Origin of the sequence: Rhizobium sp. RU35A, assembly GCF_900156005.1 — a bacterium.
In the GTDB taxonomy this organism is placed as follows: domain Bacteria; phylum Pseudomonadota; class Alphaproteobacteria; order Rhizobiales; family Rhizobiaceae; genus Neorhizobium; species Neorhizobium straminoryzae.
Window position 1 is genome coordinate 170,926 of record NZ_FTMR01000005.1, and the last position, 230,686, is coordinate 401,611.

General features: G+C 63.0%; 208 protein-coding genes, 2 tRNA genes and 4 pseudogenes (1 of these 214 cut by a window edge). 150 read left to right on the forward strand and 64 right to left on the reverse strand.

Translation table 11 applies throughout. The annotated features are described in order from the left end of the window. From F3H95_RS13150 to F3H95_RS13225, 16 genes are all read left to right on the forward strand, one after another. Positions 1-722 carry the 3' portion of a GntR family transcriptional regulator gene (locus F3H95_RS13150; RefSeq protein WP_149746334.1) on the forward strand. It extends 10 nt beyond the left edge of the window, so only the last 722 of its 732 coding nucleotides appear in the window; the start codon falls outside the window, past its left edge; it ends in the stop codon at positions 720-722. A 19-nt stretch (positions 723-741) separates the two neighbouring features. Continuing rightward, on the forward strand, positions 742-1,527 hold the full coding sequence (locus tag F3H95_RS13155) for a transporter substrate-binding domain-containing protein (protein ID WP_149746335.1): 786 nt from the start codon (positions 742-744) through the stop codon (positions 1,525-1,527). Positions 1,528-1,600: 73 nt separating this feature from the next. Next, a complete protein-coding gene (locus F3H95_RS13160) occupies positions 1,601-2,272 on the forward strand; it encodes an amino acid ABC transporter permease (RefSeq protein WP_149746336.1) in 672 nt (223 codons plus the stop codon). Further along, entirely contained in the window at positions 2,269-2,928 is a 660-nt protein-coding gene (locus tag F3H95_RS13165) for an amino acid ABC transporter permease (RefSeq protein ID WP_143127635.1), read from the forward strand. Before F3H95_RS13160 ends, F3H95_RS13165 begins: the two co-directional genes overlap by 4 nt. Then, on the forward strand, positions 2,906-3,640 hold the full coding sequence (locus F3H95_RS13170; protein WP_143127634.1) for an amino acid ABC transporter ATP-binding protein: 735 nt from the start codon (positions 2,906-2,908) through the stop codon (positions 3,638-3,640). Before F3H95_RS13165 ends, F3H95_RS13170 begins: the two co-directional genes overlap by 23 nt. 260 nt (positions 3,641-3,900) lie before the next feature. Then, positions 3,901-5,127, forward strand: coding sequence for a PLP-dependent aminotransferase family protein (locus tag F3H95_RS13175; protein ID WP_149746337.1), 1,227 nt, complete (start codon positions 3,901-3,903; stop codon positions 5,125-5,127). A 138-nt stretch (positions 5,128-5,265) separates the two neighbouring features. Continuing rightward, positions 5,266-6,093, forward strand: a complete 828-nt coding sequence (locus F3H95_RS13180) for an SHOCT domain-containing protein (protein WP_149746338.1) — start codon at positions 5,266-5,268, stop codon at positions 6,091-6,093. Between the two features lie 135 nt (positions 6,094-6,228). Further along, positions 6,229-7,209: an ABC transporter substrate-binding protein gene (locus tag F3H95_RS13185; RefSeq protein WP_149746339.1), complete on the forward strand. Its 981-nt coding sequence runs from the start codon at positions 6,229-6,231 to the stop codon at positions 7,207-7,209. Between the two features lie 11 nt (positions 7,210-7,220). Continuing rightward, positions 7,221-8,915 carry an iron ABC transporter permease gene (locus F3H95_RS13190; RefSeq protein WP_149746340.1) on the forward strand — a complete coding sequence of 565 codons (1,695 nt, stop codon included), beginning with the start codon at positions 7,221-7,223 and terminating at the stop codon, positions 8,913-8,915. Further along, positions 8,903-9,928 (forward strand): ABC transporter ATP-binding protein, encoded by a 1,026-nt coding sequence (locus F3H95_RS13195; RefSeq protein WP_143127629.1) that lies wholly within the window; start codon positions 8,903-8,905, stop codon positions 9,926-9,928. Before F3H95_RS13190 ends, F3H95_RS13195 begins: the two co-directional genes overlap by 13 nt. Before the next feature lie 88 nt (positions 9,929-10,016). Beyond that, the gene (locus F3H95_RS13200; RefSeq protein ID WP_149746341.1) at positions 10,017-10,763 is read left to right on the forward strand and encodes an NUDIX hydrolase; all 747 of its coding nucleotides are present in this window, start codon (positions 10,017-10,019) and stop codon (positions 10,761-10,763) included. A gap of 80 nt (positions 10,764-10,843) precedes the next feature. Beyond that, positions 10,844-11,761 carry a PhzF family phenazine biosynthesis protein gene (locus F3H95_RS13205; protein ID WP_143127627.1) on the forward strand — a complete coding sequence of 306 codons (918 nt, stop codon included), beginning with the start codon at positions 10,844-10,846 and terminating at the stop codon, positions 11,759-11,761. A gap of 358 nt (positions 11,762-12,119) precedes the next feature. Next, the gene (locus F3H95_RS13210) at positions 12,120-12,341 is read left to right on the forward strand and encodes a hypothetical protein (protein ID WP_143127626.1); all 222 of its coding nucleotides are present in this window, start codon (positions 12,120-12,122) and stop codon (positions 12,339-12,341) included. 249 nt (positions 12,342-12,590) lie between these two features. Beyond that, positions 12,591-13,532, forward strand: a complete 942-nt coding sequence (locus F3H95_RS13215) for a nitronate monooxygenase (RefSeq protein ID WP_149746342.1) — start codon at positions 12,591-12,593, stop codon at positions 13,530-13,532. A 321-nt stretch (positions 13,533-13,853) separates the two neighbouring features. After that, positions 13,854-14,117 (forward strand): hypothetical protein, encoded by a 264-nt coding sequence (locus F3H95_RS13220; protein WP_143127624.1) that lies wholly within the window; start codon positions 13,854-13,856, stop codon positions 14,115-14,117. A 45-nt stretch (positions 14,118-14,162) separates the two neighbouring features. Beyond that, positions 14,163-14,387 carry a hypothetical protein gene (locus F3H95_RS13225; RefSeq protein ID WP_143127623.1) on the forward strand — a complete coding sequence of 75 codons (225 nt, stop codon included), beginning with the start codon at positions 14,163-14,165 and terminating at the stop codon, positions 14,385-14,387. A 175-nt stretch (positions 14,388-14,562) separates the two neighbouring features. On the opposite strand, the gene F3H95_RS13230 is transcribed toward F3H95_RS13225, so the two are convergent. Both F3H95_RS13230 and F3H95_RS13235 read right to left on the reverse strand, forming a co-directional pair. Beyond that, a complete protein-coding gene (locus F3H95_RS13230) occupies positions 14,563-14,706 on the reverse strand; it encodes a DUF1127 domain-containing protein (RefSeq protein ID WP_143127622.1) in 144 nt (47 codons plus the stop codon). Positions 14,707-14,984: 278 nt separating this feature from the next. Next, complete coding sequence (locus tag F3H95_RS13235; RefSeq protein WP_143127621.1) at positions 14,985-15,131, reverse strand: DUF1127 domain-containing protein; 147 nt, start codon at positions 15,129-15,131, stop codon at positions 14,985-14,987. A gap of 713 nt (positions 15,132-15,844) precedes the next feature. On the opposite strand from F3H95_RS13235, the gene F3H95_RS13240 reads away from it, so the two are divergent. Next, positions 15,845-15,929: transfer RNA gene (locus F3H95_RS13240), tRNA-Leu, on the forward strand. Between the two features lie 161 nt (positions 15,930-16,090). Beyond that, entirely contained in the window at positions 16,091-17,587 is a 1,497-nt protein-coding gene (tig, locus tag F3H95_RS13245; protein WP_149746488.1) for a trigger factor, read from the forward strand. Positions 17,588-17,885: 298 nt separating this feature from the next. Here the strand turns inward: tig and F3H95_RS13250 are convergent, their stop codons facing one another. Both F3H95_RS13250 and F3H95_RS13255 read right to left on the reverse strand, forming a co-directional pair. Further along, complete coding sequence (locus F3H95_RS13250) at positions 17,886-18,137, reverse strand: CrpP-related protein (RefSeq protein ID WP_143127620.1); 252 nt, start codon at positions 18,135-18,137, stop codon at positions 17,886-17,888. Positions 18,138-18,272: 135 nt separating this feature from the next. Then, a complete protein-coding gene (locus tag F3H95_RS13255; protein WP_149746489.1) occupies positions 18,273-18,992 on the reverse strand; it encodes a Crp/Fnr family transcriptional regulator in 720 nt (239 codons plus the stop codon). Between the two features lie 127 nt (positions 18,993-19,119). Here F3H95_RS13255 and F3H95_RS13260 point away from each other — a divergent pair, with 127 nt between their 5' ends. Further along, positions 19,120-19,383 carry a hypothetical protein gene (locus tag F3H95_RS13260; protein ID WP_149746343.1) on the forward strand — a complete coding sequence of 88 codons (264 nt, stop codon included), beginning with the start codon at positions 19,120-19,122 and terminating at the stop codon, positions 19,381-19,383. A 54-nt stretch (positions 19,384-19,437) separates the two neighbouring features. Here the strand turns inward: F3H95_RS13260 and glgB are convergent, their stop codons facing one another. From glgB to F3H95_RS13280, 4 genes are all read right to left on the reverse strand, one after another. Then, complete coding sequence (gene glgB / locus F3H95_RS13265) at positions 19,438-21,654, reverse strand: 1,4-alpha-glucan branching protein GlgB (protein WP_149746344.1); 2,217 nt, start codon at positions 21,652-21,654, stop codon at positions 19,438-19,440. After that, positions 21,651-24,944 carry a maltose alpha-D-glucosyltransferase gene (gene treS, locus F3H95_RS13270; protein ID WP_149746345.1) on the reverse strand — a complete coding sequence of 1,098 codons (3,294 nt, stop codon included), beginning with the start codon at positions 24,942-24,944 and terminating at the stop codon, positions 21,651-21,653. The genes glgB and treS overlap by 4 nt, the downstream gene beginning before the upstream one ends. Before the next feature lie 15 nt (positions 24,945-24,959). Then, positions 24,960-28,232 carry an alpha-1,4-glucan--maltose-1-phosphate maltosyltransferase gene (locus F3H95_RS13275; RefSeq protein ID WP_149746346.1) on the reverse strand — a complete coding sequence of 1,091 codons (3,273 nt, stop codon included), beginning with the start codon at positions 28,230-28,232 and terminating at the stop codon, positions 24,960-24,962. 466 nt (positions 28,233-28,698) lie between these two features. Further along, complete coding sequence (locus tag F3H95_RS13280) at positions 28,699-30,591, reverse strand: diguanylate cyclase (protein WP_149746347.1); 1,893 nt, start codon at positions 30,589-30,591, stop codon at positions 28,699-28,701. A 248-nt stretch (positions 30,592-30,839) separates the two neighbouring features. On the opposite strand from F3H95_RS13280, the gene F3H95_RS13285 reads away from it, so the two are divergent. From F3H95_RS13285 to F3H95_RS13295, 3 genes are all read left to right on the forward strand, one after another. Then, the gene (locus F3H95_RS13285) at positions 30,840-31,535 is read left to right on the forward strand and encodes a thermonuclease family protein (RefSeq protein ID WP_149746348.1); all 696 of its coding nucleotides are present in this window, start codon (positions 30,840-30,842) and stop codon (positions 31,533-31,535) included. Positions 31,536-31,674: 139 nt separating this feature from the next. Next, positions 31,675-31,935 (forward strand): DUF6074 family protein, encoded by a 261-nt coding sequence (locus tag F3H95_RS13290; protein WP_143124592.1) that lies wholly within the window; start codon positions 31,675-31,677, stop codon positions 31,933-31,935. A 448-nt stretch (positions 31,936-32,383) separates the two neighbouring features. Continuing rightward, positions 32,384-32,956, forward strand: a complete 573-nt coding sequence (locus tag F3H95_RS13295) for a cytochrome b/b6 domain-containing protein (RefSeq protein ID WP_149746349.1) — start codon at positions 32,384-32,386, stop codon at positions 32,954-32,956. A 471-nt stretch (positions 32,957-33,427) separates the two neighbouring features. Here the strand turns inward: F3H95_RS13295 and F3H95_RS13300 are convergent. Further along, positions 33,428-33,503, reverse strand: a tRNA-Lys gene (locus tag F3H95_RS13300). 253 nt (positions 33,504-33,756) lie between these two features. On the opposite strand from F3H95_RS13300, the gene F3H95_RS13305 reads away from it, so the two are divergent. Beyond that, the gene (locus F3H95_RS13305; RefSeq protein WP_149746350.1) at positions 33,757-34,248 is read left to right on the forward strand and encodes a heme-degrading domain-containing protein; all 492 of its coding nucleotides are present in this window, start codon (positions 33,757-33,759) and stop codon (positions 34,246-34,248) included. A 57-nt stretch (positions 34,249-34,305) separates the two neighbouring features. Here the strand turns inward: F3H95_RS13305 and F3H95_RS13310 are convergent, their stop codons facing one another. Then, on the reverse strand, positions 34,306-34,557 hold the full coding sequence (locus F3H95_RS13310) for a GlsB/YeaQ/YmgE family stress response membrane protein (protein ID WP_143124667.1): 252 nt from the start codon (positions 34,555-34,557) through the stop codon (positions 34,306-34,308). A 208-nt stretch (positions 34,558-34,765) separates the two neighbouring features. Between F3H95_RS13310 and F3H95_RS13315 the strand changes: the two genes are divergently transcribed. The 3 genes from F3H95_RS13315 (at position 34,766) to F3H95_RS13325 (ending at position 41,029) form a co-directional block, all read left to right on the forward strand. Further along, on the forward strand, positions 34,766-37,336 hold the full coding sequence (locus F3H95_RS13315) for a mechanosensitive ion channel domain-containing protein (RefSeq protein WP_244618006.1): 2,571 nt from the start codon (positions 34,766-34,768) through the stop codon (positions 37,334-37,336). A gap of 175 nt (positions 37,337-37,511) precedes the next feature. Beyond that, a complete protein-coding gene (locus F3H95_RS13320) occupies positions 37,512-40,025 on the forward strand; it encodes an FAD-dependent oxidoreductase (RefSeq protein ID WP_149746351.1) in 2,514 nt (837 codons plus the stop codon). Between the two features lie 167 nt (positions 40,026-40,192). Continuing rightward, on the forward strand, positions 40,193-41,029 hold the full coding sequence (locus F3H95_RS13325) for a response regulator (RefSeq protein WP_143124669.1): 837 nt from the start codon (positions 40,193-40,195) through the stop codon (positions 41,027-41,029). A gap of 97 nt (positions 41,030-41,126) precedes the next feature. On the opposite strand, the gene F3H95_RS13330 is transcribed toward F3H95_RS13325, so the two are convergent. Both F3H95_RS13330 and F3H95_RS13335 read right to left on the reverse strand, forming a co-directional pair. After that, complete coding sequence (locus tag F3H95_RS13330; protein ID WP_143124670.1) at positions 41,127-42,146, reverse strand: GlxA family transcriptional regulator; 1,020 nt, start codon at positions 42,144-42,146, stop codon at positions 41,127-41,129. Positions 42,147-42,414: 268 nt separating this feature from the next. Continuing rightward, complete coding sequence (locus F3H95_RS13335; protein WP_149746352.1) at positions 42,415-42,672, reverse strand: hypothetical protein; 258 nt, start codon at positions 42,670-42,672, stop codon at positions 42,415-42,417. Positions 42,673-42,886: 214 nt separating this feature from the next. Here F3H95_RS13335 and F3H95_RS13340 point away from each other — a divergent pair, with 214 nt between their 5' ends. Next, a complete protein-coding gene (locus F3H95_RS13340) occupies positions 42,887-43,783 on the forward strand; it encodes a LysR family transcriptional regulator (RefSeq protein ID WP_143124672.1) in 897 nt (298 codons plus the stop codon). A gap of 26 nt (positions 43,784-43,809) precedes the next feature. On the opposite strand, the gene F3H95_RS13345 is transcribed toward F3H95_RS13340, so the two are convergent. The 5 genes from F3H95_RS13345 to F3H95_RS13365 form a co-directional block, all read right to left on the reverse strand. After that, complete coding sequence (locus F3H95_RS13345) at positions 43,810-45,837, reverse strand: ASKHA domain-containing protein (protein WP_149746353.1); 2,028 nt, start codon at positions 45,835-45,837, stop codon at positions 43,810-43,812. Positions 45,838-46,239: 402 nt separating this feature from the next. Next, positions 46,240-47,205, reverse strand: coding sequence for a methyltetrahydrofolate cobalamin methyltransferase (locus F3H95_RS13350; RefSeq protein ID WP_149746354.1), 966 nt, complete (start codon positions 47,203-47,205; stop codon positions 46,240-46,242). 60 nt (positions 47,206-47,265) lie between these two features. Then, entirely contained in the window at positions 47,266-47,568 is a 303-nt protein-coding gene (locus tag F3H95_RS13355; protein ID WP_149746355.1) for a virulence factor, read from the reverse strand. 106 nt (positions 47,569-47,674) lie between these two features. After that, a complete protein-coding gene (locus F3H95_RS13360) occupies positions 47,675-48,451 on the reverse strand; it encodes a formyl transferase (protein WP_149746356.1) in 777 nt (258 codons plus the stop codon). A gap of 56 nt (positions 48,452-48,507) precedes the next feature. Beyond that, positions 48,508-49,149 carry a DUF1638 domain-containing protein gene (locus F3H95_RS13365; RefSeq protein ID WP_244618007.1) on the reverse strand — a complete coding sequence of 214 codons (642 nt, stop codon included), beginning with the start codon at positions 49,147-49,149 and terminating at the stop codon, positions 48,508-48,510. A 14-nt stretch (positions 49,150-49,163) separates the two neighbouring features. Between F3H95_RS13365 and F3H95_RS13370 the strand changes: the two genes are divergently transcribed. Continuing rightward, the gene (locus F3H95_RS13370; RefSeq protein ID WP_143124677.1) at positions 49,164-49,322 is read left to right on the forward strand and encodes an entericidin; all 159 of its coding nucleotides are present in this window, start codon (positions 49,164-49,166) and stop codon (positions 49,320-49,322) included. 63 nt (positions 49,323-49,385) lie between these two features. On the opposite strand, the gene F3H95_RS13375 is transcribed toward F3H95_RS13370, so the two are convergent. Then, positions 49,386-50,084, reverse strand: a complete 699-nt coding sequence (locus tag F3H95_RS13375; protein WP_143124678.1) for a B12-binding domain-containing protein — start codon at positions 50,082-50,084, stop codon at positions 49,386-49,388. Between the two features lie 259 nt (positions 50,085-50,343). Between F3H95_RS13375 and F3H95_RS13380 the strand changes: the two genes are divergently transcribed. After that, positions 50,344-51,912, forward strand: a complete 1,569-nt coding sequence (locus F3H95_RS13380) for a trimethylamine methyltransferase family protein (protein ID WP_149746357.1) — start codon at positions 50,344-50,346, stop codon at positions 51,910-51,912. A 169-nt stretch (positions 51,913-52,081) separates the two neighbouring features. On the opposite strand, the gene F3H95_RS13385 is transcribed toward F3H95_RS13380, so the two are convergent. From F3H95_RS13385 to F3H95_RS27155, 6 genes are all read right to left on the reverse strand, one after another. Continuing rightward, positions 52,082-52,432: a hypothetical protein gene (locus F3H95_RS13385; RefSeq protein WP_149746358.1), complete on the reverse strand. Its 351-nt coding sequence runs from the start codon at positions 52,430-52,432 to the stop codon at positions 52,082-52,084. Between the two features lie 12 nt (positions 52,433-52,444). Continuing rightward, positions 52,445-53,452, reverse strand: a complete 1,008-nt coding sequence (bmt, locus tag F3H95_RS13390; protein WP_149746359.1) for a betaine--homocysteine S-methyltransferase — start codon at positions 53,450-53,452, stop codon at positions 52,445-52,447. Between the two features lie 89 nt (positions 53,453-53,541). Then, the gene (locus tag F3H95_RS13395) at positions 53,542-54,597 is read right to left on the reverse strand and encodes a glycine betaine/L-proline ABC transporter ATP-binding protein (protein ID WP_143124682.1); all 1,056 of its coding nucleotides are present in this window, start codon (positions 54,595-54,597) and stop codon (positions 53,542-53,544) included. Continuing rightward, on the reverse strand, positions 54,590-55,498 hold the full coding sequence (locus F3H95_RS13400; RefSeq protein ID WP_143124698.1) for a proline/glycine betaine ABC transporter permease: 909 nt from the start codon (positions 55,496-55,498) through the stop codon (positions 54,590-54,592). Before F3H95_RS13400 ends, F3H95_RS13395 begins: the two co-directional genes overlap by 8 nt. A gap of 147 nt (positions 55,499-55,645) precedes the next feature. Continuing rightward, positions 55,646-56,644 carry an ABC transporter substrate-binding protein gene (locus F3H95_RS13405; RefSeq protein WP_149746360.1) on the reverse strand — a complete coding sequence of 333 codons (999 nt, stop codon included), beginning with the start codon at positions 56,642-56,644 and terminating at the stop codon, positions 55,646-55,648. A 630-nt stretch (positions 56,645-57,274) separates the two neighbouring features. After that, the gene (locus F3H95_RS27155; protein WP_185969766.1) at positions 57,275-57,418 is read right to left on the reverse strand and encodes a hypothetical protein; all 144 of its coding nucleotides are present in this window, start codon (positions 57,416-57,418) and stop codon (positions 57,275-57,277) included. A 423-nt stretch (positions 57,419-57,841) separates the two neighbouring features. Between F3H95_RS27155 and cobU the strand changes: the two genes are divergently transcribed. Next, entirely contained in the window at positions 57,842-58,369 is a 528-nt protein-coding gene (cobU, locus tag F3H95_RS13410; RefSeq protein ID WP_143124684.1) for a bifunctional adenosylcobinamide kinase/adenosylcobinamide-phosphate guanylyltransferase, read from the forward strand. A gap of 20 nt (positions 58,370-58,389) precedes the next feature. Here cobU and F3H95_RS13415 read toward each other — a convergent pair whose 3' ends face one another. Then, positions 58,390-59,175, reverse strand: coding sequence for a TSUP family transporter (locus F3H95_RS13415; RefSeq protein WP_244618008.1), 786 nt, complete (start codon positions 59,173-59,175; stop codon positions 58,390-58,392). Between the two features lie 189 nt (positions 59,176-59,364). Between F3H95_RS13415 and F3H95_RS13420 the strand changes: the two genes are divergently transcribed. The 7 genes from F3H95_RS13420 (at position 59,365) to F3H95_RS13450 (ending at position 65,823) form a co-directional block, all read left to right on the forward strand. Further along, on the forward strand, positions 59,365-60,324 hold the full coding sequence (locus F3H95_RS13420) for a nucleoside hydrolase (RefSeq protein ID WP_143124686.1): 960 nt from the start codon (positions 59,365-59,367) through the stop codon (positions 60,322-60,324). A gap of 141 nt (positions 60,325-60,465) precedes the next feature. Further along, positions 60,466-60,744, forward strand: coding sequence for an acyl carrier protein (locus tag F3H95_RS13425; protein ID WP_143124687.1), 279 nt, complete (start codon positions 60,466-60,468; stop codon positions 60,742-60,744). Positions 60,745-60,763: 19 nt separating this feature from the next. Then, on the forward strand, positions 60,764-61,237 hold the full coding sequence (locus F3H95_RS13430; protein ID WP_143124688.1) for a 3-hydroxyacyl-ACP dehydratase FabZ family protein: 474 nt from the start codon (positions 60,764-60,766) through the stop codon (positions 61,235-61,237). 39 nt (positions 61,238-61,276) lie between these two features. Next, on the forward strand, positions 61,277-62,482 hold the full coding sequence (locus F3H95_RS13435) for a beta-ketoacyl-ACP synthase (RefSeq protein WP_149746362.1): 1,206 nt from the start codon (positions 61,277-61,279) through the stop codon (positions 62,480-62,482). 10 nt (positions 62,483-62,492) lie between these two features. Further along, positions 62,493-63,782, forward strand: coding sequence for a beta-ketoacyl-ACP synthase (locus F3H95_RS13440; RefSeq protein ID WP_143124690.1), 1,290 nt, complete (start codon positions 62,493-62,495; stop codon positions 63,780-63,782). Positions 63,783-63,854: 72 nt separating this feature from the next. Further along, complete coding sequence (locus tag F3H95_RS13445) at positions 63,855-64,883, forward strand: zinc-binding dehydrogenase (protein ID WP_149746363.1); 1,029 nt, start codon at positions 63,855-63,857, stop codon at positions 64,881-64,883. Positions 64,884-64,887: 4 nt separating this feature from the next. Next, entirely contained in the window at positions 64,888-65,823 is a 936-nt protein-coding gene (locus tag F3H95_RS13450) for a lipid A biosynthesis lauroyl acyltransferase (protein ID WP_149746364.1), read from the forward strand. Between the two features lie 41 nt (positions 65,824-65,864). On the opposite strand, the gene F3H95_RS13455 is transcribed toward F3H95_RS13450, so the two are convergent. Then, a complete protein-coding gene (locus F3H95_RS13455; protein ID WP_149746365.1) occupies positions 65,865-66,287 on the reverse strand; it encodes an SRPBCC family protein in 423 nt (140 codons plus the stop codon). 201 nt (positions 66,288-66,488) lie between these two features. Here F3H95_RS13455 and gndA point away from each other — a divergent pair, with 201 nt between their 5' ends. The 3 genes from gndA to F3H95_RS13470 all read left to right on the forward strand — a co-directional run bounded on the left by gndA (position 66,489) and on the right by F3H95_RS13470 (position 69,627). After that, complete coding sequence (gene gndA / locus F3H95_RS13460; RefSeq protein WP_149746366.1) at positions 66,489-67,919, forward strand: NADP-dependent phosphogluconate dehydrogenase; 1,431 nt, start codon at positions 66,489-66,491, stop codon at positions 67,917-67,919. A 128-nt stretch (positions 67,920-68,047) separates the two neighbouring features. Beyond that, entirely contained in the window at positions 68,048-69,091 is a 1,044-nt protein-coding gene (gene mgrA, locus F3H95_RS13465; protein WP_149746367.1) for an L-glyceraldehyde 3-phosphate reductase, read from the forward strand. Positions 69,092-69,291: 200 nt separating this feature from the next. Further along, positions 69,292-69,627, forward strand: a complete 336-nt coding sequence (locus F3H95_RS13470; RefSeq protein WP_149746368.1) for an RcnB family protein — start codon at positions 69,292-69,294, stop codon at positions 69,625-69,627. Positions 69,628-69,684: 57 nt separating this feature from the next. On the opposite strand, the gene zigA is transcribed toward F3H95_RS13470, so the two are convergent. Both zigA and znuA read right to left on the reverse strand, forming a co-directional pair. Further along, positions 69,685-70,890 carry a zinc metallochaperone GTPase ZigA gene (gene zigA, locus F3H95_RS13475; RefSeq protein ID WP_149746369.1) on the reverse strand — a complete coding sequence of 402 codons (1,206 nt, stop codon included), beginning with the start codon at positions 70,888-70,890 and terminating at the stop codon, positions 69,685-69,687. A gap of 89 nt (positions 70,891-70,979) precedes the next feature. Continuing rightward, positions 70,980-71,984 carry a zinc ABC transporter substrate-binding protein ZnuA gene (znuA, locus tag F3H95_RS13480; RefSeq protein WP_149746370.1) on the reverse strand — a complete coding sequence of 335 codons (1,005 nt, stop codon included), beginning with the start codon at positions 71,982-71,984 and terminating at the stop codon, positions 70,980-70,982. 98 nt (positions 71,985-72,082) lie between these two features. Here znuA and F3H95_RS13485 point away from each other — a divergent pair, with 98 nt between their 5' ends. Genes F3H95_RS13485 through F3H95_RS13495 form a run of 3 tightly spaced genes read left to right on the forward strand, consistent with a single transcriptional unit; the run spans position 72,083 to position 74,251 of the window. Beyond that, complete coding sequence (locus tag F3H95_RS13485; RefSeq protein ID WP_149746371.1) at positions 72,083-73,030, forward strand: metal ABC transporter ATP-binding protein; 948 nt, start codon at positions 72,083-72,085, stop codon at positions 73,028-73,030. Next, on the forward strand, positions 73,023-73,850 hold the full coding sequence (locus tag F3H95_RS13490) for an iron chelate uptake ABC transporter family permease subunit (RefSeq protein WP_149746372.1): 828 nt from the start codon (positions 73,023-73,025) through the stop codon (positions 73,848-73,850). Before F3H95_RS13485 ends, F3H95_RS13490 begins: the two co-directional genes overlap by 8 nt. Beyond that, positions 73,847-74,251, forward strand: a complete 405-nt coding sequence (locus F3H95_RS13495; protein ID WP_143127861.1) for a Fur family transcriptional regulator — start codon at positions 73,847-73,849, stop codon at positions 74,249-74,251. Before F3H95_RS13490 ends, F3H95_RS13495 begins: the two co-directional genes overlap by 4 nt. Before the next feature lie 22 nt (positions 74,252-74,273). Here F3H95_RS13495 and F3H95_RS13500 read toward each other — a convergent pair whose 3' ends face one another. Genes F3H95_RS13500 through F3H95_RS13510 form a run of 3 tightly spaced genes read right to left on the reverse strand, consistent with a single transcriptional unit; the run spans position 74,274 to position 76,795 of the window. Then, entirely contained in the window at positions 74,274-75,527 is a 1,254-nt protein-coding gene (locus F3H95_RS13500) for a diguanylate cyclase (RefSeq protein WP_149746373.1), read from the reverse strand. Further along, positions 75,524-76,051, reverse strand: coding sequence for a gamma carbonic anhydrase family protein (locus F3H95_RS13505; RefSeq protein WP_143127863.1), 528 nt, complete (start codon positions 76,049-76,051; stop codon positions 75,524-75,526). The genes F3H95_RS13500 and F3H95_RS13505 overlap by 4 nt, the downstream gene beginning before the upstream one ends. A 48-nt stretch (positions 76,052-76,099) precedes the next feature. Further along, positions 76,100-76,795, reverse strand: a complete 696-nt coding sequence (locus F3H95_RS13510; protein WP_188134383.1) for a fumarylacetoacetate hydrolase family protein — start codon at positions 76,793-76,795, stop codon at positions 76,100-76,102. 296 nt (positions 76,796-77,091) lie between these two features. On the opposite strand from F3H95_RS13510, the gene F3H95_RS13515 reads away from it, so the two are divergent. From F3H95_RS13515 to F3H95_RS13545, 7 genes are all read left to right on the forward strand, one after another. Then, the gene (locus F3H95_RS13515; protein WP_149746374.1) at positions 77,092-78,738 is read left to right on the forward strand and encodes a sensor histidine kinase; all 1,647 of its coding nucleotides are present in this window, start codon (positions 77,092-77,094) and stop codon (positions 78,736-78,738) included. A 502-nt stretch (positions 78,739-79,240) separates the two neighbouring features. Beyond that, the gene (locus tag F3H95_RS13520) at positions 79,241-80,227 is read left to right on the forward strand and encodes a BMP family protein (RefSeq protein ID WP_149746375.1); all 987 of its coding nucleotides are present in this window, start codon (positions 79,241-79,243) and stop codon (positions 80,225-80,227) included. A gap of 8 nt (positions 80,228-80,235) precedes the next feature. Further along, positions 80,236-81,639: an amidase gene (locus F3H95_RS13525; protein WP_149746376.1), complete on the forward strand. Its 1,404-nt coding sequence runs from the start codon at positions 80,236-80,238 to the stop codon at positions 81,637-81,639. Further along, on the forward strand, positions 81,636-83,174 hold the full coding sequence (locus F3H95_RS13530) for an ABC transporter ATP-binding protein (RefSeq protein WP_149746377.1): 1,539 nt from the start codon (positions 81,636-81,638) through the stop codon (positions 83,172-83,174). The genes F3H95_RS13525 and F3H95_RS13530 overlap by 4 nt, the downstream gene beginning before the upstream one ends. After that, the gene (locus tag F3H95_RS13535) at positions 83,164-84,213 is read left to right on the forward strand and encodes an ABC transporter permease (RefSeq protein ID WP_149746378.1); all 1,050 of its coding nucleotides are present in this window, start codon (positions 83,164-83,166) and stop codon (positions 84,211-84,213) included. The genes F3H95_RS13530 and F3H95_RS13535 overlap by 11 nt, the downstream gene beginning before the upstream one ends. Next, positions 84,210-85,154, forward strand: a complete 945-nt coding sequence (locus F3H95_RS13540; RefSeq protein ID WP_143124406.1) for an ABC transporter permease — start codon at positions 84,210-84,212, stop codon at positions 85,152-85,154. Before F3H95_RS13535 ends, F3H95_RS13540 begins: the two co-directional genes overlap by 4 nt. A gap of 14 nt (positions 85,155-85,168) precedes the next feature. Further along, positions 85,169-86,464 (forward strand): amidohydrolase family protein, encoded by a 1,296-nt coding sequence (locus tag F3H95_RS13545; RefSeq protein ID WP_149746379.1) that lies wholly within the window; start codon positions 85,169-85,171, stop codon positions 86,462-86,464. 51 nt (positions 86,465-86,515) lie between these two features. Here F3H95_RS13545 and F3H95_RS13550 read toward each other — a convergent pair whose 3' ends face one another. Beyond that, the gene (locus tag F3H95_RS13550; protein ID WP_149746380.1) at positions 86,516-87,406 is read right to left on the reverse strand and encodes a GNAT family N-acetyltransferase; all 891 of its coding nucleotides are present in this window, start codon (positions 87,404-87,406) and stop codon (positions 86,516-86,518) included. Positions 87,407-87,620: 214 nt separating this feature from the next. On the opposite strand from F3H95_RS13550, the gene F3H95_RS13555 reads away from it, so the two are divergent. From F3H95_RS13555 to F3H95_RS13575, 5 genes are read left to right on the forward strand one after another with little or no spacing between them, the layout of a single operon-like run. Next, positions 87,621-88,544 carry a glyoxylate/hydroxypyruvate reductase A gene (locus F3H95_RS13555; RefSeq protein WP_149746381.1) on the forward strand — a complete coding sequence of 308 codons (924 nt, stop codon included), beginning with the start codon at positions 87,621-87,623 and terminating at the stop codon, positions 88,542-88,544. A gap of 30 nt (positions 88,545-88,574) precedes the next feature. Continuing rightward, positions 88,575-88,928: a cupin domain-containing protein gene (locus F3H95_RS13560; protein WP_143124402.1), complete on the forward strand. Its 354-nt coding sequence runs from the start codon at positions 88,575-88,577 to the stop codon at positions 88,926-88,928. 11 nt (positions 88,929-88,939) lie between these two features. Continuing rightward, positions 88,940-90,403, forward strand: a complete 1,464-nt coding sequence (locus F3H95_RS13565; protein ID WP_149746382.1) for an aldehyde dehydrogenase family protein — start codon at positions 88,940-88,942, stop codon at positions 90,401-90,403. Positions 90,404-90,414: 11 nt separating this feature from the next. Continuing rightward, complete coding sequence (locus tag F3H95_RS13570) at positions 90,415-91,461, forward strand: tartrate dehydrogenase (protein WP_149746383.1); 1,047 nt, start codon at positions 90,415-90,417, stop codon at positions 91,459-91,461. 13 nt (positions 91,462-91,474) lie between these two features. Beyond that, entirely contained in the window at positions 91,475-92,932 is a 1,458-nt protein-coding gene (locus tag F3H95_RS13575; RefSeq protein ID WP_280177843.1) for an NAD-dependent succinate-semialdehyde dehydrogenase, read from the forward strand. A gap of 73 nt (positions 92,933-93,005) precedes the next feature. Here the strand turns inward: F3H95_RS13575 and F3H95_RS13580 are convergent, their stop codons facing one another. Together F3H95_RS13580 and F3H95_RS13585 are read right to left on the reverse strand one after the other, a co-directional pair. After that, entirely contained in the window at positions 93,006-94,280 is a 1,275-nt protein-coding gene (locus F3H95_RS13580) for an FAD-binding oxidoreductase (protein WP_143124398.1), read from the reverse strand. A gap of 16 nt (positions 94,281-94,296) precedes the next feature. After that, positions 94,297-94,965, reverse strand: coding sequence for a haloacid dehalogenase type II (locus tag F3H95_RS13585; protein WP_143124397.1), 669 nt, complete (start codon positions 94,963-94,965; stop codon positions 94,297-94,299). A gap of 344 nt (positions 94,966-95,309) precedes the next feature. Between F3H95_RS13585 and F3H95_RS13590 the strand changes: the two genes are divergently transcribed. From F3H95_RS13590 to F3H95_RS13620, 7 genes are all read left to right on the forward strand, one after another. Further along, complete coding sequence (locus tag F3H95_RS13590; RefSeq protein WP_188134386.1) at positions 95,310-96,128, forward strand: GNAT family N-acetyltransferase; 819 nt, start codon at positions 95,310-95,312, stop codon at positions 96,126-96,128. A gap of 11 nt (positions 96,129-96,139) precedes the next feature. Further along, positions 96,140-97,513: an aspartate aminotransferase family protein gene (locus F3H95_RS13595; RefSeq protein WP_149746386.1), complete on the forward strand. Its 1,374-nt coding sequence runs from the start codon at positions 96,140-96,142 to the stop codon at positions 97,511-97,513. A 250-nt stretch (positions 97,514-97,763) separates the two neighbouring features. Further along, positions 97,764-98,477, forward strand: a complete 714-nt coding sequence (locus F3H95_RS13600) for an HAD-IA family hydrolase (RefSeq protein ID WP_149746387.1) — start codon at positions 97,764-97,766, stop codon at positions 98,475-98,477. Between the two features lie 72 nt (positions 98,478-98,549). Further along, complete coding sequence (locus F3H95_RS13605) at positions 98,550-100,160, forward strand: ABC transporter substrate-binding protein (protein WP_143124393.1); 1,611 nt, start codon at positions 98,550-98,552, stop codon at positions 100,158-100,160. A gap of 93 nt (positions 100,161-100,253) precedes the next feature. Continuing rightward, positions 100,254-101,204: an ABC transporter permease gene (locus F3H95_RS13610; RefSeq protein WP_143124392.1), complete on the forward strand. Its 951-nt coding sequence runs from the start codon at positions 100,254-100,256 to the stop codon at positions 101,202-101,204. A 1-nt stretch (position 101,205) separates the two neighbouring features. Next, entirely contained in the window at positions 101,206-102,048 is an 843-nt protein-coding gene (locus F3H95_RS13615; RefSeq protein ID WP_149746388.1) for an ABC transporter permease, read from the forward strand. Continuing rightward, a complete protein-coding gene (locus F3H95_RS13620; RefSeq protein WP_149746389.1) occupies positions 102,048-103,709 on the forward strand; it encodes an ABC transporter ATP-binding protein in 1,662 nt (553 codons plus the stop codon). Before F3H95_RS13615 ends, F3H95_RS13620 begins: the two co-directional genes overlap by 1 nt. A 5-nt stretch (positions 103,710-103,714) precedes the next feature. Here the strand turns inward: F3H95_RS13620 and F3H95_RS13625 are convergent, their stop codons facing one another. Next, positions 103,715-104,197: an Lrp/AsnC family transcriptional regulator gene (locus F3H95_RS13625; protein ID WP_143124389.1), complete on the reverse strand. Its 483-nt coding sequence runs from the start codon at positions 104,195-104,197 to the stop codon at positions 103,715-103,717. Between the two features lie 232 nt (positions 104,198-104,429). Between F3H95_RS13625 and F3H95_RS13630 the strand changes: the two genes are divergently transcribed. After that, positions 104,430-105,755 (forward strand): FAD-binding oxidoreductase, encoded by a 1,326-nt coding sequence (locus tag F3H95_RS13630; protein WP_143124388.1) that lies wholly within the window; start codon positions 104,430-104,432, stop codon positions 105,753-105,755. 158 nt (positions 105,756-105,913) lie between these two features. On the opposite strand, the gene F3H95_RS13635 is transcribed toward F3H95_RS13630, so the two are convergent. Further along, a complete protein-coding gene (locus F3H95_RS13635; RefSeq protein WP_244618009.1) occupies positions 105,914-106,720 on the reverse strand; it encodes a GntR family transcriptional regulator in 807 nt (268 codons plus the stop codon). A gap of 158 nt (positions 106,721-106,878) precedes the next feature. Here F3H95_RS13635 and F3H95_RS13640 point away from each other — a divergent pair, with 158 nt between their 5' ends. The 3 genes from F3H95_RS13640 to F3H95_RS13650 are packed head-to-tail and all read left to right on the forward strand — an operon-like array spanning position 106,879 to position 110,950. After that, on the forward strand, positions 106,879-108,075 hold the full coding sequence (locus tag F3H95_RS13640) for an amidohydrolase family protein (protein WP_149746390.1): 1,197 nt from the start codon (positions 106,879-106,881) through the stop codon (positions 108,073-108,075). Beyond that, positions 108,072-109,694: a gamma-glutamyltransferase gene (locus F3H95_RS13645; RefSeq protein WP_348530058.1), complete on the forward strand. Its 1,623-nt coding sequence runs from the start codon at positions 108,072-108,074 to the stop codon at positions 109,692-109,694. The genes F3H95_RS13640 and F3H95_RS13645 overlap by 4 nt, the downstream gene beginning before the upstream one ends. Before the next feature lie 14 nt (positions 109,695-109,708). Further along, on the forward strand, positions 109,709-110,950 hold the full coding sequence (locus tag F3H95_RS13650; protein ID WP_149746391.1) for an amidohydrolase family protein: 1,242 nt from the start codon (positions 109,709-109,711) through the stop codon (positions 110,948-110,950). A gap of 66 nt (positions 110,951-111,016) precedes the next feature. On the opposite strand, the gene F3H95_RS13655 is transcribed toward F3H95_RS13650, so the two are convergent. Continuing rightward, complete coding sequence (locus tag F3H95_RS13655; protein ID WP_143124385.1) at positions 111,017-112,093, reverse strand: LacI family DNA-binding transcriptional regulator; 1,077 nt, start codon at positions 112,091-112,093, stop codon at positions 111,017-111,019. A 249-nt stretch (positions 112,094-112,342) separates the two neighbouring features. On the opposite strand from F3H95_RS13655, the gene F3H95_RS13660 reads away from it, so the two are divergent. The 18 genes from F3H95_RS13660 (at position 112,343) to F3H95_RS13745 (ending at position 129,306) form a co-directional block, all read left to right on the forward strand. Further along, complete coding sequence (locus F3H95_RS13660; RefSeq protein ID WP_143124384.1) at positions 112,343-113,320, forward strand: substrate-binding domain-containing protein; 978 nt, start codon at positions 112,343-112,345, stop codon at positions 113,318-113,320. A 116-nt stretch (positions 113,321-113,436) separates the two neighbouring features. Beyond that, entirely contained in the window at positions 113,437-114,930 is a 1,494-nt protein-coding gene (locus F3H95_RS13665) for a sugar ABC transporter ATP-binding protein (RefSeq protein ID WP_149746392.1), read from the forward strand. Further along, the gene (locus F3H95_RS13670) at positions 114,923-115,936 is read left to right on the forward strand and encodes an ABC transporter permease (protein ID WP_143124382.1); all 1,014 of its coding nucleotides are present in this window, start codon (positions 114,923-114,925) and stop codon (positions 115,934-115,936) included. Before F3H95_RS13665 ends, F3H95_RS13670 begins: the two co-directional genes overlap by 8 nt. Continuing rightward, complete coding sequence (locus tag F3H95_RS13675; protein ID WP_149746393.1) at positions 115,936-116,928, forward strand: ABC transporter permease; 993 nt, start codon at positions 115,936-115,938, stop codon at positions 116,926-116,928. Before F3H95_RS13670 ends, F3H95_RS13675 begins: the two co-directional genes overlap by 1 nt. 2 nt (positions 116,929-116,930) lie before the next feature. Then, on the forward strand, positions 116,931-117,833 hold the full coding sequence (locus tag F3H95_RS13680; RefSeq protein WP_149746498.1) for a sugar phosphate isomerase/epimerase: 903 nt from the start codon (positions 116,931-116,933) through the stop codon (positions 117,831-117,833). Further along, positions 117,817-118,464 (forward strand): nucleoside/nucleotide kinase family protein, encoded by a 648-nt coding sequence (locus F3H95_RS13685; RefSeq protein ID WP_143124380.1) that lies wholly within the window; start codon positions 117,817-117,819, stop codon positions 118,462-118,464. The genes F3H95_RS13680 and F3H95_RS13685 overlap by 17 nt, the downstream gene beginning before the upstream one ends. 95 nt (positions 118,465-118,559) lie before the next feature. Next, positions 118,560-119,453 carry a sugar phosphate isomerase/epimerase family protein gene (locus F3H95_RS13690; protein WP_149746394.1) on the forward strand — a complete coding sequence of 298 codons (894 nt, stop codon included), beginning with the start codon at positions 118,560-118,562 and terminating at the stop codon, positions 119,451-119,453. 145 nt (positions 119,454-119,598) lie between these two features. Next, positions 119,599-120,300, forward strand: coding sequence for an SDR family oxidoreductase (locus tag F3H95_RS13695; RefSeq protein ID WP_149746395.1), 702 nt, complete (start codon positions 119,599-119,601; stop codon positions 120,298-120,300). A gap of 185 nt (positions 120,301-120,485) precedes the next feature. Next, a complete protein-coding gene (locus F3H95_RS13700; protein ID WP_143124377.1) occupies positions 120,486-121,148 on the forward strand; it encodes a response regulator transcription factor in 663 nt (220 codons plus the stop codon). After that, a complete protein-coding gene (locus tag F3H95_RS13705) occupies positions 121,145-122,563 on the forward strand; it encodes an ATP-binding protein (protein ID WP_143124376.1) in 1,419 nt (472 codons plus the stop codon). Before F3H95_RS13700 ends, F3H95_RS13705 begins: the two co-directional genes overlap by 4 nt. A 90-nt stretch (positions 122,564-122,653) precedes the next feature. Next, positions 122,654-123,340: an MtnX-like HAD-IB family phosphatase gene (locus F3H95_RS13710; RefSeq protein WP_149746396.1), complete on the forward strand. Its 687-nt coding sequence runs from the start codon at positions 122,654-122,656 to the stop codon at positions 123,338-123,340. A gap of 14 nt (positions 123,341-123,354) precedes the next feature. Then, the gene (locus F3H95_RS13715) at positions 123,355-124,764 is read left to right on the forward strand and encodes an aminotransferase class III-fold pyridoxal phosphate-dependent enzyme (protein WP_149746397.1); all 1,410 of its coding nucleotides are present in this window, start codon (positions 123,355-123,357) and stop codon (positions 124,762-124,764) included. A gap of 4 nt (positions 124,765-124,768) precedes the next feature. Continuing rightward, on the forward strand, positions 124,769-125,716 hold the full coding sequence (locus F3H95_RS13720) for an arginase family protein (protein ID WP_149746398.1): 948 nt from the start codon (positions 124,769-124,771) through the stop codon (positions 125,714-125,716). Next, complete coding sequence (locus tag F3H95_RS13725) at positions 125,713-126,066, forward strand: EamA family transporter (protein WP_149746399.1); 354 nt, start codon at positions 125,713-125,715, stop codon at positions 126,064-126,066. Before F3H95_RS13720 ends, F3H95_RS13725 begins: the two co-directional genes overlap by 4 nt. Then, positions 126,063-126,935, forward strand: a complete 873-nt coding sequence (locus F3H95_RS13730; protein WP_149746400.1) for a fatty acid desaturase — start codon at positions 126,063-126,065, stop codon at positions 126,933-126,935. Before F3H95_RS13725 ends, F3H95_RS13730 begins: the two co-directional genes overlap by 4 nt. Continuing rightward, positions 126,925-127,755 (forward strand): alpha/beta fold hydrolase, encoded by an 831-nt coding sequence (locus F3H95_RS13735; protein WP_149746401.1) that lies wholly within the window; start codon positions 126,925-126,927, stop codon positions 127,753-127,755. Before F3H95_RS13730 ends, F3H95_RS13735 begins: the two co-directional genes overlap by 11 nt. Beyond that, positions 127,721-128,914, forward strand: a complete 1,194-nt coding sequence (locus F3H95_RS13740) for a GNAT family N-acetyltransferase (RefSeq protein WP_149746402.1) — start codon at positions 127,721-127,723, stop codon at positions 128,912-128,914. The genes F3H95_RS13735 and F3H95_RS13740 overlap by 35 nt, the downstream gene beginning before the upstream one ends. Next, positions 128,911-129,306: an EamA family transporter gene (locus tag F3H95_RS13745; RefSeq protein WP_149746403.1), complete on the forward strand. Its 396-nt coding sequence runs from the start codon at positions 128,911-128,913 to the stop codon at positions 129,304-129,306. The genes F3H95_RS13740 and F3H95_RS13745 overlap by 4 nt, the downstream gene beginning before the upstream one ends. On the opposite strand, the gene F3H95_RS13750 is transcribed toward F3H95_RS13745, so the two are convergent. Beyond that, the gene (locus tag F3H95_RS13750; RefSeq protein WP_149746404.1) at positions 129,290-130,129 is read right to left on the reverse strand and encodes a MipA/OmpV family protein; all 840 of its coding nucleotides are present in this window, start codon (positions 130,127-130,129) and stop codon (positions 129,290-129,292) included. The two genes, F3H95_RS13745 and F3H95_RS13750, sit on opposite strands and share 17 nt — an antisense overlap. A gap of 206 nt (positions 130,130-130,335) precedes the next feature. Here F3H95_RS13750 and F3H95_RS13755 point away from each other — a divergent pair, with 206 nt between their 5' ends. From F3H95_RS13755 to F3H95_RS13765, 3 genes are all read left to right on the forward strand, one after another. Then, positions 130,336-132,219 (forward strand): sigma-54-dependent Fis family transcriptional regulator, encoded by a 1,884-nt coding sequence (locus tag F3H95_RS13755; protein WP_149746405.1) that lies wholly within the window; start codon positions 130,336-130,338, stop codon positions 132,217-132,219. A 163-nt stretch (positions 132,220-132,382) separates the two neighbouring features. Continuing rightward, a complete protein-coding gene (locus tag F3H95_RS13760; RefSeq protein WP_149746406.1) occupies positions 132,383-133,456 on the forward strand; it encodes a 2,3-butanediol dehydrogenase in 1,074 nt (357 codons plus the stop codon). A gap of 121 nt (positions 133,457-133,577) precedes the next feature. Beyond that, positions 133,578-135,380 carry an NAD(P)/FAD-dependent oxidoreductase gene (locus tag F3H95_RS13765; RefSeq protein WP_149746407.1) on the forward strand — a complete coding sequence of 601 codons (1,803 nt, stop codon included), beginning with the start codon at positions 133,578-133,580 and terminating at the stop codon, positions 135,378-135,380. A gap of 139 nt (positions 135,381-135,519) precedes the next feature. On the opposite strand, the gene F3H95_RS13770 is transcribed toward F3H95_RS13765, so the two are convergent. After that, the gene (locus F3H95_RS13770; RefSeq protein WP_188134384.1) at positions 135,520-137,295 is read right to left on the reverse strand and encodes an autotransporter domain-containing protein; all 1,776 of its coding nucleotides are present in this window, start codon (positions 137,293-137,295) and stop codon (positions 135,520-135,522) included. A 578-nt stretch (positions 137,296-137,873) separates the two neighbouring features. Beyond that, complete coding sequence (locus F3H95_RS13775; RefSeq protein WP_149746409.1) at positions 137,874-138,650, reverse strand: SDR family oxidoreductase; 777 nt, start codon at positions 138,648-138,650, stop codon at positions 137,874-137,876. Positions 138,651-138,827: 177 nt separating this feature from the next. On the opposite strand from F3H95_RS13775, the gene F3H95_RS13780 reads away from it, so the two are divergent. Together F3H95_RS13780 and F3H95_RS13785 are read left to right on the forward strand one after the other, a co-directional pair. Beyond that, a complete protein-coding gene (locus F3H95_RS13780) occupies positions 138,828-139,604 on the forward strand; it encodes a FadR/GntR family transcriptional regulator (RefSeq protein ID WP_149746410.1) in 777 nt (258 codons plus the stop codon). A 335-nt stretch (positions 139,605-139,939) separates the two neighbouring features. Next, entirely contained in the window at positions 139,940-141,055 is a 1,116-nt protein-coding gene (locus F3H95_RS13785) for an FAD-dependent monooxygenase (protein ID WP_149746411.1), read from the forward strand. Positions 141,056-141,200: 145 nt separating this feature from the next. On the opposite strand, the gene F3H95_RS13790 is transcribed toward F3H95_RS13785, so the two are convergent. From F3H95_RS13790 to F3H95_RS13820, 7 genes are all read right to left on the reverse strand, one after another. Beyond that, entirely contained in the window at positions 141,201-142,874 is a 1,674-nt protein-coding gene (locus F3H95_RS13790; RefSeq protein WP_149746412.1) for an FAD-dependent oxidoreductase, read from the reverse strand. Between the two features lie 79 nt (positions 142,875-142,953). Then, a complete protein-coding gene (locus F3H95_RS13795) occupies positions 142,954-143,400 on the reverse strand; it encodes a hypothetical protein (protein ID WP_149746413.1) in 447 nt (148 codons plus the stop codon). Between the two features lie 323 nt (positions 143,401-143,723). Then, positions 143,724-144,215: an FUSC family protein gene (locus tag F3H95_RS13800; protein WP_149746414.1), complete on the reverse strand. Its 492-nt coding sequence runs from the start codon at positions 144,213-144,215 to the stop codon at positions 143,724-143,726. 14 nt (positions 144,216-144,229) lie between these two features. Then, on the reverse strand, positions 144,230-145,954 hold the full coding sequence (gene poxB / locus F3H95_RS13805; protein WP_149746415.1) for a ubiquinone-dependent pyruvate dehydrogenase: 1,725 nt from the start codon (positions 145,952-145,954) through the stop codon (positions 144,230-144,232). 151 nt (positions 145,955-146,105) lie between these two features. Next, a complete protein-coding gene (locus F3H95_RS13810) occupies positions 146,106-146,480 on the reverse strand; it encodes a response regulator (RefSeq protein WP_143124356.1) in 375 nt (124 codons plus the stop codon). 66 nt (positions 146,481-146,546) lie between these two features. Continuing rightward, a complete protein-coding gene (locus F3H95_RS13815; RefSeq protein WP_149746416.1) occupies positions 146,547-147,206 on the reverse strand; it encodes a response regulator transcription factor in 660 nt (219 codons plus the stop codon). Continuing rightward, complete coding sequence (locus tag F3H95_RS13820) at positions 147,199-148,779, reverse strand: ATP-binding protein (RefSeq protein ID WP_149746417.1); 1,581 nt, start codon at positions 148,777-148,779, stop codon at positions 147,199-147,201. The genes F3H95_RS13815 and F3H95_RS13820 overlap by 8 nt, the downstream gene beginning before the upstream one ends. 494 nt (positions 148,780-149,273) lie before the next feature. Between F3H95_RS13820 and F3H95_RS13825 the strand changes: the two genes are divergently transcribed. The 9 genes from F3H95_RS13825 (at position 149,274) to F3H95_RS13865 (ending at position 158,190) form a co-directional block, all read left to right on the forward strand. Further along, positions 149,274-149,792: a DNA starvation/stationary phase protection protein gene (locus tag F3H95_RS13825; RefSeq protein WP_143124353.1), complete on the forward strand. Its 519-nt coding sequence runs from the start codon at positions 149,274-149,276 to the stop codon at positions 149,790-149,792. A gap of 57 nt (positions 149,793-149,849) precedes the next feature. Then, the gene (locus tag F3H95_RS13830) at positions 149,850-150,830 is read left to right on the forward strand and encodes an alpha/beta hydrolase (RefSeq protein WP_149746418.1); all 981 of its coding nucleotides are present in this window, start codon (positions 149,850-149,852) and stop codon (positions 150,828-150,830) included. A 203-nt stretch (positions 150,831-151,033) separates the two neighbouring features. Then, the gene (locus F3H95_RS13835) at positions 151,034-152,068 is read left to right on the forward strand and encodes an ABC transporter substrate-binding protein (protein WP_149746419.1); all 1,035 of its coding nucleotides are present in this window, start codon (positions 151,034-151,036) and stop codon (positions 152,066-152,068) included. Positions 152,069-152,073: 5 nt separating this feature from the next. Next, complete coding sequence (locus F3H95_RS13840; RefSeq protein WP_143124350.1) at positions 152,074-152,883, forward strand: ABC transporter ATP-binding protein; 810 nt, start codon at positions 152,074-152,076, stop codon at positions 152,881-152,883. A gap of 44 nt (positions 152,884-152,927) precedes the next feature. Continuing rightward, positions 152,928-153,728 carry an ABC transporter permease gene (locus F3H95_RS13845; RefSeq protein WP_244618017.1) on the forward strand — a complete coding sequence of 267 codons (801 nt, stop codon included), beginning with the start codon at positions 152,928-152,930 and terminating at the stop codon, positions 153,726-153,728. An 88-nt stretch (positions 153,729-153,816) separates the two neighbouring features. Further along, the gene (locus tag F3H95_RS13850; RefSeq protein WP_149746421.1) at positions 153,817-155,175 is read left to right on the forward strand and encodes an FAD-dependent oxidoreductase; all 1,359 of its coding nucleotides are present in this window, start codon (positions 153,817-153,819) and stop codon (positions 155,173-155,175) included. Beyond that, on the forward strand, positions 155,172-156,332 hold the full coding sequence (locus F3H95_RS13855) for a CoA transferase (RefSeq protein ID WP_149746422.1): 1,161 nt from the start codon (positions 155,172-155,174) through the stop codon (positions 156,330-156,332). The genes F3H95_RS13850 and F3H95_RS13855 overlap by 4 nt, the downstream gene beginning before the upstream one ends. Next, positions 156,329-157,102 carry an enoyl-CoA hydratase-related protein gene (locus F3H95_RS13860; RefSeq protein WP_149746423.1) on the forward strand — a complete coding sequence of 258 codons (774 nt, stop codon included), beginning with the start codon at positions 156,329-156,331 and terminating at the stop codon, positions 157,100-157,102. Before F3H95_RS13855 ends, F3H95_RS13860 begins: the two co-directional genes overlap by 4 nt. 164 nt (positions 157,103-157,266) lie before the next feature. Further along, positions 157,267-158,190, forward strand: coding sequence for a LysR family transcriptional regulator (locus F3H95_RS13865; protein WP_149746424.1), 924 nt, complete (start codon positions 157,267-157,269; stop codon positions 158,188-158,190). A 126-nt stretch (positions 158,191-158,316) separates the two neighbouring features. Here the strand turns inward: F3H95_RS13865 and F3H95_RS13870 are convergent, their stop codons facing one another. From F3H95_RS13870 to F3H95_RS13880, 3 genes are all read right to left on the reverse strand, one after another. Then, a complete protein-coding gene (locus tag F3H95_RS13870) occupies positions 158,317-159,204 on the reverse strand; it encodes a dihydrodipicolinate synthase family protein (RefSeq protein WP_149746425.1) in 888 nt (295 codons plus the stop codon). A 13-nt stretch (positions 159,205-159,217) separates the two neighbouring features. Beyond that, complete coding sequence (gene fdxA / locus F3H95_RS13875) at positions 159,218-159,559, reverse strand: ferredoxin (RefSeq protein WP_149746426.1); 342 nt, start codon at positions 159,557-159,559, stop codon at positions 159,218-159,220. Positions 159,560-159,787: 228 nt separating this feature from the next. Next, positions 159,788-160,444, reverse strand: coding sequence for a GntR family transcriptional regulator (locus F3H95_RS13880; RefSeq protein ID WP_143124342.1), 657 nt, complete (start codon positions 160,442-160,444; stop codon positions 159,788-159,790). A 144-nt stretch (positions 160,445-160,588) separates the two neighbouring features. Between F3H95_RS13880 and F3H95_RS13885 the strand changes: the two genes are divergently transcribed. The 33 genes and pseudogenes from F3H95_RS13885 to F3H95_RS27475 all read left to right on the forward strand — a co-directional run. After that, positions 160,589-162,163, forward strand: a complete 1,575-nt coding sequence (locus F3H95_RS13885) for an ABC transporter substrate-binding protein (protein ID WP_143124341.1) — start codon at positions 160,589-160,591, stop codon at positions 162,161-162,163. A 56-nt stretch (positions 162,164-162,219) separates the two neighbouring features. Next, complete coding sequence (locus F3H95_RS13890; RefSeq protein WP_143124340.1) at positions 162,220-163,161, forward strand: ABC transporter permease; 942 nt, start codon at positions 162,220-162,222, stop codon at positions 163,159-163,161. Beyond that, positions 163,158-164,015 carry an ABC transporter permease gene (locus F3H95_RS13895; protein WP_143124339.1) on the forward strand — a complete coding sequence of 286 codons (858 nt, stop codon included), beginning with the start codon at positions 163,158-163,160 and terminating at the stop codon, positions 164,013-164,015. The genes F3H95_RS13890 and F3H95_RS13895 overlap by 4 nt, the downstream gene beginning before the upstream one ends. Beyond that, complete coding sequence (locus F3H95_RS13900) at positions 164,012-165,031, forward strand: ABC transporter ATP-binding protein (RefSeq protein WP_143124338.1); 1,020 nt, start codon at positions 164,012-164,014, stop codon at positions 165,029-165,031. The genes F3H95_RS13895 and F3H95_RS13900 overlap by 4 nt, the downstream gene beginning before the upstream one ends. Then, positions 165,028-166,014: an oligopeptide/dipeptide ABC transporter ATP-binding protein gene (locus tag F3H95_RS13905; RefSeq protein ID WP_149746427.1), complete on the forward strand. Its 987-nt coding sequence runs from the start codon at positions 165,028-165,030 to the stop codon at positions 166,012-166,014. Before F3H95_RS13900 ends, F3H95_RS13905 begins: the two co-directional genes overlap by 4 nt. After that, positions 166,007-166,633 carry a GDSL-type esterase/lipase family protein gene (locus F3H95_RS13910; RefSeq protein ID WP_143124336.1) on the forward strand — a complete coding sequence of 209 codons (627 nt, stop codon included), beginning with the start codon at positions 166,007-166,009 and terminating at the stop codon, positions 166,631-166,633. Before F3H95_RS13905 ends, F3H95_RS13910 begins: the two co-directional genes overlap by 8 nt. A gap of 286 nt (positions 166,634-166,919) precedes the next feature. Further along, positions 166,920-168,431 (forward strand): malonyl-CoA synthase, encoded by a 1,512-nt coding sequence (locus F3H95_RS13915; RefSeq protein ID WP_149746428.1) that lies wholly within the window; start codon positions 166,920-166,922, stop codon positions 168,429-168,431. A gap of 322 nt (positions 168,432-168,753) precedes the next feature. Continuing rightward, a pseudogene (locus tag F3H95_RS13920) lies at positions 168,754-170,162 on the forward strand (ISL3 family transposase). Positions 170,163-170,507: 345 nt separating this feature from the next. Continuing rightward, positions 170,508-171,512: a Gfo/Idh/MocA family oxidoreductase gene (locus F3H95_RS13925; RefSeq protein ID WP_149746429.1), complete on the forward strand. Its 1,005-nt coding sequence runs from the start codon at positions 170,508-170,510 to the stop codon at positions 171,510-171,512. Beyond that, entirely contained in the window at positions 171,509-173,080 is a 1,572-nt protein-coding gene (locus F3H95_RS13930) for a CoA-transferase (protein WP_149746430.1), read from the forward strand. The genes F3H95_RS13925 and F3H95_RS13930 overlap by 4 nt, the downstream gene beginning before the upstream one ends. After that, the gene (locus tag F3H95_RS13935) at positions 173,077-173,844 is read left to right on the forward strand and encodes an enoyl-CoA hydratase/isomerase family protein (RefSeq protein WP_149746431.1); all 768 of its coding nucleotides are present in this window, start codon (positions 173,077-173,079) and stop codon (positions 173,842-173,844) included. The genes F3H95_RS13930 and F3H95_RS13935 overlap by 4 nt, the downstream gene beginning before the upstream one ends. A 2-nt stretch (positions 173,845-173,846) precedes the next feature. Further along, positions 173,847-175,370 (forward strand): aldehyde dehydrogenase family protein, encoded by a 1,524-nt coding sequence (locus F3H95_RS13940; protein WP_149746432.1) that lies wholly within the window; start codon positions 173,847-173,849, stop codon positions 175,368-175,370. A 54-nt stretch (positions 175,371-175,424) separates the two neighbouring features. Then, the gene (locus F3H95_RS13945; RefSeq protein ID WP_143124330.1) at positions 175,425-176,678 is read left to right on the forward strand and encodes an ABC transporter substrate-binding protein; all 1,254 of its coding nucleotides are present in this window, start codon (positions 175,425-175,427) and stop codon (positions 176,676-176,678) included. Positions 176,679-176,784: 106 nt separating this feature from the next. Further along, positions 176,785-177,678, forward strand: coding sequence for a sugar ABC transporter permease (locus F3H95_RS13950; RefSeq protein WP_149746433.1), 894 nt, complete (start codon positions 176,785-176,787; stop codon positions 177,676-177,678). Continuing rightward, positions 177,678-178,556, forward strand: a complete 879-nt coding sequence (locus tag F3H95_RS13955; RefSeq protein WP_149746434.1) for a carbohydrate ABC transporter permease — start codon at positions 177,678-177,680, stop codon at positions 178,554-178,556. Before F3H95_RS13950 ends, F3H95_RS13955 begins: the two co-directional genes overlap by 1 nt. A gap of 5 nt (positions 178,557-178,561) precedes the next feature. Then, entirely contained in the window at positions 178,562-179,674 is a 1,113-nt protein-coding gene (gene ugpC, locus F3H95_RS13960; protein WP_149746435.1) for a sn-glycerol-3-phosphate ABC transporter ATP-binding protein UgpC, read from the forward strand. Beyond that, the gene (locus tag F3H95_RS13965; protein WP_149746436.1) at positions 179,671-181,170 is read left to right on the forward strand and encodes a GMC family oxidoreductase; all 1,500 of its coding nucleotides are present in this window, start codon (positions 179,671-179,673) and stop codon (positions 181,168-181,170) included. The genes ugpC and F3H95_RS13965 overlap by 4 nt, the downstream gene beginning before the upstream one ends. Then, positions 181,167-181,925, forward strand: a complete 759-nt coding sequence (locus F3H95_RS13970) for a 3-ketoacyl-ACP reductase (protein WP_149746437.1) — start codon at positions 181,167-181,169, stop codon at positions 181,923-181,925. The genes F3H95_RS13965 and F3H95_RS13970 overlap by 4 nt, the downstream gene beginning before the upstream one ends. Before the next feature lie 62 nt (positions 181,926-181,987). Continuing rightward, positions 181,988-183,574 (forward strand): GMC family oxidoreductase N-terminal domain-containing protein, encoded by a 1,587-nt coding sequence (locus tag F3H95_RS13975; RefSeq protein WP_149746438.1) that lies wholly within the window; start codon positions 181,988-181,990, stop codon positions 183,572-183,574. Between the two features lie 13 nt (positions 183,575-183,587). Beyond that, positions 183,588-183,905: a Dabb family protein gene (locus F3H95_RS13980; RefSeq protein WP_244618010.1), complete on the forward strand. Its 318-nt coding sequence runs from the start codon at positions 183,588-183,590 to the stop codon at positions 183,903-183,905. Between the two features lie 10 nt (positions 183,906-183,915). Continuing rightward, positions 183,916-185,079 (forward strand): dihydrodipicolinate synthase family protein, encoded by a 1,164-nt coding sequence (locus tag F3H95_RS13985; RefSeq protein ID WP_149746439.1) that lies wholly within the window; start codon positions 183,916-183,918, stop codon positions 185,077-185,079. Positions 185,080-185,088: 9 nt separating this feature from the next. Beyond that, positions 185,089-186,105, forward strand: a complete 1,017-nt coding sequence (locus tag F3H95_RS13990; RefSeq protein WP_143124322.1) for a LacI family DNA-binding transcriptional regulator — start codon at positions 185,089-185,091, stop codon at positions 186,103-186,105. Continuing rightward, positions 186,102-187,355 (forward strand): glycerate kinase, encoded by a 1,254-nt coding sequence (locus tag F3H95_RS13995; protein WP_149746440.1) that lies wholly within the window; start codon positions 186,102-186,104, stop codon positions 187,353-187,355. Before F3H95_RS13990 ends, F3H95_RS13995 begins: the two co-directional genes overlap by 4 nt. A 161-nt stretch (positions 187,356-187,516) precedes the next feature. Continuing rightward, positions 187,517-188,314 carry a metallophosphoesterase gene (locus F3H95_RS14000; protein ID WP_149746441.1) on the forward strand — a complete coding sequence of 266 codons (798 nt, stop codon included), beginning with the start codon at positions 187,517-187,519 and terminating at the stop codon, positions 188,312-188,314. Between the two features lie 185 nt (positions 188,315-188,499). Further along, the gene (locus F3H95_RS14005; RefSeq protein ID WP_143124319.1) at positions 188,500-189,489 is read left to right on the forward strand and encodes a substrate-binding domain-containing protein; all 990 of its coding nucleotides are present in this window, start codon (positions 188,500-188,502) and stop codon (positions 189,487-189,489) included. Between the two features lie 108 nt (positions 189,490-189,597). Beyond that, complete coding sequence (locus F3H95_RS14010; RefSeq protein WP_244618011.1) at positions 189,598-190,437, forward strand: inositol monophosphatase; 840 nt, start codon at positions 189,598-189,600, stop codon at positions 190,435-190,437. Positions 190,438-190,510: 73 nt separating this feature from the next. Continuing rightward, positions 190,511-192,328: an iron ABC transporter permease gene (locus F3H95_RS14015; RefSeq protein ID WP_244618012.1), complete on the forward strand. Its 1,818-nt coding sequence runs from the start codon at positions 190,511-190,513 to the stop codon at positions 192,326-192,328. A 34-nt stretch (positions 192,329-192,362) separates the two neighbouring features. Further along, the gene (locus F3H95_RS14020) at positions 192,363-193,589 is read left to right on the forward strand and encodes an extracellular solute-binding protein (RefSeq protein WP_210248564.1); all 1,227 of its coding nucleotides are present in this window, start codon (positions 192,363-192,365) and stop codon (positions 193,587-193,589) included. A gap of 59 nt (positions 193,590-193,648) precedes the next feature. Beyond that, complete coding sequence (locus F3H95_RS14025; RefSeq protein ID WP_149746442.1) at positions 193,649-194,776, forward strand: ABC transporter ATP-binding protein; 1,128 nt, start codon at positions 193,649-193,651, stop codon at positions 194,774-194,776. Between the two features lie 103 nt (positions 194,777-194,879). Further along, positions 194,880-195,497, forward strand: coding sequence for a dual specificity protein phosphatase (locus F3H95_RS14030; RefSeq protein ID WP_149746443.1), 618 nt, complete (start codon positions 194,880-194,882; stop codon positions 195,495-195,497). Then, the gene (locus tag F3H95_RS14035) at positions 195,484-197,226 is read left to right on the forward strand and encodes a metallophosphoesterase (RefSeq protein WP_149746444.1); all 1,743 of its coding nucleotides are present in this window, start codon (positions 195,484-195,486) and stop codon (positions 197,224-197,226) included. Before F3H95_RS14030 ends, F3H95_RS14035 begins: the two co-directional genes overlap by 14 nt. A gap of 27 nt (positions 197,227-197,253) precedes the next feature. Further along, positions 197,254-198,939, forward strand: a complete 1,686-nt coding sequence (locus F3H95_RS14040) for a Na/Pi cotransporter family protein (protein ID WP_149746445.1) — start codon at positions 197,254-197,256, stop codon at positions 198,937-198,939. 32 nt (positions 198,940-198,971) lie between these two features. Beyond that, positions 198,972-199,091 (forward strand): annotated as a pseudogene (locus F3H95_RS27475) (IS6 family transposase); the annotation flags it as partial. Positions 199,092-199,602: 511 nt separating this feature from the next. Here the strand turns inward: F3H95_RS27475 and F3H95_RS14045 are convergent. The 4 genes from F3H95_RS14045 to F3H95_RS14060 all read right to left on the reverse strand — a co-directional run bounded on the left by F3H95_RS14045 (position 199,603) and on the right by F3H95_RS14060 (position 202,108). Beyond that, positions 199,603-200,100 carry a DoxX family protein gene (locus tag F3H95_RS14045; protein ID WP_149746446.1) on the reverse strand — a complete coding sequence of 166 codons (498 nt, stop codon included), beginning with the start codon at positions 200,098-200,100 and terminating at the stop codon, positions 199,603-199,605. Then, complete coding sequence (locus F3H95_RS14050; protein ID WP_149746447.1) at positions 200,097-200,879, reverse strand: DNA-binding domain-containing protein; 783 nt, start codon at positions 200,877-200,879, stop codon at positions 200,097-200,099. The genes F3H95_RS14045 and F3H95_RS14050 overlap by 4 nt, the downstream gene beginning before the upstream one ends. Beyond that, a complete protein-coding gene (locus tag F3H95_RS14055) occupies positions 200,876-201,757 on the reverse strand; it encodes a DUF692 domain-containing protein (protein WP_149746448.1) in 882 nt (293 codons plus the stop codon). The genes F3H95_RS14050 and F3H95_RS14055 overlap by 4 nt, the downstream gene beginning before the upstream one ends. Positions 201,758-201,820: 63 nt before the next feature. Beyond that, a complete protein-coding gene (locus F3H95_RS14060; protein ID WP_149746449.1) occupies positions 201,821-202,108 on the reverse strand; it encodes a DUF2282 domain-containing protein in 288 nt (95 codons plus the stop codon). A gap of 184 nt (positions 202,109-202,292) precedes the next feature. Between F3H95_RS14060 and F3H95_RS14065 the strand changes: the two genes are divergently transcribed. Together F3H95_RS14065 and F3H95_RS14070 are read left to right on the forward strand one after the other, a co-directional pair. Continuing rightward, entirely contained in the window at positions 202,293-202,829 is a 537-nt protein-coding gene (locus tag F3H95_RS14065; protein WP_143127661.1) for a sigma-70 family RNA polymerase sigma factor, read from the forward strand. Between the two features lies 1 nt (position 202,830). Further along, the gene (locus F3H95_RS14070; RefSeq protein ID WP_149746450.1) at positions 202,831-203,469 is read left to right on the forward strand and encodes an NrsF family protein; all 639 of its coding nucleotides are present in this window, start codon (positions 202,831-202,833) and stop codon (positions 203,467-203,469) included. Positions 203,470-203,566: 97 nt separating this feature from the next. On the opposite strand, the pseudogene F3H95_RS27480 reads toward F3H95_RS14070, so the two are convergent. The 3 genes and pseudogenes from F3H95_RS27480 to F3H95_RS14080 all read right to left on the reverse strand — a co-directional run. Beyond that, a pseudogene (locus F3H95_RS27480) lies at positions 203,567-203,731 on the reverse strand (NAD-dependent succinate-semialdehyde dehydrogenase); the annotation flags it as partial. 66 nt (positions 203,732-203,797) lie between these two features. Further along, positions 203,798-204,240 (reverse strand): annotated as a pseudogene (locus tag F3H95_RS14075) (hypothetical protein); the annotation flags it as partial. 116 nt (positions 204,241-204,356) lie between these two features. Continuing rightward, the gene (locus F3H95_RS14080; protein ID WP_149746451.1) at positions 204,357-205,193 is read right to left on the reverse strand and encodes a helix-turn-helix transcriptional regulator; all 837 of its coding nucleotides are present in this window, start codon (positions 205,191-205,193) and stop codon (positions 204,357-204,359) included. Positions 205,194-205,327: 134 nt separating this feature from the next. Here F3H95_RS14080 and F3H95_RS14085 point away from each other — a divergent pair, with 134 nt between their 5' ends. Both F3H95_RS14085 and F3H95_RS14090 read left to right on the forward strand, forming a co-directional pair. Beyond that, positions 205,328-206,368: a fatty acid desaturase gene (locus tag F3H95_RS14085; RefSeq protein WP_149746452.1), complete on the forward strand. Its 1,041-nt coding sequence runs from the start codon at positions 205,328-205,330 to the stop codon at positions 206,366-206,368. Then, complete coding sequence (locus F3H95_RS14090) at positions 206,365-207,132, forward strand: PhnD/SsuA/transferrin family substrate-binding protein (RefSeq protein WP_149746453.1); 768 nt, start codon at positions 206,365-206,367, stop codon at positions 207,130-207,132. The genes F3H95_RS14085 and F3H95_RS14090 overlap by 4 nt, the downstream gene beginning before the upstream one ends. A 23-nt stretch (positions 207,133-207,155) precedes the next feature. On the opposite strand, the gene hutH is transcribed toward F3H95_RS14090, so the two are convergent. The 7 genes from hutH to F3H95_RS14125 form a co-directional block, all read right to left on the reverse strand. Then, positions 207,156-208,643, reverse strand: a complete 1,488-nt coding sequence (hutH, locus tag F3H95_RS14095) for a histidine ammonia-lyase (protein WP_149746454.1) — start codon at positions 208,641-208,643, stop codon at positions 207,156-207,158. Positions 208,644-208,726: 83 nt separating this feature from the next. After that, positions 208,727-209,467, reverse strand: coding sequence for a histidine utilization repressor (gene hutC / locus F3H95_RS14100; protein ID WP_149746455.1), 741 nt, complete (start codon positions 209,465-209,467; stop codon positions 208,727-208,729). A 92-nt stretch (positions 209,468-209,559) separates the two neighbouring features. Further along, the gene (locus F3H95_RS14105; RefSeq protein WP_149746456.1) at positions 209,560-210,474 is read right to left on the reverse strand and encodes an ABC transporter substrate-binding protein; all 915 of its coding nucleotides are present in this window, start codon (positions 210,472-210,474) and stop codon (positions 209,560-209,562) included. Between the two features lie 65 nt (positions 210,475-210,539). Next, complete coding sequence (locus F3H95_RS14110) at positions 210,540-211,211, reverse strand: ABC transporter permease subunit (protein ID WP_149746457.1); 672 nt, start codon at positions 211,209-211,211, stop codon at positions 210,540-210,542. Further along, positions 211,208-211,858 carry an ABC transporter permease subunit gene (locus F3H95_RS14115; protein ID WP_143127653.1) on the reverse strand — a complete coding sequence of 217 codons (651 nt, stop codon included), beginning with the start codon at positions 211,856-211,858 and terminating at the stop codon, positions 211,208-211,210. The genes F3H95_RS14110 and F3H95_RS14115 overlap by 4 nt, the downstream gene beginning before the upstream one ends. Then, a complete protein-coding gene (locus F3H95_RS14120; protein WP_149746458.1) occupies positions 211,855-212,970 on the reverse strand; it encodes an ATP-binding cassette domain-containing protein in 1,116 nt (371 codons plus the stop codon). The genes F3H95_RS14115 and F3H95_RS14120 overlap by 4 nt, the downstream gene beginning before the upstream one ends. 592 nt (positions 212,971-213,562) lie before the next feature. Next, positions 213,563-214,888: a PLP-dependent aminotransferase family protein gene (locus tag F3H95_RS14125; protein WP_149746459.1), complete on the reverse strand. Its 1,326-nt coding sequence runs from the start codon at positions 214,886-214,888 to the stop codon at positions 213,563-213,565. A gap of 101 nt (positions 214,889-214,989) precedes the next feature. Here F3H95_RS14125 and F3H95_RS14130 point away from each other — a divergent pair, with 101 nt between their 5' ends. From F3H95_RS14130 to dusA, 15 genes are all read left to right on the forward strand, one after another. After that, the gene (locus tag F3H95_RS14130) at positions 214,990-215,952 is read left to right on the forward strand and encodes a nitrate ABC transporter substrate-binding protein (RefSeq protein ID WP_149746460.1); all 963 of its coding nucleotides are present in this window, start codon (positions 214,990-214,992) and stop codon (positions 215,950-215,952) included. Between the two features lie 60 nt (positions 215,953-216,012). Next, on the forward strand, positions 216,013-216,903 hold the full coding sequence (locus F3H95_RS14135; protein WP_149746462.1) for an ABC transporter substrate-binding protein: 891 nt from the start codon (positions 216,013-216,015) through the stop codon (positions 216,901-216,903). Next, entirely contained in the window at positions 216,900-217,826 is a 927-nt protein-coding gene (locus F3H95_RS14140) for an amino acid ABC transporter permease (RefSeq protein WP_149746463.1), read from the forward strand. Before F3H95_RS14135 ends, F3H95_RS14140 begins: the two co-directional genes overlap by 4 nt. After that, the gene (locus F3H95_RS14145) at positions 217,823-218,602 is read left to right on the forward strand and encodes an amino acid ABC transporter ATP-binding protein (RefSeq protein WP_149746464.1); all 780 of its coding nucleotides are present in this window, start codon (positions 217,823-217,825) and stop codon (positions 218,600-218,602) included. Before F3H95_RS14140 ends, F3H95_RS14145 begins: the two co-directional genes overlap by 4 nt. A 77-nt stretch (positions 218,603-218,679) precedes the next feature. Beyond that, positions 218,680-219,864 (forward strand): M20 aminoacylase family protein, encoded by a 1,185-nt coding sequence (locus F3H95_RS14150; protein WP_188134388.1) that lies wholly within the window; start codon positions 218,680-218,682, stop codon positions 219,862-219,864. Positions 219,865-220,039: 175 nt separating this feature from the next. Then, positions 220,040-220,654 carry a cupin domain-containing protein gene (locus F3H95_RS14155; protein ID WP_149746467.1) on the forward strand — a complete coding sequence of 205 codons (615 nt, stop codon included), beginning with the start codon at positions 220,040-220,042 and terminating at the stop codon, positions 220,652-220,654. A 124-nt stretch (positions 220,655-220,778) separates the two neighbouring features. After that, positions 220,779-221,720 (forward strand): substrate-binding domain-containing protein, encoded by a 942-nt coding sequence (locus F3H95_RS14160; protein WP_143127644.1) that lies wholly within the window; start codon positions 220,779-220,781, stop codon positions 221,718-221,720. Between the two features lie 165 nt (positions 221,721-221,885). Next, positions 221,886-222,683, forward strand: coding sequence for an ATP-binding cassette domain-containing protein (locus F3H95_RS14165; protein ID WP_143127643.1), 798 nt, complete (start codon positions 221,886-221,888; stop codon positions 222,681-222,683). 38 nt (positions 222,684-222,721) lie between these two features. Further along, entirely contained in the window at positions 222,722-223,690 is a 969-nt protein-coding gene (locus F3H95_RS14170) for an ABC transporter permease (protein WP_244618019.1), read from the forward strand. A gap of 4 nt (positions 223,691-223,694) precedes the next feature. Further along, complete coding sequence (locus F3H95_RS14175) at positions 223,695-224,783, forward strand: phosphotriesterase (RefSeq protein WP_149746507.1); 1,089 nt, start codon at positions 223,695-223,697, stop codon at positions 224,781-224,783. Positions 224,784-224,810: 27 nt separating this feature from the next. After that, positions 224,811-225,575, forward strand: a complete 765-nt coding sequence (locus tag F3H95_RS14180; protein ID WP_149746469.1) for a glutamine amidotransferase — start codon at positions 224,811-224,813, stop codon at positions 225,573-225,575. A gap of 9 nt (positions 225,576-225,584) precedes the next feature. Beyond that, positions 225,585-226,490: a PfkB family carbohydrate kinase gene (locus F3H95_RS14185; protein ID WP_149746471.1), complete on the forward strand. Its 906-nt coding sequence runs from the start codon at positions 225,585-225,587 to the stop codon at positions 226,488-226,490. A gap of 5 nt (positions 226,491-226,495) precedes the next feature. Then, entirely contained in the window at positions 226,496-227,329 is an 834-nt protein-coding gene (locus F3H95_RS14190; RefSeq protein ID WP_149746472.1) for a BtpA/SgcQ family protein, read from the forward strand. After that, positions 227,326-228,582 (forward strand): Zn-dependent hydrolase, encoded by a 1,257-nt coding sequence (locus F3H95_RS14195; protein ID WP_149746474.1) that lies wholly within the window; start codon positions 227,326-227,328, stop codon positions 228,580-228,582. Before F3H95_RS14190 ends, F3H95_RS14195 begins: the two co-directional genes overlap by 4 nt. Before the next feature lie 486 nt (positions 228,583-229,068). After that, the gene (gene dusA / locus F3H95_RS14200) at positions 229,069-230,097 is read left to right on the forward strand and encodes a tRNA dihydrouridine(20/20a) synthase DusA (RefSeq protein WP_244618020.1); all 1,029 of its coding nucleotides are present in this window, start codon (positions 229,069-229,071) and stop codon (positions 230,095-230,097) included. Positions 230,098-230,686 lie beyond the last annotated feature (589 nt).

Genomic DNA, 230,686 nt, shown 5'->3' on the forward strand with positions numbered 1-230,686 from the left:
TGTCCACAGTCCCGCCGCAGCTCCAGTCCATCGACAAGGCTATTGTCGATGCCATTCTGTCGGCCCGCATTCAGCCCGGCGCCCGCCTCAGCGAAAACCAGCTGGCCGCCCTGTTTTCCGTCTCCCGTACCCGGGTGCGGGAAGCCATGATGCGGCTGGAGGCACGCTGTATCGTCACCGTCAGTCCCCGGCGCGGCTGGTTCGTGTCCGAACCCTCGGCCGAAGAGGCAAGGCATGTCTATGGCGCGCGCCGCATCATCGAGTCCGGTCTTTTGCGGAGCATGCCATGCCTGAAGGCTGAAGACCGGCAAGCGTTGCACCGGCATCTCGAGGATGAGAGGCAGGCCATTGCCGCAGCCGATCGGCAGCGGCTGACCTGTCTGATGGGCGATTTCCATATTCGCCTCGCTGAAATTGCCGGCAATCCGGTGCTGACCGAGGTGCTCCGGGACCTGACCGCCCGCACCATCCTGATTTCCCTGATGTATCAGTCGGTGGTTCACGCCCTGCAGTCACATGACGGACACTGCGCCATCGTGGCGGCGCTGGAGGCGAACGATCCCGAAGCGGCCGCAGCCCTCGCCATTCGCCATCTCGATGAGGTGGAGGAGGGGCTGGATCTCACGCGTCGGCCGGACCCGCTCGCCGACCTGCGCCGCAGTCTGCAGCCCGATACCGAGGCGCCCTCCGCCTCTCCCATACTCAAGATCATCAACCGATAGCCCCAGAAGGAGACCCCTGATGCTGACCAGAAGACTGTTTGTTGCCGCCACCGTTCTTGCTGCCTCGCTCGGCTTTGCCGGTGCCTCGCATGCCGATGCCCTGTCCGACATTACCGCCCGTGGCACGCTGCGCGTCGCCGTTCCCCAGGATTTTCCGCCCTTCGGCAGCGTCGGCACCGACATGGCGCCGCAGGGCTATGATATCGATACCGCCAAGCTGATCGCCGAGAAGCTGGGTGTGAAGGTGGAACTGGTGCCGGTCACCAGCGCCAACCGCATTCCCTATCTGCAGACCGGCAAGGCTGATCTGGTGATCTCCAGCCTCGGCAAGAACCCGGACCGCGAGAAGGTCATCGATTTCTCCGTGGCCTATGCGCCCTTCTTCAACGGTGTCTTTGCGCCTGCCAGCGTCAAGGTCAGCAAGCCGGAAGAGCTGTCGGGCAAGACGGTCGGTGTCACGCGCGGCGCCATCGAGGATCTGGAACTGACGAAGGTTGCGCCGGCTGACGCGACGATCAAGCGCTACGAGGACAATAACGGCACGATCTCCGCCTTCCTCTCCGGTCAGGTCGAGGTGGTGGCCACCGGCAACGTGGTGGCAGCCGCCATTCTTGCCAAGAACCCGCCGCAGCGTCCGGAACTGAAGTTCCTCATCAAGAACTCGCCCTGCTTCATCGGCCTCAACAAGAACGAGCCGGCCCTGCTGGAAAAGGTGAACGCCATCATCGGTGCCGCCAAGAAGGACGGTTCGCTGAACAAGATCGCCCAGAAGTGGCTTGGCCAGGACATCCCGGCAGATCTGTAAGCCGCATTTCCCACGCGGGGCGGGGGCTTTGCCTTCGCCTCGCATCCTTCGGCTGCTCATCGGGAGAAACCCCGTGAAGTATCATCTGGATTTCAGCTGGCTGCCGCAATATGCGCCGGATATCCTCAAGGGGGTGATGATCACCCTCGAACTCATTGCCGTCGGTGGGGTGCTCGGCATTCTGCTTGGCATTTTCTGCGCCTGGGCGCGCGCGCTCGGGCCGCGCTGGCTGAAGGCGCCGGTCGGACTTTATGTCGAGCTGATCCGCAACACGCCCTTCCTGATCCAGCTGTTCTTCATCTTCTTCGGCCTGCCGTCGATTGGCGTGCAGATGGGGGAACTGACGGCCGCCAATCTCGCGATGGTCGTCAATCTTGGCGCCTATGGCTGCGAGATCATCCGCGCCGGCATCCAGGCAACGCCGAAGGGCCAGTTCGAAGCCGGGCGCAGCCTTGCCATGTCGCCGGTGGAAACCTTCCGCCATGTGGTGCTGGTACCCTCGCTGCAGAGAATCTGGCCGGCCCTGTCCTCGCAGGTGGTCATCGTGATGCTCGGCTCTTCCGTCGTCTCGCAGATCGCCGCACAGGACCTTACCTTCGCCGCCAACTTCATCCAGTCGCGCACCTTCCGCGCCTTCGAGGCCTATATCGTCTCCACGGTCATCTATCTGGTGCTGGCCGTCCTCGTACGCCAGGTCATGGCCCTTGTCGGCCGGGCACTCTTTCCGCGGAGGACGGCGGCATGATCGAATTCACCACCTGGGATATTCTGCGCAACCTGCTGCTGGCCGCCCGCTGGACGGTGCTGCTGTCGCTCGTCTCCTTCATTGGCGGCGGCCTGCTCGGCCTTGCGCTGCTGTTCGCACGCATCAGCCCGCGGCGCTGGCTGTCGAAAGCCATCGGCTATTACATCGAGCTGTTTCAGGGCACGCCGCTGCTGATGCAGATGTTTCTCGCCTTCTTCGGTCTCGGCCTGTTCGGCGTTGACGTGCCGGCCTGGCTTGCCGCCGGCATGGCGCTGATCCTGTGGTCGGCGGCCTTCCTCACGGAAATCTGGCGTGGCTGTGTGGAATCCATCGCCCGCGGCCAGTGGGAGGCCTCGGCCAGTCTTGGCATGGGACGCCTCCAGCAGATGCGTTACGTGATCCTGCCGCAGGCGCTGAAGATTGCCATCCCCCCCACCGTGGGCTTCTCGGTACAGGTCGTCAAGGGAACGGCGCTCACCTCCATCATCGGTTTCGTCGAGCTTTCCAAGGCCGGAACCGTTGTCACCAATGCCACCTTCCAGCCCTTCACCGTTTATGGCTTCGTGGCCCTCATCTATTTCGCGCTCTGCTGGCCCTTGTCCAAGAGCAGCCAGATCCTCGAAAGGAAGCTCAATGTCGCTCATCGAAATCACTGAGGTTCGCAAGAGCTTTGGCGCCAACGAGGTGCTGAAGGGCATCAATCTCGATGTGCAGCCGGGCGAGGTGATCGCCATCATCGGCAAGAGCGGTTCCGGCAAGTCGACGCTTCTGCGCTGCATCAACGGGCTGGAAACGATCAGCGGCGGCTCCATCTCCGTTGCCGGCGCCCAGCTCGCGGACGACGAGGTGCATCTGAAGGCGCTGCGCCTGAAGGTCGGCATGATCTTCCAGCAGTTCAACCTGTTTCCGCACCTGACGGCCGGCGGCAATGTGATGCTGTCGCAGATGGTGGTGAAGAAGACGGGCAAGGCCGAAGCCGAGGTCATGGCCCGCAAGATGCTCGACCGCGTCGGCCTCGGCCACAAGTTCGATGCCTATCCCGACCAGCTGTCTGGCGGCCAGCAGCAGCGCGTGGCGATTGCGCGCGCGCTTGCCATGCAGCCGATCGCGCTGCTCTGCGACGAGATCACCTCGGCGCTCGATCCAGAACTCGTGTCGGAAGTGCTGGCCGTCGTGCGCGAACTGGCGGCGGAGGGCATGACGCTGCTGATGGTGACCCACGAGATGAAGTTCGCGCGCGATGTCTGCTCGCGCGTCGTCTTCATGCATCAGGGGCGCGTGCACGAGATCGGGCCGCCGGAGGACGTGTTTGCCCATCCGCAGACGCCGGAACTGCGCCAGTTCCTCGGCATGACCGGTCACGCCTGAACCGCTTTCGAGAATCACTATTGTCACGACAAGGGCGGCGGACCGGTTCCGCCGCCCTTGTCGTGCTGCTTTCCGGTGTCAGGCGATTCTGTTAGGAAAGCGTGCCCGCTGTTCATGCAGCCATCCGGGAGGAGCCGGAGGAGGTCGCCATCCGTCAAAAACATGCCGGGGAGGGGATCTTTTCGATAGGTCAGTATTGCTGACCTGTTGGAATTTGTGTAAAGCAGATGGCAGAAGAATTGAAATATGAGGAAACATCGGTGCTCGATTGGGATCATATCTTTGCGACGCGTTCGTCCAGGATGCGCGCTTCCGAAATTCGCGAACTGCTGAAGCTTCTGGAACGGCCGGACATCATCTCCTTTGCCGGCGGCATTCCCGATCCGGCGCTGTTTCCGGATGCGGCCTTCAAGGATGCCTATGCGGAAATCTTCTCCAGCCCGCAGGTGAACGCCGCGCTGCAATATTCGGTCAGCGAAGGCTACAAGCCGCTGCGCGAATGGCTGGTCGGCGAAATGGAAAAGATCGGCATTCCCTGCAGCGTCGATAACGTGTTCATCACCTCCGGTTCGCAGCAGGCCCTGGATTATCTCGGCAAGCTGTTCCTGTCGCCGAAGGATACCGCCCTCGTCACCTGGCCGACCTATCTCGGCGCCTTGCAGGCCTTCAATGCCTATGAGCCGAACTACGACCAGCTGACGCCGAACGGCAACCGTACGCCGGACGCCTATCGCGACACGGCGGCGAAGAATGGCGGCGCGGTGAAGTTTGCCTATCTCTCGGCCGATTTCGCCAATCCGACCGGCGAGACGGTGGATCGCCAGGGCCGCGAGAAGGTGCTGGATCTGGCCGACGAACTCGACATCGCCGTCATCGAGGATGCGGCCTACCAGTCGCTGCGCTACGATGGCGAGCCGATCGCGCCGCTGCTGGCGATCGAGATTGCCCGCAAGGGCGGCATCGAGAACACCCGCACCATCTATTCCGGCAGCTTCTCGAAGACGCTGGCGCCCGGCCTGCGCGTCGGCTTCGTCGTCGCCAACATGTCGGTCATCCGCAAGCTGGTGCTGATGAAGCAGGCGGCCGACCTGCATTCCTCGACGATCAACCAGATCGCCATCGCAACGGTTGCCGAGCGGATTTTCGATGCGCAGGTGGCGAAGATCAAGGCCGCCTACAGCGCGCGCCGCGATGCGATGCTGGCGGCTCTTGCGAAGTACATGCCGGCCAGCGCCAGCTGGACGAAGCCGGAAGGCGGCATGTTCATCTGGGTCACGCTGCCGGCGGGGCTGGATGGGGCGGAGCTGCTGGCCCGCTCGATCGAAACGGAAAAGGTGGCCTTCGTGCCCGGCCAGGCTTTCTTTGCCGATCGCTCCGGTGCCAACACGCTTCGCCTCTCCTTCTCCTGCGCCAACGAGGCGATGATCGAGGAAGGCATCCAGCGTCTCGGCCGCCTGATCCGCAACGCGGAAGCCAAGGCCGCCTGAGGTCTGCCGCGGGCCTTTGCCGCGTCCGATCGCGTTTCGTCGCGAATCCCTTCGCTTTCCCGGCGGCGCTGTGCCATGACAGGGCATGCCGCCGCCGGGTGCCGTCGCATCCGGTTGAGACGGCAGAAGGACGAGCGGATGCAGGGCCTTTCCGAAGACACACGCCGCGTACTCATCGATATCGCCCGTCAATACGGGGTCAGCGAGGACGCGGCCCTTGCCATGCTGTTGGCGGTGCAGCGCGGGCAGGGCACCATGGCGCAGTTCAACATCGGCGAACTCGGCGGCAGCGGCCAATGGATGCTGGGCGGCATGACCATGGTTGGCGACATGTTCAATTATGGGCTGAAGAACACGGTGGACGGGCTCTGCAACGCCCTGTCGCAGGCCTTGTCGTCGGGGCGCATCCACCTGCCGAGCGCCGGCGGTGCTGCCTCGGCCTGGTGGCCGCAGTGGCTGGGCTCTCCCTCCAGCACCGGCGCGCAGAATGACAGCGCCTATGCGGTGTTTCCGAACCATCGCCGCCTCGCGATCAAGGACGGTGCGGGCGTACATCTTTACGACACCGGCGACCATTTTATCTCGGGCGTCGGACAGCAGCAGGGCTCCAATACCGGCCTGACCTTTTCCAGCCAATACGGTTCATTTTCCGTCAGCAGCCTGCGGCGCGTCGATGAGGCAGCGCCCGCCACCGCACCGGACAGCAATGCCGGCGCCTCTGCCGATCCGGCTTTCCCGGTTCCGGTGCCTGCGGCATCCGTACAGGACGTGGCCGAGCCTCGTCCCGCCGAGCCCTCGGTGATCCCGCCGGTTCCGCCGATGGTCAAGCCCGAGGTCGTTGCGGCGCCGGCGGACGGTGCGGCCATCCTGGCGCTGATCGAAAAGCTTGCCGCGCTGCGCGAAGCCGGCATTTTGACCGAAGCCGAATTCACCGCCAAGAAAACCGAGCTTCTCTCCCGTCTCTGACGGGGGCTGCGGGGGAGAGGCCGAGATGGTGCGGCGCCCGCCGGTTGCCATTCCTGCCTCTGCCAGTCGACTTTGTCACATCTCTGTTAGACGGCCATGGTTAAGCGGGGGCAACCGAGACAAGGAGACTGCCCCATGAAGACGCTTCTTTCCGCTTTTACCGCTCTCGTCGCCTTTGGCGCACTGACCGCGTCGGCGCATACCGCCGATCTCGTGCTTTATACCAGCCAGCCCAACGAGGATGCGCAGGCCACCGTCGATGGCTTCAAGGCTGCCAATCCGGGCATCACGGTGGAGTGGGTGCGGGATGGAACGACCAAGATCATGGCCAAGCTGATGGCCGAGATCGAGGCCGGCAATCCGGTGGCTGACGTGCTCCTGATCTCCGACACGGTGACGCTCGAGCGCCTGAAGCAGGACAAGCGCCTGCTGGCCTACCAGTCTCCCGAGGCCAAGGCCTATGACGGCTCGCTCTATGATGCGGACGGCTACTACTATTCCACCAAGCTGATCACCACCGGCATCATGTACAACACGCAGGCCTCCATGAAGCCTACGAGCTGGAAGGATCTGGTGAAGCCGGAAGCCAAGGGTCTCGTGACCATGCCGAGCCCGCTCACCTCCGGCGCTGCGCTGATCCATGCCCAGACGCTGACCGGCGATGCCAGCCTCGGCTGGGATTACTACCGCGCGCTGAAGGCCAATGGAGCGACGGCCTCCGGCGGCAACGGTGCCGTGCTGAAGTCGGTTGCCACCGGCGAGAAGGCCTATGGCGTCGTTGTCGATTACATGCCGATCCGCGAAAAGGCCAAGGGCGCGCCGGTGGAATTCGTCTTCCCGGCCGAAGGCGTTTCCGCCGTCACCGAGCCGGTTGCCATCATGGGCGGCACCAAGCATGCCGACGCCGCCAAGAAGTTTGTCGATTACGTGCTGTCGGCCAAGGGGCAGGAAGGCTTCCTGAAGCTCGGCTATATCCCGGCCCGCAACGGCATGCCGGTTCCGGCCGGTTTTCCGGCCCGCGAAACGATCAAGCTGATGCCGCTCAATGCCTCCGAGGCGCTGAAGAACACCGACAAGGATCTGAAGACCTTCTCCGAGATCTTCGGCAGCAACTGACCGGCGCTCTGATGCCTCGCCACGCTTTCGGGGGAAGCAGCCAGCCACGCTGGCTGTTTCCCTTTATCCTTGTTTCCCTGTTCCTGTTGAGCGTGCTGCCGCTGGGGAGGCTTGCCGTGACCGGCATCCTGTCGCTCATCCGTGGCGGCGGTGACGGGCTTCTCTCTGATCCTGCGCTGTGGACGGCGCTGTGGAACACGCTGACCACCTCGTTTTTCGGCATGCTGGTCTCGGTCCTGCTCGGCGGTGTGTTTGCCATTCTGCTGACCCTGTTCGATATTCGCGGCCGCGGAATTCTCGGCTTCCTCTTCATGCTGCCGATGATGATCCCGCCGCAGGTGACGGCGCTTTCCTGGATCGGCCTCACGGGCCCCTCCAGCACGCTGCTCAAGGCCGTCGGCATGGCGCCGCCGCTCGGCAGTCCGCAGCCGCTCTATTCGCTGGGCGGGCTTGCCCTGCTGCTCGGCGTGCAGAATGCGCCGCTCGTCTATCTGTCGCTGCGCGCCGGCCTTCTGGCGCTGCCGCGCGATGGCATCGAGGCGGCGCGCCTTTCCGGCGCCTCGGCGCTGCAGGTGATGCGGGACATCATCCTGCCGCTGACGCTGCCGGGCTTTGCCGCAGGCGCCGCCATGGCCTTTGTCTCGAATGTCGGCAATTTCGGCATTCCGGCGATCCTCGGCATTCCGGCCTCGATCTATACGCTGACGACGCTGATCTATGCGAAATTCGCAAGCTTCGGCGCCAATACCTTTGGCGACATCTCGCTGTTGTCCGGCCTCATCGCGCTGCTGTCGATTGCCGGCCTTCTGGTCGAGGAGAGAGTGCTGAGCGGCCGCGATTACCGCATCATCGGTCTTTCCGGCCGTACCGCCGTCTTCCAGCTGAAGGCCTGGCGCGTGGCGAGCGAAATCCTGCTCTGGCTGGTGCTGATGGCGATCCTCGTTATGCCCTTTGCCGCCCTCGTCGCCAGTTCGCTGGCGCCCGCCTATGGCGTGCCCTTGACGCTGAAGACCGCCACCACCCTTGCCTACCAGGAGGTGATCCTGCGGCAGGCGGTAACGCGAACGGCCTTTGCCAATTCCATCGGCCTGTCGCTTGCCACCGCCTTCGGGCTGCTGCTGATCACGGTGCTGATGGGCTATATGGTGGCGCGCAGCCGGCGGCGGCTGGCGGCGGTGATCAGCGCGCTTGCCGATATTCCCTATGCGCTGCCGGGCATCGTGCTGGCGGTGGCCTGCATCCTGCTGTTTGCGGCACCGCTGCCGCTGATCGGCGTATCGATCTACGGCACGCTCTGGATCCTGCTGTTTGCCTATCTCTCCAGCTTCCTTGCGGTGAGCCTCCGGCCGATCGCCAGCGCCTTTCGCCAGCTCGACCCCTCGCTGGAGGAGGCGGCGCGGCTGGCGGGCGCGGGCTTCGGGCGGCGCATGCGCGATATTCTCGGCCCGCTCGTCGCACCGGCCGCCGGGGCGGCGGTCATTCTCGTCTTCCTGATCGCCTGCAACGAGCTGACGGTTTCGGCGCTTCTCTGGTCCGCCGGCACGCAGACGCTCGGCGTTGCGATCTACAATCTCGATGACAGCGGCAGCTTCAACCTCGCCTCGGCGCTTTCCGTGCTGGTGGTGGCGATGGTGGTGGTCATGATGGTTCTTCTCGAACTGATGGCGAACCGGCTGCCCAAAGGAGTGGTGCCGTGGCGCAGCTGATCCTCAACCATGTGTCCAAGGATTTCGGTACAGGCAAGCCGGCTGTCACGGGGGTTTCTCTCAACATTCGCGAAGGCGGCTTCCTGGCCCTGCTCGGCCCCTCCGGCTGCGGCAAGACCACGGTTCTGCGGATGATTGCCGGCTTCGAACAGCCGAGCGATGGCGAGATCTTTCTCGGCGAGTGGCGTCTTGCGGATGTCAATGCCATGGTGCCGCCGGAAAAGCGCAACATGGCGATGGTCTTCCAGTCCTATGCGCTGTGGCCGCACATGTCGGTGGCCGAAAATGTCGGCTATCCGCTGAAGGTGCGCGGCGTGGGGCGCGCGGCGCGCGACCGCAAGATCCGCGAGGCGCTGGAAGCCGTGCGGCTGGAAGCCTATGCGGACCGCCGTCCCGCCGATCTTTCCGGCGGCCAGCGCCAGCGCGTGGCGCTTGCCCGCTGCCTGGTCACCGATCCCGACGTGGTGCTGCTCGACGAGCCGCTTGCCAATCTCGACCGGCATCTGCGCCAGGAGATGGAGGAAACCTTCCGCGAGTTCCACGCCCGCTCCGGCGCCAGCATGATCTATGTGACGCATGACCAGGCGGAAGCCATGGCGCTGGCAACCGACGTCGCCGTCATGGCCGAGGGACGTCTGCTGCAGCTGGCGTCGCCGCAGGAGATCTATGCCCGACCGGAGGGACGTCTGGTAGGCGGTCTGATCGGGCAGGGCGCCATCCTGCATCTCGCCTGGCCGGTCGGCGCCGATCGCGCGCTGGAATGGCCAGCCCTGCAGGCCTGCTTCGGGCCGAAGCCCGGCGCCCATCTGGCCGATGTTCTGGTGCGTCCGCAGGATGTGGTGATCTCGGATGAGGGCCTCGACGTGGTGGTGGAGACTGCGGTGTTCGAGGGGGAGCGCCATGCGCTGCGCCTGAGGCTCCCCGATGGCCAGACACTGCGCGCCTTCAGCCGGCGTCCCGTGACGGTCGGCGAGCGCATCCGCGTCGTCATCCGCTCCGCTTGGCGGTTGTAAGCGCGGGAGAGGGCGCTATTGTCCCTTCCTCATTCCCAGAGACGCAGAGAGTGCAGGTCTGCGTCGTCCATCCGACCGGAGCCCGACCGTGACTGAACCGCTGAATGCCTGGCCGCCGGAACGCACCGTCTTTAAGATCGCCGGCATCGAGATGCGGGTCGCTCCCGGCCGCCATCGGCTGGAGGCGCTGGCTGCCGCCGAGATTGCCGAAAACTGGGCAGCGGAGGTTGCGGCCAATCCGGCTCTTTTCAATGGCGAAGTGCTGCTGCCCGAAGAGATGGTGCTGCGGGAGGGCGTGATCCATGCCACGGCACGCGCCACCGGCTTTGCCACCACGCTGTGGTGGCGCAAGCAGGTAAGCCCGACCGAAGGCCTGTTTCTCAATGCGAGCGCCGTGCCGATTTCCGCTGATGGCCTGCCGATCGCGATCCGCATGGCGCCCCACACAGCCAATGCCGGCAAGGTCTATTTCGCGACCGGTTCGCTCGACCTCTCTGATGTGCGCGACGACGGCACCTGCGACGTGCTGGGCAGCATGACGCGCGAGGTGCTGGAGGAAACGGGAATCGATCTCAAGCGGGAGGCGACGGCAGAACCGGCGCTCTATGCCGTGCATTTCGGACGCCGATTCTTCGTGTTCCGCTTCTTCCACCTGTCGGAGAGCGCCGAACAGATCTGCCGGCGCGTAGAGCGCCATATGCAGGGCGAAACAGAACCGGAAATCGATGCGGTCTTCGCGCTCACGGCCGACGAGGGCCATGCGCATCGCTATCACGACCTGACGCCGATCATTCTCGCGTTCTTTTTCGCGCGCAGGATGAACGCGGCGGGTTGATCCGCCGGGTTGTCTCGGGCACCTTGGCCCGCATCTTATCACCGGGCCGTGATGGTGCCGCGACAAAGAGGGAGGCTTCCTTGGGTCTGAACTATGCCATTTACGACGTCTTCACCGACAAGGCGCTGCAGGGCAATCCGCTGGCCGTGGTCTTCGACGCCGATGGCATGACGGACGAAGCCATGCAGGCGCTGGCTGGTGAGATGAACCTATCCGAGACCGTCTTCGTGCAGCAGGCCGAAAATCCGGCCCATGCGGCAAGGCTGCGCATCTTCACCCCCACCCGTGAACTCCCCTTTGCCGGCCATCCGACGGTCGGTGCCGCGATTGCGCTTGCCGAGCGGCGACATGCGGACGAGCGGCCGGATCTCGATCTTGTCTGCGTGCTGGAGGAAAATGTCGGTCCCGTTCGCTGTGCCGTGCGGCTTTCGGACAGGCAGGCAAGCTTTGCCGAATTCGATCTGCCGCGCAATCCGCAGCGCATCCCGCTTGGTCTTGACCGGCAGGGACTGGCCGACGCGCTCAGCGTCAAGCTTGCCGATATCGGCTTCGAGAATCACGTACCGGAAATCTGGACCGCCGGCGTGCCGTTTCTGATGGTTCCGCTGCACAATCTGGCAACCGCCGAGTCGATCGATTTCGATGCCACGCTGTGGGAGCGTGCGGCGCCCCTGGTCGAAGGGCGGCTTGCCTCGGTCTATGCCTATTGCCGGGGCGGCGTACACCATGCCGCACGCTTTCATGCCCGCATGTTCTCGCCCGACATGGGCATTGCCGAGGATCCGGCGACCGGCGGTGCCGTGGCGGCGCTGGCCGGTGCTATCCACCAGTTCGATGCGCTCCCGGACGGGCATCACCCGCTCCTGATCGAGCAGGGGGTCGAGATGGGGCGCCCGTCCTACATCCACCTTCACATGGATGTGAAGGATGGCGGCATTTCGCGTGCTCGTATTGGTGGACAGGCGGTCAAGGTTGCCTCCGGCACCTTCCACGTCTGACACCGCGCACGGCGGAATCAAAATCTTTTCACCGCGCCGGAACCGCAAACCGGCTTGTCCGTTATTGGGGCCGTGCGGGAGAAGGACGATGCCGATACCGATCATTCATGTTGCTATGACGATGTGCGCCATGGAACCGCCGGTGCAGACCGTCCGGTCTTGTCCGGCGTGCGGTCTTGTCCGCTTCCGCTGACCTTCCCCGACAATGCGTGGCAGCCCATGGGCAGGAACGGCGTGCGGAGCGCAGCGCGCCCCATGGTCAGCCCCGCACCCACCAACAGACAGATTGTCGCCGCCTTGTTCAGGCCTATGGCAGCCGCCGGGCCACTGCGGTGATTCGAAATGCAAGGAGACCCTGATGATCAGGAGCGAAAAAAGGCCGAGCGATGATCCTCTCAATTCCGAGGATCTGGCGCGGTGCCAGCAGGTTTTTGAGCGCCTTCGGGCCGAGATCTGCCCCGATGACGATCAGGAGGAAACCAATCGACTGGCTGCCATCACCATGGAGCTTTATCGCCAGGGCGTTCGACGCGAAGACATGCTGCGCGATATGGTGGCGGCCGCCCGCGGTCACCACTAAGGGTGGTCGGTGGAGCGGGCGACCATCTCCTGCCCGCCGGCGCCGCGAGACGGAAAAGCCTTCCCGAGACGCGTGAAGGCCGAGGATTGCACAAGGGCGCGGGGAGATCTTCCCCGCGCCCTTTCCGTTTCCCTATCCCGCTTTCCCTGCGGTCGGATCGCAGGAGCATTCAAAACTTGCCGTTTACGTAAACTGCGGTTTATACCTGTGCCCGAGGATTAGACATCGCGTGTGCCTGGGGAGGACATGATGCCATTGCCGAAATCGTTCGAGACGCTTCGCCTGCCGGCTGTTGCGGCGCCCATGTTCCTGGCATCCGGACCGGATCTCGTCGTGGAAACCTGCCGCGCCGGGCTGGTCGGTACCTTTCCGGCGCTGAACCAGCGCACGACCGAGGGTCTTGTAGCCTGGCTGGACGAGATCCGGCAGCGACTGGCGCCGCATCCCGCTGCCGCCCCCTTCGGCGTCAATCTGATCGTGCACCGCTCCAATCCGCGGCTCGAAGCCGATCTTAAGGCCGTCGTCGAACACAAGGTGCCGCTCGTGATCACCTCGCTTGGCGCCGTTGCGGATGTGGTGAAGGCCGTGCAGTCCTATGGCGGTCTCGTCTTCCACGATGTCATCAGCCGGCGCCATGCGGAAAAGGCGGCGGAGGCCGGGGTCGACGGCATCATCGCCGTCTGCGCGGGGGCCGGAGGGCATGCGGGCACGCTGAATCCCTTTGCCTTCATCCCGGAAATCCGCTCCTTCTTTGAGGGCACCATCCTGCTGTCCGGCGCGATCAGCACGGGCGAACAGATCGCAGCGGCCCGCCTGATGGGGGCGGATCTCGCCTATCTCGGGACCCGTTTCCTGGTGACGCAGGAATCCATGGTGAGCGAGGCCCAGAAACAGATGACGCTGCAGGCTGGTGCGGGAGACATCCTCTACACGGACGCCATCTCCGGCGTGAACGCCAACTTCCTGCGCGCCAGCATTGTGGCGGCGGGTCTCGACCCGCAGAAACTCGTGTCGCACGGTCCGATGGACCTGGGCAGCGAGGCCAAGGCCTGGAAAAGCGTCTGGTCGGCGGGGCAGGGCGTGTCCGCCATCGATGACATTCCCACGGTGGCGCAACTGTGCAGGCGCCTTATCGACGGTTACGGCCGGGTCATGCGGGGTGCGGCCGGGGATCGCTTCCTCGTCCTGTGAACGCGGTCCTGTGGAAGGGGCATGATGCTGCCCCGCAGTGCACCGTGTTGCGTAAATCGCATGTCTGGTGGGATGCCATTGCGAAATTGCCATGGCTCACATCCTTGTGAGAGATGGAATCCAGCTCCGCAAGCGCAGGTTCGAGAATTCAAGTCATTGAAATAAAAATATAATCTTCGGCGTTGCGTATCCTTCACGACCGTTCGCGAAACAGACACGCTAAGGTGAGCAGTGTTGCCGTTGTTTCGCTTCTCTTTTCCTCCCATGTCCATGGTGCGTCGCAATGAACGGCGCGAGGAAACAGAAGAAGGAGCTACTCCCATGGCCAAGCTGATTGCAGCCGCGACCCTCGCCGTAACCCTTGCCGGCACGACTGCCGCATTCGCCGCCAGCCCGATCCCGGATGATGCTATCCGCGATCAGGTCTACAAGACGGAAGCGACGGCCCATCTGCAGAAGGCACCGCCCGGAACGCCGGTCTACGACAAGATCTATGCCGGCTCTGACGCCTATAGCGTCACCTACATCGTCCAGCCGGACGGACGCCTGAAATTTGTGGATTCGCAACTGTTGGAAAGTCAGTAACCGGAGACCTTCAGGTCTTCCGGATCATTTGAGGAGCGAAGCGAAATGAAACGCGTAATTGCCTTTACCTTTGCCGCATTGATCGGCGCCAGCACCGTCGTCTTCGCGGAAGACCTGCGGCACGCCGCCAATGGCCGTCTCAGCATCCACTCGGTCGGTGACTGGGTCTCGCAGGACGTGATCGACCAGGGCCATGCCTATGTGGAACATTACCAGGTCCAGGCCGACCATACGCTGAAGCTGATGGATCGTCAGCCGATCCAGCCATAACCCCCTGGCCTTCGCCAGAGGGACGAGACGGGGCGCAGACATGTTCTGCGCCCCGTCTCGTAATGCCTGCTTCCAGACAGCATAAAGCCCCCGAAGCGGATGCCTGGGGGCTGGTCATGCGTTCTGCTGTCCGTGCGCTGTCATGGCGCGGGCTGCAGGATCATGTTTCCGCCAATCAGCGGAACGAACGGGATGCAATCGAACGAATGTCGTAGCGGGTCAGGCCGATATCGCTGAGGGCCTGGTTCGAAAGACTGCCGAGCTCGTTCATCGTGCGGCGGTAGCTGATCCAGCTCTTGGCGAGACGAATCGGGTTCATGGGTGTTTCCTCAAGACTTTTGTTTTGCCTGCCGGTCGAACCGTGGTCGTCACGATCTCGTTGCCGGCGATGGCGCTCTTATACATCCGCATAATATGACTGTGCAGTGCAAAATCGAAGCGACTGCCATGCATTTGTGCAATGTGGTGCCGAAATTTGCATCTTTGGCCGAAATTTAAGCGGCAGATTGGACGCGGCGTGGAAACGGCGCACAAAAAAACGCCTCCCGGAATGGGAGGCGTTTTGGAAGAGGCCCGAGGGCCGCCTGTCGTTGCAGATCAGATGCCGACGGCGGTGCGAGCGATGCGGCGGATGTCGGAGCGGCCAATGCCGAGGTCGGTCAGTTCGCGGTCCGACATGCGGCCGAGTTCGGAAACGGTCTGACGGTACTTGCGCCAGTTGTTGAGCGAGCGTGCGATGTTCATGGTTTTCGTCCTTTGGTCTCTGTTGCGCCGTGGCAGGGCCGATCGGCATGTCTCTCAATCGATTGAATGCAGTATATGCTGCACCGCGTATAAGAACAGCGCCCATCCTGTATGACACCTATGCATTACGCGCATTGCTCCGCCAAAATCGTTAAGGATGATGGCCGCAAATGAGCGAAAAACGGGCAGGATTGGAGCTGGGGAAGGTCTGTTGCCAGGGCGGGGCGCACAAATGAAGACGCCCACCGGGGGAGGAGGACCGGTGGGCGTCAGGAAAGTGACTGGCGATCGGGAGGAGGAGTATCGCCAGTCCATCGTGGTTCGCCGGGAGGAGGAGTGCGAAACCACGAAATTCGTTCGGGAAAATACCCGAGGCCTTTGCGAAGCAGAGCTCCCGACCGCCACGTCGTTGGAACATCTCTGTTCCTCTTGAAGCCACTATAGCGAATTGCCGCATTTTGTGCAGTGCAATAAGGGAATGCGAGCTATTCCCTCACCTCATGGCTCTGTATCATCGCGAACCACACTATCGCCAATCCATTAGAATTTGGTAAATTAACCTTGCCGCGGGCTTGTCTGTTGAAGAGGGGATGTGCGCCCGGGAGACGGTGCTGCGGTTGTCATTTTTCCTTTGCGTGGGGAAAAAACGGTTGTTATAGAGACGCGCGCTCCGGAAGGCCTCTGCGCGAGGAATTTCGACGTGGTATCGGGGCGCGGGTATGGTGAAATTGGTAGACACGCCAGATTTAGGTTCTGGTGCCGCAAGGCGTGGGAGTTCAAGTCTCTCTACCCGCACCAGTTCCGCGGCAGCATTGCCGCAGGCCTGATCCGCCTGGCGGCAGCATGAGCCCCAGCGCAAACGAGATTGCATCGAAGCCACGACCGGCGACAGGTTCCGGCGTCGTGCTCATGGAAACCCCGGCTGTGTGAGCACCGCCGCATGATATGAAGGTATGACAATGCAGGTTATCGAAACGCTCGCTGAAGGGCTGAAGCGCGAAATCAAGGTCGTAATCCCGGCCAAGGACATGGAACAGCGCATGAACGAGCGCCTGGCGGAAGCCAAGGACAAGGTGCGCGTCAACGGTTTCCGTCCGGGCAAGGTGCCGATGGGCCACCTGAAGAAGATGTACGGCAAGTCGGTGATGGCCGAGCTCGTCAACGAGATCGTGCGCGACCGCCCCGCTGCCATCCTCTCCGAGCGTGGCGAGAAGTCGGCCACCCAGCCGCAGATCTCGATGACCGAGGATGAAGCCGAAGCCGAGAAGATCCTCAACGCTCAGGTCGATTTCGAATTCACCCTGTCCTACGAAGTCATTCCGCCGATCGAACTGCAGCCGACCAGCGGCATCAAGGTGACCCGCGAAGTCGTTGAAGTCTCGGAAGACGAGGTCAACGAGCAGATCCTCAATATCGCCGAAAACGCCCGCACCTATGCCGCCAAGGATGGCGCTGCCGAAACCGGCGACCGCGTCACCATGAATTACCTCGGCAAGGTTGATGGCGTTGCCTTCGATGGCGGCGCTGCCGAAGATGCCGATCTCGTCATTGGTTCCGGCCGCTTCATCCCGGGCTTCGAAGAGCAGCTGGTTGGCCTGAAGGCTGGCGAAGAGAAGGTCATCACGGTCACCTTCCCGTCCGAATATCCGGCTGCCAACCTCGCCGGCAAGGAAGCCACCTTCGATATCACCGTGAAGGAAGTCGCGGCCCCGGCTGGCCTCGAGCTGAACGACGAGCTGGCCACCCAGCTCGGCATCGAATCGCTCGACAAGCTGAAGGAAATCGTCCGCGGCCAGATCGAGGGCCAGTACGGCAACGTCACCCGCCAGAAGGTCAAGCGTCAGATCCTCGACCAGCTGGACGAGATGTACAAGTTCGATACCCCGGCCGGCCTGGTCGACGCCGAGTTCGAGAACATCTGGCGCCAGATCAACACCGACCTGCAGCAGTCCGGCAAGACCTTTGCTGATGAAGACACGACCGAAGAGGAAGCCCGTGCGGAATACCGCAAGCTTGCCGAACGTCGCGTCCGTCTCGGCCTCGTTCTCTCCGAAATCGGCGAAAAGGCCGGCGTCGAAGTGACCGAAGAAGAAATGCAGCGCGCTCTCTACGCCCAGCTGCAGCAGTTCCCGGGCCAGCAGAAGGAAATCCTCGATTTCTTCCGCAATACGCCCGGTGCCGCCGCTTCGCTGCGCGCTCCGATCTTCGAAGAGAAGGTCATCGACAAGCTGCTCTCCGAAATCGACGTCACCGACAAGACCGTGACGAAGGACGAGCTGATGGCTGACGACGAAGCGTCTGCTGAAGACGCCGACACGGCGGAGAAGAAGAAGGCTGCCCCGAAGAAGAAGGCTGCCAAGGCTGACGCTGCCGAGGCTGCCGAGGGCGAAGAAGCTCCGGCCCCGAAGAAGAAGGCTGCTTCGAAGAAGAAGGCCGCTGAAGGCGACGCCGAATAAGACGCACGCGCCTCTGACAGTTTCGAGAACCCCCGGTGCCTTGCGCCGGGGGTTTTTCGTTGCGACGCTGATATGCCGGTGACGGCTGGATGGAACGCTGCGACACCGAAGAGCCAGCCGGAAAGCTCGCCTCCGCCTCAGGTGTCGATGCGCTCTTTCTGTGTCGAAACGGAAGGTGCGGAACGGCTTGCCTTCAAAAAGGCGGGGCTCACCAACTCATGTGAGAAGGGGGTCCGCGAGCCCCTGACCGGCAGGACATGCCGGCTGCCGGTCCCTTAACCGGCAGAGGCCGCGCCGCTCAAGCGACGCGGCTGTGTGTCTGCTGCAAAGCTTCATCTCGGATTAAGAAGCCGTAAAAGCCTGTATCGATCCGGCGCATGGCATCCTCGATCGTCCAGCCGAAGGCCCAGGCCTCGCGCATCTGCTGCTGTGTATCCGGGTCCATGTCCGGAACCGTACGCAGCAGATAGGGATTGTCGCTTGCAACCGCGCCCAGGATGCGCGCCCGCGCACCGCGCTCCTGACATTCAAGAAGAGACTCAATATTCATGTCTGTCGTCCAATGTAAGGTGGGGCTTAATATGGGCGCCATCTGGCAGGATCAAGGATGTTAACCGATCATTCATCATGTTTTTGCTGGGGCTTCTGCGGATAAAATGCTTGCAGAATCACTTGCCGTGAGCGTTCAGCGCGGTTCACTTCGAATATTCAGATAGGCCGGATCGAATTCGGCGAAACGTTGCAGTCTTCCCCAATCGAGAATTGTAATGCGCTCCCTTGACCAGGTCACGAATCCTGCAGCGCGCAACTCCTGAATCACCCTGTTCATGTGCACTGTGGAGAGGCCCATGATGTCGGCCATCTGGGTCTGGGACAGAGGAAAGTGGAAGCTGCCGCCCTCAACGCGGTTGACGATCTGCAGGCGCATGTAAAGCTCGCAGATGATCTGCGCCAGGTGAGCCGCGCGGGAGCGTCTGCCCATGGCCACGATCCATTGCCGGCTGATGGCCGCCTGCAAGAGGGTGTCGAGCCATAGCAACCGTGCGAGATGCGGGGCGCTCTCGGTGATGGTCTTCAACGCACTGTGATCCGCCATTGCGATGCGGCACGGCGAGAGCGCGATGATGCCATGGTCCATCGTCTTCACAAGGAAGGCATGCAGGTCGATGAATTCACCGGCCACATGCAGGGAGGTGAGCTGTCTTTGTCCGTCACCGGTGATGTTGTAGCGGGCCGCAAAGCCATCGAGCAGGAGAGAACTGGTGAGGGGTCTGTCACCCTCGGTGACGATGTCTTCCTGGGCTGCGACCCGTCGTTCCCGCGTGATTGCCATCCGCAGCATTTCCCGCTCGTCGTCGCTCAGCCGGTCGCGCTGTTCCAGATTGAGCAGCAAAGGCTCGATCATGTCCGTGTCTGCCATATCACTTCCCGTCTCGGTCGAGGGGTGAACAGATGGCGCGCAGTTTTGTGCCAGAGGCGGGAACAAAAATTTAGGGTGGTTGATTGGACCAACGAAAGGCGAGGTAAGAGCGATGGCCCATTACTATTTCGATGTGTTCAATGACGGCGCGCTGTATGGACCGGTGCCCATGGAACTGGAGGGCCGCGAGGCCGTGGAGCGCGAGGCGCACCGCATTCTTTCCGACATGGCGAGAGACGATCTGCTCGGCCGCGACGCCATGTCCATCGTGCTCGAGGTCCGGGACCAGCGCGGCCAATCCGTCTTCGTCGGCAGCGTCACCTTTGTCTCGCGCTGGCTGGATCGCAGGAGTGACGTCGTTTCACATCTGTCGTGATGCCGAGATCCCGCCTGCAGCAGGCAGGCGGGTTCTCCATGACCACCGTTGCGATCAGCCTCCGGTGGCCGTCCACCTGAGATATATCGTTGCCAGCGGCGGCAGTGTCAGCATCACGGACTGTGGATGGCCATGCGCGCTTTCCGCGTCGGTCCAGACTTCGACTTGGCCGAGATTCGAGCCGCCATAGAGCCCGGCATCCGTGTTCAGTACCACCTGCCAGCGGCCCTCCTGCGGCACGCCGACCCGGTAGCCTTCGCGCGCCACGGGCGTCATGTTGCTGAGCGCGAGAATCAGGCTTTTGCCGTCGCCCGTCTTTCGAAGCATCCCGAAGACGGAATTTTCCGCATCGTCGCCGATGACCCATTCGAAGCCTTCCGGGTGCAGGTCTGCGAACTGCAGTGCGGGTTCGGCCTGGTAGAGCCGATTCAGGTCACCCACCAGGCGTTGCAGGCCCGCATGCTCCGGCCTGTCGAGCAGATCCCAGTGGATGGAGCCGTCATGGTTCCATTCCGTCCACTGGCCGATTTCGCCACCCATGAAGAGCAGTTTCTTGCCGGGATGCGCCCACATGAAGCCGAAATAGGCCCGCAGGTTCGCCATCCTCTGCCAGGCATCGCCGGGCATCTTGCCGATCAGCGAGCCCTTGCCGTGCACCACCTCGTCATGGCTGAGCGGCAGCATGAAGCGTTCGGAATAGGCATAGACCATGCCGAAGGTCATCATGCCGTGGTGGTGCCGGCGGAAGATCGGCTCCTTTTCCATGTAGTGGAGCGTGTCGTGCATCCAGCCCATGTTCCATTTGAAATCGAAGCCGAGGCCACCCTCTTCGACAGGCTTGGTCACGCCCGGCCAGGCGGTCGATTCCTCCGCCACCGTGAAGGCATGGCTGCAGCGTTGGTGAATGATGCTGTTGAGGTGCTTGAAGAATTCCACGGACTCGAGGTTTTCGCGTCCGCCGTATTTGTTCGGGATCCACTCGCCGTCCTTGCGCGAGTAGTCGCGATAGAGCATCGAGGCGACCGCATCGACACGCAGGCCATCGATATGGAAATGCTCCAGCCATTCCAGTGCCGAGGCAATCAGAAAGCCCTTCACCTCGTTACGGCCCAGATTGTAGATGAGCGTGTTCCAGTCCTTGTGAAAGCCCTCGCGCGGATCCTCGTGCTCGTAAAGCGCCGTGCCGTCGAAACGGGCAAGGCCCCAGACATCGGTCGGAAAATGCGCCGGCACCCAGTCGAGGAGGACGCCTATCCCGGCCGCATGGCAGCGGTCGATGAAATAGGCGAGGTCTTCCGGCGTGCCGTAGCGTCCAGTCGGTGCAAACAGCCCCAGCGGCTGATAACCCCAGGACCCGCCGAAGGGATGCTCCATGATCGGCATCAACTCGATATGGGTGAACCCGAGCTTCTGGACATAGGGGATGAGGCGCTGGCTGAGTTCCACCCAATCAAGCACGCGATTACTTTCCTCCGCGATCCTGAGCCAGGAGCCGGGATGTACCTCGTAGACCGAGATCGGCCCTTCGCCGGCGCGACGGGCTGCGCCGCTGCGCATCCAGTCGTCGTCCGTCCAGCGGAAGGGCTGGCTGGCAGCGACGATCGAGGCGGTGGCGGGAGCTGCTTCGCTGGCGCGCGCCACGGGATCGGCCTTCTGCGGCAGCACGGTGCCGTTGCGGTCGAGGATCTCGAACTTGTAGCGGTCGCCCGGCCCAAGTCTGGGCACGAAAAGCTCCCAGACCCCGGAGGGCTGGCGAAGCCGCATCGGATGACGCCGCCCGTCCCAGGCGTTGAAATCGCCCACGACCGAAACGCGCCGCGCATTGGGCGCCCAGACGGAGAAGCGTACGCCGCTGACACCGTCCACCTCCATGGCACGGGCGCCGAGTGTGCGGCCGAGGTCGTAATGGGTGCCCTGGCCAATCAGGTGCAGGTCGAGGTCGCCAAGGAGCAGGCCGAAAGCATAGGGGTCTTCGGTCTCCTGCACGGCCTCGGGCCACTGGATGCGCAGGCGATAGGCATCCCCCCGATCGATGGCAGCGGCAAAGATGCCGCCGGGATGGATCGCATGCATGCGAAAGCGCGTACCGCTGCCATCTCGGCTGAGGATCTCCACCCCCTCGGCGCCCGGAAGAAAGGCGCGGATGATCGTTGCTCCCTGGGCCGGATGGGGGCCAAGAAGCGCGAAGGGATCACCGTGGCGGCCATCGACCAGGGCGTCCAGCGCCGCGCGATCTATTCCTGTCATCAGTTCGGAACGCTCGATGTTCATGCGGTCTTCTCCGTCAGCCTGTCCACGATCGCGGCAAAGCCGGCGAGCGGGATGGGCAGCCATTTGGGCCGGTTGCGGGCTTCATAGGCAATTTCGTAGGCGGCCTTTTCCAGAAGATAGAGGTCGAGCATGCGTCGGCGTCGGTCGGGATCGACGCGGAGCGCCTCGGATTGTTCGACAGCGGCGAGATAGCCTTCCAGAAAGGCGGTCTCCGCCTGTTGCGTAAAGCGGCGGATCATTGCCGTGCGATCCGGGCTCTCCGTTTCGGTCACCGCCTCGTTTTCCAGCTCCGCAGTGGCAGCCAGATAGCTGAGGGATCGCAGAAGACCGGCCACGTCGCGCAACGGAATGGTTTTCGCCCGGCGTTCCGACAGATCGCGTGCCGGCTCGCCCTCGAAATCGATGATGTAGGCATCGGTCTCGGCAATCAGCACCTGGCCCAGGTGGAAGTCGCCGTGGTTGCGGATCATCATGGCTCCCTCGGCAGCCTGCGCCAGTTCCGCTGCAAGTCCGGGCAGTTCGTCGCGACGGCTGAGGAGCGCATCCACGGTGCGGACCGTGTCGGTCTCCAGCTCCGCGCGTTGATCGGCGAGGATCGAGAATGCCCTCTCGATCTGGCCGACTGCACTCTGCCGCCAGAGTTCCACATTCTCGGCCCGGGCGGGCAGCGGGCGAAAAGCCTCCTCGTCCGTGTCCGTCGCAAGCGCCGCATGTAGTTCGCCGAGCCGGGTGCCGATGGTGCCGGCCATAGTGACCAGCGGGCGCATCATGTCGTCCACGGCCTCTGGCTCCGCCTGGGTCAGCCCGATCTCATCGAGCGCCCGGCGCAGATTGGTCAGCATCCAGTTCCAGGCATCGCCCTGATTGCGGATGGCCCCCTGCACGAGGATCAGCGTGTAACGTGCACCATCGGGGGCGACGCGCGCCACTTCCCCCAACAGCGGTGCCGTGTTGGCGTAGCCGACCTTCGTCAGGTAACGCGTCATCTCCACTTCCGGATGGATGCCCGGGAAGATGTGGCGGATCAGCTTGATCATTGCGAGATCGCCGACGATCAGCGAACTGTTGGATTGCTCCGCAGACAGCCAGCGCACCGTCATCTCGTCGCTGATCGCCATACAGTCCAGCTGGTCGGTGCCGAGGAATTCCAGCGTGCCGGTGCGTCCTGACAGGAGCGAGCGTTCGCAGAGTCCCCGCAGCACGCCGTGGGCCAGTGCCTCCACGGAAAAGCCATCGGTGAGGAAACCGACGCGCCGGCCCTGACGGATGCGCGCCATGGCAAGCTGCTGGGCAAGCGCGGAGGGCTGCTGGTCGTCCCAGACGGTGGACAGAGGCAGGAGGTAGGTTTCCGTGTGGCCTTCCAGTTCCGCCTCCAGCTCGCCGAGCAGGATGTTGTGGGTGGTGCCCATCGGCTGTGCGGCCACAAGCCGAGCGCTCTTCAGCCACTCGCCCTTGGAGCCGAACCAGCGGCGCTTGGCGAGGTAGGCCGGCAGGATATCGCGCGACAGCGCCTGCGACAGCCGTTCCTCGTCGATGAGTTCCGTCAGGTCGCGCCGCAATACCAATGTGGTCAGGTCCGGCATCTGCTCCGGGGGCTCGGTGCGCCAGGCCGGACCGTCCGCCTCTGCAACAAGCTGGAACCAGTAGAAGGAGAAGGGCGGCAGCGTCAGCAGATAGGTCAGCTGGCCGATCGGCGGGAAGGGGGACATGCCGGTCAGTTCGACCGGCACGCGACCTTGAAACTCGGCGAGATCCAGTTCCACCGCTTGCGGCAGGCGCGAGAGATTGGCGACGCAAAGAATGGTCTCACCATCATGTTCGCGCAGATAGGCGAGGATCTTGCGGTTGCCCGGTGTGAGGAAACGCAGCGAGCCGCGGCCAAACGCCGGGTGCCGGCCACGCAGCGCGAGCATCCGGCGCGTCCAGTTGAGGAGCGAATGGGTGTCGACGCTCTGCGCCTCGACATTCAGCGCCTCATAGCCATAGAGCGGGTCCATCACCGGTGGCAGCACCAGTCGGGCTGGGTCGGCGCGCGAAAAGCCGCCATTGCGGTCCGGTGACCATTGCATTGGCGTCCGTACGCCGTCGCGGTCGCCGAGATAGATGTTGTCGCCCATGCCGATCTCGTCGCCATAATAGATGACCGGCGTGCCGGGCATGGACAGCAGCAGCCCGTTCATCAGTTCCACGCGGCGGCGATCGCGCTCCATCAGGGGCGCCAGACGTCGGCGGATGCCGAGATTGATGCGGGCGCGGCGATCGGCGGCATAGATCGTCCAGAGGTAGTCGCGCTCCTCGTCGGTCACCATTTCCAGCGTCAGTTCGTCGTGATTGCGCAGGAAGATCGCCCACTGGCAGTTTTCCGGGATTTCTGGCGTCTGGCGCATGATGTCGGTGATCGGGAAGCGGTCTTCCTTGGCAATCGCCATGTACATGCGCGGCATCAGCGGGAAGTGGAAGGCCATGTGGCATTCGTCGCCGGCACCGAAATATTCGGAGGTGTCCTCCGGCCACTGGTTTGCTTCGGCGAGAAGCATCTTGCCGGGATGGGTGGCGTCGAGTGCGGCGCGGATCTTTTTCAGGATGTCGTGCGTCTCGGGCAGGTTCTCGTTGATCGTGCCTTCGCGCTCCACCAGATAGGGGATGGCGTCCAGACGGAAGCCGTCGATGCCTGTTTCCAGCCAGAAGCGCATGACGTTCAGAAGCTCGTCCAGCACCTGCGGATTGTCAAAATTCAGGTCTGGCTGGTGGGAGTAGAAGCGGTGCCAGTAATAGGCGCCGGCCACCGGGTCCCAGGTCCAGTTGGACTTTTCCGTGTCGAGGAAGATGATCCGCGTTTCCGGAAATTTCTGGTCGGTATCCGACCAGACATAAAAATCCCGCTCCGGCGAGCCGGGGGGCGCATTGCGGGCGCGTTGGAACCAGGGATGCTGGTCGGAGGTGTGGTTGATGACGAGTTCGATGATCACGCGGATATTGCGCTGGTGTGCCGCCTCCACGAAGGCGCGGAACTCGTCCAGCGTACCGTAATCCGGGCTGACATTGCCGTAATCGGCGATGTCATAGCCGTCGTCGCGGCGCGGCGAGGGGAAGAAGGGCAAAAGCCAGATCGCGGTCGCGCCGAGTGAGGCGATATGGTCGATCTTTTCCGTCAATCCTGCAAAATCGCCGATGCCATCGCCATTGGCATCGTAGAACGACTTCACATGCAGCTGGTAGATGATTGAATCCTTGTACCATTGCAGGTTCGGATCGCTCTGCTGCGCCTTCGGGCTTTGTGTGACGTCCATGGTTTTCTCCTCCCGTTACCGCACGCGCCAGATCGAAAAGGGCCGGTCCGGCTCCAGTCTCAGCCGTCGCCACTTGCCGGTCGTCACAAAGGTCTGGCCCGTGACGAGGTCTTCCAGGGTAAGTGCGCCATGGTCCGGGAGGTTCCATGCGAAGAGCGGGATCTCGACATCGGCTTCCTGGGCATTGTGTGGATCAAGACTGACGCCGATCAGCAGAACGTTCTCGCGGCCGGGACTGGCCTTTTCGTAGAACATGATGTTGTCGTTCCAGGCGATCAGTTGCCGGAGGCCCAGATGCGAATGCAAAGCCGGGTTTTCGCGGCGGATGCGGTTCAAGAGGGCGATCTCGGCCTTGATGTTGCCGGGGCGGTCGTAATCCCAGGCGCGGATCTCGTATTTTTCCGAGTCTGCATATTCCTTGCGCTTGGCGTCCGGCCGGCCCTCGCAAAGCTCGAAGCCGTTATAGACCCCCCAGAGGCCGGAGAGTGTCGCGGCAAGAGCCGCGCGAATGAGATAGGCCGAGCGCGGTGCGTTTTGCAGGAAGTCCGGGTTGATATCGTGGGTGTTGACGAAGAAGTGCGGCCGGAAGAAATCCTTCGGCGCCTCCGTCGTGATCTCGCGCATATAGCTTTCCAGTTCTCCCTTGGTGTTGCGCCATGTGAAGTAGGTGTAGGACTGTGAGAAGCCGATCTTGGCGAGCCTGTACATCACCTTGGGCCGCGTGAAGGCCTCCGACAGGAAGACGACGTCGGGATGCCGGTTGCGGATATCGGCGATCAGCCATTCCCAGAAGGGAAAGGGTTTCGTGTGCGGGTTGTCGACGCGAAACAGTTTGACGCCGTTGTCGATCCACAGCTGCACGATGTCGCGCAGTTCGAGCCAGAGAGCTGGCACCGCATCGCTCGCGTAGAAATCGACATTGACGATGTCTTCGTATTTCTTCGGCGGATTTTCCGCATAGCGCACTGTTCCATCCGGCCGCCAGTCGAACCAGCCGGGGTGATCCTTCAGCCAGGGGTGATCGGGTGATGCCTGGATCGCGAGATCGAGTGCGAGCTCAAGACCGTGCTGACCGGCTGCCGCAACCAGACGGCTGAAATCCTCGAAGGTGCCGAGTTCGGGGTGGATGGCGTCATGGCCGCCCGCGTCCGAGCCGATGCCATAGGGGCTGCCGGGATCGTTGGGGCCGGCGCTCAGCGCATTGTTGCGCCCCTTGCGGTTCGTCTTGCCGATCGGGTGGATCGGTGGAAAGTAGAGGACATCGAACCCCATCTCGCGAATGGCGGGCAGGCGGGCGATCACGTCGTCGAACGTGCCGTGACGGTTCGGATCGCCGCTCTGGGAGCGCGGAAAGATCTGGTACCAGCTGGCAAAGCCTGCCTCGCGCCGCTCCGCATCGAGCGGGATCGGCCGGGAGCGGACACGGTGAGGCCGCCGGTCGGCGGTCGCCATCAGGGCAAAGGTCTCGGGAGCGGAGAGAAGAGCGATGCGGTCGGCCTGCTGGGCTTCGTCCAGCTGTTGCAGAAGCGACTGCAGGCGCTGCGCCGTCTCGCCATCTGCCGTCTCTGTCGCAACGCGGATCAGGCGGGTTCCCTCCTGAATTTCGAGCGTGAGATCGAGGCGCGCCTCATGCTTCTTGTCGAATTCGTAGCGGAAGATGCGGAAGGGGTTGCGCCAGGTCTCGACCGCAAACTCATGTCGACCCATGCGGCGAGGGGTAAACGAGCCGCGCCAGCGGTCGTTTTCGATGAGACGCATCGGCACCTCGGTCCACTCCTCCTCGTCGACAGCACGCCAGAACAGCGCGGCCGAGATCGGATCATGACCATCGCCGAACAGGTCGGCTTCGACCACGACCGTTTCGCCGATGATGCGCTTGACGGGAAAGCGGCCGCCATCCACAGCTGGTGTGATCGCTTCGATCGCGAGACGCGGCGCGTTGACCGCCTCGTTGATGTCCGGAGCCGGTACGGCATTTTCGATGGCCGGCGAGGCCACTCCTTCCAGCAGGCGCAACTCGCCCGGTTGAAGTCGGGGCACAAGCGCGTCTTTCTCCGAAGGCGGGTCACCTGACCGATTGCGGCGTCTTAGCGGCAGAAAGCCGGAGGCGGCTTCGCGCAACGCATTCACGGGCGCCGGTGCCGTCCGGCGCAAATCCCGGTTGATGACGACGAGCCTCACATGTCCGGCGCGGCGGGTATTCTCGCTGTCGCTCTGCATCAGGGCTAGCGCCCGGCTTTGCGGGCTGGAAATGAGCTGCAACGGCTGGCGCAGAAACATGTCGTCGGCGCGCTTTGCCTGGTGATGGCCGGCGCAGATCTCTGCCGACAGATCATATGTCCCGCGCTCTGCCAGCGCGCGCAAGCCCCCGCCATCCCCGTAGGTCGGATCGAGCGGCGCCGTTGCCCCGTATTCGAAGCCCATCGGTATCATCAGCCCCTGGCCCAGCGATTGCGACAGATGCAGGGCCTGGCGCGCGCGGCGCGTACGGATCTCGGCGCTGTCTGTCCCGTGGGCGAGACGTCGGGCAAAGGGCGCCTCCGGAAAGGTGATCTGCCAGCGGAAGCGGCGCTGGATGTCGTATTCCTCCACGAACCAGCGGCTCTCCAGGTCCCACCAGGCGAGCGAGGAGAAGCAGCCGTCAAAGCCGAGATCGGGAAGGCGGCGGCGCAGCGCAAAGGGTGTGCCGGGCGTCCAGGCGAGGAAGGAAGCGTCGGGTGATGCGGCGCGACCGGCGGCGATCAGGCCTTGCCAGATCTCGGCCGGCATGCGGTCGAGACCGAGGCATCGGAACCCGCCAATGCCTGCGTCGAGCATTCGCCTGATCCGCGCGCGCCATGCGCTGTCGTGCTGGCGCAAGGCAGCTGTGTCGTCCAGCGGAATGGGACGGCTTCCGGCGCGGTCTGGCGAGAGACGGGGATCAGCGGGAGGGGAGATCTGTGTGTCACCGTCTGCGATCGCCTGACGATCGATGACCAGATCCATCATCAGGGTAATGCCGTGTCGGCGGGCAAGCGTGCAAAGCCGTGACAGTCCCTCCTCCAGCGCCTCGCCAAGACCCAGTTCCGGGGCGAGGCGGTCCGGATCCACCGTGACGAAGACGCTGGCGCCAGGAGCGCGGACGGCAAGCGGTGCCGTGAGAACCGTATCAAAGCCGAGGTTTGCGGCATGCTTGAACACCGCCTCCCAGGCGTCTTCCCCGCGGAGGGCCAGCGGGTGGACAAAATAGATCCGCGGGCCGGCAAGGGCATGCTCCGCGGTGGTCGCATCGGTCGATACACGTGTCATGGGCCGCCTGTTCCTGCGCTATATCCCGGACTGTCTCCGGGCCTAACGCGATCAGGCGGGGCTTGTTCCTGTTCTTCCCGTGCCGGTCTTCACCTCAGTGCGCCGGGCTTCCGCCATGGCTGCGGCAAAACAGGCCGGTGCCTCCTCGCTGCCCTTGCCGCTATCCAGGGCCGCTACCCGGGGCCGCAAGACAGGGCCGCAAGACAGGCAAGCTGCACCTCGGCACACGCGCGATCTCTCGACCCGCGGCCGGCGGACATCATGATAGGGCAGGCCTCCAGGGCAGTCGCCGATGCTGTCGCGCACGATCCGGACGGACACTGCAAATGGATTGCTTTTGCATATGCTGTCTGTTCACGAGTGATCGGCCTCATCAGGGAGGGTCACGACCGTGCAGGTGGCCCATCGCCTTTGGGTGGGTCGCCTTGTCCGCGCGAGGTTCCATCGAGGCACCGGGCTGCGGAGTTCAGGCGCGGCGTGCGGCGCCGTGGTCGGTGGTCTTGCCGTTGCCGGACAGGATCATCACCCGGTTGCGCTGTTCCTTGGCAGCGTACAGTGCCTGATCCGCAGCCTCGATGATGCCCGGCGAACCGGTGTCTTTCGCCATCTCTGTCTCCCACTCGGCCACGCCTATGCTGATGGTTGCATAGCCCCAGGGATGATTGCGGTCATGCGGGATGCGAAGGCCCGCAACCCGCTTGCGGATCTTTTCGGCGACAAGCCGGGCGCTCGTCTGGTCGATCCCCTCTATCATCACGGCAAATTCTTCGCCGCCATAGCGCGCGGCGAAATCGGTTTTGCGGAGCGATTGGGAAATTGTCGAGGCGATGCGCTTCAGACATGCGTCGCCCGCGGCATGCCCGTAGCTGTCGTTATAGAGCTTGAACCGGTCGATATCGATCATCAGCAGGGCAAACGTCTTGCCCGTTGCCGCAGCCGCGCTTGCCAGCATTTCAAGCCGCAGATCGAAGGACCGGCGATTGGGAAGCCCTGTCAGTCCGTCCATGTGCGCAAGCGCATCCAGTTGGTCGGCATGCTGCTTGTGCGCTGTCACGTCGCGGGTAATGGCGACCATGCCTGTCCCGTCGCCATGGCTGTCATGCAGACGGCTGATGGAGGTTTCGAGCCAGCTTTCCCTCCCGTCCGGCCGCAGATAGCGAACCACCACCCGCTCGGTGGCGGCGCGACGCCGCAGGTTTTCGAGGACGTGCCGCGCCTGCGCCCGCTCCTCCGGCTGCAGATGGTCCAGGATGCTGGTGCCAACCAGTTCGTCAGGCGCAAGGCCCAGGATGTGCTGGGAGGCGGGCGATACATATTCGCGCACGCCCTGCAGGCTGAGCTTTTCGATCATGTCTGCGGAAGCATCGGCCAGCAGCCGGAATTCTTCCTTGGTCTGCTTCAGCAGGCGCAGGCTTTCATGATGCAGGGTCACCCGGTGCCACCAGCGTAGCGTCAGAATCAGGCCCATGCCGATCAGAAGGCCGCCGATGATCAGTCGTGAGCGGGCATCCGCCAGCCAGGTCCACAGCAATTCCTCATCGTCCACGGCGGCGATGACGGTGATGGCCGGGTGATCGAAATGGGCCGCTGCCATATGTCGCCGGCGCTCATCGTTCGGCCATACCGTGTCGGTAACGGTGCCCGGCGCGGAAAGCGCCAGGGGCGCAATGACCTCCGACCAGGGCATGCGGTAATCCGCGGGGAGAGGCGTGGAAGACGCAAGGGCGATCGGTGTTCCGTCATTGCGCAGAACGGCGCCCATGCCACCCGGTTTTGAGGCAAGCCGGCTGAACAGCTGGCTGAACACCTCCGGCGGCATTTCCACCGCAAGCACACCCGCGAAGTTCTGCTGGGCATCCTCCAAGCGGATGCTGACGGGAATCACCGGCTCACCAGTGACAAGGCTTGCCGTTGGTGCCCCGAGATAAGGGTCGGTTGACCCGTCTTCCCGGTGATGCCGGAAATAGGCAAGATCTGCGCCGAGACGTGTCTGTTCGCTGGCGGGAGCAAGGCTCGCTGTGCCGTTGCCCAGCCGGTCAAGAAACACGATGCGCTCGATGTGGCGGGCATGGCCTGCCATGTCGCCCATCTGGTCATCAAGCAGCGCCTGCATGGCGCTCATGTCGGGCTGCCGGGCGAGCGTGGCGCGGGCCATGGCGAGCGTCAGTTCGGCGACCTCGATCATGTCAGCTGCGTGCTGGCCGAGCGAAAGGGAGGATTGGTGCAGCGCCTCGCGAACCTGTGCCACCTGCGCGCGGCGTGCCGTTTCCTCCAGCCAGAGGCCGAACAGCACGAGACCCAGCAGGCCGGCCAGCATGGCGGCAAAGGTTCCAACGGGCCGGCGGTCAACACGGAGCATCACGTTTCGTCTCGGACGGGGCAGGGGGGGCGGACATCTGACGGGATGCTAAATTGCAGAGGTTAGAAACTGTTGAATCGGGCAAATAGAGATTCGTCTCGGCCGCCGTGGTCTCTGCCGATGCCTTGCTTTTTCGGTGCTGTCATCAGCAGGCAACGATGAAAGGGTAAAAACGCTGTAAATTTTCCGATGAAAACTCTTTGGAAACCTCCCCTGATCATGATGCGGCGCATCAGGATGGGACAGATATGGCAAAAGCAGCATCATCCCGCCGTCGAAGGGGCGGCAAGAAGAAGTCGGTCATCGGCACGCGGCTCTGGATTGCGGCGCTGGTGGTCGTTGCCGGCGGCATCGCACTGCATGACAACGGGCCCGTGCGGAACTGGTTGAATGCGCATCTTCCGGACCCGATGAAGACCGCATCCGCACGCCACGCCGGTTCGCCGTCTGTGGGCGCCACCGGTTCTGGCGCGCGCGCGGCATCACCGGAGATGGCGCGCGCAGCGCCGGCGCCGCAGCCACGTCCGCCCATGCCGGTCGCTACCGTGCAGACGGCGGCGCTCTCCGGCCAGGAAAGCCTGCTCGGAAAAGCCTATTCCGGCACCTTCTATTTCTGTGGCCAGTCGGGCCTCGACAACTGCGTCGCAGGCGGTGACCTGTTCTGGTTCAAGAAACAGGCGATACGCCTGGCGGATATCCGTGCGCCCCAGACCGACGGGGCACGCTGCGATGCCGAGCGGCAGAGGGGCTTTGCTGCCAAGGTGCGCCTGCGGACTCTCCTCAACCAGGGTCAGTTCGAACTGGTGGACTGGCCAAACGCGGATGGAGACGGGGGTGGTCGCAAGTGGCGTGTCGTCTTGCGCAACGGCCAGTCGATCGGCCAGCAGCTGATCCGCGAAGGTCTGGCGCATGGCGTGTCCGAGGCGTCAAAGTCCTGGTGCTGAAGGATTATTGCCCTTCGGCGGGGTGTCCCGGCGTGGGAACGGAAACGACTTCTTTCGATTCCGTTTAGGATTTGGGAACCACTTCAGGCGATTGTTCGAGACGTTGAGTCGATTCGATGCGTGCGTATGAGGAGATATTATGGCGCTTGCACATTTTCCCGCCGACCGGCGCAGGGCAGACATCCAGCGCTGCGCGCAAGCCCTTCTCACCCTCAATGGCGAGGACGCCAACCGCTTCTGGCGCGACGAGATGAAAAGCCTCGCCGCAACGCTCGGCCGGCAGGGTGCCTCCGCCCTCGACATTTCCCATCAGGCCGCGCTGTTCATGAATGCCGTGCAGCTGGAGCTGCAGCATCTTTTCGCGCAAGATGAAGAGCAGGCGCTCGACATTCGCGCCTGATCCCTGATCCATCGCCAGTCACGTTCGTTTCACGGGCGGCCGCAGCCATGCGCCGCCCGAACTGTTTTCGGAAACCTGGCGACGATCTTGGCCCGGTGGCCGGATGCAGGCCCTCCAACGCTCCACCTTCCGCAGAAACCAGACCTCAGGCCACCGACCGTGCAGGAGGAGATATGCCGTCGCGCTCCATCGTAGAGGCGGCTCCGTGACCAAGGGATTGCGTGAGACGGGCGTTAAAGATGCCGGCCAAGCCGTGACTTTGCGTCGCCTCCACACGACCTCCACACTTCCTCGATCAAAACGCAACGCTGACCGATCACTGAGGGGCAGGCAAAGCGCAGCAACCGCGAAAAGAAGGGTGCGAGATGTTCTGAGTTCCCTGCAGTCTCTGTGATCGTTCACAAAATCAATCTGACCTGCGTAAACCCTCACGATGGAGCGTATGGGGATGCCACCTCTCACCGCGCAAAGACCCGCAATCAAGTACCCGCTACCGATCCGCTGTCTGCACTGGCTGCGCGCCGTTCTGGTGATCGGACTTCTCGCTTCCGGCTGGTACATGACGCGGCTGCCTGAAAGCGACATGTTGACCGCTTCATTGCTCTATCCAAACCACAAGCAGTTTGGCGTTCTCGTCTGGCTGCTTGCCCTCGTCCACATTACGCTTCGCTGGCGCTACAGCAAGATCATGCCCTCGACGCCACCGCAACTCAGTCTTTGGGAGAGACATCTGTCGCACGCAGTGCACCGCGCTCTGCTTCTCCTGACGTTTCTCGTGCCGCTCCTCGGATACTCTCTCTCCAGCAGCTTCTCCGAGAGCGACGGGATTCCATTCTTCGTCATCTCTCATCTCCCGGAAGTGCTTCCCAAAAATGATAGCGCCTTTGTCGTTTTCCAGACGCTCCATCGATATGGCGCCTATTGTCTGCTGGGATTGATCCTCCTGCATGGGCTGGGTTCGCTGAAGCACCGGGTGATGGATAAGGGCGGTCCGACAGACGTCATTCCCCGGATGTTCTGAGGTCGGCCAGCCTTCGGCTCTGGCCGAGCCTCACGTCTCATCATGGCGGCGGCGGCAAGGAGCCTCGCCCCGACGGCAAGGGCGGCGCCCGCGTTGACACACGGCGAGAAAGGCATCGGGGGAGGACCGGGCGGCGCGGCTTCCACGTGAATGCGGCCATAGAAAAGCGGTCATTAGCCGGCAAGTATTTTTGCGACAAGCGCCGTGAATCCGCGCAAATGCTTGATGTCACGCGTCTTGCATCGGCAAACTTGGTGGCTCAGCAGGCTCTGTTCCGGCCCGTCTGCGACGGCTCTGCCAATTTCTCGTCAGGTCGAGGGGGGGGCGAAAGCTATCGTCCGCACAGGGCGACATAGCACCCGAAGCTCATTATAGCCCGTCGGGCATTCACGTGAGGCTTTTTCCAGCCTCAAGCCTCACAACCGATGTGTCAGCGGATTGTTGTAAATCTTGGACTTGTCTAGAGATTTTTGGTGGGTGATGTAGGGCTCGAACCTACGACCCGCTGATTAAGAGTCAGCTGCTCTACCAACTGAGCTAATCACCCATCCCCGTTTCAGCGCCTCGTTTCCGGCGGCGCCGTCGGTGTGAGGGGGCGTATAAAGGGGAAGTTTGGGGTTGTCCAGCGCCCTTTTCAAAAAATCTTCGTCTTGGATTGCGAAAATTATGCACCGCACACCAAAACGCCCGGAAAACAAGGCGTTTTGGCAATCGAAAAAAAACGCATGCGTTTTGAGGGACTCCGAGGCTAGGCTGGCGACTTGATGAGATGTCCATCATGACAGGGAGGATGAGGGGTGATGACCATTCAGGACGACATTGCGCGGGTGCAGGAGCAGGAAAAGATTCTGCGTTTTGACCGCTTCGATCTCGACAGCGCCTGGTCGGTCTGCACGGATCTGCGCCGGATGGCGGTGGAGCGCGGTTACGTGCTCTCGGCGGATCTGCGCATCAACGGCATGCAGGCGGTCTATTTCGCGCTGCCGGGAGCCAAGCCTGATTTCGAATACTGGATCTACCGCAAGCGCAACCTCGTACACCGCTTCCAGCGCTCTAGTTACGGCATCGGCCTCGAGCTGAAGGCCGAGGAAACGACGCTGGAGGCGAAGTGGGGGCTTGCCACGACGGAATATGCCGCGCATGGCGGCGGCTTTCCGATCCATGTCAATGGTGTTGGCTGCATCGGTACCGTCGTCGTGTCCGGGCTGCCGCAGCGCGAGGACCATAATCTGGTTGTCGAGGCGCTGGCCCGCCATCTGGGGCTTGACGACAGCGGACTGCGGCTGCCGTGAGGGCATTCGGATGGCAGGCCGGTTGGACGGAGCAACCGGTCTGCCGTCCTGTGGTGTCTATCGGCGGATGAGGCGACCGAGTGCAATAAGGATGCAGGCGCCGATGAAGCCTGCAATCAGATAGCCGAGCCAGCCGCCCAGCATGATGCCGAAGGCGCCGAGAATGGCATTGGCGACGATGGCGCCGACGATGCCGAGCAGGATGTTCATCAGCACACCCATGTTGCTTTTCATGAACTGCTCTGCGAGCCAGCCGGCAATGCCGCCGATGATGATGGCTGCGAGCCAGCCGATCCCTGCCTGTTCCATGACCTTACCCTCCGGTTGGACGTTGCGTGTTCCTTGGCGTTCGGTGAACGTGCGGGAAACGCCAATGTTCCGGAACGGGCATCGGTCATAGTTCTGCCCATCCGGGCGATTGAAAGGAAAGGCTCGCCGAATCATGGCCGGCGGCGCTTTTCTTTCGGCCCCGTTGAATTTATGGACTGGTCCTCACCAGCACGAGGTTTGCCCGTTGATGCGATCTGCCTTCCCGTCCCTGTCCGGTGCCCTTCGCCTTTTCCTCGTTCTTCTGCCGTTCATGGCAGCGGGGGCAGGCGCGCAGCAACAGCAGCCCGTGGTCTCGACGCCGCCTGCCGCGGCCATGACGCCTGCGGGAGTTGCGAACGGCGCGGCCGCCGCGCCGTCGGCGAAGCCTGAGGAGGGGTCGCTCGGCAATCCGGATTCCCGATCGGTGGCCATGCAAACGGCCATCGAGAAGGCGCGCGCGCAGCTTGCGGCGCTCAGCGAGGAAAAGTCGCGCGATGCGGAGGAGGATTTCCAGCTCGCGGAGCTGAAGCTGAAGGCGGATGATCTGGCCGCCCAGCTTGCCCAGCACATGGCCGATATCCGCGACAGGCTGGGGCAGATCCAGGCCCGCATCACCGAGATCGGCGAGGCGCCGCGTGCCGGCCAGCCTGCGGAAGCGCCGGCGGTCACCGTCGAGCGCAATCGATTGATTGCAGAACGCAACGAACTCAACGCCGTCTCCAGCGGCGCAAGCGAGATTGCGGCTGCCACTGGAAAGCTCTCCGCCAGCATCACGGAAATGCGTCGTCGGCTTTTTGCCGAGCATTTGCTGAAGCACACCGACCTGTCGCTGGATGTGTTCGTGGACGCGGGCACCGCCTTCCTCGATGAGGTGCATACCTTCCGGGATGCGCTCTCCGGTTGGCTGAGCTTTGCCTGGAAGTTCAAGAAGCTGCAGTTCCTGTCGGCCGTGGTGCTGTCTCTCGGCGCGGCCCTCGTCTTCCTGGTCGGCGGCTATCGCCTGTTCGGTCGCATGGTCAACCGCAACCTTCACATGGAAGATCCGCCCTATATCACGCGGCTCTCCTTCGCCTTCTGGTCGCTGATGGTGCAGACGGCCTCCCTGACGGCCTTTTTCATCTCCAGCTTCTTTTTCATGATGAGCTTCAATGTTCTGCGTCTGGATGTGGCGCCGATCATCGGGGCCTTCTTCGGCTTTCTCTGGCTCGTCTTCTTCGTTGCGCGTCTCAGCGCGCTGGTCTTTGCGCCTGATTATCCGAACTGGCGGCTGGCGCGGGTCACCAATCATGGCGCACGCCAGCTCTACTGGCTGATCGTCAGCATGGCTGTGATCAACGGACTGGATTATCTGCTCGGCCAGATCAGCGAGTCGCTCAACTCGCCGGTGGTGCTCGCCATCGTCAAGAGCCTGACGGCCTCCGTTCTGATCGGCCTGATCCTGATCGTGATGTCCTTCCTCAAGCCGCTTCTGCCGGAGGACCGGCAGATGGACGGTCAGGGGCGTCCCTTTCCGCGCGGCATTCCTGCGCTGCTGCGTCTCGCCGGCCTTGGCCTCATTCTGTGCGTGCTCAGCGGTTATCTCGGCGTGGCGCGCTTTGCCGCAACCCAGATGGTGCTGTCCGGCGCCATGCTGGTGACCATGTATATCGGCATTCTCTCGGGGCGCGCCGTCGGCAAGCAGGGCGGTTTCGCCAAGACGGCCTTCGGGCGCTATCTCGCCGAGCGCTTCAGGCTGGGCGAGGTGGCCCTTGACCAGATCGGCCTTGGTGCCGGGCTCAGCATCAATGGCCTTGCGCTTTTGTTCGGCGTGCCGTTGATCCTGCTCACCTGGGGCTTCCAGATCCAGGATATCCAGAGCGCTGCCTTCCGGCTGTTCACGAAGATTTCGATTGGCAGCATCTCCATCTCGCTGGTCGGTATTCTCGGCGGCATCCTGCTGTTTTTCGCGGGCTATGCCACCACCCGCTGGGCACAGAGCTGGATCGATCGCAACGTGATGGCGCGCAGCCATGTGGATGCGGGCGTGCGCAACTCGGTGAAGACCGGCATCGGCTATCTCGGTGTGGGCCTTGCGGTGGTGATCGGCGTCTCGGCGGCCGGCATCGATCTCTCCAGCCTTGCGCTGGTCGCCTCCGCCCTCTCTGTCGGTATCGGTTTCGGCCTGCAGAACATCGTGTCGAATTTCGTCTCTGGCCTGATCCTGCTGGTCGAGCGGCCGTTCAAGGTGGGCGACCACATCGTCACGGGTACGACGGAGGGAATCGTCAAGCGCATTTCCGTCCGCGCCACCGAGATCGAGACCTTCCGCAAGCAGTCGATCATCGTGCCGAATTCTGAGTTGATCAACGCATCCGTCGGCAACTGGACGCATCGCAACCGCGTCCAGCGCGCTGAAATCCCGGTGGGCGTCGCCTATGAGGCCGATCCGCAACGGGTGATCGACATTCTCATGGAAACGGCGCTTGCCATGCCCGGCGTACTGCGCAATCCGGAGCCGCACGTGGATTTCCTTGGCTTTGGGCCGTCCTCGCTGAATTTTGAACTGCGCTTCTTCCTGTCCGACATGAGCGAGGGCATCGGCGTGCGTAACAAGGTGCGCATGGACATCCTGAAGCGCTTCCGCGAGGAGGGGATCGACATTCCCTATCCGCACCAGGATGTGAAGATCCTGGGCACAGTCACCACACGGCCGGAAGGACGCGGCGGCCAGCCATTGCAGCCCGCGTCGCAGGTGGACAAGGAGACACCCGGGGCAGGGGCAATCGAAGGCAAGGCCTGACGTGTCCAAGCCCTTGCAGTTTTGTCGCTTGTCAAATTTGGTCTCGTCGCGGCAAGCTGTGCGCATGTCGTAAACAGGCGTTTGGCCAAACCCGCGGAACTGCATAGTCCGCTCGAAAAGCTATGCACGGGCGCCGGCCAGCCGCGCCCGTTTCGTCCAGAGGGGATTTTGCTTCATGAAGACACAGGCACGGGCGGTAGTGATCGGTGGCGGGGTGGTCGGTGTTTCGACCCTCTATCACCTGGCGAAGAAGGGCTGGAGCGACGTCGTCCTCATCGAGCGCAAGGAACTGACCTCCGGTTCCACCTGGCATGCAGCCGGCCTTTTGCCGCTGTTCAACCTGTCCTACTCGGTTGGTCAGCTGCATAAATATTCTGTCCGCTTCTACGAGGAGCTGCAGGAAGAAACCGGCATGAATGTCGGCTTCTCCAAGGTCTCGAACATCCGTCTCGCCCGCACCAAGGACCGCTGGGACGAATACATGTACTATGCCGGCATCGCAGAAACGATCGGCGTGAAGGTGAATGTCCTGACGCCAGATCAGGTCAAGGAAATATGGCCGCTCTGCGAAACGGACGGCCTGCTCGGCGCCATCCAGCATCCGGACGACGGCTATATCCAGCCGGCCGACCTCACTCAGGCACTCGCCAAGGGCGCGCGCGATCGTGGCGCCACCATCTACCGCAACACCACGGTGACCGGCATCGAGCAGCTGGCCGATGGCCAGTGGCAGGTGACGACCGACAAGGGCGAGATTGTCGCCGAGCACATCATTTCCTGCACCGGTTCCTTTGCCCGCAAGACCGGCGAGATGGTCGGCCTCAACATCCCGGTCATTCCGGTCGAGCACCAGTATATCGTCACCGAGCCGCATCCGGCGATCCAGGAACGCCGCAGACAGGGTCTGCCTGAAATGGGCGTGCTGCGCGAATCGGATTCGGCCTGGTACATGCGCGAGGAAGCCGGCGGCCTCATTCTGGGTCCCTATGAAGTCGGTGCGCCGGTTTGTTATGTCGATGGTCCGTCCGACGAGAGCGAGTACGAACTGTTCCAGGAGGATCTCGACCGCCTGATGCCGCATATCGAGACGGCAATTGCCCGCGTGCCGGCCTTCGGCGAAGTCGGCATCAAGAAGGTCTATAACGGCGCGATCGCCTATACGCCGGATGGCAATCCGATCGTCGGTCCGGCGCCGGGCCTGAAAAACTTCTGGCTGAACGAAGGTCATTCCTTCGGCATCACCGCCGCCGGCGGTGCCGGATGGCAGCTGGCAGAATGGATCGTCGACGGCGAGCCGACCGTCGATCTGATGGGCGTCGATCCGCGCCGCTTCGGTCCTTATGCGACGGAAGGCTATCTCATCGCCAAGAACGAGGAGGCCTATGCCAATGTCTTCACCATGCATTATCCCGACGAGGAGCGTGCTGCCGCCCGTCCGCTGAAGACCACGCCGATCTATGACCGCCTCAAGAAACTCGGTGGCGTCTTCGGCTCGCTCTATGGCTGGGAGCGTGCCAACTGGTATGCGCCGGAAGGCTATGAACTGCCGGAAACGGAAAAGGGTGTTGGCGCCGACGTCATCACCAATCACAATTACGCCGCCCCTCTCGAAGACGGCCGTTACGTCGAGAAGTGGTCGTTCCGCCGATCCAACTATTTCGAGCATGTCGGCAACGAGGTGAAGAACGTTCACGAGAATGTCGGCGTTCTCGACATGTCGCCCTTTGCCAAGATGGAAGTGACCGGCCCCGGCGCGCGCGACTGGCTGGACAGCATTTTTGCCAATGTGATCCCGAAGAAGCGCGGCCGCATCGCGCTCTGCCATGTGCCGACGCCGGCCGGCGGCGTGAAGGCGGAATTCACCGTCTACGAATGGGCGCCGGGCCGCTTCTATCTCGTCTCGGCCGGCGGTCTGGAAGCCCATGACCATGACCTGCTCTGGCGCCTTGCCCCGAAGGACGGGTCGGTCACCCTGCAGCCGATCACCCAGAAATACGGCGTGCTGGTTCTTGCCGGCCCGAAGTCGCGCGCGGTGCTGAAGAAGCTCACCCGCACCAGCCTCGAGAACAAGGATTTCCCGTGGCTGACGGGCAAGCCGATCTCCGTCGGTGTCGCGAGCGCCCATGCGCTGCGCGTCAACTTCATCGGCGAACTCGGCTGGGAACTGCATCACCCGATCGAAATGCAGGCCTACATCTTCGATCGGCTGATGGAAGCCGGCGCCGAATTCGGCATCAAGCCCTTCGGTATCCGCGCCATGGTGTCGATGGCCGTGGAGAAGTCCTATCGCAACATGGGCCGCGAGCTTTCCATCGAATACAACGCCTTCGAATCCGGTCTCGACCGCTTCATCCGCCCGGAAAAGAACTTCATCGGCCGTGACGCGATGCTGGCCGCCCGTGACAAGGGCCTGCGCTGGAACTTCGTGACGCTGACGCTGGAGGGCAATACGGATGTGGATGCGCGCGGCTCCGAGGCAATCTATGACGAGACGGGCGCACTTGCCGGCCGCGTCACGAGCGGTGGCTACGGCTGGCGCATCGGCAAGTCGGTGGCGCTGGCCATGGTCAAGCCTGCCTATGCGGTGGATGGAACGCGGCTGAAGGTGCGCATCCTGGGTTCGCTCTACGACGCGACGGTGGTTCCGGAAAGCCCATTCGACCCGGACAATGCCGCCATTCGCGCCTGAGGCGAAATTTCGCAACAGCTTAAAAGAGTTGATTGACCATGATTGCAAGGCGGCCTTCCGGGGCCGCCTTTTTCGCTTGATTTCACCCGTTCCGCTTGTCGCGCTTAAGGGTTCGGCAAGCGCCGATGCCTATTGTCAAGTCATCGCGAATATAAAGAAGGCGGGCCATGACATACTTGGGTTTATCGGGAATGCATTACTCGGGCGAACAGTTTCCGGATGCCCGCATCATCGTGGCAGAGGATTCCAACGTCTTCACCTCGATGATCCGTCAGCGGCTCAAGGAAATCTTCGGCATCGAGGTCGAGATCTGCCGGACCTATGAAGACCTGATGATGGCCAATGAACTGTCGGAAGAGCCGGTGACCCTGGCGATTTCCAACATCAACCTTCCCGGTGCCGAAAATGGCGAGGCCCTCGAATACCTGCTTGATCTGAACATCCCGACGATCGTTTTCACCGGCACCTTCCAGGAGCAGACCCGCGAAAAGCTGCTGGCCAAGGACATCGTCGACTACATTCTGAAGGACAGCATCTTCGCGGTGGAAATGCTGGTCGAATCGGTCTGCCGCTTCCTCACCAACCATCGCCACCATGTGCTGATCGTCGATGACAGCCCGACGGCGCGTGCGCTGCTCTCCACCCGCCTGAAGCGCTACAATTTCCGCGTCAGTGTCGCCGAAAGCGGTGCCAAGGCCATCGATCTTCTCAAGAAGAATGCCGATATCGGCCTTGTCGTGACCGATTACAACATGCCCGATATCGACGGATTCGAGCTGACGCGGCGAATCCGCTCGGTGCGCGGCTCGCATGAACTGCGCGTGATCGGAGTATCCTCCTCCACAGACCGGCTTTTGTCGGCACGCTTCCTGAAGGCCGGCGGCAATGATTTCATGCTGCGCCCCTTCATCGACGAGGAATTCTACTGCCGCGTCAACCAGAACCTCGACACCCTGGTGCAGATCAAGTCCATGCAGGCCCAGCGTAACGCACGCGTCGCTTGAGGCGAGGGGCAGGCAAGCCGCGCGACAAAACGTTTCTCCCCGCGATCCGCCGCGTGCTGCAAGGCTGCGGCGGATTTGCGTTGACGGGGGCTTGCCGTCAGACCACGACGCCGGTGCGTGACGTGTTCAGCGTCAGCTTGCGCTCGGCGCGTTCCTGTTGCGGCGAGCGGTTATAGACCTCGCGATAGCACTTGGAGAAGTGCGAGGCCGAGACGAAGCCGCAGGCGACCGCCACCTCCACCACCGGCATGGAGGATTGCACCAGCAGATGGCGGGCGCGGTCCAGCCGGATTTCCAGATAGTAGCGGGCCGGCGAGCGGCCCATTTCCTGGCGGAACAGGCGCTCGATCTGGCGGCGCGACAGGCCGACATCATCGGCGATCTCGATCAGCGACATGGGTTCGGCAAGGTTGCTTTCCATCAGTTCGATGATCTGCAGCACCTTGCCGTTCTGCACGCCGAGGCGCGCCCTGAGCGGCAGCCGCTGGCGGTCATGCGGGTTGCGCACGCGGTCCGTCAGTTGTTGCTCGCAGACGCGGTTCACCAGCGTCTCGCCAAAATCCTGTCCGATCAGGTTCAGCATCATGTCGAGCGAGGCGGTGCCGCCGGCGCAGGTATAGAGGTTGCTGTCCACCTCGTAGAGGTCGGCATAGACCTCCGCCTGCGGAAAAGCTTCGGAAAAGCCCGGCAGGTTTTCCCAATGGATCGCGCAGCGCTTGCCGTTCAGGAGTCCTGCCTGGGCCAGCACATGCGCGCCCGTACAGAGGCTGCCGACGGCCACACCGCGATTATAGGTCTCGCGCAGAAAGGCGTTCACCGACTTGTTGTTGAATTCTTCCACGTAGATGCCGGAACAGATCAGCACCATGTTGGGCCGGTGTTCGCCGCCGAGATGTCGGCGTTCATCGGCAAGCGAGGTGTTGACGTCAATGGCGATGCCGCTCGACGAATAGACCTTCTGTCCGTCGACAGAGGCAATGCGCCAGTCGTAGGCAGGATAGCCGAGCATGCGATTGGCGATGCGGAGCGTTTCCACGGCGGCGGAAAAGGGAAGCATGGTAAAGTGCGGAATGAGAAAGAAGACGAGCGTTCGTTTTTTCGGTTGGGGCTTGTTCATCGCGAGGGCTCCGTGGCGGCCTGCTATTCCTCGCGTGAAAATATAGCCTCTTAATGTTCGATATGCGACATCAAGATCGGTATTCACGTCGCGGATACAAAAGTTCTCGCGGCTGATCTTGCATTTTTGTGACTGCCTAAAAGCTTTGCCTGGAGAAAGTTCAATTGGCTAAAGTTTGGGCCAGGTTGCATCAGTAACGAATAAAATAGAAATCCCGCATCCATGGCTGTCACGGATGCGGGAAAAGGCCATGTCGCAATCGGGCATGTCAGTTGCGCTCCGGCTTCTGCATGTCGCTGGCCGGCCAGCCGAGGTCCTTGCGCAGGTCGAAGGGCAGGGCTTCCAGCATCCGTTCCGTCTGACGCCGCCGGTAGGCGCGCTGCTGGCTGCTGATCCAGTAGCCAAGTGCCGAAAGGCTGGTGGAAAGCCATGTCTGAACCAGACCGGACGTCGTCCGGCCCGAGGTGCGCGTACCGAACCAGCGGCTGCTCCGCCGGACCGGCCGGTGATCGATGATGATCGTCATGTCTCGTATCCTTCTCTGTTGCATCACGCCCGGGAAAGGCCCGGGCGGATCAGTCATGCGCGCATCCAATCCTTCAATCAATCGAATGGATTTTATATGTGTCATGACATTTTGTGGTGTTCCTTGATCCACGCTGGCAGGATGCAGGGTGATTGACGATCAATCAAACGAAATGATATGGTGCTTATGTTCAGCTAATTTGAAAGATGAGCCGATGAACCTGCCCTTCCGCCCGTCCCTGCCGCTGCTCGACAACGACGTGCTGCGCACCTTCGTCGCGATCGCCGATACCGGCAATTTCTCCACCGCCGCGGAAGCCGTGCTGCGGACGCCGTCCGCTGTCTCCATGCAGATCAAGAAACTGGAGGAGCAACTCAGAGTGACGCTGTTTCTGCGCGACGCGCGATCGGTGACGTTGACACCGCATGGCGAGATGCTCCTCTCCTATGCGCGACGCATGATCGCGCTGTCGAACGAGGCGGTGTCGCGCTTCCTGATGCCGGAACTCTCCGGCATCGTGCGCCTTGGTGCGGCGGACGACATTGCCGAACGCCTGCTGCCGAGCATCCTCAAGGATTTTGCAGGAAAGTTTCCGGGCATCATGGTGGATGTGACGGTGGACATGAGCATGCGCCTTCGCCGGCGCATCGATGAGCAGCGGCTGGATCTGGCGCTGATCAACTATTCGCAGCGTCCGCATGCGGCGGTCGGCGAACTCGTGTACAAGGACAAGCTGGTCTGGGCCGGTGCCCGTTGCGGCACGGCGCATCTGCGCGATCCGCTGCCGATTTCGATATGGGAAGATGGCTGCATCTGGCGGCAGGTGGCGGTGGCCGGGCTCGAAACCATGAAGCGGCCCTATCGCATCGCCTATCTCAGTGCCAACACCATGGCGCAGCGCGCGGCTGTCGTATCCGATCTCGCGATCGCACCGTTTCCGCGTTCCTACATCACCGATGACATGGCGATCCTTGGCGTCAAGGAAGGGCTGCCTGACCTGATGAGTTTCGATGTGCGGCTGCTGTCGTCCGGTGACCTCTCGGTGCCGGCCAAGGCGGTGGCGCAAAGCATCCGCGAGGCCTATAGCGAGATGGAGCGGGAGGCGGCCTGACGCGCCTTCGGCATCCGCACGGGTGCTTAATCGCGGCTGCGGCGGCGCCTGCGGCCGCCAGCCTCGCCTTCGCCGCTCTCGGCCTTGCGCTCCGGCAGGCGGACAACTTTTGACAGATGCGGGAAGGCGTCCACCTTGTTCGGCAGCGCCATGGCGTCCACGAAATGCTGCTGGAAGCTCGGCTCCAGCGCGGTTTCGATCTTTTCGATGCGGCCGACCAGTGCCTCGATTTCCCGGCGGTGATCACGGTTGAGCAGGCACATGCGCGCGCCAGTTCCAGCCGCATTGCCGACAGCCTTGACCCGCCCCAGATCGCAATCCGGAATGAGGCCGAGAACCATGGCATAGGTGGGATCGATGAAGGTTCCGAACGCGCCGGCGAGACCGATCCGGTCGACCGTCGCCACACCCTGGCGGTCCATCAGCAGCTTCACGCCGGCATAGAGCGCTGCCTTGGCAAGCTGGATGGCGCGGATATCGTTCTGCGTCACCGCGATGCGCGGCTCGCCGTCAGAGAGCAGATAGGAAAAGGTGCGCCCGTTCGCCACGATGCGCGGGCTTCTCCCGGCAAGCGTACCGTCGATCACGCCGTCTTCGGAGAGAATGCCGGCGAGGTAAAGTTCCGCCACCACCTCGATGATGCCGGAGCCGCAGATGCCGGTCACCTTGATCGTCTCGGCGGCCTCGGCAAAGCCCGGCTCGTCTGACCAGGGCTCGATACCGATCACGCGGAAGCGCGGTTCGAGCGTGACGGGATCGATGCGCACCCGCTCGATGGCACCGGGGGCTGCGCGCTGGCCGCCGGAGATTTCCGCCCCCTCGAAGGCGGGACCCGTGGGAGAGGAAGCCGCGACGATGCGGCCGGAATGGCCGAGCACGATTTCCGCATTGGTGCCGATATCGACCAGCAGCATCATGTCGTCCTGCCGGTGTGGCCCCTCGGCGAGCGTCGCCGCGGCCGCATCCGCCCCCACATGGCCGGCAATGCAGGGCAGGAGATAGCTGCGGGTGCCGTCGTTCATCGCAAGCCCGAGATCGCTGGCGCGCGCCTGAACCGCGCCTGAGACGGCGAGCGCAAACGGTGCCCCGCCCAGTTCGGTCGGATCGATGCCGAGGAACAGATGGTGCATGATCGGATTGCCGACGAAGACGCTGTCCAGAATATCGCTGCGGGCAATGCCGCCATCCGCGGAGACGCGGTCGATCAGCCCGTTCAGCGCCTCGCGCACGGCATTCGTCATCGCGGCGCGGCCGTCCGGATTCATCATCACGTAGGAGACGCGGCTCATCAGGTCTTCGCCGAAGCGGATCTGCGGGTTCGGTGTACCGGCGGACGCAATCGTGCGGCCGGAAAGCAGCGAGGACAGGTGCATGGCAATCGTCGTCGAGCCGATGTCGCAGGCAATGCCATAGGCCTCGTTCTTCAGGCCGGGATAGAGCGCGATGAGGTGAGCGCGGTCCGCAGACGGATCCTGATGAATGGCGGCCGTTACCTTCCAGCCGCCCTTGCGCAGGATGGATTGCACCTGTGAAAGCAGGTGGGTGTCCACCGCGAGATCGTCAAAATGCCAGTCGCGGGCGAGCGACGCCTTCAGCCGGTCGAGATCGCCGAGCGGCTTTTCCATGTCCGGCTCGTCCACCTCGACATAGCACATGCGGATGGCGGGGTTGCGCTGAATGATGCGGTCGTCGGCGCTCTTGCGCACCAGTTGCGCGTTCACCACCGTATCCTGCGGCACATCGATCACGAGATCGCCGAGAATGGTGGCGGAGCAGGAGAGGCGGCGTCCCGCCGGCAGGCCGCGCACCTCGTCATAACGCGCCTCGCGGGCACCGGGCGGGGACAGATGGTCGAGCGAGGAGGTGATCTGGTGCTTGGCGAACTGGCCTTCCTGCACGGAAATCTGGCAACGTCCGCAGGTGGCGCGTCCGCCGCACACGCTTTCCACATAGACGCCAAGCTGGCGCGCTGCCTCCAGCACAGGCGTGCCCACGGCGAAGCGGCCCCGCTTGCCGGAGGGCATGAAGAGCACGAGCGGATCGGTGTCGGCCATGTCTGTCGCTCGCCTTGTTCTTCGGCGCCGCGGGCGCCATCCGTTTCGTCTCGTCCGGGAGGCCGCTGGCGGCTTCCCCTGTCAGGGAACCCCGCACCGGCCAGAACGCCGTCGATGCGGGGCGCATGGGTTTTACAGGAACTTTACAAATCCGACGGCCGTCAGCGCCGTCAGGGACGCGACAACAAAGCCGAAGCGAAAGAACATGCGGCGGCGGTGCTCCGCCCCGGTCCAGTCATACTGCATGATGCGGCCTTTCTGTCGCCGTGGCCCGGCTCCTCATGAACGGGCGGGGGACGAAGGCAGATTGGCATTCCACCTGTCGCAATCCTGTCACGGTCGGCCTGCGCGAGGCTGGCCACGACGATGCAGCAGGCGTGACGGGCGGCAACCGCAAGAGCGTCATTCCAGGCGCGCCCCGGCGCCGGCGCGGGCGGCCCGTCCGCCGCGCCGTCCCCCGGCTGCGGGCGGCGGCGCCACCGGCGCTGCGGCAGCGCCGGGCTCTGCCGGCTTATGGTCGCGATAGGTCATGATCCAGTTGGCGCAGTTGGCATCCGTGCCGTTCAGAACATTGGCGGCGCGCACGGCTTCCATCTCTTGCGGGCGGCAGGGGTTCATGATGGCGGATGTCATGCCGGCCCCGATCACCATGGGAATGAAGCCGGCATTTATGCCGTGCCGGTGCGGCAGGCCGAAGGAGATGTTGGATAGTCCGCATGTGGTGTTGACCTTCAACTCGTCCCGCAGGCGCCGCAGCAGCTGGAACACCTGCCGGCCAGCATCGCCGAGCGCCCCGATCGGCATCACCAGCGGATCGACCACCACGTCTTCCGGCTTGATGCCGTGATCCATGGCGCGTTCGACGATCTTCTTCGCCACGGCAAACCGCACGTCGGGATCCATCGAAATGCCGGTCTCGTCGTTGGAGATCGCCACCACCGGTACGTCATATTTGCGGCAGAGCGGCAGGATGGCCTCCAGTTTCTCTTCTTCGCCGGTCACGGAATTGATCAGCGGCCGGCCCTTCGCCACCTTCAGTGCCGCCTCGATGGCGGCCGTCACCGAACTGTCGATGGAGAGTGGCACGTCCACGAGGTTTTGGACGATCTCCAGCGTCTGGACGAGGTGGGCGGGTTCGGTCTCGTTGGGATTGACGGAGGTGACGCCGGCATTGACGTCCAGCATGGTGGCGCCTGCCGCCACCTGCTCCAGCGCATCCCTGATCACCGTCTCGAAATTGCCCTCGATCATTTCCGCCGCAAGCTTCTTGCGCCCTGTCGGGTTGATCCGCTCGCCGATCACGCAGAAGGGCTGATCGAAGCCGATGACGATTTCGCGGCTGGCGGATGCGACGATGGTTCTGGTCATGTCAAGCCTTGCCTCCGGATGGGGTCGACCGGGTGTTCCCGCGCCGGCCGCCTTGATGCCTCACGCGGGTTCGCGTCCGCCTGCCTTCACAAGCGCCACGAGCCTCTCCTGATCGTATGTACCTTCCAGATCCGCCGCGGCGCGGTCCGCTTCCGCTTCCAGATCGTCGGAAACGGGCATGGGGTCGCCCTTGCGCCACTCGGCCAGATAGGCGTCGGTTTCGGCTGCACCGCTGCGCATGGCGCACAGGTCGATCGCCTCGGTGAAGCGGAGGGACAGTTCGCGCTTTGCTGTCTTGCGGCCCTGGCGGATGATCACCTGGGCCGGTATGTCACGCCAGTAGACAATGATCCGATCGGCCATGCGCTTCATCCTCCCTCATAGGCCAGAATGCATGGGCTGGAGCGGTGGGACTGCGCTCGGCGCGACGCGTGGTGGCGCAAACACGCACACGCCGTCGCTCACGGGCCTACCAGATGCCGCGCGTGAGGCCGTGACGGAGATAGGTCCAGACTGGCGGCGGGAACCGGAGTTCGGAGCGTCCCGCAGGGCGCCGCGGCTGCAACGTGCCGTTGATCGCATCCTCGATTGCCTGGGCGGCAATGCCTGTGCCGGCCGCCGTCAAGAGCAGCGGATAGGTGGAGATCGTATCGCGGCGGGAGGGCTTTACCCGCACCTCGTAAAGGGTATCACCGGTATCGATGCCGATATCGACCAGATGGACTGTCGCGCCGAAATTCTCCTCGTCGCGCTCCACCCGCGACCAGTATCCGCCCATCTGGCCGCGATAGGTGGGGTTGATGCCGGCATGAAAATTCAGGAGGGGACAACGGATTGCCGCCAGCGTGCCGCGCGATAGCGGACGACAGGAAATCAGGAATACCACGTCAGGCTGCAGTCGCTGGATCAGCGCTTGTGTATCCTTGCTGTTCAGTGTCTCCACCCGCGTCACCGGAACACCTTTGCTCTCGCCGGCCCAGAGCTTGTATTCCTCGAGGATTTCCTCCGTGCGGCGGATGGCAAGGTTCTTGCCGACACGGGACAGGCTCATCGTGGCGAGCTGCCCGAGGGCGGTCAGTCGTCCAAGCTTGCGCACGCGGCGCCGGTAGATTTCGCGCTTTGTCTCGTAGTTCTCCTGGATCACGTGCAGTTTCGGGAACTGTCGCGCCAAGGCGTTGATCATGATCTGCGGGTTCAGCCCGCCCGATGTCATCAGGATTACTTTTGCGTTGCGCGTGTCCGGCATCGTGTTCCGCTCGTCTCGATTGGCGGAACATATAGGCGAGGCCGCGGAAAAAACAGTTAAATGAAAGCGATCGCTTTTATAAGATCACCAAATCCTGTGAATCGGTATTCATAGGCGAGACCCAGCCGCTCGGCGGCTTGTTTTGCCTTTGCCTGCAACGCTTCGTCTTCCTCCTGCGCCAGATAGACCAGGGTTCGATAATTGCCGAAATAGATGTCGCGCAGTTCCGGGTGCCGGTCGAGCCCCAGCGGCTCGATGACGAAGGCGTCAAACTGGCGGGCCAGAAAATCGGTGAGAAAGAAGGCGCTCAGGTCCTCGTCGGCGCGTGCGGCAAACAGCGCGTTGCCCGAAAAGAAGGAATAGCAATGGGGCCCTTCGATGCGGCGAATGCCTTCCCGTTCGCAGAGCCGGTCGATATCACCGCCCGTGCCGCAATCGGCATAGGCAAAGAAGATATCCTCGAAGCCGGCGGCCCTTGCCTCCGCCACAGCCAGTTCCAGCCCCGGAACGATCTTCTCGGGATAGGCATGCCAGATGGCGGGCAGGCAATGCAGGTCGATATGCTCCAGTCCCTGCTGCCGCATCACGGCCAGAATTTCACGTGCAATCGCGCCGCACGCAATCACGTGAACCTTTTTGCCTCTGGAACGTTGCAGAGGCGGAAATGCTGTTTCCGACACAATCCTGTCCCATTCCACTGGAGTTCACCATCATGACGGCCAAGACCTTCACTGTAATCGCCGCCCTTTTCGCCACCATGCTTTCGCTCTCGTCCTGCGGCAACACGATCCGCGGCATGGGCCAGGATGCAGCCAACACCGTGAATGCCACGCAGGACGCCGGCCGCCGCGTCGAACGCGCCGCCAACTGATCGTCAGCGCTGAACCGTCCGCAAACGGCGAGGGGAGCCGGCCGCAGGGCCGGCTTTTCGGTTTCAGCCGGCCGCCAGCTGATTGTGCTTGCGGCGAATGAACTCCTTCGCGGTTTCGACCGCGACGGCCGCATCCCGGCAATAGGCATCGGCACCGATTGCCTTGCCGAATTCCTCGTTCAGCGGCGCACCGCCCACCATCACGATATAGTCGTCGCGGATACCCTTTTCCTTCAGCGTATCGATCACGACCTTCATGTAGGGCATGGTGGTGGTCAGCAGCGCCGACATGCCGAGGATGTCGGGCTTCTCGCGTTCCAGCGCATCGAGATAGTTCTCGACCGGGTTGTTGATGCCAAGATCGACCACATCGAAGCCGGCCCCCTCCATCATCATGCCGACGAGGTTCTTGCCGATGTCGTGGATGTCGCCCTTGACGGTGCCGATCACCATCTTGCCGAGTTTCGGCGCCCCGGTTTCGACGAGAAGCGGCCGAAGGATCGTCATGCCGGCCTTCATCGCATTGGCGGAGAGCAGAACCTCCGGCACGAACAGAATGCCGTCGCGAAAGTCGATGCCGACGATCCGCATGCCCTCGACCAGCGCCTTGGTCAGCACGTCATAGGGCGTCCAGCCGCGGTCGAGCAGAATATGCGTGGCTTCCTCGATCTCTTCCTTCAGCCCGTCATAGAGATCGTCGTGCATCTGCTGCACAAGCTCTTCGTCGGACAGTTCGGACAGAATGATCTCATCATCGGACATGGTCAGCTCCACAGGTTGGAGATCGCGATGCAGGTCGCGGGCAGAGGCTCCTCCAGACTGCCCGCAAATGCAGTGTAACGTCATGCCGTCTCGAATTTGAAGCGTGAATGCGACGGCACACCCATCATTCGCGACGCAATTGGAATGGTCGATGTCCGTTCTCAACCATGCGGTGCCGCAGATGGACCATTGTTTGCGGGGCGCTGGCCTACCATGGCATCATCGCCGAGCCCGAGGAAGCCTGTGAGGAGGAGCCAGCATGGACGCAAACAATCAGACTGACGAGGGCCAGGGGGGGCGTCGGGGGCGCGGCGAACGCGGATCAGCCGCACGTCGCGCGGCGCGCGGCGGCAGCGGCCCGTCTCCTTCCATGCCCTTCATCATGCGGCGCATCGGTGTCTACGAGGTGCTGGACGAGGAGGGGCTGTCGCTGATCGAGGCCAATGCCGACACGATCATGGAAGAGATCGGCATCGAATTCCGCGACGATGCGGAGGCGCTGGCGCTCTGGAGGGCGGCTGGCGCCGATGTGCGCGGCCAGCGCGTGCATTTCCCGAAAGGGCTTTGCCGCCAGCTTCTGAAGACGGCGCCCTCGGTCTTCACCCAGCACGCCCGCAATCCGGCCCGCAGCGTGCAGATCGGCGGCAAGGCAACCGTCTTTGCGCCCGTCTACGGCCCGCCCTTCGTGCGCGATCTCGACGGCAACCGCCGCTATGCGACCATCGAGGATTTCCGCAATTTCGTGAAGCTGTCCTATATGGCGCCCTCGATGCACCATTCGGGCGGCACCGTCTGCGAGCCGGTCGACATCGCCGTCAACAAGCGGCATTTCGACATGGTCTACAGCCACATCAAATATTCCGACAAGCCGTTCATGGGCTCGGTTACCGCGCCCGAGCGGGCAGCGGATTCGGTTGCGATGTGCAAGATCCTGTTCGGCGACGATTTCGTCGAGAACAACACGGTGCTTTTGAACCTCATCAACGTCAATTCGCCGATGGTGTTCGACCAGACCATGCTGGGGGCGGCCAAGGTCTATGCCCGGCATAACCAGGCCTGCGTGCTCTCGCCCTTCATCCTGTCCGGCGCGATGAGCCCGGTGACGGTCGCCGGCACGCTGACGCAGATTTTGGCCGAGGTGCTGGCAGGCGCCGCCTTCACGCAGCTGATCCGTCCCGGCGCGCCGGTGCTGTTCGGCACCTTCGCCGCGTCGATCTCCATGCAATCGGGCGCGCCGACCTTCGGCACCCCCGAACCCTCGCTCGTCTCGTATGGGGCGGCCCAGCTGGCACGGCGCATGGGGCTTCCCTTCCGCACCGGCGGCGCGCTGTGCGGCTCCAAGGTGCCGGATGCGCAGGCCGCCTTCGAAAGCGCCAATACGCTCAACACCACGCTGCTGGCCGGCACCAATTTCGTGCTGCATGCGGCCGGCTGGCTGGAGGGCGGGCTCGTTTCCTCCTATGAGAAGTTCATGATCGACCAGGACCAGCTCGGCATGTTGCAGAAGATGGCGGAAGGGGTGGACCTCTCCACGGGCGGCCAGGCGCTGGAGGCGATCCGCGAGGTGGGACCGGGCGCGCATTATCTCGGCTGCGCTCACACCCAGGCCAATTTCCAGACGGCTTTCTACCGTTCCGCGCTCTCCGACAACAATTCCTTCGAACAATGGGAGATCGAAGGCGCCAAGCGGATTGAGGACCGCGCCAATACCATGTGCCGCGCCTGGCTGGAGGCTTATGAGGCGCCGCCCCTCGATCCGGCCATAGACGAGGCTCTGCTGGCCTTCAACGCCAAACGCAAGGAGAGCATGCCGGACGCGTTCACTTGAAGGGAGCCCGATGCCGCCAGGGAGCAAGGCGGGGCCGCGCAGGTGGCCGATACCATCCAGAAGGAAGTCTGGCGGCCCTATGGCCGCTGAGACGACGGGATGAAAAGCCGTGGGGAAGATCGTCCGCTTCCCCAACGGGGCACGGCAGGCGGCGCGGGCGCGGCCTGCCTCAGACGCGGGCCTTGGGATAGGCGCGCGCCATGCCGCCGGAGCGTGACAGACCGTCGCGGAAGGCGAGAAAGGCCGGATGCTGGCTGGAGCGCGCGGCTTCCATCAGGCGGATCTGCAGGCGGCCGGGGGCGGTGCTTCCCAGCCATTCCCCGCATTTCTGCAGCTTCAGCGTATTGAGGAAACGGCTTTCCGAGGCGCGGTGCAGGTAAAGATGCAACCCGTCGAGCAAGGCGTCGTCGCTGACGGGATTTTCCATCAACAACTGCAGCCAGGACTGGTTCTCGCCGGCCATGCCGCCAAGCGCCTCGGCGACGGTTTCACGGGTTGCCATGGTGGATGTTGTGCTCATGCTCGTCTCACGTCAGGTCTTGCGGCGACGCCGTTCGCGTCCCGTTTCGCCGCCGGCCTCGCTGGCGGTCTTGTTGCGCAAGGGGCCGATCCGTTCCACGATCGTTTCGATGGTGGGGCGGGGGCCCGGTGTATACTCGTCAAGGGCTGCGCGCATCGCGGCGAGATGACCGCACGAGGTGCCGCAGCAGCCGCCGATGATCTTGGCACCGGCGTCTCGCGCGAGCCTTGCGTAATCTGCCATCAGGGGCGGGGTTCCGGAGTAATGGATTTCGGCGCCGCGAAATTCCGGAATGCCGCAATTGCCCTTGACGACAATGGTGGCGTTCGGTGCCGCCTCGGTCATGTCGAGCAGGCTTGCGAGAATATCGGAGGCGCCGACGCCGCAATTGGCACCGACGGCGAGTGGTCCATCGCCCATGGCACCTGCCACGTCCGGCAGGTCGCGCGGCGACAGGCCCATCATCGTGCGGCCGGCCGTGTCGAAGGAGGCGGTATAGACGAAGGGCAGGCCGACGGCGACGGCTGCTTCCGCTGCAGCCCTGATTTCATCGGCGGCCGACATGGTCTCGATCCAGGCGATCTCCGCGCCGCCGGCTTTCAGCCCCTCGATCTGCTCGCGGAAGGCTGCGACCGCATCCTCATAGGACAAGGCGCCGAGCGGGATCAGCAATTCGCCGGTCGGCCCGACGGAGCCCGCCACGATCACCCGACGCGGCGCGCGGTCGGCAACGCTGCGGGCAATCTCTGCGGCACGCTTGTTGAAGTCGAAGACGCGATCCTCAGCATGATGCAGTTTCAGCCGGTGGCGGGTGCCGCCGAAGGAATTGGTGAGGATGATGTCGGCGCCCGCATCGACGAAATCCTGATGCAGCGTGTCGATGCGCTCGGGATGGCTTTCGTTCCACAGTTCCGGGGCCTCGCCGGCCTCCAGCCCCATGGCAAACAGGCTTGTGCCGGTGGCGCCATCGGCCAGCAGCACGCCCTTTTTGGCCAGCAGATCCTGCAGCGGATTGTTCATCTCGACGCCTTCCTCCACAGCCGCCGTTTGGTCCGGCAGCCTTTCCTCTCTTTGCCGAGCGGCCTTGCGCCAGCCTTGCCGGATTGGCGTTATTCGGCGGCGATCTGTGCCGTATCCTCGTGGCCGACCGGTGTGACCATGGCCGAAATCAGCGATGTCAGATCAATCTGGCCGATTGGCTTGCCATCCCCGTCCAGCACCTGCGCTACGCTGACGCCTGCCGCCGTCATCTGCTTGGCTGCCGTTTCAAGCGTCGTGCCGCTCGGCAACGCGAAAGTGCCCGCGATGCCGGCCGCCGGCGTCATCACTGTCTGCACCTGGATCACACGACCGCGATTCACCTCCTTCACGAAGGAGGCGATATAGGGATCGGCGGGGCGCAGCACGATCTCCTGCCCGCTGCCCTGCTGGATCACCTCGCCGTCGCGCAGGATGGCGATCTTGTCGCCAAGCCTCAGCGCCTCGTCCAGATCGTGGGTGATGAAGACGACGGTCTTTTTCAGCTCCGCCTGCAGGTCGAGCAGAACGGTCTGCATATCGACGCGGATCAGCGGGTCGAGCGCCGAATAGGCCTCGTCCATCAGCAGAATGTCGGCATCGTTGGTGAGTGCCCGGGCCAGCCCGACGCGCTGCTGCATGCCGCCCGAAAGCTGGTTGGGATAATGGTTCTCGAAGCCCGACAGGCCGACACGCTCGATCCACCGCTGCCCCTTCTTGCGGCTTTCGCTGCGGGGCACGCCCTGGATATCGAGGCCGTAGACGGTATTTTCCATCACCGTGCGATGCGGCAGAAGCGCGAATTTCTGGAACACCATCGCCGTCTTGTGCCGCCGGAATTCCCGAAGGTCCGATTGCGACATGCGGCAGATGTCCCGGCCGTCATAGATCACCTCGCCGACGGTCGGTTCGATCAGCCGGTTGATATGACGGATCAGCGTCGACTTGCCGGAGCCGGAAAGGCCCATGACCACGGTGATGCAGCCGCCGGGCATCGCGATGTTGATGTCCTTCAGGCCGAGAACATGGCCGTGCCGTTCGTTCAGCTCGGTTTTGGATATTCCCGCCTTGACGGCCTCCACATGCGCCTTGCCGTTCGGGCCGAAGATCTTGTAGAGGCCGCGGATCTCGATGCCGTGACTAGCCATGCACCACCTCCGTGTGTTTCTGCAGCCGCTTGCCGAAGGCCTGGCTGGCGCGGTCGAAGATGATGGCGATAGCCACCAGTGCAAAGCCGTTCAGGAAGCCGAAGGTGAAGAACTGGTTGTTGATCGCCTGCAGCGTGTTCTTGCCGAGCCCGCCAACGCCGACCATCGAGGCGACGACGACCATCGCAAGCGACATCATGATGGTCTGGTTGATGCCGGCCATGATCGTGGGCAGCGCCAGCGGCATCTGCACGTTCCACAGCTTCTGTCCCGGCGAGGAGCCGAAAGCATCGGCCGCCTCCAGCACGTCGCGATCGACGAGGCGGATGCCGAGATTGGTCAGCCGGATCATTGGTGGCACGGCATAGATGACGACCGCGATCAGGCCCGGCACCTTGCCGATGCCGAAGATCACCACGACCGGGATCAGGTAGACGAAGCTCGGCAGCGTCTGCATCACGTCGAGCACCGGGTTGATTGCGGCCTGCACCCGGTCCGAACGCGCCATCAGGATACCGATCGGCATGCCGATGATGATCGCGATCAAGGTGGCGACGGTGACGATCGCAAGCGTCACCATCGTGTCTTCCCAAAGCCCGACCACGCCGATCAGCACCATTCCGAACGCGGTTCCAAGCGTGATGGCCTTGCTGCGGCTGGCGAGATAGACAATTGCCAGCATTACCGCCAGCACGACGATCCACGGCGAATTGACGAACAGCTTTTCCAGAAAGTTCAGAAAGGCCTGCAGCGGCTGGACCACGGCATCGATCAGGTGTGCATGCGATCGCACCTGGGCGCGGAAGCCGTCATCGATGGTCTTGCGCGCCAGGCGGATGTAACTGTCGCTGACCGCCGGAAAGCTGCACAGGATATCCGGCAGGATGGAGCAGGTTGCCATCATTCCCCCTTTTTCTTCTTGTCGTTCAGCCGTGGCCTTCCCTCAGAACGCCCACGGCCCGATGACGCTGCCGGCGCCGTATCAAGCGCGCCCGCGCGTACGAAAAACGGCCCTGCGCCGGGGAGGGCAGGGCCGTTCGGCACTACATCAGAGCGACGCCTTGATCTTGTCTGCGACCTGCGGCGACACCCACTTGGTCCACATGGCCGGGTAGGTCTTGAGGAAGTAGCGCGCGCCATCCTCGTTGGTGCCCTGATTGCCGTCCATCCAGGCCAGAACCTTGCCGACGGTCTGGTTGTCCCACTGGCGGGTCTTCACGTAGTCCATGGCGACGCCGGCTTTCTTGGCAAAGTCCTTTGTCACGACCGTGAAGACATCCGAGACGGGATAGGAGTTGACCTTGGCGTCCGCACAGTCCGGAATGGCGGTGCACTTGTCCCACTCGGCCTTGTCATGCGGAACGCCGAAGGAAAGGCGGACCATATCGTATTTGCCGAGAATGGCAGTCGGCGCCCAGTAATAGCCGAGCCAGCCCTTCTTGTTTTCGAAGGCATTGGCGATCGAGCCGTCGAGGCCGGCGGCCGAGCCGGTATCGACGAGGTCGAAGCCAAGCTTCTTCGCACCGAGCGCGCGATAGAGGTTGGCGGTGGAAACCTGACAGTTCCAGCCGGCCGGGCAATTGGTGACCGCACCCTTCGACGGATCTTCCGGGGCGGGGAACAGTTCCGGATGCTTCAGGGCATCCTGCACGGTCTTGATATCGGGATGGGCGTCGGCGAGGAACTTCGGGATCCACCAGCCTTCGACGCCGCCGTCAGACAAAAGCGGTGCGGCCTGGATCAGCCGTCCCTCGGAGATCGCCTTGTCGAGGGCGGTGCGCACGGCATTGACCCACAGTTCCGGCGCCACGTCCGGCTGGCCCTTTTCGTTCATCGACGTAAAGGTTGGCATGGTGTCGCCGGTCACCAGCGTCACATTGCAGCCATACCCTTTTTCGAGGATCAGCTTGTCGACATGCGCGGCAACGCCGGCAGACGCCCAGTTCATTTCGGCAATGGAGACATCGCCGCAGTCCGCGGCCTGGGCCGCCCCGGCCAAGCCATAGAAGCCCGCCACAATGGCGGCGGAAGCGATAAGTTGTTTCATCGTCATAAGACCTCCCAGTCTTGACCGGATTTCTTCACCTTGAAGTACAACAGACATTCGACACTTGCTGTGTATTGCCGTTCGACAGGTCGAACAGCAACAATACATGCGGGGCCGGTTTCACTCCGGCCTCCATTCAATGGCCTGCCCGCGAATCCGGCATTTGCCGAAGTTACGCACGACGTGTGACAGTTGATGGAGCCTAAGGTTTCCCCACGGAAAATCAACCTTTGGCCGACCCCGTTCATTTCGAAGATTCTGATATGGGTGGCAAGCTCAATTCAGGATTGTGTTTAAAAATAAGCGTCTGCACGCAAACTGCGCAGGTGCTGAAGCCCTTGCAGACACAGGAACAGGCGGGGCGAAATTGTCAGGCCCGAGGTTTGACAAAGCCTGTTCGATTAGCGTCCTCGTCGTCATGCGAACGGGAAAATGGGACACTCAAAAAAAAATCGAAGGAACGCGGAATTTTCACCAAAACTAACCGCTCGGTAACACTTCAGCGGCTATCAGTCGGGCGTGGCAAGGCCATGAGGCTCCGGATGGGTAGTGCGTACCGGAGCCGTTTATCGATCAAGCGATCGCGAATTGCTTATCCGGTCAGCGTTTCTTTTTCCTCGACAGACTATGTCAGCCGGCATTTCCGGTGCGGATGAAGCCGAACCAGCGGCGGCGGGTGTCGAGCTGCGTGAGGCGATCTTCGGTCGCACGCTGGGGAGCACGCGAATCCCAGGCGATGGAGAGGCGATCGCCGGTTCTGAACACATAAAGCATGGGTGTTTCCTTGGGTGGCGCCGGTTCTGTCTGGCACGTCTTGTTACGGCGCTCGCACTACGCCTTTGCCCGCGATCTCGCAAAGCCGTGGCGCGGCATTGGATGTCGCAAATGGATCATGCGACGAAATTGCGACGCGGTTGACAGGGAAAGCCACTTCGCGCACCTTGAAGACGACGGTTGATGTGTCTTCGGGCGCGCGACCGGGCGGGCCGATCGATGATCCCATCCGGGGTCGGCGCCGGGTTACGGATTGTGTCGCCGCAGGGTGCGGCGGCAGGCCGTGAGCCGGTCATGGCCTGTCGGGACGGACCATGATCAGCCGGGCGGCGACCTCTTGATCTACGAATTCGCCGCTTTTCATGGCTCCATGTCCCGGCAGGCCGGCTCGGCTTTCTTCTCTTCCATCGCTCAGGTGCATGCATGACATCGTCCCGGACCGGCAAGATCACTCTGGTGCTGGGCGGCGCGCGCTCTGGCAAGTCACGGTTTTCGGAAGAGCTGGCAAGCGAAAGCGGCCTTGAGCGCCATTATATCGCGACCTCGCAGGCCTTCGATGACGAGATGCGCGCCCGCATCGCAAAGCATCGCGCCGATCGCGGCGAGGGATGGGTGACGCATGAGGTGCCGCTCAACCTGTTGTCCGCGCTGCAACAGGTGGCACGGCCGGAGCGTGTCGTTCTCGTGGATTGTCTGACGCTGTGGGTCACCAATCTGATGATGGCGGAAGCGGAGGTCGATCGCGAAGGCACGGCCTTGGCTCAAAGCCTGCGGCAGCTTGCCGGCCCCGTCATCCTCGTCTCGAACGAGGTGGGGCTCGGCATCGTTCCGGACAACCGTATGGCGCGGGCCTTCCGCGATCATGCGGGGCGGCTGCATCAGGCAGTGGCCGCCATGGCGGACGAGGTGTTCTTCATCGCCGCCGGCCTGCCGCTCCAGATGAAGGGCTGACGGGCGAGCGAGGGGCTGCGTCAGATCCCCAGCCAGATCCGGATCGGATGGGCCGGATCGGAGAGAAGCTTGGCTGCCATGGCGATGCAGGAGATGACGAGCAGCGGCTTGATCAGCTTCGCACCGCCGCGCATGGCAAGCCGCGAGCCGATCTGCGCGCCGATCAGCTGGCCAACACCCATGATCAGGCCAAGCTTCCAGAAGATTGCCCCGTTCACCGCAAACACGCAGAGCGAACCGAGATTGGAGCCGAGGTTCAGAAGCTTGGTATGGGCTGTTGCCTTCAAGAGACCGAAGCCGGCCAGAAGCACGAAGCTCAGCATGTAGAAGGAACCGGCGCCCGGGCCGAAAATGCCGTCATAGAGGCCGACGGCCGGTACGGCGGTGATCGCAAACATGCCGGCCGTCAGCCGACGCGTGCGATCCTCGTCGGAGAGGTTCGGTTTCAGGGCGAAGAACAGCGCGATGCCGACCAGCAGGAAGGGGATCGCCGCACCCAGAAAGCGACCCGGCACATGTGAAGCGATCAATGCGCCTGCGCCGCCGCCGGCGAAGGCGATGGCGGCCATCGGCAGCTGTTCCTTCAGTTTCACATGGCCCCGCCTGGCATAGGCGATGGTGGCGGAGGCGGCGCCGAATGGGCCTTGCACCTTGTTCGTCGCCAGCGATTCGAGCGGTGGAATGCCGGCCAGCAAAAGCGCCGGAATGGTGATCAGGCCGCCGCCACCGGCAATCGAATCGATGAATCCGGCAAAGATGGCGGCGAGAAACAGAAGCGTGATGACGTGGGGAGCAAGGTCGTGCAAGGCGGGACTCGGGGGGCTTGAAGCCATGGAAGACGTGGTGCGCGCGCCTTGTGACACTACGGGCGCAGGGTGGCAAGATGGCTCGGACCGGTGCCCGGCGGCCTTGTGCGGGAAAAGCGCGGCGCGCCCTTGCGTCTGCCCAAGTCGGCGCTATGGTGCGCCGCTTTCCAAACCTGCAGGATGCTTGCGATGCACAAGGTCATATTCGACACCGATCCCGGCATTGATGATGCCATGGCGCTGCTGTTTCTCCACCGGCACCCTGAGATCGATCTGATCGGCGTGACCACCGTCTTCGGCAATGCGCCGATCGAGATTACCACTCGCAATGCGCTCTATCTCGGCGAAGCCTGGAATATTCCGGCACCCGTCGCACAGGGCGCCGGCCACACCTTCGATCCCGCGCGCGGCGGCAGCTATTGGCCGACCGCCATTCACGGGCATAACGGCATCGGCGACGTGCCGGTGCCGGAAGCCGTGTCGCGCACGGCCGATCCGCGTCCGGCCTACCAGTTCATCATCGATACCGTGCGCGCCCATCCGGGCGAGGTGACGCTGATCGCCGTCGGCCGCATGACCAATCTGGCGCTCGTCCTGAAGCACGATCCGGATGTGGCAGCCCTGGTGAAGCAGGTCATCATCATGGGCGGCGCCTTCGACATCAACGGCAATGTCTCGCCGGCTGCCGAAGCCAATATCCATGGCGATCCGGAAGCCGCCGACCTCGTCTTCACCGCGCCGTGGCGGGTGGTCGTCGTCGGCCTCGACGTCACCATGCAGACCGTGATGACCAGCGGTTTCCTCGCCGAGATGGTGGCCGGCGGCCGCGCCGATATCAAGCTCCTCTCCGACATCTCGCAGCTTTACATCGACTTCTACAAGAGCCGCGTCGGCGACGGCATGGTGGTGCATGACAGCTGCGCCTGCGTCTATCTCGTGCGGCCCGACCTGTTTAAGACGCGCAGCGGTCCGATCCGCGTCGTGTGCGGCGGCATTGCCGATGGCCAGACGATCCAGAAGCCGGATGGCCGCGGTTTCCCGCCGGGGCCCTGGGACGGTCATCCGAGCCAGCTGATCACCACAGACGTGCAGCCGGACGGCGTTCTTTCCACCATCCGGGCAGCACTTGTGGACGGCAGGGCGGCCTGACCGGGCGTTGCAGTCCCGCCAGATGCTGTTTGCGCAACAGTTCAGGTGCAAAATTTCCCTCCCGGCATCGCAGGCCATTGGCATTGATGCCGGTTTTCCCTATGTGGAACATCAAACGATCAGACTTCAGAGGATAAGAGCGTGACCGCTACCTTCGACAAAGTTGCCGATATCATCGCCGAAACGAGCGAAATCGACCGCGACACCATCACCCCGGAAAGCCACACCATCGATGACCTCGGCATCGACAGCCTGGACTTCCTCGACATCGTTTTCGCGATCGACAAGGAATTCGGCATCAAGATCCCGCTCGAGCAGTGGACGCAGGAAGTCAACGAAGGCAAGGTTTCGACCGAGGAATACTTCGTGCTGAAGAACCTCTGCGCCAAGATCGACGAGCTGAGGGCAGCCAAGGGCTGAGAAGCCGGCTGCGAGGCGAATGCTTCTTGAATATTTCCAGATGATCGATCGCGTCGAAGCGGTCGATCTTGAGGCGAAAACGCTGACGGCACGCTCGGTCGTGCCGTCGAAAAGCCCGGTCTTCGAAGGCCATTTTCCCGGCATGCCGCTGGTTCCCGGCGTCCTCCTGATCGAGACCATGGCGCAGGCGAGCGGCTTTCTCGTGCTCGGCGCGACGAACTTTGCCGCCATGCCCTTCCTGATGTCCGTCGATGGCGCCAAGATGCGCACCTTCGTCGAACCTGACGCGGTTCTCGACATCGAGGCGTTTCTGGAGCATGAGGGATCGGGCTATGCGGTGACGAAGGCAAAGATCTCGTCGGCCGGCAAGAAGGTTTGCGACGCGCAGCTGAAGCTGCGCACCATGCCCTTCGATCAGGTGCCGCTGGCCGAGATCGTGCGCCGGCGTGCCGGCGAAGTCGGGCTTATGGATGCACTGGCCGCCCGCGCCTGAAGAGGCCGGTGAACGGCGGGTGAGAAGGATGATCTCGAAATGAGCAGTTCAGACAAGGATGTCGTGATCACTGGTCTTGGCATCGTCACGTGCCAGGGCGTCGGCAAGGCGCCGCATGTGGCGCTTCTGACCGGCGGGGCCTCCGCGCGCCCTCCCGTGGAAACGGATCGCTTCAAGCCCTATCCCGTGCATCCCATGCCGGAGATCGACTGGTCGCAGCAGATCGCCAAGCGCGGCGACCAGCGCCAGATGGAAAACTGGCAGCGTCTCGGGGTGTTCGCCGCCGGGCTGGCGCTCGATGATGCGGGCCTGAAAGACAATGCGGAAGCCTGCGGCACGATGGACATGATCGTGGCGGCCGGCGGCGGCGAGCGCGACATCAAGGTCGATACGCTGATCGTTGACGAGGCGCTGAAGCGCAATGACCGCGAGATGCTGCTGAACGAGAAGCTGACCACCGAACTGCGTCCGACGCTGTTCCTCGCCCAGCTTTCCAACCTGCTCGCCGGCAATATCTCCATCGTGCACAAGGTCACTGGTTCCTCGCGCACCTTCATGGGCGAAGAGGCCGCCGGCATTTCCGCCGTGGAAACCGCCTATCACCGTATCAAGTCCGGCCAGTCCACCCATTCGCTGGTGGGCGGTGCCTTCGTGGCGGAGCGTGCCGATATCCTGCTGCTCGTCGAGGGCATCCGCGCCCACGCGACGGGTGACTGGCATCCGCTCTGGTCGCGCGCTGTCGAAAACGGCGGCGGCATGATCATGGGCTCGGTCGGCGCCTTCCTCGTGATGGAAAGCCGCACGCATGCGGAAGCCCGTGGCGCACATATCTACGCGGTCATGGATGCCATCGAAGGCGATCGCGGCAATCGTGACGACCGCGGGCTTGAAAAGCGTCTCGGCCGGATGAGCGGTCTTGCCGCCGATGTGACGCCCGGCGATCTCGTCGTCTTCTCCGGCTCAAGCGGTCTTGTCGATCTCGCCGCCCGCGAGCGTGCCGCGCTCGAAGCCGAATTTCCGGGCGCCACGATCCGTGGCTTTGGCGGCATGACCGGCCATGCCATGGAAGCACAGTTCCCGCTGGGACTGGCGCTTGCCGCTCTCTCGCTCGATCACGGCGCCCAGGTGCCGGTCTTCGATGCGGATCACGAAAAGCCGATGAACGGCGGTGCGACCCATGCCGTGGTGACCACCGTCGGCTACCTGCGCGGCGAAGGGCTTGCCGTGCTGTCGAAGAACGGCTGAGGATGACATCATGAGCAATGCTGCTTTCAAAGACCATCTCGGCCGCCCGATCATTGCCGTCACCGGCATGGGCGTCATCACCTCGCTCGGCCAGGGGCTGCAGGATAACTGGGCCGCCTTGACCTCGGGCCGGTCCGGCATCCACAAGACGACGCGGTTCCCGACCGAGGGCCTCTCCACGCGCATTTCCGGCACGGTGGACTTCATCGATGTGCCCTATCCGAATTCGGTGGAGCGCTCCTTCGCCATGGCCCGCGAAACCACGACCGAGGCCCTGGCGCAGGCCGGCCTTTCCGGCGATTTCGCCGGTCCGCTGTTTCTCGCTGCCCCGCCGGTGGAACCGGAATGGAGCGCCCGCTTCGAACTCGCCGACCGCGCGCCGCCGCCATCCGCCGAAGCGGATGCCTACGACCGCTTCCTGACCGCGATGCGCGAACGTCCCGATCCGGTCTTCCTCGAAGCTGTGCAGTTCGGCTCGATTTCAGAACGCCTCTCCGATCATTTTGGCACGCGCGGCCTGCCGGTGACGCTGTCGACGGCCTGTGCGTCCGGCGCGACCGCGATTCAGCTCGGCGTCGAGGCGATCCGCCAGGGGCGTACCGATCGTGCCCTGACCGTGGCGACCGACGGTTCCGTCAGCGCCGAAGCGCTGATCCGCTTCTCGCTGCTCTCGGCCCTCTCCACCCAGAACGATCCACCCGAAAAGGCCTCGAAGCCGTTCAGCAAGGACCGTGACGGGTTCGTGATTGCCGAAGGGGCCGCAACGCTGGTGCTGGAATCGCTGGAATCGGCGGTGGCCCGTGGCGCCAGGGTGCTCGGCATCCTCAAGGGCTGCGGCGAAAAGGCCGACCATTTCCACCGCACGCGCTCCTCGCCGGATGGCGGTCCCGCGATTGCCACGATCCGTGCGGCGCTGGAAGATGCCGGCATGGATGAAGGCGGCATCGGCTACATCAATGCCCACGGCACCTCGACCCCGGAAAATGACAAGATGGAATATGGCGCGATGCTGGCCGTCTTCGGCGACCGGCTGAAAGACGCCATCCCGTGCTCGTCCAACAAGTCGATGATCGGCCACACGCTGACGGCGGCTGGAGCGGTGGAGGCGGTGTTCTCCATCCAGACCATGCTGACCGGCACGCTGCCGCCGACCATCAACCACGTCAATCCGGATCCGACGATCGTGCTCGATGTCGTGCCGAACGTGAAGCGGGACCAGCAGGTGAGGGCGGTGCTGTCGAACTCGTTTGGTTTCGGCGGTCAGAATGCCAGCCTTGTCATGACGGCGGAGCCGGCCTAAAGACCGGTTCCAAACTCGTCCGATCCCCGGACCCCAACACTCTTTGACGCCTCCGGGCGAAGGGAAACACTCATGCGCGCCTTGCAACTGATCGATGACCGCCGTCTTGAAGCGACCGACATTCCGGAACCGGAGGCGCCGGCACCGGGCGAGGTGACGCTTCGGGTCAAGGCGGTGGCGCTGAACCACATCGATGTGTGGGGCTGGCGCGGCATGGCCTTTGCCAAGCGCAAGATGCCGCTGACGATCGGCGCGGAAGCCTCCGCCGTGGTGGAAGCGATCGGCCCCGGCGTGTCGAACGTGCTGCCCGGCCAGCTGGTGTCCGTCTATGGCGCGCGCACCTGCGGCCTCTGCAAGCCCTGCCGCGAAAAGCGCGACAATCTCTGCGAGAACGTCGCGGGTGTGCATGGCTTCCATCTCGATGGCTTTGCGCAGGAAAAGATCAATATCCCGGCCCGCCAGCTCGTTGCGGCCCCGCCCGGCGTCGATGAAATCGGCGCGGCGCTGGCGCCGGTCACCTTCGGCACCGTCGAGCACATGCTGTTCGACAATGCCAAGCTCGAGCCCGGCGAGACGATCCTGGTGCATGCCGGCGGCTCCGGCATCGGCACGGCGGCCATCCAGCTTGCCAAGAAGATGGGCTGCACGGTCATCACCACGGTCGGTTCGGACGACAAGATCGAGAAGGCGAGGGCACTCGGCGCCGACCACGTCATCAACTACCGCACGGACCGGTTCGAGGGCGTGGTGCGCAAGCTGACGAAGAAGAAGGGCGTCGACGTCGTCTTCGAACATGTCGGCAAGGATACCTGGGCCGGCTCCATGCTGGTTCTCAAGCGCGGCGGACGTCTCGTCACCTGTGGTTCCACCTCCGGCGTCTCCACCGAAGTCAACCTGATGATGCTGTTCCAGCAGCAGTTGAAGCTGCTCGGCTCCTTCGGCTGCCGCATGGAAAACATGGCGAACGCCATGCAGAAGATGGCGCGCGGCATCGTGCATCCGGTCATCGATACGGAAGTCACCTTCGGCGAGATCGACAAGGCGCTCGAGCGCATGGAAGGTCGTCAGATCTTCGGAAAAATCGTTCTGAGGATGGACTGATCCCTTGAAGATGCTGATCACGCGGATCGTGCTGGCCCTGCGCCACACCCAGCAATGGCTGGTGGCGCAGGCAGTCTTCGGCTTCCTCAATCTGCTGAAGCTGCTTCCCGCCGATCCGGCGATCCGCTTCATCGACTGGCTGATGCGTCAGATCGGCCCGCTGACGCCGCGCCACCGGCTGATGCTGGTGAACCTCGCCAACGCCTATCCGGAGAAGACCGAGGCCGAGCGCGCGGCGATTGCCGTGGCCTCCTGGGGCCATATGGGGCGGCTTGCGGCGGAATATGTCTTCCTCGACCGCCTCTTCGACTTCGATCCGCAGGCGACGGAGCCGGGCCGGGTCGAGGTGGAGGGCATTCCGATCTTCCTCGACCTGCGCGACAATCCGCGGCCCTTCATCGTCTTTACCGCCCATACCGGCAATTTCGAACTGCTTCCGGTGGCCGGCAACGCCTTCGGCCTCAACGTCACCGTGATGTTCCGTCCGCCGAACAATCCCTATATCGCCGAAAAGGTGTTCTCCTTCCGCGCGGCCCGCATGGGCAAGCTGGTGCCTTCGCATGCCGGTTCTTCCTTTGCGCTGGCGCGTCAGCTGGAGGCCGGCAAGGGGATTGGCGTGCTGGTGGACCAGAAGTTCCAGAAGGGGCTCAAGACCGACTTCTTCAGCCGGCCGGTGCAGACCAATCCGCTGCTGGCCAAGCTGGTGCGCCAGTTCGACTGCGAGGTCTATCCCGCCCGCTGCATCCGCTTGCCCAACAATCGTTTCCGGCTGGAGATCGAGCCGAGGATCGAGATTCCCCGTAACGAGAAGGGGGCCATCGACGTGCAGGCGACCGGCCAGATGCTGAACGACAAGGTGGAAAGCTGGGTGCGGGAGCATCCGGAACAGTGGCTGTGGTATCACGACCGCTGGAACATCAAGCACAGCCTGAAGGGCTGACCCCGCCTTTTGCTGTCGGTTCCTCTGATCGACACTTGGTATTAGTCCTCGGCGTCCCTGCCTTCCTGTTCCATGATCGCCTTCAGGGTCGACAGGTCCCGCAGCACATGCGCGGCATCCTGTTCGAACTGCGCCTCGCTCTGGTACGGCAGGCGTGTGACCATGAAGATCGCCTCTGCGCCGTCGCCGTTCGGCACGATCCGGAAGGCATTGTGCACCTTGAGGCCGGAGGGCATGTGCACGACATGGTCGATCACGCCGAAGTCATTGGCCGGAGAGAATGTCACCCGCACCTGACCGAGCGGCCCGCCATCGGCCAGCCAGTCCTCGCCGTCACGTGTGAGGCCTGCGCCGAGGCCGGAGGCCCAATGGGCCATGTTGTCCGGCTGGCGGGCGAAGTCGTAGACCGCGCGCCAGTCGCGATCGATCGACAGATGCACGAGTTTGGCCGTCATCGGGGACATCCGAAACCTCCATCCTGTTCCTGCAATGTTCGTTATGGCGCAAGTGCTGCGAAAGGCAAGTCCGGCGCCAAGCGGGCGCGCGGGCCTGCGCGTGCTGCAACCCTGCCGGCGCAAATTTTAAACCGTTTCAGTGGGGCCTGACCTTGCCGTTCGTCAGTTAGAGTGCCAAAACAGCCACCCAACCGTATTGGAGGCACTCCCGTGGAACAGGCAGAAATCGGCCTTATCGGCCTTGGCGTTATGGGTTCCAACCTGGCTCTCAACATCGCGGAAAAAGGCAACAAGATTGCCGTCTTCAACCGCAGCCCCGAAGCGACCCGAAAATTCTTCGCCGAGGCCGGTGCACTGCAGGGACAGATCATTCCTTGCGAGTCGCTGGAAGAGTTTACCGCCGCCATCCGTCCGCCGCGGCCGATCATCATCATGATCAAGGCCGGCGATCCGGTTGACCAGCAGATGGAGCTGCTGAAGCCGTATCTCGCGGCAGGCGACATCATGATTGATGCCGGCAATGCCAATTTCCGCGATACCATGCGCCGCTTCGATGCGCTGAAGGATAGCCCGCTGACCTTTATCGGCATGGGCGTCTCCGGCGGCGAAGAGGGCGCCCGCCACGGTCCCTCGATCATGGTCGGCGGCACGGAAGAGAGCTGGAAGCGCGTCGAGAAGGTTTTGACCTCCATCTCCGCCAAATTCAACGGTGACCCCTGCGTTGCCTGGCTCGGCAATGACGGCGCCGGCCACTTCGTCAAGACGATCCACAACGGCATCGAATATGCCGACATGCAGATGATCGCCGAAATCTACGGCATCCTGCGCGATGGATTGAAACTCTCGGCCTCCGAGATTTCCCAGGTCTTCGGTCGCTGGAACGAAGGGCGCCTCAACTCCTACCTGATCGAGATCACCGAGAAGGTTCTCGCCGCCACCGACCCGATCAGCGGCCAGCCGATGGTGGATGTCATTCTCGACGCTGCCGGCCAGAAGGGCACCGGCAAGTGGTCCGTCATCGAGGCGCAGAATCTGGGCGTTGCCGCCACCGGCATCGAAGCCGCCGTTGCCGGCCGCATCCTTTCCTCGCAGAAGGCGGAGCGCGTCGAGGCTGAAAAAATCCTCGGGCTGCCGGAGACGGTTGCCTTCCCGGCGACAGACGGTGTCTCCTTCCTGCATGACCTCGAAAACGCGCTGCTGGCCGCCAAGATCGGCGCCTATGCGCAAGGATTTGCCGTCATGTCGGCAGCGTCGAAGGAATATGGCTGGAACCTGCCGATGCCGACGATCGCAAAGATCTGGCGCGCCGGCTGCATCATCCGCTCGCAGTTCCTCGATGAGATCACCTCGGCATTCACCAAGGAGCCGGATGTGGCGAACCTCATCGTGACGCCGGCCTTCTCGCAGCTCGTCAAGGAGACGGATGCGTCGCTGCGTCGCGTCGTCTCGACGGCTGTCATGGCCGGGCTTCCGGTTCCGGCGCTCGCCTCGGCGCTTGCCTATTTCGACAGCTACCGCCGCGCGCGCGGCACGGCCAACCTCATCCAGGCGCAGCGCGATTTCTTCGGCGCGCATGGCTTCGACCGTGTCGATGGCGTCGACAAGCATCACGGCCCCTGGGGCAGCGGCCTCAACGCCTGAGAGCGGAGATCGGGCAGGGCGCGTCACGCGCCCTGTTTTTTCGTTTTTGCCGCGCGCCGATTTTGCCGCGCGTGGTGCCCGTCCCCGCCGGGACGAGACCTGCCCTGACATCGATGGAGGACACACTCATGGCCTGGACACCTTCCGCAGACCGCTATGCCCGCATGAAGTACAACCGCTGTGGCCGCTCCGGCTTGAAGCTGCCGGCGCTGTCGCTCGGCCTCTGGCACAATTTCGGCGATGACACGCCGCACCAGCGCAAGCGCGACATCTGCCGCACCGCGTTCGATCTCGGCATCACCCATTTCGACCTCGCCAACAATTACGGCCCGCTGCCGGGCAGTGCGGAACTGGCGTTTGGCGAAATCCTGAAGACCGATTTTGCCGGCTACCGCGACGAACTGATCATCTCCTCCAAGGCCGGATACAACATGTGGCCGGGTCCTTATGGCGAGTGGGGCAGCCGCAAGTATCTGATCGCCTCCTGCGACCAGAGCCTGAAGCGCATGGGCCTCGATTATGTCGATATCTTCTATTCGCACCGCTTCGATCCGGATACGCCGCTCGAAGAAACCTGCGGCGCGCTCGATCACATCGTCCGTTCCGGCCGCGCGCTCTATGTCGGCATTTCCTCCTACAATTCGAAGCGCACACAGGAAGCCGCCGCGATCCTCAAGGATCTCGGCACGCCCTGCCTGATCCACCAGCCGAGCTATTCGATCATCAACCGCTGGGTGGAAGAAGACGGCCTGCTCGACACGCTGGACGATCTCGGCATCGGCTCGATCGTGTTCTCGCCGCTCGCCCAGGGCATGCTGACGTCGAAATATCTCGGCGGCATTCCGGAGGATAGCCGCGCCGCGCAGGGCAAGTCGCTGCGCCCGGCCTTCCTCAACGAGCGCAACGTCAACAACCTGCGCGGCCTCAACGCCATTGCCGAAAAGCGCGGCCAGACGCTGGCGCAGATGGCCATTGCCTGGGTGCTGCGTGGCGGTCGCGTCACCTCCGCGCTGATCGGCGCAAGCCGCCCGGAACAGGTGGTGGATTGCGTGGCGGCACTGGAGAAGCCCGACTTCACGGCCGAGGAACTCGCGGAAATCGAAGTCTTCGCCAAGGATGCCGACATCAACCTCTGGGCCGCCTCTGCCGAGCGCGAAGGTCCGTCCCGGTAAGGACCGGCTCCCTGGAATGCCTTCGGGCCCGGCGATCTGCCGGGCCCTTTTCGTTGAGAATCTGATTCAAGCCGATGAGGAATGGAATCAGGAATTGCGTTCATCACCCTCATTTCATTGCAGAATTGTAATGTGGTGGTTCATCTGGCGTTCAGTCGGCAACCTCTAGCCTTCAGGTGTGAAGAACGAGGAGACATCCGATGAAGACCATTCTTTCCCTTCTGACCGTCGCCACCATTCTGGCCGCGCCGATCGCCGAGGCCCAGGAGTTTCGCGGGCCGGACCGCGACCGGCACCGGCCCCATGAGCGGACGGTCGTGATCGAGAAGAAGACGGTGATCGTCCGTGAGCCGCACTGGAAGAAGGGGCATCGTTTGAGCCGGGCGGAGCGGGCACGCCTCGCCGAGGTGCGCGACTATCGCCGTTACCGCCTCTCCGCACCGCCCCGCGGTTACCAGTGGGTGCGCGTCGACAACCAGTTCCTTCTGATCGGCGCAGCCAGTGGCGTCATTGCCAGCATCGTATCGGGACGCTGATACCGGAGTGTCATTGCATCAGGCCGCCGGTCATGCCGGCGGCCTTGTGTTTCAGCCTCAGGCAGCCCGTTGGCTCCAGCTGGCAAAGGGGTCCGGCAGGTCGCGCCAGCGGTCCGGCGTAAAACGGTCGGTCGGCATCAGGCAGATGTCGAGATGGTTGCGGATCCACTGCTCGTCCATCGGATCTGCCCCGATGAAGACGATTTCCTGGCGGCGGTCGCCCCAGACCGGATCGAGGTAGCGGGCCAGTCCGGCGCGAAAGCCCTGGTCCTCTGGCCACTGTTCACGCGGCACGGCATCCCACCAGAGGCCGAGCTTCTGGGTGCGGATCAGCGCGCCGGCCTGTGAGATCTCACCGACATGGTAGGGGCGCGTGGCCAGCCAGAAGAAGCCCTTAGCGCGGATGACGCCCGGCCAGGACCGGTTGATGAAGGCATGCAGCTTGGCCGGATCGAAGGGACGACGCGCGCGGTAGACGAAGGAGCGGATGCCATATTCCTCGGTTTCCGGCACATGGTCGCGGAACCCGTGCAGTTCCTTGAACCATAGCGGATGCGTCTCGGCCCTGGCGAAATCAAAGAGTCCGGTACCCAGAATGTCGCCTGAGGCGACATGGCCGAAATTCGCCTCGATGATGCGCGCATCGGGGTTCAGCCCGGCAACGATCGCGCGGGCGGCAGCACGTTCTTCCCGCGTCGCTGTCGAAACCTTGTTCAGCACGACCACATCGGCAAACTCGATCTGCTCGACGAGAAGATCGACCAGCGTGCGGTTGTCGCCGTCGCCGGCGGTTTCGCCACGGTCGGCCAGGAAGTCGGCGGAGCCGTAATCCTTCAGCAGGTTTGCCGCATCCACCACCGTCACCATGGTGTCGAGACGGGCAACATCGGAGAGGCTTTCGCCGTTCTCGTCACGGAATTCGAAGGTGGCGGCGACCGGCAGCGGCTCGGCGATGCCGGTGGATTCGATCAGCAGATAGTCGAAGCGTTTCTGTTCGGCGAGCGCGCGGACTTCCTTCAGAAGATCGTCGCGCAGCGTGCAACAGATGCAGCCATTGGTCATCTCCACCAGCTGCTCCTCGGTGCGGGAAAGCTCGGCACCGCCATCGCGCACCAGCGCCGCATCGATGTTCACCTCGCTCATGTCGTTGACGATCACCGCGACGCGCAGACCCTCGCGATTGGTCAGGATGTGGTTGAGAAGCGTCGTCTTGCCGGCACCGAGAAAGCCGGAGAGAACCGTAACGGGAAGCCGCTGGTCCATGTCGATGTCCTTTTTGTTATAACATAACATGTTTGGTTCAAGAAAAAGGCGGACCTGCCGCCTTGATCGCAGAGTGACGCTCGGCTGGATCAGCTGTCCTTGCCGAGGCAATCGTTGAGCGATGTCGCGATGGTGCGCATCAGTTCGAAATAGAGGTCGGGGCCTGCCTTCAGCGTCGCGCCTTCCGGATCCAGAACGCCGGACTTGGCGCGCGTGCCTTCGGTCACGACATTGATCAGTTTGGGCGTGAATTGCGGCTCGGCAAACACACAGGTCGCGCCAAGACCGGCAATCTTTGCCTTGATCTCCTTCAGCCGTTCGGCGCCGGGTGCGGTTTCCGGGCTGACCGTAATGGAGCCCGCCACCTTAACCCCGTAATGGTGCTCGAAATACTGGTAGGCGTCATGGAACACGATGAAGGGCTTGTTCTTGACCGGTGCAACCGTGGCGGCGATCTCGACATCCAGTGCGTCGATGCGCTTCAGCAGCGCGAGCGTGTTTCGGGTATAGATCGCCACATTGGCAGGATCGGCTGCCACCAGACGCGCCTCGATCTCTTTCACCATGGCCTTGGCATTTTCAGGATCGAGCCACAGATGGGTGTCGAAGCCCTCGTGGGAGTGCCCTTCGTGGGCATGTGCCTCATGCGCATCGTGGCCGTGATCGTCATGATGCGCCTTTTCGGTCACGCGGTCATGGCCCTCGCCCTGCTCGTCACCGTCGTCATGCGCCTCGAAGGGGCCGCCTTCGCGGAAGGTCAGTTTTTCGAGGCCCGGAGCATCGCCGAGCGCAACGACCATGGCCTTGCCGCCCAGTGCATCGAGCGGCTTGTCGAGAAACGCTTCCATGGTCGGGCCGACCCAGAAGACGATATCGGCATCCGCCACCGCCTTCGCATTGGAGGGCTTCATCGAATAGGTATGCGGCGAGGCAGCGCCATCGACAATCAGCTTGGGTTCTGCAACACCCTGCATGACCGAAGCCACCAGCGAGTGGATCGGCTTGATCGAAACCACGACATCGGGGGCGGCATGTGCCGCCGTGGCAACCACAAGGCTTGCCGAGGCGAGGAGGATGGCGGCGGGTTTTCTCATCCGGTCGCTCCTTGAATGTTGGTGTTATGTTATTACATCGGTTGTGTAACGCTATAACGTGTGTAATAGCAGAGGGCAACACCAGAACAGGAAATTTGATGTTGATGCCGTCCTCCGCCCGCCAGCAATCGCTGGTTTCGCTTGCCAATGCGGGCATCCGTCGGCAGGGGCGCTGGCTTGTGCGTGGTGTTGACCTGACCCTGTCCCGCGGCGAAATCGTCACCCTGATCGGACCGAACGGTGCCGGCAAGTCCACCACCGCGAAGCTTGCGATCGGCGTGCTGCGGCCCGATGAAGGATCCGTGCAGCGCGCGGACGGTCTTGCCATTGGCTATGTGCCGCAAAAGCTGTCGATCGACTGGACGATGCCGCTTTCTGTCGAGCGGCTGATGCATCTGACCGGCCGGCTGGCGGAAACCGATCTTGCGGCTGCGCTCGAGGCGGTCGGAATCCCGCATCTGCGCAAGGCGGAGGTGCAGCATTTGTCCGGTGGCGAATTCCAGCGCGCGCTGCTGGCCCGCGCCATCGCGCGCAAGCCCGATCTGCTGGTGCTGGACGAACCGGTGCAGGGCGTCGATTTCGCCGGCGAGACGGCACTCTACGGCCTGATCGGCGAGATCCGCAACCGCACCGGCTGCGGCATCCTGATGATCTCGCATGATCTGCATATGGTAATGGCCGGTACCGATACGGTGGTCTGCCTGAACGGTCATGTCTGCTGCCGGGGAACGCCGGCGGCCGTCAGCCAGAGCGACGATTATCGAAAGCTGTTCGGCGCGCCGGGCGCCGGACTTGCGCTCTACACCCATCGGCACGACCACACGCACCTGCCGGATGGCCGCGTGCTGCATCAGGATGGCAGCGTCACGGATCATTGCCATCCCGACGACGGGCATCATCATGGCGAAGGCCAGGATCACGACCATGATCACGGCCATCCGCGTGCCCATGGGATCCATGACGGTCACGATCATCATCCTGGCCACGACCATGCGCATCACGACCCTCGGGACGCCGGGGCCGGGGAGGCGCACCGCCATGCTTGATGACTTCTTCGTCCGTGCGCTTCTGGCCGGCATCGGTCTCGCGCTGACCACCGGACCGCTCGGCTGCCTCGTCGTCTGGCGGCGCATGGCCTATTTCGGGGATACCATGGCGCATTCGGCCCTGCTTGGCGTCGCGCTGTCGCTGTTCTTCGAGATCAATCTGCTGCTCAGTGTGTTCGGCGTGGCGGTGGCCGTGTCGTTTCTGCTGCTCTTCCTGCAGCGCCGGCAGGGTCTTTCGGCGGATTCGCTGCTCGGCATTCTCTCGCATTCCACGCTCGCCATCGGCCTCGTGCTGGTTGCCTTCATGTCCTGGGTGCGCATCGATCTCATCGCCTTCCTGTTCGGCGATATTCTCGCGGTCACCACCACGGATATCCTGCTGATCTGGCTGGGCGGCGCCTTCGTCGTCGGTTGCCTGGTGCTGCTGTGGCGGCCTCTGGTGGCCTCGACGGTCAGTCACGATCTTGCCGAGGCGGAGGGGTTGAACCCCGGCCGTGCGCGGCTGTTCTTCATGCTGCTGATGGCGCTGGTGATTGCCATTGCCATGAAGATCGTGGGCATCCTGTTGATCACGGCGCTGCTGATCATCCCGGCTGCGACCGCCCGCCGCTTTTCGGCAAGTCCGGAACGGATGGCGGTGCTTGCATCGCTTCTTGGCGCGCTCGCGGTCGTCGGTGGATTGTTCGGCTCGCTTCAGGCCGATACGCCCTCCGGCCCGTCGATCGTGGTCGCCGCCCTTGCTCTCTTCATCGCAAGCCTTCTGCCTTCGCTCGGCAAGGGGCTTGCCCAGACCGCAAAGCCTGACGGAGAACGCCGATGAATGCACCGACGAACCTGACCAAGAACCAGGCGCTGGTCTTTGACGCGCTGACGCGGGCCGAAGGCCCCATGAGCGCCTATACCATTCTGGACAAGTTGCGCGACCACGGTTTCCGTGCACCGCTGCAGGTCTATCGCGCGCTGGAAAAACTTCTGGAACTCGGGCTCGTCCATCGTCTGGAAAGCCTCAACTCCTTCGTCGCCTGCTCGCACACCACGGAAGCCTGCTGCCGTCATCACGGCACGGTGGCCTTTGCGATCTGCGAAAGCTGCGGGCAGGTCAGCGAGTTCCATGATCATGCGATCGACGATCGTCTGGCGCATTTTGCCCGCAGCAAGGGCTTCAAGGCGGAGAAGACCACGATCGAACTGCGCGGTCTCTGCAGCGCCTGCGCCGGCTGACAGGCTTTCTGTTCGCTGGCCTTCACGCGGCGCTGGAGCCTGTGCAGGTCTGGTTGCGCCCGCGATGCTTGGCAATGTAGAGCGCGCTGTCGGCGGCCGTGATGAAATCCTCGATCGTGCCGCCGCTGAAGGGATAGGTGACGGCGAGACCGATGCTGACGGTGACCGGTTCACCGAAAAGCCCTGCCGTCGCCGTGAGGCTTGTCGCCGCCAGCGATGCATGAATGCGCTCTGCCACCAGATGCGCAGTGTCGATGTCGCAATCCTCCAGAAGCACGGCGAATTCTTCACCCCCCATGCGGGCTGCCAGATCGCGCCCGGAGCGGATCGAGCCCGCCACCGCTTCAGCAACCCGCCTGAGACAGGCATCGCCGGCCGGATGGCCATAGGTGTCGTTGTAGCGCTTGAAATGGTCGATATCGATGATCAGCAGCGCCAGCGGTTCCTGTGTCGTCTCGGCCTTCTGCCAGGCGCGCTGCATCGTCTCGTCCAGCCGGCGGCGATTGGCAATGCCGGTCAACGTGTCGGTATAGGAGAAGGTGTTGAGGTCGCGGTTTTCGCGTCGGACTTCCTCGCCGCGCAACTGTTCGCGCAGAAGCACGAGGTAGAGGCGGCGCAGCGCCGTATCAAGCCGATGATTGGCCAGCAGGGTGATGATGCAGGTGATCGTAACGAAGATGACCGGAAGATGCGGTTCGCCTTGAACGAGCGGGCCGTAATTCGCCCGGAAGAGAGCGGTGATCACCACCGCGCCGACGCTGGCTACCGAAGCCATGACCACCGACAGCGGCAGGACGATGTTGACGATGATCACCATGAGCGCCATGCTGAAGGCGATCTGTGTTGGCGGCGAGCCGCGGATGATCAGCAGGATGTTGACGACCACGGCAATCAGCAGCATCGCGCCGGCGGTCATGCCGTCGCGCTTGCGGTGGTCGCGGACACGGTAGCTGAACCAGAACAACAGCGCGCAGGGAATGGTCACCACCACCAGCCGCAGGAACACCGCAAGCCAGATCTTGCCGGGATTTCCGATGTAATCGAGATAGGCACCGGTGTTGAAGACCACGAGGCACAGGCCGCCGCCAATATTGGTCTGCAGCCACTTCTGGCGGGCAATGTGGCTCTGGTAGATGCTTTCCAGCGGTTCGGGAAAACGAAGCCGCCACCAAGCCTCTGCCAGGCTGCGCTCGATGAGCGGCGCCAGCAGCTTGTCCTGCGGCAGCGCGCCGGCGATCTCGTCAGGCTTCGGCAGCGGAGCGTGTGGTTCCGTCATAGGGGCGTCAGGTCCGCCGCAAACCGCTTCCAGTTGGCACTGTAGTTGTCTGCCGACTGCCTGAGGCGGGCCACCGCCTCGTCGTCGAGCATGCGCACCACCTTGGCCGGCGCGCCGACGATCAGCGCGTTGTCGGGAAATTCCTTGCCCTCGGTGACCAGGGCATTGGCGCCGACCAGAGAGTTGCGGCCGATCTTCGCACCGTTCAGCACCGTCGCCCCCATGCCGATCAGTGAATTGTCGCCGATCGTGCAGCCGTGGATGATGGCGCCGTGACCGATGGTGCATCCGGCGCCGATCACCGTCGGGAACCCCCAGTCGGTGTGGATCACCGTGTTTTCCTGGATGTTGGTTGCGTTGCCGATGGTGATCCATTCATTGTCGCCGCGGATCGTCACGCCAAACCAGATGCCGACATCCTCGCCGATCTCCACCTTGCCGACCACATGCGCGCCCGGCGCCACCCAGAAACGATCCGGTGCCGGCGTTTTCGGTGAAAACTCTCCGAGGGCATAAATCGGCATTGTTCTCGCTTCTCCGCAACCAAGCCTGAACGCCTAGCAGTGCCAGCGTCACACCACCGATACTTCCAGCGTCGCGATGCCATCGACGCCGCAGGACAGCGTGTCACCCCGCAGGATGGGACCGACGCCAGCTGGCGTTCCGGTCATGATGACGTCGCCCGCAGCGAGCGTAAAGAGCTTCGAAAGTTCTACCACGATCTCCGGCAGTTTCCAGATCATCTGGTTGAGGTCGCCGGACTGCTTTCGCACGCCGTTGACGTCGAGGAAGATGGCGCCTGTCTGCGGATGGCCCACCCTGGAGGCCGGGACAAGCGCCGAAACAGGCGCCGATGCCTCGAAAGCCTTGGCCGCTTCCCAGGGGCGCCCCGCCTTCTTCAGCCCGTCTTGCACGTCGCGGCGGGTGAAATCGATGCCGACACCGTAACCCCAGACACAGTCGAGCGCCTGTTCGGCAACAATGTTTTGCCCGCCGGTCTTCAATGCCATCACCAGTTCCACCTCGAAATGGACATTGCTGGACAACGGCGGATAGGGAAAGCGCCCGTCGGTCACCAGATTGTCCGGGTTTTTCTGGAAGAAGAAAGGCGGCTCGCGGGAGGGATCGTGCCCCATTTCGATGGCATGGTCTGCATAGTTGCGGCCGACGCAATAGACCCGCCGCACCGGAAAGACGGCATCCGACCCTGCCACCGGCAGGGTCACGGGCTTCGGAGCGGGAAAGACGGTGACGGGCAGTATGGCCATGGGGCATCCTTCGTTCGGCTGGCGATCATCCGGCCTTCTTCCTAGAGCAGCATTCCGATTCTGTCTCGCTTTTCGTCGGTGCACAAGAACGCCGTGGCGGCGATTTTCCGGGTTGGATCGCCTCTCTCATCGACCCTGTCGCGAAGGTCTGGGCAGCCTGCAATCCGTGGTTCTTGTTGTGCCGTGATCCGACGTTGCAGACGGCGCTTGAGGTGCGGGCGCAACGCAGCTAGGTTCATGACATCCATCTTATTTATCAGGTTGCACGCGCGGGCGTTTCTATCAGAGGCACGACGATGAAAATACGCCTTGCGGTGATGACGCTGATCGCGCTGCTGCCCGCGCTCGCGATGCTGGCTTATAACGAATTGAAGCTGCGCAACGAGCGTCAGGCCGAAATCCACCAGCAGGCCATCCGTTCGTCGCAACAGTTTTCCATGGAGATCGAAACGATTCTTGAGGGGCTGCGCGGCCTGCTGATTGCCACGGCCGCCATTCCGGCCATCACCGACGGCAATCCGGCCGCCTGCGGCCAGACGCTGAACGCCGTCTCCGCACGCCTGGACGATTATGTCGGCAACATTTTCGTGCTTGATCGCAACGGACGCCTGCTGTGCGACAGTCTCAACTGGCCGACAGGAACCGATTTTTCCGACCGCGAGTATGTGCGCCGCGCACTTGTTTCGGACGATGTCGTCATTGCCGGCTACACGATTGCCCGCGTATCGAACCGTGCGGTGCTGCCGGTTGCGTTGCGTCTGAAGCGCAATGGGGAAACGGTTGGCGTGATCGCAACCGGGCTGCGGCTGGACTGGCTGCAGGCCCGCGTATTCCAGAGGGACATCGTCGCCGGCGGCTCTGTGACCATTTCCGACCGCAATGGCGTCATCGTGGCCCGCAACCCCGATCCGCAATCCTTCGTGGGAACCACCATCCCGCAGGCCTATCGCCATCTGATCACGGCATCCGCGCCCGGGTCCCTTGAAGTGGTCAGCCAGGATGGCACGACCCGCATCCTCGGCTACCAGCCGGTATCGGACAAGAACCCGCTCTATGTCAGCGCCGGGATTGCCCGCAACGAAGCCTTCGCGCAGTTGAACACGGCGGCGCTGACCGGCATTCTCTTTATCCTCTCCGGCTGCCTGATTGCCTTCGTTGCGGCCAATTATGTCGGCCAGCGCTTCATCCTCGAGCCGGTACAGCACATCGTGCGCACCGTGACGCGCTGGCGGGATGGCGATCTCGCCGCACGCACCGGAATGCGGGCGGATCGCGGCGAACTCGGCCTTGTCGGGACCTCCATCGATGGCCTTCTCGACGAGATCGACCGGCAGCGGCGCCTGTCGGCGCAGGCGGAAGAGAAGCGGCGGCTGATGGCTCGCGAACTCTCGCATCGGGTCAAGAACACGCTGTCCGTCATCCAGGCGATCGTCCGCCAGACCTTTCGCGGCCAGAACGAGCAGATGGCTTCTTTCCAGAAGCGGCTGCAGGCGCTGGCGGGCGGCTATGACGTGCTCCTCTCGGAAGATGAGCAAGGCGCCTCGCTGCACGAACTCATCGAGCATGTGATGCGGCCGCTGCATGATATCGACGGCGGAACCGTTCGCGTGGATGGCCCTCACTGCCTGCTGGGGGCCGAACTGGCTGTGGCGCTTTCTCTGATCCTGCACGAACTCGGCACCAATGCGCTGAAATACGGCAGTCTCTCCGGCCCGGAGGGGCGCCTGTCGATCACCTGGCTGACGGCAGAGGAGCGTCTGACGCTTACCTGGATGGAGCGGGGTGGTCCCGCCGTCCAGCAAAGCGAGCGGGAAGGTTTTGGGTCGAAGCTGATCCGTCTTGCCATTCCGGCGAGCCACGACCCGCAGATCGACGCAGATTTCCGACGGGAAGGTCTCCATTTCACCCTCAGCTTCAGGCTGTCTGCACCGGGCAATATCTGACGGCATGTGCGATCCGCATTGCCGAGCAGGAAGGGCCGTGCAGGCGCAACCGCACAACCGAATCGTGTCCTCATTTTCGCAACCTTGAATATGCACGGAAACGAAACGGGAATAATCTGCGAATGAAATCGAAACGGTGGCCAGCGGAATCCCGCTGGCGAATGGTTCGACGAGTTGAGGAATTATTGTCGCGGCCGTTCGCACCGGTGCTGCGCGATGACCGGCGAACTCTGCAGCCGAGCGAGGTTGAGGCGGGAGGAACTGGTGTCCTGCGACCATCGTTATGGCGCAACCGGCTTGCCCGCCGCTCTCTTACTGCGGCCCTGCGACGTTCTTGCATGTGGAAAGCGGTGGACAGGCAGCGTTTCCGGATGAACTTTCGCCCAAAATAGGGCATGGCACGCGTGCCTCTGCTTATTCCGTGGTCAATTTGTTTTCTTGACTTCAAAATGGGCGATCTCTATCCATTTACCAAATGGTAAAATCCAGGGGAACGTGACCGATGACCGATAAACTGCTTCTCTCCCGTCGTGGCGTGCTTGCTTCCGGCCTTGCACTGAGCGCAACCGCCTTCATTCCGTCCGTGCGCGCCGCCGCACCGATCAAGGTCGCCGGTATTCACGGCTCACCGGTCGAAAACGCGTGGAACTCGGTGCTGCACAAGGCGCTTCAGGACGCCGCCAAGGAAGGCGTGATCGAATATGTCTTTTCCGAAGGCGTGTCCGGCACCGACTATCCGCGTGCCATGCGCGAATATGCCGAGCAGGGTGCCAAGCTGATCATCGGCGAGACCTTCCCGGTCGAGAAGCAGGCCCGCGAAGTGGCTGCCGATTATCCCGAAACCGCCTTCGTGATGGGCTCCAGCGGCAAGCAGGCCGGTGACAATTTCGGCGTGTTCGGCACCTGGAATTTTGACGGCGCCTATCTCGCCGGCATGCTGGCCGGCAAGATGACCAAGTCGAACGTTGTCGGTTCCGTCGGCGCCATGCCGATCCCGGAAGTCAACATGCTGATCAACGCCTTCGGCGCCGGCGTGAAGGCCGTCAACCCGAACGCCAAGCATCTCGTCACCTTCATCGGCACCTTCTTCGATCCGCCGAAGGCGCGTGAAGCCGGCCTCGCCCAGATCGATGCCGGCGCGGATATCCTGTTCGGCGAGCGTATCGGTACGGCCGATGCCGCCAAGGAACGCAAGATCAAGTCGATCGGCTCGCTGATCGATTACACGCCGCGCTACCCTGACACGGTCTTTGCCAATGCGCTGTGGAATTTCCGCCCGATCCTCAACGCCGCGCTCGCCGATGTGGCCGCCGGCAAGCCGACCGGCCGCGATTACACCGCCTATGGCCTGATGAAGGAAGGCGGCAGCGATATCGTCTACGTCAAGGGCGTGGCACCGGCCGATGCGGAAGCGGCGATGGAGGCCAAGCGCGCCGAGATCAAGGCCGGCAAATTCGAAGTGCCGAAGATCATGGACGAGCCGAAGTAATTCTTTCCATGATGGCAGATGCAACGGCGCTGGCAGAGGCGATTGCCTGCGGCCACCTTTCCAGCCGGGAGGCCATGCAGGCTTCCCTTTTGGCGGCGCAGGCCGCGCGGGATCTCGGCGCCATTGCCTATGAGGATGCTGAGAAGGGGCGTGCCTCGGCAGATCGGATCGACGGTCTGCCGCTTCAGGACCGTCGCGCCATGCCGTTTGCCGGCGTTCCGACGCTGGCAAAGGATCTGGGCGGCCCCTTTGCAGGCTTTCCCGTCACTGCCGGCTCGCGCCTGATGGCGCGGCGCGGCGGGATGGTTGATTCGGATCTCGCTGAACGCTTTCGGGCGGCGGGCTTCTGTCTCTTCGGTCTCACCACCAGTCCGGAATTCGGCCTGTCGCTGGCAAGCGAACCGGCGATCGGTCCTGTGGCGCGCAATCCGCTGGCGCCGGAACTTTCGGCCGGCGGCTCCTCCGGCGGTGCCGCTGCTGCCGTGGCGGCCGGCATCGTCTCGATTGCCCATGCGACCGATGCGGGCGGTTCCATCCGCGTGCCGGCTGCCTGCTGCGGCCTTGTCGGCCTGAAGCCGAGCCGCGGCCTGATGCCGGCCGGGCCGCAATTCGGCAATCACCTGGGCGGGATTGCCACCGAACTCGCCGTCTGCCGCTCCGTGCGGGATGCGCATGCGATCCTTGCGGTCCTCTCGGGCCAGGCGCATGGACCCTATCCGCCGGTGGCGACGCAGCCGGCTCCTTCGGGTGGTTTGCGGATCGGTGTCCTGACCGAGACCGGGAAGGACCTGCCGACGACGCCCGAGCGATGCAATGTGGTGGAGGATGCGGCGCGCCATCTGGAATCCACCGGCCATCGATGGGTCCCGATCTCCGTCTCCGCCGTCGAGGCGATTGCGGCCACCAGCCAGCGCGCCTTTGTCGACATCGTCTGCATCAATCTTGCCGACACGTTCACGCGCTTCAATCTCGATGCGGCGAAGACGGAGGTGCTGACGCAGGCGGTCATCGAGCGCGGCCTGTCGCTGTCGGCCCGCAGCCTGTGGCAGAGCCTGAATGCCATGGTTCTCGTCAGCCGCGATCTGTGGCGCCTGTTCGATGACATTGACTGCCTGTTGAGCCCGATCCTGTCATCCGCGCCTTTGCCGATCGGTTCCTTCCCCAGCGATCATACGGATACCGACCTGCATTTCCACCGCATGGCCGCCTTCGCGCCGCTGGCAGCGCTTGCCAATGCCTCCGGTTTTCCGGCGCTCACGCTGCCCTTTGGTGCGGATGCAGAGGGTTTGCCGCTACCGGTGCAGCTGATGGCACCGATGGGGGCAGAAGCTCTGCTGTTGCGGCTGGCCGCCGAACTGGAGCAGGATGGCCGCTGGCAGCACCGTTTCCCGATTGCAGGATGGCCCGCATGAGCACACCGGTTCTTCAGATCGAGGGCGTCAGCAAGCGCTTCGGTACGACGCTTGCCAACGACAATATCTCGCTGTCGCTGGCAAAGGGCGAGATCGTGGCACTGCTCGGTGAAAACGGCGCCGGCAAGACGACGCTGATGAGCATTCTCTTCGGTCATTATGTGCCCGATACCGGTCGCGTGCTGGTGGATGGCGAAGCCTTGCCGCCGGGCAAGCCGCGTGCGGCCATCCGCGCCGGCATCGGCATGGTGCATCAGCATTTTGCGCTCGCGCCCAATCTTACGGTTCTGGAAAACGTCACGACCGGCACCGAAAGCCTCTGGTCGCTCAGCCTCAAGCGCGCGGAGGCCCGCGCAAGGCTTCTCTCCATCTCGCAGCGTTTCGGTCTGAAGGTCGATCCCGATGCGCGACTTGGCGACCTCTCGGTCGGCGAGCAGCAGCGCGTGGAAATTCTCAAGGCGCTCTACAACGAGGCGCGTATCCTCGTCCTTGATGAGCCGACCGCCGTTCTGACACAGATCGAGGCCGAGCATCTGTTTGCCACGTTGAAGGACATGGCGCGCCAGGGGCTTTCGCTGATCTTCATTTCGCACAAGCTGGATGAGGTTATGTCCACCGCAGATCGCGTGGTCGTGCTGCGCGGCGGTCGTCATGTGGCCGAGCGCAAGGCTGCCGAAACCAGCAAGGCTGAACTCGCTGAACTGATGGTTGGGCGCACGGTCGAGCGCCCGGTGCGCGATGCCTCGACACCCGGAGACATTGTGCTGGAGGCGGCGGCCGTGACGGTGCGCAGCGGCGGCGTCGATCGCCTGAAGGCGGTGGATTTTCGCCTGCGGGCCGGCGAAATTCTCGGCATCATCGGCGTTTCCGGCAATGGCCAGGCCGTGCTCGCGCAGCTTCTCTCCGGCACCGCTGTCAGATCGAGCGGAGACCTGCTGCTCTATGGCAAGCCGGTCGAAAGCCTGTCGGTCGCTGATGTGGTCTCCGCCGGCATCGGGCGCGTTCCGGAGGATCGCAACAGGGAGGGCGCCATCGGCGAGATGGCGATTTGGGAAAACGCGGTTCTGGAGCGCCTTGGCGCCTTCTCCCGTCACGGTCTGGTCGATCGCAGACGGGGCATGGCCTTTGCGCAGAAGATCATCGATGCCTTCGATGTGCGCGGCGGAACGCCCGGCAGCCGCACACGCCTGCTCTCCGGCGGCAACATGCAGAAGCTCATCCTCGGCCGCAATCTGATCGAGCGGCCGCGAATCCTGCTTGCCGCACAGCCGGCACGCGGGCTGGACGAAGGCGCTGTGGCGGCCGTGCATGAACGTATTCTCGAAGCGCGCCGGCAGGGAACGGCCGTGCTTCTGATTTCCGAGGATCTGGACGAGGTGATGGCGCTTGCCGATCGCATTCAGGCGATTGTCGGCGGCCGGCTTTCGCCGCCCATTGCGGCGGAAGAGGCGTCGGCCCGCCGCCTTGGCCTGATGATATCAGGCGAATGGCCGGGCAGCGAAGCACGGCAGGAAGAGGGGATCCATGCGGTTTGAACGGCGCGAACACAGACCGGTGGCCCTGGTCGTCGCCACGCCGCTGATCGCGGTTGCGGCAGCGCTCGCGATTGCCGGCATCCTGATTGCCATTGCCGGCGCGCCGGTGCTCGAAGCCTACTGGCGCATCCTGAAAGGCGCCTATGGCTCGCGCCTTTCCACCACGGAAACCCTGACACGGGCCACGCCGCTGATCCTGACCGGCCTTGCCGCCGCGGTCGCCTTCCGCGCGCGTCTGTGGAACATCGGCGGCGAGGGGCAGCTTTATCTCGGTGCCATCATGGTCGCCTGGGCAAGTTCCCACCTCATTGGCTCCTGGCCCTCCGCCGTGCAGATTCCGGCTCTTCTCATTCTCGGGGCGCTGGCGGGCATGGTGCTGCTGCTGGTGCCTCTGTGGCTGCGCCTGCGCTTCTCCGTGGATGAGGTGGTGACGACGCTGCTTTTGAATTTCGTCGCGGTCCTCTTCGTGTCCATGCTCATCGACACCGTGTTGAAGGATCCGACCGCCTTCGGCTGGCCGCAGTCGCAATCGGTTGCCGATGCGGCGATGCTGCCGAAGCTGCTGGCGCGCTCGCGTCTTAACCTCGGGCTGGTCATCGCCGTTGTGCTGGCGCTGGTGCTGGCCTTCGTGCAGTCGCGCACGGTGTTTGGCATGCGGGCAAGGGCAGCGGGTCTCAACCCGACGGGCGCAGTATTTGCCGGCGTGCCGCTGGGCCGCACGCTGGTCGTTGTTGCCTGCATCTCCGGGGGGCTTGCGGGGCTTGCCGGTGCCGTGGAAGTCATGGGCGTGAAAGGCTATGTCACCACCGATCTTTCACCGGGCTATGGCTATTCCGGCATTGTGGTGGCCATGCTTGCCAATCTCAACCCGCTTGGCGTGGTGCTCACGGGCCTCTTCACCGCCACCATGTTCGTGGGCGCCGATGGCATGAGCCGCGCCATGGGAATCCCGAGCTATATTGCCGATGTCATCGTGGCGCTGTCGCTGCTGACCATGCTGGTTGCGGTCTTCTTCACCCAGTACAGGATCCGCCGATGAGCGCCGTTCTTGACATCATCGCCTCTGCCGGTCTCTGGGCTGCCGTGCTGCGTATCGCCACACCGCTCATTCTCGGCACGCTGGGTGCACTTCTGAGCGAAAGGTCCGGCGTCTTGAACCTCGGCATCGAGGGCATCATGACCTTCGGTGCCATGATCGGCTGGCTCTCCGTCTATCATGGCGCGGATCTCTGGACCGGCTTTCTGGTTGCCGCTTTGGCGGGTGCGCTTTTCGGCCTGCTGCATGCAGTCCTCACCGTAACGCTCGGCCTGTCGCAGCATGTGTCCGGTCTCGGTGTCACGCTGTTTGCATCAAGCTTCAGCTATTATGTGTTTCGTCTGGCCGTGCCGGTGGCCGGCACGCCGCCCACCATCAAGCCGTTCCAGCCGATTGCTATTCCGGGCCTCAGCGATCTGCCCTTTGTCGGTCCGGCCTTTTTCGCCCAGACGCCCCCGACTTATGTGGCCATCCTTCTGGCGCTGGTGCTGGCCTACCTCGTCTTCCGCACGCCGCTCGGGCTTGCCATCCGCATGACCGGCGAGAACCCGCATGCGGCGGAAGCGCAGGGCATCAACCCCATGGTGGTGCGCTATGGCGCAGTGATGGCCGGCAGCGCGTTGATGGCCATGGCCGGCGCCTTCCTGACGCTGTCGGCCTTCAACAGCTTCTTTCCCACCATGGTGCAGGGGCGTGGCTGGATCTGCATCGCGCTCGTCGTGTTTGCCTCGTGGCGGCCGGAGCGGGCGCTCTTGGGTGCGCTTCTGTTTGCCTTCTTCGATGGCTTCCAGCTTCGCCTGCAAACGGTGCTGGGCGGTGCGGTGCCCTATCAACTGTTTCTGATGATCCCCTATATCCTGTCGATTGCCGCTCTTGCCGTCATGGCGCGGCGTGCGCGCGTTCCGCAGGCTCTCATGCAACCCTATCGGCGCGGGGAGCGCTGACCGGAGGACAATCCATGTTCGATCTCATCATTCGCAACGCCAACCTGCCGGATGGCCGGGAGGGTTTTGACATCGGTCTGACGGGCGGCAGGATCAAGGCGATCGAGAAGCGCATCGATGCCACAGCTCGCGAGGAACTCGATGCTACGGGGCGGCTGGTCAGCCCGCCTTTCTGCGATCCGCATTTCCACATGGATGCCACGCTCTCGCTCGGCATGCCGCGCATGAACGTGTCCGGTACGCTTCTGGAAGGCATTGCGCTCTGGGGCGAATTGCGGCCGCTTCTGACCAAGGAAGCACTGGTGGAGAGGGCATTGCGCTACTGCGATCTTGCCGTATCCCAGGGCCTCTTGTTCATCCGCAGCCATGTCGACACCTCCGATCCGCGGCTGGTCACGGCAGAAGCGCTGATCGAGGTGCGCGAGCGGGTGGCACCCTATATCACGCTGCAACTCGTGGCCTTTCCGCAGGACGGATACTACCGCGCGGCCGAAGGCGAGAAATCGCTCGAGCGCGCGCTCGACATGGGCCTCGATATCGTCGGCGGCATTCCGCATTTCGAACGCACCATGGAGGATGGCCGCCGCTCGCTGGAAGCGCTCTGCCGCATCGCTGCCGAGCGCGGCCTGCCGGTCGATATTCATTGCGACGAGACCGACGACCCCATGTCCCGCCATATCGAAACGCTGGCAGCCGAGACGGTGCGCTACGGTCTGCAGGGCAGGGTGGCGGGCTCGCACCTCACCTCCATGCACTCCATGGACAATTATTATGTCTCCAAGCTCATTCCGCTGATGGCGGAAGCCGAGATCAATGTCATCCCCAATCCGCTGATCAACATCATGCTGCAGGGACGGCACGATACCTATCCGAAGCGCCGCGGCCTGACGCGGGTGCGCGAACTGATGGCGGCGGGGCTCAACGTCTCCTTCGGGCAGGACTGCACCATGGATCCCTGGTACTCCATGGGCTCCGCCGACATGCTGGAGGTCGGCCACATGGCGATCCACGTGGCCCAGATGGGCGGCATCGAGGACAAGCAGAAGATTTTCGATGCGCTGACCGTCAATTCGGCAAAGACCATGGGCCTCGAAGGCTACGGGCTCGAGGTGGACTGCAAGGCGGATCTGGTCATCCTGCAGGCCGCTGACGTGATCGAGGCGCTGCGCCTGAAGCCGACGCGGCTTTACGTCGTGAAGGGCGGCAAGGTGATTTCCCGCTCAGCGCCGCGCATTGGTGAACTCTTCCTCGAAGGCCGGCCCCAAAGCATCGATCCGGGCCGGGACTACGTGCCGAGGTCGGCGGGCTGACGGACCGTCGGAGCATCGTTTCTCCGTGTCGGAATGACAGCAGTCCGCCACTCAGGACAGCGCCTGGGTGGCAAGGCCGTAGACCATCGGTTCTCCGGCCTCTGGATGGAGGCTGGTCCAGCGTCCGTTGAGCGACATGCTGGTCACCGTGTCGAAGATCGTCATGCCGCAGGAGAGCACGAACTGTGCGAAGGCGCCGCCTTTCTGGCGCGTGTCGATGCGCAGGAATGTGCCTGCATGGCTTTCCACATGCGGCCGCATGACGGCAATTGCATCGCAATCCGTTGCGGCGACCACCGGACCGACCACGTGCCCGCGTCCGAACGGCCGGCAGAGCGCATAGGCGACGACGCGTCCGTCGCGGACCAGCGCGGTGCCAGCGGAGAGGGGGCGAAGGGCTTCGAGCGTGCGGTGGCGTAGGGCGCCATAGCCGCGGGCATCCAGCGCGGCGATCTCGTCCCACGGTGCCGAGGGCAGGAGCAAGAGACTGCCCTCCACGGAACGATCGGGGCATGGCGGAACAACCGCCTCTCCCTGACACTGATAGACCGTTGCCTCCCGCTGGAAGCCGAGCGATGTGTAGAGTTGGCGGGCCTGGCGGGTGGCATTGAGCCCGAGACGACGATCGCCAATGCCTTCCAGAATATGCTCCATCATCGTGCGGCCGGCCCCCTGTGCCTGCAGCCGTGGTGAGGTGATGACCATGCCGACGGTTGCGAAGTGAGGGGCATGGTCGAAGCGCATGGCGGACCCCAGCACCCGGCCTATGCTGTCGCGTGCCACGATACCGCGGCCGAGCGAAAGCACCGTCGTCCAGTCCTGCGGGCGGTGCGGCCAGCCCACGGCAAGCGAAAGCGCATGCAGGGAGGCAAGGTCCGCCTCCATGATATCGGCAATCTCAAGTTCGAACGATTCCAGCCGGATCGAGGCTGTGTTGTCCATCGCTGTCGTTCTCCCATCTGCATCATGCTCGCCGCAGCACAGTCATAGCGTGTTTTCTGCCAAACAATCCGCTGCTTGAACGGCCTCTTTCGAAACAATCGGCTGCCGGGCGCGGGGGCTTTGGCAGGCGCAGGGTGCTGGGTGGCCTATGATGCGTGACAGTGAAGGCGTGGGCAAAGCCACGCCATGCTCGCCGTCATGTCCGGGAATACAGATGACCTTTCTCTTCCATTCCGATGCCAGGCGCGGCGCGATTTTTCGCGATGCCTTTGCGGCCGCCCTGCCGGATCTTCCCTTCGCGATGGAGGCATCCTCTGTTGATCCCTCGGATGTGCGCTATCTGATCACCTGGACCGTGCCGGAGGATATCGGGCGCTACCGCAATCTCGAAATCCTGTTTTCCATCGGGGCCGGGGTCGATCAGTTTCACCTCGATGCGGTGCCGGATCACGTCCAGGTGGTGCGTATGGTCGAAGATGGCATCGTGCGCATGATGCAGGAATATGTGGTCCTGGCGGTGCTTGCGCTGCATCGCCAGATGCCCGCCTATCTTGCCAGCCAGAAGAAAGGAAGCTGGCAGCCACTGGCACAGCCGCAGGCCATGGAGCGGCGGATCGGTGTGCTCGGCCTTGGACAGTTGGGAGAGGCGGTGCTGGAGCGCCTGAAGCCCTTCGCCTTTCCGCTGGCCGGCTGGAGCCGTTCGGCACGGCAGATCGACGGCGTTCACTGCCATCATGGCGAAGCCGGACTTGCGGCCTTGCTGGCCTCCACCGACATTCTGGTCTGTCTGCTGCCGCTGACGGAGGAAACGCGCGGTGTCCTCAACCGCGATCTGTTCAAGCGGCTTCCGGCCGGCGCATCACTGGTGCATGTCGGGCGCGGGCCGCAACTGAACGACGATGATCTGCTCGCGGCTCTCGATGATGGCCATCTGTCCGGTGCCGTCATTGATGTCACGGATCCCGAGCCGCTGCCGGCAGACCATCCCTTCTGGCCGCATCCGAAAATCATCCTCACACCCCACGTTGCCAGCGTCACGCAGCCGGAAACGGCAGCCCGTGCCGTCATCGACAATATCCGGCGCCATCGTGCCGGCCTTGCGCCTGTCGGTCTCGTCGACCGGCGGCGCGGTTACTGATCCACCGCCTTCGTATTCAAGGACAAGACCATGTCATTGCTGAAAACCATCGATCCCGCCCCTGCCTTCGAGCCAAAGCATGCGCTGCCGGCGCCGGAGCGGCTGATCTCCGGCAGCCCGGCCTTCAAGACCTGGGCGCAGGACAGCGCGAGAAATGGCACCGTCAATACAGGTGTCTGGGAGGCCACGCCCGGCGAAACCCATTCGATCAAGGGTGAGACCTTTGAATTCTGCCATATCCTGGAAGGGGTGATCGAACTGACGGAGCAGGGCAAGGCGCCGGTGATCTACCGCGCCGGCGACAGCTTCGTGATGAAGCCGGGTTATGTCGGCGTCTGGAAGACGATCGAGACCGTTCGCAAGATCTACGTCACCGTGTCCTGAGCGATCCGTCGATGTCGCTCAGCTTCGATCCCGACCGCCTCGATCTGCCGCAGGGACACTTCATCGCCGGCCGCCATGTTCCGACAGCCGGCGTGCTTCCCATGCACCGCCCGTCAGATGGGGTTGAGTTTGCATCCTGTCCGGTCGCCTCGGCGGATCTGGTCGATCAGGCAGTCGCAAGCGCTGGCAAAGCGCTTGCCGAAAGCGGCTGGGCCACCTGCGCGCCCCGCCAGCGCACCCGGGTGCTGCAGCGTTGGGCGGACCTGATGGAAGAGGAGGCGGTGCGGCTCGCGCAACTGGAAGCCATCTGCTCCACGCGTCCGGTGGGCCAGCTGATTGCCGGAGATATCGCCGTCACGGCGGAGCAGATCCGCTTCTTTGCGGAGTTCGCCGACAAGGAAGGCAGCGATCTGGTGCCGACCGGAGCGGACAGCCTTGGCATGATCGTGAGTGAGCCCTATGGGGTGGTCGGCGCCATCACGCCTTGGAACGTGCCGCTGTCCATGGCCGGCTGGAAGCTTGGGCCGGCGCTGGCGGCCGGCAATGCCGTGGTGCTGAAGCCCTCGGAGATGACCCCCTATTCCACGCTCTTCATGGCAGAGCTTGCCGTGCGGGCCGGCGTGCCGGCCGGCCTTATCAACATCGTGCTGGGTGACGGACCGACGACCGGCGCTGCCATCACCGCCCACCCGGATATCGCCAAGGTGAGTTTCACAGGCTCGAGCGGCGCGGGGGCGTCGATCATGGAAAACATCGCCCGCAGTGGCGTAAAGCCGGTGACGCTCGAACTCGGGGGCAAGAGCCCGCAGGTGGTGTTTGCCGATGCGGATCTGGATCTCGCCGCCCATGCCATCGCCACCAGCATCCTCGCCAATGCCGGCCAGGCCTGTGTGGCCGGTTCGCGCCTCGTCGTGGAAGAGCGCGTCGCCGCACCGGTTCTTGACATCATTGTGAGGCGCATACGCGCGGTCGCTGCAGGCCCCACCTGGGACGAGCACAGCAGCTATTCGCCGATCATCTCGGAGCGCCAGCGCCGGCGCATTGATGGTATGGTGCAACAGGCCATCGAGGCCGGTGCGGAGTGCCTGACGGGCGGTGCGGCGATCGATCATCCCGGCTATTTCTATGCGCCGACGCTGCTTGCCGGTGTGGCGCAGGATTCGATGGCCGTCCGGGAGGAAATCTTCGGTCCCGTGCTGACGGTGCAGACTTTCCGCGACGAGGAGGAAGCAATGCTGCTTGCCGATCATCCGGTCTATGGGCTGGCGGCAGGCCTCTTTACCCGTGATCTGTCGCGGGCCGTGCGGCTCAGCCGCCGGCTGCAGGCAGGAACGGTCTGGGTGAACCGCTACAGCCGCTCGCGCGACCACATCCTGCCGACCGGTGGTTACAAACGCTCCGGTATCGGCAAGGATCTGGGTCGCGAGGCCTATCTCGCCAATCGCAAGACGAAGAGCGTGCTGATCAATCTCTAGGGAACACGGCCATGAAGAGCTACACGATCGCATTGATTCCCGGTGACGGCATTGGCGTGCCCGTCACCGACGCCGCCTGGCAGGTGCTGGAGCAGGTGGCGAAAACGCATCGCTTCGCACTGTCTGCAACCCGCTTTCCCTGGTCCTGTGATTTCTACCGGAAGACCGGCGCCATGATGCCGCCCGATGGCATCGAGACGTTACGCGGCTTCGATGCCATCCTTCTGGGTGCCGTCGGCTGGCCGGCGGAGGTGCCGGATTCGGTGTCGCTGCATGGCCTGCTTCTGCCGATCCGCAAGGCCTTCGTGCAATATGCCAATATCCGGCCGCACCGCCTGCTGCCGGGCGTCGAGGGGCCGTTGAAGGCGGAGCGTTTCGACATTCTCTGCATCCGCGAAAACACCGAGGGCGAATATGCGGGCGCCGGTGGCCGCGTGCATCAGGGCACGGCCGATGAGGTGGCGGTCGAAACCTCCATCTTCACCCGGGCGGGTGTCGAGCGCATCCTGCGCTTCGGCTTCGAGCAGGCCCGTGCGCGTCGCGGCAGGCTCGCCTCCGTCACCAAGTCCAATGCGCAGAAATATTCCATGGTGTTCTGGGACGAAATCACCGCCAAGCTTGCGGCTCAATATCCCGACGTGACGGTAACGAGCTATCACATCGATGCCATGGCCGCGCGCATGGTGATGGCGCCGGAGAGCCTCGATGTCGTGGTTGCCTCGAACCTGTTCGGCGACATCCTGACCGATCTCGGCGCGGCGATCCAGGGTGGTCTTGGCTTTGCCGCCTCCGCCAATATCAATCCGGACCGCTCCGCGCCGTCGATGTTCGAGCCTGTCCACGGCTCGGCGCCGGATATCGCCCATCTCGGCATAGCCAATCCGATGGCCGCCATCTGGTCTGCGGCGATGATGCTGGAGCATCTCGGCGAGAGCGAGGGGGCAAAGGCAATCATGGTCGCGCTGGAGCAAACCACTGCACGCGGCATCGGCACGATACCCGGAAAACACAGGACTGATGACATTACGGCGGCCGTGCTTGTCGCGCTCGGCGCCTGAGGAGATGATGATGATCGACAGATTGAAGGACAGGTCGCTGTTTCGCCAGCAGGCGCTGGTTGACGGAGCATGGGTGGAGGCGGCGGATCGCCGCAGGGTCGACGTCATCGATCCTGCCTCGCAGGAGGTGCTGGGCAGGGTGCCCGATCTCGGCGCAGCCGAGACGCAGGCTGCGATCGATGCGGCAGAGCGGGCCTTTCGCACCTGGAAGAGAAAAACCCATGCCGAACGCGCCCTGTTGCTGGAAGCCTGGCATGACCTGATGCTGGACAACCTTGAGGATCTGGCACTGATCCTGACACTGGAGCAGGGCAAGCCGCTGGCCGAGTCGCGCGGCGAAATCCGCTATGGCGCTTCTTTCGTCAAATGGTTCGCCGAGGAGGCGCGTCGCGTCGGAGGCACGACCATTCCGGCACCGACCGCGGATCGTCGTATTCTGGTGCTGAAGGAGCCGGTGGGCGTCTGCGGCATCATTACGCCCTGGAATTTCCCCAATGCGATGATCACCCGCAAGGTGGCTCCGGCGCTGGCCGCCGGCTGTACGGTGGTCATCAAGCCCTCGGAATTCACGCCGTTTTCCGCCCTGGCACTTGGTTTGCTGGCGCAACGCGCCGGCATTCCGGCTGGGGTGATCAACATCGTCACAGGCATGCCGACCGCAATCGGCAATGCGCTGATGGCATCCGAGCAGGTGCGCAAGATTTCCTTCACGGGCTCCACGCGGGTCGGGGCGCTGCTGATGCGCGGTTCTGCCGATACCATCAAGCGGCTGTCGCTGGAGCTTGGCGGCAATGCGCCCTTCATCGTGTTCGACGATGCGGATCTGGATCTGGCTGTCGAAGGCGCCATTGCCTCGAAATTCCGCAATGGCGGCCAGACCTGCGTCTGCTCCAACCGCATCCTGGTTCAGGCGGGGATCTATGATGCCTTTGCCGCAAAGCTCTCTGCCAGGGTGGCGGCGATGAAGGTCGGCCCCGGCACCGATGCCGATGTGCAGATCGGGCCGATGATCAACAAGGCTGCCATCGAGAAGATCGAGCGTCATATCCGGGATGCCGTGTCCAAGGGCGCCAGGATCGTGTCCGCGCAGCCGGCCATGCCGGACGGCGGGCAGTATGCGGCACCGGTCGTCTTGGGTGAGGCGACGGTGGAGATGCTGCTGGCCAGCGAGGAAACCTTCGGCCCGGTCGCCCCGCTCTTCCGCTTCGAGACAGAAGAGGAGGCGATCGCGATCGCCAACGGCACGCCCTTCGGTCTTGCCGCCTATTTCTACACCGAGAACCTCAGGCGCTCCTGGCGCGTCGCCGAGGCGCTGGAAGCGGGCATGATCGGTCTCAATACCGGAGCCATTTCCATGGAAGTGGCGCCCTTCGGCGGTGTCAAGCAGTCGGGGCTCGGCCGTGAAGGCTCGCAGTTCGGTATCGAGGAATATCTTGAGCTCAAGACCTTCCATATTGGCGGACTGTCCTGATCTGAGAAAAGAAGGGGCGATCCCGAGGCCGTCGGGACCGCCCCAGGCGGGGAGGAACGGGGAACGATGCGCGTTACTGGATCCTGTCCAGTGCCTTGTAATAGAGCCCGACCAGTGGCAGGAACCAGGGCTTGCCGAAATGTCCGGGAACCGCCGGCCAGTCGAGGCCCTGCAGGGGATTGCGGTCGGGGCGACCCAGAATGGCATCGGCCAGCACCATGCCGAGATGGGTGGATAACTGGGCACCGTGGCCGGAATAGCCCATGGCGTACCACAAGCCATCGTGATAGCCGGCGCGGGGATAACGGTCCTTCGTCATGTCGACCATTCCGCCCCAGCAATACTCGATCTCCACCTTTGCCAGCTGCGGGAATATCGCGGCAAGGCTCGTGCGCAGGATCTCGCCGCTGCGGGCATCCGATCGCTGGTCGGAGGTGGCGGAAAAGCGGGCACGTCCACCGAAGATCAGGCGATTGTCGGGCGCCAGCCGCCAGTAATTGCCGATGTTCATCGAGTTCACGCAGGTGCGGTTGCCCGGCATGGTGGCTGCCACTTCCTTGTCCGTCAGCGGGCGGGTGGCGATGATGAAGCTGCCGACGGCAATGATGCGGCGACGGAAATAGGAAAAGTTCCGTGTCGTATAGGCGCCTGTCGCGACAATGACATTGGAGGCCGTCAGGCGTCCGCGACTTGTTTCGATCCGGTGTACGCCCCCGGATTGCGTTTGCGAGACGACGCGGGTCTTTTCGAAGATCGTCGCGCCATGACGGGCGGCGGCAGCGGCAAGGCCCGTCACGTAGCGGCCCATGTGCATCATGGCGCTCTTCTTCGAGAGCATGGCGCCATGGAAGGACGAACCGACTTCAGCCTTCAGATCCTCGGAGGAAAGAAGGGCCGTCTCGGCATCGACCTCTGCGTGGATCGCTTCGAAATTGCGGGCAATGGCGGCAAAGTGCTGCGGTTTGGAGGCAAGCTTCAGCTTGCCGGCGCGGCGAAAGCTGCAGTCGATCCCTTCCTCGGCGATCACGCTTTCCAGGGTGTCGATGCAGTCATCCAGAGCCCTGTAGAGCGCGATCGCCCGTTCCTTGCCCAGTTCGGCTTTGGCAGCGAGATAGGAATGGGCAAGACCATTGTTGAGGTGGCCGCCATTGCGGCCGGAGGCGCCGAAGCCGATATGTTCCGCCTCCAGTACGGCGACCCGCGCACCGCCCCTGGCGAGCTGCAGAGCAGCTCCGAGCCCCGTGAAGCCGCCGCCGATGACGGCCACGTCGAAATGACCCTCGACGGGCGCCGTGCTGGCGCCGGCAAAGGCCGGCGCGGTGTCATGCCAGTAGGAGACGAACTTCATCGGATCAGGCTTTCCCTCAGAGGCCGAACACGCCGGGCAGGGCGGAGATGTTGGGGATCTCCACATATCCGTAATAGGGATTGGCCGGCTCGTGGCCCCGGTTGACCCAGACCTTGTTCCGGATGCCGAGGTCATGTGCCGACATCAGGTCATAGCGGAAGGAGGACGAGCAGTGGACGATGTCCTCAGGCCCGCAGCCCAGCATGTCGAACATGTATTCGAAGGCCTTGAAGCGCGGTTTGTAGGCCTGCGCCTGTTCTGCCGTGTAGACGGCATGGAAGGGCGCCCCGAGCTGGGCGACATTCGACATGATCTGCGCGTTCATCGCATTGGAGAGAATGACAAGCGGTATCTCGCTTGCCACCTTGGCAAGGCCTGCCGGCACATCCGCATGCGGCCCCCAGGTCGGTACGCGCTGATAGACCATCTCGGCGTCTTCCGGCTTGAAAGGCACATTGTTGCGCTTGCAGGTGCGCTCCAGCGCATTGTGAACCACGTCCGCATAGGGCTTCCAGTCCCCCATGATTTCATCCAGACGATAGGCGGAGAAATTCCGGATGAACGCATCCATCGCCTCCTTGCCCAGGCGCTCGCCGTAAAGGTCCATGGCTGCTTCCGCCATCTGGTAGTGAATGAGCGTGCCGTGGCAGTCGAAGGTGACGTATTTCGGACGGAATGTGGGCATTGGTTTCCCCTTGAGGTTCTGCTGGCAACCATCATAGGCAACCGCCACCGTGCGGACGCACCGCATTCGGCAGGACAAGAAGCAGATTGTTCCGTATCCCGGCTGCGGCAAAGCAGAGAGTTGCGTGCGCTGTTACCGCAAATGGTCGGTATCGGCAGAATTTCCTGCCGCTGCAGCAGCGGTGTTGCCGGGTGGCGGCATAAGATGCGGCGAAGACTTCTGCCGACGGCCGAAGATGCCGTGCTGACCCCCAGCTTGGGAGGTTCTTCTTTCACGCCCGCTCTACCCTTGCTGCAATGACAAGGGAGACTGATGTGGACAATGCGGTGATCGATCTTCAGGCCATGCAGCCGGAGCATCTGGAGGGCGCCTTGACGCTGTCCAGGCAGGCCGGGTGGCCGCACCGTCTCGAAGACTGGCAGATGCTGCTGAGGCTGAGCGAGGGCCTCGTGGTGATGGATGGGCAGCGCGTGGTCGCCACCACCTTCATGACGCCCTACGGGGTGGACATGGCCACCATCAACATGGTCATCGTCGATGAATCCCTGCGCGGGCGCGGCATTGGCCGGCTGCTGATGATGAAGGCGCTCGAACTGGCGGGTGATCGGACGTGCCGGCTTGTTGCCACCGAGGACGGCCTTCCGCTCTACCGCAAGCTCGGCTTTGTCGAGACGGGTGAGATCTTCCAGCACCAGGGGCTGCTCGCCGCCCTGCCGGCCCCATCCGCAGATGTCGGATGGGCCGTTGGCGCAGATCGTTCCCAAATCGAGGTCCTGGATCGCGGCGCCATCGCCGCTGATCGCAGGGACCTCATCAGCTATCTTTTCGCGCAAGGGCGGTTCGCCGTGCTGAAAGATGCCGGTGTCGTCCGGGGCTATGCGGCCATCCGTGACTTCGGACGCGGCGAGGTGATCGGTCCTGTCGTGGCGGAAACGGTTGCGCAGGCGCGCTCACTTCTCGCCTTCATCATGGCCGGCCGCCCGCTTGGCACCTTCCTGCGCGTCGATCTCGACGGACACACGGACCTTGCGCCCTGGCTCGTCGCCCATGGGCTGATGCCGGTTGGCGGCGGCATTGCCATGCACCGTCCGGGCTCGGTCGCCGCCGCCTCCTGCGCTCCCCGCATTCATCGTTTCGCACTCGCCAGCCAGGCGCTCGGCTGAAGGATCCTCGCATGTTCAGCAATTCCCTGATCGAACTCGATCGTGCCCATCTCGTCCATCCGGTTGCCTCCTATCGCGGACATGAAGCGTCAGGCGTGCGTGTCCTTGCCTCCGCCAAGGGGGCGACCGTGACTGATGCGCAGGGCCATCAGATGATTGACGGCTTTGCCGGTCTCTGGTGCGTCAATGCCGGCTATGGCCACGAGAGCATTGTCGAGGCGGCCGCGAAGCAGATGCGCGAACTGCCTTACGCAACCGGCTACTTCAGCCTCGGCAGCGAAGCGGCGATCCGCTTTGCGGCAGAGCTTGCCGAGCGCACGCCCGGCGATCTCAACCACGTCTATTTCACGCTGGGCGGCTCCGATGCCGTCGACAGCACCGTGCGCTTCGTCCGCTATTATTACCACGCGCAAGGACGGCCTCGGAAAGATCAGTTCATCTCGCTGATGCAGGGCTATCACGGGTCTTCGACGGTGGGGGCGGGGCTGACCGCGCTGCCGAATTTCCATGGCGGTTTCGGGGTGCCGCTCGACTGGCAGCACAAGATCCCCTCGCATTACCCCTATCGCAACCCTGTCGGTACCGATCCGAAGGCCATCATAGAAGCCTCCAAGGCGGCGCTGCGCGAGAAGGTGGCGGAGATCGGGCCAGACCGCGTGGCAGCCTTCTATGCCGAGCCCATTCAAGGGTCCGGTGGCGTCATCGTGCCGCCCACCGGCTGGATGAAGGCGATGCGCGAACTTTGCCGCGAGCTCGACATCCTGTTCATCGCCGACGAAGTCATTACCGGATTCGGTCGCACGGGTCCGCTCTTTGCCTGCTCTCACGATGACATCGTGCCGGACATGATGACGGTCGCCAAGGGGCTCACATCAGGCTATGTGCCGATGGGCGCCGTGTTCCTTTCCGAGACGGTCTACAACACGATTGCCGACGGTGCGGGAGCCGCCGCCGTCGGCCACGGCTATACCTATTCCGCCCATCCGGTCAGCGCTGCCGTCGGGCTTGCGGTACTGAAGCTCTACGAAGGCGGGCTGCTCGAGAATGGCGTTCGGGCCGGCGCGCGGCTGATGGCCGGCCTGCAGAGCCTTGCGGATCATCCCCTCGTCGGGGATGTCCGTGGCCGCGGCATGCTGGCCGCGATCGAACTGGTGACGGACAAGGCAAGGAAGACGCCGCTTCCGCCTGCCGCCGAACCATCCCGGCGCATCTTTGACCGGGCCTGGTCCAATGGCCTCGTCATCCGCGCCTTTGCCAATGGTGCGCTCGGTTATGCCCCGCCGCTTTGCTGCACCGATGCCGAGATCGATGCCATCATCGAGCGGACCGCAAAAACCCTCGATCAGACGCTCGAGGACCCGGATGTCCGCGCGGCCATGGCCTGAGGGCTGACAGTGCGCAGGCACGGGCGCTTGGCCGAAATACTGCGAAGCGCCCCGATTCGAAATTTTCTGCCGCGGTACCGGACCCATTCAGCGCATACCGTGCCGCAGCAGTGCCAGACTGACAGGCAAGAAAAGGCGAGAACCCCGAAAAACAGGGGAAACCGCCGGGGAACCAGGCGCAGCGATCCCGAGGGGCTGCGAAATTTTATTCTGCCGGGACTGTCCGGCACGATCACACGAGGAAAGTGACGTGGCCAAATCGCTGTCTGCCTTCACGTATCTGACCTTTGATGTCGTGGGAACGCTGATCGATTTTGAAGGCGGCATCAAGGATTGCCTCGCGGCCATCGCCGCCGAGGCAGGCGTGACGGTTGACGGGGAGGAGGCCCTGACGCTTTACCGTGCGGAGCGCTACGCTGCCGACGCCGGCCGGTTTCCCGACGATCTCGTGCGCGTCTATCTGGCGATTGCGCCAAAGCTCGGCCTGCCGGTGGCGGCGGCCTGCGGCGAGCGGTTGCGCGAGTCCGCCAGGACCTGGAAAGGCTTTCCGGACAGCGCGGATGCATTGGCGCGGTTGGCGAAACGCTACCGTCTGGTTGCCATGACCAATGCGCGGCGATGGGCCTTCGAGCATTTTTCCGAGGAGCTCGGTAACCCCTTCTATCGCAGCTTCACGACCGACGACACGGGCACCGAGAAACCGGATCCCGCCTTTTTCGAACAGGTCTTTGCCTTCGTGGCGACCGAGGGTGCCGCCAAGGAAGATATCCTGCACGTGGCGCAGAGCCAGTACCACGATATCGGGATCTCCCGGACACTCGGCATGACCAATTGCTGGATCGAACGTCGGCACGCTCAGAACGGCTATGGCGGCACCATCGCGCCGGAGCGCGTTACGGTGCCCGATTATCATTTCACCTCGCTCGCGGCTCTCGCCGATGCGGTGGAGAAAGGCAGCCACTGACACCATGACGGGAAGAGCCGGCGGCACCGCAGGCAAGGCATCGCACATCAAACAAAAAAGGGGAAATGCGATATGACTGACAAGGTAACGAACTGGACCGTTGCAGACGATGCCATGGTCGAAAATGCCATTCGCCGCGGCGCGACACGCCGCGAACTCCTGCAATTGCTGCTGGCCGGTGGCATTGCCGCCTCCGCAGGCGGCATGATCCTTGGCCGTGCGACCTCTGCGGTCGCGGCAACCCCGGTGAAGGGCGGGTCGCTCAAGGCTGCGGGCTGGTCGTCGTCCACTGCCGATACGCTCGATCCGGCCAAGGCCTCGCTATCGACGGACTACGTCCGTTGCTGCGCCTTCTACAATCGCCTGACCTTCCTGGACAAGACCGGCGTTCCTCAGATGGAACTTGCTGAAAGCATCGATACCCGGGATGCCAAGGTATGGACCGTGAAGCTGCGCAAGGGCGTGACCTTCCACAGCGGCAAGACGCTCAGCGCCGCCGACGTCGTCTATTCGATGAACCGGCACCTGGACAAGGCAACGGGCTCCAAGGTCAATTCGATTGCAAAGCAGATGACGGAGATCAAGGCGATCGATGATCTGACGGTGCAGATCACGCTGGCAAGCCCCAATGCCGACCTGCCGACGATTCTGGCCATGCATCACTTCATGATCATCGCCGACGGAACGACCGATTTCTCCAAGGCCAACGGCACCGGCGCCTTCATCTGCGAAAACTTCGAGCCCGGCGTGCGGTCGATCGGCAAGCGCAATCCGAACTATTTCAAGGCCGGCGGCGCTCATCTCGACAGCTTCGAGTTCTTCGGCATTCCCGACGACTCCGCCCGCGTCAACGCGCTCCTCTCCGGCGATATTCAGCTTGCCGCGGCGATCAACCCGCGCTCGATGCGTCTCATCGACAGCCAGCCGGGTGTCGTTCAGTTCAAGACGACGGCCGGCAACTATACCAATCTCAACATGCGCCTCGACATGTCGCCGGGCGACAAGGCCGGCTTCATCGAGGGTGTCAAGCATCTCATCAATCGTGAGGTGATCCAGAAGTCCGCGCTCAGGGGCCTTGCTGAAATCGCCAATGACCAGCCGGTGTCTCCGGCCAGCATCTACCACAACAAGAACCTCAAGCCGAAGGCCTTCGATCCCGAAAAGGCCAAGGCGCTGTTCGCGAAGGCCGGCCTCATCGGCCAGAGCATTCCGGTCGTGGCCTCCGATGCCGCAAATTCCTCCGTCGACATGGCGACGATCCTGCAGCAGGCCGGTGCCGCGATCGGCATGAAGTTCGATGTTCAGCGCGTGCCCTCCGACGGCTACTGGTCAAACTACTGGCTGAAGGCGCCGATGCACTTCGGTAACATCAATCCGCGTCCGACGCCGGACATCCTGTTCTCGCTGCTCTACGCGTCCGATGCGCCGTGGAACGAAAGCCAGTTCAAGTCGGAAAAATTCGACAAGATGCTGCTGGAGGCGCGCGGTCTTCTGGATCTTGCCAAGCGCAAGGAGATCTATGACGAGATGCAGGTGATGATCGCCGATCAGGCCGGTACCGTGATCCCCGCCTACCTGACTAATGTCGACGCCGTTTCCGCCAAGCTGAAGGGGCTTGAAGCAAATCCGCTTGGCGGCATGATGGGCTATGCCTTTGCTGAATATGTCTGGCTGGAAGCCTGACGTACCCTTGGCGGGCCGGTCCGGGAGAGCCTGGTCTCTCCCGGATGTCCGGCGCATACCCTTCGACAACGACGCCATGGATCGGGATCGTCGATGAACAAACATGTCCTTCATCTCGTGCTGGCGCGTCTGGTGATCGCGGTGATCACGCTGGTCATCGTGTCCTTCACGGTTTTTGCCGCAACGGTTCTGCTGCCGGGTGACGTGGTGGAAATCCTGCTGGGCCAGGCTGCGACGCCGGAAGCGGTTGCCGGCCTGCGGGCCGCCATGCATCTGGACGATCCGGCGATCTGGCGCTTCTTCCGGTGGCTTGCCGGCATTCTCACCGGCAATTTCGGTATATCCTATGCCAACAACATGCCCGTCGCGGATCTGATCGGTCCGCGCCTTCTCAACTCGCTGAAGCTTGCCGGCATCACCACCGTCTTCTCGGTGCCGATCGCTCTGTCGCTGGGCATCAGCGCCGCGATGTGGCGCGGCTCCTGGTTCGACCGGGCGGTAACGGTTCTGTCGATCGGCGTCGTTTCAGTGCCGGAATTCATGGTGGCGACATCGGCGGTGCTGGTCTTTGCCGTCTACCTGAAATGGCTGCCGGCACTCTCGTTTGCCAACGAGATTCATTCCTTCGGCCAGATGTTGCGCGTCTATGCCATGCCGGTCATCACGCTCTCCTTCGTGATTTCGGCTCAGATGATCCGCATGACGCGGGCAGCCGTGATCGAGACGCTCAACACCCCCTATGTGGAGATGGCGCTCCTGAAGGGTGCCTCGCGCGCTCGGCTCGTGCTGCGGCACGCGCTGCCCAATGCGCTCGGTCCCATCGTCAATGCCGTCGCGCTGTCTCTTTCCTATCTGCTGGGCGGTGTCATCATCGTCGAGACGATCTTCAATTATCCGGGCGTTGCAAAGCTCATGGTCGACGCCGTTTCCACGCGCGATCTGCCGCTGATCCAGACCTGCGCGATGCTGTTCTGCATGGTCTATCTCCTGCTCATCACGACGGCCGATATCATCGCCATTGTTTCCAATCCGAGGCTGAAGTGACATGACGCGCTCCGCCACCCACATTCACGCCGCAGGCTACAGCCTCAACCTCGTTGGTCTTCTCGGTTTTCTCATCGTCGTCGCCTGGGCCATGGTCGCCATCACAGCGCCGTGGATCACGCCGTATCCCATTGGCGAGATCGTGGATTTCGATTATTTCGGCCCGATCAGCGACAAGTTCTGGCTGGGGACGGATTATCTCGGCCGCGACATCCTTTCGCGCATCCTGATGGGCGCGCGCTATACGGTCGGCATTTCGCTGGTCGCCGTGACGCTGTCCTGCTCGCTCGGCGTGACGCTCGGCATGACGGCGGCGGTGGTCGGCGGCTGGCTGGATACGATTCTCAGTCGCCTGCTCGATGCGCTGAACTCCATTCCCAGCAAATTGTTCGGCCTTGTCGTCGTCGCCGGTGTCGGTTCCTCCATTCCGGTGCTGATCCTGACGCTTGGGGTGATCTACACGCCGGGCGCCTTCCGGTTTGCCCGCGCGCTGGCGGTCAACATCAATACGATGGATTTCGTCACTGTGGCGCGGGCCAGGGGGGAGGGCACCTTCTTCCTGATCCGTTCGGAAGTGTTGCCCAACATCATCGGGCCGGTACTGGCCGATCTCGGACTGCGCTTTGTCTTTACCGTTCTGCTGCTGTCGGGCCTGTCCTTTCTCGGACTCGGCGTTCAGCCACCCGATGCCGACTGGGGTGCCCTGGTGCGGGAGAACATCGGTGGTCTGCCCTTCGGCGCGCCGGCGGTGATCTTTCCGAGTGTCGCAATCGCCAGCCTGACGATCGGCGTGAACCTTCTCATCGACAATCTTCCGCAGAAAATCCGGGACCGGAGCAATTGATGGCCAACCTTGTCGAAATCCGTGACCTGAAGGTGGAAGCCACCAGCGATGCCGGTCGTGTCATCGAGATCATCCATGGTGTAAGCCTCGACGTCGCAGAGGGTGAGATCGTCGCCCTCATCGGCGAAAGCGGATCCGGCAAGACGACGATTGCGCTCAGCCTGATGGGGTATGCCCGCACAGGCTGTCGGATCAGCGGTGGACGGGTGATGTTTGCCGGGCGCGACATGACACAGCTGTCCGAGCGCGAAAAGGCTGCCATCCGGGGCACCGACGTGTCTTACGTTCCACAAAGTGCGGCTGCCGCTTTCAACCCTGCACAGACGATCATGGATCAGGTAATCGAAATCACCCGCATTCATGACCTCATGCCAAGGCCGGAGGCGGAGCGGCGCGCGCTGGAACTGTTCCGGGCGCTCAACCTGCCGAATCCTGGTACGATCGGCCGTCGCTATCCACATCAGGTGTCCGGCGGTCAGTTGCAGCGTCTGTCTGCGGCCATGGCGCTGATTGCAGATCCGAAGCTGGTGATCTTCGATGAGCCGACCACAGCACTCGACGTGACGACCCAGATCGAGGTTCTGCGCGCCTTCAAGTCGGTCATGAAGAACGGCGGCATGGCGGGGATCTATGTCTCTCACGATCTTGCCGTCGTGGCGCAGATTGCCGATCGTATCGTGGTGCTGAAGGGCGGCGAGATCCTGGAGGTCGGTACAACGCAGCAGGTTCTCGATGCGCCCCGGCATCCCTACACCCGCGAACTGCTGTCGGCCTTCGAGCCCAAACACTATGCCAGCCCGGCAAGACCAGAGATGACGGCCCGGAAGCCGCCGCTTCTCGACGTGCTCGGGATCACCGCCGGTTATGGTCCGGTTCAGGCGGATGGCCTGCCGTTGATGCGGGCGCTGAAATCGGTCAGCTTCCGGCTGGAGGAAGGGCGCAATCTCGGCGTCATCGGTGAATCCGGTTGCGGGAAGTCCACGCTTGCGCGCGTCATCGCCGGCATCCTGCCGCAGGCAAAGGGCGACATCATCTTCGATGGTCGCCAGATGGCGCGCTCCGCCGCCGGCCGCCAGAAGGAGGAGCTGCGCAAGCTGCAGATGGTCTTCCAGTTCGCCGATACGGCTCTCAACCCGGCAAAATCGATCGAAGACATTCTCGCACGGCCGCTCGCCTTCTATCATGGCATGAACCGAAGGCAGCGGGAGGCCCGCGTCGGCGACCTTCTGGACATGGTGCGCCTGCCCCGTACTGTCCGCCATCGGCGCGCCGCAGAACTTTCCGGCGGCCAGAAACAGCGTGTCAACCTGGCGCGGGCGCTTGCAGCGGAGCCGCGGCTCATTCTCTGCGACGAGATTACCTCGGCCCTCGACACCGTGGTGGCGGCGGCGATCCTTGATCTTCTGAAGGAACTGCAGCGGGAGCTCGGCCTCTCCTACATGTTCATCAGCCATGACCTGTCCACCGTACAGGCAATCTGCGACGAAGTGATCGTGATGTACAACGGCGAGAAGGTGGAGGAAATGGCGACGGGGCTTCGGCAGGCGCCGACACATCCGTATTCGCGCCTGCTGTTCTCTTCTGTTCCCAAGCTCGACCCACGTTGGCTCGACAGTCTGGAACTGGATCCGGAACTGGTCAGCGCCTTTGCACGGCGCTGAAACGATTATTGCGGTTCCCCAAACAGGCTCGTGAGCGGCATGTGCGCCTTGATGATAGGCGACTTCAGCACGACGAAGCTGAAATACTTGTCGATGCCGATTTCCATGTCGATCAGCCGCTCCATGATCGTCTGGTATTCGACGACGCTGGCGGTGACGAATTTCAGGAGATAGTCGTAGCCCCCGGACACCAGATGGCATTCGATGACGGAATCCAGCTTTTCCACTGCCGCCAGGAAGCGGGCAAAATCGATCTGCCGGTGGTTCTTCAGCGTCACCTCTGTAAACACCGTCAGCGTCTGCCCAAGCTTGGCGACGTTGATCTGTGCCGAATAGCCGGTGATGTAGCCCTCGCTCTGCAGCTTCTTGACGCGCATCAGGCAGGGGCTGGGCGAGAGGTTGACGAGGTCCGCCAGCTCCACATTGGTGATCCTGCCGTTTTTTTGCAGTTCGGAGAGGATCTTGATGTCGATGCGGTCCAGTTTCACGGGCCTCTCCATGGGTTGTGACAGACTGCCGATGATCGGCATAATCTGCGTGTCCGGCTGTGGCGCAGTTGCCGGGCAGATGCCTGAATTTCCGCAAGCCTATGATATTTCATGCTGCAATAATACGCCGGCTGTCGCCCGATATGCAGCATGAAATGCTGTGGATTGCCGCGCTGCGGCATCGCCCGCAGTTTCCTGCGGATAAGATGCCGTCATCATCCGGAGAAAGACCATGCCCTCACCGCTGCTGCATATCGAGACCACCGCTGCGCTGCCCAGGCAGGCGGATGCCGTCGTCATCGGCGGCGGCATTGTCGGCGTGTTCTCGGCCTATTATCTCGCGCGGCGCGGGCTGAAGGTGGCGCTTGTCGAAAAGGGCCGTATCGGTGCCGAGCAGTCCAGCCGGAACTGGGGCTGGTGCCGCCAGCAGAACCGCGATCAGCGGGAACTGCCGATTTCCACCCGCAGTCTTGCACTGTGGGATGCCTTCGCCGCCGAAACGGGCGAGGATACCGGCTTTCGCCGCTGCGGCCTGTTTTATCTGAGCAATGACGAGGCGGAACTTGCCGGCTGGGCGCGGTGGGGCGCCTTTGCCCGCACCGTCGGCGTGACCACTCACATGCTGACGGCGGATGAAGCCAGTGCGCGCGGGGCCGCCACCGGGCGCCGCTGGAAGGGTGGTGTCTTCTCCCCGACCGATGGTATCGCCAATCCGGTGCGGGCAGCGCCTGTGGTGGCGCGGGCCGTTGCGGCGCTCGGTGGAACCGTTCACCAGATGTGTGCGGCCCGCGGGATCGAGACTGCAGGCGGCAAGGTGAGTGCCGTCGTCACTGAGTGGGGCACGATCCGCACCCCGCTTGCCATCCTCTCCGGCGGGGCCTGGGCCTCGTCCTTTTGCCGCCAGCTTGGCATACGCTTTCCGCAGGCCTCGATCCGTTCCTCGATTCTCGATGTCCGTTTTGACGGCGCACATCTTCCCGACGCCCTTCACACCCGGGACGTCTCGATCACCCGCCGCGGCAGCGAGCACTTCCGCCTGGCAATCAGCGGCAAGGCACGGGTCGATATCACGCCGCAGCAGATGCGCTTTGCCCAGTATTTTCTGCCGATGTTTGCCAAGCGCTGGCGTTCCCTGGCGCCTGGTGGGCTGCAGGGGGTGATGGCGGGGCACGAAACCCTCTCGCGCTGGTCGCTTGACACGCAGACGCCCATGGAGCGCAACCGCATTCTCGATCCGGTGCCAGATCAAGCCCAGGTGGCACTGACGCTTGCGCGGGCCAGGTCCCTGCTGCCGGACCTGAAGGATGCGGCCCTTGCCGCAAGCTGGGCGGGCTACATCGACAGCACGCCGGATGGCGTGCCGGTCATCGCCGACGTGCCGAGCCTGCCGGGCTTCGTGCTTGCCGCAGGCTTCAGCGGCCACGGTTTTGGCATCGGGCCCGGCGCCGGACATCTGGTCGCAGATATCGTCACGGGCAGTTCACCGATTGTCGATCCGCGTCCCTATCGTCTGGAGCGCCTGAACGGGAGCGCATGGGGCCAGGTGGCCGAGTTTTGAGCAGGCTGTCACAGGCTTCTGCCGTGTACCTCCGGGCAGGTTGGATCACGGCGGCAGGCCTTGCACCTTGATCACGCCCAAACGATCGTCGGCTTTCCAGGAGAGGCGAGAGGCAACCTCGCCCTTCGCCCGGCTGCCGGCTGCCCGCTCATCCGCGTCTAAAGATTGTCGGCCATGGACCGATAGCGCTCGAGCACTTCCGCAATGTCCGGGCTGGCCTCCTTGTCGTGCGCCTTGGCACGGTCTTCGACGGCGTGCAGATGGTGCTCCATGATGTCCGTTGCCGTGTTCGCCTCAAGGTTTTTCAGGGCTTCGATCAACTGGATATGTTCGTCTATGCCGCATTCGGCGGAATGCGGACGGCCGTAGCGGGCAAGAATCAGTGATGAGCGGGAGACGACCTGGCTGACGAAGTCGATGAGCAGCTTTGAACCGGTCAGTTCCGCAAGCAGGATGTGAAACTCGCCGGCAAGGCGGATCGAGCGTGGCGAAGCAGCCTTCAGGGCGCGCTCCTCCTCGCGAACATGAGAGATCAGCGCGTCGATGCCATCCTTCGGCATGCGCCGGCAGAGCCTTTCGATCACCTCGCGTTCGAGGCAGCGGCGCAACGCAAAAACTTCCTCGGCTTCCTCAAGAGCAGGCATGGCAACAGAAGCCCCGCGGTTCGGCCTTATATCCACCAGACCATCGGCGGCGAGCCGCAGGAGGGCGTTGCGCGCACTGGTGCGACTGACGCCGAAGGTGTCGCCAATCGAATCCTCGGGCAGTTTCACCCCGGGCTTCAGCGCCTGCTCGAGAATGGCCCGCCTGAGGGAGGCATAGATCGCATCGCTGCGGCTTTGCTGTGTGGACATGCGGCCCTCTGAGTTCGGCTGCTTCTCATGATTGCCCACCTTATAGCGAAACTTTTGCATCCTTTTGAATCGTAAATTTTGTACGCAAATCGATCTTGAGATTGCATGCAATTTATCTTATCCGTAGATCAGAGATAAAAGCCACGCGGAAGCCGTCGCATGGGAGCTTTTCCGGGACTTCCGATGGCATTCTTCGGCCCGCCTTCAGGTTTGCGCCCGCGCCCTGACAATGCTGGCTGGTGGTGTTCCTGCGTCGAGAGAGGTGTCACGTGACGAAAACTCTTTTCACCAATGCCCGGATGATGGACGGCCGCCTTTGCGACATCACGGTTGTTGATGGAGAAATTTCCGCCATCGATCCGGCCGGGCAGGCAAGCGATGCACACGTCGCCGTCGATATTGCCGGGCATCTGCTGGTTCCGGCCTTTGTCGAAGGGCATATCCATCTCGATACCAGCTTCCATGGGGACGTCTGGGTGCCGCATCGCCCCTGCACCAATGGCTTTGATGTGCACGAGAGGGTGACCTTTCAGGCAGAGAACATGTCGAAGGCAGCGCCGATGGATGTCAGGGCGCGCAATCAACTCGACCTCTGCATCGCCAGCGGCAGCCTGCAGATGCGCAGCCATGTCATGGTGGATGGCTCCGTCGGTCTGGCGTCGCTCGAGACCATCCTTGCGGTGCGCGAGGAATACCGCGATCTCATCGACATCCAGCTTGTCGCCTTTCCGCAGAGCGGCATCCTGAAAAGCGCCGGCACGGCGGACCTGCTGGATGCAGCGATCGGCATGGGCGCGGATCTGGTCGGCGGCCTCGATCCCGCCAGTTTCGACCGCAGCATCGACCGGCATCTCGACGTGGTGTTCGATATCGCCGAACGGCGTGGCGTGGATGTGGACATCCATCTCCATGATGCCGGCACGCTCGGCGCCTTTACCATCGAGGAGATCTGCGACCGCACGGTGGCGCTCGGCATGCAGGGCCATGTCGCCGTCAGCCATGCCTATGGACTCGGCGATCTTTCGGCCGATGCCGCCCGCAAGATCGCGGCAAAAATTGCCGCAAGCGGCGTGGCGATCATGACCAATGCGCCCGGAAACCACAATTTCCCGCCGGTCGCCCTGCTGCGCGCCGAAGGTGTTACCGTCTTTTCCGGAAGCGACAATATCCGCGATTCCTGGTGGCCCTACGGTGATGGCGACATGCTGCGCCGTGCGGAGATCATCGGTTATCGCTCCGGTTTCTACACCGATGCGGAGCTTCGCGACGCCTTCGACATCGTGACGGACGCCGGCGCGCGCGCCCTGCGCCTAACAGGCTATGGCCTTAAGGTGGGCGCGAAGGCCGATTTCGTCACGCTCGATGCGCCGCATCTGCCGCAGGCGGTCGTCGGCGTGCCGAAGAACCGGCGGGTCTTCCGGCGCGGCCGGCTGATTGCCGAGAACGGCAAGATGATTGGTCGATGACGATGACGGTCACGGGCACGGGCACGGGCACGCGCGGCGAGGGAGACGCGGATCGGCAGCCGGCCGGCCGAAACGCACGCGGCAGGCGCGGCATGATCGTCGCCCCGCACGGCCTTGCCGCCGAGGCAGGGCACGCGGTTCTGAAAGCGGGCGGCAATGCCATCGAGGCTCTGATTGCCGCAGGCTCTGCGCTTGCCGTCGTCTATCCCCACTTCTGCGGTCTGGGCGGCGATGCGGTCTGGATGCTGTCGGATGCCCGTGGCGATGTGACGAGCCTGCTCGGAATCGGCCAGGCGGCCGAGAATGTGTCGGGCGTCACGGCGCTTCCGCCGCGTGGGCCTGCCTCCACGCTGACCTCCGCCTGCCTCGTCGACGGCTGGGGCAGGCTGCTCGATCTGTCGCGGGATCGCTGGGGCGGTGCGCAAACGCTGTCGCAACTGCTGGAACCGGCAATTCTTCTGGCGGATGAGGGGTTTGTCGTCAGCCCGTCGCAGCGCTTCTGGTGGGATTTTCGCGCCGCCGAGCGCGCGTCCTGGCCGGGTTTCGAAGCCCGTTTCGTCGGACAGGGGCTACAGCGGCAGCCGGCGCTTGCGCGCACGCTGAAGCGCATTGCCGCGCATGGGCCACGCGAGTTTTACGAGGGGGCGCTTGCCGCGGAGATCGCCGCGGGGCTTGCGGCCGTCGGCTCGCCTCTCACTGCGCGCGATCTTGCGTCCACCGAGGCCCGGTTCGAGACGCCGCTCCGTCTCGCCTACCGCGATCTGATGCTCTACGCCCCGCCACCGCCGACGCAGGGCGTGACGACGCTCGGCATCATGGGCCTGCTCGCCCATTTTGCGCCGGACGAAATGGCAAGCGAGGGCGCCGATTTCTATCATCATCTGGTCGAGGCGGTGAAACAGGCCTTTCTCGATCGCGGCCAAATCGCCGATCCGGATTTCGTCGCGGCAGGCGCTTTCGATCCTCTGCTCGATCCCGCGCGGCTCGCCGCGAAGGCTGAGGCGGTTAATCCGCAATCCGCACGCCCATGGCCGGACGTCTACCGCCACGGCGATACGGCCTTTCTCGCGGCTGTCGATGCCGAGGGCCGATCGGCCTGCGTGCTTCAGAGCCTCTATTATGACTGGGGAAGCGGCGTGATGGTCGGCGACACCGGCCTGCTCTGGCAGAACCGTGGCGCGGGCTTCAGCCTTGACCCGGCAAGCCCCAACCGGCTTCAGCCCGGCAAGCGGCCATTCTACACGCTCAATCCCGGGCTTGCGCTGAGGAACGGCCGGCCGCATCTGCTTTATGGCACGCAAGGCGCCGATGGCCAGCCGCAGACGCTGGCGCTGCTGCTCAGCCTGCTGATCGATCACGGCCTCGATCCGGCCGAGGCTCTGTCGCGGCCGCGCTTCCTGCTGGGCAGAACCTTCTCGGATGGTCGCGACACCCTGAAGCTGGAGCGTAATGCCGGGGAGGATGTCGTCGCCGGCCTCTCCTCCAGGGGGCACATCGTCTCGATGCTTGATCACTTCAGCCCGCTGGGTGGTCAGGCCGGCATCATTCGTATGGACGATGATGGCGTGATCACCGGCGCACACGATCCCCGCAGCGATGGCGGTGCCATCGCCCTGTAACGAGCGGAGAGCCCATGACCTTCGATCTCCTCATTCGCAACGCCCGTCTCGCGGCCGGACCCGATCTCCTCGACATTGCCGTTGCCGAGGGACGTATAGCGGCGCTGGCGGCCGGCCTTCGCTGCGAGGCAGTGGAGGAGGTGGATGCGCGGGGTGCGCTTGCCTTTCCCGGTTTCACCGATGCCCATGTGCATCTCGACAAGGCCTGCATTCTCGATCGCTGCCGCATCTGCGAGGGAACGCTGGCCGAGGCCGTGCGCGAAACGGCGAAAGCCAAGGCGGGCTTTACCGAGGACGACGTCTATCGCCGCGCCGCCCGCGTGGTGGAAAAGGCCATTGCCCATGGCACGACGGCGATGCGCAGCTTCGTGGAGATCGATCCGCGCGCCGGCTTCCGGTCCTTTGCGGCGCTCACCCGCATCCGCACCGATTTCGCCTTCGCCGTCGATATCCAGCTCTGTGCCTTTGCCCAGGAAGGGCTGACGCAGGAGCCGGAGACGCTTGCGATGCTCGACCAGGCGCTGGCCGACGGGGCGGATCTCGTCGGCGGCTGTCCCTATACCGACCCCGATCCGGCCGAGCATATCCGACTGATCTTCGATCTTGCGGAAAAGCATGATGTCGATGTCGATTTCCATCTCGATTTCGATCTGAACCCGGAGCGCACCAACCTGCCGGCGGTGATCGCGGAAACTGCCCGTCGGGGCTGGGGTGGCCGCGTCACCATCGGTCATGTTACCAATTTTGCCGCCATGTTGCCCGAACGCGTCGAGGCGATCGGTCGTGCGCTGGCAGAGGCAGGCATCGCACTGGTCGCGCTGCCGGCCACCGATCTGTTCCTCAACGGTCGTGAGATGCCGGTCCTGACCCCGCGTGGCGTTGCGCCCCTGCATCGTCTGGCCGGCGAGGGCGTGGTGACGGCGGTTGCCACCAACAACGTGCTCAATCCGTTTACCCCCTATGGCGATGGCTCGCTGATCCGCATGGCAAATCTGCAGGCCAATGTGGCGCAGGTGTCGCGCGGGGAGGATCTGGCGCTTGCCTTCGACATGGTGACCTCCCTGCCGGGGCGTATCATCAACCGGTCCCGCCGTCTCGAGACCGGCGGCGAGGCGACCATCGTGCTTGTCGACGCGGCCGATCCCGGCAGCGCCGTCCGTGAGGTTGCCCGTGTGATCGGCGGCTGGAAGAGTGGGCGCAAAAGCTTCTGGAACGGCTGGCCCGCACTGTTTTATCCTTCAGCACGGGACGTATGACCCGATCTTCCTCCCGCTTGCAGGGTCCGGGCAGGAGGCGCCGGTGGCGGGTGTGGTACAGGTGCGTCAGCTTCCGGGGGACAGTGTCGAGGGATCATCCAGTGCATCGAGCGGTCCCTCCAGAGCGGTGCGCGGCGGCACCAGTTGCGGTTCCACCATGATGAGCTGAGGCGTGGCGGGCGGCGCGTCCAGGAGCGCAAAGCCCTTGTCGAGCATGGCCGGCATGTCGGGCCGGATCATGTAGACGGGGAAGGGCAGGAAGGACGCAAACGGGTCGTAGTCGAAGCAGCCCACCACGATGTCACCGAACGCCTCGCCCGGATGGTGCGCCATGAAGCGCAGCAGGCCCTCGAAGTTGATCGAGGAATTGATGAAGAAACAGCGCGGCAGGCGTCGGTGCCGGGCAAAGAAACGCTCGAAGGCGGCGGCCGTCATGCCCGGCGAATAGCCGGTGATCTCGATGTCACCGAAGGTGTTTTCGCCGAAAATGGCCGCCTTGGCTGCGTGGAAGCCGGCAATGCGCTCGCGGCTTGCATGATCGTCGCGCCCGCCGAACAGGAAGACATCATCCGGCCCAAGGGGCCCGATTTCCTGTGCGTGGCGGATGATGGCCTGCGTCAATGCCACCGCGCCCTGCCGGTTGTCGGCAATGACAGACGAGGCCTTGCTGCCGGGCAGATCGATGTTGACATGCGCAAGGCCGGCCCTTGCACAGAGGTCATGAACGCCGTCCGGATCGGTGGCGCCGGCAATGAACAGTGAATCGATCGAATAGGCGATCAGCGATTCCACCGTGCGGCATTCTTCCTGCGGATCTCTGCGTCCGGAAACCACCATGGGAACCAGGCCCCGCTTCGAAGCCAGTGCCTCGAAGGTCTGTGCCATCGACGAGAAAAACCGGTTGTCATAGACCGGCAGCAGCAGGCCCGTAAGCCCGGAGCGGGAACTGCGCAACGCCCGTGCCTGAAGGTTGGCCTTGTAGTCGTGCTCCTTGGCGAGCGACAGGATCTTGTCTGCCGTCTCCTCCGAAATACGCCGCTTGCGCCAGGTGCCGTTCAGCACGGCGCTGACCGTGGATGCCGATGCGCCCGAGACGACCGACAGATCGTAAATGGTTGCTTTCTTTTGCTCTCTCGTCGTCATGCCTTCTCACTCTCCGTCACGTCCCTGTGTAGGACAAGAGCCCACTTGACGAAAGGCTCTTTGCTGGTAAGTTGATTGCACCATCGATTGTGCAATGTTGCAACAACGATTGTGCATGATGGGTCGCAACAGGGAGGCGGCAAGGGAGGACGTTCCGCAACCGGAACGGAAAACGTCGGGCGCGGAAGTCGTGTCGCTTCCGCGGGCGGTTCTTCCTTGCCTTCGGATCTCGAGGAGGAGGAGAGATTCATGAAGAAAATGTTCGCAGCCGCACTGGGTCTGTCGCTGGCGCTTCTGGCGTCGAGTGCCCTTGCAGCAGGTCCCAAGATCGGCGTCGTCGTCAAGATCGGTGGCATCCCGTGGTTCAATGCCATGGAAGCCGGCATCAAGGAGCAGAGCGCCAAGCTTGGCGTGGAGGGCTTCATGGTCGGTCCGACCAGCGCCGACCCGGCGCTTCAGGTTCGCGCCATCGAAGATCTCATCGCGCAGAAGGTGGATTACATCGGCGTTGTTCCGAATGATGCCAAGGTGCTTGAGCCCGTGCTGAAGAAGGCGCAGGCCGCCGGTATCAAGGTCATCACCCATGAATCCCCGAAGCAGGTCGGCGCCGACTGGGATTTCGAACTGGCATCTGCCAAGGGTTTTGGTGAAGCGCACGGCAAGCTTCTGGCCGAGAAGATGGGCGGCAAGGGTTCCTATGCCGTCTTCGTTGGCTCGCTCACCGTGCCGCTGCACAATGCCTGGGCCGATGCCGCCATTGCCTATATCAAGGCGAACTATCCCGATATGAAGCTGGTTGGCGACCGCTACGGCGTGGCCGAGGATGTTGACAAGAGCCGCTCGACCGCGCTCGACCTGATGGCCGCCAATGCGGATCTCAAGGGCTTTCTCGCCTTCGGCTCGCAGGGGCCGATCGGTGCCGGCCGCGCCGTCGAGGAGCGTCGCAAGGACGGCAAGGTCTTCGTCATCGGGCCTTTCTCGCCGGGGCAGGGCGCCAAGCTCATCAAGTCCGGCGCGCTGACGGGCGGCTTCATGTGGAACCCGAAGCAGGCCGGTGAAGTCTTCGTCACGCTGGCCGACCGTCTGGCCAAGGGGCAGGGCATCAAGGCCGGTGACGACATTCCGGGTCTCGGCAAGGTCAATCCGGACGGCAACACCATCATCGTCGACCAGTTGCTGGCAATCAACAAGGACAGTATCGACAAGCTCGTCGGCATGGGCCTCTGAGCCTTCTTGCGTGATCCGGCCGCGGGCGGCAGCCCTCCCGCGGCCTCATTCCCACATCGCAGCGACAGTTCGCGTCGTCCGTCATCCGCACGGGCCGCGCAGGACGGAGACATGCCATGGCGAGTGAGCCGCCACTTCTGTCACTCAGGAACATCAACGTCACCTTTGGTGGCGTCAGGGCCTTGAAGGGCGTATCCTTCGAGGTGCGTCCGGGCGAGGTGCATTGCCTGGCCGGCGAAAACGGTTGCGGCAAGAGCACGCTGATCAAGGTCATCACCGGTGTCTACAGGCCGGAAGCGGGCGCCGAACTGCGGTTCGACGGCAAGCCCGTTGCGGCCATGACGCCGACGCTGGCGCAATCCCTCGGCATCCAGGTGATCTGGCAGGATCTTGCCCTGTTCGGCGAAATGACGGTGGCGGAGAACATCGGCTTCCAGCATGCGGTGAACGGCCGGTTCGGCCTCGTGAGCCGCCACGCCGTGCACGCGGCGGCCGAACGGGCGCTGGCGAAGCTTGGCGTGACGCTTGATCTGCACATGCCGCTGAAGGAACTGCCGATCGCGCAGCGCCAGATCGTCGCGATCGCCCGCGCCCTGGTCGGCGAGGCGCGTCTGGTGTTCATGGACGAGCCGACCGCGTCCTTGACCCAGTCGGAAACCGATTATCTCATCGAGATCGTCCGAACGCTGTCGGCGTCCGGCGTTGCTGTCGTCTTCGTCTCCCATCGCCTGGCCGAAGTGCTGGAGATTTCCGACCGCATGACGGTGCTGCGTGATGGCGAACTGGTGGGCGTCTTTCCGGTCGAGGGACTGACCCAGTCCCGCGTCACCGAACTGATGACAGGCCGCAATTTCGACAATGCAGTGATCGCCAGCGATCATGATGACCAGCCGGTCGTTCTCTCCGTCCGCAACCTGTCGCGCCATCGTGAATTCGAGAACATTTCCTTCGATCTGAGGCGCGGGGAAACGCTCGGCATTACCGGCCTGCTCGGCGCCGGTCGCACCGAACTGGCATTGACGCTGTTCGGCATGAAGCCTGCCCATTCCGGTGTCATTGAGGTCGAGGGGCGGCCTGTCCGCTTCGCCTCGAACCGGGATGCGATCCGCGAAGGCGTTGCCTATCTTTCCGAGGATCGCCTGTCGCTCGGTCTCAACCAGCCGCAATCGATTGCAGACAATCTCGTCATGGCCTCCCTTGACCGCATCCTCTCCGGCGGCCTGATCTCGCTGACGCGCAAGGCCGATGTCGTGCGGCGATGGATCGCCGCGCTCGGCGTCAAGATCGGCACGCCCGATGATCCGATCCGCACGCTCTCCGGCGGCAACCAGCAACGTGTCGCCATCGCCAAGTGGCTTGCGACCGATCCCCGCATCCTCATTCTCGACGCGCCGACCGTCGGTGTCGATGTCGGCGCGCGGGCGGGCATTTTCGATATCGTCCGCAAGCTCTCCGCGGAGGGCCTGTCGATCATCCTGATCTCGGATGAACCGCCGGAAGTCTATTTCAACGCAGACCGCATCATCCACATGGTCGAGGGCCGCATCCGCGCGATCTACGACCCGCGACGGATGTCGCTGACAGACCTGGAGGCCGCCGTCTATGCGTAGGTTCGTTCTCGCCCACACCACCGAGGTGGCGCTGATCGTCGTCATGCTGGTGCTCTCAGCCGGCCTGTCGCTTGCGACCGACCGCTTCCTCACGCTGTCGAATGCGTTTGACGTTCTCAATGTGTCGGCGGTCAACATCATCTTCGCGGTCGGTCTGCTCGTCGTGCTGATCTCGGGCGGCATCGACATTTCCTTCGCCGTCGCCGCCTCCGTCGTCCAGTATCTTGCGGTGCTGGCCCTCGGGGTGGTCGGCGGCGGAAACTGGGCGCTCGGCTTCCTCATCGCCGGGGCGATCGGCCTCGGCCTCGGCTTCGTGAATGCCTTCCTGGTCTACCGCCTCAGCATCATCTCCATCGTCGCGACGATCTCCACCTTCAACATCTTCTTCGGTCTGTTGATGTTCTTCACCAAGGGTGTGTCGATCTACAATCTGCCGGACTGGCTGACGACGCGCGTGGTCTTCTACGAACGCGAGATGGCCGATGGCTCCTGGGTGGAACTGACCCTGCCGGTGGTGGTGATGCTGATCTGCTGCGGGGCCACCTGGTTCCTGATCTCGCGCACGACCACGGGCCGCAAGCTCTATGCCTTCGGCGACAATCCGGAAGGCGCGCGTCGCTTCGGCATCAATATCGGCGCCATGCACTACATCTCGTTCGGCTGGCTCGGCCTGATGGCGGGCATCGCGGGACTGATGCAGGCACATTATGCCGAGGAAGTGGTACCGAATGCCCTCTATGGCCGCGAACTCGATGTGCTGGCCGCAACCGTGCTCGGCGGCGCGCGGCTCGGCGGGGGCAAGGGCTCCGTCATCGGCTGCGTGCTCGGTGTTCTGATGGTCTCCATCACCCAGAACGGCCTCAACCTGATGGGCGTCTCGCCGTTTGCCTTCAAGATGATTGTCGGCGCCATCATCCTCGTCGCCATCACGCTGTCGTCGGCGCGTCTCGACAAGCTTCTGCCGGCCTTTGCCAGGGCGCGTCCCCGCACAGGAGGTCCTCGCTGATGAACAGCCTGATCCAGCGTCTCAACGCCACGCTCGGCGCCGACATGGCGGGACCGCTGTTTGCCCTCGTCGCGGTCCTGGTGATCTTCGGCATCGGTGCGGACAATTTCTTTTCCGCTGCCACCTTCGGCTCCGTCGCCTTCCAGCTACCCGAACTCGGGCTGCTGACGCTTGCCATGCTGCTGCCGCTGCTGACCGGCGGCATCAATCTGGCGGTTACCTTCACGGCCAATCTCGCCGGCCTCGCCGCAGCCTGGGTGCTGCAGGCGCATGGCGGCGCAGATGCCTCTGGCGGGGCCTGCGCTCTGGCCGCAGTCGCCGCACTTGCGACCGGTGGTCTCGCCGGCATGATGACCGGTGTCCTGATTGCCTATACCCGCGCACATCCCATTCTTGTCACGCTGTCGATGATGATCTTCCTGCGTGGTCTTGGCGAGTTCCTGACGCGGGGCGGCGATGTTTCCGGCTTTCCGGCCTTCATCGCCACGATCGGCCACGGTTCCCTTCTCGGCCTGCCGGTTCCGCTTCTGATCTTTCTCGCCTGCGTCGGCCTCTGGCACCTGCTGCTGACGCGCTTCAAGCTCGGCTTCGGTCTGCTGATGATCGGCTCCAATATCGAGGCGGCACGCTATTCGGGTCTCGATACGCGCCGCATTCTCGTGCTGGTCTACACGCTTTCCGGCCTGATGTGCGCTGTTGCCGGGCTGATCATGCTGGCGCGCTTCAACTCGGTGCGCGTCGGGCATGGCGAATCCTATCTGCTGATCACGGTACTGGCGGCCTTTCTCGGCGGCATCAACCCGTTCGGTGGTTTCGGCCGCGTGCTGCCGGTCTTCGTGGCCCTGATCGTCCTCCAGCTTCTCTCGTCCGGCTTGAACCTCATGGGGGCCAACCAGCACCTCGCCACCGCGCTCTGGGGCGTGCTGATGGTGGTCGTGATGGCCGCGCGGACAATCTCCACCTCCTTCGCCAAGAGCAGAAAGAAGACATGACCGTGCAGGGTTTCGGCATACACGCAAGCATCTGGACCATGGACTGGAACCGGCAGAATGCCGAGCACGCCATCACGGCGGCAGCGGCGCACGGCCTCGCCTTCATCGAAATCCCGCTTGTCGACATGACCGCCATCAACGCTGCCCACAGCCGCACCCTGCTGGAGGCGCATGGCGTGCGCGGTGTCTGCTCGCTGGTGCTGCCTCAGGCCGCCTGGGCTTCTGTCAACCCCGAGGCGGCGGCGGAACACCTCTGCCATGCCCTTGATCTGGCGGCAGCGATGGGCTGCGAAGCACTGAGCGGGGTTACCTTCGGCGGCACGAACGAACGCACAGGCTTTCCGCCAACCGCTGCGGAATACGATAATCTCGCGCGGGCGCTCGACGTGGCAGGCCGTCACGCCAGGGCGAAAGGCCTGCTGCTCGGCATCGAGCCGGTCAACCGCTATGAAAACCATCTTCTCAACACGGCGCGGCAGGCCGTGGACCTCATCGAACGCATCGGTCTCGACACGCTCTTCGTCCATCTGGATACCTTCCACATGGCGATCGAGGAGAGAGGGTTTGCCAATGGCATCCTCGATGCGCGCGACCATCTGAAATACATGCACATGTCTGAAAGCCATCGGGGCACGCCCGGTGACGGCAATGTGGACTGGGACGCCATTTTTTCCGCGCTAGCCGCGATCGGCTTTGCCGGCGGGCTGGCGGTGGAAAGCTTTGCGGGGATGCCGGCCCGGATGGCGGGCGATATCTCGCTCTGGCGCCCGGTGTCCGAAGGTCCGGAAGCTGTGCTGGGCAGGGGGCTGGCCTTCCTGCGCGACAAGGCGGCGCAATATGGCCTGTCCTTCGCCGCCTCCGCAACGCCTGTCGGAGAGGAGGACCTGCATGTCCGCCGTGCCTGAAAACATCGACAGGATTGTTCGTGCCGCCGAGGCGCGGTTCGAAAGCGCGGGCGGACGACGCATCCTGATTGCCGTTGCCGGCGCGCCCGGATCCGGCAAATCGACGCTCGCGGAAGGAGCGGTCGCCGGCCTCAATGCCCGCCGCCCCGGTCTGGCGGCGCTTTTTCCCATGGATGGCTTCCATTATGACGATGCCGTGCTTGAGGCGATGGGACGCCGTGCCCACAAGGGGGCGATCGATACCTTCGATGCCGATGGCTTCCGGCACATGATCGAACGACTGCGGGCGAACACGGATGCGACGGTGGCCGTGCCCGTCTTCGATCGCACGATCGAGATTTCGCGGGCCGGCGGCCGCCTGATCGGGCAAGAGACCGGCATCATCGTCTGTGAAGGCAATTATCTCCTGATGCGCACGGCGCCGTGGGATCGCCTGAAGCCGTTGTTTGATCTCACCATCTTCGTCGATGTCAGCGAGGCCGTGCTGCGGGAGCGCCTCAGCCGCCGCTGGCGCGATCTCGGCCTGCCCGAGGCGGAGACTGCACGCAAGGTGGACGAAAACGACCTGCCGAACGGGCGCTTCGTGAAGGCCGATAGTGCCGAGGCCGATCTCGCCATCCTCAACGATTGAGCCGCCGGGTGGCTTCACCGCCGCCCGGCAGTCTCTCCACCCCACCGCCCCCGTTGATCGGGGAGAGATCCAATGAGCAACACAGGGAGATTGCCATGAACAAGTTAGGTGTCCACGCCCTCGTCTGGGAGGCAGGCTGGAGCCATGGCGAATGCGAGCGCGCCATCGCCAAGACTGCCGAGGTCGGCTACGATTTCATCGAGGCGCCGGCGCTTGATCCGAGTTCCATCGACGTCGATTTCACCCGCCGCATGCTGGAGAAATACGGTATCGGCATCAATTTCTCGCTCGGTCTCGATGCCGACACGGATATTTCCAGCGGTGATGCCGAGAAGGCAGGCCGCGGCAGGGCCCGGCTCGAGGAAGCCCTTGCCGTCGCGCGCGATCTTGGCGCCACCCATGTCTGCGGCATCCTGCATTCCGCTTTCCAGAAGAACAGCGTGCCGACAACGGCGGCGGGTGTCGCGATGTCGGTCGATATTCTCGGTCAGGTGGCGGCCGTCGCCGCGAAAAGCGGCATCACGCTCGGGCTCGAGGTCGTCAACCGCTACGAATCGAATGTGCTGAACACCGCCTCGCAGGGCGTCGAACTCTGCAAGCGGATCGGTGCCGACAATGTGAAGGTGCATCTCGATGTCTATCACATGAACATCGAGGAATCCGACATCGCATCGGCCATCCGCGAGACCGGCAGCTATCTTGGCTATTTCCATACCGGCGATTCCCACCGTGGCTACATGGGCTCGGGCAGCATCGATCTGGCCGGTGTGTTCCGGGCGCTGGTGGCGTCGGGCTATACTGGTCCGATCACGTTCGAAAGCTTCTCCTCGCGTGTCGTCGGCCAGCCGCTGGAAGGCATTCTCGGCATCTGGCGCAACCTGTGGGAAGACAGCCATGATCTTGCCTCGCATGCTTTGATGTACACGAAGGCGCAGCTGAAGGCCGCGCAGGAAACCATGCGCCAGGCAGAACGCAGCCGTCTGCCCTGAGCGTTGACGCCACGGCCAGAAGCGATCCCGGTGGTCTTCCGCCGGGATTTTCAACCGAATGCTCCCGTGAAACGGGGTCGCCATTCCCCATCTGTTGTGACAGTTTCCTGGCGGTGATGTTTGATCCCGGAAGAGGATGTGCAGAATGGGCGACAAGGTGGCACTGGTAACGGCGGGTGGCAGCGGCATGGGTGCGGCGGCAGCGCGCCGGCTGGCGGCGGATGGCTTCCGGGTTGCGATCCTTTCCTCCTCCGGCAAGGGCGAGGCGCTTGCCACGGAACTCGGCGGCTTCGGCGTTACCGGTTCCAACCAGTCGGAAGAGGCACTGAAGAGCCTGGTCGAGGGCGCCATGGCGCGCTGGGGCCGGATCGACGTGCTCGTCAACAGCGCCGGCCACGGGCCGCGCAAGGCGCTCCTCGACATTCCCGACGCCGACTGGCATGCCGGCATGGATGTCTATTTCCTCAACGTCGTGCGGCCCACGCGGCTGGTGACCCCGATCATGCAGGCGCAGAAAGCCGGCGCGATCATCAACATCTCCACGGCCTGGGTGTTCGAGCCGAGCGCGATGTTCCCGACATCCGCCGTTTTCCGGGCGGGGCTTGCGGCCTTTACCAAGATTTTCGCCGATACATATGCCGGCGACAATATCCGCATGAACAACGTGCTGCCCGGCTGGATCGACAGCCTTCCCGCCACCGAGGAACGGCGCGACGCCGTGCCGATGAAGCGCTACGGCACCAGCGCCGAAATCGCGGCCACCATCGCCTTCCTGGCGTCCGAGGGGGCAGCCTATATCACCGGCCAGAACATCAAGGTCGATGGTGGCCTGATGCGGTCCGTCTGAGGCGCGGACGGCATGGCGGGCGGCGGGCGCATCGCCGCATCCCGTCGGGAGAGTGGAAGGACCATGGCAAACAGGAGCCTGCGGCAATCCGGGTTCCATTTCTTTCACGCCATCGCCGCCTTCTTCTTCGATCCGCCACAATTGCTGTGATGGTCAAAGCGGATGGCTTGTCCGGAGGGCGCCCCTTGAGACTGCTTCTGATTGAGGACGATCAGATCCTCGGATCCTCCCTGAAAAGGGCCTTCGAGAAGCATGCCTATGGCATCGACTGGTTTCGCGATGGCGAAAACGGCCTCGCTGCGGCGCGCACCGGTGATTATGGCGGGCTGATCCTCGACGTGAACCTGCCGGGCATCAACGGGTTCGAGGTGGTGCGGACCCTGCGGGCGAGTGGCAACGGGCTGCCGGTCCTGATGCTGACCGCGCTCGACAATGTGCGAAGCCGCGTCGAGGGCCTTGATGAAGGCGCCGACGACTACCTTGTCAAACCCTTCGATCTCGATGAACTGCTGGCCCGTGTCCGCGCGCTTTTGAGGCGCCGCGAAGGGCGCACCCGCACCGTGCTGCGCTCCGGCGGCGTGGAAGTCGATCCGGCGGCCATGGTTGTGCGTCACAACGGCGTACAGCTTCATATTCCGGCCAAGGAATTCCATCTGCTGCGGGTGCTGATGGAGCGCGCCGGGCGCTATGTCACCAAGAATGATATCGAGTACGCCCTCTACGACATTTCTAGCACTATCGAGAGCAACACGATCGAGGTGACCGTGTACAATTTGCGCAAGAAGCTCGGCACGGATTTCATCAAGTCGATCCGCGGCGTCGGCTACATGGTCGAAGCTTCAGCATGACGCTCAGCCAGAGGCTCTTTTTCCGCATCCTGCCGACCCTGATGGCGGCGATCGTCATTATCGGCGTTCTCGCCCATCATAGCGCGACGCGGGAAATCAACAACATTTACGATGCCGAGCTGATCAACGACGCCAATACGCTGTGGGTTCTGTTGCGCCATCCGCTGGAGCGCGGCCCGCGCCATGGAACGGTGCAGGTGCCGGATCTCGATTTCAACATGGAGAACCAGCTCGCACTCAACGAGGATGCCGACGATTATGCCGATGCCCATCTGTTCCGGGTCTGGAAGGAGGGCACGCTGGCCTTCGTCAGCAGCAACGCCTTTCCCGCGAGTGTGAAACCCTTTTCCGTCGGCTTTTCGGACTACAGCGATGGCACTGATCGCTGGCGGGTCTACAATCTGCCGGTCCCGAACACCACGGTGGTGATCGAGGTCGCCGAAAAGCTGGCGCTGCGACAAAATCTGGTCGGCAACATCCTCCTGAATCTGGTGGTGCCGCTTGCCGTTCTGGTGCCGGCCATTGCCGCGCTCATCTGGCTGGTGATCAACAACGGTCTCAGCCACATCCGGGATCTCATCCGCCAGATCCGGTCGCGGAACCCGGATGACCTGTCGCCGGTCGAGGTCCGCGATCTCCCGCGTGACTTTCTTCCTCTGGCAGCCTCCTTCAACCGTTTTGCCGAAAAGCTTGCGGTGTCGCTCACCCTCGAACGGCGGTTTTCCGATCTTGCGGCGCATGAACTCCGCACGCCGCAGGCCGGCACAAAGCTTCTGCTGCAATTGCTGGAGAAGGCCGACAGCGAGGAGGAACGGCAGGCCCTGCTGCGCGATCTGTCGGCCAGCAACGAACGGTCGATGCATCTGATCGAGCAGATGCTGAGCCTCGCGCGCGTCAGCCACCAGCCGCTGCGCCTCGCGGATGTCAACCTGCATGATCTGGTCGTCTCGGCAATTGCCGATCTCGGCCATCAACTGACGCACAAGAACCTCCAGCTGGACCTTTCCGGCCCGGACGATGGCTGTCTGCATTCCGATCCGATGCTGCTGCGGATGATGCTGGACAATCTGCTGAACAATGCCATCAAGTATTCACCCGAGGGCGGGCGCCTTGAAGTCGTGCTGGGCGAAGAGGGCAGGGATGTTCTGGACCTGATGATCCGCGACAGCGGTCCCGGGATTGCCCGCGAGCACAGGGCCGATGTGTTCCGTCCCTTCCATCGTCTTTCGCTCGACAAGCAGGGCAGCGGCCTGGGGCTTGCAATCGTCGCCGGCATCGCCCAGCGGCTCGGTATCGCGGTCACTCTCGACGAGCCGCCCTGGGGCCATGGTCTGGAGATCCGGCTCTGCCTGCCTGTCAGTTCGACCGGCATTGCCGGCGGCCCGGCGGTCCAGAGGGACATGCTGCCCGAATAAATTTGCAAATTCAGTTTCGCATCATTTTCACCTAATCTGCCGCTCAGCTTGATCGCCTATCCCTTCCGGACATTGATGAAGGGACAGGCGATGCAGGCCTTTTGCGATTTTGACGGCACGATCTCGATGCTGGATGTGAGCGATGCCGTCTTTGCGCAGTTTTCCCTGCCGCAATGGCGCGATGTCGAGGAGCGCTGGGAAGAGGGCCTGATCAGCGCACGCCAGTGCATGCGCGCCCAGGTCGATCTCATTCGGGCATCGCAGGCCGAGATCGATGACTTTCTCGATACGCTGGCGATCGATGAGGGATTTTTCGCCTTCCAGCGCTTCTGTGTCGAACACGCGATCGCCATCACCATCGTCAGCGACGGTGTCGATCACTTCATCCGCCGCATTCTCGCCAATCACGGCATCACGGGCATCGACATCATTGCCAACCGCCTCATGCACTATCACGAGGCCGGCGAGGAGCGCTTCGATCTGGCCTTTCCGCATGCGCGCGATACCTGCCGGCCGCAATCGGGTGTCTGCAAATGCAGCGTCCTGTCTGCGGCCAGGAGCACCCACATCTATGTCGGCGACGGACGCAGCGATTTCTGCGTCTCGCACGACGCCCGCTTCGTCTTCGCCAAGGCGAAGCTTGCCACCTACTGCGAGGAACACCGCATTCCCTACGTGGGCTTCACCAGCTTCCACGATGTGACCCATGCGCTTCGCAGCCTCACCTCGGCCGAGCCGCTGCAATTCCTGCCGCGCTCGCGGTCAACGACTGCCTGATGAAAAGGATTCCCATGTCTGCCATCGTCAAACTTGCCGAAGCCCCGGAAAAGACCAGCGAGGATGAACTCCGCGCGCTGGAAAATACCTACTGCTCGCACGGCGATACCGTCCATTACACCGACCATCCCAAGTTCTTCGAGACCTGCGAAGGCTCCTACGTCTACGATGCGGCCGGCACGCCCTTCCTCGATCTGCAGATGTGGTATTCGGCGGTCAATTTCGGCTACCGCAACCAGCGCCTCAACGATGCGGCGCATCGCCAGCTGGACCGCCTGCCGCAGGTCGCCTCGCAGTATCTGCACCGGGAAAAGGTCGAACTGGCCGCGCTGATCGCCCGTGATGCCGAAGCGAAGTTCGGCTACAAGGGGCGCGTGCACTTCAATGTCGGCGGCTCGCAGGCCATCGAGGACTCGCTGAAGCTGGTGCGAAACTATAGCGGCGGCAAAAGCCTGATGTTCGCCTTCGAGGGCGGCTATCACGGCCGCACGCTGGGCGCCACGGCCATCACCTCCAGTTATCGCTATCGCCGCCGTTACGGCCATTTCGGCGAACGCGCCCAGTTCATCGAATTCCCCTATCATTTCCGCGGCCCGAAGGGCATGTCGAAGGAAGAATACGGCGAATATTGCGTGCAGAAGTTCGCCCGTCTGTTCGAGAGCGAGTATAACGGCGTCTGGGATCCGAAGGCCGGCAAGTCGGAATATGCGGCCTTCTACATCGAACCGATCCAGGGCACCGGCGGCTATGTCATCCCGCCGATGAACTTCTTCACGGGGCTGAAGAAGGTTCTCGACGATCATGGCATCCTGCTCGTCGTCGACGAGATCCAGATGGGCGTCTACCGCACGGGCAAGCTTTGGTCGGTCGAGCATTTCGGCGTCTCGCCGGATGTGCTGGTCTTCGGCAAGGCCATCACCAACGGCCTCAACCCGCTCTCCGGCATCTGGGCGCGCGAGGAGATGATCAACCCGACGATCTTCCCGCCCGGCTCCACCCACTCGACCTTCGCCTCCAACCCGATGGGTACCGCCGTTGCGCTGGAAACCATGAAGATGGTGAGCGAGGGCGATTTCGGCGCGAGCGTGATGGAGAAGGGCGCCCGCTTCCTCGACGGCCTGAAGGCGCTGCAGAAGCGTCACCCGATCGTCGGCGACGTGGATGGCCTCGGCCTCGCGCTGCGCATGGAAATCTGCAAGCCGGACGGCTTCACGCCGGACAAGGCAACCCTCGACTGGATGTCGGACGAGGGCATGAAGGGCGACATGCTGGTGGACGGACGCCGGCACGGCCTCGTGCTGGATGTCGGCGGCTACCACAAGAACGTCATCACGCTCGCCCCGAACCTGATGATCTCGCATGCCGAAATCGACCTGGCGCTCAACCTGCTCGATCAGCTCCTCACGCGCGCAGAGCGGAGGTGAGCCCATGCAACTCCTTCTGCTCCATCTCGATGATGCGTTGGAGTTGCAATCCGAATTCGTGCGCTCCTGCATGATGGCGGGAGCGCATGAGATCCGCGAGAAGGAGATCGGGCGCGATATCCGCCTCTGGGCGCGGCAGGCTGATCTGGACGAGCTTCATCGCCGCCTCGCTCGTAGCCTCCGTCGCCGTCAGCCAAATCTTGTTTTCATGGGGTCCGGTGATTTTCACCACGTCTCCGCCCTTCTCCTGTCGCTGGCGCTGGAAAACCATTCCGGGCCGGCGACCGTCATTCACATCGACAACCATCCGGACTGGGTGCATTTCTCCGGCGGCATGCATTGTGGCTCGTGGGTCAACCGGGCGCTCGCCCATCCGCAGGTCGCGCGCGTCGTCACGCTCGGCGTGTGCAGCGACGACCTGACCTCGCCGGAGCGCAAGGGCGCCAATCTTTCCCTGCTGAAGGACGAGCGACTGCAGCTCTACCCCTACCGCCATGCGCCGAGCCGGGTGCGTGCGCAGTATGGCGCCGGCACCAGTTACGAACAGAAATCCGGCGCGCTGCACTGGCGCTGCATCTCCGAGATGGGCGAGCAGAATTTCATCGATCGGCTGCTGTCCACCATCGCAACGGAGGCGGTCTACATCACCGTCGACAAGGATGTGCTGGTGTCTTCCGACGCGCTGACCAACTGGGATCAGGGCATGATGCAGCTGCCCTATGTGCTCGATCTTGTTACCGCTATCGGCCAGCGGCACCGCATCATCGGCGCTGACGTCACCGGCGATTATTCGCGCCCGAGCTATGGCGGCTCCCTGTTCACACGGCTCCTGAAGCGGGGAGAGATCCTGATCGATCAGCCCCTGTCGACGCCGCCACAGGACAATATCCGCAACATCAACAGCGCCGCAAATCATGCGCTCCTCAATGTTCTCGGGGAGGCCATGTCGTGACGCTCTCGCCGCTGATGTCCATGCTCGGCCTCGTTCTGTTCTGTGTGGTGACAGAAACCGGTCGCGAGATCTGCTTCAAGCAGGCCGCGGCGACGCATGACGGCATGCGCGCGATCCTCAGCCCGATGGCTGGCCTCGGCATTGTCTTCTGGGCGGTGGAGCTCGTCGCCTGGACGCGGGTGCTGCAGATCGCGCCGCTTTCCCTAGCCTTTCCCCTGATGGCGCTCAGCTACGTCACCATCGCGCTCTCGGGGGCCATCGTCTTCAACGAAACCATCAACCTTCGCCACGCGCTCGGCATCGTCCTGGTGACCGCGGGCGTGGTCTGCGTGGGAGTGACAGGCCTATGAAACTCTTCGCCTATTCCAGATGGGACGCCGTGTCCGTTCTCGCCGCCCTCGCGCATCTGGCCTTCAACATCTACCTGATCGTCGGATTCGAAAGCCGCCCGCTCTGGCTGTCGGCGGCGCTTGGCGCAATCTATGCCATCTCGATTTCGTGGAACATCAACAGCATATCGCACAACTTCATCCATACGCCCTACTTCAGGCCGCGCTGGATGAACTACGCCTTCAGCCTGCTGGAATCCGTCGCGATCGGCTTTTCCCAGACCTATTACCACTGGGTGCACATGCGCCATCACTCCGGCAACAGCGACCGGCCTGACGACAAGGGGCACACCATCGATCCCCTGTCGATCTACAAGCACGGCAAGAATGGCGAGCCGGAGAACGTGTTTTCCTATACCTTCCTCAGCTTCTTCCGCGACGATATCGGCGATATCCACCGGGCGATCGCCAAGCGCCGGCCGTTCGATGCCAACTGGGGCCGCTTCGAACTGGTGATATTCGTGGCGGTCGTCGGCCTTGCACTGCTCTATGACTGGAAGGCCGTGCTGTTCTTTGTGCCCTTCTACTATCTCGGCAACTGCCTGTCGTCGCTGAACGGCTATTACGAGCACCTGAACGGCGATCCGGACGAGCCGATCGCCTGGGGCGTCAGCAGCTATCGCCGTTTCTACAACTGGCTGTGGTTCCAGAATGGCTATCATGCAGAACATCACTATCGGCCGAAGACCCATTGGACGGATCTGCCGGCTTTGCACCAGCGCATCGCCGAAGAGCAGGCGGCAGCGGGCACGCATGTGATCAGCACCTGCCATGCGCTGGGCTTCCTCGCACCTGAAAACCACAAGGACGGCAAGCCCCATGAAGCATGATCCGCTCGCCTTCTTCGAGGAAGGCAGGAACGGGCAGGGCGTGTTGCTGATCCATGGCCTCACCGGCGCACCCGCCGAGATGCGGCTGGTGGCCCGCCCCCTGGTGAAGCGCGGCTACAGCGTCTATGCGCCGCTTCTGGCCGGCCACGGCAAGGATGCGGCCGCCCTGCGGCGCACCCGTTGGGAAGACTGGCTGGAGAGCGTCGTGGAGGCGGCGGCCGACCTGCGCCGGCGTGTCGACGATGTGTCGGTCGCCGGCATCTGCGCCGGCGGCAAGCTCGGCCTGATGGCGGCCCACCGCCATCCCGGACTGATCAACGCCGCCGCCCTCTACTCACCCTGCTTCCATTACGATGGCTGGAACATCCCGCGCCATTACGCACTGATGGGACGGCAGATCCGCTGGCTTGCCATGGTCCCCTTTCTTGACCGGATGAATTTCCGCGAGACGGCCTCTATGGGCATCAAGGACGACCGCATCCGCAAGATGGTGGCTGGCATGAGCAACGAGGGCATGCTCGACAGCTTTCCCGGTCGTGGGCTGGTGGAGATGGAGCGGCTGGGTGAGGCACTGAAGCAGTGCTTGCCGACCGTGAAGACGCCGACGCTGATCATCCATTCCGAGGAGGACGATGTCAGCCATCCCCGCCATGCCCGCTACATTGCCGATCACCTGCCGGGCGACAAGCAGCTTCTGTGGCTGAAGGACAGCTATCACATGATCCATGTCGATCGTCAGCATCGACAGGTCGCCGATGTCACCGCGGATTTCTTCGAGAGATACAATGCCAGCCAACACCCTGTCCGCCGTCAGGCTTGAACCTGTCCACCCGGTCGCACCGTCGCCGCTCGCTGCCGGCGAGGTGCTGAAGGCCGAGGTGGTCTCTTCGATCACCGAGATCGGGCGTACAGCCTGGGACGCCTGCGCGCCCGGCGAAGCGGAAGCCTATGATTACCTGCTGTCGGTCGAGCAGGCAGGCATCGACGGCTTTGAATGGTGTTATGTGGCAGTCCAGGCGCAAGGCCGGATCGTCTGCGTGATGCCGGCATTCCTGTCGCAATACGCGCTGGAGACGACGCTCGACCCCGGCACACTTCGCACCATCATCGGCCGGTTGCGGACGATCTGGCCGAAGGTGCTGACCTTTCCCCTGGCCTGCCTTGGCTCGCCCTGCACGGAAACCGGGACGCCCGCCTTTCATCCGGATGTGCCGGACGACTTGCAGCCGCGGGTGCTGGACGTGCTGCTTGCCGCCTTCCGCGCCCATGCAAGAGCGCGTCAGTGTACGCTGCTCGGAATCAAGGATATGCCGTTGCCGCTGAGGCCGGAACTGGCCGACGTCGTCGCCGCGCATGGCTATGCCGAACTCGGCGGCATGCCGACGGCCTGGATGGACATCGATTTCGGCTCGATGGAGGAGTATTTCTCCCGCCTGTCCGCCGGCACCCGCAAGGATATGCGCCGCAAGCTGAAAGTCCGCGAGGCAGTGCGCATCGAGCAGCGTACGGAGCTTGGCGATCTGTTGCCGCGCGTCATGGCGCTCTATCGCGACACGCGCCAGCGCAGCGAGTGGCAGTTCGAGGAACTGACACCCGCCTATTTCGAGGGCCTGCTGCGCAACATGCCGGGCCGGTCCTTCTGCACGCTCTATTTCGTCGGGGACGAACTGCTGGCCGCCAATCTGATGGTGCATGATGGTGGCGTGCTGATCGACAAGTTCTTCTGCATGGATGCGGAGAAGGGGCGGCCCTACAATCTCTATTATCTGAGCTGGTTCACCAATATCGAGCATTGTCTGGCGCATGGCTTTGCCCGCTACCAGAGCGGCCAGGCCTATTATCGCAACAAGGTGCGGCTCGGGAGCAGCCTGACGCGCAATGCGATGTTTTTCCAGCATGCCAGTCCGATCATCCAGGCGGTGCTGAAACGCATCGCGCCTTATCTTGCTGCCGACGATGCGGATGGAGCCATGTCGTGAGGCCCCTGCATCTCGCCTGGGCTGTCATTCCCGCGTTGAACCTTCTGCAGCAGGTGCTGCTGAAGGAGAGTGCCGAAAAGGTGACGGCTGCGGGCCTGCCGGATTTTCTGCTTCATGTGCTGACGTCCCCCTGGTTCCTCGCGGCGATCGTCGCGGAGGCCGTCTGTTTTCTGATCTGGATGACGGTTCTCTCGGAGCTGGATCTCAGCCGCGCCTTTCCGCTGTCGGCCGCGAGCTATGTTCTGGTAATGCTCTTTGCCTGGGCCTTTTTCGATGAGCCGGTCACGCCGCTGCAGCTTGCGGGAAGCGCGCTGATCCTCGGCGGCATCGCCTGCATCGCGTCTGCGCCATCCTCTCAAACATCGGCAGAAGCCGTCAGAACGCGATCCTGAAGGCTCGGGTCAGGCCGATGCCGACCGTGAACTGGTTTGCGCTGCCGAATTGGCTGGTGATCGGGCTGTTGGCGGCATCGCCCAGCAGACGGTCATAGCGGCCATAGGCCGTGACCGTCCAATCCTCGTTGAAATGGTAGGCGGCCGACACCGTCAGCCCCAGCGATTGCAGCCCGCCATCGGCATCATAGGGCTGCACGCGTCCGTTCGATGCGGCATCGGCGGCAGAGACACCGAAATAGCGCTGTGCATAGGCGCCATTCGAGAAGGAGGCGCGCGGGCCTGCCGAGAAAAGCCAGTGCTCTCCGGCGCGCAGGAAATAGTCGGAGCCGACATCGACCACGAGGCCGCTGTTGTCGAACACGGCCTGCCGTACTTCCGCGCGCACCCGCCAGGCGTCGGGAATGAACCAGTACTGCGCAAACAGCCCCGCATCCATGTCGATCTTGATGCGCTTCAGCCCGCGCAGGGCCTTTTCGTCCCGCTCGTCGCGACGATCCCGTATGCCGATCACAGGACCTGCCGAAAAATTGCCGAGGTCGACAAGGCTCAGATCGAAGTTGTCGTCGGGGGTGGAATTCTCCTCCGGTTCACCCAGGCGTCGCCAGTCGAAATCCGGGGCGGCCGAAAGCGAGGTCCGCCGCGAGCCCGGATAGGTTGGCCCCACCGAAACCGTTGATCCGAGCGTGATGATGTAGGTGTCCTTGCCCGGTGGCGTGGTGTCGTCGGCAAGGGCGAAATCTCCAAGGACCGGCAGGCAGGCCAGTGCCAAAGCGCCAAGCCGGATGATGCGAGCGCGGTTACTCCTGTTTACGTGTCGCATGCGCCCGTCTCGTGTCCGTTGGCGATCATGATGGCAGCTTGGGAGGGCTCGCGCAATGGGGCAAGGCGCGTGATGGTGACGGTTGCCGGCCATAGGTGCGGTGACATCACCGTTTTCGGGATTTGTCGATGTGGCGTTTGGGGCGCTTTCGGGATTATGATGGGCCGGAGGATCACGGGAGGCGGCCCTCGAAAGCCGATGTCTTTATGGGTTTTTCCGATCACATCAGGGAAATCGAGCGCGTCGGACAGGGCTCCAACACGGGACGCGATGCCGTGGTGGTCGAATCCTGGCGTCGTTGCCTGGAGACCTACCAGCTTGATCCCAGCAAGGCGCGCGAGGCGGTCATCGTTTCGGAGACACGACTGCGCGAGCATCGCCAGCAGGCGGAAGACCTCGTGCATATCGCGCGCTCCGGGCTTGAACGCCTCTACCGTCAGGTGGCCGAGCATAACTACGTCCTTCTTCTTTCCGACCGAGAAGGGGTAACCGTCGAATTCCTCGGCGATCCCTCATTCAACAACAATCTGCGCAAGGCGGGGCTCTATCTCGGGTCCGAATGGTCGGAGCCACGCGCCGGCACCTGTGCCGTCGGCGCCTGCATCACCACCGGCGAGGCGCTGACGATCCACCAGACCGATCATTTCGACATCACGCACACGCCGCTCTCCTGCACGGCCGCACCGATCTACGACACGCACGGCGCCCTGACCGCGGTTCTCGATATCTCGCTCCTCAGTTCGCCGATTCTCAAGGCCAGCCAAAACATGGCGCGCCATCTGGTCTCCTCGACCGTGCGGCGGATCGAGCTTGCCAATCTGATGGCCAACAGCCGCCATGATCTGGTGCTGCGCTTTGCCGTCGCACCGGAGTTCCTCGACGTCGATCCGGAAGCGGCGATTGCGGTTGATGGCGTCGGACGCATCACCGGCATGACGCATGGCGGCGCGCGTCTTCTGGCGACGTCGCGTGGTCTGGACTGGCGACGGCCTGAATTGCTGATCGGTCAGCCGGTTGCCGATTTCTTCGAAGCCGGTCTCGACGAACTCGCATCGCTGACGCGCGCCAGCCTGCCGCAGGACCGCCGGATCGCTGTGCGTGACGGCAGCTTTCTCTATGCGCATGCCATTGAACCGCAGCAGCGTCTGGCGGGGGGAGCGCCGGCGCGGGTGGTTCGCACGTCGCCGGCGATTGATCGCCTCGGCGGCAGCGTCCCCGCCATCGATGGCCTGCGGCGCAAGATCGCAAAGCTCGCGCCCGGTCGCCTGCCAATCCTCCTGCAAGGCGAGACCGGAACCGGCAAGGAGCATCTGGCGCGCATCGTCCATGAGGTGAGCGGCCTCCCCGGCCGTTTCGTGGCGGTCAATTGCGCGGCGATCCCGGAACAGCTCATCGAAAGCGAGCTGTTCGGGCACGTGCCCGGCGCCTTTACCGGTGCGCTGGCCAGGGGGCGCAAGGGCCTTGTCGAGGAAGCCGAGGGTGGCACCCTGTTTCTGGATGAAATCGGCGACATGCCCTTTGCGACCCAGAGCCGGCTGCTGCGGGTTCTGGCCGAGGGCGAAGTCCTGCCTGTCGGCGGTTCGGCGCCGCGCAAGGTGGATTTCCGCGTCGTCTCCGCCTCGCATCGTGCTCTTGCCGACATGGTCGCGGCGGGAACCTTCCGCGCTGACCTTTACTATCGCCTGAACGCTGCGGTGCTGACGCTTCCGCCACTTGCCGCACGTGACGATTTTTCCTGGCTTCTCGACCGGCTACTCGAAAAGCACGGGGGTGGCAGGCCGCTGCGGCTGTCTGCCCCGGCACGCGCGCTGATCCTCAACCATCGCTGGCCGGGCAATATCCGCGAGCTCGACAATGCCATCGCCTTTGCCGCGGCCCTGTGCGAGGACGGCTGGATCGAGGTAAGCGACCTTCCGGACCACATTTCTCTTTCTCCGTCCAAGCCCGGCGAGGATGCGCCGGACGCCGAGGTCCGGGGCGTCTTGGCCGCCTGCAAGGGCAATGTGTCCGAAGCGGCGCGGCGACTTGGCATCGATCGGACCACCCTGCATCGCCGCATGCGTCGTCTCGGCATCGACCGGCCGCATTGAGCTCGACAAGCGTGGCAGGCGCCACAGCTGTTGCGCCACACCTGTGGCTCTTCCGCCGGTCAGTGACAGAAAAAGCCCAATGAATTCAGTGGGTCTTATCGAGGCGCCCGTTGGCACGGACGTTGCACCTTCTCTGGCATCAAAAGCAGCCAAGGGAGGATATATGCGCGCGCTCAGATTTCATGCAGCCAGGGACTTGCGGCTCGACACCATTGCTGAACCGGAAAAACCGGGCCCGGGGCAGGTTGTGGTGCGCAACCGTTTCGTCGGTATCTGCGGCACTGATCTTCACGAATACAGCTACGGCCCGATCTTTATTCCGACCGAACCGCACCCATTTACCGGCGCGCATGGCCCGCAGGTGCTCGGGCATGAATTCGGCGGTGTGGTCGAGGCGATCGGCGAAGGGGTGACCTCCGTTGCTGTCGGCGACCGCGTCTCGATCCAGCCGCTGGTGATGCCGCGATCCGGTGACTATTTCGCCGATCGCGGCCTGTTTCACCTCAGCCCGCAACTGGCGCTGGTTGGCCTCAGCTGGAAGGGCGGGGGCATGGCCGAGGCGGCTCTCGTCAACGAATACAACGTCCAGAAGATTCCCGACGAAATGACGGATGAAGAGGCGGCCCTCGTCGAGCCGACGGCGGTCGCCGTCTATGCCTGCGACCGTGGCGGCGTGACTGCTGGCAACAGCGTGCTGGTCACGGGCGCCGGTCCGATCGGCATGCTGACGCTGCTGGCTGCGCGGGCGGCGGGTGCCGCACAGCTCTTCGTCTCCGATCTCAACGATGCCCGGCTGGAGCTTGCCAGGGGTGTCATTCCCGATGTGATCACCATCAACCCGAAACGGGATGCGGTGGGCGATGTCGTGCGCGCGCGGACCGAAGGTGGCGTCGGCTGCGATGTCGCCATTGAATGCGTCGGCAACGAGCATGCGCTGAAGGCCTGTGTCGATGCCGTGCGCAAGCAGGGCGTGGTCGTGCAGACGGGCCTGCATCCGCACGAGAACCCGATCGACTGGTTCCAGGTGACGTTCCGTGATCTCGAGGTGAAAGGATCCTGGGCCTATCCCACGCATTACTGGCCCCGCGTCATTCGCCTGATCGCCTCTGGTCTTTTGCCGGCTACGAAGATCGTCACCAAGCGCATCACGCTTGAGACCGCCGTCAAGGAGGGGTTCGACGTCCTGCTCGATCCGGCCGGCACCCAGCTGAAGATCCTGATCGATCTTTCGAAATAGCCGCTCGGCCACCGCCTGTCCGGGAGAGGAGCCCGGCAGGCGGGCGCCGTGATGCTTTTGGGGGCGTCTGTCAGCGCGGCGCTCCCGCCTCAATTCTCAAGCACGCATGGAGGAGATGACTATGCTTGACACAAGCCCCGCAACCCGGATCGACACCGTTCTTGCCAAGCTCGGCAAGGCGCTGGAAGGCGGCGATATCGATGCCGCCGTCAACCTGTTTCAGGCCGAATGCTACTGGCGCGATCTGGTAACCTTCACCTGGAACCTGAAGACCATGGAGGGCCATGAACAGGTGCGCGACATGCTGCAGAACCAGCTTGCCGCAACGAAACCTTCCCGTTTCGTGCAGGATACGAAGGAGGCCGCAGCCGAGGCCGGTGGCGTGACCGAAGGCTGGTTCGAGTTCGAGACGAACGTTGCCCGCGGCTATGGCCATATCCGTCTGAAGGACGGCCTGATCTGGACCCTGCTGACCACCATGACGGAACTGAAGGGCCATGAAGAGCCGAAGGGCGTTCGTCGTCCGATGGGCGCCGAGCATGGGCATGACCGCAACCGCCGGACCTGGAAGGAAAAGCGCGAGGCGGAGGCTGCCGAGCTCGGCTATTCCGTGCAGCCCTATGTGGTGATCATCGGCGGTGGGCAGGGCGGCATTGCGCTCGGTGCCCGGCTTCGCCAGCTCGGCGTGCCCGCCATCATCATCGAGAAGAACGAACGGCCCGGCGACAGCTGGCGCAAGCGCTACAAGTCACTCTGCCTTCACGACCCCGTCTGGTACGATCATCTGCCCTATATTCCCTTCCCGGAAAACTGGCCGGTCTTCACGCCCAAGGACAAGGTGGGTGACTGGCTGGAAATGTACACGAAGGTCATGGAACTCAACTATTGGGGTTCCACCACGGCCAAATCGGCGCAGTATGACGAGGGAACCGGCGAATGGACCGTGATCGTCGAACGTGCCGGCCAGGAGGTGGTGCTGAAGCCGAAACAGCTGGTGCTGGCCACCGGCATGTCCGGCAAGGCCAATGTGCCGAAATTCCCGGGCCAGGACATTTTCCGGGGCGAGCAGCAGCATTCCTCGCAGCATCCGGGTCCGGATGCCTATGCCGGCAGAAAGGTCGTCGTGATCGGCTCGAACAATTCGGCGCATGATATCTGCGCGGCGCTCTGGGAAGCGGGAGCGGATGTGACGATGGTGCAGCGCTCGTCCACTCACATCGTCAAGTCGGATTCGCTGATGGAGATCGGTCTTGGCGATCTCTATTCCGAGCGGGCAGTTGCTGGCGGCATGACGACGCGCAAGGCCGATCTCATTTTCGCCTCGCTGCCCTACCGCATCATGCACGAGTTCCAGATTCCGATCTACGACAGGATCCGCGAGCAGGATGCGGACTTCTACAAGGCGCTCGAACAGGCCGGTTTCATGCTGGATTTCGGCGATGACGGGTCCGGCCTCTTCATGAAATACCTGCGGCGCGGCTCCGGCTACTACATCGATGTGGGCGCCTGCGACCTTGTCATCGACGGTTCGATCAGGCTGAAATCCGGCTCCGACGTGTCGCATCTGACCGAAGACGCCGTGGTGCTGAAGGACGGCACGGAGCTGCCGGCCGATCTTATCGTCTATGCCACCGGCTACGGCTCGATGAACGGCTGGGCCGCCGATCTCATCTCGCGCGAGGTGGCAGACAAGGTGGGCAAATGCTGGGGCCTCGGCTCCGGCACGACCAAGGATCCCGGTCCCTGGGAAGGCGAACAGCGCAACATGTGGAAGCCGACGCAGCAGCAGGCGCTGTGGTTCCACGGTGGCAACCTGCACCAGTCGCGCCATTATTCGCAATATCTGTCGCTGCAGCTGAAAGCCCGTCAGGTCGGCCTCGAGACACCCGTCTACGGGATGACGCAGCCGCATCATCTGTCCTGATCCCTGTCCGGGCGCCGGTTCCGCCGGCGCCCGCGTCAATGGGCTGGTTGTCTTTTGACGGCAGTCTGCCAGCGATGCGGCGGACGCGCCCTCAAACCATGGTGCACCGTCTTTCATGCGTGCCGGTGCACCCTCTTGATCAGAACCGGACGTCCAGGCCGAGCTTGACCGCATGGTTGCGGCTGTTGTCGGCGAACTGGCCGGAATAGCTGGCCCGCAGGGCGGACTGCTCGGTGAGCGCGACATCGACCCCGAAATCCAGCGCCAGCGCGTCCTTCGCAACCGGCACGCCTGGGCTTTCGAACGAGGCGCCGCTGGTCATGGTGAACGTCGTTTCCGGCGTCACATCGCGCATGGCATGCTGCCAGCCGATCATGCCGTGGACGAAGGTCGGATTGTCGGCGCCTTCGATCTTCGTGTTCACGCGCAGGCCGACCGTGGAGAACAGGTTGCTGTCGGTGCCGCCATTGCTGCCGAGTGCCGCAATGGTGCCGCCGCTTTCGGAAAACCCGTCCGTCTTGACCTGCACATAGCGCAATCCGGCAAAGGGCCGGAACTCGAACTGGTCCGCCGTGAAGCGGTAGTCGATCTCGCCATAGGCCTGGCTGGTGGCTGCGTCATAGTCCGCCGTCAGCCTTTCGCCAAAGGCCGGGAAGATCACGTCCCGCCGGGTGGAAATGTCGTGGCGGCCATAGGAGGCACCGAAGCGCAGGCCAATCGCATCCCACTGCGTGCCCGCAAAGACGCCGAACTGGTAATTGTCCGAACTGGCCGTGGAGAAGCGGTTTGCAACATCGAAATTGGTACGACTGTAGCTGCCGATGAGGCCGAGACGCCAGGTGCTGACGGGAATGTCGACGCCCGCAATCAGGCCGCTGGACGTGCGCTCGGCATTGGCCAGGTAGCCGCTGCCGGTCACATCGCTTCTGCCGCGGATGCCGTCCGTCCAGAAGGTTGCGGCGTCGGGATCTGCCGAGGCCGGTGCCGCAGCCGGACCGGTTGCGGCCGCTGCCATGCCATTGTCCTTCGCCAGTGCCGCCAGCAGGCGGTTGTTGGCGGCGTCCCGCAGGAAGCGGGTGTCATCCATCAGGCCTGCAGTGATGTCGGCATGGATTTCGCCGGAGAGCGCGTTACCCCAGGGGCGGAGATACTTGTAGAAGCCGACGCCTTCTGCGCCGCTGCCGGGAAAACTCTCCTCGCGGTTCAGTACGTTCATCGACCAGCCCGCATCGGTCCAGCGCATGGACAGGCCCTCGACCTCCTGCTCGGCATTGATGTTGAGATTGCCGATGACCTCGACCTTTCCGGTCTCCAGATTGGCCCGGTAGAGTGTCTTGGCGTCGCCATCGGTGGCAAAATACATCCAGCCATCCAGAAGCTTGCCGCCCTGGGCCTGGTCGATGGTTTCAGACAGCGTGATATACTTCACGAAGCTGAAATCGGAGAGCCGGTAGACGGCCATCTCGCTGGCATTGTCATAGGCCATGCCATAGGCGAGTCCGGCCTTGGCATCGACGGCAACCCAGCTTGCGATGTCATGAATGCCATGCGGCGGATCGAGAACATAGGCATTGCCGGTGTAGCTGAGGTCGGATGCATTGTAGACGGCAATCACCGGGTTTGAATACTTGTTGCCCGTGACGGGATCGCGGTTGCTGGAATCCAGCGAGATGTAGAGGAGCCCGTTCGCGTAATCGATATCGCCGATATGGTTGAGGCCGATGTCGGAATATTGCGAGGGCACCTTCAGGTTCGCGGCGATCGCATCGCGGTCGATGCGCACGGTGGTGTAGCCGGGATTGGCAATTTCCAGCGAATGCGTGCCGGAAAAGAACCAGTTCGTTCCGTCGGTGGTCACGCCCTGGCCGCGGGCTGCATCGGCATCGCTGCCGGCAAAGAAGGTGCGTTCGACCATCACCCACGGCTCCTGCGCGCTTGCCGGACGGGGGGCGGACATCAGCATTGCAGCGGCCGCCGCCGCCGGGAAAATCGCACAGCTGCGCAGACAAAGTGCGCGCAAGGAGGCAAGGCCGCGGCCGGACGCTGCGCGTCGGCGGAAGCCGGAAACAGGAGACAACATGACTGGAGGACCTTCTGCTGACGGGATCAAAAACAGGGCGCGATGGATCCGTGCCCGGGCGCGGACACACACCATCCGTGAAGGGGCCGGGGCACCATGCGCATGGTCGTCAGACGGCTCACGGAACCATCGCCTTCGATGGCACCCGAACCGTTGCGCCGGTGTCCTTGTCCTTCGGTACCCCGGACTAATCCTCTCTCATGACAGCGAAATGAAAATTATGAATATTCATAAAAATAAACCGGAGGCGCGTGTGCCCTTTGCGCAGCTGCGTTCCTGGCGTGCGGGAACGTGAGCGCTGAGATCCCGCCAGATCTCGTGACGCCGCCGGCGTACTCCATGCAAGGATCTGTCGATGGGGAGACGTCGGCCATGCGATCGCTGCGTCTGTCGCATGGCACCGCACGCGGCGATCAGATCCAGCCGCCGTCCACGACGAATTGCTGGCTGGTGCACATGCGGCTGTCGTCTGCCGCCAGGAACAGCGCCATGCGGGCGATGTCGTCCGGCTGCACCTTGTCCTCCAGGCACTGACGGTCGCGGATCTGGCGCTCGCCGGCTGCGTCCAGCCACAGCTTCATCTGCCGTTCCGTCATCACCCAGCCCGGCACGAGGGCATTCACCCGGATGCGTTCCGGGCCGAATTCGCGGGCGAGTGCGCGGGTCATGCCCCAGACGGCCGCCTTGGCAGTGACATAGGCGGGGCAATCGGCATCCCCGACCATCCAGGTGATGGAGCTGAAATTGATGATGGAGCCGCCGCCGGCGTCACGCATCATCGGCCGCACGGCCTGGGCAGCAAAGAACTGGTGCTTCAGGTTGACGCTCATCCGGTCGTCCCAGTAGGCGGGCGTCACGTCTTCGGTACGATGCCTGTCGTCATTGCCGGCGTTGTTGAGGAGAGCCGTCACCGGACCATGCGTCTTTGCCGCCACGTGAATGGCCTGGCGCAGCGCATCGGTGTCCCGCAGGTCGCAGGGCAGGAAGAGCGGTGCTGTGTGACCCTTTCCCGCGATCTCCTCCACCAGAACCTTCGAGGGTTGTTCTGCGATGTCGACGAAGGTGACGCGGCTGCCCTGTGCTGAAAAGTGCCGCACCAGACTTGCGCCGATGCCGCTGCCGCCGCCGGTGATGAAGATGCTTCGGTCCTGCAGGCTGGGATAGGTGGCGAAAGGGGTCTGGAACGTCATCGTGGTCTGACTCCGGAAGAGGGGTGGCGGGATGCCTGACGGATAATGTTGTATATTTCGATTATTCGGAATTTTTCCATACCATCTTTGACCGGTGATGCATTATGCATCGAAGCGCGAGCGTTTCTATGCACGCGGCGTGACCGGCGCTTCGAGGCTTCATCCCGAAGGTTTCAGATGATCAAGACGACCTTAGACCCTGTGCATTTCTCGGTGGCCCTTGGCGGCGATGGCGGTCGCGGTGGCAATCTGCACGAGATCCTGGTGCGGCGGCTGGGTCACATGATCGTCTCGGGCGTCTTTGGCGCAGGCGAGGTGCTGCCGCCCGCCGATGAGTTGTGTCAGCGTTTTGACGTGACTCGCAGCGTTCTGCGCGAGGGTCTGAAGGTTCTGTCCGGCAAGGGCATGATCGAGGCACGGCAGAAGACGGGCACCCGCGTGCGCCCGCGTGCCGACTGGAACCATCTGGACCCCGATCTTCTGCTCTGGCGCTTTGCCTCTCCAAAGATCGATGATGTCGTGGCGCTGTTTGAACTGCGCCGCGCCATCGAACCGGAGGCCGCAGCGCTTTGCGCCCGCCGCGCCACCGCCGAGCAGATTGCAACGCTGCGCGAGATCATGCAGCGTATGGAGGAGGCGGCCAGCGACAATGCCGCGTTCGCCCTGCCGGATCTGCAATTCCATCTGGCGATCCTGCGCTTCACCGGCAACGATCTGATCGGCAGCCTGTCGGGCATGATCGAGGTGGCGCTGCTGATCAGTTTCCGGCTGTCGGACGAAATCACCGGCGACCAGCGCCACGCCATTCCCTTGCACCGCGCATTGCTGGACGCAATTTCCACCCGCGACGAACCTCGCGCCCGCGCCGCGACGCTCACCCTCCTCGACGGCGCCGAAAGCGATGTGCGCCGAGTGATCGCGCGCAATGGCGGCATTGTGGGTTTTCGCGCCTGACACGGTCACCATGATCGGCGTCACGGCGGCGCAACCAGCCGCGACGCATGCATCGTGCCTGCGCAAACCGTTTCCGTGAAGGGCGCTTTCCTGCGTTGCGCAACCCATACCTCCGTGCAGGTCGCGCCATACCACCCGATGATTCCAGAGACCGGCGCACCGATCATATTCTGACGGGCACAAGCCGGTCGGTCGCCTTCGGCCCGAAGCCCATGAATGTCCCGGTCATTCCGGGTGTCATCCACGTGCTCCGGGCATACGGCCGGCCTTAGATGGTGGTCATGTCTGGCCCGTATTGCCATCGGCAGCAAGGGCCTGACGCTGAGGAGGCGACGATGCGAAAACTGACTGTCAGGATTGTGGGCGGTTCCCTTGCGGGTCTCTTTGCCGGCATCCTGCTGCAGCAGGCCGGCCATGATGTGCGTATCTTCGAACGCTCGGGACATGGTCTTGCGGGGCGAGGTGCCGGCCTGGTCGGCCAGCGCGATCTGCTGCACATCTTGCGATTGATCGGATGCGAACATGTGGCGCATGTCGGTGTCGTCGCCCGCGAACGCGTCTATCTGGCGCGTAATGGCAGCGTGGCGCGCAGGCTTGACATGCCGCAGACCCAGATCTCCTGGGACGTCCTGTTCGAAACGGTCGCGTCCCGCATCGCACCCGAGACCTATGCGCTTGGTCGCGCCGCCATCACTGTGCGCGACGGGGATGACGGCGCGGAGATCGTCTTTGGCGACGGCGAGACGGAGAGGGTCGATCTCGTCATCGGAGCCGATGGCCTTGGCTCGATGGTGCGCGCCGCGGTCAACCCGGATGACAGCGGAAACCGCTATGCCGGTTATGTCGCCTGGCGCGGCCTTGTTCCGGAAGCAGCCCTGCCACGAGCGGCCGCCATGCTTCTCGATCGCTTCGCCTTCTACATCGCGCCGGGCGTGCACGTGCTTGGCTATCTCGTTCCGGGGCCGAAGGGCGAAACGGACATTGGCCGCCGTCGTTACAACTGGGTCTGGTTTCGGCCGGTGCCGCAGCAGGATCTGGCTGCAACCTTTACGGACAAGGACCGGCAAAGCCACGTCTTTTCGCTGCCGCGCGGCGGGCTGTCCGAGGATCGTCTTGTGGCCTTGCGTGCGGATGCCACGCGCGTGCTGCCGCCGCAGTTCGCGCTTGCGGTGGCGGCAGAGCCGCTGCCCTCCATCCAGGGCATCTTCGATTACGAAGCGCCGCGCATGATCGGCCGCTCGATCGCCCTTATCGGGGATGCCGCCTTCGTGGCACGTCCACATACGGCCATGGGGGTGTCCAAGGCGGCCGGCGACGTGATGGCGCTCAGCCATTGCCTTGCCGCGACAGAGGAGCTCCCGGCCGCCTTGCATCGCTATGAGGCAGACCGCATCGGTGTCGGCCGGGATATCGTCGCCTATGGTCGACAGCTGGGAGCCTCCGCGCTGTAGGAGCATGCGCCGGCTGACCTCGCCTGGAAAGGGCGGCGTCAGCCCTTCGATCGCGTCCGTGGAACGGAACCCGCCCGAAACGCCCGGTCTCATTCGGTTCGCGTAATGGCGCACGCCATCCGGTTTCTGCCTTTACGGAATTGCCTCAGCGGCGGGCGCCGATATGGTGGAGGGCCAAGTGGATCTGTGCGACGACGGCCGCGCCTTCGCCCACCGCTGCGGCGACCCGTTTGGTCGAGCCGGCGCGGACATCGCCGATCGCAAACACGTTCGGCAGGCTCGTTTCCAGCGGCAGCGGCCTCCGCGTCTGTTCGCCCGCCGCATCGAAGCCCTGGCCGGTGATGATGAACCCCTTGGGGTCGGTGCGGATATGGTCACGGACCCAGCCGGAATTGGGATCGGCACCGATGAACAGGAACAGATGATGCAGCGGCAATTGCGCCATGCTGCCGTCGCGACGGTTGCGCACGGTTGCGGAGCATAACCTCTGCGCCGCATTGCCTTCGATGGCATCCACCTCGCAATTCAGGTGGAAGACAACGTTTGGCAGCGCTTTGATGCGATCGATCAGATACCGGGACATGGTTTCTTCCAGCGCGCGGCGCACCACGAGATGGAGCTTGCTGACCTGCGGCGCAAGGAACGCGATGGCCTGACCGGCCGAGTTGCCGCCGCCGACGAGAACCACATCCTGTCCGGCGCAGAGCTTTGCCTCGATGGGCGAGGCCCAGTAGGAAATGCCGTTGCCCTCGAAAGCCGCGATGCCTTCGATCTCCGGGCGCCGGTAGCGCGCGCCGGAGGCGACGACGATCGTGCGGGCCTCCACCTGTCTGCCGCCTGCAAGGGCAAGCGACAGGAAGCTGCCGGTGCGTTGCGCCGGAACCAGGTCCTCGACAGCGACGGGCAGCACCACTTCCGCGCCGAACTTGAGCGCCTGGTTGTAGGCCCGGCCGGCGAGCGCCTGTCCTGAAATACCGGTGGGGAAACCGAGATAGTTTTCGATGCGTGAGGAGGCGCCGGCCTGACCGCCCACGGCGCGTTCGTCGAGGACGATTACGGAAAGCCCTTCGGATGCGGCATAGACGGCGGTTGCAAGCCCTGCGGGACCGGCGCCGACGATCGCTACATCATAGATCTTGCCCACGGGCAGGTCCGGGGTCATGCCAAGACAGGTCGCTGCTTCGGCATCGTTCGGGTTGCGAAGGATCGTTCCGTTCGGACAGACCATCAGCGGCAGTTCGGCGGCCTGGATACCGAGGCGATCGATCAGCGCCTTGCCTTCTCCCTCGATCGCGGCATCCAGGACGGTGTAGGGAAAGGCGCCGCGTGCCAGAAAGCCCTGCAGGCGGGCGAGGGCAGCATTGCCGGCGATGCCGATCAGCACCGAGCCGGCCCCGGTATCGATGAGGTTGACGCGACGCAGGATGAGCGCGCGCATGATGACTTCGCCGACCTCTGCGGAGCCGATGACCAGTGCGCGCAGATGGGCGGTGTCGAAGGGCATGGCCGTGCAGCCCGTCTGCCCGGCGCGTGCGCCGGCAAGCGTCGGCCGGCCGGAGAGCTGGTTGACCTCGCCGGACAGCTGGCCGACACCATGGCAGGTGATCGACGCTTCGCCGGAAAGCCCCTCGTGACGATAGACCTCCATGCTGCCCTCGATCACCAGCCAGGCGGGCGCCTGACGATCTCCGACCGAATAGATGGCCTCGCCGGGTGAAAACCGGACTGGCTCGCCGCTCGCAAAGCGTCTCGCCATCTCGATCTGGTCCGGGGAAAGCACTGGAAACATCTGGTGCCGTCGCGTGCTGAGATCTTCCATCGATTTCCCCTGCGGTTGTTCAAATCGGATATTCCCTTGCGGGACCTGCAAGCGCTCGGCATCTTTCCGGGAGAGCAGCTCAGAAACCGTGGTTGGCGGCAGTCCGGGATGCGGCGGGCCGGGTCCGGAACGCCAGCTCCAGCGAACGCCTGCGGCCGATCAGCTCGGCATTCAGAAGCCGGTATTGCAGGCGGCAGAAGGAGGCGGGGTCGAGCGCCACATGGCGGCCGGTCTTCGTGGCGGCGCGGGCGGCAAGGCAGGAAAGGTCATCCGGCTTTCCGGTTTCGGGAAAAGAGGTTGCCGTGGCCTGGGTGGACAGGCCCGCGAGCCATACCATGCGCTGCGGCGCGAGAATGCGGAAGGCACCGGCCGAGGCGACCTCCTCGGCACGTACCAGCCCCGGTTCGGCTGTCCGCAGCAGAACGGCATTGCCGGAGAGAAGGGCGATGGCAACACATGCAAGCGCCACCGTGACGGCAAGCCGGCGCGGCTTGCGTCTCTCTATCATCAGGCGGAGGGAGGTCATGCCGTGCTCCTTGAAAAGAGGGAGGTGTCGTCGGCGGATCGCTGTCTTAAAGGAGCCGCCCGTCTGGAACACAGATTACGAAGAGCAGCCAATCCGGGCATCTATACAGAAGTGTAGTTCGGCTCTGCGGAAGGTTTAGGCGGGCATCGAACAGGAGAGGCTGCCCCTGGTCGCGCGCACCATGCGCATCATTGTGCCCCGGCAGCGCCCTGATCGTGGGCACGCGGTCGCCAGAGCAGGCAAGGGGACGCCGTCACGGGGTGGCGTGTGGGATGAATGGGATGAGGTGTCGTCGAGGCCGTTTCGATGCCGGGCCTTCCTGCCTATCGATCCCGCGCCGCAAGTTTCTGTTCAAGCCAGCTCATGGCCTGTTCGGCCATCAGGTGAAGGGTAACGCCCGTCAGGCCGCCGAGCACCACCTCGCTGCCGCGCCAGTAGCCGGCCGAGAGGAGCGTGACGTTCGGATCCCGTGCGAAGAACAGGATCGGCGCGGTCCACATGGCCACCTTCAGGTCCGGCCAGCGCCGGACAAGCGCCGCGCAAAGCGCGACGCTGATTCCGGTCTGGGCCGCCGTGCCCCAGCCGGCCACGGCGATCAGGCTGCCGGCGATCACGGCAACCGCGATGCCGACAACGGTGCCTGCGAACCGCCAGATGACTGCGCTCCTCGTCTGGTCGAGGTTGTCCTGCGAGACGATCACGCCGGTGATGGAGGCCCATACCGGATGTTGAAGACCGAGCGCTGCAGCCAGCGCATAGGCGAGGGTTGCCGCGCCGGAGCAGCGCAGCACGAAGGCGATGTCGCGGAGCGTCATCGGAAGCCTCCGCGTCAGAGCCGCAGATTGGTGCGGGCCAGCTCGATGATCTCGTCGCCCCGGCCATTCATGATCGCCTTCAGCATGTAGAGGCTGAAGCCCTTGGCCTGCTCGAGCTTGATCCTGGGCGGCATCACCAGTTCCTGCTGCGCGGTGACCACATCGACCAGTGCCGGTCCCGGATGGGCGAAAGCCTCGCGTAGCGCGCCTTCCAGCTCGCCGGCCTTTTCAACGCGAAAACCCCTCACGCCGATCGCCTCGGCCATTGCCGCGAAATTCGGGTTCTTGAGGTCTGTGCCGGTGTCGAGATAGCCGCCCGCCTTCATCTCCATGGCGACAAAGCCGAGCGAGCCATTGTTGGAAACCACGATCTTGACCGGCAGATCCAGCTGGGACAGCGACAGGAAATCCCCCATCATCATCGTGAAGCCGCCATCACCCGACAGCGAGATGACCTGACGGTCGGGGGCGGCCGCCTGCGCGCCAATCGCCTGAAGCATGGCATTGGCCATGGAGCCATGGTTGAAGGAGCCGATCAGGCGGCGCTTGCCGTTCATTTTCAGGTAGCGCGCCGCCCAGACGGTCGGGGTGCCCACGTCGGCGGTGAAGATGGCATCCTCCGTGGCAAGTTCGCTGACGAGGCGGGTGAGGTGCTGCGGATGGATCGGCTGCCCGTCCCGGGAGGGTTGCGCAAGATCGTCCAGTCCCTTGCGCGCCCTGGCATAATGGGCGCGGGCGGCCTCGAGGAAACCGGTATCCCGATCCGGCCGGATGCGCGGCAGCAACGCCTCGATCGTTTCCGTGACGTCGCCGACGATCCCGAGCGACAGATGCGCCCGCTTGCCGAGGGCGGAGGGATCGCGGTCCACCTGCACGATCCTGGCCTTGTCCGGATAGAAGTTGCGGTAGGGAAAGTCGGTGCCCAGCATCAGAAGCGTGTCGCAGTTGAGCATCGCATGATAGCCGGAGGAAAAACCGATGAGCCCGGTCATGCCCACATCGAAGGGATTGTCCCATTCGACATGTTCCTTGCCACGCAAGGCGTGCACGACGGGGGCACCCAGCCGGCGGGCCAGTTCTACCACCGCATCATGGGCGCCGGCGCAGCCGCTGCCGGCCAGGATCGTGACCGCCTCCGATCCGTTGAGCAGTTCGGCGAGTCGTCCCAGCTCTGCTTCGGAAGGCCGCAGGCGCGGGGGTGCAAGAGGAGCCCAGTCGGTGCCACCCCCCTCGGGGGCCGTCTGCAGGGCGACATCGCCCGGCAGTACGATCACCGCCACGCCGCGCTGGCCGATGGCTGCGCGCATGGCCCGGTGCAGCACCTGCGGCATCTGCGCCGGGTTCGTCACCAGCTCCACGAAGTGGCTGCATTCACGAAACAGGTCCTGCGGGTGGGTTTCCTGGAAATAGCCGAGACCGATTTCCGACGAGGGAATATGCGCCGCAATGGCCAGCACCGGCACGTGATTGCGATGGCAGTCGAACAGGCCGTTGATCAGGTGAAGGTTGCCGGGGCCACAGCTGCCCGCGCAGACCGCAAGTTCACCCGTCACGGCGGCCTCTGCACCGGCCGCAAAGGCTGCGGTTTCCTCATGCCTCACATGCATCCATGTGATGCGATCCAGCCGCCGCAGGCTGTCATTCAGGCCGTTCAGGCTGTCGCCGGTGACGCCCCAGATCCGTTTGACGCCGGCATTGGCGAGTGTCTGCGCGGTCAGATCGGCGATGGTCATGCTCATGAGCGTTTCTCCTTCTTGCGAGGGCGGACGAAGGCAAGCTGTCGCGCGACAGCTTGGGTTCAAGTGCGAGCCAGTGAGAAGCAGCCTTGCAAATTTCGCTGCCGTCTTCCCGCTTCTGTCGCCAGGGGTGACCGGTCGCATTCCCGATCGGTCACGGCTGCTGGCCGAGGGCTGTCTCCAGGGATGTCATCAGCCTGTCGATGGTGACGGGCTTGCGAAGAAAGGCGAGCGCGCCTCCGCTGAGGGCAGCCTGGCGTGTCCGCTCGTCTTCATAGGAGGTAACAAAGATCATCGGCGGATGCGGTCCCCGACGGTTGAGTTCATTCTGAAGTTCGATGCCGGAGAGACCCGGCATTTTCACATCCACGAGGATGCAGTCGACCGGCGTTTCCCGGCCCGAGGTGAGAAACGCCTCGGCCGAAGCAAACAGGCGGCACTGGTAGCCGAAGGACATGATCAGGTCGTCCATGGCTTCACGGATGGCCTGGTCATCATCGATGACGGCAATGGTGGGGACGGCGGGCAAGGAAGAGGCCTTTTTGTCGGTGTCTTTCCTCCTCTATGCGCCGATGATCCCTCGAAAGATACCATACTAAGAGACAGGTGGCCGATGCCTGTCGCCGAGCAGTTCGACCTTTCTGACGAGATCGGCGACCGAGTGCGCCTCCATCTTGCGCATGACATTGCCGCGATGCAGCTTGACGGTGACCTCGCTGATGCCGAGTTCGTAGGCGATCTGCTTGTTCATCAGCCCGCGCACGACGGCCATCATCACTTCCCGTTCGCGGGGCGTCAGTTGCTCGGCAAGGGAGGCGATGGCGGCATTCTGCGCACTTTCGCGTCGCCGGGACCTGTCGCGTTCCATGGCCGCGGCGACGGCATCCAGAATATCCTGCTCCTTGAACGGCTTGGTCAGGAAGTCCACGGCCCCGGCCTTCATCGCCCTGACGGTCATCGGTATGTCGCCGAACCCGGTCATGAAAATGATCGGCATCCTGTTGCCCAGGCGCTCCAGTTGCGCCTGGAAATCCAGCCCGCTGATGCCGGGAAGCCGCACGTCCAGAAGCAGGCAGCCATGCCGTCCGAGATCGGCTCTCTCAAGAAAGTCGACCGTGCTTTCAAATGCTTCTGCGTCAAACTTCATCGAGCGAAAGAGGTCGGTCAGGGCTTCGCGCATGGCCATGTCATCATCAACGATGAACACCACGGGCCTCGTCGGCTCTTCCTTCGCCTGTCTGCGGGGATCAGGCACGCTCGACCTCCGGATGGACGGGCATCAAGATCGAGAAGACGGCGCCGCCCTGCGGATGGTTGTCGCCGGTCAGACTGCCGCCGCGCGCCTCCAGCGTTGCCCGGCAGATGGACAGCCCGATGCCCATGCCGGTGGCCTTGGTCGTGAAGAAGGGCGAGAACAGCTTGTCCCTGATCGCTTCGGCAATGCCGGGGCCCGTGTCGCGGATGGTGAGGCGGATGGTGCCTGCGTCCTGGCTTTCCGTTCGCACGATAATGGCGCGGTTCTCGATGCCGGCCTCATCCATGGCCTGGATCGCATTGGTCAGCAGGTTGATCAGCACCTGCTGCAGTTCGATCTTGACGGCCCTCACTGGCGGTGTGTGTTCGCGTTCGATACGGACCTTTGTCCCGCTGCGGTCCAGTTCGTGTTCCAGAAGCGCCAGCGTGTCCTCGATGAACGCGTCGAGATCGAAGGTCTCGGTGCTGCCGTCACGCCGGGCAAGCAGGCTGCGGGTGTTATGGATAATGTCGCTGGCGCGCTGGCTGTCGCGGACCATCCGCTCGGCGCAGCGGCGCGCAGCCGCGAGATCGGGCGGGTCGCGATCCAGCCAGCGCAGCAATGTCTGGGCGTTGACGACGATCGCGCCGAGCGGCTGGTTCAGCTCATGGGCAAGCGACGCGGACATGACACCCACCGCGGCTGCCTTCGAGGCCTTCGTCAGTTCCGCCTGCGCTTCGCCGAGTGCCTTCAGCGCGAGCTCCCGCTGGGTGATGTCCACCATGCTGACGATCACCCGGTGGAAGGCGAGCGGTTCTTCCGGAAAGCTGATGGAGAGCAGCACCAGCTTGTCATCGCCGCCGTGCGTGCGGATCAGCACCTTGTCCTCGAAGACACGGCGGTTGTCCATGATGGCCTGCAGCATATCGAGGAACTTGTCGGAGGCGGTCGTGATCGACTGCTTGAGTGTCCCCGTTGCGGAGGCATCGCAGCCGAGCAGTTCCTTGCCGGCCTCGTTGGAGGCAACCACGGTGATCAGGTCGATGCAGCGCTCGGTGAAGTCGGGATGGGCGCGCGCATGGGCCCGCACGTCGACAATGCCCTGCTGCTTCAGCCCCATCAGCACGGCGTGAAGTTTCGAATAGTCACGTTCCCACAGGGCAACGCGCGTGCGGTCGAAGATCGAACGGTAGCGCCCCTCGCTTTCCCTGAGTGCGGCGTTGATGGACAGCAGCGCCAGCCGTGCGGTTTCCGTCTTGACCAGCAGCATGGTGGTGATGACGAGGGCCGCAAGCGCCACGACGAGCCGCAGCATCGCTTGCAGATCGGTCTCGCCCGCATGGGTCAGCGCGTAGGAGACGAGGCTCAGAAAACCGCAGAGGCAGGACAGTGTGATCAGCCCGACGCGCGTGATGGCCTGCGCTGCAAGCAGCACGGTGATGGCGTAGAGAACGGCGATCGCACCCTCGATGTCGGTATAGGTATCGACATAGAAGACCGTGGCCGCCAGGGCCAGAGCCGTGGCGCCGAAGGCGATATGGTAAGCGCCGCCTTCCGGTTCGCGAGAGCGAAATATCGCCGATGCAATCGACATTGTTCCCCCCGGTGCGATGTTCGCGACAATCCGGCGTTTTCGTGCAGTCTGACCCGAAGGTGGGTGCGATCTGCCGCCTGGTGTCATGACTTCTAGCGGGAACGGGTGCGGCGATCTTGAACGATACGCGGGTTCCTTGGACGAAATCGCCTGTGTCGTGAAAGATGCCGCGTGGTGCCCGCAGCCCCCCAAAAAAGAAGGCCGTCTCCGGGCGGCAGGAGACGGCCTTGGCGGATCTCGCAAGGGGATCCGCGGCTCCGGAGGAGGGGAGGACACCGGAGCATCTGGCTTTCCGCCAGTCGCCATCGGGAGGGGCGATGAACAAAGGCTAGCCTGCGGTCTGCGCCCGCGAAACTGAACTTAGGTATGGGATCGAGTGTACCTGTAGCCGATTTCGCCACCCTCCACGTTCTTCCTATCCTCGGTGCCGATCAGACAGCCGCGACGGGATCGCCAGGCGGCTTTCGCGGTCAACCGCACGAAGGAGAACGATCATGAACACGATCACTGCAGCCCAACACCGCAAGCTCCCGCTTGCCACGCCGACCGACCTTGGCGCCGATGCCACCCGCGACATTTCGGCGGCGCTGACGGCATTGCTGGCGGATGTCTTCGCCCTCTACATCAAGACCAAGAATTTTCACTGGCACGTGTCGGGGCCGCATTTCCGCGACTACCACACCCTTCTCGATGAGCAGGGGGGCCAGATCTTCGCCATGACCGACGATATCGCCGAGCGTATCCGCAAGATCGGCGGCACCACGCTGCGTTCGATCGGCCACATCGCCCGCCTCCAGCGCCTTCTCGACAATGACGCGGATTTCGTGACACCCGACGACATGCTGGCCGAGCTGCGCGAGGACAACAAGCAGCTCACGGTTCTGTTGCGCCAGGCGCACGCGCTGACCTCGGACCATAACGACCATGCAACGACCAGCCTGATCGAAAACTGGATCGACGAGACGGAACGCCGCACCTGGTTCCTGTTCGAAACAACCCGCCGTGCGCTCTGACCGGACGCATCCCTTCGGCCCGTCGTGCATTCCCCCTCTAGGCAGGAGAACACTGCAATGATCGACACCCCGACCGAACTGGCGGTCTCCAGACGGCATGTGCTGCTGGGCAGCGCCGTCCTGTCCACCGCGATGGCCATGCCCTCGCTCGCCCTCTCCAAAACCGCGTCACCCTCGAAGGAAGGAATGCCTCCCATGACCGAACTGTTTGTGAAGACCAAGGATAACGTCCAGATCTACGTCAAGGACTGGGGTCCGAAGAACGCCCAGCCGATCGTGTTCCATCATGGCTGGCCGCTGTCGTCCGACGACTGGGATGCCCAGATGCTGTTCTTCGTCCAGCACGGCTACCGCGTGGTGGCGCATGACCGGCGCGGCCACGGCCGTTCCGAGCAGGTGAGCGAGGGGCATGACATGGATCATTACGCCGCCGATGCCTTCGCCGTCGTCGAACATCTCGATCTGAAGAATGCCGTCCATATCGGTCATTCCACCGGTGGCGGCGAGGTGGCGCGTTATGTCGCGAAGTTCGGCCAGCCGCATGGCCGTGTTGCCAAGGCGGTGCTGGTTGCAGCCGTTCCGCCGCTGATGCTGAAGACGCCATCCAATCCGGGCGGCCTGCCAATGGAGGTCTTCGACAGTTTCCGCAAGGGGGTCGCCGACAACCGCGCCCAGTTCTTCCTCGACGTGCCGACCGGCCCCTTCTACGGCTTCAATCGTCCGGGGGCGGCGGTCTATCCCGGCGTCATCCAGAATTGGTGGCGTCAGGGCATGATGGGCAGCGCCAAGGCGCATTACGATGGCGTCAAGGCCTTCTCCGAAACCGACCAGACCGAAGACCTGAAGACGATAACCGTGCCGACGCTGGTGCTGCACGGCGACGACGACCAGGTGGTGCCGATCGCCGATTCCGCCGAACTTTCGGTCAAGCTTCTGAAGAAAGGAACGCTGAAGGTCTACAAGGGATACCCGCACGGCATGCTGACGACCCATGCGGACGTGATCAACCCCGATCTGCTCGCCTTCGTGAAGGGCTGACCCTTCTCACCGCTGCCTGCATGGGCCCATGCAGGCGGCGGGAGATCCCGATCCGTTCCGGACGATGCCGCCCGCCAGTGTCGGGCGGCATACTGAGTGTTGCATTGCCGGATCGGCAACGAAACGCACTCAAAATTGTTCTTTATGCGAACGCCTGCTTCGGCAATGATCCCCTCATAATCTCAAAAAGAGAGGGGTCCGAAATGTCGCAGTTCACAGTCAGCAGGCGAGACTTCATGAGGACGGCGGCGGCGATCAGTGCCGTTGCCGCAGGCCAGACACTTGTTTCCATTCAGCCCGCAGGCGCGGCCTCGCCGGCGAAGGTGCGCATGCAGCTCGGCTGGCTCGCTTCCAACGGCCTGCTGGGTGAGGTCGTTGCCATGAAGAAGGGGTTTTACGCCGAGCAGGGCCTTGAACTCGAAATCGTTCCGGGCGGACCCAATGTCGATGGCGTCGCGGGTGTTGCCTCCGGCCAGTCGACCCTCGGCCAGATTTCCTCCAGCCCCTCCATCATGCTTGCGCGGGGCGCCGGCGTGCCGATCAAGGCAATTGCTGCCGGTTACCAGAAGCACCCTTATGCCTATTTCTCCCGCAAGGGAAAACCGATCCGGTCTGCGCAGGACATGATCGGCAAGACCGTCGCGATACAGCCGACCGGCGCCATCCTGCTGCGCGCGCTGCTTGCCAGGAACAATGTCCCCGAAGACAAGGTCAAGATCGTCAACATGGGGGCGGACATGAACCAGCTCGTCACCGGACAGGCCGATGCCGTCGTGGGCTGGATCACCAATACCAACGCGCTGAAGGTGCTGGGGGATGACCGCGTCGACCTGATGCTGTGGGATGCCGGCATCCAGCTATATGCCAACGTCTACTATACGACCGATGCCGAACTGGCGAAGCACCCGAAGGAACTCTCCGGCTGGATGGCGGCAACCGCCAAGGGCTGGGGCTATGCCCGGGACCACCAGGCTGAAGCCGTCGGCATTCTCGTGGACACTTTCCCCAATCTCGACAAGGCCAGCGAAATGGAAGCGATCGGCCCGCTGATGAAGTTCGCCTTCAACGAGACCACGAAGAGCGCCGGCTGGGGGGCGATGACCAAGGACAACTGGGCCGCCCAGATCAAGTCCTATGCCGATCTCGGCCAGTTCAAGGACAAGGTGCCGACGGTGGACGATGTCATGACGCTCTCGGTTCTGGACGCCACGGCCGACATCCGCAAACAGGTGGGATGACGCGCATGGCAATGGCTCAGCACAAGATCGATCTGCAGGCCCCCGAGCTTGCGCCTCCTGCGGTGTCCGTCGAGCATCTGCACGTGCGTTTCGGTGGTGGTCAGTCGGAATTTACCGCCCTGAAGGACGTGTCCGTCACCATCCCCAAAGGGGCGCTGGTGACCATGATCGGTCCTTCGGGATGCGGAAAATCCACGCTGTTGCGCTGCATCGCGGACCTCGTGCCCGTCAGCGATGGCACGATCTCCGTGCTGGGCCAGACGCCGCGGAAGGCGCGCGAGGGGCGTGATTTTGCCTTCGTCTTTCAGGAGGCGACGCTGCTGCCCTGGCGCAGTGTTCTCGATAATGTGCGCCTGCCGCTCGAAGTGGGCCGGCGCGCCGATACCGCGGCCTATGCGGACCCCGAGCGGCTGCTGGCACTCGTGGGGTTGCAGGGGCGGGAGAAGGCGCTGCCGCACGAGCTTTCCGGAGGACAGCGCCAGCGGGTGGCGATTGCGCGTGCGCTGATCAGCCGGCCGCGGATACTCCTGATGGACGAGCCCTTCGGCGCGCTGGACGAGATTACCCGCGACAAGCTCAACGAGGAACTGCTGCGGATCTGGAAGGAGACGGGCACCACCATCGTCTTCGTCACCCACTCGATCCCCGAAGCCGTCTTTCTCGGCGAACATGTGCTGATGCTTGCCGCCCATCCCGGTCGGGTCAAGGCCTACATCAAGGTGGATCTGCCGACCGAGCGAACGCTTGCCATCCGCGATACCGTGGAATTCATCCGCATCACCGCGCATCTGCGCCGGCTTCTGGAGGAATGCTGATGACCGATACGCTGCATTCCGTGGCCCCCACCGCGCGGGCCGGCATGGAGCCGGCCGTTCGTCGGGCGCTTCGAGCAAACCGCCTGCTCGCACCTGTCGCCGATCATATGCCGGCAATCCTCGCCATTGCAGGCTGCGTGATGCTCTGGCAGCTGGTGGTCTGGGCCTTTTCGGTGCCCACCTTCATGGCGCCGAGCCCGATTGCCGTTCTCTCCGCCTTCCGGGAAAACGGCGTAATCCTCTGGAACAACCTTCTGCCGACGCTGCTCGAAGCGGCGCTGGGCTTCGTGTCCGGCAATCTCGTCGCCATCCTGCTCGCGGTCTGGTTCGTCTACAGTCCGCTTGCGGAACGGGCCTTCTATCCGATTGCCGTGATCATCAAGTCTATCCCGATCATTGCGCTGGCGCCGATCCTGGTCCTGCTGGTCGGGAATGGCATCGCACCGAAGATCATCATCGCCGGGCTGATTTCATTCTTCCCGACGCTGGTGAACATGGTGCAGGGGCTGAAATCCGCGAGCCCGGCCATGCTGGACCTGATGCGTGTCCTGTCGGCCAGCAATGCGGAGATCTTCTGGAAGGTGCGGCTGCCGGCCTCCTTGCCTTTCCTGTTCGCCGCCCTGAAGATTGCGGCCACCAGCAGCGTGATGGGGGCGATCGTCGCCGAATGGATCGGCTCCAGCTACGGTCTCGGTGCCCTGATCATCGAGGCGACCTACAATTTCCGTTCGCCGCTACTTTACGCGACGGTGGTGATTGCGGCCGCGCTCGCCGTCATCCTGTTCTTTGTGGTGGCGATCGTCGAGAAGAAAGTGGTGCGCTGGAAACCCGGCAACCACGGCTGAACCGTTCCAAATCCCTCTGAAAACCTGGCCCGCGTTCGAAGCATCGACCGTGCCCTTTGTCATGCCGGCATGTCCGGGAGGAAAATCCATGCAAGCCATGATCGCTGTCCCTCAGAAACAGGCCAAGATCGTCGACCGCTCGGATGTGGTCGTGGTCGGAGGCGGCCCCGCCGGCATTTCGGCCGCCATCTCGGCCGCCCGCAACGGCGCGTCGGTAACGCTCATCGAGCGCTATCCCTATCTCGGCGGTCTTGCCGCCGGCGGCATGGTTCTCGTTCTCGATGATATGGTCAACGGACTGGATATCACCGTGCAGGGGATCTGCACCGAGATGATAGAACGCATGCGCGCGAAAAACCTCTGCGTTGTGCCCGACGAGAATGACCGCCAGATCGACCGGCGTGACCTGCCGGAAAGCTGGCGTCGCTGGGCACGCTGGGGGCTCTTCGATTTTCACACGCCGACCGCCCCGCACCCGATCTGTTATGCGGCCGCCTTCGATCCGGATGCATTCAAGCAGGTTTCCTATGACATCTTTGCCGAATGCGGCATCAAGCTTCGCACGCACAGTTGGTTTGCCTCTGCCATCGTCGAGGATGCGACGATCAAGGGTGTCATCTGCCAGACCAAGTCCGGTCTCGAAGCCATCATGGCGGGCGTGGTGATCGATGCGACCGGCGACCTGGACGTCGCGGCCAATGCCGGCGCCTCCCATGTCGAGGACAGCTTCATCCTCACCACGGTCTCGCGCTGGGGCGGCGTGGATACGGAGGCCGCCGAGCGTTTCGAGTTCGAGGAACCGGAGCGGTTCAAGCGTCTCGACCACGAAGCCAAGCGGTTGATCGGCGGATGCTGGTCCTACTGGTGGCTGAAGACGCCGCTGCCGGGCGTCATCTGGCTCAACTGCCCGCACATGCCGAAACTGTCCGGTCTCAAGGTCGAGGATCTCGCTGCCGCCGAGGTGGAGGGCAGGGCGCGCATGGGGCGGCTGCTCGAATTTGCACGCCAGACGCTGCCGGGCTTCGAAAAGGCTTATGTGGTGGATTTCGCGCCCCAGACCGGCGTCCGCCAGACGCGCATGCTGCAGGGCGAATATGTGGTGACCAAGGAGGATGTGATGAGCCGGCGTCACTTTGCCGACAGCGTCTGCCGGGGCAGGGACTATTACACCCCGTATCGGGCGCTTCTGCCGAAGGAGATCGACCAGCTTCTGGTCGCCGGCCGCCACTATTCCGCAACGCCGCAGGCCCAGAAGTCGAGCCGCGAAATTCCCCCCTGCATGGCCATGGGCGAGGCCGCCGGCGTTGCCGCCACGGTGGCGCTCAAGGCCGGGACCACCGTTCGCCAAGCGGACATCACCGCAATCCAAAGACAGATGCGGGCGCAGGGTGCCGATCCCGGCGACCGGCCGTCCGCCAATGCAAGCTACCTGGAGGCAGCAGAATGACCACCCTTCCCTTGTCCGGCATCCGTGTCGTGGATTTCACCCAGGTCATGCTTGGCCCCTGCTGCACGCAGATGCTGGCGGATTACGGGGCTGACGTGATCAAGATCGAGAAGGAGAAGATCGGCGATCTCTCGCGCTGGTCGTTGGGCTCCGATCCGGATGGACTGAACAATCCGGTCTTCTGCTCGCTCAACCGCAACAAGCGCAGCCTGGCGCTGGATCTGAAGCGGGACGACGCCCGCGCCGCCGTGCTGGCGCTGATCGACCAGGCGGATGTTGTGGTCAACAACTTCCGGCCCGGCGTGATGGAGCGCATGGGTTTTGGCTACGAGGCGCTGAGGGCGCGCAATCCGCGCCTTATCTTTGCAGTCGGCACGGGTTATGGACTGACGGGCCCCTATGAGCACAAGGGAGGCCAGGACGTGCTGGCGCAGGCCGTTTCCGGCGTCATGCGTCGCAAGTCGGACCAGAGCCACCCGCTGTCCATCTATGCCACTCCGCTTGCCGATTTTTCCGCCGGCATGCATCTCGTCCAGGGCATTCTGCTGGCATTGCTGCACCGGGAAAAGACCGGAGAGGGCCAGCAGGTGGCCGTCAGCCTCTATTCCTCCATGCTGGCCATGCAGATGCAGGAAGGCACGGTGCACATGATGCGCAACAGGGAGCTGAACTGGGGTGCCTTCCCGCTGACCGGTGTATTCGAGACGACGGATGGGGCGATCGTCATGGTCGGGGCCTTCAGGCAGAACCCGCTGCAGGACATCTGCACGGCGCTTGAGATCGAAGACCTCTCGGCCAATCCCCGCTATGCCAATTTCGACCTGCAGATGCAGCATCGTCCGGAACTGCAGACGGTGTTCCGAGAGGAGTTCCGCAAAAACAGCGCCGCGCACTGGATCGCCCGGCTGGAGGGTGTCGACATTCTCTGCGCGCCGGTGCGCACCATTGCCGATGCCCTGCAGGACGAGCAGACCCTGATCAACCGCATGATCCTCGATGCAGGCGAAACACCGGCAGGCCCGATCCGTCTGATCGGGTCGCCGATCGACATGTCGGCGGCCGAGGTGACGGTGCGCATTCCGCCGCCGCGCCTTGGCGAGCACAATGCGGAAATCCTCGCTTTGCTCGGGGAGAAGAGCCGTGAGGATGCCGCATGAGCATCCGTTTTTCCGTCAGCGACCGCGTGGCGCGCGTCACCATCGACCGTCCGGAGCGGATGAATGCGGTGGATGCGGCCTGCGAACAGGCGCTCGAAGCCGTCTGGCAGGATATCGAGCGACGCGACGACGTCAGTTGCGTGGTGGTGACCGGTGCCGGTGCCAGGGCTTTCTGTGCCGGCGCCGATATGAAGGGCGTCACCACGTCCGGTCTCGATTACTGGGCTGAGGATCGTCCGCATGGTTTTGGCGGTCTTTCCTTTCGCCGCAGCCTGGATGTCCCGGTCATCGCCCGCGTCAACGGCTTTGCGCTGGGCGGCGGTTTCGAGATGGTGCTGGGGTGCGACATCGTGATTGCTGCGTCCACGGCACGCTTCGGTCTGCCGGAAGCGCGGGTGGGTCGGATGCCGCTCGATGGCGGCATGGTTCTTCTGCAGCGAAAGATTCCGTTCAACCGTGCCATGGCCGTTCTGATGACCGGCAGACAGTTCAGCGCAGAAGAGATGCACGCGTTCGGGCTTGTCAACGAAGTGGTGGAACCGGACGCGCTGGATGATGCCGTCGAGCGGTGGGTCACAGAGATCGTGGCCTGTGCGCCGCTCTCCCTGAAGGCAATCAAGCACACCGTCAACCGAACGGGACATCTGTCTCCGGCAGAGGCGCAGGCGCTGCGAACCGTGCCGCTGGTCAGGGCCTTGCGGAGCGAGGACGCAGAGGAAGGGGTAACGGCATTTCTCGAAAAGCGAGCGCCCGTCTGGAAGGGCCGTTGAGCTTGCGCCGACGCCAAAACCCTATCAGGATATGGCGTTGTACACGGAATGCGCCGGGTTCCCGTTGATCGCGACGCATTGCGGATCTCCCGGTTTTCGCGCGTCGCTGAGGGAAACCGGATTCCAGTTTTCCCGGACAAACGCAAAGGCCCGATGGAGGCGCCATGCATGCCAGCATTCTGAAATATTTTGCGGCCGTGGCCCGCTCGGGCTCCATCCGCAAGGCATCGGAAGAGCTGCATGTGGCGACCTCGGCGCTCAGCCGGCAGATCAAGAAGCTGGAAGACGAGTTGGGCATGCCGCTGTTCGAGCGGTTGCCCGATGGCCTTCGCCTGACGGGGGCAGGCCGCATCGTGCTTCGCCATGCGCGGGAAACGCTGCAGGACTACGAGGTGATGCGCGGCGAGCTCGGCGATCTCGCCGGCAAGATCACCGGCCGCATTCCCATCGCCTGCCTCGACAGCCTGGCGATTACCTTCATGCCCCAGTGCCTGATGGATTTTAACCGCAACCATCCGGCCGTGGATTTCCGGATCCGGACGGAAAACTATGCACGGATCTTCGGCCTGCTGACGGATGATGATGTGGATATCGGCATTACCTTTGACATCGCGCGGCCGGGCGACGTCCGGCTTCTGTCCTCGGTCCCGATGCCGATCATGGCGATCGTTGCACGCAACCATCCGCTCGCCCGGATGAAGACGGCCTCCGTCGAACAATGCGCCCAGTTCAAGCTGCTGCTGCAACTGGACAATGACGTCACCAGCTGGATGTTTTCGCTCGAACTCGGCGCGTTGGAGCGTCATGCGCGCGCCCTTGTCTCCAGCAACAACCAGATGATGCTGAAACCGCTGATCCTTTCGGGTAACGGCGTTGCCTTCTACACGCCCATGGGCTTCTACGAGGAGCTGAAGGCCGGCGAGGTGGTGGCCCTGCCGATTTCAGGGCTTCGCAACGAGATGGCGCGGCTGGGGGTGATGGTTCCGCGCACCCGCAAGCTGCCTTATGCCTCGGAGGTCATGGCGGGCTTTCTGGCGGATCGTCTGGCAATCTTTGCCCGGACGATCGAAGAGATCGTCGTGCGCTAGAACGTTTCCGGCGACACCGGGATCGCCCGAAGCGCTCCATTTATTCCTACGCAATTCCGGAGGCGAAACCGTTGCCGCGTTTCGCTGGAGTTGCATCATTCCGCGCGTTTAGCGCATTCCGGGTCGTCAGGCCGTCATCCGTTCCGACTGCAGGACGACGGATGCAAGCGTCTCCCGGGCAGTCTCGTCGGTGATGGGAAGGTTGGGTGGCATGACATGCGTCCAGATGGCATTCCCCGTCCGGCGCCCGACGAGGTGTTTGACGGCGCCGATCAGCGGAAAGGCGGCAACGCCGGCGCGCAGCGCGCGGACCTTTTGTGCGAGCGTGTCATTTTCCTGGTCCCGCCAGAGCCTGTCCGCAAGTGCCGGATTGACATTGACGGAGGCGGAGATGCAGCCGGCAAAACCTGAGGTCTCTGCTTCGGCCAGAGCCGTTTCGCTGCTGGGAAAGACGTCGAAATCCCGGATGGCTGCAAGGTTGCGTGCATAGTCGAGGTCGCCGGAACTGTCCTTTGCGCCGCGAATACGCTCAGGATGGGCGGCCTTCAGCCGCGTGGCAAAGTCCGGGCCGAACACAATGCCCGTCAACTGCGGGAAATTGTAGAGATAAAGGTCGATGGTGCCGGTTGCCGCGATCAACCGGTCGAACCAGGCAAACAGCCCGTCCTCGGATACCGGCTTGTAGTAGAAGGGCGGCAGGACAAGCGCTGCCGCATAACCGAGGCTCTCGGCCCGTTGTGTCAGGTCGATCGTGGTTGCGAGATCGGGTGTGGCAGTCCCGACCATCAGCCGGGAGCGATCGAGATTCTCCGCTGCAACCGTCATGATCTCCCGGCGGAGCGATACGGACAGGGAATTCGCTTCGCCGGTCGTGCCGAGGATGTTGAGCGCAGATGCGCCGTGATCGAGGCACCACTGCCCGTGTTCGAGGAAGGCGGCGGCGTCCAGTTTTCCGTCCAACGAGAACGGGGTCGGCACTGCCGGGATGACGCCCGTGATGTTTGATGGCTGCATGATGTTCTCCTCCTCAGGATGCCGTCGCGTGCAGGGGCCTGTCGAAGGCTGTGACCAGGGGATGATCCGCGGTGGTGGCCGTTCTGTCCCAGCCGCCGGGCGATCCGAGCCCGCTCACCGCCGGCGTGAAGAAGTCGCGGTTGATGCCGATGAAAGCCTGCCGATCCGGGCCGATCTCCTCATCCCAGGCAATTGCATCCACGGGACAGATCGACAGGCACAATCCGCAGTTGATGCATTCGTCGGGGTGGATGTAGAACATCCGGCCGCCCTCATAGATGCAGTCCACCGGGCACGCGGCGGTGCAGGCGCCATCCTTGACGTCGATGCAGGGCGTGGTGATCACATAGGCCATGTGTCCGGAACCTCGTTGTCGGCCGGCCGGGCAGGCGGGCGTGTCGAGGCATGTTTTCAGAGCAGCCCATTGCTGGGAAGTTGAGAGTTTCGCAGCCGTCGTTGCCGGTTCGGCAACGGACGGGGAAGGCGAACACGTCGTCTGTTCGGTCGCAACGAGACAACGGACCTTCCCGAGCGCGTCGGTTCGCCTGTCCGCGCACGGGAAGCAGGCATCGAGGCGTGAGTGTCAGGTGTCGCGTGCCAGACCTGCCAGGAAGTCATGGAAACGATCGGCCTGGATCGTGATGTGATCCCACAGCGCCTGTTCTGCATCCGCCCCGTTGCCGGCGAGGATCGCCTTGACGACCCTGTCATGTTCCGCAAACGATTGCTCGATGCGGTTCAGCGAGCGCAACTGGATGCGACGATACGGCTTGAGGCGTCGATGCAGCGCACGCGCCTGCTCTTCGAGAAACGGATTGGCGCTGGCGCGATAGATGGCCATGTGAAAGCGCTCGTTCTCGTAGTAGTAGGCGTCCGAGCCCTGGTTGACGGCTGTGCGGCACGCTTCGTGGCAGGCGAGGATCTCCTGCCGCGAGGTCTCGTCCAGCCGCCTTGCCGCCAGTCGCCCGGCCATGCCTTCGAGCCCGCCCATCACCTCGAACATGTGGATGAGGTCGGCTGGCGAGACCTTGCTCACCGTCGCGCCGCGCCGCGGCTTTATCTCCACAAGTCCCGCCTCCTGAAGCTGCCGCAACGCCTCGCGTACAGGCGTGCGGGACACGCCATACTGTTCGGCAAGGCTTTGTTCTTCCAGTCGATCACCCGGCCTGAACGTGCCTGAGACAATGGCGTCCTCGATACGATCGCGCAGGGACGGTGCACTTTTGGATTTCACATTCATGCTGAGCATACCCAGTTTTAATTTTTGTATACACGAGATTGACATCCGCATGCTCGTGCGTCATGAACTGTTTTAGCATTGTTAGCGACGGTATGCAATCACAGCAGACCTCGTTCGTTTCCGGGTTCGTGGGAGGAGCCAAGAATGTTATCGAAACTAATCAAGACTCTAGCTGCCGCTACCGTCCTGTCGTTCGGTGTGGGAGTGGCAGCGCATGCCGAGAGCGTGCTGCGGATTCGCGCTGTTGGCGACATCCAGCAGATGGATCCGCTGCTCAGCACCAACTACCCGATGCGCGACATGTCCTACCTGCTTTGGGACACCCTGTTTGCCATGGACGCCAATTTCGACGTCAAGCCTCAGATGGTGGATACCTATTCTGTCAGCGCGGACGGCAAGGTCTATGATTTCACGCTGCGCAGCGGTCTCATCTTCCACGATGGAGCGCCTGTCACGTCCGCAGACGTCATTGCGTCCGTCAACCGCTGGATGGGCAAGGACAGCCTGGGTCAGGAAATTGCCAAGCGTCTGGACAAGATCGAGGCGACGGGCGCGACCTCTTTCCGGATCACGCTGAAGGAACCCTTTGCGCAGCTCCTCAACGGGCTTGGTCGCATGACGGCCTATCCGCTTTTCATCATGCCGGAGCGCATTGCCAAGACGCCGATCGGTGAGAAGCTTCCTGCGCTGATCGGTTCGGGCCCGTTCAAGCTGGTCGAGTGGCAGCCGGGCGTGAAGTTCGTTGTCGAGAAGTTCAAGGGCTATGTGCCCCGCAGCGAGCCTCCGAGCAATCTGGCAGGTGGCAAGATCGCCAAGGTGGACCGGATCGAGCGCATCACCATCCCCGATGATACGAGTGCAGTGAATGCGCTTCTCGCCGGCGAGATCGATTTCGTCACCGAAATTCCCTATGATCAGCTTCCGATCGTCGAGGCCGACAAGAATTTTGCCGTCGCACCCAAGCCGCTTCTTGGTCGAAGCCTGCAGGTGGTTCTTAACCATACGCAGCCGCCCTTCAACGACATCAAGGTGCGTCAGGCAGTTCAGCTGGCCCTGAACCAGCAGGACTTCATGACGACGCTGCTCGGCGATCGCAAGGATCTCTACAAGGTCTGCGCCGCGATCTTCATGTGCGATGCGCCCTACGAGACCGATGTCAACAGCGACCGCTACATGAAGCCGGATCCCGAGAAGGCCAAGGCGCTTCTCAAGGAGGCAGGCTACAACGGGACGCCGATCACCTTCCTGCATCCCACCGATCAGCAGTTCCAGCGTGACATGGGGACAGTGCTCGTGCAGGCCCTGCGTAAGGCGGGCTTTACGGTGGATGACCGCCAGATCGACCTCGCCACGATGTTCTCCCGGCGCAACAACAAGGGCACGCCCGCAGAAGGTGGCTGGAACATGTTCCTCACCGCCTTTGGCGGCGACGCCATGATGGATCCGCTGACCAATCCATACGTCACCGGCGCCTGCGACAAGGCGTTCGTCGGCTGGCCCTGCGATGAGGAACTGCAGGCCCGCTGGAAGGCCTTCCTTCTGGCCGGCGATCAGGCCGCGCGCAAGGCGGCAGCAATCAAACTGCAGGAGCGGTCGAACGAGATCGTCACCTTTATCCCCATGGGCCAGCATTATGGCGTGGCGGGATGGAGCAAGTCCGTCTCCGGCATCATCGACAGTCCGCTGCAGCTCTACTGGAACATCGAGAAAAAGCAGTGACATGAAGCGGCGGCGTCACCCCGACGGGTGGCGCCTGCCGTCCTCGGGAGGCATGCATGTCCAATTTCGTCGTCCGGCGGCTTCTGTCGGTCATCCCCATCGCGTTCATCGTCCTGATTACGGTTTTTCTTCTGCTGCATATCGGTCCTGGCGATCCCGCCGCACTGATTGCCGGCGAGAATGCCACGCGCGACCAGATCGAAGCTATTCGCGAACGTCTGTTCCTCGACAGGCCGCTCCTCGAGCAACTGTTCCTCTATCTGTCGAATGTCGCGCATCTCGACCTTGGTCAGTCGGTCTATTCCGGCTTCCCCGTGCTGAAGCTCATTCTTCAGCGTGTCGAGCCGACGGCCGTACTTGCAGTTTCCACGCTGATACTCTCCGTTCTCATCGCCGTGCCGATGGGGGTATGGGGCGCATGGCGCGCGGGTTCAGCCATCGACACCTTCCTCATCGTCGCGTCCGTCGTCGGTTTCTCGGTGCCTGTCTTCGTGATCGGTTACGTGCTGGTGGATCTCTTTGCACTGCGCGCCGGCTGGCTGCCGGTTCAGGGCTACAAGCCCCTGTCCTCAGGTTTCTGGAACTGTCTGCGCAGCATCACACTGCCGTCGATCACGCTGTCCTTCCTGTTTTCCGCGCTGGTTGCGCGCATTACCCGCGCAACCATGCTGGAGGTGCTGGCGGAGGATTACATCCGCACTGCCCGCGCCAAGGGCGCCAACAACCGGCGCATCCTGATCGTGCATGCGCTCAAGAATATCGGCGTTCCCGTCGTGACCGTTATCGGCACCAGCTTTGCCGCACTGCTCGGAGGAGTGGTGATCACGGAGTCGGTCTTCAACATTCCCGGCATGGGGCGACTGACCGTCGACGCGATCCTGACGCGTGACTATCCGGTAGTTCAGGGTGTTCTCATCGTGTTTTCTTTTGTCCTGATCGCGGTCAACCTGCTGGTCGACCTGTCCTATGCTCTTTTTGATCCGCGGGTGCGCCAATGACGACGGTCTCTTCTCCCGCCCTCTCGAAGCCGAAACCGGCGCGTCCGGGCGTTGCGGTGTCGCTGAGCCTGCTGGCTCTGGCGGTCGTGATCCTGATGGCCATCTTCGGTCCGCTTGTTTTCGGTCTCGGCAATGATCTCAATCCGATGATGCGTCTGAAACCGCCAAGCGCCATTGCCTGGTTCGGGACCGACAATCTCGGTCGTGATGTCTTCGTGCGCACGGTATCGGGAGCGCGCAACTCCGTCACGGTAGGCCTGTGCACGGCCATCGTCGTGCTGGCGATCGGCGGCACGCTCGGTGTCGTGGCCGGCTATTTCAACTGGGTTGACCGCATCGTCATGCGCCTTGCCGATGGATTGATGGCCATTCCCGGCATCCTGCTGGCCATTGCCCTCGTATCCGTCCTGGGGGGCGGTCTGGTGACCGTCATCATCGCCATCTCGGTGCCGGAGATCCCGCGCACTGCCCGCCTGATGCGTAGCGTGGTGCTCAGCATCCGCGAACTGCCCTTCATCACCGCCGCGATTTCCGTTGGCTCATCCACGCCGAAGATCCTGCTGCGCCATATCGTCCCGAACGCGATCGGCATGCTGAGCGTCCAGGCCACCTATGTTTGCGCGGCTGCAATCCTTTCCGAGGCAGCCTTGAGCTTCCTCGGCGTCGGCACGCCGCCGGACGTTCCGAGTTGGGGCAACGTGATTGCCAGCGGCAAGGAGTATTTCCGTCTGGCACCATGGATCATCGCCTTTCCGGGCCTGCTGCTGTCCATCATGGTGCTGTCCATCAACATTCTCGGCGACAGACTGCGTGACCGTTTCGATCCGCGGCTCGCCGCAAGGAGGGCGTCATGACAGGCGAACCTTTCCTCAGTATTCGCAATCTCACCGTCGGTTTCGGGGCGGGTGGTGCCATCCGGGCCGTGCGCGACGTCTCGTTCGATCTCGAGGCCGGCAAGACGCTCTGTCTCGTGGGCGAATCCGGCTCGGGTAAGAGCGTTACCGCCACTTCCATCATGGGGCTGCACAAGCCGGGCAGCGCCCATGTCGAGGCGGCGACCATGCGTCTGGATGGCATCAACCTGCTGGAGTGCGACGAACGTGAAATGTCGCGTCTGCGTGGCTCGCTGATGGCGATGATCTTCCAGGATCCGATGTCGTCGCTCAATCCGGCGCTCACCATCGGCTTTCAGCTGCGCGAGGCGCTGCTTCTGCACGAGAAGATGAGCACGCGCGCCGCCAATGCCCGTGTCATGGAGGTTTTGCAGCGTGTTCGCATTCCCGATGCTGCCCGCCGCATGAGTGCCTATCCGCACCAGCTCTCCGGCGGCATGCGCCAGCGTATCATGATTGCGATGGCGCTCATCTGCCGGCCACGGCTGCTGATTGCCGACGAGCCGACCACCGCCCTTGACGTGACGGTTCAGGCACAGATCCTGTGGCTGCTCTCCGAACTGCAACGGGAATTCGGCACCGCGATCATCTTCATCACCCACGATCTCGGCGTAGTCGCCGAAATCGCTGATGATGTTGCGGTCATGTATGCCGGTTCGCTGGTGGAGCGCGGTCCCGTTCATGCCATCTTTGAAAATCCTGCGCATGGCTATACCGCAGGCCTGTTGCGGGCCACGGCCGAGTTCGTGCCGGGGGAACCGAGCCGTGGGCGGCTGGAAGAAATCCCGGGCAATGTGCCGAGCTTTTCCATGCTGCCGCAGGGGTGCAGTTTCGTTGAACGCTGCCGGTTTGCCGTGGACAGCTGCCACCGCCGCACGCCGGACTGGCGTGACGTAACCTTCGGCCATGCCTCCCGTTGCGACCAGCCGGTTGCCTACGGGCCGACCGCAAACCTCACCGTGGAGGTCTCCGCATGAGTGACAACACCGATGTCCTGGTTGCCGACAAGCTCGTGCGTCATTTCAAGACCGGCAAGGGACAGACCGTGCATGCGGTCAATGACGTGTCCCTGTCGATCGCGCCGGGTGAAACGCTGGCGCTGGTCGGCGAAAGCGGCTGCGGCAAGTCGACCCTTGGCCGCATGATCATGGGGCTTGACCGGCCCGACAGCGGCGCGGTCCACCTCCTTGGACGCGATCTTGCCCGCATGGGCAATCGGGATCTGCACACGGCGCGCCGCTCCGTCCAGATGATCTTCCAGGATCCCTCCGCCTCGCTCGATCCGCGCTGGACGGCGGAAGCCATCGTGCGCGAACCGCTGGACAATTTCCGGATCGGCACATCTGCGGAAAGACGTGACCATGTGCTGCAATTGCTGTCGAAGGTCGGACTTCGGCCGGATCAGGCAAAGCGCTATCCGCATGAACTCTCGGGGGGACAGAGGCAGCGTCTGGGCATTGCCCGCGCGCTTGCCACCCGTCCGCGCCTCGTCGTCGCAGATGAACCCGTGTCGGCGCTGGACGTGTCGATCCGGGCGCAGGTCATCAACCTTCTCTGTGACCTGCGCGACGAGATGAAACTGTCGTTGTTGTTCATTTCGCATGACATCGGCGTCGTCTCGCATATCAGCAACCGCATTGCGGTCATGTATCTCGGTCGTATCGTTGAGGCGGGGGAAACCGCAGCCGTGCTCAATGCACCGCAGCATCCTTACACCGTGGGCCTGCTTGAATCGGTGCCGCGTCCGCGTCCGGCAGATCGCAGGCAGCGCGCGCCACTGGAAGGCGACCCGCCAAGCCCTATCAACCTGCCCTCCGGCTGCGCCTTCCGCACCCGCTGCCCGATGGCTGTCGATGTCTGCGCAAATGTTGTTCCGCCCTTGCGGCCAACCGCATCGGGCCGCTTCAGCGCCTGCCATCGCGCCGACGACATGACGAAAAAGGAATTGCTCAATGTTTGAATTTCCGACACCCCTTGCCACCAATCGCTTCGAGGACGATGTCGTCGCGATCCTGGCCAGGTTGCAGCGAGGTCCTCTGCCGCAAAGGCCGATTGCCTTCTACGGCTCCTCCTCGTTCCGCCTCTGGGGAACAATGCAGCAGGATCTGCAATCGCTGGACATCGTCAATCTTGGCTTCGGCGGCGGCACGAACCTTTCCGGTCGTCATTACCTGCAAAAGCTGCTCATCCCGCTGAAGCCGGAACGCATCGTGCTCTACTTCGGTGAAAACGACATCGCCAATGATGGCCTGACAGGTCAGACGACCTTCGAACACATGAAGGCGCTGCTGGCCGATATCCGTGCAGAGCTTCCGGCTGCAAGGATCTTCGTGCTCGGCACCAAGCAAAGCCCGACCCGCTGGATCTATGCCGATGAGGTTGATCGCTACAACGCGCTGACCGAAGCCTGGTGCGGGGAGAGCGGTCAGGCGCATTTCATTGACGCATCCCGCGGTCTGATCGGCGAAAACGGCCGGCCGATGGGCCGCTATTATCAGCCCGATTTCATTCACCTGAATGCGGGCGGATACGCGCTCTGGGCCGAGGTGCTGAAACGCATTCCGGAACTTCTCGCCTGAATCCGTGCGGTCGTGCGGCGGATCGGAACGGCAGACGAAGCAGGCACGGTTCCAGCGCGTGGTGCCACCCCGCCGATCCGGATCGGCTCAGGTCTTTCCTTATCCGCCCTGCCGCTCCCGTCTGTCATATGGCTGCGGATTGCGACGCGTCTGCCTCTTTCCAAAATCCGCACGCCAGGAAAGGGCAGCAGGAGCCCGAACCAGACCCGCAGCGGATTGGCGGTTGCGCCCATCCATCCAGTTCATCGCCCGGCACCGTCCCGTCAGTCAGTCGAGGTTTTTACGCATGCCCAATCCACTTTACGACACCCTGTTTGCCCCCGGCCGTGACAGTGACGGTGCCTTTCTGATCGACGCAAAGGGAGAGGTGCTGCGCTATCGCGACTTTCACGCGCTTGCCGCCCGACAGGCCAATGTGCTCGTCGCGGCCGGCCTTCGAGCGGGCGACCGGCTTGCCGTGCAGGTGGAAAAGACGCCGCAGGCGCTGGCGCTTTATGCCGCCTGCGTCATGGCGGGCATCGTGCTTTTGCCCCTGAATACGGCTTATACGCTGACGGAACTCGACTACTTCATCGGGGATAGTGGCGCACGTGGAGTCATCTGCAGCCCGGGCATCGAGGTGGACCTGAAGCAACGGTGCGGCGCCGACGTCATGGTGCTGACGCTGGATGGCGATGGACGCGGCTCCCTGTCGGATGCAGCAGACGGTCAATCCGGCATCTTTGCCGTGGCCGAACGCGAGGAAAGTGACCTTGCGGCGCTTCTCTACACTTCGGGAACGACGGGCCGCTCCAAGGGGGCGATGCTCACGCATCTCAACCTTCTCTCCAATGCGCGCACTCTGGCCGAGATCTGGCGGTTTGGCAGCCGTGATGTCCTGCTGCACGCCTTGCCGATCTTCCATACGCATGGCCTGTTCGTGGCCTGCAACGTCACCCTGATGGCGCAGGCCTCGATGATCTTTCTGCCGAAGTTCGACCTGCCGGCGATGCTGCGGCTTCTGCCGGACGCAAGCGTGCTGATGGGGGTTCCGACCTTCTACACCCGTCTCCTCGGTGACGATCGCTTCAACCGGGATCTTGTCGCGCATATGCGCCTCTTTGTCTCCGGCTCTGCACCGCTTCTGGCCGAGACGCATGTCGAGTTCGAAGCGCGCACGGGCCATCGTATTCTCGAGCGCTACGGGATGACGGAAACCAACATGTCCGTCTCGAACCCCTACGAGGGCGAGCGTCGTGCCGGAACGGTCGGTTTTCCTCTGCCGGACGTGGACCTGCTGATCACCGATCCCGAGACCGGGACGGTTCTTCCCGTCGGCGAAACCGGCATGATCGAAGTCCGCGGCCCCAATGTCTTCAAGGGATACTGGGGAATGCCGGAAAAGACCAAGGCGGAACTGCGCGACAACGGGTTCTTCATCACCGGTGACATCGGACGCATCGATCCCGACGGCTACGTGCAGATCGTCGGTCGCGCCAAGGATCTCATCATTTCAGGTGGTCTGAACATTTATCCGCGCGAGATCGAGATGCTTCTCGACGAGCAGCCGGGCGTTCTGGAAAGCGCTGTCGTGGGCGTCCCCCATCCGGATTTCGGCGAGGCCGTCCTTGCCTTCCTCGTGCCCCGGCCCGGTGCGACGCTGGATCTGAGCGCCATCACCCGCACGGCCGCAGACAATCTCGCGCGCTTCAAGCAGCCCCGCGAGCTCATCGTGATCGAGGAACTGCCGCGCAATACCATGGGCAAGGTCCAGAAGGCAGCTCTGCGCGAGGCCTGCCAGAACCGATACACACAATGAAAGGTGGACATCTGCCGATACGACGTCGATCTTGCCGATCGAGCCAGTCGGTGGCCGCGTGTTTCGAGTCCTCTCATGCTCGAAGAGCGGGCCACACCTCGGCAGGCCAGTCCGCTGTGCGGTATCCGGGGGAATGCATCCGGCTGGAGGCGTTGCCCGATCTTGCCCCGGCTGGTCGTGTGAGGCCGCTGTTGATTGCCACCGAGAATTGGCTCTGACTCACATTGGCTGCTGTCGTGAAGGAGGTTTCCGCTGATCCACCGGAGGATCAGCAACGGGCCATCGATTACCGCATGCCAGTCTCGCGCCGTTTGGCCTTGTTGTGGAGACAGTGACGATCGTTGGGGAATGTGTTCAAGGTCGGCTTCGATCGCGCAATCTATCAGCGGCTTGTCCAGCCTGCGGGCGAGTAAGCCGTTGAATTCAAAGCTGATATGAGCGGCGACCTGCTGACTTAGCTCTCAGTGGCCGGCGGGTAGAGCTGACCGTCGTGACGCGCCGGTTCTGGTGCGATGCCGTATTGTGCAGCCGGCTTATCTTCTGCGAACAATTCGGTGACAACGTGCTGGCTCGCTATGGTCGACGCACCCAAAGGCGGGAGAGGATTGTTCACCATCTTGGCCTGGCGCTTGGCGGTAGACCTGCCGCAGCATTTGCCGGACGCCTGATGACGCCGGTGAGCAACGACACGTTACTGCGGGTGGTTCGCCGCCGTATTGGTGATCGGAACGAAGACCTCAACATTACAGGCATTCACGACTTTGCCTTCAGGCGAGGACAAACCTATGGAACGATTGTTTGTGACCTTGAACGGCGCAGACCCGTCACCCTTTTGCCGGATCGTGCGTTGGATGCGTCGCGAACATGGCTTGCCGAGCATCCGTCGATATCGATTGTCGCCCATGATCGGGGCGGTGGCTATGGTGAGGCCATGGCGAAGGCTCTGCCCGATTCTGCGCAGGTCGCCGATCGATGGCACCTGATGGAGAATTCCAGTCGGGCTTTCCTCGATGCCGTCGGCAAGTCGATGTGGCAGATCAGACCGGCTGTCGGCAGCAATGTCGTTGATCCCAGGCTTCTGACATACGCTGAGAAACTGCAGTCTGAGGGATATCCACGCCGTCAGGAAACGAACGAGGCGGTCCGGGTGCTGTTGAAGATAGCTGGCTGCCTTGTCTCAACAGCCGCTGGCAGGAAGGGGCACGGACCGTTTTGGCACTTTGTCGTGAGATGAAGACGAAGGGTTTTGCGAGGCAGAGTGGCGTCGTCTCGCAATGGGCACAAGGCCGACGTCCTGCGGAAACGGCCAATCAGAGCGGGCTCGCCGGAACGCCGTCCGCACGGGGCATCGCACCGCTCATGACCGCAGCGCACGCTGACTTTGCAAAGTCCGAAGCGATACTCGTAGCGGCGATCGAAGTGAACGTCCCGGAGCTTGTCGCCGCCCGCACGGCCATCGGCGACTTCCAGTCCATGATCCGCTGGAAGACAGCGGCAAACGCGACGAATGGCTGGAAGCTGCTAGGAACAGCCTTGTCGGATCCTTCGCCGGCGGCGTCGAAAAGGACCTCGACGCTGTAAGAAACACGATCATCTCGCCGTGGTCGAACGGGCAAACGGGCAAACGGGCAAACGGAATGACAGATCACACGTCTAAAGCTCTTTAAACGCCAGATGTACGGAAGAGCAAAGCTCGATCTGCTGCAAGCGCGCTCAACCGGCGCATTGTAGGGGAGGCACGTCAGCAAATGTGCGTCAGAGCCAGATCAGCAAGGGGAAGCTTGTAAAACACCAGATGGACGGGCGAGGAAACATCGACGGCGTTATGGGCCGCTTCAGCGACGCCGGATAGGCATTTGATCACCCGAATTGCGACTTCCCCGTCTGACAGCACGAAAGTCGAGAGGAACAGCCGGGTACCACCACTCGTGCAACCTGGAGGGGAGACTGTTCGTGCTCCCTTTAATTATCAGCCACTGACGTGCCAAACATCTTTTTTCACTTGACGTATTTGGATCGTTCCATATGCTGTTTGGATCGATCCAAAAAAAACTGCATGCTTTCGGGGAGGAGGCTATGCGCTGGGCCTTGGTGGGCGCGAGCACGATCGCGTCGCAACACATGATCCGGGCGATCCGCGCTCAAGCGGGCGGCGAGGTTGCACGCGTCGTCAGCGGTTCCCGCGACCGCGCCGAGGCCTATGCCCGCGCGCATGGCATCCCGGGCTATGGCACCGATCTCAAGGAGGCTCTGGCCGATGCGGCCATCGATGCCGTCTATATTTCGACGACAAACGAGAAGCATTTGCCGCAGGCTCTGGCCGCGATCGCAGCCAAAAAGCATGTGCTCTGCGAAAAGCCATTGGCAATGACGGTTCCGGACGCTGCTGCCATGGTGCGTGCGGCCGATGAGGCGGGCGTGACCTTCGCCACCAACCATCACCTGCGCTGCTCGGGCAGCCACCGCGCCGTGCGGGCGCTGATCCGCGAGGGCCGCGTCGGCAAGGTTCTGTCGGTCCGCGTCTTCCATGCGGTGCATCTGCCGGAAAACCTGCAGGGCTGGCGCATCAATTCGGCGGCTGAAGGCGGCGGCGTCATTCCGGATATCACCGTCCACGATGCCGATGTCGTCCGCTTCCTGCTGGACGAAGACCCGGTCTCCGTCGTGGCGCAGGCGACGAGTTCCGGCATGGGGCAGGGCGTCGAGGATTCCGCCATGTCCGTCTGGGCGATGCCCTCCGGCGCGATGGTGATGAGCCACGAGAGCTTCACCCATCCCTTTGCCGGGAGCGGTCTCGAAGTCCACGGCACGCAGGGCTCGATCTTCGCGCGCGGCGTGATGACCCAGAAGCCGGTCGGCGAGATCGAACTGGTCGGTGCGGCAGGCCGCCATGCGATCCCCTTCGATGCGCACGATCTCTACATCACCGGCGTTGCCGAATTCGAGGCAGCCGTGCGGGGCGAGGGGCAGCCCGCCGCGACCGGCATCGATGGCGTGAAGTCGCTTGCCGTGGCGGCTGCGGTGCGCGAGGCCGCCGAAACGGGCGCCCGCGTGGCAATCAATTATGGAGGCATGAAGTGAGCAAGGTCGTCAGCGCGGCAGAAGCCGTTGCGCGCATTCCCGATGGCGCGGTGGTCACCGTCTCCTCCTCCTCCGCACTCGGCTGTCCCGATCTGGTGCTGAAGGCGCTGGGCGAGCGCTTCGACGCGGAAGGCCACCCGCGCAATCTCACCACGCTGCATCCGATTGCAGCCGGCGACATGTATGGCGTCAAGGGCATGGACCATATCGCCAAGGACGGACTTCTTTCCCGCGTACTTGCCGGCTCCTATCCGTCCGGCCCGTCGAACCTGCCGATGCCGGACATCTGGAAGATGATCGTCGAGGATCGCGTCGCGGCCTATAACGTGCCGTCGGGCGTCATGTTCGACATGCATCGCGAAGCCGCCGCCCGCCGTCCGGGCGTGCTGACCCGTGTCGGTCTCGAAACCTTCGTCGATCCGATCCGCGAAGGCTGCGCGATGAATGCGAAGGGCGCGGCCGCGCCCATCGTCTCGCGCGTCGAATTCGGCGGCGAGACCTGGCTACATTTTCCCAATATCGTGCCCAATGTTTGCATCCTGCGCGCCACGACCGCGGACGAGCGCGGCAACCTGACCTATGAGCATGAGGGGGCCTATCTCGGCGGTCTGGAACAGGCGATCACCGTGCGCAACCATGGCGGCCTCGTGATCGCGCAGGTGAGCCGCACGACTGCCGCGGGGAGTCTCCGCCCGCATGATGTGCGCGTGCCGGGCCATCTGGTTGACTTTGTCGTCATCGATCCGCACCAGAAACAGACCTGCGAAACGCCCTATGATCCAGCGATTTCCGGGCAGATCATGCGGCCCTGGTCGAGCTTCAAGCTGGCCGAGCACGGCGTCGAGAAGGTCATTGCCCGGCGTGCCGCGATGGAGCTGAAGGGTGGCATGACGGCCAATCTCGGCTTCGGCATCAGCGCGCAGGTGCCGCGCATCCTCCTCGAAGAAGGCCATCCGGACGCAGTCACCTGGGCGATCGAGCAGGGGGCCGTGGGCGGCATGCCGCTCACCGATTTCGCCTTCGGCTGCGCCTCGAATGCGGATGCCTATGTGCCGTCGCCGCAGCAGTTCATCTATTTCCAGGGCGCAGGCTTTGATGTCTCGTTCCTGTCCTTCCTCGAGGTCGATGTGGAGGGCAATGTGAATGTCTCCAAGCTCGGCAAGAAGCCGTATCTGACGGCCGGCTGTGGCGGCTTCGTGGACATCACGGCGCATGCGAAGAAGATCGTCTTCTCCGGCTGGTTCGAGGCGGGCGCGGAGATCGTACTGAGCGACAGCGGCATCCGCGTCGCAAAACCCGGCAAGTTCACCAAGATGGTCGAGCGGGTCGAACACGTCACCTTCTCCGGTAACCGCGCGCGGGCACAAGGACAGGACGTGCTCTACATCACCGAGCGCTGCGTCATGCGGCTCGGCGACGGCGGGCTGGTCGCGACCGAAATCATGCCGGGCATCGATGCTGAGGCCGATATCGTCGGCGCATCGCAGGGCCGGGTGCGCGTCGCCGAAAACGCTTCGACCATGCCGGCGAGCCTCTTTGCCACCCAGCCGATGGGGTGGACCCCATGAGCGACGTTCATCTCGACATTCGCGGCCGCATCGCGGAAATCCGGCTCGATAATCCGTTGAAGCTCAATGCCTTCACGGTCGACATGCTGGCGCGGCTCGCCGCCCATCTCGACACGATCGAACGCGACGCGCAGATCGCCTGCGTCCTCGTCACCGCCGAGGGCGAGAAGGCCTTCTGCTCGGGCGCCGATATCAACGGCTGGGGCGATCTCACGCCCGCCGAATTTGCCCGCCACTGGGTGCGCGGCGGCCACCGCATCTTCGACCGGCTGGCGCGGCTCTCCAAGCCGACGATTGCCGTGCTGAACGGCCACGCCTTCGGCGGCGGGCTGGAACTGGCCTCCGCCTGCGACATCCGCGTGATGACGCCCCGCGCGACGATTGCGCTGCCCGAGGCGGCTGTGGGCATCGTGCCGGGCTGGTCGGGCACGCAGCGCCTCGCGCGGCTGCTCCCCGAACCGGTGCTGAAGGAAATGGCGCTCTTCGGCCGCCGCATCAGCGCCGAGCGGGCGCTGCAATTCGGCTTCGCTGCCGAGGTCGGCGAGGATGTCCGCGCGCTCGCCGAAGCCATGGCCATGCGTGTGACGGAGCTTTCGCCGCGCGCCGTCGAGATCGGCAAATCCATGATCCATGCCGCTCGGGATGAAGATGCCGGCGCAATGATCGAGGCGCTGGGCAGCGCCGCCATTTCCGCCAGTGACGACCGCAATGAAGGCGTTGCCGCCTTCAGGGAAAAGCGCAAACCCACATTTTCCGGACAATGACCATGAATGACCTGACCATCATCACCACCGCCAGCATCGCGCTTCCGGCAAGCCCGTTCGAAGGCCGCCACTTCATCGACGGCGCATGGTGCGACAGCGTGAGTGGGGAGACCTTCGAGCGCGTCTCGCCCTCTCATGGCGTCGTCGTCAGCCGCTCGGCCAAAGGCGGCCGCGAGGATGCGGCGCGCGCCATTGCCGCCGCCCGCAAGGCCTTCGATGCCGGCATCTGGAGCCGCATTTCGGGCAAGGAGCGGGCGACTGTGCTGCTGAAGGTCGCCGATCTGATCGAGGCCAATGTCGAGCGCATGGCGATCCTCGAAACGCTGGAAAGCGGCAAGCCGATCACCCAGGCGCGCGGCGAGGTTTCGGGTGCCGCCGATCTCTGGCGCTATGCCGCGTCGCTTGCCCGCACGCTCCATGGCGACAGCCACAATTCGCTGGGTGAGCAGATGCTCGGCGTCGTGCTGAAGGAGCCGATCGGCGTCGTCTCGATCATCACGCCGTGGAACTTCCCCTTCTGGATCCTGAGCCAGAAGCTGCCCTTCGCGCTCGCCGCCGGCTGCACCTGCGTCGTCAAGCCGTCCGAAATGACGCCGTCCACGACCGTCATGCTGGCAGATCTCCTCGTGAAGGCCGGCCTTCCCGCCGGTACCGTCAACATCGTGCTCGGCTTCGGCCAGCCGGTGGGGCAGGTGATGGCGGAGCACGCGCAGGTCGACATGGTGACCTTCACCGGCTCGACGGCGGTCGGCAAGGCGATCATGGCGGCAGCGTCCGGCACGCTGAAAAAGGTGGCGCTGGAGCTGGGCGGCAAGAACCCGCAGGTGATCTTCCCCGATGCCGATCTCGACTCCGCCGCCGATGCCGTCACCTTCGGCGTCTATTTCAATGCCGGCGAATGCTGCAATTCCGGCAGTCGAATCATCGTGCATGAGGACATTGCCGAAGCTTTCGTTGCCCGCGTCGTGGCCTTGTCGAAGAAGGTCGCCTTCGGCGATCCGCTGAACCCTGACACGCAGGTCGGCGCGATCATCTCGTCGGCGCATCAGGAGAAGATCGACAGTTATGTCCGCGCTGCCGTGGCCGCGGGCGCCAAGGTTCAGCTCGGCGGCGCGACGCTGCCGATCGCCGAACTGCCCGGCCGCTTCTACCAGCCGACAGTCGTCACCGGCGTGACATCCGACATGCCGATCGCGCGCGAGGAGGTCTTCGGCCCGGTTCTCTCGGTGCTGACCTTCCGCACGCTCGACGAGGCGATCGATCTGGTCAACGACGCATCCTATGGTCTCTCGGCCGGCGTCTGGAGCGAGAATGTCCATACCTGCCTTGAATTTTCCCGCCGCGTGCAGGCCGGAACCGTCTGGACCAATACCTGGATGGACGGCTTCCCCGAACTCACCTTCGGCGGGTTCAAGCAAAGCGGCCAGGGCCGCGAGATCGGGCCTTACGGGCTCGACGAATTCCTAGAAGTCAAAACCGTCGTCATGCGGATCGGCCGGACGAGGCCGAACTGGGTGAGGCGCTGACCGACTTTCAAGACGCATCAAGTCACGCAACGCATCACCAAGGAGGAGGAGTACATGCGTAGCTTTATCAAGACGGCATTGGCCAGTGCGGCCGTGCTCGCAGCAACCACCACACTGTCTTATGCGACCGATGTCGAGGTTCTGCACTGGTGGACCTCGGGGGGCGAGGCGGCAGCGCTTAACGTGCTGAAGGACGACCTCAAGGCCAAGGGGATCGGCTGGGTCGATATGCCGGTCGCCGGCGGCGGCGGGGAGGCTGCCATGACGGCGCTGCGCGCCCGTGTGACGGCCGGCAATCCGCCGACGGCCGTGCAGATGCTTGGTTTCGACATTCTCGACTGGGCGCAGCAGGGCGCGCTCGGCAATCTTGACGCCGTGGCCTCCAAGGAGGGCTGGGACAAGGTCGTGCCGGCAGCACTGCAGAAGTTCTCCAAGTATGACGGCCACTGGATTGCAGCGCCGGTCAACGTGCATTCGACCAACTGGATCTGGATCAGCAAGGCAGCGCTCGACAAGACCGGCCTGAAGGCGCCGGAAAACTGGGATCAGCTGATCGCCGTTCTCGACAAGATGAAGGCCAATGGCATCACGCCGCTCGCCCATGGCGGCCAGCCCTGGCAGGAAGCCACGATCTTCGACGGCGTCGTGCTCTCCGAAGGCACGGATTTCTACAAGAAAGCTTTTGTCGATCTCGACCCGGCGACGCTCGGCGGCGACAAGATGGCGGAAGCCTTCACCCGGCTCCTGAAGCTGCGCACCTATGTGGACGACAACTTCTCCGGCCGTGACTGGAACCTTGCCTCTGCCATGGTCATCAACGGCAAGGCGGGCATGCAGATCATGGGTGACTGGGCAAAGGGTGAGTTCCTGAAGGCCGGCCAGAAGCCGGGCACGGACTTCGTCTGCATCCGCTTCCCCGGCACGCAGGGCGCCGTCACCTTCAATTCCGACCAGTTCGCGATGTTCAACGTGAAGGGCGACGACAAGATCAAGGCACAGGTGGAAATGGCCTCCTCCATCGAGAGCCCGAAGTTCCAGTCGGCCTTCAACGTGGTCAAGGGTTCCGTTCCGGCCCGTACCGACGTGCCGGATACCGCCTTCGACGATTGCGGCAAGAAGGGCATCAAGGATCTCGCCGAAGCCAATTCGAAGGGCACGCTGTTCGGCTCCATGGCCCATGGCCATGCGGCACCCGCTGCGGTGAAGAGCGCTGTCTATGATGTCGTGACCAAGGCTTTCAACGGTGGCTTCAAGACCGGCAAGGATGCCGCCAAGGCTCTGGCCGACGCGGTTGCTGCGGCCAAGTAGACCTTGAACGCAAGGAGAGGGCGGCACACTGCCGCCCTCCATCTCCGCCCTTTGCGCGGAGAACTCCGGCTTCGCCGGTCAAACGACATTCCATGGGAGACCTGACATGGCCAGCTCAGCAGAGGCCGATCTTCGCACGCGCATACAGGACTGGCTGCCCAAGATCGTGCTGGCGCCGTCCTTCGCGGTGACGCTGCTCTTCGTCTACGGCTTCATTCTCTTCACCGTCTTCCTGTCGTTCACCGGCTCCAAGATGCTGCCGAACTATACGCTCGTCGGCTGGGAGAATTACCGCAAGCTCTGGGCGCTCGAAAACTGGCACATCGCCATCGTCAATATCGGCATTTTTGCGAGCCTCTACATCGTCATCTGCACCGTGCTCGGGCTTATGCTGGCGATCTTTCTCGACCAGAAGATCCGCGGCGAGGGCGTGCTGCGCCCGATCTATCTCTATCCGATGGCGCTCTCCTTCATCGTCACCGGCACGGCTTGGAAATGGTTTCTCGATCCGGGCATCGGGCTCGAACATGTCATGCATCTCTGGGGCTGGGAGAGCTTTTCCTTCACCTGGATCAAGGACAACAACATGGCGATCTATACGATCGTGATCGCCGCCGTCTGGCAGACCAGCGGCTTCGTCATGGCCATGTTCCTCGCGGGTCTTCGCGGCATCGACAACGAGATCCTGAAAGCGGCGCAGATCGATGGCGCCTCGAGCTTCCAGCTGTATCGCCGCATCGTCATTCCGATGCTGCGCCCGGCGTTCCTGTCGTCCTTCGTCATCCTCAGCCACCTCGCCATCAAGTCCTATGACCTTGTGATCGCCCTGACGGGCGGCGGGCCGGGGCGGGCGACGGAAATGCCGGCGACCTTCATGTATTCCTACACATTCACCCGCAACCAGATGGGCATCGGGGCGGCCTCCGCCGTGATCATGCTGATGACGATCGCCGCCATCATGGTTCCCTATCTCTATGCCGAGCTGAAGGAGAAGCAATGATGTCCGCCGTCAGCCAGGATACCGCCGTCAATACGGGCCGGATCGCCCGCACCTTCATCTATCTCCTGCTCCTACTGTTTGCGCTGTTCTACCTGCTGCCGCTCTACGTGATGGTGGTGAATTCGTTGAAACCTCTGGCGGAAGTGACTGGCGGCAACATGATGGCGCTGCCGCAGACCTGGACGCTGGAGGCATGGAAATCCGCCTGGTCCACCGCCCAGATCGGCGTCTCGCCAACGGGTCTCGAGCCTTACTTCCTCAACTCCATACTCATGGTCGTGCCGGCCGTGGCGATCTCGACCGTCATCGGCGCGCTGAACGGCTATGTGCTGACCAAATGGCGCTTCCGCTATGACACGATCGTCTTCGGGCTGATGCTGTTTTCCTGCTTCATCCCGTTCCAGATCGTGTTGATCCCCATGGCCATGGTTCTCGGCAAGCTGGGGCTTGCCGGCACCGTGCCGGGTCTGGTGCTTGTCCATGTCGTCTACGGCATCGGCTTCACGACGCTCTATTATCGCAACTATTACGCCACGTTCCCGACCGAACTGGTGCGGGCAGCGCAGATCGACGGGGCCGGCTTCTTCCGCATCTTCTGGCGCATTCTGCTGCCGATCTCCGGGCCGATTACCGTCGTCTCCGTCATCTGGCAGTTCACCAATATCTGGAACGACTTCCTGTTCGGTGTCTCCTTCGGCGGCACGAGCCAGCCGATGACGGCGGCGCTGAACAATCTCGTCCAGTCCTCCACGGGCGTGAAGGAATATAACGTCCATTTCGCGGGCGCGATCATCGCCGCCCTTCCCACTCTCTTCGTCTACATCGTCGCTGGGCGCTATTTCGTGCGCGGCCTGATGGCGGGCTCTGTCAAAGGATAAGAACCATGGGCTTTCTCGACATCGCAAACGTCACCAAGTCCTACGGCAAGCTGGAAGTGCTGCATCGCGTGGATATCTCCATCGAGGAGGGCGAGTTCCTCGTCCTCGTCGGCCCCTCCGGCTGCGGGAAATCGACGCTGCTCGGCATGATCGCGGGGCTCGAGGGCATCTCGTCCGGCGACATCTCGATCAAGGGCCGCGTCATCAACGGCGTGCATCCGTCGAAGCGCAACATCGCCATGGTGTTCCAGAGCTATGCGCTCTATCCCAACATGACGGTGGCGCAGAACATCACCTTCGGGCTTGAAATGCACGGCGTGCCGAAGCCGGAGCGTGACAAGTCGCTCGGCGATGTGGCGAAGCTTCTGCAGATCGACCACCTTCTCGACCGCAAGCCCGGCCAGCTCTCCGGCGGCCAGCGCCAGCGCGTCGCCATGGGCAGGGCGCTCGTGCGCGATCCGGATGTCTTCCTCTTCGACGAGCCGCTGTCGAACCTCGATGCGAAGCTCCGCGTCGACATGCGCACCGAAATCAAGAAGCTGCATGAAAAGCTGAAGACGACCATCGTCTATGTGACGCATGACCAGATCGAGGCCATGACGCTTTCGACCCGCATCGCCGTCATGTACAAGGGCTATATCCAACAGCTCGGCACGCCGAAGGAAATCTACGACACACCGGCCAATGTCTTCGTCGCCACCTTCATGGGCAGCCCGGCGATGAACGTGATCCCGGCCAAGGTCGTCGTGACGGACGGCATGCCCTATGCCGAGGTGAAGGATGCCAAGGGCGCGGCGCAGCACCTGCGCTTCAGCCAGCAGAACCTCACCGCCTGGGATGGCCGCGAAATCCTGCTCGGCATCCGCCCCGAGGCGATCACCGACCCGGAAGGGGCGGACCGCAAGTCCAACAATATCGTGCCGCTCATCAACGATGTCATCGTGACTGAGCCGGCGGGCTCCGATACGTTCGTCACCATGTCGCTGGGAGGCAAGGACGTGATCGCACGCATGCGCGCCGATACCGATATCCGCGCCGGCCAGCGTTTCGACTTCGCCGTCAACATGGACAAGGCGGTTGCCTTCGATCCCGCATCCGAGGAACGGATCAAGCCGTGAGCGACCACGACATCATCATCATCGGTTCCGGAATGGGGGGCGCGACGCTGGCCGCCGCCTTGGCCTCCTCCCGGCGCCGCATCCTGATCCTCGAAAAGGGCGAGCGGCTGCAACCCTCTCCCGCCGATCGGGATGCGGCTTCGATTTTCGCGCGCGGCCATTTCCGCCCGAAGGAAGAATGGCTGGACGGCGAGGACAGGCCGTTCAACCCCGGCAACTATTACAATGTCGGCGGCAATTCGAAATTTTACGGCGCGGTGCTCATCCGCTACCGGAAGGAGGACTTCAGTCCGCTCCGCCACATGGGCGGCACGACGCCCGGCTGGCCGCTCGGCTATGACGAGATCGAGCCCTTCTACCAGCAGGCCGAAACGCTCTACCGCGTGCGCGGCGAGCTCGGCGACGACCCTACCGAGCCGCGCCATTCCGGCACCTATCCCCATCCACCCGTCCGTGACGAGGCCCCGATTGCGGACCTCCGCCAGCGCCTCAAGCGCGTCGGCCTGCACCCTGCCTCGCTGCCGCTCGGCGTCGATATCGAGCGCTGGCTGAAGGCTGGCCAGACGACCTGGGACGCCTATCCCAACACCTGCGGCGGCAAGATGGATGCCGAGACGATTGCTCTGGAAGAGGCGCTGAAACATCCGGACGTGACGCTTCGGACCGGCTGCGAGGTGACGCGCCTGATCGCCGGGGCGGATGGGCGCATCACGGGCGTGGAAGTTCTGGAGGCAGGTCAGCGGCAGGTGCTTCAAGCCCCCGTGATCGTGCTGGCAGCGGGTGCCGTGCGTTCGGCCTCGATCCTGCTCGCCTCGGACAGCGAGCGCTATCCGAACGGGCTTGCCAACAGCTCCGATCAGGTCGGCCGCAATTTCATGAACCACAATTGCTCGGCCGTGCTGGCGCTGCATCCGTTCCGGAAGAATAATTCGGTCTATCAGAAGACCCTAATGGTCAACGACTTCTACCTGACCGGCGGACCTAACGGCGAGCCACTGGGCAATATCCAGTTGCTGGGCAAGATCACCGGCACGATCCTGAAGGCCAATTCGCCGCTGCCCGGACCGATTGCGGACTGGATCGCCGCCCGTGCGGTCGATCTCTACGCCATGTCGGAAGACCTGCCGAACCCGCAAAGCCGGGTGACGCTGCGCAACGGCCAGATCGTGCTCGACTGGAAGCGCTCCAACTGGGAGACGCATCTGCAGCTGGTCGAGAAGCTGAAGGCGCTGCTGCGCAAGGCGGGCTATCCCGTCGTCATGTCGCGCCCCTTCGACCGCCGCACGCCCTCGCATCAATGCGGCACCGCGCGGATGGGGAGCGACCCGACTACAAGCGTCGTCAATTCCTTCGGCCGCAGCCACGACCACCGCAATCTCTTCATCGCCGACGCTTCCGTGCTGCCGACCTCGGCGGCGGTGAACCCGGCGCTGACGATTGCGGCGCTCTCGCTGCGCATGGCCAAGCATATTCTGGAGACGGAGGCCACGGCATGAGTCCGCTTGCTCTCATCACCGGCGGCCAGCAGGGCATCGGATTCGGTATTGCTCAGGCGCTCGTCGCGGCCGGTTTTCGCGTCGCGCTGGTGGCGGAAGTTTCGCCGGAGGCTGAAGTCGTCGACGAGGCGCTGGCCGCGCTCGGACCAGAGGCGCGCTATTTCCAGCATGACCTGCGAGACGTCGCCCACGCCGAAGCCTGCATTGCCGATGTCGTGCGCGCCATGGGGCCGATCGACACGTTCGTCTCCAATGCCGGTGTGCCGGCGAAGGTGCGGGGCGACATGCTGGAGATGGTGCCGGAAAGCTTCGATTTCGTCTTCGACATCAACCTGCGCGGCGCCTTCTTCCTGGCGAAAGCGGCGGCGCAGCACATGCTGGCGACCGTAAGCGACCACTATCGCTCCATGCTCTTCGTCACCTCCGTCAGCGCCGAGATGATCTCCATCGAGCGGGCCGAATATTGCATGTCGAAATCGGCGGCCTCGATGATGGCGCAGCTTTTCGCCGTGCGGATGGCTCCCTCCGGCATCGGCGTCTTCGAACTTCGCCCCGGCATCATCGAGACCGGCATGACGGCGGGCGTGAAGGACAAATATACCGCGCGGATCGAGGGCGGCTTGGTACCCGCCGCACGCTGGGGACAGCCGGGCGATATCGGCGCGACCGTCGTGCCGCTCGCGACCGGGCAGATGGCCTTTTCCACCGGCGCGGTGATCCCGGTCGACGGCGGTCTCTCGCTGCCGAGGCTTTAGATTTTTGCGCAATTCCGGATGAGAAACCGGTTTCGCTGGAATTGCTTGTAGAGGTTCAGAAAATGCAGACGTCTTACGATTTCATCATTTGCGGCGGCGGGTCAGCCGGCTCGGTGCTGGCGGCGCGGCTTTCGGAAAATCCCAAGGCGCGCGTGCTCCTGCTGGAAGCCGGCGGGCGCGACTGGCATCCGTTCTACCACATGCCTGCGGGCTTTGCGAAAATGACCAAGGGCATCGGCAGCTGGGGCTGGCACAGCGTGCCGCAGAAGCACATGAACAACATGGTTATCCGCTACACCCAGGCCAAGGTTCTGGGCGGCGGCTCGACGATCAATGCGCAGATCTACACGCGCGGCAATGCGCTCGACTATGACGACTGGCGGCAGATGGGCTGCGAGGGCTGGTCTTACGAGGACGTGCTACCCTATTTCCGCAAGGCGGAAGACAACGACACCTATGACAACCGCTATCACGGCAAGGGCGGCCCGCTCGGCGTCAGCAAGCCGGCGGCCCCGCTGCCTATTTGCGAGGCCTATTTCCAGGCCGCCGGCCAGCTCGGCATTCCGACAAACCACGACATGACCGGCGAGAAGCAGGACGGCGTGGGTTACTATCAGCTGACGCAGCGCAACGTCCGCCGCTCCTCTACCTCCGTCGCCTATCTCAACCCGGCCCGAAGCCGGCCGAACCTGACGATCAGGACCGGCGCGCAGATCCTGCGTGTTCTTGTCGAAAACGGCAAGGCGATGGGCGTCGAGGTGGCGGGCGAGGGGACGATCCGCGCCGATATAGAGGTCATCATGTCCTCCGGTGCGATCGGCAGCCCGCGCCTGCTGATGCTCTCCGGCATCGGCCCGGCGGATCATCTTCGCTCTCTGGGGCTTCCGGTCGTCTACGACCAGCCGGGCGTCGGCTCGAACCTGCAGGACCATGTCGATCTCTTCGTCATTGCCGAATGCACCGGCCCGCATACCTATGACCGCTACGCCAAGCCGCATCTCTCGGTTCTCGCCGGCCTGCAATATCTCCTCCAGAAAAAGGGGCCTGTCGCCTCCAGCCTCTTCGAGACGGGCGGCTTCTGGTATGCCGACCGGGAAGCCCGCTCGCCGGACATCCAGTTCCACCTTGGCCTCGGCTCCGGCATCGAGGCCGGCGTCGCGGCGATGGAAAACGGCGGCGTGACGCTGAACTCAGCCTATCTGCGCCCCCGCTCGCGCGGCACAGTGCGGCTTTCGTCTTCCGATCCGCTCGCCGCGCCACTGATCGACCCGAATTACTGGGCCGATCCTTATGATCGCGAAATGTCGATCAAGGGCCTGAAGCTTGCGCAGGAGATCATGCGGCAGGATGCGCTGAAGCCCTATGTGAAGGCGGAACGCCTGCCGGGGCCGGAGGTGCGGACGGACGAGGATTACTTCAACTATGCCTGCCGCCACGCCAAGACCGACCATCACCCCGCCGGCACCTGCCGCATGGGCCCTGATCCGGCCGCCGTCGTCGATCCGCAGCTGCGCTTCAACGGCATCGAGCGCCTGCGCGTCGTCGATGCCTCGATCATGCCGACGCTGGTCTCGTCCAACACGAACGCGCCGACGATCATGATTGCGGAAAAAGCCGCCGCCATGATCCGCGCCGCCCATGGCCTCTGAGAGGAACACAGACATGATGATCCGCCACATCGTCCTCATCCGCTTTCGCACGGACGTGAGCGAAGCCCAGATCGCCGAAATGTTCGCCGAGCTTGAGGAGATCCGCACCAAGATTTCCGGCGTGCTCGCCATCACCTCCGGTCGCAGCGAGAGCCCGGAAAAGATCGAGCGCGGCTACAGGCATGGCTTCGTCGTCGATTTCGACGGCTGGGCGGCGCTCGCAGCCTATCAGACCCATCCCGACCACAAGGCGCTTGGCGCGAAGCTTGTCGCCCATGCTGAAGGCGGGCTCGACGGCATTCTCGTCTTCGATCTTCCGGTCAACGAATAGGAGCGCTTCCATGCTGAAATTGCCGAAAGCCGATCACACGCTCGAAGCCTATTCGCTCACCGGAACGCCGCTGACGCCGCGGGCGCCGCGCGTGCCCTTCACCCGCACCGCCTTTGCCGCCGCCCATGTCGTCTCCGATCCCTTGCGCGAGCGCAGCCCGTGGGACACGCGGCCGGCCGTCGACTGGGACGCGACGCTCGCCTTCCGGCAGGGGCTCTGGGACCAGGGTCTTGGCCTTGCCGAAGCGATGGATACCGCCCAGCGCGGCATGGGCGTCGACTGGCTGACCGCGAAGGAACTGATCGAGCGAACCATGGCCGCCGCCAAGGCGCATGCGCTGCAGCCGCGCGTCGCCTGCGGCGCGGGCACGGATCATGTGGCACTCGCCGATCTCCGGGACACCGACGCGATCCTCGCCGCTTACGAAACACAGGCCTCTGCCATCGAAGCGGCGGGCGGTCAGCTGATCCTCATGGCCTCGCGCGCCTTCACCGCCATCGGGGCAGGCCGTGATATCTATCGCAACGTCTATCGCCGGCTGATCGATGGTGCGGCCGAGCCCGTCATCCTGCACTGGCTGGGCGACATGTTCGATCCGGCGCTTTCCGGCTATTGGGGTACGAATGATGTCGCGGACGCCAGTGATTTTGTACTGGATCTGATCGGCGAAAATCCGGCCAAGGTCGATGGCATCAAGATCTCGCTGCTGGACCAGGCGTATGAAGAAGCCTTCCGGGCGCGGCTGCCCGCTGGTGTGCGGCTCTATACTGGCGATGACTTCAACTATGCGGCGTTGATCGAAGGCGACGGGCAGCACTATTCCCATGCCCTTCTTGGCATTTTTGCCGCCATCGCGCCGGCGGCAAGTCAGGCACTTGAGGCGCTGGCTGAGGGTGACAGCGAGACCTATCACAGGCTCTTCGCGCCGACCGTGCCGCTCAGCCGCGAGATCTTCCGCGCGCCGACGCGGTTCTACAAAGCGGGCATCGCCTTCCTGTCATGGCTCAATGGATACCAGACGCATTTCATCATGCCCGCCGGGTTCCAGTCGAGCCGCGACATCACGCATTATGCGGAGGTTTTCCGGCTGGCGGATCGGGCGGGGTTGCTCACGAAGCCCGATCTCGCCATCCCCAGGATGCGAACCTTGCTAGCGCTCCACGGAATCGAATAGGTTCCCGGAATGGAGCGCAGACCGACCATTGTCGACGTGGCGCGCGAGGCGGGGGTGTCGAAATCGACCGTCAGCCTCGTGTTGCAGCAAAGCCCGCTGGTGCGGGAGGAAAAGCGCGTTCTGGTCCGCGAGGCGATGGACAGGCTCGGCTATGTCTACAATCGCTCGGCTGCCAACCTGCGCTCGGCCAATGTGGGCCTCATCGGCGTCGTCATCAACGATCTCAGAAATCCCTTCTTCACGGAATTTGCCACCTCGCTGCAGATGGCGCTGTCGGCGCGTGGCTATGCGACCGTGCTTGCCAATACGGATGAAGACCCCGCCATCCAGGCACAGGTCGTTTCCGCCATCATCGAGCATGGCGTTTCGGCACTGATCATCTCGCCGGCCTATGGCGAGGAGGCCGCGACCTTTGACGCGATCGCGCGGGCCAATATTCCGACCATGCAGGTGCTGCGCAAGATCGATCCGCGCATCGAGCTTTTCCCCTTTTCTGCGCCCGACTATCTCTCCGGCAGCCGTCTCGCCGCCGAGCATCTGGTGAAGGGCGGGGCGCGACGCGTCGCTTTCGTCGGTGGGCTCGAGGGGCGGGCAGTCGCGCAGGAGCGCATGTCCGGCTATTTCGAGGTGATGGCGGAGGCCGGCATCGAGCCCTTCGTGCTGCCGGGTCGCGCCAGCCGCGCCTTCGGCCACGAGGCGGCGGCGATCCTGACGCGGGATCATCCGGATATCGATGCGGCCATCTGTTTCTCCGACCTCGTGGCGCTCGGCCTGCTCTCGGGCTGCGCGCGCATCGGCCGCAAGGTGGGCGAGGATTTCCGCATCGTCGGCTTCGACGATATCGAGGAATGCGCACAGGTCTATCCGCCGCTCACCACGGTGCGGTGCGATATTGCCGGATTTGGCGAGGCCGTCGCCTCGACTGTGCTCAACTGGCTCGAAGACAACCAGGCTCCGATCAATGACCATCGTACGCCCGTGGAACTGATCGTGCGGGATTCCAGCGGCGGTAGGGTCAACGCATGACAACGGAAGCTTTTCTCCGGCAACTCTTCGACAAGGCGGTGGAGGTGGCCGATCCCATGCGCTCGCTCGCCCGCTTCCTACCCAGGCGGCCGCAAGGCCGGTTGATCGTCGTCGGCGCCGGCAAGGCGAGCGCCCGCATGGCCGAGGCAGTCGAGGCGGCGTGGGGGCCTTGCGAGGGGCTGGTCATCACCCGTTATGGCTATGGCCGGCCCTGCCGCGGCATCGAGATTGTGGAGGCGGCGCATCCCGTGCCGGACGAGAGCGGGCTCAAGGCGACGGCCCGCATGCTCGATCTTGTGAAGACCGCAGGGGAGGGCGATTTCGTCCTCGCGCTCATTTCCGGTGGTGCTTCTGCGCTGCTGGTCGCCCCCGCCGAAGGGGTCAGCCTCGCCGAGAAGCAGGCGGTCAATGCAGCCCTGCTCGCCTCCGGCGCGCCAATCGACAAGATGAACACCGTGCGCAAGCACCTGAGCCGCGTGAAGGGTGGACAGCTGGCCGCCGCTGCCTATCCGGCGCGCATGCTCTCGCTTCTGATTTCCGACGTGCCGGGCGATGATCCCGCCTTTATCGGATCCGGCCCAACCGTTGGCGATGTGTCCGCGCCGGACGAGGCGCTGGCGATCCTCAAACAGTGGAAGGTTGAGGTTCCGGCAAGCGTCCGGGCCGCCCTTGCCGCGCCTCCACGGGTCCTGACGCCGCAAGATCCGCGCCTTTCCCGCGTCGAAAACGTCATCTATGCAGCGCCGAAACAGTCGCTCGCGGCGGCTGCCGAACTGGCACGAAGCACTGGATATGATGTGCGCCTGCTCGGCGATGCGCTGGAAGGCGAGGCCCGTGATGTGGGACGCGCGCAGGCGGAACTCGCCCTCAAGATCCGCGCTTCGCTTCACCAGGGGGATCGCCCCGTTCTCCTGCTGTCCGGCGGCGAACTGACCGTGACCCGGCGCGGCAATGGTGTCGGCGGTCCGAACGCCGAATTCTGCCTCGCCCTGGCGCTCGCGCTGAACGGGGAGGACGGCATTCACGCAATTGCCTGCGATACTGACGGCGTCGATGGCGCGGCGGAGGTGGCGGGTGCGGTCATCGGACCGCAAACGCTTGGATTGGCCAGCGCTGCCGGTTTCGATCCGCAGGCGGCCCTTGCCGCCAACGATGCCCACAGCTTCTTCGCCGCGATCGGCAGTCAGGTCGTGACAGGCCCGACGCTGACCAATGTCAACGATTTCCGTGCGATATCTATCGGTCGCTGACCGGTATCCGATCGGTGTCCAATGCCTCAGGGCACGGCGGACGATTGCAATTGGCGCCGATTGCGATAGCCATTGAGGCCGTCAAATGTCACAGCTCGAAGTGATATGAACCCGTAACGGCCCGGATAATATTGCCCGCCATTTTGCCCTGCAGGAATAGCATGACCCCGACAGAAAGCTTACCGTCCGATATCTATGCCATTGCCGATATTCATGGACGTGCCGACCTTCTCGAAGCCATGCTGGGTTACATCGCGGCGGTGTCGAACGATAATCAATCGCCTCCCGTCGTGCTTTTCCTGGGAGATCTGATCGACCGCGGCCCTCACAGTCCAAAGGTCCTCGATCAGGTATACTCGACGCTCGACCGTTATCCCGGTTCTCGGCTCATTCTCGGCAACCACGACTTCTACCTCCGTGAACTCCTGAGAGGCACTCTCACCGATGAGGACGCCATCAACTGGATGGACTGGGGCGGTGTTGCAACCGTGAGCGCCTATTCGGATCGCCCGGTCCCTGATTTCAAGAACATCGCCGCTGATATTCGTCGTGTCTTCCCACACCATGCGGACCTCCTGGAAAACGCCCTGACGTTCAAGGAAATCGGACGGTTTTGTTTTGTGCATGCTGGCATACGCCCGGGCGTTCAGCTCGAAAGTCAAAGCGAACACGATTTGCGATGGATCCGGGCCGGCTTCCTCGACCATCTGGACCTCTTTGACCACGTCGTCTTAAATGGTCACACGATCACCAAGTCGCTTCGACCCGAAGTCTATTCAAACCGTATAGCGTTGGATACTGGCGCCTATCGGACTGGCAGACTGAGTGCTGCGGTCATTCGACATGACGAGCTTTCCCACTTCGTCTGTACCGAACTCACCGAAACCGGTAGGATTGAGGTCGGTGAGTGGCAGCCTGATCTGAAAGCAGCTGCAGACCGATTTCTCCCGGCTTTCTAAAAATTGCGTTGCACCAAAGATCGGAAATAAATCAGAAGACACTTGGATTACGAAGGCGCGCCGTCAGTTCATATCCCTTCAAAGCGGAGACGGGCGGCAGGCCATTGGCATGCGCAGATTGTAAGGATGGGAAAAGTATCGTAGTGCGATGAACGCCGTACACCCTCTTTTCCCGTTGGATTGCCATGGTCAAGGCCTTTGTCACGTCCGTCGACGTCGCTCAAAGAGCAGGCGTTTCGCGTTCTGCCGTCTCCCGGACATTCACGGAGGGCGCCAGCGTCTCGCCTGAGGTGCGCCGCAAGGTGCTTCAGGCCGCTCAGGAACTGGGTTATCGCGTCAACAGACTGGCCCAAGGCCTCAATAATTCCTCGTCCAATCTCGTTGGCGTGGTTGGGGCGAACCTTTCCTTGCCCTTCATGGCAAAACAGCTGGATATGCTCAGCATCGGATTGCTGCGGCGCGGCCTGCAATGCCTGCTTCTGAATGCTGCGGATGCACGCAGTGACATTGCACCTCTCATCGAACTGATTTTCGAGTTTCGCGCCCGCGCGATTGTCGTCCTCTCGGGCGAGCCACCGATGTCCATCGTGGATGAATGTCTTGCCAATGGCGTCAAGCTCATCGTCATCAACAGACAGCTCGCCCGGTCCGACACCGATATCATCCTCAGCGACGACATTGCCGGCGCAACGCTTGCGGCAGAACGCCTGAAGGCGGCGGGATGCCGAAAGGTCGCCGTCGTGACAAGTGGATCGGGAACGCCGACCCAGTTGCGCCGGTGCAAGGCATTTTCCGACGTCATGACCGCCGCCGGCACGGATATCGTCGTCTGGCATGATGGCCCGACAACCTATGAGACGGGACTGAAGGCCGCCCGGGAGCTCCTGTCTGACCGACAGATTGATGGAGCGTTTTGCGTGACGGACATCATGGCCATCGGCTTTCTCGATGGCGCCCGAAACGACATGGGGCGCCGCGTGCCCGAAGATCTGTCCGTCATCGGCTTTGACGACATTCCGCAGGCCTCCTGGCGAAGCTACGAACTGACCACGATCTCGCAGTCGTTCGAAGTCCTGACGGAGGCCGTTCTGGCGGCGCTCGATCATGAGCTTGGTCAGTCCGTCATCACCAACGTCCCCGTGGCCCTTATCGAACGCAGCACCGTCCGGCGCTGACGCCCCTTCAGTCCAGCCCGAACTTTTTCCGTCCCGCAAGAGATACGCGCTTGCAATGAATGAACACGTGTGCAAATTTGCACACGTGTTCAAGGGAGAGGAATGCGCATGCCTTCAGCAATGTCCTATACAAACGATCTGGATGGTCGCGCGCAGTTGTGCCGTGATGTCATCCTCTCTGCCGGAGCCCTGGTCCTTGAGGGCTTTGAGAATGGCAGGGCGGCTGACTTCTCGATGAAGGGACCGCAGGATTACCTCACGGAAACCGACGCGGCCTCCGAAGCGCATATCCGGCAGCGCATTGCTTCAGCCTTTCCGGACGACAGCTTCTTTGGCGAGGAGGGCGGCGGGGATATCCGCGAGCGGGTCTGGGTGGTCGATCCGATTGACGGTACTGCCAATTTTGCCCGCGGCATTCCGCATTTCTGCATTTCCATCGGCTATGTGGAGGGAAATGTCGCCAAGCTTGCGGCGATCTACAATCCGGCGCTGGACGAGCTGTATTTTTGCCGGGCCGGCGAGGGAGCGACCCGCAACGGCGAGCCGATCTCGGCAGCCCGGACGGCTCGCTTCGACATGGCATCCGTCGAGCTGGGCTGGTCGACCCGTATCCCCAACGCACAGTATCTTGAGGCAATGACGCGGCTTCTGGACAAGGGGGCGAATGTCCGGCGGGCAGGCTCCGGTGCCATGGCGCTTGCCTATGTCGCGGATGGCCGCTCGGATGCCTATGTCGAACTGCACATGAATTCGTGGGATTGCGTGCCGGGCCTGCTGCTGGTGGCGGAAGCGGGCGGACGCGTCTGCCCCTTCTTCGAAATCGGGTCTTTGCAGACTGGCGGCGCTGTTCTTGCAAGCGCGCCCGCCATCGCCGATGGCGTCAGCGACGCGGTGGGCATCGTGCTGGCTGAGCCGCTGGGCAGGCGCGAGAGGCACCACGCTGCCTGAAGAGGAGGGGATCGCGCCACAATCGCGATCTGCGACATAAACGGCTTGGAGCGCCGTCGGGAGGAGAGACAGAGTGACCCTATTTTCAGAAACAGCCAGTCGCGATAGCCGACGCTGGATGCGGCGTGCAGCGGATTTTGTCTCTGCGCCGGAGCGGTTGATCGCGCTCGGCCTTGCCATCCTGCTGGGGCTCCTTGTTATCGTACCGCTGTTCCAGCTGGTGCGGGAGACGATCACCGTACAGCCTTATGATTCTGCCTATTTGCCCGGGCGCCAGCCGGGAGAACTGACGCTTTTTCATTATGAGCGCGTCTTTGGCGGCCGGCTTTCCTGGGCCCTGTTCTACAAGCCGTTCATGAACTCGCTCGTCACGGCGTTCGGGGCAACGATCATCTGCCTGGCGCTGGGAGCCCTCCTTGCGTGGATCGTCGTGCGCACCAACGTGCCCTATCGCGAGTTCGTCAACACGGCGGTCGTCCTGCCCTATATGCTGCCGTCCTGGGTGATGGCGCTCGCCTGGGTCACCTTTTTCAAGAATGACCGGGTGGGCGGAGCGTCCGGCGTCTTTGCCTATCTCTTCGGCGTGCAGCCCCCCGACTGGATCGCCTTTGGCGGAATTCCCATCATCATCTGCCTGTCCCTGCATTATTATGTCTACGGGTTCCTGATCATTTCCGGCTCGCTTGCCACGGTGGACAGCCAGCTCGAAGAGGCGGGCGCCATTGCCGGTATGTCCCGGCTGCGGCAGTTCGTCTCCATCACCGCACCGCTCGTTCTTCCGGCCGTCGGCTCGGCCGTCGTCATGACCTTCATCCGGGTTATCGGATCCTTCGGAACGCCCGCGGTTCTCGGCATGCCCATCCGGTATTTCGTACTGCCGACGCAGATCTATGCCGCGATCGGGTCGCGCAATGTCGGAGACGGCTATCTTCTGGCGCTCGTGCTGGTGGTGATGGCCATTCTGTTCATCTGGATCAACCAGCGCATGATCGGCGTGCGCAAGAGCTTCGTCACCATGTCCGGCAAGGGGTTTCGCCGGCGCGAAATCGATCTCGGTCGGGCAAAATGGCTGGTTTTCGCCTTTGTGGTCGTGCTGATGTGCATGACCGTGGTTCTGCCGCTTGGATTGCTCGTGCTGCAGTCGCTTTCGCGTACCGCCGGCAATTATGACCTGTCCAATCTGACCCTGCATTACTGGATTGGTGCACGCGGCGGCGTCAATGCGATCTATGCGGGCGTCTTTCAGAACCCGCAGATCCTGCACGCGGCCTGGAACAGCCTCAGCCTGGCATTCTTCACGGCTCTTGCCACCGGCATTCTCGGCTTCCTCATCGGTTACGTGGTGGTGAAGACACGCGGAAGCCTGTCGTCGCGGGCGCTGGAGCTGGCAGCCTTCCTGCCTTACATCTTTCCGGCGGTTGCATTTGGCGCCATCTATATCGGCATGTTCTCGCGACCGGTCGGACCCATCCCGGCCCTTTACGGGACGTTTGCGCTGCTGGTTCTGATCGCGGCGGTGAAAAACCTGCCCTATACCTCGCGCACCGGCATCGCCGCCATGCTGCAGATCGACAAGTCTCTCGAAGAGTCCGCACGCGTGCAGGGCATTGGCTGGATCAGCCGTGTTCGCCACATCGTGGCGCCTCTTGCCGCCTCGGGACTGGTCTCCGGCATGCTGTTGAGTTTCATCGGCACGATGCGCGAGCTGTCGCTGATCATCCTGCTTGTCACGCCGTCGACGGCAGTGCTGGCAAGCGTGATCTATACCTACCAGACCGATGATGTTCCCCAGCTGATCGGAGCGGCAACGCTGCTGCTCGTTGCTCTGGTCGTGGGCTGCAACATCCTATTCCGGCTGGTTTTCCGCAATACGAAGATGGGGTTTGCTTGAGGAGGCGACCGTGCAACAGGGAGGAAGAGTTCACATGAAAATGCTTAGGAAACGGGTGGCGATCGCCACATTGGCATGCCTTATCGGTACGGCGGCCTGCGCGCAGGATGCGGCCTTCGATACCTGGCTGAAGACGGCAGAGCTTGGCGTCCACCAGCCCAAGGACGAGAACTGGGACGAGATCGTCAGGAAGGCCAAGGCGGAAGGCGAGGTCACCATCTATTCCTCCTCCTCGACCGTCAATGCGCTGGCCGAGGACTTCATGAAGCTTTATCCGGAGATCAAGGTCAACGCCTATGATCTCGGCTCGGAAAAGACGATCGAGAAAGTGGTGCGCGAACAGCAGGCGGGCATTTTTGCCGTGGATGTGGTCAACACGGCCGGCACCGCCCAGATGTTCTACGACCTCCTGCCCAACCATCGCATCGTCAATTATGTGCCTCGTTATCTGGAGGACAAGATCCCGGTCGACCTGCGCGAGCCGCTGCTGACGCAGGTGATCGAAGCCACGGTGCTCATGTACAATGCCGACACCTACAAGGACGCACCGCCGGTTACCAATGTGTGGCAATTGACGGAACCGGCCTGGAACAAGCGTTTTGCGATGAAGAGCCCGCTTGGCTCCCTGACATCGCTGGCGCTTTTGACCTCGATCGTCGAGCGCGCCGACGATTTCGCCAAATCCTACGAAAAATATGCCGGAAAGCCGCTCGTCCTGTCCGACGGTATCGAAAATGCCGGCTATGAATTCCTGCACCGCCTCCTGAAGAATGACCTTGTCATCTACGATTCCGGCTCAAAGCTTGCGACTGCCTCCGGGCTGAAGGGGCAGGCAAAGCCGCCGATCACCTTCTCCAGCATGCATTACATCAACAAGAACGGCAGCGACGATTATGCCAATGCCGTTCTCTATGACATCGATCCGGCCGGTGTCTTTGCCTATTCGACCTATGTGGCGATTGCCGGACAGTCGGCGCATCCGAATGCGGCGAAACTGTTCATCGCCTTCCAGATGGGATCAAGGGACCTGACCCCCGACACCAAACTTGAAAAGCCCTATCGCGATGGCGAAAGCCTGAAGAAGCTGCAGGGCATGGCCGCCTATTTCAAGGTGGGCACGTTCTCGCCGCGCACGGATGTGCCGCTGCCCAAGGGTGGAGAGAACTGGCCGAAAGTTCGCAAGATTTTCGGATCGGCTGAATATCAGCGCGACCATGTCGCTGAAGTCAACGATTTCTGGGTGGTCGAAACCAGCAACTGAGGAAAACCGGAGCGCCGGGTTGCCGTGATGCAACCCGGAAAGCCTGGGGAGGAAACCTGATGAACGAAGTGTCCCTGAAAGGCATCACAAAATACTACGGCTCTCACCTGGCCATACCGCCGCTCGATCTCGAAATCCCGAAGGGCAAGTTCGTGACGCTGCTCGGGCCATCGGGCTGCGGCAAGACCACGACGCTGCGCATCATTGCGGGGCTCGAACAGCCCTCCGGCGGCGAGCTGACGCTTGCGGGAAAAACGGTTTACTCCGGACGCGACGGCAGCTTCGTGCCGCCGGAAAAGCGGGGTCTCGGCTTCATCTTCCAGAGCTATGCGCTCTGGCCGAACATGAAGGTCGACAAGAACATCACGCTGGCCCTGCAGCAGGCAAAGCGGCCGAAAGAGGAGATTGCCGCACGGCTTTCCGAGGCGCTGAAGAAGGTGCAACTCGAACACTATGAAGACCGCTTCCCGTCGGAACTTTCCGGCGGCCAGCAGCAGCGCGTTGCCGTGGCCCGACTGATTGCCGCCCGCAACTCCATCCTGCTGATGGACGAGCCGCTGTCCAATCTCGATGCGGTATTGAGAACGGAAATGCGCACGGAACTGAAGCGCCTGTCGCGGGATCTTGGCGCGACCACGGTCTACGTGACGCATGACCAGGTCGAGGCGCTGACCATGTCCGATATCATCGTGGTGATGAAGGATGGCGTCATCCAGCAGATCGGCAGCCCCTACGAAATCTACCATGAACCGGCTAACCTGTTTGTGGCCGAATTCATCGGCGATCCGCGGATCAACGTCTTTGAAGGCATTCTCGAGCAAAGAGGCGGCAGAAGCATACTGAAGCTTCACGGGATTGAGGTCGTGCTCGAACAGGTCGTCGCCCGTGATGCCGGGCCTGTGACCTGCGCGATCCGGCCGGAGCATTTCAATCTGCATGAGGCGCCGCTGGACCAGGGCCTTGCCGCAGACGTCGATGTGGTCCAGCCGACCGGCTCGCAGACCATCCTCTCGCTCTCGGCCAACGGCACACCGATGACCGCGCTCATTCCGCGCTTTGTCGAAAGCTGGCCGAACCGCAAGGTTTGGCTGGAATTTGTCGCGCGCAACATGATGGTCTTCGATCCGAAGACGGGCAAATTGATAACCGCGACGACGGCAGCCAGGACGCGTTCGAACGCCGCCTGAGATCAAGACAGACAGTCGAACTGGCTGCCGGCATGATGAAGCCCACCCTTCTGAAAGGGTGGTGTTTCCGAAGGATTGGTATTTTGACAGGGAATGAACACGCATGAAAGCCCCGGTATATTCGCGACCGGCAATCAGCCTGATCACGCAAGGGCTCGCCCCGCACGATTCGGCGCTCTATATCGGCGGGCTTGAAGGTGCACGCGATCTGGATCTTTTGAAGGAACACGGCATTACGATCGTCGTGAACTGTGCCATCAATCTCGACATCAACTTCGTGCGCAGTCCAAGCCTTGCCGAAGACGGCGCACTCTGCGCGAGCGGTTATTCCGATATCCGCTATTACAAGCTCGGCATGATCGATGGCGGCGGCAGCCCCGATACCATGATGCTCGGTGGCTACTACATTCTGCAGGGCGCGTTGAACCAGACGCTTCCCCGGCGTGAAACCTATCCGTTCAAGGATGGTGGCAATGTTCTGGTCAATTGCCGCAGCGGACGCAGCCGTTCCGTCTCGCTGGTCGGGCTGTTTCTGCACAAGCAGCAGCCGCACCTGTTTCCAACGCTGGACGCGGCAATCGCGCATATCCGCGACAAGCGGGAATTGCGTGAGGACGAGTGGTTCGAAACACCGAAGCCGATGCTATACGAGGCGGCAAGGCGGGCGTCCGACTGGATCGACCTCGTCGAGGCCAGAAAGGCGGCCGATGCGACGTCGTGAACTGCCTGTGGTCGCCGTCATTGCCGATGCTCATTACCATGATCTCGAAGGCGATTATGGTTTTGACGGTGTAGAGGTGAATGCACAGCGGCTTGCCGTGCGCAGCTTTGCTGAAACGCGGGCGTCGACGCGCGTTTTCAACGAAAGCTTTCAGGCTCTTCCCGCCGCATTGGACGAGATCGCGGGCCGCGGCATTCGCCACGTCGTGCTTCTCGGCGATTATACCGACGACGGCCAAAGACAGACGACGGACGCCGTTCGACATCTGCTGGAAGAGTATCGCCGGAAACACCGGCTGTCATTTTATGCGATCCCCGGAAATCATGATGTCTTCGCGGCCAATGGCAGGCATCATTCAAAGGGGTTTCTCAGTGGATCCGGCAGTTCCGTAACCGTCACCAGCGATGCGCAGGTGGCGGGCGCGAACCCGCGGGCCTGCCTCAGCGCGCAGATGTACTGTGAAGGGTACCCGCTTGGCCTGTTGCCGATGGCCGCCTTCGGTCTTTTTGCGCAAGCCGAATACCTCCATTGGGAAAGCCCATTCGGCCGCTCCGACAGCATTGAGGATCGGCAATATCTGGTCTCGTCGGAGGATGGCCGTTCGACCTTCAGTCTGATGGATGCGTCATATCTCGTCGAGCCCGAAGAGGGGCTCTGGCTTTTGATGATCGATGCCAATGTGTTCGAGCCACGCAATGGACATCATGACCCCTTTGACGAGGAGACGTTCATCGACAGCACGGCCGCCGGATGGAATGCGGTTCTGCGTCTGAAACCCTTCCTGATCGACTGGATCAGGGATGTTCATGAACGGGCGAGAGCGCTCGGCAAGACCGTCCTGTCGTTTTCCCATTATCCGGTGATCGACCCCTTCGACGATACGACCGGATCGGAGGCGGCGCTCTTCGGCAACACCAATGTCGTGCGGCGCACGCCGGCCGGAGCGGTTGCCGATACCTTGCTGGGGACCGGCATGAGGGTTCACTTCAGCGGGCATCTGCATGTGGAAGGGACCACGCGTCGTCACCTTGACGGCTGCGAACTGGTCAACATCGCCGTTCCCTCCCTCGTTGCGTTTCCCCCGGCCTTCAAGATCGTGCAGCCCGGCAAAAGCCTGCCGGACGTCGAGACCGTGGGGCTGTCACACCTCCCGCCCGACCCGCGCCTGATGGAACTCTATCGTCTGGAAAGTGCATTCAAGGGGGAGGTGCCCGATCCTGCCTTCGGTACGCCATCCTATGGCGCCTTCCTTTTTGCCCATACCGGGGCGCTGGTCACCCACCGGTATTTTCCAAGGGAATGGCCACCGGAAATCGTCGAATATGTCGCCACGTCCAATCTTGCCGAGATCGGCCTGCTGATGCTGGCCGGGGAGAGGTGGGAGGGCGAGCAATCCCTTTCGGCCATCTCCTGTTGCAACATGGGCCTTCTCGAAGACGAATGCGCCCGCGTCGGCCTGACCATGGAAGCCTTGAAAGCAACCTCGATGATGGATCTGGTGACGGACTGGTACTGCCTGCGGCAGGCCGGTGCCTTGGCACTTCCGTTCATTGCCGCCGAGCGGTTGGCCATCTACCACCTGCTGACCGGTCGTCTCTTGGCCCACAGCCCCCCAGGTTCAGCGCAGACTGTGGCCGCGTTCCTGCATGTCTTTCTGCATTGTCTTCGGCGCTGGCTGGAAAGGGCAGGGGTCGCGCCGGATGAGCGGCCTCCTTGTCTGCGGGCATAGGGTGTAAACGGAACGGAAGACACACCGATGGCATCCACAATCGTCATGATCAACCTGTTCGGCGCGGTTGCCTTGCTGCTGTTCGGCCTTGCACAGGTCAAGGACGGCGTGACGCGGGCCTTCGGAGCCCAGTTGCGAACCGGCCTTGCGAGCGGCACGCGCGGCAGCCTGCGCTCCTTTGCCTCGGGCTTCGTGGCAACGGTGGCCCTGCAGAGTTCCACCGCAACTGCGCTGATGGTGGCTTCTTTCGTCGAGCGTGAACTGGTCCAGCCGCGCATGGCCCAGCTTGTTCTGCTGGGCGCCAATGTCGGAACAGCCGTTACGGCCTGGATCGTTGCCGCGGGCGTCGCATGGTTGTCGCCTCTGATCATCGGAACCGGCCTGGTGTTCTATCGCGGTGGCTCGACAGCGCGAAAGGGGGCTGGATTGGCGCTGGTCGGCATCGGGCTGATGCTTTTGTCGCTGCACCTGCTCAGCAGCGCGACGGAACCGATGCGGGCATCTGCGGCACTGGCCGCCTTTATCGGGTTGCTGGACAATGCCTGGCCGGTGGCCATGATTTTTTCGGCGGTCATTGCCTTTATTTCGTCCTCCAGCCTTGCGGCCATCGTCCTGATCCTCTCCCTGGCATCGGCAGGCATCCTGTCACCCGGATTGATCATCGCCCTTGTTCTCGGGGCAAACCTTGGCGGCGCCATCCCGCCTGTCATGGCCTCTTTACGGGGGGCGGCGGCGGCCAGGCGGGTGACGCTTGGAAATCTGATCGTGCGGGCCATCGGTTGCCTGGTGGCCTTGCCGCTGGCGGGCTTTGGTGCTGATCTCCTCATGACGCTGCCGTTTGGACCGGCCAATCTGCCGGTCGATGCGCATCTGGCGTTCAACATCGGACTTGCCCTCGTCGCCTGGCCATTCTCGCGCCTGCTTGCCCGCCTGATGCAGCAACTGGTTCCCGACGATGCGCAGGAAGACACCGGGCCGAAATATCTCGATATCCACGAACTGTCGACGCCGACCGTGGCTCTCGCCAGTGCCACGCGCGAGGTTTTAGGCATCGGCGACCTCATCGAGCGCATGCTGATGCGCGCGTCCGATTCCTTCGAGCGGGACAATCTGGCCAAGCTGATGGACATCCCGCCATTGGAAGCGCGTGTGGACAGGCTTCAGCAAGAGGTGAAGGTCTATCTCTCCAAACTCGGCCGCATGGGCCTCTCCCCGGAAGACAGCCGTCGTTCCATCGATATCATCGACTACGCGATCAATCTCGAACATATCGGCGATATCATCGAAAAGGGTCTGCTGGCGCAGGTCACCAAGAAGGCGACGCTCGGCCTCAGATTCTCCGAAGACGGTCACCGCGAGCTGCGCACGCTGTTTGAGTTGACGCTCGACAATTTGCGCATCGCGCAGACCATTTTCGTCACGCGCGACTTCCGCCTTGCCCGCCAGATGATGGAAGTGAAAGTCGAGGTGCGCCGCATGGAAAAGGAATCCGCCGAGCGCCATATCGAACGACTGCGTGACGGGAAACTGGAAAGCCTTCAGACGAGTTCGCTGCATCTGGACATCCTGCGCGATCTCAAGCGGATCAATGCCCACATCGTCTCGGTCGCCCATCCGATCCTGGACGATAGCGGCCTGCTGATCGAAAGCCGCCTTCGCTCCGTTGCCGAGCTGGATGCAGAGTCGGCGGGTCGTCGCGTGCATCAGTCGTAACGATGTGGCTCAATTTTCGGCTCCTGCCGCGCCTGCGCATCGTCCAGGAACTGATGCTGGAGCGTGGCATCGTCGTTTCTTGCGAAGGGATTCGCCAATGGGGTCGAAAACTGGGGCTTGCCCACCCAAGGCAAATCCGTCGCGTCCCCTCAGGGAGTCTGGCTGTCGATTGCGCTCGAACGTGGGCCATATCTGCGTGTTGGCGTGATCCACGCTCAGGTCGGAGAAAGGAAAATAGTCAGGCTGGTAGATCGAGTGTGGCGGCTCAGGGGGAGACGGAAACGCGGATTGAACGCTGCTGACATCAATACTTTTATCGATGATCGGCGGGGAAGGATTGTCGGTATCGAGATCCAGGCGATCGCATCCGCCGCGAGTTCCGATGTGCCTGGGCTGTGAATTTTGGCTGAAGCAACAAGGGAACGGCTTGTTTCAGGCATCGTCTTGCATGGCTATCACAGGGTGATCCCCTTCGCAGAGCGCATCTCGCTCGAGCCAAACCCGCATCGGCGCTCTTCTTAACGAGTGAGCGCAGGTTCATCACGTCGTCTGTCATCGGTGGTGTCCCTCAGGTTGAGCTTGAACCAACCGACCCGAAAGGAAATCACCGGTGACCACCTGCGACACCGCAATGAACGATTCCTGCGCCAGAGCTGATCTCAATCAGTTCCTGTCCCGCGGGACGAGGGGATCAAGCGCAATCCGGCCGCCGCCGTAAACGACAAGGGCCAATGCCATGGCGGCCCAGGGAAGATGGAAATTGACCCAGCCATCCGGAATGGTCAGCTGGATGACGGCCGTCATCGCCAGCAGGCCGAGGGCCGCATAGCGCGTGAACAGGCCGAGCACCAGCAAAACGGGCAGAATGAGCTCGGCGGTCCCGGCTGCTGCCGCCATCGTCAGCGGCAGGGGATAGGGAAATTCGCTGCCGAACAGGTGCAGTCTGAATTCTTCCTGGAACAGATAGCGCGCGCCGGTCGACAGAGTGAGGAAGCCGTCCCACTTGGTCAGCCCGGAATTGAAGAACGGGATCGCGAGGGCGAAGCGCAGGGCCAGCAGCGGCAGTGACGGCGGAATGGCGGTAAGCAGGCCATCGGCGCGGCGATGAAGCGAGGCAAGTGCTTCGCCGCGCCCGCGGGAGGAGGTGATGTTGGTGGTCATGAGGCTTCTCCTTCCGAAGGTTCGAAGGCGCTGAAGGCGCCGAGCATGGTCAGGCCGGTCAGCGCCGAACCGAAATCGAAATCTGCAGCCACCGCAAATGCCGCCTCTGCGGCCTCGCCGAGTGTGGCGCCACCAAGCAGGCAGGCGAGGAATTCGCCATCGCCTTCCGGCAGGATCCGGATCTCCACCTGCATTTCCGGCCTGACGATGAGAACTGCTTCCGCCCGCCATTCGCAGACCGGCATCACCGTCTCGCCCTGATGGGCGCTCCAGATGGAGCCCACCGGGAAATCCGACCGCACCAGCCGTGTCGAAAAATGCGGTATCACCACCAGATCGGCGATGCGTTCGGGCGCAATGGCGGCGAGCTGCGCGATTTCGACAGGCGGCCCGTCGGCCGCATGATAGGCCTCGCTCCAGGCCACCTCGATCCGCGCCACGTCGGCCAGATAGGCGACGGAGGCTGCAGGCGGAAATGCCGCGATGAAGGTGGGGAAATCGTCGCCGTAATGCATCATAAGCGGCGAGGCCGGCTTGTGGTCAGCGGCATAGACGCGCGCCATTCCGGTGAAGAAGTCGGAGCCGACCAGCCGCTGCGTGACCGGAAAACGCTGCGCGAGCGCCATCGTCAGGCTGACATGGACATTGTTGCGATAGATGGCAAAGCGCAGGGGATCGGCTGTACCGCGCGCGGTGGTGATGCCGTGCGGCAGTGGTTGGTCCGGATGGAGAAGAGCGGACGCAAAGGCGTTCTGGCTGTCCTGAAAGGTCATGGTCATGCGGCCCGTATGACGCCCCGGTGCGGGGCAGCGGCAGACAGCATGGCATCCGCGCGAATCGCCTCTGCGTGAAGCGTGGCAAAATCCGGCACGTCATTGTCCCACTCGATCAGGGTCGGCAGGGGACCGCTCCGTGACAGGCTATGCCGGAAAAGTTCCACGACGTCGGCTCTCACGGCGCTGCCATGCGCATCAATCAGCAGCCGGTCACCGGCGCCATCGATCGTCTCGTCATAGCCCGCCAGATGGATTTCCCCCACCCGTTCGATCGGAAAGCGGTCAATGTAGGAAACCGGATCAAGACGGTGGTTGATGGCGGAAACCATGACATTGTTGACGTCGAGCAGCAGTCCGCAGCCGGTTCGGCTGGCGACGGCCGCGAGGAAATCGATCTCGTCGATGGTGCTCTCGGAAAACAGCAGATAGGTCGAGGGATTTTCAAGCAGCATCGGTCGCCCAAGCCATTGCTGGGTCTCATCGACATGATCGATGACCCGCGCCAGGGTCTCCGCCGTATAGGGCAGAGGCAAAAGATCGTTGAGGAAACCGCTGTCGTGTGTCGACCAGGCCAGATGCTCGGAAAAGCTCTGCGGCCGGTAACGATCCACCAGCCGGCGCAGCCGTTTCAGGTGCTCCCTGTCGAGGGGGCGTGCTGCGCCGATCGACAGGCCGACGCCATGCACGGAAAGGGGATAGAGATCCGCGACCGCCTCGAGATAGCGATGCGGCGGCCCGCCGGCGCCCATGTAGTTTTCGGCATGCACCTCGAAGAAGCCGACATCCGGCCGGTCGGCGAGGATGGTTGCGTAATGTTCCGGCTTGAGGCCAAGGCCGGCGCGTTGCGGCAAGGCGAGGGCGCGGTCTGCTGTGATGGACATTGCCGTTCTCCCGAGTGTGATGGATGAGACGGAGACCCGGCAAGCCGGGCCTCCGACCGAGGTTCAGCTCTTGACCGGAGCCAGCATGCCCTTGTGGCCGTTGACGTTCATCGAGACGCAGGTGCCGGCCGGCACGGCCTTCCAGGCATTGCCCTGGTAATCCCTCGTCGAGGTGCCTGCGCAGGTGGTGCCCGGGCCGGCGGCGCAATCATTCTGGCCCTTCAGGGCGATGCCGTAACATTTCTCGTTGCCGACCATCTTCTCCGGGGCGAGCGGTGCCGCGAAGGCGGTGGATGCGATGGCACTGGCGAGCGAGCCGGCAAGCGCGAGCGTAAGCGTGGAACGGTTCATGTGTGTTCTCCTCTTTGACGTCCGCAGGCCGGTTGCCGGCTGCGTACTTGTGTCTTCGTTCCGGCACTCCACCTGTTACGGCCGGCGCTAAACACGAGTTCGTGAGCGGCTTTTGCAGGCGATTGGACAAGATCCCGACCGACGCGTAACAATCTGGCTGGTCTGCACGAACAGGAGACATGCGTTGAGCGGCCAGGACGAAGAAGAGCTCGCCATGTGGCTGCAGGCCGCGATCGCGGGAGACGAGAAGGCCTATGCCGCGTTTCTGAGGCGAACCGGGGCTCTCGTGCGGGGTTTTGCCCGACGCAGGATCATCGACGGTAGCCTCGATCCCGAGGATATCGTGCAGGAAACGCTTCTGGCGATCCATACCAAGCGGCATACCTGGAGGAGTGATGCGCCTGTTCTGCCGTGGGTTTTCGCGATCGCGCGCTTCAAGCTGATCGACGCCTTTCGCAAGCGCGGTCGCCGGGTGGAGGTCGATATCGACGATATCGCCAACACCGTTGCCCAGCAGGAAGCTGAGACGGTGAGCGAGCGCGACATGCGCCGGGTGCTCGACGGACTGGCACCGGGCCAGCGTTCCGTGGTTGCGGCCATTTCGATCGAAGGCCATTCGATCGGCGAGACGGCCGCGAAATACAACATGACGGAAACGGCGGTGCGGGTGACGCTGCATCGAGGACTGCGCGCAATCGCGAAGAAATTTGGACGGAGCTGACATGCAGACCGAAGACCTGATCAATGCGCTGAAGGCCGATAATGCGCGACAGCCCATGTCCCTTGGTCGCACCTGGCAGGTGGCCCTGGCGGGGGCGACGCTCGCCGCCGCAGTCGTCTTCTGGCTTTCGCTCGGTCCGCGTCCGGATTTCATGGCGGCAGCCCATACGCTGCGTTTCCTGTTCAAATTCGTCGCAACGCTCATGCTGGCATCGACCGCCTTTGAACTTGTACGGGCGCTTTCGCGGCCGGGCTCGAATGTTGTGCGACCGGCACTGCTCATGGCCGCAGCGCCCGTCACCGTTGCACTTGCCGTCGTCACCGAACTCGTCGCCGTGCCCTCCGACCAGTGGCGTACGGTCTGGTGGGGCACCAACATCTCCACCTGCCTCACTTTCATTCCGCTGATCGGGCTTGTGCCGCTGGCCGTGTTCCTGCTGGCACTTCGTCATGGCGCGCCCACCCGCCCGGCGGTTGCCGGCGCCGTTGCCGGGCTGCTTGCCGGCGGGCTGTCTGCGACTTTCTATGCCGCGCACTGCCCGGACGACTCTCCGCTATTCGTTGCCACCTGGTATTCCATCGCGATCGCAGGCCTTGCCTTGCTGGGCACGATCCTCGGCCCCCGCGTGGCGCGCTGGTGAGCAGGGTCGTTTGCGCTCATCGGCCACCGAAGCTGGGCGATGAATGAGATATCCGGGCTGCGGGTGGCCTGCGATGCGCCGCCCGGATGTCCAGCGATCAGACGCGCGCGTCGACATCGATAATGGTGTTCAATTTTTGCTTGATTTTGTCCTTGAGGCCGAGCCCCAGCAATTCGCGCCTGTAACCGGAGCGCTGGATGCCGCCGAAGGGCAGGTCCGCCTCCACCGTCGTCGGATGATTGACCAAGATCATGCCGGTGGCATTGGTGCGCGGATCGTTTATGGGGGATATGGTAGGTGATCGGCAATCGCAAGATCGGCCCTCTGTAACGTTGCCACGGCTGAAGCCAAGAAGCTCTGCTTGGCGTGCGATCGACAGTTTTTGCGAGCGGTCGATCATTTCTTTTCGTCCGGTAATCCCGCCATGGCGAACGCTCCGGCTATCGAAGCAGAGACCGTGGTCCCGGTGGGGCCGCGTAAGCCCAGGCAGAGCATCGTTCTAAACTGTCAACCCGCCGATCGTGGCGTACAGCGTCTTCACATTGACGGTTGGCAGCCGGTTCCGTCTTCGCTTCATCGCCAAAACGCTTTTCATCCCTCAAGAAGCTGGTCTTTCCGCTGTCTGATCTGGTTCACATGCGCGTCACAAAGTGCTGTGGCAATTCTTCCAGCGTCTGCTCGCCTCGGATGGCGGCGATGCTGCTTTCCCTTGAAAGCCGGGCTGAGGTTCCGGCGCGGTCGTCTCGTCATGGCATCTCGTGTTCCCCGCATCGAAGCCGCAGTCAGATAGAAATTCCACTTACACCCGCTGTGCGGATTTCCCGTGCCACCTCTGCAGCAGGTCAGCGCCTACAAATCCCGAGGCTGTTCAAGACAGAACAATCCGGTCATGACACTTTGAGGGTTCGCACGTAGTCAGCGGTTTGGTGAGCATGGATACGGGTGAACCTGATCAACTGATCGAAATGACGCTGCATTTTCCGGATCGAGTCGGCATTGTTCAGCACGAGATACATTCCACCCACGAAGATGGCGGCGCGCTGTGATCCGAAAATCGTGTAGGGAACGGAAAACCGCTCCTTTTCGTCGAACAGGAACAGGCGAAACGAGGGGTATAGCTCGTTGATCAGGCTGGCCATGTATTGTAGCTGTTCAGCGCGGACCTCGCGCTTCAAACCGCTCCACATGCCGCGCCCTTGTGCGAAGCCTTGCAGTGTCTCCTGCGGCATGCACACTTCCATATCCGTGCCGGGCTGACGATTATAATCGAGACGGAAGGCCGTTTCGCTCGTTTGCGCCTTCACACTCTGATGCGCGGAATCGGCTTCGAAGGCGATGATTTCCGGCGTGCGAAGAAGATCCGGGATACGGGCAGGGACATAGCGGATCTTGGAGCCGGTCGCCTCGGCATGCCATTTCATGAGCAGCGTCTCGGTATAATCCTCGCCGCCTTCCTCGATTTCGAAGCTCGGCCGCAACTCTCCCGTCAGACCCGGATCGTGCGATATGCCGAGAAGCCAGTCCATCGACACCGAATGGCGCTCCGCAATCTTGAGAAGGGTTTCGACGCGTGGGAGACGCGCGGAACTGCCAGACAACAGTTGTGAAAGCGCAGATCGGTCGATGCCGACTCCCTCCGCGAAAGCGGAGTGGCTGGCGCCGGACCGGGTCACGAGCTCCATCAGCCGGATGCGGAAGAGGTCCGACAGTGCGCGTTTGTCCACAAATCACCTCATTGTTCATAATTGTAAACATATTTCGTTTTTTATTATCAAAATCAACAATCGGTCACCATACTCTCATTGTCCGCCCTTCCGCTTGGTGAAACTCTGATCCCATTGGAACATCAGGGGACGTAATGAGCGACATTTCCTTCAAGAGATCGAACTTTCCTGTCAGCCGTGGGCGATCATGGGCTCTTCGGATCGAATGGCCGACAGTCGCGCTTCTTGTCGCGTGCTATGGCCTTTGGGGGATGGCCGGATATGTCCTTTATCCCGCCGAACCGATCGTGGCGCTGGTGCTGATCGGGATCACCATTGCCTTGCACTCGTCACTCCAGCATGAGGCTCTGCATGGACATCCGACACGCAGCGCATGGCTGAATGAAGCGCTGGTCTTCGCGCCTTTGGGCGTCTTCTATCCTTATCGCAGCTACAAGCGAACCCACATCCAGCACCATGAGGATGAGCGTCTGACCGACCCCTTCGACGATCCGGAAAGCTACTATCGCGCGCTGAAGGACTGGGAGACGATGCCTGTCGTCCTGAAGCGTCTGCTGGTCTGGAACAACACACTGATCGGGCGCATGCTGCTCGGACCGCCGCTGATGGTCGTCGGGTTTACAGTGTCGGAATGGCTTAAGATCATGAAGGGTGATCGCCAAGTGATGGTCGCATGGGTCCTCCATGTCTTGGGGCTCATCCCGACACTGCTGGTGGTGTCCCTTGTGTTCGGTATTCCGCTCTGGCTTTACATCGGCGTCTCCGCCTATCTCGGGCTCTCCATCATTGCGCTGCGGTCCTATTGCGAGCACCAATGGTCCGAGCAGCCGGACGGGCGCACGATCATCGTCGAGACCTCGCTGCTTGCGCCGCTCTTTCTCTACAACAACCTGCACTTCGTGCATCACAAGCTGCCGTCTGCTGCCTGGTACAGGCTGCCGTCGCTCTACAGAGCCAGACGCGCCGAATGGCAGGCGATGAATGATGGCTATGTCTTCGCCAACTATTTCGAGGTTTTCCGCGCTTTCGCGTTGAAGGTAAAGGAGCCCGTGGTGCATCCTGTGTTGCGGCGGGACGAGTACGCGGTCGCAGCCCATCCCGTTGCGAATGCACAGGTCGATCTCGCGGAGTATCTGATGCCCGGTAACGCAGTCACATCGGATCTGCCGAGATGAGTTGGATTGCAGCGCTTCCCATGTATGACTGGCCCGAGGTGCGCGATGAAACCGACGCAGCCTGGGCCAAGATGCGCACAGGCTTCCTCGAACAGGGCATCGATGCGCCTCAAGATCTCGTTCGCCGCAATGGCGACATGCCGGCAGTTCCCGGCGGCATTCTTGGCGATGATGGTTCGGTCATCGCGCCGGATCCGGCGATGCTTGATCCTGATGCCCTCGATCTCGATGTTCTCTGGCGCCATCCCGCACTGCTCGTGTCCCAAACCTGCTGGGGCCCAATGGAACTTGGCTTGCAGGATCATGTGCAGGTCATTGGGCAAGGCCGTTATGACGGCATCGCCGGTGGCGCAGGCGCGCTCTATTCAAGCGCCGTCGTCGCCCACAAGGGGGAGGGGGTAAGCACCGCCGCACCGGAGACCGGGGAGGCGCTCTTGCCGCTTGAACTGTTCCGCGACAGGAAACTGGCCTTCAATGAGCACCGGTCGATGTCAGGCTATCTCGCCCTGAAGCGCGATCTGGAAGCCGCCGGTGAAAACCTCGACCTGTTTGCGGAGGTGATCGCAACGGGGGCGCATCGCGCATCCGTCATTGCCGTGGCGGAAGGCAAGGCGGACTTTGCGGCGATCGACTGCAGATCCTGGATGCTGGCCGAACGGCATGAGCAGGCGGCGAAAGAGCTCCACATCGTCGGCTGGACGGCACGGCGAAAGGGACTGCCCTTCATTCGCGCCAAGCGGATGGATCTCGATTTTCTGATGTAGCCGCCGCATCGCGCGAGAGGACATCAGTAGGGCGGGGCGCTCTGCGACAGAAGCAACCGCACCTTTTCCATGTCCGAGGAAATGGGCCGGTCGTCCGAATAATGGCGGACCTCAGCGCGAAGATGGCGGTAGAGCACCTCCGTCCCCGGCGCGCGCCGCGCCTGGGTTTCGAGAAAATCATGCGCCTGCGTGGCTGCCAGCCATTCGATCGCGAGAATATATTCGGCATTGTCGAGGAGGGCGAGAAGCTTGTTGGCGGCAGCGGTCGGATGCGCGAGAAAATCCTCCTGCAGGCCGGAGGTCAGGCCGCCATCCGTCGAGGCAGGGGCGGCCAGCCGCCGGTTCTCGTTTGCAAGGGCCGCCGCCGTGTATTGCGCAATCATGAAACCGGAATGGCTGCCGGGATCGGAGGCGAGGAAGGGCGGCAGCCCGCTCACCAAAGGATTGACGAGCCGGTCGATCCGCCGCTCGCTCATGGCGGCGATCTGCGTGATGGCAATCGCAAGCGCGTCGGCGGCTTGGGCCAGCGCCGGGGCCACCGCATGGGCTTCCGACCAGACAAGCGGCTCTTCCGGCGTGCCCGCAACCGCGGGGTTGTCGGTAACCGAGGCCAGTTCCCGGTCAACGACGGCGGCGCAATTGTCAAAGAGATCGCGGGCAGCGCCATGGGCATGCGGAATGGAGCGCAGGCTGAGCGCATCCTGGGTACGCCTGCCCTGCGCCGCCTCGATCAGACTGCTCCCCTCCAGGCGGGCACGCAATGCTGCACCAACGGCTGCGATCCCGTCGGACACGCGCAGCGACAGCACGGGCTCGCTGTAGGCCGGCATCTGGCAGCCCGCCGCCTCAAGCGTCAGCGCGGCAATGGCATCCGCCCAATCCAGCAAACGGGCGGCGCGGTCGAGAGCCACGCTCGAAAGACCGGTGGCGCAGGCCGTTCCGTTGACGAGGCTCAGGCCCTCCTTGGCGCCCAGAACCAGTGGTTCAAGGCCGATCTCGGCCAAGGCATCCCGCCCGCTCAAGGCGCGTCCGCCGATATGGGCAGAGCCTTCGCCAATCAGCACGAGCGCGGTATGCGCATTATGCGTCAGGTACCCGGCCGATCCGCGGGCCGGCACATCCGGAATGCAGTCGCGCTCCAGAAAGGACGCCAGATGGGCAACGATCTGCCTGCGAACCCCGGAATAGCCATGGGCGAAATTGGCAATCTGCGACGCGATGATGGCGCGCACCTCACGGCGCGGCAGAAGCGGCCCCACGCCGCAGGCATGGCTCAGAATGATGCTGCGCGACAGTTTGCTCTGCGCGCCGCGATCAACCACCGTGTCCGACAGGGCGCCGACGCCGGTGTTGATGCCATAGGCGCGGATGCCGCGCTCGACGATGCTTTCGACGATCCGGTGGGCGTTGTCGATGCGGTGCCAGGCGGCTTCTGAAAGCGCAAGACCATCGCCGTTGCTCACCCGCGCCACATCCTGCCAGGTCAGCGTGTCATTGAGCAGCACGGTCATGGGATTTCCTGAAATCAGTTTGGGGAAGGGGCACAACGGTCGTTCATGGTCAGGCGATTGCCCTTCCTGAACCGACCCGAGGATCAGGTGCTGTAGAGGCGATAGCGGCTGCCCGGATAGAGCAGGCGAACCGAGGAAATGACGCCGCCTTGCGACCAGGTCCGGCGCCGAACCAGAAGGCAGGGTTCCGTCTTGGAGATCGCCAGCAGCTTGCATTCCCAGGGCTGCGCCGTCACCGCCTCGATATGTTGCTCGGCTCTTACGATCGGCGCCACGGCGGTCAGGTATCCGTTGGGCGTCGTCTTTGCGAAATCCTGGTCGATATAGTGCGGCACAATCGCATGGTTGACGAAACGATCCTCGATCTGCATCGGTATGGAATCGTCCGCATGGACCATGATCGAATGCGACACCGGGCTGCCGATCTCGATGGCGAACGCCTCTGCCAGTTGCGCATCGGCGGTTTCCATGCGCAGCGCGATCACGTTTGCCGTATGGACGCCGCCATTGCGGGTGATTTCGTCAGCAATGTTGGGAACGCTCTGGAACTGGGATGTGCGTTTCTTGCTGGCGACGAAGGACCCCTTGCCCTGCACGCGGACAAGAAACCCCTCATCCGCCAGTTCGCGCAAGGCGCGGTTGGCGGTCATGCGGCTGACGCCGAGCAGGTCGACCAGTTCGTTTTCCGAAGGCACTCGCTGCCCGATGGACCACTCGCCGGTCTCGACACGGCTTCGAACATAATCCTTGAGCGTGACGTAAAGCGGCTTGTCGGATGCCTGCTCGTCCCGCGCCTTTTCGACCTGGTTCTCTACCGTTTGCATGAGGCTCCACAAAGCGAACGACAAGGGTTCGGCATCTGACACATCTTCAGCGCGTGCGCGGGTATGGTGAGTGCCATACCCGCGAAGCTCGGTCAGTTCAACTTGTGTTTCGCCAGCCATTCATCGGCAACGACGTCGAAGCTGTCGTGATTGGCCAGACGGCCGTTCATGACGATCAGGTCCTCGGTCGTCAAAGCGGCCGATACGGCATCGAGCGTCTTCGTCACGACGTCGCTGACCTTTGCCTTGGCAATGACCGGCACGATGTTCTGGGCCGGAAACAGGTTCTTGACGTCTTCGAGGATGACCAGCTTGTTGTCCGCAATCGCCGGGTCTGTCGAGAACAGGTTTGCCGCCTGGACCTGGTCATTCACCAGTGCCGACAGCGTCAGCGGGCCGCCGACATCGAGCGACTTGAACGACTTGAATTCGAGGCCGTAAAGCTCCTTCAGGCCGATGATGCCTTCCTTGCGCGTCTTCCATTCCGGAGGACCACCCAGCACCAGCTGGGACGCAACCGGTGCGAGATCGGCAATCGTCTTCAGCTTGTATTTCTCGGCAGTCGCGCGGGTGACGGCGACACCATCGGAATCCTGAGCCTGCGACGGCGTCAGCATCGAAACGCCGGCCGGCAGCGCGGCTTTCAGGGCCTTGGCGACGTCTTCCGGCGAATGCGCCGTTGCGTTCTTGTCGAGATAGCTCAACGTCGCACCGGCATATTCCGGCAGGAGGTCGATCGACCCGTCGAGAAGCGCCGGCATGTAAACCTCACGGCTGCCGATGTTCAGTTTGGTGTCGGTCTTGATGCCCTTTGCCGCAAGCGCCTTGGCGTAGATGGTGGCCAGAAGCTGGCTCTCCGGGAAATCCGCCGAGCCGACGATGATGGTGGTCTCGTCGGTGCGTGCGGCCGGAGCAGCCCCGAGGGGATCGGTCTGGGCAAGCGTCGTGGTGGCGGAAAGCGCCATCAGCGCAAACGCGCCGGCGGCCTTTAAGATACTGAATGCCATGCTAGCTACTCCTTGAGGTTCAACGTCATGAGACTGAAAACGCGGTTGGATGAACGGTCGCCCGCCTAGAGCCGGCGGGTGAGGCCCGGTGAGACTGTCAGCCTGGACAGGATGCCGATTGCCAGATCGACGAGGAGGGCCAGAGCGCCGACCAGGACGGCACCCGCCGCCATCTGGTAGTAATCGTTCTGGGCGCGGCCATCGATGATGAGGCGCCCGAGCCCGCCCAGCGAAACGTAAGCGGCAATGGTGGCTGTCGATATGATCTGCAGCGTTGCGCTGCGCAGCCCGGAGAAGATCAGCGGCAAGGCGCAGGGAAGTTCGACATCGAAGAGAATGTCGAGCGGGCGTTTGCCCATGCCGCGCGCCGCATCCACCGCAGCCGGGTCCACCGCCGCAACGCCGGCATAGGTGCCGCTCATGATCGGCGGCACCGCGAGCAGGACGAGCACGATGATGCTCGGCACGATGAAGGCCATGTCGGAGGCAAAGACAGGCCCGAACAGGATCACCAGAAGAACGATGAGGCCGAGGCTTGGCAGCGAGCGCAAGGCATTGGCAAGCCCGGCGATCAGGACGACGCCACGGCCCGTATGCCCGACATAGAGACCGATCGGCAGGCCGATCAGGCAGGCGAAGAAGAGCGCGACCCCGCTATAGATCAGATGCTGGATGACAAGCGCGAACACCCCGTCGCCTCCCGTCCAGTGGGTCGGATCTGAAAACCATGCAATCATCGCTCGGCACCTCCCGGCTGCCAGGGTGTCATGCGTTTGGCGGCAAAAAGGACAAGACCGTCCAGCAGTGCGGCAAGCAGCACGCAAAGCACGATCCCGGCAATGATGGGCGTGAGGAAACGCAGTTGAAGCCCCTGCGTGAACAGCAGCCCGAGCTGCGGCGTGCCGATCAGGGCTGCGACCGAGACGATGCTGACATTGGAGACAACCGCAACCCGGAGCCCCGCCGCAATCACCGGAACGGCAAGGGGAAGTTCAACGACAAAAAGGCGTGGCAGCCTGCGATAGCCCATGGCATTGGCCGCCTGGATGACATCCGGCGGGACAGATTCAAGGCCGTCGCTGACCGTGCGCACCAGAAGCGCGAGCGCATAGACCGTAAGCGCCACGACCACATTCATGGGATCGAGAATACGCGTGCCGAGCACAAGCGGCAGAAGCACGAAGAGGGCCAGGGACGGAATGGTATAGAGCAGGCCTGCTGCACCCAGCAGGGTCGAGCGGAAGAACCCCGCCCGTTGCGCAAGCCATCCCAGCGGCAGAGCAAGGAGCAATCCGATCACCACGGGGATCACCGAAAGCCCGAGATGCCAGAGAAAGAGTTCGGCGATGCGGCCGGACTCGCGGTAGAGCCAGTCGAACCTCATGGCTGCGTCCCCAGGCGACCGGTGCGCGCTGTTTCGATGGCTTCGGCAACATGCGACAGTGTCACGGTGCCCATCAACTCGCCGGACTGTCCGACGATCACGCCACGGCCCGACGGAGAGCTGAGCGCCGCGTCGAGAACATGCCGCAGGCTGCTGCCTTCGACGGCAAGCGTGCCGCTAAGGTTGAGGTCGCCGTCCCGCAAGGGGCCTTTGAGGCTGTCGACATCCGCCCAGCCCAGCGGGCGGTTCATGGAATCCGTAACGAGGACCCATCTGTCCGTGGCAATCTGGCGAAGGGTTTCGGGCGTCGCGCCCAGCGTTGTCGTCGGCTCGGCTCCGAGCGGCACGCCGCCCTTAGCGAATTCGGCAAAGCCAAGCACGCGATAACCACGGTCACGCCCGATGAAATCGGCGACGAAGTCATCCGCCGGTCTCGCCAGCAGTTCCTGCGGGGTCGCTATCTGTGCCAGCGTGCCGCCGGTGCGCAGAACGACCACCTGGTCGCCGAGCTTCAGAGCCTCGTCGATGTCATGCGTGACCATGATGATGGTCTTGCCGATGTCGCGCTGCAGCCGGAGAAACTCGTCCTGCAATTGCCCGCGCACGACCGGATCGACGGCGCTGAACGGTTCATCCATCAGCATGAATTTCGGATCGGACGCCAGGGCGCGGGCAACCCCCACGCGCTGCTGCTGTCCGCCGGAAAGCTGCCACGGATAGCGATTGGCGAAAGCGGATGAAAGCCCGACACGCTCCAGGAGATCATGGGCGATGCGCAGTGCCTGGTCCTTGGGGGTGCCGTTCAGCCGCGCCGTGGTCGCGATATTCTGAACGACGGTGCGATGCGGAAAAAGACCCGCATTTTGAATGACGTAACCGATCTTGCGGCGCAGCACGGCAACATCCATCGTGTCCGCCGGTTCACCATCCAGAAGAATTCTGCCCGAAGAGGGCGCAATCAGCCGGTTCACCATCCGCAGCGAGGTGGTTTTGCCGCAACCGGACGGGCCGACGAAAATCGTCAGCTTCCCGGTGGGCGCTGTCAGCGACAGCTTGTCGACAGCAACGGTCTGGCCCCGATAGTGCTTGCTGACGGTATCGAATGTGATCATGGCGCAGTTCCCGTATCTCAGTCATCGGACCCGGCCCATTCTCCGATGCTCTCTTGGTTGTCTATACAAGCATGAAGACAGGATCCGTGCAAGCGGGGTGCCCACGAAATCTACGTTTGTCGAAAATGCTCAAAATTCATGCTGGTGGTGGGCGGGGTCGCTGTATGTTGGGGTCAGGAGATGGCAGACGCATGTCGCATCAACGTTTCGGTCAAAAGCGAGTTCCCGCCGTTGGTGGATGGCCCGTTCGACCCACAGATGGCATCAGTTGCGGGCTATGCCATGATGCAATTTTTCGTCTCACCATCCTCGGTGCTTTTCTCGCCGACGGGATAGCTTTCAGCGCTGCGACGCACTGATGCTTTCAGGCCTCTTCGCCGTCCAATGCGTCTGAAGGGTCCGCCGGGCAGGTGGCGTTTTCATGATGGTTGTCTGCTCGATGGGATGCCGGCCCCTCATTGTTGCCGAGAGAGCATCCGCTTTCGCGCTACAGCGCGATGTTCCAAGGTCAGTTGTCTGGACCCAAGGAAGGGTGACAGACGGGCCGGCGCCTCATCTGTTCCCGCTCGCTTCAAAAGGCTGCCCGGCGTTGCTACAGCCGGTGAGCGAGTGCAATGGCGTCCGCCGCCTCCGCGCATCGGTCGCTCAATCGGCTGGTTGCCACACGCAGATGATGGCTGGGCAGAATGGAAAACTTGCCGCCAGGAACAACCGCGATGTTGCGGGCGGCCAGTGTCACCATGGCGAAGGGCTCCGATTCCACTGGAACCCACAGGCATAATCCGCTGCCGGCCGGCGTCTGAATGCCGCGGCCCGAGAGTTCCAGAGCCAGTCGGTCACGTCTCGCCTGATAGATCGACCGTGCCTTTGCCACGCTGTCCGATGTCTCTTCATCCTGCAGCAGCCAGGCCGCCGCCGCCTGCAGCATTCGGCTGGTCCAGCCAGCACTGAAGGCGCGGTAGGACTGGATCTGCTCGATAATCGCCGAAGAGCTGGAGACGACAGCCAGTCTGAGGTCCGGCCCATGCGTTTTCGAATAGGACAGAATGTGGACGGTTCTGTCGGGAAAGTGCGAGCCAAGGGAAACGGGTCTGGCGGACGAAATGTCGCCAATCCCGTCGTCCTCGATGATCAGGGCATCGCTGCCAGCCAGAATCTGCCCCAGTTCGTCCATGCGTTCCGCGCTGACGGTCTGTCCCGTGACGGAGTGCAGACGCGGTTGGAAGAGAAAGGCTGCTGGCCGCTCCTTCAGTGCCTCGCGCAAGGAGGCCGGGGTGGGGCCGTGCATATCGGAGACGACCGGCACGATCCTCACCCCGAGGTCTTCGAGGATATCGAGCAGGCGCATGGCTGTCGGATGCTCGATCGCCACCACGGAACCCGGCATCAGCAGTGCGCGCACTGTTGTGTAGACGGCATTGTAGCCGCCATTGGTGGCCAGAAAAGCCTCTGGCACATAGGGCCATTCTGCCATCACCGCATCGCGAAGCTCCGGCACGATCCGGCTTCGCTCATAGCTGTTCAGATCGCTGACGTTCGCCGCATGCGCGAGAGCCTTGTCGAGCCGCGGCAGAAGGGTGACGTCCGGCACCGCCATGGAAAGGTCGAGGACGCCGTCTGCATAATTGCCGGAACTGGCAAGGCGCTCCGGCTTGGCGACGAAGCGTTCCCCGCTCACCCAGGTTCCATTGCGGCCGCGCCCGGTGATGATCTTCTGGCGTCGAAGATCGCTCCAGGCTTCCGATACGGTGGCGGGGCTTACGCCCAGTTCGTAGGCGAGATCGCGGATGGCGGGCAGACGGGAGCCGACGGGAAGAACGCCGGCGCGCACCAGCGCACTGGTCTCAAGGGCTATGCCGCGTTGCGTGCGGTTGGTTATCTTTTCGGCAAGCCAGCGCGCGGTAGGGATTTCGCCCATTTTTGTCTCACTCTTAAATGTTCAATAACGTAATAACATTTGTGGATCTAAAAATGAACATTTAGCGTGGCGGTCAGTGAATATTGTTGTGAGCATCCGAAATGGCTTTGAAACTCCGCCTCGCTCTGCGTGACTGGGATTACATGACCCCTCTCGTTCTGGGAGACGTTTCCTCTCCTCGCCTTGAGATCGAGGTGGACCGGGTCGGAACGCTGGTCGCCAACATCGCCAAGGACGATGCGCATGATGCGGCGGAGATGTCTTTCAGCCGTTATGCGCAATTGCGTCATGATGGCGATGACAGCGTCGTCGGCATTCCGAATTTCATCATGCGCGGCTTCCGCCATCGCTGCGTCATCACCACGAAGAAAAGCCCGCTTCGCACCTTTGCCGATCTGGCCGGCAAGAAGATCGGCGTCACGGGCTGGCGCGATTCCGGCAATACGTGGACCCGTGCCGCTCTGCGGCGCGAAAGCGTCGGCGTGGAGGACGCCTATTGGTATGCGGGGCGCCTGACCGAGGCGCATCCGATTGTCGACCGCCTCGACGGTTTCGGGCGGCCTGGCCGCATCGAGGCGACCCCCGGCGAACGTCCGATGGTGGATCTCTTGATGGACGGCGGGCTGGATGCGGTTTTCACGCCCTTCATGCCCAAGGGCTTTTTCGACCATGACTCGGCGCTGCGTCCGCTTCTGGACGATTACCGGGCGTCTGAGGTGGCCTATTTCAACGCGGTGGGTTACGTCCCCGGCATGCATCTCATCGGCTTCAAGGCAGAGTTTGTTGCCGAACACCCCTGGGTGATGGACGAGTTGAGCGCGCTGATCGACGAATCCCAGCGCGTCTGGCTGGAAAAGCGCGAGAAATATGCCGATACCACCCCGTGGATGATTGATGAATTGCGCCGCTGTGCAGCCGATCTGCCGGCGGGCTGGAACACCAATGGTCTTGCGGCCAACGAACGCATGATCGCCGATTTTGCCGCCGAGCTTTACGAGCAGAAGATTCTGGCCCGGCGCCTGACACCGCAGGAGCTCTTTCCGCGGCAGGCGGCCAACCTCTGACCGGCCGTCCGGCTCTGCGAGGTGATCACGAGATTTCAGGCATAGAAAAGGGAACAGCACATGAATGCCAAACTGATTGCATCTGCCGCCTTGATCGGCATGGTGATGACCGGCAACGTTCTTGCCGAGGATGCGGCACTTCCGACCCAGACCGTCAACGGTGAGCTTCGCGCGCGCCTGCCGGAAAAGATCCGCACCGAAGGGAAGATGATTTCCGTCAACAACGGCTCCTTCCCGCCCTACGAGATCGTGACGGGAACCAAGATGGAAGGCGCCAGCGAGGATCTGGCAAACGCCATCGGCCAGCTTCTCGGCATCCGGATCGAACATGCGACCGTTGGCGGCCTGCCGGCAGAACTGACGGGCATCAATGCCGGTCGCTACCAGTTCGCCATCGGTCCGGTCGGTGACTTCAAGAGCCGTGAAGAGGCCAATGATTTTGTCGACTGGGTTCAGGAATTCGTCGTCTTTGCGGTGCAGAAGGGCAATCCCAAGGGCATCACCTCGCTGGACACCGCCTGCGGTAACCGCATTGCCGTGATGTCCGGCGGTTCTGCCGAGCGCGTCATCCAGGTGCAGGCGGACAAGTGCAAGGCCGATGGCAAGAGCCCCATCGAAGTCCAGTCCTATACCGACCAGCCAAGCTCCATTCTGGCTGTTCGCTCCAAGCGGGCGGACGCCTTTTTCTCGTCCCAGGCCCCGCTCACCTATTTCGTTTCGCAGGCAAACGGCCAGCTGGAACTGACGGGTGTCGGCCAGAAGAACGGCTTTGAGGACCTTTATCAGGGGGCCGTCGTTCCGAAGGGATCGGAGCTCGGTCCGCTGCTGAAGGATGCCATTCAGATCCTGATGGACAATGGCAGCTATGCGGCCATCATGAAGAAATGGGGTCTTGAGAACAATATGCTCAAGCAGGCCGGCATCAACCTCGGAGGGCAGTTGCCCAAATGAGTGATCGCACCGCCTCGAATGCACCGCCTTCGGGCGGTGCGGACTTCCGGGATGTGGCCACAGCCCACACGCCCTTCCAGACCGGTCGCCTGGTCCTTTGGCTCGTCATCATTCTCGTGGTGGCGGATTTCGCCTGGATCGTTGCCAACAACGAAAACTTCGGCTGGCCGGTCGTCGCACACTATTTCTTTGATCCCGTCGTCATGAGCGGTCTCACCGTCAGTCTCGGGCTGACGGTGGTCGGCATGCTTCTCGGCATCGCCTTTGGTCTCATCATCGCGATTGCGCGCATGTCGAATGATCGACTGGCGCGTTCGTTCGCCTCGCTGTTCATCTGGTTCTTCCGCGGCACGCCGCTGCTCGTCCAGCTGATCTTCTGGTACAACATGTCGACGCTGTTTCCCCAGCTGTCGATTGCCATCCCGTTTGGCCCCACGCTGGTGAGCTGGGAGACCAATTCGGTCATCACGCCCATGACGGCGGCGATTGTTGGCCTTGCCCTCAACGAAGCGGCCTACATGGCCGAAATCATCCGTGGCGGTCTTCTGTCGGTCGATCGCGGTCAGTCGGAAACCGCCGAGGCTTTCGGCATGACGCGGGCCCGTGCGCTGTGGCGGATCATCATTCCGCAGGCCATGCGCTCCATCGTGCCGCCCACCGGCAACCAGCTGATCAGCATGATCAAGGCGACCTCGCTCGTCAGCGTGATTGCCATGGCCGATCTGCTCTATTCGGTGCAGTCCATCTACAACCGCACCTTTGAGATCATTCCCATGCTGCTGGTTGCGGTCATCTGGTACCTGCTGATCACCACCGTTCTCAATATCGGCCAGAGCTATATCGAGGCCTATTACGGTCGCAGCGATCGCCGTAACGCGACTGTCGCCAAGCCCGCTGCCGTGACAGAGGAGGCAAGCCATTGACGACCGCCAATTCGCAAACGCCTCTCGTTGAAGCCCGCAACGTCCACAAGTCCTTCGATCAGCTGGAGGTGCTGAAGGGCATCGACCTCGATGTCATGCCGGGTGAAGTGGTGGTGATTCTCGGCCCGTCCGGCTCCGGCAAATCCACCTTCCTGCGCTGCATCAACCATCTGGAGGCGATCCAGAAGGGTTATATCCAGGTGGATGGCGAGCAGATCGGCTACGCGCTCCGCAAGGGGCGCCTCGAAAAACTTTCCGCCAATGGCATCGCCAGGCAGCGCCGCAAGATCGGCATGGTGTTCCAGCAGTTCAATCTTTATCCACACATGACGGTGCTGCAGAACATCATCGAGGCACCGATCGGCATCCATGGCGAAAGCCGTCAGGAGGCGATCGCCAATGCCATGCGGCTTCTGGAACGCGTCGGCCTGTCGGAGAAGGCGCAGAGCTATCCGCGTCAGCTCTCCGGCGGTCAGCAGCAACGCGTCGCCATCGCCCGCGCGCTCGCCATCCGCCCGAAACTGATGCTCTTCGATGAACCCACATCGGCGCTCGACCCGGAACTCGTTGGCGAAGTTCTGGCCACCATGCGCGATCTCGCCAGACAAGGCCTCACGATGATCGTGGTCACCCATGAAATCGGTTTCGCGCGCGAGGCCGCCGACCGCGTCGTCTTCATGGATGGCGGCCACATCGTCGAGATGGGCAAGCCGGAGGATGTGATCGGCAATCCGCAGCATCCCCGCACGCAGGCCTTTCTGTCGCGCTTCCTCTAGCGCGACCGCCAGCCGCATTCTCCCCGCCTTGGCGCCGGTCCTTTGGCCGGCGTTCTTTTCCCGGATTTCGGAATATCCTGATGCTCAACGACAATCACTTTGCCCGCGTTTGCGATTTTGACGCCATGGAGGCGGATCTCAAGGCAACGCGACACTATCTGCACGCCCATCCCGAGCTTTCCCAGGAGGAGGTCGAGACGTCGCGTTTCGTGGCGGACAAGCTCGAAGCCTGGGGCTATGCCGTGACGCGCCATGTCGGCGGTCACGGTGTCGTGGCGGTGCTGAAGAACGGCAACGGCAAGAAAAGCATCGGCATTCGTGCCGACATGGATGCGCTCCCCATCGAGGAGGCGACCGGCCTTGCCTATGCCAGCAAGACGCCGGGCAAGATGCATGCCTGTGGCCATGACGGCCATACAACAGTCCTGCTCGGAGCGGCCGAATATCTTGCCCGCACGCGCCGCTTCGATGGCACCGTGACCCTGATCTTCCAGCCGGCGGAGGAGAATGGACGCCCGAGCGGCGCGCAGCAGATGATTGCCGACGGGCTGTTCGAGCGTTTCCCCATGGATGCGATCTTCGGCCTGCACAATCATCCCGGTGCGCCGGAAGGCACGATCCTGCTGCGGTCCGGCCCGATCATGGCCTCGTCCGACACGGTCAACATCACCATCAAGGGCAAGGGCGGCCATGCCTCGCGCCCGCACCTGACCATCGATCCCGTGGTGGTCGCCTGCAATCTGGTGGTCGCCCTCCAGACGGTCGTGTCCCGCAACATCGATCCGACACAGACGGCGGTGGTGACGGTCGGAACCATCCATGCCGGCGAAGCCGTCAATGTCATTCCGGAATATGCCAGGCTGGCGCTCAGCGTGCGAAGCTTCGAGCCGAAGATCCGGGCGCTTCTGGAGCAGCGCATCACCAAGCTCGCCCGTTCCGTGGCCGATGGTTTCGATGCCACGATCGACATTCACTACGACCACGGCTATCCGGTGGTGGTCAATTCCGAGGCCGAAACGGCCTTTGCCCGCACCGTCGCGGAAGAACTCGTTGGTGCAGACAAGGTGGCCACGTGTCCCCTGATCCCCGGCAGCGAGGATTTTGCCTATTTCCTCGAACACAAGCCGGGAAGCTTCCTGCGCCTCGGCAACGGCCTGTCGTCTGCCATCCTGCACAGCCCGAACTATGACTTCGCCGATGGCAGCCTGACAGTCGGGGCCGCCATGTGGGCGCGTCTGGCGGAGCGGTTCCTGCAGGATTGACGGCGTGTGAGGCCAACGTCCGCACCTTTCGCCTTGGAGAAGCGGGCAGCGCTGCCCGCAGTCGGACACCTGTTCATCCTCAGCCGCGCGGAAGGGCCGCGACCTTTGCTGGACAGGCTCGCTTTCAGGCTCCTATAGTGGTGGCATTGAAAATTGCGATGCAACAGACATGAACATGGCGACCCCCACTCTCGCATCTGACAATGCACGAGAGGACAAAATACACTCCAATCCGCAGCGCCTCGGCGCGCGTCTGAGGCTTGCGCGGCAGACACGCGGGCTGACCTTGAAGGCGCTCGCACAGGCAGCCGACTGCTCGGAAAGCCTGCTGTCCAAGATCGAGAACGGCAAGGCCTCGCCGTCCTTGCCGATGCTGCACCGGCTGGTCCAGGCGCTCGATTCCAATATCGGCTGGATGTTCGAGGAAACCGATACGGATGAAGGGGTGGTGTTCCGGGCCGGCAATCGCCCTCTGATATCGCTGGATCCGCTGCGACGTGGCGAGGGGATCTCCCTGGAGCGGGTCATTCCGTATTCGCCCGGCCACCTTCTCCAGTGCAACATCCATCACATCGACGTCGATGGCGAAAGCGCCGGCCCCATTCAGCATGTAGGAGAAGAGGTGGGCTATGTGCTTGTCGGCGAAATCGAGCTGATGATCGCCGACAAGACTTTCCGGCTTTCCGCGGGCGACAGCTTTGTCTTCAATTCCGAACTTCCGCACTGGTATCGCAATGTGGGCCAGGAGCGGGCCTCCATCTTCTGGGTCAATACGCCGCCGACATTCTGAATACGCCCCCCGAAATTTGAGGGTTTCTGACTATTCAAGTCTCTTGACAATAATTCAAGTTACTTGAATATTTCTCCCTGTCGGATCGGTGCCGGACACGGCGCCATAAAAGGGGAACCAGAAAATGGGTCGGACTCGTTATTTCATGGGCTGCGTCGCAGCCGCCGCCATGACACTTTCCATGGGCGTCTCGCATGCCTTTGCCGAGACTTTCGCGCTTGTCACCATCAACCAGCAGGCGCTGTTCTTCAACCAGATCAATGACGGCGCCAAGGCTGCGGCGAAGGCGGCCGGCGCCGACCTCGTGATCTTCAATGCCAACAACGTGCCCGCGGCACAGAATGACGCCATCGAAAACTACATCACCCAGAAGGTCGACGGCATCATTCTCGTCGCCATCGATGTCAACGGCGTGAAGCCCGCGATCACGGCGGCCAAGAAAGCCGGAATTCCTGTCATCGCCATTGATGCGCAGATTCCGGATGGCGACAACATCGCCTTCGTCGGCGTTGACAACACGGCCGCCGGCAAGGACATCGGCAAGTTCTTCTCCGATTACGTGAAGACCAGCATGGGTGGCGCGGCAAAGGTTGGCGTCGTCGGTGCGCTGAACTCCTTCATCCAGAACCAGCGCCTCGATGGCTTCAAGGCCGCCGTTGCGGCAGGGGGCCAGAAGGTGACGTTCCTCGATACAGTCGATGGCCAGAACGTGCAGGACGTGGCGCTGTCGGCTGCCGAAAACCTGATGACTGCCAATCCCGACATGTCGGCCCTTTATGCGACGGGCGAACCGGCGCTGCTCGGTGCTGTTTCTGCCGTCACCAGCCAGGGCCGGACCGGTTCGATCAAGGTCTTCGGCTGGGATCTGACGAAATCCGCCATCGACGGCATCGACCAGGGCTTTGTCACCGCGGTCATCCAGCAGGATCCGGCCGGCGAGGGCAAGGCCGCCGTCGAAGCGCTCGTGAAGGTGAAGAAGGGCCAGACGATCGACAAGATCATCAACGTCCCCGTCACCATCGTGACGAAGGCGAATGTCGATCAGTTCCGCGCGATGTTCAAATAAGGCGCCGTTTCGCAGGCCACCCGATCCGCATAAGGAGCGGGTGGCGTCAGGGGGAGGGCGGCACCTGCCGATGGCAGGCCAGCCGCTCTCCGTGTTCCGAGGCGCCGAATTCCGGGAATGTCTGTCTGGCGTTCCCATCCGGCGTCGCCGCAAGGGCCATAGACCATGACCGACACGTCCGTCAGCCGCGTCCGCATGACCGGCATTTCCAAGCGCTACGGCGCTCTCCAATCGCTCGACAATGCCTCGCTCGATCTGAAGCCCGGCGAAGTCCTCGGCCTTGTCGGAGACAATGGTGCGGGGAAATCGACCATCAGCAAGGTTCTCTCGGGCGCCGTCATTCCCGATACCGGCACGATCGAGATCGACGGCAGGACCGTCTCCTTCACGTCGCCGGCGGATGCGCGCGCCGCCCGCATCGAAATGGTCTACCAGGACCTTGCGCTCTGCGACACGATCGATGTCGCGGGTAATCTCTTCCTCGGCCGCGAACCGAAGCGACGACTGGCAGGCGTGCCCATGCTCGACAAGACGCTGATGCATGCGCGGGCCCGCGACATGCTCTCCAATCTCGGCATCGTCATTCCCGATACGCGCATGAAGGTGGAAAACCTGTCGGGCGGACAGCGCCAGTCGATCGCCATCGGTCGCGCCGCCTCCTTCAATCCCTCCGTCCTCATCATGGACGAGCCGACGGCGGCACTCGCCGTGGCGGAGGTCGAAGCGGTGCTGGAACTCATCCGCACCGTCTCGAAGCGCGGCGTCTCCGTCATCCTTATCACCCATCGCCTGCAGGATCTCTTCCTCGTCTGCGACCGCATCCAGGTCATGTACGAGGGGCGAAACGTCGCCGAGCGGCGGATCGAGGACACCAATATCGAAGAGGTGGTCAATCTCATCGTCGGGCGCAAGTTTGCCGCCCGCTCCGCAGGCCATCCCGCTGAAAGGAGCGTTTCCGCATGAGCGCCGAACCCAATGCCTATGCCGGCCATCAGCCGCGGATGCGCGAGGCGACCCTTCTCGACAGGATCATTGCCCATGGCGGCGTCATGTCGATTGCGCTGTTCTTCATCGTCTGCTGCCTGTTTTTCTCGGTCACCACCAATGCCTTCCTGACGGCGCCGAACCTGCTCAACATCGTGCGGCAGTCCGCGCCGCTGCTGATTGTCGCCGCCGCCATGACCTTCGTGATTACCACCGGCGGTATCGATCTTTCGGTCGGTTCGGTGCTGGCGCTGACGGCGACGCTATCGGCCGCAGCCCTGCAGGCCGGCATTCCCTGGCCGGTGGCGATCCTCATGATGCTGGCGCTCGGGGCGCTGGTCGGCGTGATCCAGGGCTACTTCATCGCTTATGAACGTATTCCCGCCTTCATCGTCACGCTGGCCGGTCTGTCGGTCATCCGGGGTTTTGCGCTGCTGATCACCGGCGGCTATTCGATCCCGATCGAACCGACGAGCCCCTTCGTGGCAATCGGCCGGGCCTGGGTCTTCGGCATTCCCGCTCCGGCGTTGATCGCCACCGTCGTTCTCGTCATCGCCTATATCGTCTTCAACGAGACCCATTTCGGCCGCTACGTGACGGGCGTGGGGGCCAATGCCGAGGCTACCCGCCGGGCGGGCGTGGATACCCGGCGCATCATCCTCTGGGTCTATGTGCTGTCGGGCATCGCCGCCGCCGCCGCCGGCATCATCCTCGCCGCCCGCCTCGGCTCCGGTTCTTCCAATGCAGGCCAGGGCTTCGAGCTGGACGTTATCGCGGCCGTGGTGCTCGGCGGCACGAGCCTGTTTGGAGGGCGTGGGTCGCTGGCGGGCACCATCCTCGGGGCGCTTACCGTAGCGGTGCTGGCAAACGGTCTGATCCTGTCGCATCTGTCGCCGTTCTTCACGCCCATCGTCACCGGCTTCATCATTCTGGTCGCCATCTGGCTCAATTTCCGCCTGTTCCGCGGCGGCGCGCGAGGTCGCTGAGATGATGGACCATCTGTTTGCCGAAAAGCCGCGCGAGCGCCACCCGATCGGTGTCGGGACCGGTTGCGCCATGACGGTGACCGGCCCCGTTCCGGTGGACGATCTTGGCGTGACGCTGATGCACGAGCACATCTTTCTGGATGGCGCCCGCAGCTGGATATGCCCATGCCACCCCGATGAGAAGGCGATTGCCGAGCAGAAGGTCTCGATGGAGATCATCGGCGAGTTGCGGATGAACCCCTACATGAACCGCGACAATGTCTCGCTGGACGACGGGGATCTGGCGCTCAGCGAGTTGAAGCGGTTCCAGTCGCTTGGCGGCTGCACCGTGGTGGAAACCACCAATTTCGGCATCGGGCGCGATGCGGAGGGTCTTGCCCGGATTGCCCGTATGTCCGGCCTGCGTATCGTGATGGGGACGGGGTTCTATCTCGAACACACCCATCCCGACTGGCTGAAGGGCATGGACATTGACGAGGTGACGGCCTTTATCGTCAACGATGTCGGCGGGGGCGAGACCCAGCCCGGGATCATGGCCGGCATCATCGGCGAGGTCGGCGTCAGCCGTCATTTCACGGCGGAGGAGGAGAAGTCGCTTCGCGCCTCGGCGCGGGCCTCGCGCCTCACCGGCCTGCCGCTTTCCATCCACCTGCCGGGCTGGGAGCGGCTGGCGCATCGCGTGCTCGATGTCATCGAGGAGGAGGGGGCGGATCTTCGTCACACCGTGCTCTGCCACATGAACCCGAGCCATGACGATCTCGATTTCCAGATGGCGCTTGCCCGCCGCGGCGCCTTTCTGGAATACGACATGATCGGCATGGACTATTATTATGCCGATCAGGATGCCCAGTCGCCGTCCGACGAACAGAATGCGCGCGCCATAGCGACCCTCGTCGACAGGGGTTTTGCCGATCGGCTGCTTCTGTCGCAGGATGTGTTCCTGAAGATCATGCTGACCCGTTACGGCGGTTTCGGCTACGGCTACATCCTCAAGCACTTCCTGCCGCGCCTGAAGCGCCATGGTGTGGACCAGGCCGCCATCGACCGCATGCTGGTCGAAAATCCCAAAACCGTGTTTTCCGCCGGGCGCTGAGCGCCGTCATCGTTTGAAGGAGTTTCCATGACCAAGAAGAAAGTGCTGCTCGCCGGCGAATCCTGGGTATCGACCGCGACCCACATCAAGGGTTTCGACCAGTTTCCGACCGTCACCTATCACACCGGCGCTGATGAACTGCTCAGCGCCCTGAAGGAAAGCCCGTTCGAGGTCACTTTCATGCCCGCGCATGAGGCGCAGCGCGACTTCCCGCTGACGCTGGAAGGCCTTCAGGCCTATGACGCCATCGTTCTGTCGGATATCGGCGCCAATACGCTGCTTCTGCATCCCGATACCTGGATCCATTCGCGCCGCACGCCGAACCGGCTGAAGCTGCTGAGGGAGTATGTCGCAGGCGGCGGAGCGCTCCTGATGTTCGGCGGCTATTATTCCTTCCAGGGCATCAATGGTGGCGCGCGTTACCGCAACACGCCGGTCGAGGAGGTTCTGCCCGTCTCCTGCCTGCCGGTGGATGACCGCGTCGAGGTTCCGGAAGGTTTTACGCCGGTCGTCTCCGGCGATGCGAACCATCCCATCCTCTCCGGCATTTCCGGCGCGTTTCCCTATCTTCTGGGATTCAACGAGGTGGTGCTGAAGGAAGGCGCCCAACAGCTGATGACCGTTTCCAGCGAATACGGCTCCCTGCCCCTGTTGGTGACCGGTACCTATGGCGAAGGCCGCACGGTCGTCTGGACCTCGGATGTCGGCCCGCACTGGCTGCCGCCGGAATTCATTGCCTGGCCGGGATACAAGACGCTGTTTGCGCAGATGCTGGCCTGGGCAACGGACTGAAGCCGCACCATGACCGTTCACGTCGTCGGCAATGTCTGCGTCGATAGCAGCTTTCACCTGGCGCGGCTTCCGCAACCGGGGGAGACGCTGAATGCCGACGGCGTGGAAGAGGGGCTCGGCGGCAAGGGCGCCAATCAGGCGATTGCCGCCGCGCGAGCGGGGGCTTCCGTCACGCTCTGGGCAGCCGTCGGCCATGATACCGCAGCCGACCGGATGCAGGCGCTCCTCACCGCCGAGCTTGCCGGCGCAAGGCTGTCGCGCTTCGATCTGCCGAGTGACCGTTCCGTGATCCTGGTGGACGGCGCGGGCGAAAACGTCATCGTCACGGCAGCGGCCTGCGCCGCTTCGTTCCGCCCTCTCGCCGAGGGCGTCCTGCCCCGCACGTGGAAGAGCGGTGACAGCCTTCTGATGCAGGGCAATCTCTCTGTCGACGAGACGGCCGCCTGCCTGCGGCACGCGCAGGCGGCGGGGCTGTTCACCATCCTCAACCCGAGCCCGCTGCCGCCGGGCGGGCTGGACATGGCGTCGGTCTCGCTTCTCATCGCCAACCGGCTGGAGGCGGAAGCCCTGACCGGCGAGCGGGATCCGGCCGCGGCTGTGAACCGCCTGCGCGCCATGGGCGCCGGGCAGGTGGTGATTACGCTTGGCGGGGAGGGCGCGGTGCTGCATGACGGCCGGGAGAGTTTTGCCATACCGGCGGCGAAAGTCGACGTGGTCGATACCAGCGGCGCCGGCGATTGTTTTGCGGGCACGCTGGCCGGCCTTCTTCATCGCGGCATGCCGATAGTGGCTGCCGCAAGGCTTGCGACGCTGGCTGCTGCACTGTCCGTTGGCCGTGCCGGCACGCTCTCGGCCTTTCCCACGAGGGTGGAGCTTTCCGCCCTTGCCTCATCCCCGACACTGGATATTGCGTGATCATCATGACCAAACCCATCGGACGACAGGATTCCACGATACTGAAAACCCTCTTCGGCCGTGACAAGCCGATCATCGGCGTGGTGCATCTGATGCCCCTGCCGGGCGCCCCCCGCTATGACGACGAGGGCGTCGAGGCCATTTATGAGCGTGGTTTGTCCGACGCGAAGGCCTATCTTGCCGGCGGCTGCGATGCGGTCATCATCGAGAACCACGGCGACGTGCCCTTCGCCAAGCCCGATGACATCGGCCACGAGACCTCTGCCCACATGGCCGTCATCGCGGACCGCATCCGCCGCGAATTCGGCCGGCCGATCGGCATCAATGTGTTGGCCAATGCGGCCATTCCCGCCCTTGCCATTGCCTCGGCTGCCTCGGCCTCCTTCATCCGCGTCAATCAGTGGGCGAACGCCTATGTCGCCAATGAAGGCATCGTGGAGGGGGAAGCCGCGCGCGCCATGCGTTACCGCGCGCATCTGAGGGCCCGCGGCATCCGCATCTTCGCCGATGCGCATGTCAAGCACGGCGCTCATGCCATCGTCGGTGACCGGCCGGTGGAGGAGCAGGTGAGGGACCTCGTCTTCTTCGATGCCGATGTGGTGATTGCAACCGGCCAGCGCACCGGCCATGCCGCCGATCTCGGTTATATCCGCATGATCAAGGAGGCCGCCTCGCTGCCCACCCTGGTGGGCAGCGGTGTGACGCATGAGAACGCCAACGACATTCTCTCCGTCGCCGATGGCGTCATCATCGCAAGCGCCCTCAAATATGACGGTGTCTGGTGGAATGCCGTCGAGCCGGACCGGGTGACCCGTTTTATCGCCGGCCTTGATCGATGATGAAGAGAGTGGAGGTCGATGGCGCGCGTCTGCTGCAGTCGCTGGCGGATTTTGCAGCGATCGGTGCCACACCCGCCGGTGGCGTCAACCGGCAGGCACTCAGCGTCGAAGACCGGGCCGCACGGCGTCTGCTCACGGAACGGGCAATGGCGCGCGGATTTTCGGTGTTTCAGGATGACGCCGCCAATCTGTTCATCCGGCGCGAGGGCCGCGATACCGGCCTGGCGCCGGTGCTGATCGGCAGCCATCTGGACAGCCAGCCGACCGGTGGACGTTTCGACGGCGCGCTCGGCACACTCAGCGCCTTCGAGGTTCTGGAGGCCTTGGCGGATGCGGACGCCGGGACGCTGCGCGCAATCGAGGTCGTCGCCTTCACCAACGAGGAAGGCAGCCGTTATGCGCCCGGCTGCATGGGCTCCATGGACTTTGCCGGTGCTTCCGCCATCGGCGCGTGGCGGTCGGTCGTGGCGCCCGACGGCGCCCGCCTAGAGGATGAGCTTGCTGCGACGCTTGCCGCACTTCCGCAGGCCGCGATGCGGCCGATGCGACCGTCGCCTTTCGCCTTCGTCGAGCTTCACATCGAGCAGGGCCCCGTCCTTGAGCGCGAGGCTGTGCCGATCGGTGTCGTGACGGGCGTCCAGGGCACGCGGTGGCTGGAGGTAACTTTCACCGGCGAGGCGGCGCATGCGGGCACGACGCCGCGCGAGTTCCGCAAGGATGCCCTGGCCGCTGCAGCCGATGCGATCGCCTTTCTGCAGGCAACCGTGATGCCGGGCGATGCGCAGGCCCGGCTCACCGTCGGCCGACTTGCTGTCGAACCGGGTTCCATCAATGTCATCCCGAACCATGCCTCTTTCACCGTCGATGTCCGCCATCCGGATCATCAGGCACTTGCCGATCTGGAGGCGGATGTGAGGGCAGCCTGCGCGCGCGCGGCAGAAACATGGGGCTGCGCCCTGTCGATCGATCGCCGTCTCGACATGGCCCCCGGAACATTCGACCCCGCGATTGTGGACGTCATCGAGAAAGCCTGCCTCAGGCGCGGGATTGCAAGCCGAAGAATGACGTCGGGCGCGTTCCACGATGCCCTCTTCGTCAGCCGCGCCGCGCCCTCTGCCATGATCTTCGTTCCCTGCCGCAATGGCATCAGCCACAACGAAGCGGAGTTCGTGACCGACGATCATGTCATTCTCGGCGCAAGCGTTCTTCTGGATGTCGTCAGGGAACTCGCGGGCAGGTTTGCGGCGGCGTGAGCACTGAGTGTCAGAGGCCGGCGCAGGCGGGAAACGTAATCCCCGGTCCTTGCGTATAACCGCGGCGACGGCGAACTCTCCTGCCATGGTCAAGCGATCCCGCGCACACCAGATTTGAACGTGAGATGCATCACCTGCAAAGCAGTCTTGCATGACCTTGCCTTGCGCCGCAGTTCCTGAGCAGGAGGATCTCTGACTTGCTCCCTTGGCATGCGGTCGATGGCTGTCAAAGGTCTCGGTCCCGTGATAAGTCACGCCATCCGGCATGATCCGGACTTGCGCCGGTCGGTGAGGCTGCCGCGGCTGCACGCGCTCATCGCGTCCATGACCGGCCCGCGATCTGGTATCCTTTGCCAAATCCGGTGCCAAAATCGGCGGAAACAACGCAGAACGAGCGCAAACGAGACGATGAAGAAAGAGACGTAAGTGTCCGTAGAAAAACAGAATAGCAACTATTTCAAGGCACCCGTCTTTGCCGTTGCGCCCATGATCGACTGGACGGACAGGTATTGCCGGTTCTTTCACCGGCAGCTTTCGGCACGCGCGCTTCTGTTTACCGAGATGGTGGTGGCGGATGCGATCATCCATGGGCCGCGGGAGCGACTGCTGGCGCATCATCCGGCGGAGCATCCGGTGGCGCTGCAGCTCGGTGGTTCCGATCCGGCAAAGCTTGCCGAAGCGGTGCGCATTGCGGCGGATTTTGCCTATGACGAGATCAACCTCAATGTCGGCTGCCCCTCGGACCGGGTGCAGAGCGGCACGTTTGGCGCCTGCCTGATGAAGACGCCGGAACTGGTGGCGGCGTGCGTTTCGGCGATGAAGCGGGTCGCGACGGTGCCGGTCACGGTCAAGTGCCGCATCGGGGTGGATGACCAGGCGCCGGAGGTGGTGCTGCCGGATTTCCTCGCCCGGGTGATCGCGGCTGGCGCCGATGCGGTGTGGATCCATGCGCGAAAGGCCTGGCTGCAGGGGCTGTCGCCCAGGGAAAACCGGGAAATCCCGCCGCTCGATTATGATCTCGTGCAGGCGATGAAGCGGGAAAACCCGCATGTTTTCATCGGCATCAACGGCGGCATTCAGGATCTCTCTCAGGCCCTTCATCATCTGAATCATGTCGATGGCGTGATGCTCGGCCGCGCCGCCTACCAGAATGCCGGCCTGCTGACCGGGGTCGATGCAGCCCTTGCCGGGACCGGGCCGGATGCGCTCGCCCGCGCCGCGGACGCCTCCGCCGCCTTCGACTGGATGGCGCTTCGCGACGCCATGATGGCCTATGCGGACACGGTGATTGCCGGCGGCGGGCGGCTGAACCATGTCACGCGCCATATGGTCGGCCTGTTCCAGGGCTTTGCCGGCGCCCGGCGCTATCGCCAGCTGCTCTCCTCGGAGGCGACGAAGCCCGGCGTCGGGCCGGGGCTGATCGCCGAGGCCTTTGCGGCGGTGGACATTGCCGGTGGCCCACGCCTGGGATCGAGCGGCCCGGCCGCCGGCGAGGGGCAGCGCGCGGCCTCCTGAAGCCGGGCCCGCAGCGCCCGCTGCCAGCGCCCATAGGCCGGCCAGAGTCTTTTCGGCAGGCAGAGGCGCACCGCCTCCAGCGCCGCCTCGCGCAGGTCCGGATCGGCCTCCCGCACCACCGGGCCATCAAGTCCCTGCCTGCGGAAATCGCCGAAAATGGTGATGCCGAGCACCAGCATCTCGGCGGTGCCCGCATCGACCTCCGGTTCCACATGGCCGCGATGGCAGGGCGGCAGCTCTTCCAGCCGCGTCGCGTTGCCGTCCCATGCCGGGCAGTTGCCCGCCCGGCGGCAGGCCCGCAAACGGCAGTCGAACAGCGCCTTGCCCGCCGCCGCCATCAGGCCGCGCCGCACCCGGGCCTCATCGATCGCGATCATCGTGTCATTCGCCGGCATCCTCGCCTCCTTGCGCTGAACCCGTCTTGCCTGTCGCTGCCGCGCCGCGCGCAGCCGCCATTGTTCACGCGGCCGGTTTCGACCCGTGCTGTGACGCTGCATTCGGCCGGGGCGCTGAAAGCTGCCTCGTAGGGTAGTTTATATGTGACACCTCTCAGCGCCCCGTTCGGTTGTTTGTGCCCGCCGGTCGGTCC

Bases quoted from the DNA above. Each gene is read 5' to 3' on its own strand.
- F3H95_RS13825 (WP_143124353.1), top strand. From the start codon at position 149,274: ATGAACACGATCACTGCAGCCCAACACCGCAAGCTCCCGCTTGCCACG.
- hutH (WP_149746454.1), bottom strand. From the start codon at position 208,643: ATGACCGTGCTGCTCAATGACACGCTGACCTGGCAGGATGTGGCGCGG.
- F3H95_RS13950 (WP_149746433.1), top strand. From the start codon at position 176,785: ATGGCCAGCTCAGCAGAGGCCGATCTTCGCACGCGCATACAGGACTGG.
- F3H95_RS13170 (WP_143127634.1), top strand. From the start codon at position 2,906: ATGTCGCTCATCGAAATCACTGAGGTTCGCAAGAGCTTTGGCGCCAAC.
- fdxA (WP_149746426.1), bottom strand. From the start codon at position 159,559: ATGGCCTATGTGATCACCACGCCCTGCATCGACGTCAAGGATGGCGCC.
- F3H95_RS13220 (WP_143127624.1), top strand. From the start codon at position 13,854: ATGGCCAAGCTGATTGCAGCCGCGACCCTCGCCGTAACCCTTGCCGGC.
- F3H95_RS13485 (WP_149746371.1), top strand. From the start codon at position 72,083: ATGTTGATGCCGTCCTCCGCCCGCCAGCAATCGCTGGTTTCGCTTGCC.
- F3H95_RS13385 (WP_149746358.1), bottom strand. From the start codon at position 52,432: ATGAGCACAACATCCACCATGGCAACCCGTGAAACCGTCGCCGAGGCG.
- F3H95_RS14190 (WP_149746472.1), top strand. From the start codon at position 226,496: ATGACCAAACCCATCGGACGACAGGATTCCACGATACTGAAAACCCTC.
- F3H95_RS13850 (WP_149746421.1), top strand. From the start codon at position 153,817: ATGCAAGCCATGATCGCTGTCCCTCAGAAACAGGCCAAGATCGTCGAC.
- F3H95_RS13315 (WP_244618006.1), top strand. From the start codon at position 34,766: ATGCGATCTGCCTTCCCGTCCCTGTCCGGTGCCCTTCGCCTTTTCCTC.
- F3H95_RS14155 (WP_149746467.1), top strand. From the start codon at position 220,040: ATGGCGACCCCCACTCTCGCATCTGACAATGCACGAGAGGACAAAATA.
- F3H95_RS13420 (WP_143124686.1), top strand. From the start codon at position 59,365: ATGCACAAGGTCATATTCGACACCGATCCCGGCATTGATGATGCCATG.
- F3H95_RS13560 (WP_143124402.1), top strand. From the start codon at position 88,575: ATGTCATTGCTGAAAACCATCGATCCCGCCCCTGCCTTCGAGCCAAAG.
- mgrA (WP_149746367.1), top strand. From the start codon at position 68,048: ATGGCCTGGACACCTTCCGCAGACCGCTATGCCCGCATGAAGTACAAC.
- F3H95_RS13445 (WP_149746363.1), top strand. From the start codon at position 63,855: ATGCGCGCCTTGCAACTGATCGATGACCGCCGTCTTGAAGCGACCGAC.
- F3H95_RS13430 (WP_143124688.1), top strand. From the start codon at position 60,764: ATGCTTCTTGAATATTTCCAGATGATCGATCGCGTCGAAGCGGTCGAT.
- F3H95_RS13830 (WP_149746418.1), top strand. From the start codon at position 149,850: ATGATCGACACCCCGACCGAACTGGCGGTCTCCAGACGGCATGTGCTG.
- F3H95_RS13405 (WP_149746360.1), bottom strand. From the start codon at position 56,644: ATGAAACAACTTATCGCTTCCGCCGCCATTGTGGCGGGCTTCTATGGC.
- tig (WP_149746488.1), top strand. From the start codon at position 16,091: ATGCAGGTTATCGAAACGCTCGCTGAAGGGCTGAAGCGCGAAATCAAG.
- F3H95_RS13260 (WP_149746343.1), top strand. From the start codon at position 19,120: ATGGCCCATTACTATTTCGATGTGTTCAATGACGGCGCGCTGTATGGA.
- F3H95_RS13395 (WP_143124682.1), bottom strand. From the start codon at position 54,597: ATGGCTAGTCACGGCATCGAGATCCGCGGCCTCTACAAGATCTTCGGC.
- F3H95_RS14110 (WP_149746457.1), bottom strand. From the start codon at position 211,211: ATGATTGCATGGTTTTCAGATCCGACCCACTGGACGGGAGGCGACGGG.
- F3H95_RS13985 (WP_149746439.1), top strand. From the start codon at position 183,916: ATGCTGAAATTGCCGAAAGCCGATCACACGCTCGAAGCCTATTCGCTC.
- F3H95_RS13310 (WP_143124667.1), bottom strand. From the start codon at position 34,557: ATGGAACAGGCAGGGATCGGCTGGCTCGCAGCCATCATCATCGGCGGC.
- F3H95_RS13210 (WP_143127626.1), top strand. From the start codon at position 12,120: ATGATCAGGAGCGAAAAAAGGCCGAGCGATGATCCTCTCAATTCCGAG.
- F3H95_RS13760 (WP_149746406.1), top strand. From the start codon at position 132,383: ATGCGCGCGCTCAGATTTCATGCAGCCAGGGACTTGCGGCTCGACACC.
- zigA (WP_149746369.1), bottom strand. From the start codon at position 70,890: ATGGACCAGCGGCTTCCCGTTACGGTTCTCTCCGGCTTTCTCGGTGCC.
- F3H95_RS13775 (WP_149746409.1), bottom strand. From the start codon at position 138,650: ATGACGTTCCAGACCCCTTTCGCCACCTATCCCAGCCTGCAGGACCGA.
- F3H95_RS13620 (WP_149746389.1), top strand. From the start codon at position 102,048: ATGGCCAACCTTGTCGAAATCCGTGACCTGAAGGTGGAAGCCACCAGC.
- dusA (WP_244618020.1), top strand. From the start codon at position 229,069: ATGATCGACTGGACGGACAGGTATTGCCGGTTCTTTCACCGGCAGCTT.
- F3H95_RS13350 (WP_149746354.1), bottom strand. From the start codon at position 47,205: ATGACCAGAACCATCGTCGCATCCGCCAGCCGCGAAATCGTCATCGGC.
- hutC (WP_149746455.1), bottom strand. From the start codon at position 209,467: ATGCAAACGGTAGAGAACCAGGTCGAAAAGGCGCGGGACGAGCAGGCA.
- F3H95_RS13715 (WP_149746397.1), top strand. From the start codon at position 123,355: ATGTCTGCCATCGTCAAACTTGCCGAAGCCCCGGAAAAGACCAGCGAG.
- F3H95_RS13375 (WP_143124678.1), bottom strand. From the start codon at position 50,084: ATGTCCGATGATGAGATCATTCTGTCCGAACTGTCCGACGAAGAGCTT.
- F3H95_RS14000 (WP_149746441.1), top strand. From the start codon at position 187,517: ATGACCCCGACAGAAAGCTTACCGTCCGATATCTATGCCATTGCCGAT.
- F3H95_RS13860 (WP_149746423.1), top strand. From the start codon at position 156,329: ATGAGCATCCGTTTTTCCGTCAGCGACCGCGTGGCGCGCGTCACCATC.
- F3H95_RS13495 (WP_143127861.1), top strand. From the start codon at position 73,847: ATGAATGCACCGACGAACCTGACCAAGAACCAGGCGCTGGTCTTTGAC.
- F3H95_RS14120 (WP_149746458.1), bottom strand. From the start codon at position 212,970: ATGATCACATTCGATACCGTCAGCAAGCACTATCGGGGCCAGACCGTT.
- F3H95_RS13855 (WP_149746422.1), top strand. From the start codon at position 155,172: ATGACCACCCTTCCCTTGTCCGGCATCCGTGTCGTGGATTTCACCCAG.
- ugpC (WP_149746435.1), top strand. From the start codon at position 178,562: ATGGGCTTTCTCGACATCGCAAACGTCACCAAGTCCTACGGCAAGCTG.
- F3H95_RS13545 (WP_149746379.1), top strand. From the start codon at position 85,169: ATGTTCGATCTCATCATTCGCAACGCCAACCTGCCGGATGGCCGGGAG.
- F3H95_RS14175 (WP_149746507.1), top strand. From the start codon at position 223,695: ATGGACCATCTGTTTGCCGAAAAGCCGCGCGAGCGCCACCCGATCGGT.
- F3H95_RS13535 (WP_149746378.1), top strand. From the start codon at position 83,164: ATGCGGTTTGAACGGCGCGAACACAGACCGGTGGCCCTGGTCGTCGCC.
- F3H95_RS13380 (WP_149746357.1), top strand. From the start codon at position 50,344: ATGGACGCAAACAATCAGACTGACGAGGGCCAGGGGGGGCGTCGGGGG.
- F3H95_RS13580 (WP_143124398.1), bottom strand. From the start codon at position 94,280: ATGAAGTTCGTCTCCTACTGGCATGACACCGCGCCGGCCTTTGCCGGC.
- F3H95_RS13360 (WP_149746356.1), bottom strand. From the start codon at position 48,451: ATGCCGGACACGCGCAACGCAAAAGTAATCCTGATGACATCGGGCGGG.
- F3H95_RS14025 (WP_149746442.1), top strand. From the start codon at position 193,649: ATGAACGAAGTGTCCCTGAAAGGCATCACAAAATACTACGGCTCTCAC.
- F3H95_RS13505 (WP_143127863.1), bottom strand. From the start codon at position 76,051: ATGCCGATTTATGCCCTCGGAGAGTTTTCACCGAAAACGCCGGCACCG.
- F3H95_RS13660 (WP_143124384.1), top strand. From the start codon at position 112,343: ATGAAGAAAATGTTCGCAGCCGCACTGGGTCTGTCGCTGGCGCTTCTG.
- F3H95_RS13510 (WP_188134383.1), bottom strand. From the start codon at position 76,795: ATGGCCATACTGCCCGTCACCGTCTTTCCCGCTCCGAAGCCCGTGACC.
- F3H95_RS13530 (WP_149746377.1), top strand. From the start codon at position 81,636: ATGAGCACACCGGTTCTTCAGATCGAGGGCGTCAGCAAGCGCTTCGGT.
- F3H95_RS13980 (WP_244618010.1), top strand. From the start codon at position 183,588: ATGATGATCCGCCACATCGTCCTCATCCGCTTTCGCACGGACGTGAGC.
- F3H95_RS27155 (WP_185969766.1), bottom strand. From the start codon at position 57,418: ATGCTTTATGTGTTCAGAACCGGCGATCGCCTCTCCATCGCCTGGGAT.
- F3H95_RS13295 (WP_149746349.1), top strand. From the start codon at position 32,384: ATGCCACCTCTCACCGCGCAAAGACCCGCAATCAAGTACCCGCTACCG.
- F3H95_RS13890 (WP_143124340.1), top strand. From the start codon at position 162,220: ATGTCCAATTTCGTCGTCCGGCGGCTTCTGTCGGTCATCCCCATCGCG.
- F3H95_RS14005 (WP_143124319.1), top strand. From the start codon at position 188,500: ATGGTCAAGGCCTTTGTCACGTCCGTCGACGTCGCTCAAAGAGCAGGC.
- F3H95_RS13585 (WP_143124397.1), bottom strand. From the start codon at position 94,965: ATGCCCACATTCCGTCCGAAATACGTCACCTTCGACTGCCACGGCACG.
- F3H95_RS13370 (WP_143124677.1), top strand. From the start codon at position 49,164: ATGACGGCCAAGACCTTCACTGTAATCGCCGCCCTTTTCGCCACCATG.
- F3H95_RS13800 (WP_149746414.1), bottom strand. From the start codon at position 144,215: ATGACGCTCCGCGACATCGCCTTCGTGCTGCGCTGCTCCGGCGCGGCA.
- F3H95_RS13945 (WP_143124330.1), top strand. From the start codon at position 175,425: ATGCGTAGCTTTATCAAGACGGCATTGGCCAGTGCGGCCGTGCTCGCA.
- bmt (WP_149746359.1), bottom strand. From the start codon at position 53,452: ATGAACAATCCGCTGCAGGATCTGCTGGCCAAAAAGGGCGTGCTGCTG.
- F3H95_RS13865 (WP_149746424.1), top strand. From the start codon at position 157,267: ATGCATGCCAGCATTCTGAAATATTTTGCGGCCGTGGCCCGCTCGGGC.
- F3H95_RS13780 (WP_149746410.1), top strand. From the start codon at position 138,828: ATGATCAAGACGACCTTAGACCCTGTGCATTTCTCGGTGGCCCTTGGC.
- F3H95_RS13650 (WP_149746391.1), top strand. From the start codon at position 109,709: ATGACCTTCGATCTCCTCATTCGCAACGCCCGTCTCGCGGCCGGACCC.
- cobU (WP_143124684.1), top strand. From the start codon at position 57,842: ATGACATCGTCCCGGACCGGCAAGATCACTCTGGTGCTGGGCGGCGCG.
- F3H95_RS13275 (WP_149746346.1), bottom strand. From the start codon at position 28,232: ATGACACGTGTATCGACCGATGCGACCACCGCGGAGCATGCCCTTGCC.
- F3H95_RS13305 (WP_149746350.1), top strand. From the start codon at position 33,757: ATGACCATTCAGGACGACATTGCGCGGGTGCAGGAGCAGGAAAAGATT.
- F3H95_RS13570 (WP_149746383.1), top strand. From the start codon at position 90,415: ATGAAGAGCTACACGATCGCATTGATTCCCGGTGACGGCATTGGCGTG.
- F3H95_RS14090 (WP_149746453.1), top strand. From the start codon at position 206,365: ATGAGTTGGATTGCAGCGCTTCCCATGTATGACTGGCCCGAGGTGCGC.
- F3H95_RS13590 (WP_188134386.1), top strand. From the start codon at position 95,310: ATGCAGCCGGAGCATCTGGAGGGCGCCTTGACGCTGTCCAGGCAGGCC.
- F3H95_RS14140 (WP_149746463.1), top strand. From the start codon at position 216,900: ATGAGTGATCGCACCGCCTCGAATGCACCGCCTTCGGGCGGTGCGGAC.
- F3H95_RS13190 (WP_149746340.1), top strand. From the start codon at position 7,221: ATGCCTCGCCACGCTTTCGGGGGAAGCAGCCAGCCACGCTGGCTGTTT.
- F3H95_RS14115 (WP_143127653.1), bottom strand. From the start codon at position 211,858: ATGAGGTTCGACTGGCTCTACCGCGAGTCCGGCCGCATCGCCGAACTC.
- F3H95_RS13670 (WP_143124382.1), top strand. From the start codon at position 114,923: ATGCGTAGGTTCGTTCTCGCCCACACCACCGAGGTGGCGCTGATCGTC.
- F3H95_RS13790 (WP_149746412.1), bottom strand. From the start codon at position 142,874: ATGGAAGATCTCAGCACGCGACGGCACCAGATGTTTCCAGTGCTTTCC.
- F3H95_RS14160 (WP_143127644.1), top strand. From the start codon at position 220,779: ATGGGTCGGACTCGTTATTTCATGGGCTGCGTCGCAGCCGCCGCCATG.
- F3H95_RS13915 (WP_149746428.1), top strand. From the start codon at position 166,920: ATGCCCAATCCACTTTACGACACCCTGTTTGCCCCCGGCCGTGACAGT.
- F3H95_RS13765 (WP_149746407.1), top strand. From the start codon at position 133,578: ATGCTTGACACAAGCCCCGCAACCCGGATCGACACCGTTCTTGCCAAG.
- F3H95_RS13925 (WP_149746429.1), top strand. From the start codon at position 170,508: ATGCGCTGGGCCTTGGTGGGCGCGAGCACGATCGCGTCGCAACACATG.
- F3H95_RS13345 (WP_149746353.1), bottom strand. From the start codon at position 45,837: ATGGCCGACACCGATCCGCTCGTGCTCTTCATGCCCTCCGGCAAGCGG.
- F3H95_RS13290 (WP_143124592.1), top strand. From the start codon at position 31,675: ATGGCGCTTGCACATTTTCCCGCCGACCGGCGCAGGGCAGACATCCAG.
- F3H95_RS14130 (WP_149746460.1), top strand. From the start codon at position 214,990: ATGGCTTTGAAACTCCGCCTCGCTCTGCGTGACTGGGATTACATGACC.
- F3H95_RS13840 (WP_143124350.1), top strand. From the start codon at position 152,074: ATGGCAATGGCTCAGCACAAGATCGATCTGCAGGCCCCCGAGCTTGCG.
- F3H95_RS13610 (WP_143124392.1), top strand. From the start codon at position 100,254: ATGAACAAACATGTCCTTCATCTCGTGCTGGCGCGTCTGGTGATCGCG.
- F3H95_RS13835 (WP_149746419.1), top strand. From the start codon at position 151,034: ATGTCGCAGTTCACAGTCAGCAGGCGAGACTTCATGAGGACGGCGGCG.
- F3H95_RS13555 (WP_149746381.1), top strand. From the start codon at position 87,621: ATGACCTTTCTCTTCCATTCCGATGCCAGGCGCGGCGCGATTTTTCGC.
- F3H95_RS13845 (WP_244618017.1), top strand. From the start codon at position 152,928: ATGGAGCCGGCCGTTCGTCGGGCGCTTCGAGCAAACCGCCTGCTCGCA.
- F3H95_RS14195 (WP_149746474.1), top strand. From the start codon at position 227,326: ATGATGAAGAGAGTGGAGGTCGATGGCGCGCGTCTGCTGCAGTCGCTG.
- F3H95_RS13695 (WP_149746395.1), top strand. From the start codon at position 119,599: ATGGGCGACAAGGTGGCACTGGTAACGGCGGGTGGCAGCGGCATGGGT.
- F3H95_RS13755 (WP_149746405.1), top strand. From the start codon at position 130,336: ATGGGTTTTTCCGATCACATCAGGGAAATCGAGCGCGTCGGACAGGGC.
- F3H95_RS13280 (WP_149746347.1), bottom strand. From the start codon at position 30,591: ATGCTCCGTGTTGACCGCCGGCCCGTTGGAACCTTTGCCGCCATGCTG.
- F3H95_RS13630 (WP_143124388.1), top strand. From the start codon at position 104,430: ATGCCCTCACCGCTGCTGCATATCGAGACCACCGCTGCGCTGCCCAGG.
- F3H95_RS13900 (WP_143124338.1), top strand. From the start codon at position 164,012: ATGACAGGCGAACCTTTCCTCAGTATTCGCAATCTCACCGTCGGTTTC.
- F3H95_RS13690 (WP_149746394.1), top strand. From the start codon at position 118,560: ATGAACAAGTTAGGTGTCCACGCCCTCGTCTGGGAGGCAGGCTGGAGC.
- F3H95_RS13665 (WP_149746392.1), top strand. From the start codon at position 113,437: ATGGCGAGTGAGCCGCCACTTCTGTCACTCAGGAACATCAACGTCACC.
- F3H95_RS13550 (WP_149746380.1), bottom strand. From the start codon at position 87,406: ATGGACAACACAGCCTCGATCCGGCTGGAATCGTTCGAACTTGAGATT.
- F3H95_RS13325 (WP_143124669.1), top strand. From the start codon at position 40,193: ATGACATACTTGGGTTTATCGGGAATGCATTACTCGGGCGAACAGTTT.
- F3H95_RS14105 (WP_149746456.1), bottom strand. From the start codon at position 210,474: ATGGCATTCAGTATCTTAAAGGCCGCCGGCGCGTTTGCGCTGATGGCG.
- F3H95_RS14055 (WP_149746448.1), bottom strand. From the start codon at position 201,757: ATGTCCATCACAGCAGACCGCGCCCTCGCCTTGCCGCAACGCGCCGGC.
- F3H95_RS13955 (WP_149746434.1), top strand. From the start codon at position 177,678: ATGTCCGCCGTCAGCCAGGATACCGCCGTCAATACGGGCCGGATCGCC.
- F3H95_RS13215 (WP_149746342.1), top strand. From the start codon at position 12,591: ATGCCATTGCCGAAATCGTTCGAGACGCTTCGCCTGCCGGCTGTTGCG.
- F3H95_RS13520 (WP_149746375.1), top strand. From the start codon at position 79,241: ATGACCGATAAACTGCTTCTCTCCCGTCGTGGCGTGCTTGCTTCCGGC.
- F3H95_RS13185 (WP_149746339.1), top strand. From the start codon at position 6,229: ATGAAGACGCTTCTTTCCGCTTTTACCGCTCTCGTCGCCTTTGGCGCA.
- F3H95_RS13990 (WP_143124322.1), top strand. From the start codon at position 185,089: ATGGAGCGCAGACCGACCATTGTCGACGTGGCGCGCGAGGCGGGGGTG.
- F3H95_RS13880 (WP_143124342.1), bottom strand. From the start codon at position 160,444: ATGAATGTGAAATCCAAAAGTGCACCGTCCCTGCGCGATCGTATCGAG.
- F3H95_RS13910 (WP_143124336.1), top strand. From the start codon at position 166,007: ATGTTTGAATTTCCGACACCCCTTGCCACCAATCGCTTCGAGGACGAT.
- F3H95_RS13740 (WP_149746402.1), top strand. From the start codon at position 127,721: ATGCCAGCCAACACCCTGTCCGCCGTCAGGCTTGAACCTGTCCACCCG.
- F3H95_RS13470 (WP_149746368.1), top strand. From the start codon at position 69,292: ATGAAGACCATTCTTTCCCTTCTGACCGTCGCCACCATTCTGGCCGCG.
- F3H95_RS13230 (WP_143127622.1), bottom strand. From the start codon at position 14,706: ATGAACCCGATTCGTCTCGCCAAGAGCTGGATCAGCTACCGCCGCACG.
- F3H95_RS13320 (WP_149746351.1), top strand. From the start codon at position 37,512: ATGAAGACACAGGCACGGGCGGTAGTGATCGGTGGCGGGGTGGTCGGT.
- F3H95_RS13525 (WP_149746376.1), top strand. From the start codon at position 80,236: ATGATGGCAGATGCAACGGCGCTGGCAGAGGCGATTGCCTGCGGCCAC.
- F3H95_RS14070 (WP_149746450.1), top strand. From the start codon at position 202,831: ATGCAGACCGAAGACCTGATCAATGCGCTGAAGGCCGATAATGCGCGA.
- F3H95_RS14010 (WP_244618011.1), top strand. From the start codon at position 189,598: ATGCCTTCAGCAATGTCCTATACAAACGATCTGGATGGTCGCGCGCAG.
- F3H95_RS13995 (WP_149746440.1), top strand. From the start codon at position 186,102: ATGACAACGGAAGCTTTTCTCCGGCAACTCTTCGACAAGGCGGTGGAG.
- F3H95_RS14165 (WP_143127643.1), top strand. From the start codon at position 221,886: ATGACCGACACGTCCGTCAGCCGCGTCCGCATGACCGGCATTTCCAAG.
- F3H95_RS13970 (WP_149746437.1), top strand. From the start codon at position 181,167: ATGAGTCCGCTTGCTCTCATCACCGGCGGCCAGCAGGGCATCGGATTC.
- F3H95_RS13515 (WP_149746374.1), top strand. From the start codon at position 77,092: ATGAAAATACGCCTTGCGGTGATGACGCTGATCGCGCTGCTGCCCGCG.
- F3H95_RS13455 (WP_149746365.1), bottom strand. From the start codon at position 66,287: ATGTCCCCGATGACGGCCAAACTCGTGCATCTGTCGATCGATCGCGAC.
- F3H95_RS13615 (WP_149746388.1), top strand. From the start codon at position 101,206: ATGACGCGCTCCGCCACCCACATTCACGCCGCAGGCTACAGCCTCAAC.
- F3H95_RS13165 (WP_143127635.1), top strand. From the start codon at position 2,269: ATGATCGAATTCACCACCTGGGATATTCTGCGCAACCTGCTGCTGGCC.
- F3H95_RS13500 (WP_149746373.1), bottom strand. From the start codon at position 75,527: ATGACGGAACCACACGCTCCGCTGCCGAAGCCTGACGAGATCGCCGGC.
- F3H95_RS13705 (WP_143124376.1), top strand. From the start codon at position 121,145: ATGACGCTCAGCCAGAGGCTCTTTTTCCGCATCCTGCCGACCCTGATG.
- F3H95_RS14040 (WP_149746445.1), top strand. From the start codon at position 197,254: ATGGCATCCACAATCGTCATGATCAACCTGTTCGGCGCGGTTGCCTTG.
- F3H95_RS13645 (WP_348530058.1), top strand. From the start codon at position 108,072: ATGACGATGACGGTCACGGGCACGGGCACGGGCACGCGCGGCGAGGGA.
- F3H95_RS13330 (WP_143124670.1), bottom strand. From the start codon at position 42,146: ATGAACAAGCCCCAACCGAAAAAACGAACGCTCGTCTTCTTTCTCATT.
- F3H95_RS14135 (WP_149746462.1), top strand. From the start codon at position 216,013: ATGAATGCCAAACTGATTGCATCTGCCGCCTTGATCGGCATGGTGATG.
- F3H95_RS13180 (WP_149746338.1), top strand. From the start codon at position 5,266: ATGCAGGGCCTTTCCGAAGACACACGCCGCGTACTCATCGATATCGCC.
- F3H95_RS13435 (WP_149746362.1), top strand. From the start codon at position 61,277: ATGAGCAGTTCAGACAAGGATGTCGTGATCACTGGTCTTGGCATCGTC.
- F3H95_RS13355 (WP_149746355.1), bottom strand. From the start codon at position 47,568: ATGGCCGATCGGATCATTGTCTACTGGCGTGACATACCGGCCCAGGTG.
- F3H95_RS14020 (WP_210248564.1), top strand. From the start codon at position 192,363: ATGAAAATGCTTAGGAAACGGGTGGCGATCGCCACATTGGCATGCCTT.
- F3H95_RS13250 (WP_143127620.1), bottom strand. From the start codon at position 18,137: ATGAATATTGAGTCTCTTCTTGAATGTCAGGAGCGCGGTGCGCGGGCG.
- F3H95_RS13710 (WP_149746396.1), top strand. From the start codon at position 122,654: ATGCAGGCCTTTTGCGATTTTGACGGCACGATCTCGATGCTGGATGTG.
- F3H95_RS13795 (WP_149746413.1), bottom strand. From the start codon at position 143,400: ATGACCTCCCTCCGCCTGATGATAGAGAGACGCAAGCCGCGCCGGCTT.
- F3H95_RS13940 (WP_149746432.1), top strand. From the start codon at position 173,847: ATGAATGACCTGACCATCATCACCACCGCCAGCATCGCGCTTCCGGCA.
- F3H95_RS13820 (WP_149746417.1), bottom strand. From the start codon at position 148,779: ATGTCGATTGCATCGGCGATATTTCGCTCTCGCGAACCGGAAGGCGGC.
- F3H95_RS13285 (WP_149746348.1), top strand. From the start codon at position 30,840: ATGGCAAAAGCAGCATCATCCCGCCGTCGAAGGGGCGGCAAGAAGAAG.
- glgB (WP_149746344.1), bottom strand. From the start codon at position 21,654: ATGAACATCGAGCGTTCCGAACTGATGACAGGAATAGATCGCGCGGCG.
- F3H95_RS13770 (WP_188134384.1), bottom strand. From the start codon at position 137,295: ATGGTCGAACGCACCTTCTTTGCCGGCAGCGATGCCGATGCAGCCCGC.
- F3H95_RS13935 (WP_149746431.1), top strand. From the start codon at position 173,077: ATGAGCGACGTTCATCTCGACATTCGCGGCCGCATCGCGGAAATCCGG.
- F3H95_RS13885 (WP_143124341.1), top strand. From the start codon at position 160,589: ATGTTATCGAAACTAATCAAGACTCTAGCTGCCGCTACCGTCCTGTCG.
- F3H95_RS13905 (WP_149746427.1), top strand. From the start codon at position 165,028: ATGAGTGACAACACCGATGTCCTGGTTGCCGACAAGCTCGTGCGTCAT.
- F3H95_RS13785 (WP_149746411.1), top strand. From the start codon at position 139,940: ATGCGAAAACTGACTGTCAGGATTGTGGGCGGTTCCCTTGCGGGTCTC.
- F3H95_RS13490 (WP_149746372.1), top strand. From the start codon at position 73,023: ATGCTTGATGACTTCTTCGTCCGTGCGCTTCTGGCCGGCATCGGTCTC.
- F3H95_RS13540 (WP_143124406.1), top strand. From the start codon at position 84,210: ATGAGCGCCGTTCTTGACATCATCGCCTCTGCCGGTCTCTGGGCTGCC.
- F3H95_RS13225 (WP_143127623.1), top strand. From the start codon at position 14,163: ATGAAACGCGTAATTGCCTTTACCTTTGCCGCATTGATCGGCGCCAGC.
- F3H95_RS13235 (WP_143127621.1), bottom strand. From the start codon at position 15,131: ATGAACATCGCACGCTCGCTCAACAACTGGCGCAAGTACCGTCAGACC.
- F3H95_RS13565 (WP_149746382.1), top strand. From the start codon at position 88,940: ATGTCGCTCAGCTTCGATCCCGACCGCCTCGATCTGCCGCAGGGACAC.
- F3H95_RS13750 (WP_149746404.1), bottom strand. From the start codon at position 130,129: ATGCGACACGTAAACAGGAGTAACCGCGCTCGCATCATCCGGCTTGGC.
- F3H95_RS13720 (WP_149746398.1), top strand. From the start codon at position 124,769: ATGCAACTCCTTCTGCTCCATCTCGATGATGCGTTGGAGTTGCAATCC.
- poxB (WP_149746415.1), bottom strand. From the start codon at position 145,954: ATGAGCATGACCATCGCCGATCTGACCGCGCAGACACTCGCCAATGCC.
- F3H95_RS14060 (WP_149746449.1), bottom strand. From the start codon at position 202,108: ATGAACCGTTCCACGCTTACGCTCGCGCTTGCCGGCTCGCTCGCCAGT.
- F3H95_RS13655 (WP_143124385.1), bottom strand. From the start codon at position 112,093: ATGACGACGAGAGAGCAAAAGAAAGCAACCATTTACGATCTGTCGGTC.
- F3H95_RS13155 (WP_149746335.1), top strand. From the start codon at position 742: ATGCTGACCAGAAGACTGTTTGTTGCCGCCACCGTTCTTGCTGCCTCG.
- F3H95_RS14185 (WP_149746471.1), top strand. From the start codon at position 225,585: ATGACCGTTCACGTCGTCGGCAATGTCTGCGTCGATAGCAGCTTTCAC.
- F3H95_RS13340 (WP_143124672.1), top strand. From the start codon at position 42,887: ATGAACCTGCCCTTCCGCCCGTCCCTGCCGCTGCTCGACAACGACGTG.
- F3H95_RS13895 (WP_143124339.1), top strand. From the start codon at position 163,158: ATGACGACGGTCTCTTCTCCCGCCCTCTCGAAGCCGAAACCGGCGCGT.
- F3H95_RS13335 (WP_149746352.1), bottom strand. From the start codon at position 42,672: ATGACGATCATCATCGATCACCGGCCGGTCCGGCGGAGCAGCCGCTGG.
- F3H95_RS13730 (WP_149746400.1), top strand. From the start codon at position 126,063: ATGAAACTCTTCGCCTATTCCAGATGGGACGCCGTGTCCGTTCTCGCC.
- F3H95_RS13675 (WP_149746393.1), top strand. From the start codon at position 115,936: ATGAACAGCCTGATCCAGCGTCTCAACGCCACGCTCGGCGCCGACATG.
- F3H95_RS14125 (WP_149746459.1), bottom strand. From the start codon at position 214,888: ATGGGCGAAATCCCTACCGCGCGCTGGCTTGCCGAAAAGATAACCAAC.
- F3H95_RS14045 (WP_149746446.1), bottom strand. From the start codon at position 200,100: ATGACCACCAACATCACCTCCTCCCGCGGGCGCGGCGAAGCACTTGCC.
- treS (WP_149746345.1), bottom strand. From the start codon at position 24,944: ATGGACGTCACACAAAGCCCGAAGGCGCAGCAGAGCGATCCGAACCTG.
- F3H95_RS14085 (WP_149746452.1), top strand. From the start codon at position 205,328: ATGAGCGACATTTCCTTCAAGAGATCGAACTTTCCTGTCAGCCGTGGG.
- F3H95_RS14170 (WP_244618019.1), top strand. From the start codon at position 222,722: ATGCGCGAGGCGACCCTTCTCGACAGGATCATTGCCCATGGCGGCGTC.
- F3H95_RS13870 (WP_149746425.1), bottom strand. From the start codon at position 159,204: ATGCAGCCATCAAACATCACGGGCGTCATCCCGGCAGTGCCGACCCCG.
- F3H95_RS13975 (WP_149746438.1), top strand. From the start codon at position 181,988: ATGCAGACGTCTTACGATTTCATCATTTGCGGCGGCGGGTCAGCCGGC.
- F3H95_RS13255 (WP_149746489.1), bottom strand. From the start codon at position 18,992: ATGATCGAGCCTTTGCTGCTCAATCTGGAACAGCGCGACCGGCTGAGC.
- F3H95_RS14050 (WP_149746447.1), bottom strand. From the start codon at position 200,879: ATGACCATGACCTTTCAGGACAGCCAGAACGCCTTTGCGTCCGCTCTT.
- F3H95_RS13400 (WP_143124698.1), bottom strand. From the start codon at position 55,498: ATGGCAACCTGCTCCATCCTGCCGGATATCCTGTGCAGCTTTCCGGCG.
- F3H95_RS13685 (WP_143124380.1), top strand. From the start codon at position 117,817: ATGTCCGCCGTGCCTGAAAACATCGACAGGATTGTTCGTGCCGCCGAG.
- F3H95_RS13605 (WP_143124393.1), top strand. From the start codon at position 98,550: ATGACTGACAAGGTAACGAACTGGACCGTTGCAGACGATGCCATGGTC.
- F3H95_RS14035 (WP_149746444.1), top strand. From the start codon at position 195,484: ATGCGACGTCGTGAACTGCCTGTGGTCGCCGTCATTGCCGATGCTCAT.
- F3H95_RS13595 (WP_149746386.1), top strand. From the start codon at position 96,140: ATGTTCAGCAATTCCCTGATCGAACTCGATCGTGCCCATCTCGTCCAT.
- znuA (WP_149746370.1), bottom strand. From the start codon at position 71,984: ATGAGAAAACCCGCCGCCATCCTCCTCGCCTCGGCAAGCCTTGTGGTT.
- F3H95_RS14030 (WP_149746443.1), top strand. From the start codon at position 194,880: ATGAAAGCCCCGGTATATTCGCGACCGGCAATCAGCCTGATCACGCAA.
- F3H95_RS13440 (WP_143124690.1), top strand. From the start codon at position 62,493: ATGAGCAATGCTGCTTTCAAAGACCATCTCGGCCGCCCGATCATTGCC.
- F3H95_RS14180 (WP_149746469.1), top strand. From the start codon at position 224,811: ATGACCAAGAAGAAAGTGCTGCTCGCCGGCGAATCCTGGGTATCGACC.
- F3H95_RS13735 (WP_149746401.1), top strand. From the start codon at position 126,925: ATGAAGCATGATCCGCTCGCCTTCTTCGAGGAAGGCAGGAACGGGCAG.